Source organism: Pseudoalteromonas byunsanensis, assembly GCF_001854475.1.
Lineage (GTDB): Bacteria > Pseudomonadota > Gammaproteobacteria > Enterobacterales > Alteromonadaceae > Pseudoalteromonas > Pseudoalteromonas byunsanensis.
Genome location: NZ_MNAN01000028.1, coordinates 41,640 through 272,325, shown reverse-complemented (window position 1 = coordinate 272,325; position 230,686 = coordinate 41,640). Strand labels below are relative to the sequence as shown.

General features: G+C 42.6%; 210 protein-coding genes, 6 tRNA genes and 1 other RNA gene. 72 read left to right on the top strand and 145 right to left on the bottom strand.

From position 1 onward, the window contains the following. The first annotated feature begins 50 nt into the window (after positions 1-50). Entirely contained in the window at positions 51-410 is a 360-nt protein-coding gene (locus BIW53_RS08875; RefSeq protein ID WP_070991486.1) for an outer membrane protein assembly factor BamE, read from the top strand. Between the two features lie 88 nt (positions 411-498). Here BIW53_RS08875 and BIW53_RS08870 read toward each other — a convergent pair whose 3' ends face one another. Next, a complete protein-coding gene (locus BIW53_RS08870) occupies positions 499-819 on the bottom strand; it encodes an RnfH family protein (RefSeq protein WP_070991485.1) in 321 nt (106 codons plus the stop codon). Then, a complete protein-coding gene (locus BIW53_RS08865) occupies positions 819-1,253 on the bottom strand; it encodes a type II toxin-antitoxin system RatA family toxin (RefSeq protein ID WP_070991484.1) in 435 nt (144 codons plus the stop codon). Before BIW53_RS08865 ends, BIW53_RS08870 begins: the two co-directional genes overlap by 1 nt. Positions 1,254-1,393: 140 nt before the next feature. On the opposite strand from BIW53_RS08865, the gene smpB reads away from it, so the two are divergent. Then, on the top strand, positions 1,394-1,876 hold the full coding sequence (gene smpB / locus BIW53_RS08860; RefSeq protein WP_070984725.1) for an SsrA-binding protein SmpB: 483 nt from the start codon (positions 1,394-1,396) through the stop codon (positions 1,874-1,876). A 102-nt stretch (positions 1,877-1,978) separates the two neighbouring features. Here the strand turns inward: smpB and fabB are convergent, their stop codons facing one another. Next, the gene (gene fabB, locus BIW53_RS08855) at positions 1,979-3,193 is read right to left on the bottom strand and encodes a beta-ketoacyl-ACP synthase I (protein WP_070991483.1); all 1,215 of its coding nucleotides are present in this window, start codon (positions 3,191-3,193) and stop codon (positions 1,979-1,981) included. A gap of 175 nt (positions 3,194-3,368) precedes the next feature. Here fabB and mnmC point away from each other — a divergent pair, with 175 nt between their 5' ends. Next, the gene (mnmC, locus tag BIW53_RS08850; RefSeq protein ID WP_070991482.1) at positions 3,369-5,354 is read left to right on the top strand and encodes a bifunctional tRNA (5-methylaminomethyl-2-thiouridine)(34)-methyltransferase MnmC2/FAD-dependent 5-carboxymethylaminomethyl-2-thiouridine(34) oxidoreductase MnmC1; all 1,986 of its coding nucleotides are present in this window, start codon (positions 3,369-3,371) and stop codon (positions 5,352-5,354) included. Between the two features lie 65 nt (positions 5,355-5,419). Here the strand turns inward: mnmC and BIW53_RS08845 are convergent, their stop codons facing one another. Then, positions 5,420-6,256 (bottom strand): flagellar protein MotY, encoded by an 837-nt coding sequence (locus BIW53_RS08845; protein WP_084228108.1) that lies wholly within the window; start codon positions 6,254-6,256, stop codon positions 5,420-5,422. A 199-nt stretch (positions 6,257-6,455) separates the two neighbouring features. On the opposite strand from BIW53_RS08845, the gene rnt reads away from it, so the two are divergent. After that, positions 6,456-7,142, top strand: a complete 687-nt coding sequence (rnt, locus tag BIW53_RS08840) for a ribonuclease T (protein WP_070991630.1) — start codon at positions 6,456-6,458, stop codon at positions 7,140-7,142. Positions 7,143-7,173: 31 nt separating this feature from the next. Here rnt and BIW53_RS08835 read toward each other — a convergent pair whose 3' ends face one another. From BIW53_RS08835 to BIW53_RS08815, 5 genes are all read right to left on the bottom strand, one after another. Next, the gene (locus BIW53_RS08835) at positions 7,174-8,970 is read right to left on the bottom strand and encodes an SEL1-like repeat protein (RefSeq protein ID WP_084228107.1); all 1,797 of its coding nucleotides are present in this window, start codon (positions 8,968-8,970) and stop codon (positions 7,174-7,176) included. Positions 8,971-9,076: 106 nt separating this feature from the next. Beyond that, entirely contained in the window at positions 9,077-10,081 is a 1,005-nt protein-coding gene (gene gap, locus BIW53_RS08830) for a type I glyceraldehyde-3-phosphate dehydrogenase (RefSeq protein ID WP_070991479.1), read from the bottom strand. Between the two features lie 17 nt (positions 10,082-10,098). After that, positions 10,099-10,719: a bifunctional 4-hydroxy-2-oxoglutarate aldolase/2-dehydro-3-deoxy-phosphogluconate aldolase gene (gene eda / locus BIW53_RS08825; protein WP_070991478.1), complete on the bottom strand. Its 621-nt coding sequence runs from the start codon at positions 10,717-10,719 to the stop codon at positions 10,099-10,101. 26 nt (positions 10,720-10,745) lie between these two features. Next, the gene (gene edd / locus BIW53_RS08820) at positions 10,746-12,599 is read right to left on the bottom strand and encodes a phosphogluconate dehydratase (RefSeq protein WP_070991477.1); all 1,854 of its coding nucleotides are present in this window, start codon (positions 12,597-12,599) and stop codon (positions 10,746-10,748) included. Positions 12,600-12,964: 365 nt separating this feature from the next. Then, a complete protein-coding gene (locus BIW53_RS08815; RefSeq protein ID WP_070991476.1) occupies positions 12,965-14,593 on the bottom strand; it encodes a flagellar assembly protein A in 1,629 nt (542 codons plus the stop codon). A gap of 248 nt (positions 14,594-14,841) precedes the next feature. On the opposite strand from BIW53_RS08815, the gene ssrA reads away from it, so the two are divergent. Then, positions 14,842-15,198: a transfer-messenger RNA gene (gene ssrA / locus BIW53_RS08810) on the top strand. A 381-nt stretch (positions 15,199-15,579) separates the two neighbouring features. Here ssrA and BIW53_RS08800 read toward each other — a convergent pair. Further along, positions 15,580-16,350 carry an abortive infection system antitoxin AbiGi family protein gene (locus BIW53_RS08800; RefSeq protein ID WP_070991474.1) on the bottom strand — a complete coding sequence of 257 codons (771 nt, stop codon included), beginning with the start codon at positions 16,348-16,350 and terminating at the stop codon, positions 15,580-15,582. Positions 16,351-17,043: 693 nt separating this feature from the next. Between BIW53_RS08800 and BIW53_RS08795 the strand changes: the two genes are divergently transcribed. The 4 genes from BIW53_RS08795 to BIW53_RS08780 all read left to right on the top strand — a co-directional run bounded on the left by BIW53_RS08795 (position 17,044) and on the right by BIW53_RS08780 (position 18,568). Then, entirely contained in the window at positions 17,044-17,466 is a 423-nt protein-coding gene (locus tag BIW53_RS08795; RefSeq protein ID WP_139158812.1) for a hypothetical protein, read from the top strand. 101 nt (positions 17,467-17,567) lie between these two features. Then, the gene (locus tag BIW53_RS08790) at positions 17,568-17,888 is read left to right on the top strand and encodes a hypothetical protein (protein WP_070991472.1); all 321 of its coding nucleotides are present in this window, start codon (positions 17,568-17,570) and stop codon (positions 17,886-17,888) included. A 73-nt stretch (positions 17,889-17,961) separates the two neighbouring features. Next, positions 17,962-18,198, top strand: a complete 237-nt coding sequence (locus tag BIW53_RS08785; RefSeq protein WP_070991471.1) for a hypothetical protein — start codon at positions 17,962-17,964, stop codon at positions 18,196-18,198. A 25-nt stretch (positions 18,199-18,223) separates the two neighbouring features. After that, the gene (locus tag BIW53_RS08780) at positions 18,224-18,568 is read left to right on the top strand and encodes a 2OG-Fe(II) oxygenase family protein (RefSeq protein ID WP_070991470.1); all 345 of its coding nucleotides are present in this window, start codon (positions 18,224-18,226) and stop codon (positions 18,566-18,568) included. A gap of 531 nt (positions 18,569-19,099) precedes the next feature. Here BIW53_RS08780 and BIW53_RS08775 read toward each other — a convergent pair. Further along, positions 19,100-19,825 carry an outer membrane protein OmpK gene (locus BIW53_RS08775; protein WP_217495708.1) on the bottom strand — a complete coding sequence of 242 codons (726 nt, stop codon included), beginning with the start codon at positions 19,823-19,825 and terminating at the stop codon, positions 19,100-19,102. An 80-nt stretch (positions 19,826-19,905) separates the two neighbouring features. Continuing rightward, entirely contained in the window at positions 19,906-20,634 is a 729-nt protein-coding gene (locus BIW53_RS08770) for a substrate-binding periplasmic protein (RefSeq protein ID WP_175442110.1), read from the bottom strand. 308 nt (positions 20,635-20,942) lie between these two features. Here BIW53_RS08770 and BIW53_RS08765 point away from each other — a divergent pair, with 308 nt between their 5' ends. Further along, positions 20,943-22,886: a methyl-accepting chemotaxis protein gene (locus BIW53_RS08765; protein WP_070991468.1), complete on the top strand. Its 1,944-nt coding sequence runs from the start codon at positions 20,943-20,945 to the stop codon at positions 22,884-22,886. 341 nt (positions 22,887-23,227) lie between these two features. Here BIW53_RS08765 and BIW53_RS08760 read toward each other — a convergent pair whose 3' ends face one another. Further along, a complete protein-coding gene (locus BIW53_RS08760; protein ID WP_070991467.1) occupies positions 23,228-25,750 on the bottom strand; it encodes a M1 family metallopeptidase in 2,523 nt (840 codons plus the stop codon). Positions 25,751-26,058: 308 nt separating this feature from the next. On the opposite strand from BIW53_RS08760, the gene BIW53_RS08755 reads away from it, so the two are divergent. After that, positions 26,059-26,367, top strand: a complete 309-nt coding sequence (locus BIW53_RS08755; RefSeq protein ID WP_070991466.1) for a hypothetical protein — start codon at positions 26,059-26,061, stop codon at positions 26,365-26,367. A gap of 164 nt (positions 26,368-26,531) precedes the next feature. On the opposite strand, the gene BIW53_RS08750 is transcribed toward BIW53_RS08755, so the two are convergent. After that, positions 26,532-27,446: a trypsin-like peptidase domain-containing protein gene (locus tag BIW53_RS08750; protein ID WP_070991465.1), complete on the bottom strand. Its 915-nt coding sequence runs from the start codon at positions 27,444-27,446 to the stop codon at positions 26,532-26,534. A gap of 523 nt (positions 27,447-27,969) precedes the next feature. On the opposite strand from BIW53_RS08750, the gene BIW53_RS08745 reads away from it, so the two are divergent. Continuing rightward, the gene (locus tag BIW53_RS08745; RefSeq protein WP_070991464.1) at positions 27,970-29,040 is read left to right on the top strand and encodes a formylglycine-generating enzyme family protein; all 1,071 of its coding nucleotides are present in this window, start codon (positions 27,970-27,972) and stop codon (positions 29,038-29,040) included. 8 nt (positions 29,041-29,048) lie between these two features. Here the strand turns inward: BIW53_RS08745 and BIW53_RS08740 are convergent, their stop codons facing one another. Beyond that, positions 29,049-30,938: a winged helix-turn-helix domain-containing protein gene (locus BIW53_RS08740; protein ID WP_070991463.1), complete on the bottom strand. Its 1,890-nt coding sequence runs from the start codon at positions 30,936-30,938 to the stop codon at positions 29,049-29,051. A gap of 241 nt (positions 30,939-31,179) precedes the next feature. On the opposite strand from BIW53_RS08740, the gene BIW53_RS08730 reads away from it, so the two are divergent. Then, the gene (locus BIW53_RS08730) at positions 31,180-32,247 is read left to right on the top strand and encodes a hypothetical protein (RefSeq protein WP_070991461.1); all 1,068 of its coding nucleotides are present in this window, start codon (positions 31,180-31,182) and stop codon (positions 32,245-32,247) included. A gap of 63 nt (positions 32,248-32,310) precedes the next feature. On the opposite strand, the gene BIW53_RS08725 is transcribed toward BIW53_RS08730, so the two are convergent. From BIW53_RS08725 to BIW53_RS08690, 8 genes are read right to left on the bottom strand one after another with little or no spacing between them, the layout of a single operon-like run. Further along, positions 32,311-33,213 (bottom strand): SMP-30/gluconolactonase/LRE family protein, encoded by a 903-nt coding sequence (locus BIW53_RS08725; RefSeq protein WP_070991460.1) that lies wholly within the window; start codon positions 33,211-33,213, stop codon positions 32,311-32,313. Beyond that, positions 33,210-35,654 (bottom strand): family 20 glycosylhydrolase, encoded by a 2,445-nt coding sequence (locus BIW53_RS08720; protein ID WP_084228105.1) that lies wholly within the window; start codon positions 35,652-35,654, stop codon positions 33,210-33,212. The genes BIW53_RS08725 and BIW53_RS08720 overlap by 4 nt, the downstream gene beginning before the upstream one ends. Further along, positions 35,647-36,621: a PfkB family carbohydrate kinase gene (locus BIW53_RS08715; RefSeq protein WP_070991459.1), complete on the bottom strand. Its 975-nt coding sequence runs from the start codon at positions 36,619-36,621 to the stop codon at positions 35,647-35,649. Before BIW53_RS08715 ends, BIW53_RS08720 begins: the two co-directional genes overlap by 8 nt. Beyond that, complete coding sequence (locus BIW53_RS08710) at positions 36,618-38,054, bottom strand: sodium:solute symporter family protein (RefSeq protein ID WP_070991458.1); 1,437 nt, start codon at positions 38,052-38,054, stop codon at positions 36,618-36,620. Before BIW53_RS08710 ends, BIW53_RS08715 begins: the two co-directional genes overlap by 4 nt. Before the next feature lie 56 nt (positions 38,055-38,110). Beyond that, complete coding sequence (locus BIW53_RS08705; protein ID WP_070991457.1) at positions 38,111-38,497, bottom strand: RidA family protein; 387 nt, start codon at positions 38,495-38,497, stop codon at positions 38,111-38,113. A gap of 6 nt (positions 38,498-38,503) precedes the next feature. Next, complete coding sequence (locus BIW53_RS08700) at positions 38,504-39,976, bottom strand: N-acyl-D-amino-acid deacylase family protein (RefSeq protein ID WP_070991456.1); 1,473 nt, start codon at positions 39,974-39,976, stop codon at positions 38,504-38,506. Between the two features lie 3 nt (positions 39,977-39,979). Further along, positions 39,980-40,852: a MurR/RpiR family transcriptional regulator gene (locus BIW53_RS08695; RefSeq protein WP_070991455.1), complete on the bottom strand. Its 873-nt coding sequence runs from the start codon at positions 40,850-40,852 to the stop codon at positions 39,980-39,982. Positions 40,853-40,863: 11 nt separating this feature from the next. After that, entirely contained in the window at positions 40,864-42,090 is a 1,227-nt protein-coding gene (locus tag BIW53_RS08690; RefSeq protein ID WP_070991624.1) for an amino acid deaminase, read from the bottom strand. 438 nt (positions 42,091-42,528) lie between these two features. Here BIW53_RS08690 and BIW53_RS08685 point away from each other — a divergent pair, with 438 nt between their 5' ends. Together BIW53_RS08685 and BIW53_RS08680 are read left to right on the top strand one after the other, a co-directional pair. Continuing rightward, a complete protein-coding gene (locus BIW53_RS08685; protein ID WP_070991454.1) occupies positions 42,529-45,564 on the top strand; it encodes a TonB-dependent receptor in 3,036 nt (1,011 codons plus the stop codon). A gap of 252 nt (positions 45,565-45,816) precedes the next feature. Beyond that, positions 45,817-47,331, top strand: a complete 1,515-nt coding sequence (locus tag BIW53_RS08680) for a tryptophan halogenase family protein (RefSeq protein WP_070991453.1) — start codon at positions 45,817-45,819, stop codon at positions 47,329-47,331. 59 nt (positions 47,332-47,390) lie between these two features. Here BIW53_RS08680 and BIW53_RS08675 read toward each other — a convergent pair whose 3' ends face one another. Continuing rightward, positions 47,391-48,902, bottom strand: a complete 1,512-nt coding sequence (locus BIW53_RS08675) for a tryptophan halogenase family protein (RefSeq protein ID WP_084228104.1) — start codon at positions 48,900-48,902, stop codon at positions 47,391-47,393. A gap of 299 nt (positions 48,903-49,201) precedes the next feature. Then, on the bottom strand, positions 49,202-49,489 hold the full coding sequence (locus BIW53_RS08670; RefSeq protein WP_175442109.1) for a helix-turn-helix domain-containing protein: 288 nt from the start codon (positions 49,487-49,489) through the stop codon (positions 49,202-49,204). 190 nt (positions 49,490-49,679) lie between these two features. On the opposite strand from BIW53_RS08670, the gene BIW53_RS08665 reads away from it, so the two are divergent. Beyond that, positions 49,680-50,126: a helix-turn-helix transcriptional regulator gene (locus BIW53_RS08665; protein WP_070991452.1), complete on the top strand. Its 447-nt coding sequence runs from the start codon at positions 49,680-49,682 to the stop codon at positions 50,124-50,126. Between the two features lie 161 nt (positions 50,127-50,287). Here the strand turns inward: BIW53_RS08665 and BIW53_RS08660 are convergent, their stop codons facing one another. After that, positions 50,288-50,596 carry a hypothetical protein gene (locus BIW53_RS08660; RefSeq protein WP_139158810.1) on the bottom strand — a complete coding sequence of 103 codons (309 nt, stop codon included), beginning with the start codon at positions 50,594-50,596 and terminating at the stop codon, positions 50,288-50,290. 630 nt (positions 50,597-51,226) lie between these two features. Beyond that, a complete protein-coding gene (locus BIW53_RS08650) occupies positions 51,227-51,406 on the bottom strand; it encodes a hypothetical protein (RefSeq protein ID WP_070991449.1) in 180 nt (59 codons plus the stop codon). A 505-nt stretch (positions 51,407-51,911) separates the two neighbouring features. Here BIW53_RS08650 and BIW53_RS08645 point away from each other — a divergent pair. Beyond that, entirely contained in the window at positions 51,912-53,171 is a 1,260-nt protein-coding gene (locus BIW53_RS08645) for an SLC5/6 family protein (protein ID WP_070991448.1), read from the top strand. A 36-nt stretch (positions 53,172-53,207) separates the two neighbouring features. Here the strand turns inward: BIW53_RS08645 and BIW53_RS08640 are convergent, their stop codons facing one another. The 3 genes from BIW53_RS08640 to BIW53_RS08630 all read right to left on the bottom strand — a co-directional run bounded on the left by BIW53_RS08640 (position 53,208) and on the right by BIW53_RS08630 (position 57,734). Beyond that, positions 53,208-55,544 (bottom strand): methyl-accepting chemotaxis protein, encoded by a 2,337-nt coding sequence (locus BIW53_RS08640; RefSeq protein WP_070991447.1) that lies wholly within the window; start codon positions 55,542-55,544, stop codon positions 53,208-53,210. Positions 55,545-55,667: 123 nt separating this feature from the next. Next, positions 55,668-56,102 (bottom strand): GNAT family N-acetyltransferase, encoded by a 435-nt coding sequence (locus BIW53_RS08635; RefSeq protein ID WP_070991446.1) that lies wholly within the window; start codon positions 56,100-56,102, stop codon positions 55,668-55,670. A gap of 78 nt (positions 56,103-56,180) precedes the next feature. Then, on the bottom strand, positions 56,181-57,734 hold the full coding sequence (locus BIW53_RS08630) for an AbgT family transporter (protein ID WP_070991445.1): 1,554 nt from the start codon (positions 57,732-57,734) through the stop codon (positions 56,181-56,183). 157 nt (positions 57,735-57,891) lie between these two features. Between BIW53_RS08630 and BIW53_RS08625 the strand changes: the two genes are divergently transcribed. After that, complete coding sequence (locus tag BIW53_RS08625) at positions 57,892-58,746, top strand: HDOD domain-containing protein (RefSeq protein ID WP_070991444.1); 855 nt, start codon at positions 57,892-57,894, stop codon at positions 58,744-58,746. Positions 58,747-58,916: 170 nt separating this feature from the next. After that, positions 58,917-60,083: an NRAMP family divalent metal transporter gene (locus BIW53_RS08620; RefSeq protein ID WP_070991619.1), complete on the top strand. Its 1,167-nt coding sequence runs from the start codon at positions 58,917-58,919 to the stop codon at positions 60,081-60,083. Between the two features lie 141 nt (positions 60,084-60,224). Here BIW53_RS08620 and BIW53_RS08615 read toward each other — a convergent pair whose 3' ends face one another. The 7 genes from BIW53_RS08615 to fadI form a co-directional block, all read right to left on the bottom strand. After that, the gene (locus BIW53_RS08615) at positions 60,225-61,307 is read right to left on the bottom strand and encodes an energy transducer TonB (RefSeq protein WP_070991443.1); all 1,083 of its coding nucleotides are present in this window, start codon (positions 61,305-61,307) and stop codon (positions 60,225-60,227) included. A gap of 60 nt (positions 61,308-61,367) precedes the next feature. After that, the gene (locus tag BIW53_RS08610) at positions 61,368-61,646 is read right to left on the bottom strand and encodes a YfcL family protein (protein WP_070991442.1); all 279 of its coding nucleotides are present in this window, start codon (positions 61,644-61,646) and stop codon (positions 61,368-61,370) included. A gap of 9 nt (positions 61,647-61,655) precedes the next feature. Continuing rightward, the gene (locus BIW53_RS08605) at positions 61,656-62,783 is read right to left on the bottom strand and encodes an ATP-NAD kinase family protein (RefSeq protein WP_070991441.1); all 1,128 of its coding nucleotides are present in this window, start codon (positions 62,781-62,783) and stop codon (positions 61,656-61,658) included. Then, complete coding sequence (locus tag BIW53_RS08600) at positions 62,773-63,327, bottom strand: elongation factor P hydroxylase (protein WP_070991440.1); 555 nt, start codon at positions 63,325-63,327, stop codon at positions 62,773-62,775. The genes BIW53_RS08605 and BIW53_RS08600 overlap by 11 nt, the downstream gene beginning before the upstream one ends. 72 nt (positions 63,328-63,399) lie before the next feature. Continuing rightward, positions 63,400-64,923, bottom strand: coding sequence for a GGDEF domain-containing protein (locus tag BIW53_RS08595; protein ID WP_070991439.1), 1,524 nt, complete (start codon positions 64,921-64,923; stop codon positions 63,400-63,402). A gap of 166 nt (positions 64,924-65,089) precedes the next feature. After that, a complete protein-coding gene (gene fadJ, locus BIW53_RS08590; protein ID WP_070991438.1) occupies positions 65,090-67,273 on the bottom strand; it encodes a fatty acid oxidation complex subunit alpha FadJ in 2,184 nt (727 codons plus the stop codon). Next, a complete protein-coding gene (gene fadI / locus BIW53_RS08585) occupies positions 67,273-68,583 on the bottom strand; it encodes an acetyl-CoA C-acyltransferase FadI (protein ID WP_070991437.1) in 1,311 nt (436 codons plus the stop codon). Before fadI ends, fadJ begins: the two co-directional genes overlap by 1 nt. Positions 68,584-68,865: 282 nt before the next feature. On the opposite strand from fadI, the gene BIW53_RS08580 reads away from it, so the two are divergent. The 9 genes from BIW53_RS08580 to BIW53_RS08540 all read left to right on the top strand — a co-directional run bounded on the left by BIW53_RS08580 (position 68,866) and on the right by BIW53_RS08540 (position 78,038). Beyond that, positions 68,866-69,822, top strand: a complete 957-nt coding sequence (locus BIW53_RS08580; protein WP_070991436.1) for an AAA family ATPase — start codon at positions 68,866-68,868, stop codon at positions 69,820-69,822. Continuing rightward, entirely contained in the window at positions 69,822-70,787 is a 966-nt protein-coding gene (locus BIW53_RS08575) for a DUF58 domain-containing protein (RefSeq protein WP_070991435.1), read from the top strand. The genes BIW53_RS08580 and BIW53_RS08575 overlap by 1 nt, the downstream gene beginning before the upstream one ends. A 5-nt stretch (positions 70,788-70,792) precedes the next feature. Beyond that, positions 70,793-71,227 carry a DUF4381 domain-containing protein gene (locus BIW53_RS08570; RefSeq protein ID WP_070991434.1) on the top strand — a complete coding sequence of 145 codons (435 nt, stop codon included), beginning with the start codon at positions 70,793-70,795 and terminating at the stop codon, positions 71,225-71,227. Further along, positions 71,220-72,206 carry a vWA domain-containing protein gene (locus BIW53_RS08565; RefSeq protein ID WP_070991433.1) on the top strand — a complete coding sequence of 329 codons (987 nt, stop codon included), beginning with the start codon at positions 71,220-71,222 and terminating at the stop codon, positions 72,204-72,206. The genes BIW53_RS08570 and BIW53_RS08565 overlap by 8 nt, the downstream gene beginning before the upstream one ends. 1 nt (position 72,207) lies before the next feature. Continuing rightward, positions 72,208-74,118 carry a VWA domain-containing protein gene (locus tag BIW53_RS08560; protein ID WP_070991432.1) on the top strand — a complete coding sequence of 637 codons (1,911 nt, stop codon included), beginning with the start codon at positions 72,208-72,210 and terminating at the stop codon, positions 74,116-74,118. Next, positions 74,112-75,761, top strand: coding sequence for a BatD family protein (locus BIW53_RS08555; protein WP_070991431.1), 1,650 nt, complete (start codon positions 74,112-74,114; stop codon positions 75,759-75,761). Before BIW53_RS08560 ends, BIW53_RS08555 begins: the two co-directional genes overlap by 7 nt. A gap of 63 nt (positions 75,762-75,824) precedes the next feature. Next, positions 75,825-76,340 (top strand): sigma-70 family RNA polymerase sigma factor, encoded by a 516-nt coding sequence (locus BIW53_RS08550; protein WP_070991430.1) that lies wholly within the window; start codon positions 75,825-75,827, stop codon positions 76,338-76,340. Next, entirely contained in the window at positions 76,340-77,056 is a 717-nt protein-coding gene (locus BIW53_RS08545) for a DUF3379 family protein (protein ID WP_070991429.1), read from the top strand. The genes BIW53_RS08550 and BIW53_RS08545 overlap by 1 nt, the downstream gene beginning before the upstream one ends. A 130-nt stretch (positions 77,057-77,186) precedes the next feature. Further along, positions 77,187-78,038, top strand: a complete 852-nt coding sequence (locus BIW53_RS08540) for a Tim44 domain-containing protein (RefSeq protein ID WP_070991428.1) — start codon at positions 77,187-77,189, stop codon at positions 78,036-78,038. Positions 78,039-78,142: 104 nt separating this feature from the next. Here BIW53_RS08540 and BIW53_RS08535 read toward each other — a convergent pair whose 3' ends face one another. The 9 genes from BIW53_RS08535 to rlmE form a co-directional block, all read right to left on the bottom strand. After that, the gene (locus BIW53_RS08535) at positions 78,143-79,432 is read right to left on the bottom strand and encodes a Glu/Leu/Phe/Val family dehydrogenase (protein ID WP_070991427.1); all 1,290 of its coding nucleotides are present in this window, start codon (positions 79,430-79,432) and stop codon (positions 78,143-78,145) included. 107 nt (positions 79,433-79,539) lie between these two features. After that, positions 79,540-81,438 (bottom strand): UvrD-helicase domain-containing protein, encoded by a 1,899-nt coding sequence (locus tag BIW53_RS08530; protein WP_070991426.1) that lies wholly within the window; start codon positions 81,436-81,438, stop codon positions 79,540-79,542. Positions 81,439-81,619: 181 nt separating this feature from the next. Further along, positions 81,620-81,704: transfer RNA gene (locus BIW53_RS08525), tRNA-Leu, on the bottom strand. A gap of 62 nt (positions 81,705-81,766) precedes the next feature. Continuing rightward, the gene (secG, locus tag BIW53_RS08520) at positions 81,767-82,117 is read right to left on the bottom strand and encodes a preprotein translocase subunit SecG (protein ID WP_070991425.1); all 351 of its coding nucleotides are present in this window, start codon (positions 82,115-82,117) and stop codon (positions 81,767-81,769) included. A 1-nt stretch (position 82,118) separates the two neighbouring features. Next, positions 82,119-82,868: a triose-phosphate isomerase gene (tpiA, locus tag BIW53_RS08515; protein WP_070991424.1), complete on the bottom strand. Its 750-nt coding sequence runs from the start codon at positions 82,866-82,868 to the stop codon at positions 82,119-82,121. A gap of 79 nt (positions 82,869-82,947) precedes the next feature. Next, positions 82,948-84,288 carry a phosphoglucosamine mutase gene (gene glmM / locus BIW53_RS08510; RefSeq protein ID WP_070991423.1) on the bottom strand — a complete coding sequence of 447 codons (1,341 nt, stop codon included), beginning with the start codon at positions 84,286-84,288 and terminating at the stop codon, positions 82,948-82,950. After that, positions 84,285-85,133 carry a dihydropteroate synthase gene (gene folP / locus BIW53_RS08505; protein WP_070991618.1) on the bottom strand — a complete coding sequence of 283 codons (849 nt, stop codon included), beginning with the start codon at positions 85,131-85,133 and terminating at the stop codon, positions 84,285-84,287. Before folP ends, glmM begins: the two co-directional genes overlap by 4 nt. Positions 85,134-85,285: 152 nt before the next feature. Beyond that, positions 85,286-87,223, bottom strand: coding sequence for an ATP-dependent zinc metalloprotease FtsH (gene ftsH / locus BIW53_RS08500; RefSeq protein WP_070991422.1), 1,938 nt, complete (start codon positions 87,221-87,223; stop codon positions 85,286-85,288). Between the two features lie 71 nt (positions 87,224-87,294). Next, on the bottom strand, positions 87,295-87,924 hold the full coding sequence (gene rlmE / locus BIW53_RS08495) for a 23S rRNA (uridine(2552)-2'-O)-methyltransferase RlmE (RefSeq protein WP_070991421.1): 630 nt from the start codon (positions 87,922-87,924) through the stop codon (positions 87,295-87,297). An 84-nt stretch (positions 87,925-88,008) separates the two neighbouring features. On the opposite strand from rlmE, the gene yhbY reads away from it, so the two are divergent. Beyond that, positions 88,009-88,305, top strand: a complete 297-nt coding sequence (gene yhbY, locus BIW53_RS08490) for a ribosome assembly RNA-binding protein YhbY (protein WP_070991617.1) — start codon at positions 88,009-88,011, stop codon at positions 88,303-88,305. 6 nt (positions 88,306-88,311) lie between these two features. Here the strand turns inward: yhbY and BIW53_RS08485 are convergent, their stop codons facing one another. Beyond that, entirely contained in the window at positions 88,312-89,466 is a 1,155-nt protein-coding gene (locus BIW53_RS08485; protein WP_070991420.1) for a serine hydrolase domain-containing protein, read from the bottom strand. 97 nt (positions 89,467-89,563) lie between these two features. Between BIW53_RS08485 and BIW53_RS08480 the strand changes: the two genes are divergently transcribed. The 5 genes from BIW53_RS08480 to BIW53_RS08460 all read left to right on the top strand — a co-directional run bounded on the left by BIW53_RS08480 (position 89,564) and on the right by BIW53_RS08460 (position 95,081). Beyond that, positions 89,564-90,367 carry a hypothetical protein gene (locus BIW53_RS08480; RefSeq protein WP_070991419.1) on the top strand — a complete coding sequence of 268 codons (804 nt, stop codon included), beginning with the start codon at positions 89,564-89,566 and terminating at the stop codon, positions 90,365-90,367. A 111-nt stretch (positions 90,368-90,478) separates the two neighbouring features. Continuing rightward, entirely contained in the window at positions 90,479-91,321 is an 843-nt protein-coding gene (locus tag BIW53_RS08475; RefSeq protein WP_070991418.1) for a MipA/OmpV family protein, read from the top strand. 170 nt (positions 91,322-91,491) lie between these two features. Continuing rightward, the gene (locus BIW53_RS08470; RefSeq protein ID WP_070991417.1) at positions 91,492-92,199 is read left to right on the top strand and encodes a response regulator; all 708 of its coding nucleotides are present in this window, start codon (positions 91,492-91,494) and stop codon (positions 92,197-92,199) included. 11 nt (positions 92,200-92,210) lie between these two features. Next, positions 92,211-93,500, top strand: a complete 1,290-nt coding sequence (locus BIW53_RS08465) for an ATP-binding protein (protein WP_070991416.1) — start codon at positions 92,211-92,213, stop codon at positions 93,498-93,500. Between the two features lie 234 nt (positions 93,501-93,734). Continuing rightward, positions 93,735-95,081: a sodium-dependent transporter gene (locus BIW53_RS08460; protein ID WP_070991415.1), complete on the top strand. Its 1,347-nt coding sequence runs from the start codon at positions 93,735-93,737 to the stop codon at positions 95,079-95,081. A gap of 68 nt (positions 95,082-95,149) precedes the next feature. On the opposite strand, the gene BIW53_RS08455 is transcribed toward BIW53_RS08460, so the two are convergent. Then, the gene (locus tag BIW53_RS08455) at positions 95,150-95,602 is read right to left on the bottom strand and encodes a GNAT family N-acetyltransferase (RefSeq protein ID WP_070991414.1); all 453 of its coding nucleotides are present in this window, start codon (positions 95,600-95,602) and stop codon (positions 95,150-95,152) included. A 65-nt stretch (positions 95,603-95,667) separates the two neighbouring features. Further along, positions 95,668-96,411: a sporulation protein gene (locus BIW53_RS08450; RefSeq protein ID WP_070991413.1), complete on the bottom strand. Its 744-nt coding sequence runs from the start codon at positions 96,409-96,411 to the stop codon at positions 95,668-95,670. A gap of 201 nt (positions 96,412-96,612) precedes the next feature. Here BIW53_RS08450 and BIW53_RS08445 point away from each other — a divergent pair, with 201 nt between their 5' ends. Continuing rightward, a complete protein-coding gene (locus BIW53_RS08445) occupies positions 96,613-98,184 on the top strand; it encodes a cation:proton antiporter family protein (RefSeq protein WP_070991412.1) in 1,572 nt (523 codons plus the stop codon). Between the two features lie 273 nt (positions 98,185-98,457). Continuing rightward, complete coding sequence (locus BIW53_RS08440) at positions 98,458-98,745, top strand: hypothetical protein (protein WP_070991411.1); 288 nt, start codon at positions 98,458-98,460, stop codon at positions 98,743-98,745. Positions 98,746-98,833: 88 nt separating this feature from the next. Here BIW53_RS08440 and BIW53_RS08435 read toward each other — a convergent pair whose 3' ends face one another. Genes BIW53_RS08435 through ccmA form a run of 10 tightly spaced genes read right to left on the bottom strand, consistent with a single transcriptional unit; the run spans position 98,834 to position 106,557 of the window. Next, complete coding sequence (locus tag BIW53_RS08435) at positions 98,834-99,565, bottom strand: MlaA family lipoprotein (RefSeq protein WP_070991410.1); 732 nt, start codon at positions 99,563-99,565, stop codon at positions 98,834-98,836. Beyond that, entirely contained in the window at positions 99,566-100,819 is a 1,254-nt protein-coding gene (gene ccmI / locus BIW53_RS08430) for a c-type cytochrome biogenesis protein CcmI (protein ID WP_070991616.1), read from the bottom strand. 11 nt (positions 100,820-100,830) lie between these two features. After that, the gene (locus tag BIW53_RS08425) at positions 100,831-101,286 is read right to left on the bottom strand and encodes a cytochrome c-type biogenesis protein (RefSeq protein WP_070991409.1); all 456 of its coding nucleotides are present in this window, start codon (positions 101,284-101,286) and stop codon (positions 100,831-100,833) included. Continuing rightward, positions 101,283-101,855: a redoxin family protein gene (locus tag BIW53_RS08420; protein ID WP_070991408.1), complete on the bottom strand. Its 573-nt coding sequence runs from the start codon at positions 101,853-101,855 to the stop codon at positions 101,283-101,285. Before BIW53_RS08420 ends, BIW53_RS08425 begins: the two co-directional genes overlap by 4 nt. Further along, positions 101,855-103,816 carry a heme lyase CcmF/NrfE family subunit gene (locus tag BIW53_RS08415; RefSeq protein WP_070991407.1) on the bottom strand — a complete coding sequence of 654 codons (1,962 nt, stop codon included), beginning with the start codon at positions 103,814-103,816 and terminating at the stop codon, positions 101,855-101,857. Before BIW53_RS08415 ends, BIW53_RS08420 begins: the two co-directional genes overlap by 1 nt. A 1-nt stretch (position 103,817) precedes the next feature. Continuing rightward, positions 103,818-104,297 (bottom strand): cytochrome c maturation protein CcmE, encoded by a 480-nt coding sequence (gene ccmE, locus BIW53_RS08410; RefSeq protein ID WP_070991406.1) that lies wholly within the window; start codon positions 104,295-104,297, stop codon positions 103,818-103,820. After that, on the bottom strand, positions 104,294-104,497 hold the full coding sequence (gene ccmD, locus BIW53_RS08405) for a heme exporter protein CcmD (RefSeq protein ID WP_070991405.1): 204 nt from the start codon (positions 104,495-104,497) through the stop codon (positions 104,294-104,296). The genes ccmE and ccmD overlap by 4 nt, the downstream gene beginning before the upstream one ends. After that, positions 104,497-105,237 (bottom strand): heme ABC transporter permease, encoded by a 741-nt coding sequence (locus BIW53_RS08400; protein WP_070991404.1) that lies wholly within the window; start codon positions 105,235-105,237, stop codon positions 104,497-104,499. Before BIW53_RS08400 ends, ccmD begins: the two co-directional genes overlap by 1 nt. Before the next feature lies 1 nt (position 105,238). Beyond that, complete coding sequence (gene ccmB / locus BIW53_RS08395; RefSeq protein WP_139158809.1) at positions 105,239-105,925, bottom strand: heme exporter protein CcmB; 687 nt, start codon at positions 105,923-105,925, stop codon at positions 105,239-105,241. Then, on the bottom strand, positions 105,922-106,557 hold the full coding sequence (gene ccmA, locus BIW53_RS08390) for a cytochrome c biogenesis heme-transporting ATPase CcmA (protein WP_084228103.1): 636 nt from the start codon (positions 106,555-106,557) through the stop codon (positions 105,922-105,924). Before ccmA ends, ccmB begins: the two co-directional genes overlap by 4 nt. Positions 106,558-106,645: 88 nt before the next feature. On the opposite strand from ccmA, the gene fliK reads away from it, so the two are divergent. Together fliK and BIW53_RS08380 are read left to right on the top strand one after the other, a co-directional pair. Next, positions 106,646-109,036, top strand: coding sequence for a flagellar hook-length control protein FliK (gene fliK / locus BIW53_RS08385; RefSeq protein WP_070991402.1), 2,391 nt, complete (start codon positions 106,646-106,648; stop codon positions 109,034-109,036). Between the two features lie 8 nt (positions 109,037-109,044). Next, on the top strand, positions 109,045-109,341 hold the full coding sequence (locus tag BIW53_RS08380) for an EscU/YscU/HrcU family type III secretion system export apparatus switch protein (protein WP_070991401.1): 297 nt from the start codon (positions 109,045-109,047) through the stop codon (positions 109,339-109,341). Here BIW53_RS08380 and BIW53_RS08375 read toward each other — a convergent pair whose 3' ends face one another. The 29 genes from BIW53_RS08375 to BIW53_RS08235 form a co-directional block, all read right to left on the bottom strand. After that, a complete protein-coding gene (locus tag BIW53_RS08375; protein WP_070991400.1) occupies positions 109,342-109,767 on the bottom strand; it encodes a DUF2802 domain-containing protein in 426 nt (141 codons plus the stop codon). It lies immediately after the preceding gene. Continuing rightward, the gene (locus BIW53_RS08370; protein ID WP_070984558.1) at positions 109,768-110,265 is read right to left on the bottom strand and encodes a chemotaxis protein CheW; all 498 of its coding nucleotides are present in this window, start codon (positions 110,263-110,265) and stop codon (positions 109,768-109,770) included. 24 nt (positions 110,266-110,289) lie between these two features. After that, positions 110,290-111,060, bottom strand: coding sequence for a chemotaxis protein CheW (locus BIW53_RS08365; RefSeq protein ID WP_070991399.1), 771 nt, complete (start codon positions 111,058-111,060; stop codon positions 110,290-110,292). Positions 111,061-111,071: 11 nt separating this feature from the next. After that, positions 111,072-111,839 (bottom strand): ParA family protein, encoded by a 768-nt coding sequence (locus BIW53_RS08360; protein ID WP_070991398.1) that lies wholly within the window; start codon positions 111,837-111,839, stop codon positions 111,072-111,074. Between the two features lie 64 nt (positions 111,840-111,903). After that, positions 111,904-113,037, bottom strand: coding sequence for a protein-glutamate methylesterase/protein-glutamine glutaminase (locus tag BIW53_RS08355; RefSeq protein ID WP_070991397.1), 1,134 nt, complete (start codon positions 113,035-113,037; stop codon positions 111,904-111,906). Positions 113,038-113,113: 76 nt separating this feature from the next. After that, a complete protein-coding gene (locus BIW53_RS08350) occupies positions 113,114-115,312 on the bottom strand; it encodes a chemotaxis protein CheA (protein ID WP_070991396.1) in 2,199 nt (732 codons plus the stop codon). Between the two features lie 13 nt (positions 115,313-115,325). After that, positions 115,326-116,108 carry a protein phosphatase CheZ gene (locus tag BIW53_RS08345; protein WP_070991395.1) on the bottom strand — a complete coding sequence of 261 codons (783 nt, stop codon included), beginning with the start codon at positions 116,106-116,108 and terminating at the stop codon, positions 115,326-115,328. A 20-nt stretch (positions 116,109-116,128) separates the two neighbouring features. After that, positions 116,129-116,512 (bottom strand): chemotaxis response regulator CheY, encoded by a 384-nt coding sequence (gene cheY / locus BIW53_RS08340; protein ID WP_070991394.1) that lies wholly within the window; start codon positions 116,510-116,512, stop codon positions 116,129-116,131. A 40-nt stretch (positions 116,513-116,552) separates the two neighbouring features. Further along, on the bottom strand, positions 116,553-117,263 hold the full coding sequence (locus tag BIW53_RS08335) for an RNA polymerase sigma factor FliA (protein WP_070991614.1): 711 nt from the start codon (positions 117,261-117,263) through the stop codon (positions 116,553-116,555). Positions 117,264-117,289: 26 nt separating this feature from the next. Then, positions 117,290-118,150: a MinD/ParA family ATP-binding protein gene (locus tag BIW53_RS08330; RefSeq protein WP_070984548.1), complete on the bottom strand. Its 861-nt coding sequence runs from the start codon at positions 118,148-118,150 to the stop codon at positions 117,290-117,292. Further along, positions 118,143-119,615, bottom strand: coding sequence for a flagellar biosynthesis GTPase FlhF (gene flhF / locus BIW53_RS08325; RefSeq protein ID WP_070991393.1), 1,473 nt, complete (start codon positions 119,613-119,615; stop codon positions 118,143-118,145). The genes BIW53_RS08330 and flhF overlap by 8 nt, the downstream gene beginning before the upstream one ends. Positions 119,616-119,636: 21 nt before the next feature. Then, positions 119,637-121,733 (bottom strand): flagellar biosynthesis protein FlhA, encoded by a 2,097-nt coding sequence (flhA, locus tag BIW53_RS08320; protein WP_070991392.1) that lies wholly within the window; start codon positions 121,731-121,733, stop codon positions 119,637-119,639. Positions 121,734-121,797: 64 nt separating this feature from the next. Further along, positions 121,798-122,928: a flagellar biosynthesis protein FlhB gene (gene flhB, locus BIW53_RS08315; RefSeq protein WP_070991391.1), complete on the bottom strand. Its 1,131-nt coding sequence runs from the start codon at positions 122,926-122,928 to the stop codon at positions 121,798-121,800. 3 nt (positions 122,929-122,931) lie between these two features. Beyond that, positions 122,932-123,711, bottom strand: a complete 780-nt coding sequence (gene fliR / locus BIW53_RS08310) for a flagellar biosynthetic protein FliR (RefSeq protein WP_070991390.1) — start codon at positions 123,709-123,711, stop codon at positions 122,932-122,934. Positions 123,712-123,713: 2 nt separating this feature from the next. After that, positions 123,714-123,983, bottom strand: a complete 270-nt coding sequence (gene fliQ / locus BIW53_RS08305; RefSeq protein WP_070991389.1) for a flagellar biosynthesis protein FliQ — start codon at positions 123,981-123,983, stop codon at positions 123,714-123,716. A gap of 1 nt (position 123,984) precedes the next feature. Next, the gene (gene fliP, locus BIW53_RS08300; protein WP_070991388.1) at positions 123,985-124,725 is read right to left on the bottom strand and encodes a flagellar type III secretion system pore protein FliP; all 741 of its coding nucleotides are present in this window, start codon (positions 124,723-124,725) and stop codon (positions 123,985-123,987) included. After that, positions 124,718-125,119, bottom strand: a complete 402-nt coding sequence (fliO, locus tag BIW53_RS08295; protein WP_139158806.1) for a flagellar biosynthetic protein FliO — start codon at positions 125,117-125,119, stop codon at positions 124,718-124,720. Before fliO ends, fliP begins: the two co-directional genes overlap by 8 nt. Further along, positions 125,116-125,517 carry a flagellar motor switch protein FliN gene (gene fliN / locus BIW53_RS08290; RefSeq protein ID WP_070991387.1) on the bottom strand — a complete coding sequence of 134 codons (402 nt, stop codon included), beginning with the start codon at positions 125,515-125,517 and terminating at the stop codon, positions 125,116-125,118. The genes fliO and fliN overlap by 4 nt, the downstream gene beginning before the upstream one ends. 28 nt (positions 125,518-125,545) lie before the next feature. Continuing rightward, positions 125,546-126,637, bottom strand: coding sequence for a flagellar motor switch protein FliM (gene fliM, locus BIW53_RS08285; protein WP_070991386.1), 1,092 nt, complete (start codon positions 126,635-126,637; stop codon positions 125,546-125,548). A gap of 8 nt (positions 126,638-126,645) precedes the next feature. Further along, entirely contained in the window at positions 126,646-127,164 is a 519-nt protein-coding gene (gene fliL, locus BIW53_RS08280) for a flagellar basal body-associated protein FliL (protein WP_070991385.1), read from the bottom strand. Positions 127,165-127,221: 57 nt separating this feature from the next. Next, positions 127,222-129,228, bottom strand: a complete 2,007-nt coding sequence (locus tag BIW53_RS08275) for a flagellar hook-length control protein FliK (protein WP_175442107.1) — start codon at positions 129,226-129,228, stop codon at positions 127,222-127,224. A gap of 146 nt (positions 129,229-129,374) precedes the next feature. Next, positions 129,375-129,815 carry a flagellar export protein FliJ gene (gene fliJ / locus BIW53_RS08270; RefSeq protein ID WP_070991383.1) on the bottom strand — a complete coding sequence of 147 codons (441 nt, stop codon included), beginning with the start codon at positions 129,813-129,815 and terminating at the stop codon, positions 129,375-129,377. Beyond that, a complete protein-coding gene (gene fliI / locus BIW53_RS08265) occupies positions 129,815-131,146 on the bottom strand; it encodes a flagellar protein export ATPase FliI (protein ID WP_070991382.1) in 1,332 nt (443 codons plus the stop codon). The genes fliJ and fliI overlap by 1 nt, the downstream gene beginning before the upstream one ends. 14 nt (positions 131,147-131,160) lie before the next feature. Further along, on the bottom strand, positions 131,161-131,979 hold the full coding sequence (gene fliH, locus BIW53_RS08260) for a flagellar assembly protein FliH (protein ID WP_070991381.1): 819 nt from the start codon (positions 131,977-131,979) through the stop codon (positions 131,161-131,163). A 3-nt stretch (positions 131,980-131,982) separates the two neighbouring features. Beyond that, positions 131,983-133,020, bottom strand: coding sequence for a flagellar motor switch protein FliG (fliG, locus tag BIW53_RS08255; protein ID WP_070984512.1), 1,038 nt, complete (start codon positions 133,018-133,020; stop codon positions 131,983-131,985). Next, complete coding sequence (fliF, locus tag BIW53_RS08250; RefSeq protein ID WP_070991380.1) at positions 133,013-134,722, bottom strand: flagellar basal-body MS-ring/collar protein FliF; 1,710 nt, start codon at positions 134,720-134,722, stop codon at positions 133,013-133,015. Before fliF ends, fliG begins: the two co-directional genes overlap by 8 nt. A 22-nt stretch (positions 134,723-134,744) precedes the next feature. Beyond that, positions 134,745-135,077 carry a flagellar hook-basal body complex protein FliE gene (gene fliE / locus BIW53_RS08245; protein WP_070991379.1) on the bottom strand — a complete coding sequence of 111 codons (333 nt, stop codon included), beginning with the start codon at positions 135,075-135,077 and terminating at the stop codon, positions 134,745-134,747. Positions 135,078-135,231: 154 nt separating this feature from the next. Then, positions 135,232-136,617, bottom strand: coding sequence for a sigma-54-dependent transcriptional regulator (locus tag BIW53_RS08240; protein ID WP_070991378.1), 1,386 nt, complete (start codon positions 136,615-136,617; stop codon positions 135,232-135,234). Further along, positions 136,614-137,717 (bottom strand): sensor histidine kinase, encoded by a 1,104-nt coding sequence (locus BIW53_RS08235; protein ID WP_070991377.1) that lies wholly within the window; start codon positions 137,715-137,717, stop codon positions 136,614-136,616. Before BIW53_RS08235 ends, BIW53_RS08240 begins: the two co-directional genes overlap by 4 nt. Positions 137,718-137,890: 173 nt before the next feature. Between BIW53_RS08235 and BIW53_RS08230 the strand changes: the two genes are divergently transcribed. Next, positions 137,891-138,496, top strand: a complete 606-nt coding sequence (locus BIW53_RS08230; protein WP_070991376.1) for a DNA-3-methyladenine glycosylase I — start codon at positions 137,891-137,893, stop codon at positions 138,494-138,496. Here the strand turns inward: BIW53_RS08230 and BIW53_RS08225 are convergent. Both BIW53_RS08225 and BIW53_RS08220 read right to left on the bottom strand, forming a co-directional pair. Continuing rightward, positions 138,493-139,932: a sigma-54 dependent transcriptional regulator gene (locus tag BIW53_RS08225; protein WP_070991375.1), complete on the bottom strand. Its 1,440-nt coding sequence runs from the start codon at positions 139,930-139,932 to the stop codon at positions 138,493-138,495. The genes BIW53_RS08230 and BIW53_RS08225 overlap by 4 nt on opposite strands. Before the next feature lie 147 nt (positions 139,933-140,079). Beyond that, on the bottom strand, positions 140,080-140,865 hold the full coding sequence (locus BIW53_RS08220; RefSeq protein ID WP_070991612.1) for a flagellin N-terminal helical domain-containing protein: 786 nt from the start codon (positions 140,863-140,865) through the stop codon (positions 140,080-140,082). Positions 140,866-141,089: 224 nt separating this feature from the next. Here BIW53_RS08220 and pseB point away from each other — a divergent pair, with 224 nt between their 5' ends. Genes pseB through BIW53_RS08205 form a run of 3 tightly spaced genes read left to right on the top strand, consistent with a single transcriptional unit; the run spans position 141,090 to position 144,413 of the window. Continuing rightward, the gene (pseB, locus tag BIW53_RS08215; RefSeq protein ID WP_070991374.1) at positions 141,090-142,091 is read left to right on the top strand and encodes a UDP-N-acetylglucosamine 4,6-dehydratase (inverting); all 1,002 of its coding nucleotides are present in this window, start codon (positions 141,090-141,092) and stop codon (positions 142,089-142,091) included. Continuing rightward, on the top strand, positions 142,088-143,248 hold the full coding sequence (gene pseC / locus BIW53_RS08210) for a UDP-4-amino-4,6-dideoxy-N-acetyl-beta-L-altrosamine transaminase (protein ID WP_070991373.1): 1,161 nt from the start codon (positions 142,088-142,090) through the stop codon (positions 143,246-143,248). The genes pseB and pseC overlap by 4 nt, the downstream gene beginning before the upstream one ends. Positions 143,249-143,279: 31 nt before the next feature. Further along, the gene (locus tag BIW53_RS08205; protein WP_070991372.1) at positions 143,280-144,413 is read left to right on the top strand and encodes a Gfo/Idh/MocA family protein; all 1,134 of its coding nucleotides are present in this window, start codon (positions 143,280-143,282) and stop codon (positions 144,411-144,413) included. A 19-nt stretch (positions 144,414-144,432) separates the two neighbouring features. Here the strand turns inward: BIW53_RS08205 and BIW53_RS08200 are convergent, their stop codons facing one another. The 5 genes from BIW53_RS08200 to BIW53_RS08180 are packed head-to-tail and all read right to left on the bottom strand — an operon-like array spanning position 144,433 to position 150,084. Further along, positions 144,433-145,938, bottom strand: a complete 1,506-nt coding sequence (locus BIW53_RS08200) for a class I adenylate-forming enzyme family protein (protein ID WP_070991371.1) — start codon at positions 145,936-145,938, stop codon at positions 144,433-144,435. 22 nt (positions 145,939-145,960) lie between these two features. Continuing rightward, positions 145,961-147,541 (bottom strand): hypothetical protein, encoded by a 1,581-nt coding sequence (locus tag BIW53_RS08195; RefSeq protein ID WP_070991370.1) that lies wholly within the window; start codon positions 147,539-147,541, stop codon positions 145,961-145,963. Beyond that, entirely contained in the window at positions 147,538-147,789 is a 252-nt protein-coding gene (locus BIW53_RS08190; protein ID WP_070991369.1) for an acyl carrier protein, read from the bottom strand. Before BIW53_RS08190 ends, BIW53_RS08195 begins: the two co-directional genes overlap by 4 nt. Further along, a complete protein-coding gene (gene pseI, locus BIW53_RS08185) occupies positions 147,786-148,826 on the bottom strand; it encodes a pseudaminic acid synthase (protein WP_070991368.1) in 1,041 nt (346 codons plus the stop codon). The genes BIW53_RS08190 and pseI overlap by 4 nt, the downstream gene beginning before the upstream one ends. Positions 148,827-148,872: 46 nt before the next feature. After that, positions 148,873-150,084, bottom strand: a complete 1,212-nt coding sequence (locus tag BIW53_RS08180) for an FkbM family methyltransferase (protein WP_245699386.1) — start codon at positions 150,082-150,084, stop codon at positions 148,873-148,875. A 57-nt stretch (positions 150,085-150,141) separates the two neighbouring features. On the opposite strand from BIW53_RS08180, the gene BIW53_RS08175 reads away from it, so the two are divergent. From BIW53_RS08175 to BIW53_RS08080, 20 genes are all read left to right on the top strand, one after another. Then, positions 150,142-150,867: a cytidylyltransferase domain-containing protein gene (locus BIW53_RS08175; RefSeq protein WP_139158805.1), complete on the top strand. Its 726-nt coding sequence runs from the start codon at positions 150,142-150,144 to the stop codon at positions 150,865-150,867. 61 nt (positions 150,868-150,928) lie between these two features. Next, positions 150,929-151,873, top strand: a complete 945-nt coding sequence (locus tag BIW53_RS08170) for an NAD-dependent epimerase/dehydratase family protein (protein WP_070991609.1) — start codon at positions 150,929-150,931, stop codon at positions 151,871-151,873. After that, positions 151,870-152,481 carry an SIS domain-containing protein gene (locus BIW53_RS08165; RefSeq protein WP_070991367.1) on the top strand — a complete coding sequence of 204 codons (612 nt, stop codon included), beginning with the start codon at positions 151,870-151,872 and terminating at the stop codon, positions 152,479-152,481. Before BIW53_RS08170 ends, BIW53_RS08165 begins: the two co-directional genes overlap by 4 nt. Further along, positions 152,474-153,463: a GDP-mannose 4,6-dehydratase gene (locus BIW53_RS08160; RefSeq protein ID WP_070991366.1), complete on the top strand. Its 990-nt coding sequence runs from the start codon at positions 152,474-152,476 to the stop codon at positions 153,461-153,463. Before BIW53_RS08165 ends, BIW53_RS08160 begins: the two co-directional genes overlap by 8 nt. A gap of 7 nt (positions 153,464-153,470) precedes the next feature. Further along, complete coding sequence (locus tag BIW53_RS08155) at positions 153,471-154,133, top strand: class I SAM-dependent methyltransferase (RefSeq protein WP_070991365.1); 663 nt, start codon at positions 153,471-153,473, stop codon at positions 154,131-154,133. Positions 154,134-154,140: 7 nt separating this feature from the next. Next, entirely contained in the window at positions 154,141-154,944 is an 804-nt protein-coding gene (locus BIW53_RS08150) for a transketolase (protein WP_070991364.1), read from the top strand. Further along, on the top strand, positions 154,941-155,861 hold the full coding sequence (locus BIW53_RS08145; protein WP_070991363.1) for a transketolase family protein: 921 nt from the start codon (positions 154,941-154,943) through the stop codon (positions 155,859-155,861). Before BIW53_RS08150 ends, BIW53_RS08145 begins: the two co-directional genes overlap by 4 nt. After that, positions 155,858-156,454 (top strand): hypothetical protein, encoded by a 597-nt coding sequence (locus tag BIW53_RS08140; protein WP_070991362.1) that lies wholly within the window; start codon positions 155,858-155,860, stop codon positions 156,452-156,454. Before BIW53_RS08145 ends, BIW53_RS08140 begins: the two co-directional genes overlap by 4 nt. After that, complete coding sequence (locus BIW53_RS08135) at positions 156,451-157,467, top strand: phosphotransferase (protein WP_175442106.1); 1,017 nt, start codon at positions 156,451-156,453, stop codon at positions 157,465-157,467. The genes BIW53_RS08140 and BIW53_RS08135 overlap by 4 nt, the downstream gene beginning before the upstream one ends. A gap of 8 nt (positions 157,468-157,475) precedes the next feature. Next, positions 157,476-159,299, top strand: coding sequence for a class I SAM-dependent methyltransferase (locus BIW53_RS08130; protein WP_070991361.1), 1,824 nt, complete (start codon positions 157,476-157,478; stop codon positions 159,297-159,299). Further along, a complete protein-coding gene (locus BIW53_RS08125) occupies positions 159,299-160,336 on the top strand; it encodes a zinc-binding dehydrogenase (protein ID WP_070991360.1) in 1,038 nt (345 codons plus the stop codon). Before BIW53_RS08130 ends, BIW53_RS08125 begins: the two co-directional genes overlap by 1 nt. A 4-nt stretch (positions 160,337-160,340) precedes the next feature. Continuing rightward, a complete protein-coding gene (locus tag BIW53_RS08120; protein WP_070991359.1) occupies positions 160,341-161,489 on the top strand; it encodes a class I SAM-dependent methyltransferase in 1,149 nt (382 codons plus the stop codon). After that, the gene (locus BIW53_RS08115) at positions 161,489-162,211 is read left to right on the top strand and encodes a formyltransferase family protein (RefSeq protein WP_070991358.1); all 723 of its coding nucleotides are present in this window, start codon (positions 161,489-161,491) and stop codon (positions 162,209-162,211) included. Before BIW53_RS08120 ends, BIW53_RS08115 begins: the two co-directional genes overlap by 1 nt. 13 nt (positions 162,212-162,224) lie before the next feature. Next, on the top strand, positions 162,225-163,004 hold the full coding sequence (locus BIW53_RS08110; RefSeq protein ID WP_070991357.1) for a hypothetical protein: 780 nt from the start codon (positions 162,225-162,227) through the stop codon (positions 163,002-163,004). Between the two features lie 21 nt (positions 163,005-163,025). Beyond that, complete coding sequence (locus BIW53_RS08105) at positions 163,026-164,342, top strand: hypothetical protein (protein ID WP_139158804.1); 1,317 nt, start codon at positions 163,026-163,028, stop codon at positions 164,340-164,342. Continuing rightward, entirely contained in the window at positions 164,329-165,429 is a 1,101-nt protein-coding gene (locus BIW53_RS08100; RefSeq protein ID WP_070991355.1) for a DegT/DnrJ/EryC1/StrS family aminotransferase, read from the top strand. Before BIW53_RS08105 ends, BIW53_RS08100 begins: the two co-directional genes overlap by 14 nt. Continuing rightward, complete coding sequence (locus BIW53_RS08095; protein WP_070991354.1) at positions 165,426-165,887, top strand: WbuC family cupin fold metalloprotein; 462 nt, start codon at positions 165,426-165,428, stop codon at positions 165,885-165,887. Before BIW53_RS08100 ends, BIW53_RS08095 begins: the two co-directional genes overlap by 4 nt. Next, positions 165,887-166,543: a class I SAM-dependent methyltransferase gene (locus BIW53_RS08090; protein WP_070991353.1), complete on the top strand. Its 657-nt coding sequence runs from the start codon at positions 165,887-165,889 to the stop codon at positions 166,541-166,543. Before BIW53_RS08095 ends, BIW53_RS08090 begins: the two co-directional genes overlap by 1 nt. Positions 166,544-166,554: 11 nt before the next feature. Beyond that, the gene (locus BIW53_RS08085; RefSeq protein ID WP_070991352.1) at positions 166,555-167,997 is read left to right on the top strand and encodes a PfkB family carbohydrate kinase; all 1,443 of its coding nucleotides are present in this window, start codon (positions 166,555-166,557) and stop codon (positions 167,995-167,997) included. A gap of 1 nt (position 167,998) precedes the next feature. Then, positions 167,999-168,703: a nucleotidyltransferase family protein gene (locus tag BIW53_RS08080; RefSeq protein WP_070991351.1), complete on the top strand. Its 705-nt coding sequence runs from the start codon at positions 167,999-168,001 to the stop codon at positions 168,701-168,703. Positions 168,704-168,810: 107 nt separating this feature from the next. On the opposite strand, the gene BIW53_RS08075 is transcribed toward BIW53_RS08080, so the two are convergent. The 21 genes from BIW53_RS08075 to BIW53_RS07975 form a co-directional block, all read right to left on the bottom strand. Beyond that, on the bottom strand, positions 168,811-170,886 hold the full coding sequence (locus BIW53_RS08075) for a motility associated factor glycosyltransferase family protein (RefSeq protein ID WP_070991350.1): 2,076 nt from the start codon (positions 170,884-170,886) through the stop codon (positions 168,811-168,813). A gap of 17 nt (positions 170,887-170,903) precedes the next feature. After that, on the bottom strand, positions 170,904-171,197 hold the full coding sequence (locus BIW53_RS08070) for a MerR family transcriptional regulator (RefSeq protein ID WP_070991349.1): 294 nt from the start codon (positions 171,195-171,197) through the stop codon (positions 170,904-170,906). Continuing rightward, a complete protein-coding gene (gene fliS, locus BIW53_RS08065) occupies positions 171,187-171,615 on the bottom strand; it encodes a flagellar export chaperone FliS (RefSeq protein ID WP_070991348.1) in 429 nt (142 codons plus the stop codon). The genes BIW53_RS08070 and fliS overlap by 11 nt, the downstream gene beginning before the upstream one ends. A gap of 11 nt (positions 171,616-171,626) precedes the next feature. Then, positions 171,627-173,045, bottom strand: coding sequence for a flagellar filament capping protein FliD (gene fliD / locus BIW53_RS08060; RefSeq protein WP_070991347.1), 1,419 nt, complete (start codon positions 173,043-173,045; stop codon positions 171,627-171,629). Between the two features lie 24 nt (positions 173,046-173,069). Next, positions 173,070-173,489: a flagellar protein FlaG gene (locus tag BIW53_RS08055; RefSeq protein WP_070991346.1), complete on the bottom strand. Its 420-nt coding sequence runs from the start codon at positions 173,487-173,489 to the stop codon at positions 173,070-173,072. Between the two features lie 85 nt (positions 173,490-173,574). After that, on the bottom strand, positions 173,575-174,537 hold the full coding sequence (locus tag BIW53_RS08050) for a flagellin N-terminal helical domain-containing protein (RefSeq protein WP_070991345.1): 963 nt from the start codon (positions 174,535-174,537) through the stop codon (positions 173,575-173,577). A 150-nt stretch (positions 174,538-174,687) separates the two neighbouring features. Beyond that, positions 174,688-175,653: a flagellin N-terminal helical domain-containing protein gene (locus BIW53_RS08045; RefSeq protein WP_070991344.1), complete on the bottom strand. Its 966-nt coding sequence runs from the start codon at positions 175,651-175,653 to the stop codon at positions 174,688-174,690. Between the two features lie 408 nt (positions 175,654-176,061). Next, positions 176,062-177,024, bottom strand: coding sequence for a flagellin N-terminal helical domain-containing protein (locus BIW53_RS08040; protein ID WP_070991343.1), 963 nt, complete (start codon positions 177,022-177,024; stop codon positions 176,062-176,064). Between the two features lie 323 nt (positions 177,025-177,347). Next, positions 177,348-178,562 (bottom strand): flagellar hook-associated protein FlgL, encoded by a 1,215-nt coding sequence (flgL, locus tag BIW53_RS08035; RefSeq protein WP_070991342.1) that lies wholly within the window; start codon positions 178,560-178,562, stop codon positions 177,348-177,350. 6 nt (positions 178,563-178,568) lie between these two features. Next, positions 178,569-180,569: a flagellar hook-associated protein FlgK gene (gene flgK, locus BIW53_RS08030; RefSeq protein ID WP_070991341.1), complete on the bottom strand. Its 2,001-nt coding sequence runs from the start codon at positions 180,567-180,569 to the stop codon at positions 178,569-178,571. 1 nt (position 180,570) lies between these two features. Continuing rightward, positions 180,571-181,545: a flagellar assembly peptidoglycan hydrolase FlgJ gene (flgJ, locus tag BIW53_RS08025; protein WP_070991607.1), complete on the bottom strand. Its 975-nt coding sequence runs from the start codon at positions 181,543-181,545 to the stop codon at positions 180,571-180,573. 107 nt (positions 181,546-181,652) lie between these two features. Next, on the bottom strand, positions 181,653-182,747 hold the full coding sequence (locus BIW53_RS08020) for a flagellar basal body P-ring protein FlgI (protein WP_070991340.1): 1,095 nt from the start codon (positions 182,745-182,747) through the stop codon (positions 181,653-181,655). A gap of 11 nt (positions 182,748-182,758) precedes the next feature. Then, positions 182,759-183,442: a flagellar basal body L-ring protein FlgH gene (gene flgH, locus BIW53_RS08015; protein WP_070991339.1), complete on the bottom strand. Its 684-nt coding sequence runs from the start codon at positions 183,440-183,442 to the stop codon at positions 182,759-182,761. A 15-nt stretch (positions 183,443-183,457) separates the two neighbouring features. Beyond that, positions 183,458-184,246 carry a flagellar basal-body rod protein FlgG gene (flgG, locus tag BIW53_RS08010; RefSeq protein ID WP_070991338.1) on the bottom strand — a complete coding sequence of 263 codons (789 nt, stop codon included), beginning with the start codon at positions 184,244-184,246 and terminating at the stop codon, positions 183,458-183,460. Positions 184,247-184,264: 18 nt separating this feature from the next. Then, positions 184,265-185,029: a flagellar basal body rod protein FlgF gene (locus BIW53_RS08005; RefSeq protein WP_070991337.1), complete on the bottom strand. Its 765-nt coding sequence runs from the start codon at positions 185,027-185,029 to the stop codon at positions 184,265-184,267. Between the two features lie 136 nt (positions 185,030-185,165). After that, positions 185,166-186,488: a flagellar hook protein FlgE gene (flgE, locus tag BIW53_RS08000; RefSeq protein WP_070991336.1), complete on the bottom strand. Its 1,323-nt coding sequence runs from the start codon at positions 186,486-186,488 to the stop codon at positions 185,166-185,168. A 46-nt stretch (positions 186,489-186,534) separates the two neighbouring features. Continuing rightward, entirely contained in the window at positions 186,535-187,212 is a 678-nt protein-coding gene (locus BIW53_RS07995; protein ID WP_070991335.1) for a flagellar hook assembly protein FlgD, read from the bottom strand. 14 nt (positions 187,213-187,226) lie between these two features. Further along, positions 187,227-187,661, bottom strand: a complete 435-nt coding sequence (gene flgC, locus BIW53_RS07990; RefSeq protein WP_070991334.1) for a flagellar basal body rod protein FlgC — start codon at positions 187,659-187,661, stop codon at positions 187,227-187,229. Between the two features lie 5 nt (positions 187,662-187,666). Beyond that, entirely contained in the window at positions 187,667-188,074 is a 408-nt protein-coding gene (gene flgB / locus BIW53_RS07985; RefSeq protein WP_070991333.1) for a flagellar basal body rod protein FlgB, read from the bottom strand. Positions 188,075-188,156: 82 nt separating this feature from the next. Beyond that, the gene (locus tag BIW53_RS07980; protein WP_070991606.1) at positions 188,157-188,990 is read right to left on the bottom strand and encodes a CheR family methyltransferase; all 834 of its coding nucleotides are present in this window, start codon (positions 188,988-188,990) and stop codon (positions 188,157-188,159) included. A gap of 17 nt (positions 188,991-189,007) precedes the next feature. Beyond that, positions 189,008-189,940, bottom strand: coding sequence for a chemotaxis protein CheV (locus BIW53_RS07975; protein ID WP_070991332.1), 933 nt, complete (start codon positions 189,938-189,940; stop codon positions 189,008-189,010). A 141-nt stretch (positions 189,941-190,081) separates the two neighbouring features. On the opposite strand from BIW53_RS07975, the gene flgA reads away from it, so the two are divergent. The 3 genes from flgA to flgN all read left to right on the top strand — a co-directional run bounded on the left by flgA (position 190,082) and on the right by flgN (position 191,606). After that, a complete protein-coding gene (gene flgA, locus BIW53_RS07970; RefSeq protein WP_070991331.1) occupies positions 190,082-190,789 on the top strand; it encodes a flagellar basal body P-ring formation chaperone FlgA in 708 nt (235 codons plus the stop codon). Positions 190,790-190,858: 69 nt separating this feature from the next. Beyond that, entirely contained in the window at positions 190,859-191,185 is a 327-nt protein-coding gene (gene flgM / locus BIW53_RS07965) for a flagellar biosynthesis anti-sigma factor FlgM (RefSeq protein WP_070991330.1), read from the top strand. Beyond that, positions 191,178-191,606: a flagellar export chaperone FlgN gene (gene flgN / locus BIW53_RS07960; RefSeq protein ID WP_070991329.1), complete on the top strand. Its 429-nt coding sequence runs from the start codon at positions 191,178-191,180 to the stop codon at positions 191,604-191,606. Before flgM ends, flgN begins: the two co-directional genes overlap by 8 nt. 39 nt (positions 191,607-191,645) lie before the next feature. Here the strand turns inward: flgN and BIW53_RS07955 are convergent, their stop codons facing one another. Continuing rightward, on the bottom strand, positions 191,646-192,125 hold the full coding sequence (locus BIW53_RS07955) for an LPP20 family lipoprotein (RefSeq protein WP_070991328.1): 480 nt from the start codon (positions 192,123-192,125) through the stop codon (positions 191,646-191,648). A 108-nt stretch (positions 192,126-192,233) separates the two neighbouring features. Between BIW53_RS07955 and BIW53_RS07950 the strand changes: the two genes are divergently transcribed. Then, the gene (locus tag BIW53_RS07950) at positions 192,234-193,427 is read left to right on the top strand and encodes a flagellar assembly protein T N-terminal domain-containing protein (RefSeq protein WP_070991327.1); all 1,194 of its coding nucleotides are present in this window, start codon (positions 192,234-192,236) and stop codon (positions 193,425-193,427) included. Between the two features lie 64 nt (positions 193,428-193,491). Here BIW53_RS07950 and BIW53_RS07945 read toward each other — a convergent pair whose 3' ends face one another. The 13 genes from BIW53_RS07945 to BIW53_RS07885 form a co-directional block, all read right to left on the bottom strand. Further along, entirely contained in the window at positions 193,492-193,965 is a 474-nt protein-coding gene (locus tag BIW53_RS07945; RefSeq protein ID WP_070991326.1) for a DUF1203 domain-containing protein, read from the bottom strand. A gap of 108 nt (positions 193,966-194,073) precedes the next feature. Next, positions 194,074-194,148, bottom strand: a tRNA-Arg gene (locus BIW53_RS07940). A gap of 75 nt (positions 194,149-194,223) precedes the next feature. Further along, positions 194,224-194,889: a FlgO family outer membrane protein gene (locus tag BIW53_RS07935; protein WP_070991325.1), complete on the bottom strand. Its 666-nt coding sequence runs from the start codon at positions 194,887-194,889 to the stop codon at positions 194,224-194,226. Positions 194,890-194,897: 8 nt separating this feature from the next. Next, positions 194,898-195,572: a FlgO family outer membrane protein gene (locus BIW53_RS07930; RefSeq protein ID WP_070991324.1), complete on the bottom strand. Its 675-nt coding sequence runs from the start codon at positions 195,570-195,572 to the stop codon at positions 194,898-194,900. A 13-nt stretch (positions 195,573-195,585) separates the two neighbouring features. Continuing rightward, positions 195,586-196,182, bottom strand: a complete 597-nt coding sequence (locus BIW53_RS07925) for a FlgO family outer membrane protein (protein ID WP_070991323.1) — start codon at positions 196,180-196,182, stop codon at positions 195,586-195,588. Between the two features lie 244 nt (positions 196,183-196,426). Beyond that, positions 196,427-197,305, bottom strand: coding sequence for a UTP--glucose-1-phosphate uridylyltransferase GalU (galU, locus tag BIW53_RS07920; RefSeq protein ID WP_070991322.1), 879 nt, complete (start codon positions 197,303-197,305; stop codon positions 196,427-196,429). 8 nt (positions 197,306-197,313) lie between these two features. Beyond that, a complete protein-coding gene (locus BIW53_RS07915) occupies positions 197,314-198,147 on the bottom strand; it encodes a thymidylate synthase (RefSeq protein WP_070991321.1) in 834 nt (277 codons plus the stop codon). 14 nt (positions 198,148-198,161) lie between these two features. After that, the gene (gene lgt, locus BIW53_RS07910; RefSeq protein ID WP_070991320.1) at positions 198,162-198,965 is read right to left on the bottom strand and encodes a prolipoprotein diacylglyceryl transferase; all 804 of its coding nucleotides are present in this window, start codon (positions 198,963-198,965) and stop codon (positions 198,162-198,164) included. A gap of 9 nt (positions 198,966-198,974) precedes the next feature. Continuing rightward, on the bottom strand, positions 198,975-199,784 hold the full coding sequence (locus BIW53_RS07905; RefSeq protein ID WP_070991319.1) for a sulfite exporter TauE/SafE family protein: 810 nt from the start codon (positions 199,782-199,784) through the stop codon (positions 198,975-198,977). A gap of 75 nt (positions 199,785-199,859) precedes the next feature. Continuing rightward, positions 199,860-202,130, bottom strand: coding sequence for a phosphoenolpyruvate--protein phosphotransferase (gene ptsP / locus BIW53_RS07900; protein ID WP_070991318.1), 2,271 nt, complete (start codon positions 202,128-202,130; stop codon positions 199,860-199,862). Between the two features lie 11 nt (positions 202,131-202,141). Further along, positions 202,142-202,666, bottom strand: a complete 525-nt coding sequence (gene rppH, locus BIW53_RS07895; protein ID WP_070984375.1) for an RNA pyrophosphohydrolase — start codon at positions 202,664-202,666, stop codon at positions 202,142-202,144. 462 nt (positions 202,667-203,128) lie between these two features. Continuing rightward, positions 203,129-203,905 (bottom strand): phytanoyl-CoA dioxygenase family protein, encoded by a 777-nt coding sequence (locus BIW53_RS07890; RefSeq protein WP_070991317.1) that lies wholly within the window; start codon positions 203,903-203,905, stop codon positions 203,129-203,131. A gap of 73 nt (positions 203,906-203,978) precedes the next feature. Beyond that, positions 203,979-204,962, bottom strand: coding sequence for a hypothetical protein (locus BIW53_RS07885; RefSeq protein WP_070991316.1), 984 nt, complete (start codon positions 204,960-204,962; stop codon positions 203,979-203,981). A 291-nt stretch (positions 204,963-205,253) separates the two neighbouring features. Here BIW53_RS07885 and mutH point away from each other — a divergent pair, with 291 nt between their 5' ends. After that, positions 205,254-205,928, top strand: coding sequence for a DNA mismatch repair endonuclease MutH (mutH, locus tag BIW53_RS07880; protein WP_084228100.1), 675 nt, complete (start codon positions 205,254-205,256; stop codon positions 205,926-205,928). 439 nt (positions 205,929-206,367) lie between these two features. Here the strand turns inward: mutH and eno are convergent, their stop codons facing one another. The 3 genes from eno to mazG form a co-directional block, all read right to left on the bottom strand. Continuing rightward, positions 206,368-207,660 (bottom strand): phosphopyruvate hydratase, encoded by a 1,293-nt coding sequence (gene eno / locus BIW53_RS07875; protein ID WP_070991314.1) that lies wholly within the window; start codon positions 207,658-207,660, stop codon positions 206,368-206,370. A gap of 144 nt (positions 207,661-207,804) precedes the next feature. Then, entirely contained in the window at positions 207,805-209,439 is a 1,635-nt protein-coding gene (locus BIW53_RS07870) for a CTP synthase (protein WP_070991313.1), read from the bottom strand. 115 nt (positions 209,440-209,554) lie between these two features. Further along, on the bottom strand, positions 209,555-210,364 hold the full coding sequence (mazG, locus tag BIW53_RS07865; protein WP_070991312.1) for a nucleoside triphosphate pyrophosphohydrolase: 810 nt from the start codon (positions 210,362-210,364) through the stop codon (positions 209,555-209,557). A 265-nt stretch (positions 210,365-210,629) separates the two neighbouring features. Here mazG and BIW53_RS21070 point away from each other — a divergent pair, with 265 nt between their 5' ends. Further along, positions 210,630-210,845 carry a GDCCVxC domain-containing (seleno)protein gene (locus BIW53_RS21070; protein WP_084228099.1) on the top strand — a complete coding sequence of 72 codons (216 nt, stop codon included), beginning with the start codon at positions 210,630-210,632 and terminating at the stop codon, positions 210,843-210,845. Between the two features lie 154 nt (positions 210,846-210,999). On the opposite strand, the gene relA is transcribed toward BIW53_RS21070, so the two are convergent. Together relA and rlmD are read right to left on the bottom strand one after the other, a co-directional pair. Beyond that, complete coding sequence (gene relA, locus BIW53_RS07860) at positions 211,000-213,156, bottom strand: GTP diphosphokinase (protein WP_070991311.1); 2,157 nt, start codon at positions 213,154-213,156, stop codon at positions 211,000-211,002. Between the two features lie 5 nt (positions 213,157-213,161). Next, on the bottom strand, positions 213,162-214,475 hold the full coding sequence (rlmD, locus tag BIW53_RS07855; RefSeq protein ID WP_070991310.1) for a 23S rRNA (uracil(1939)-C(5))-methyltransferase RlmD: 1,314 nt from the start codon (positions 214,473-214,475) through the stop codon (positions 213,162-213,164). An 80-nt stretch (positions 214,476-214,555) separates the two neighbouring features. On the opposite strand from rlmD, the gene barA reads away from it, so the two are divergent. From barA to BIW53_RS07835, 4 genes are all read left to right on the top strand, one after another. Then, positions 214,556-217,309: a two-component sensor histidine kinase BarA gene (gene barA / locus BIW53_RS07850; RefSeq protein WP_070991309.1), complete on the top strand. Its 2,754-nt coding sequence runs from the start codon at positions 214,556-214,558 to the stop codon at positions 217,307-217,309. A 326-nt stretch (positions 217,310-217,635) separates the two neighbouring features. Continuing rightward, complete coding sequence (locus BIW53_RS07845; protein ID WP_175442105.1) at positions 217,636-218,838, top strand: sensor domain-containing diguanylate cyclase; 1,203 nt, start codon at positions 217,636-217,638, stop codon at positions 218,836-218,838. Continuing rightward, positions 218,835-220,835: a TonB-dependent receptor plug domain-containing protein gene (locus BIW53_RS07840; protein ID WP_070991307.1), complete on the top strand. Its 2,001-nt coding sequence runs from the start codon at positions 218,835-218,837 to the stop codon at positions 220,833-220,835. Before BIW53_RS07845 ends, BIW53_RS07840 begins: the two co-directional genes overlap by 4 nt. Beyond that, on the top strand, positions 220,832-221,338 hold the full coding sequence (locus BIW53_RS07835) for a YfiR family protein (RefSeq protein WP_070991306.1): 507 nt from the start codon (positions 220,832-220,834) through the stop codon (positions 221,336-221,338). Before BIW53_RS07840 ends, BIW53_RS07835 begins: the two co-directional genes overlap by 4 nt. A gap of 60 nt (positions 221,339-221,398) precedes the next feature. Here BIW53_RS07835 and ppiD read toward each other — a convergent pair whose 3' ends face one another. The 10 genes from ppiD to BIW53_RS07785 form a co-directional block, all read right to left on the bottom strand. Beyond that, positions 221,399-223,309, bottom strand: coding sequence for a peptidylprolyl isomerase (gene ppiD / locus BIW53_RS07830; protein ID WP_070991305.1), 1,911 nt, complete (start codon positions 223,307-223,309; stop codon positions 221,399-221,401). 169 nt (positions 223,310-223,478) lie between these two features. After that, a complete protein-coding gene (hupB, locus tag BIW53_RS07825; RefSeq protein ID WP_010371157.1) occupies positions 223,479-223,751 on the bottom strand; it encodes a nucleoid-associated protein HU-beta in 273 nt (90 codons plus the stop codon). A gap of 203 nt (positions 223,752-223,954) precedes the next feature. Next, the gene (gene lon / locus BIW53_RS07820; protein WP_070991304.1) at positions 223,955-226,324 is read right to left on the bottom strand and encodes an endopeptidase La; all 2,370 of its coding nucleotides are present in this window, start codon (positions 226,322-226,324) and stop codon (positions 223,955-223,957) included. Between the two features lie 122 nt (positions 226,325-226,446). Continuing rightward, complete coding sequence (clpX, locus tag BIW53_RS07815) at positions 226,447-227,730, bottom strand: ATP-dependent protease ATP-binding subunit ClpX (protein ID WP_070991303.1); 1,284 nt, start codon at positions 227,728-227,730, stop codon at positions 226,447-226,449. 125 nt (positions 227,731-227,855) lie between these two features. Continuing rightward, positions 227,856-228,473 (bottom strand): ATP-dependent Clp endopeptidase proteolytic subunit ClpP, encoded by a 618-nt coding sequence (gene clpP, locus BIW53_RS07810; protein ID WP_070991302.1) that lies wholly within the window; start codon positions 228,471-228,473, stop codon positions 227,856-227,858. 150 nt (positions 228,474-228,623) lie between these two features. After that, a complete protein-coding gene (gene tig, locus BIW53_RS07805; RefSeq protein WP_070991301.1) occupies positions 228,624-229,928 on the bottom strand; it encodes a trigger factor in 1,305 nt (434 codons plus the stop codon). A 287-nt stretch (positions 229,929-230,215) separates the two neighbouring features. Continuing rightward, a tRNA-Pro gene (locus BIW53_RS07800) sits at positions 230,216-230,292 on the bottom strand. Positions 230,293-230,321: 29 nt separating this feature from the next. Then, positions 230,322-230,398 (bottom strand) — tRNA-Pro (locus tag BIW53_RS07795). A 13-nt stretch (positions 230,399-230,411) separates the two neighbouring features. Next, positions 230,412-230,487 (bottom strand) — tRNA-His (locus BIW53_RS07790). Between the two features lie 25 nt (positions 230,488-230,512). Beyond that, positions 230,513-230,589: transfer RNA gene (locus tag BIW53_RS07785), tRNA-Arg, on the bottom strand. Positions 230,590-230,686: the final 97 nt, after the last annotated feature.

The window sequence follows — 230,686 nt, the reverse complement described above, 5'->3', positions numbered from 1 at the left end:
GCGCTTAATCAGTATCATGCAAATAACACAAAATAAGGATACACAAATACATGCTGTCTAATAAATCCCTTTCTGTATGGCTCAGTGCTGTTGTAATTACTGTGATGTTATCTGGTTGCTCAAGTTGGGTATACCGCATCAATGTGCCACAAGGTAACTTTTTAGAGCAGTCAGATGTAGATAAACTACGTGTCAATATGACTCGCGAGCAAGTGTTGTTCGTCCTCGGTAGCCCTATCGCTAAAGACGCTTTTAACAACCAAAAGTGGCATTATGCTTATGTATTTAATATTGACCGTGAATCGGAACAACGTAAATCGCTTACAGTTCATTTCGATGGCGATAAGCTAACAAAAATAACGGGTGATTTTGACGAACCAGAATCGTTCAATATTCCACTGGATCAGTAAACATATGCTGATCAGCTAAAAAGGGCGGTTTCGCCCTTTTTTAATGCCCTATAGGTAATGCTTACCTACTCAACGTTAACAATGTGAGCTAACTTAACGGACGTCCACCTGTTATCTTATTCGCACGTCCTTCTTCTTTAGCCTTTTCAGCTCTGCGGCGTCTTGCGTCCTTCGGATCGGCTATCAAGGGGCGGTAAATTTCTATGCGATCACCTTCTTTTACCACTTGATGGTTTTTTACGGTTCGATTCCAAATACCTAGAGTTAGATTAGTAGCATCGATTTCTGGGCACTTATCTAAAATACCTGATTGCATCACAACCTGCTCAGCAGAAGTGCCTTCAGCCACATCTACTTCTATACAAGTTGCTTTGTGTGGAATGGCAAATACCACTTCAACTTTAATCATTATCTGGCCCCATATACCGTTTTAGCGCGTTGCGTGAATGCTGCAACCATGCTCTTTGCTACTTCGTTAAATACCTTGCCAAACGCCATTTCAATCAGTTTGTTAGCAAACTCAAACTCAAGCTTTAAACTTACCTTACAAGCTTGGTCGTCCAGCTCCGTAAATTGCCAGTGTCCGTGTAATGATTTAAACGGACCCTCAACCAACTGCATATGTACAGTCATTCCATCAAAACTATTTTTTGTGGTAAACCATTTTTTCAGCCCCGCTTTAGATATCTCTAAGCTTGCCGTCATACTCTGTTCATTTGCTTGTAGTATTTTTGCATCAGAGCAATTGGGTAAAAAAGCGGGATAAGCATCAACATCATTGACTAAATCAAACATTTCTTGGGTGCTATACATCACCAACGCGGTTTTTTCTATTTGTGGCATAGGTACTCCAATTCATTTGCGCCGATTTTAGCAAGCTTTTTAAGATTTATCTTGTATGTGACCCCCCGCTAAGGGAAAATAAACGGCAAAATAAAAAAAGCGCTGTTTTCTATTCTCTTTTCTAGGTAAACTAGGCCATTATGGCAAAGAAAAAATCATCTAAATCAACAAGCAATACTATCGCGTTAAACAAAAAAGCGCGTCATGAGTATTTTTTAAACGATAAATTCGAAGCGGGTATTGAACTACAAGGCTGGGAAGTGAAAAGCATCCGAGCTGGTAAGGTCAATATTTCCGACACTTATATTCATCTCAAAGATGGTGAAGCATTTTTATTAGGCAGTCAGATTCAACCGCTAAATAGTGCTTCTACACATGTAATTTGCGATCCAATGCGATATCGAAAATTACTTCTTAACAAACGTGAAATTGACAGACTCGTTGGTGCTACTGAGCGTGAGGGTTACTCTCTTATCGCCACAGCAATGTACTGGAAAAAGTGCTGGGTCAAATTAGAGTTTCATCTGGCCAAAGGTAAGAAGATGCATGATAAACGTGCTGATACCAAAGAGAAAGACTGGTCTCGTGAGAAAGAACGATTAATGAAACACAAAGCCAGATAAATATAAAAGCCTCTGTTTAGAGGCTTTCTTATTTATAACATGTCTCCTGACAGGCAATAAAAAGCCCCGCAAAAGCGAGGCTTCAAGACCAAGCACTCAGACTTAGCCTTTATATTTTTGCATTACAAGCGTCGCGTTTGTGCCACCAAACCCAAAGCTGTTTGACATCACAGTGTTCAATTCAACATCACGACGCTCAGTCACGATATCCAAGCCTTTCGCTTGCTCGTCCAGCTCTTCAATATTAATTGACGGCGCCACAAAGTTATTTTCTAACATTAGTAATGAGAAAATCGCTTCATGTACACCCGCAGCGCCCAATGCATGACCGGTCATTGCTTTCGTTGCGCTGATTGCAGGTGACTTGTCGCCAAATAGTTCTTGGATCGCGCCAAGCTCTTTTACATCACCTACTGGAGTAGACGTTCCGTGTGTATTTAAGTAATCCACTGGCCCTTCAACACCTGCCAATGCTTGCTTCATACAACGTACTGCGCCCTCACCAGATGGCGCAACCATATCGTAGCCATCAGAAGTGGCACCATAACCGACTATTTCAGCATAAATATGTGCGCCACGAGCCAAAGCATGCTCAAGCTCTTCAACTACCACAATGCCACCTCCGCCAGAGATAACAAAGCCATCGCGATTAGCGTCGTATGTACGAGATGCCTTTTCCGGTGTATCGTTATACTTGCTTGATAACGCGCCCATAGCATCAAACTCCATTGCTAGAGTCCAGTGCAGTTCTTCACCACCACCGGCGAAGATCACATCTTGCTTACCAAGTTGAATCTGTTCAACCGCGTTCCCGATACAATGTGCAGATGTTGCACATGCAGAGCTAATAGAATAGTTAACACCTTTGATTTTGAACGGTGTTGCTAAACACGCTGATGCTGTACTTGCCATAGTACGAGGTACCATATATGGCCCAACGCGTTTTACACCCTTCTCACGCAAGATGTCTGCCGCTTCTACCTGATATTTTGATGAACCGCCACCTGAACCAACAATCAAACCAGTGCGCTCATTTGACACCTGTTCTTGCGTCAAACCGGAATCTTCAATCGCCTGAGCCATTGAAATATATGAGTATGCCGCCGCATCGCCCATAAAACGATGTGCCTTACGATCAACAAATTGTTTCACATCGATATCAATGTTTCCAGAAACGTTACTACGTAATTTATAGTCAGCAAACTCTTGGTTGAATGCAATGCCGCTTTTGCCTGCCTTCAAAGATTCCAATACTTCTTGCTTGTTGTTGCCGATGCTAGAAACAACACCGATCCCCGTAATTACGGCTCTTCTCATGGGTAAATTCCCTTAGTCTTTACTTAATTGTGGTTATTCTACGCTGAAATTAATAACGAAGTGGTCAGCTTTCCAGCGTACACACGTACTCTGAATTAAATTAGCACAAATTACAACGGACGTAGCAAGATAAAACGCGTAAAATATAGCAAAGTTTTAATTATCTCGTTGCTTTATGATCCAAAACGCAAAAATTCACTTTAATGATATGGGTACACCTGTAGCCGACAACTTCGACGATGTTTACTTTTCGAATGATGACGGACTCGCTGAGTCACATTATGTGTTTTTCACCCAGAATCATATCGCCGAACGCTTAACCAAACATGATCAAAAACACTTTGTTATCGCCGAGACAGGCTTTGGTACAGGTTTAAATTTCCTCAATGCTTGGCAACAATATAATGCTTTGCAAAGTGAACATGAATTGCCTCGATTGCATTTTATTTCCTTTGAAAAGTTTCCAGTAAATCACGCAGACCTTGTCAAAGCGCTTGCCGCGTGGCCAACTTTAAGCGCCTATGCAAAACAGCTTTGCGCTCAATATCCAATGGCGTTGGCTGGTTGTCACCGATTAGAATTTGATGAAGGTAATGTTACCCTCGATTTATGGTTTGGAGATGTCCATGATTCACTTCCTGGAATAAGTTGCCAAAACACCGCTCTTGTTGATGCATGGTTTCTAGATGGCTTTGCTCCGAGCAAGAACCCTGACATGTGGCAACAATCATTATTTGATGCAATGGCAAACTTGAGTCGTAGCAACGCCACATTCGCAACCTTTACCGCAGCAGGTTTTGTGCGCCGAGGACTGCAACAAGCAGGTTTTGAGTGCAAAAAAGTAAAAGGTTATGGTAGAAAAAGAGAAATGGTCGTCGGCACACTTGCCCAAGCCAATGACTACGCCAGCACACCTGAGTATTACGCGACGACCCCGTCGCAACTTAGTCAGGTCGCAATCATTGGTGGCGGTATCGCCAGCGCCTGTCTTGCTTACCAGCTAAGTAAGCGAAATATCAAAAGTACACTATTTTGTCAGGATGACGCATTGGCCAAGGGCGCGTCTCACAACCGCCAAGGTGCGATTTACCCTAATCTACAGGCTGACAATACACCACCTAGTGAGTTTTATGCTCATAGCTTTTTGTATTCTAAACGCTTCTATCAACATATTTCAGACTTAGGCTTTGATTACGACCACAACTGGTGTGGCGTGTTACTACAAGCCGTCAGTGACGCAAAACAAGCACAGCAACAAAACCTTGTAGAAAAACACAACTGGCCCAAGGCACTGATCCGCAGCGTCACCACTGAGCAAGCAAGCAACATCGCAGGGGTAACGCTGCCGTATTCAGGACTTTTTATCGAACAAGCTGGGTGGGTTAACCCTGCTCAGCTTACACAGGCCATCTATGACGCAGTGAAACAAAAAGAATATTGTCAAACCCACTTTAACACCGATATCGAACGCCTTGAAAAAACCGATAATGGTTGGTTGTTGCATACACACAGCGCGTCATTCGGTCCATTTAGCGATGTTTTTGTGTGTGGTGGTGAACACAGTGACAGATTTGAGCAAACAAGTGCCATTCCCATTCAAGGAGTACGCGGTCAGGTGTCTCATGTTCAAGCAAGCGAACACTCTACAAAGTTGCAAACTGTACTATGTCACAAAGGCTACTTTACGCCCGCCAATGAAGGACTTCATTGCATGGGTGCAACATTTGAAAAAGACAGCAAAAGCCGCAATGTGACTGAACAAGACAATTACAGTAACCGTGCACAGCTTAATAAATTCTATGGTGATTGTGACTTTGCCTCTACATTAGGCCAGATAAGCGGTGCAAAAGCCGCTGTTCGCTGCTGTTTTGCAGATCATATCCCCATGCTAGGGCAAGTGCCTGACAATCAAGACTTGATGGCAGCTTTTGCTAATCTGCGCAAAGGTAAACACTATGGCTTTACAGCTCCCCAACAGCCATATGCAGGGCTTTATGTTGTCACAGGCTTTGGTGCGCGAGGCTTGTGCAGTGCCCCGCTGGCAACCGAGCATTTAGTGGCTAGTTTATGTAACGAGCCTCGTCCATATAGCGAGCGTGTTCACCAAGCAATTCACCCAAACCGGTTTATGGTACGAGACCTCATTCGTAATAAGGTTTAAGCGCTTAAAATCAATAACGCCGCTTCTTCAGCGGCGTTATTTTATAACTATGTTACTCAAAACCATTAAGGTCGGGAGATTTGAATGACCACACGGCGGTTGCGATTACGGCCAATTTCATTGTCATTGGGTGCCACATGACGCTTTTCACCCAACCCTTCAGTCACGATACGCTCCGCTGCAACACCTTTTGCGGTAATGTATTCTTTGATTGCCTCGGCGCGCCTACGAGAAAGTTCCAAGTTAGGCCAGCGTCCACCGTGACTGTCTGTGTAGGCAGAAATGTAAATTGATTCGATGTTCGGGTCATTATTAAGGTACTCACCTATCATGTCCAAACGCTTGCGTGAAGACTTTGTCAGTTCACTTGAGTTTTTCTTATAGTTCATTACTGTAAATGAAATATCTTCAAAACTATAAGCTAATAAATTGTCCCTACACTGCAAAAATGCCCAATAGGCCTGCTTAAAATTGACTGATGATAAAGCGACAGAGATCTGATCCTGACTGTTTTGCCAATCTTTATAATAAAAAGTAGGAAAGTACCCTTTTTCTAATTCACTGAGCATTTCCCAAGACAACACATTATCTAGCTCACCATCAAATTTTTTCAGTAGCTGCATTTGGCCAATATCACGGGCAGGCACACCAGCACGCCACACAGGAGGAACCGATTGTAAGCCCGCAAATGCATACGTCTCAGGACGCACTACCATATCGAGGTTAAAGGTCAGATCTTTATTTTTGCTCGCAGTCACACTAAAAACCGCCTCACCATAATAGGGAACTTCATGGTTTAGACTACATTCGAGTCGCGCTTTTTTATCAACTGCCCAATGGGATGAGTCAGCATCGGCGCTATATTGCCGCATTGCCGCCTGCGGCTGACTCATCACAACCATCAGTACTCCAACTCCAAAAATATTAACCCGTATACTCACCGCTCTACTCCGCTTTGCCAATTTATTGCTATGGCGTCACTACTACGCTCATAGAATGCAATAATTATGCCCACAACTCTACCATACTCATAAACTCTGATTCGCATATTTTGATGCACCTTGTATAATGGGCGGCTCAAATTTAGCAACCAATAAGATTATGGCAGATCAAGAGCAAACTCTATATTCACAACGTTTTCGTGGCTTCTTTCCTGTAGTTATCGACGTAGAAACCGCAGGCTTTAATAAAGATACTGACGCCTTGTTAGAAATCGCCGTTACGACCTTAAAAATGGACGAAAAAGGCATCCTTAGTTTAGATCAAACGTTACACTTTCATGTTGAACCATTTGAAGGTGCCAACATTGAGCAATCTGCCATAGAGTTTAATGGAATAGACCCTTTCTCACCGCTACGTGGTGCGGTCCCAGAAGCAGATGCGATTAAAGAGATCTGTAAAATGGTAAGAAAAGCACAAAAAGCAGCGGGCTGTTCGCGCTCAGTTGTGGTCGCCCATAATGCCTCATTCGATCATGGTTTTTTAAATGCTGCCATTGAGCGTAACAATATCAAACGCACACCTTTTCATCCATTCGTTAGCTTTGATACCACCTCATTAGCTGGCTTAGCACTGGGGCAAACTGTTCTTGCCAAAGCCTGTCGCACGGCAGGTATTGAGTTTGACAACGCTCAAGCACACTCAGCTTTATATGATACAGAGCGCACTGCGGAGCTGTTTTGTCATATTGTGAATAGATGGCAAGAGCTAGGCGGTTGGCCGTTGCCAGTGGTAGAAGACAGTGAACCTACAACAGATAGTGAACCTACAACAGGTAATTCACTGTAGGTTATCGGTAGTGAGCGAGGCATAATTGCACTTATAGGTTAGTCAGTGCCTTGCATGCCTTTGTATAATTTTGCTTACACGAGCGCTGATATAGCGCTCTTGCCTTGCTAATATCTATTTTTACACCCAGCCCTCGCTCATACATATAAGCCAATTCATACTCACTTTTAGCGTGAGCCTGTTGTACCGCCAAGTTAAAGTATGCATATGCTTTTTCGTAAGCGAGAAGGTTATTTTTGTAGAACATTCCTAAGCTATATTGACAGCCAGCAATCTTAGCTAACGCACACATACCATTCCAAGCCACCCCAATAAGCGGTGTCTTAGATGATAAATAGTATTCGCCAAGTTTCCATTGTGCATATGGGTGAAACTGATATGCCGCCTTTTCGTAGTGCTTATAGGCTTCAGTAAGGTTTTTTTCTGAAAAGTAGCCATACTGCATCGCTTGACCTTTCAAGTAGTGCGCACTCGATTCACCAGATTCAGCGGCTTTATCAATCCAATATTTTGCCTGCAATAATTGTTCAGAATCATGACTACCATGTTGGACGAGCATTCTCCCTAGCATAATTTGAGCTTGTACATAACCTTGCTCTGCTAGCGGTAATAGACCTTGCAGCCTTTTTGGTATTTTATTTTCATCATCGCGAGTATCTTGGATTAGCATTTCATACTGCGCCCCTAAATGCCCCAAAGAAGCGGCCTTAGTCAGATAATAGTTAGTGAACTGTCCATCTATTAATCTGACTGTCTTAGCTTGTTCATACCAAACTTGCCCTGCTGTACTACCTTGTATTGCCGCTTGTCGGTGCCAATCAGCTAGCGTGGCATTTTTGCTAACACTAAGTCCATGGTCGTACATAATAGACAGCAACGCATGACCATTGAGGTAACCCATATCAGCACTTTGTAACGCGTATTGGCTACACTCTTGCGTCATAACATCTGCTGCCACCCCTTTTAAACATAACAAGCTCAGCTTATAGTTCGCTACTGCACTTTGCTGTTTAGCAACTTCGCTAAAGAGCGAAGCAGCCTTATGCCATTCTCCGCGCGATGCAAAAGTGCCTGCTTGTAGCATTTTCATTGCCGATGAAATTTCTATAAGCGGCTCTACTAGCTTTGTTTCTATGCTATTGTTAAGTGCTGCAAAAGGATAAGGTATATCTAGCAACCTATGAACAACACGATTATTTTCAAAAATTATTTCCCTCTGCTGACCACTTGACCTGTCATTGACCACAAAGATGAGATAAGCACTTTGGTATTGGTCGCCTGCTTTTGCATACACATCAATAACTTCAAATTCAGACAACTCTATGAAATCATATGCATCATCCCATAGAACCACCTCATAAGAAGTATAATATTGCTCTCCAGAACCACTACTTTTAATTCCTTCTATCAGAAATTCTGCCGTTTGAGCATGGTATTGAGCTTGTTCTAAATCGCCAATTGATTCGTAACAGGATGCGGCTGAAAGATGCGGTTTGACCGAGAAAAAATTATTGACGGTATACCGTTGCCAATCGATGAAATCATCGCACTTAAGCGTTGGGTCTAAACTAATGGTCTCCATTTGCTGTAAATACTGAGCATCTAATTTAGCCGACATATTGATAAAACTCGTAGACAAGTAAGCATTAAACAACTCTTTGTAGCTTACTGCATCACTACTTTTTTTGTATTGCTGTATGAGTAAAGTGAATTTCTCATCGTGCTCTTCGTTGCTCACAGGAGCAACAGCTGAGCTTTTACAACCTGTTAATGTATTCAGAATAATAATTAAGCACAGCAACATGCTTATACGCGATAACTGATTCATAGGCTTTAAGGCAAAAGAGAAACGGCCGCGGATGCTACCATGTAATAGGCAAATTAAAAAGCCGCTATACAGCGGCTCTTTAATATAATGACTAGCGTGTGGGATATTACAAAAACTGACCCAATGCTTTTACTTGGTCTAACATGCGGTTTGAAAAACCCCATTCGTTGTCATACCAAGCCATCACTTTAACAAGTTTGCCATCAGCTTTAGTTTGCGTTGCATCAAACACTGACGACGCAGGATTGTGGTTAAAGTCGATAGAAACCAAAGGTAATTCGTTATACTCCAAAATACCTGCCATGGCACCTTCAGAAGCCGCTTTAACAACCTGATTCACTTCTTCAATGGTTGTCTCGCGCTTAGCAATAAAGGTTAAATCAACCAAAGAGACGTTGATGGTTGGTACACGTACCGCCATACCGTCTAGCTTACCTGCAAGTTCAGGCAATACCAAACCTACCGCTTTAGCCGCACCCGTTTTCGTTGGGATCATTGACTGAGTCGCGCTACGGGCACGATACAAATCAGGGTGATAAACATCACTAAGGTTTTGATCATTGGTATAAGCGTGAATGGTTGTCATACTACCTTGTTCGATACCAATGACATCGTTAAGCGCTTTTGCAACGGGCGCTAAGCAGTTGGTCGTACAAGAAGCATTAGAGATAATGTTGCTTTGTGCGTTTAACACATCACTGTTTACACCGTGTACAACGGTTGCGTCCATATCTGTGCCAGGCGCAGATACAATCACTTTCTTCGCGCCCGCTTCAATGTGTTTAGCAGCCGCTTCTCTTGATGTGAACAAGCCAGTACACTCTAAAACGATATCTACATTCAGCTCTTTCCACGGCAAGTTTGCAGGGTCACGCTCTTGCGTTAAGGTAATTTCATCGCTGCCAACAACAAGTGTGTTGTCATGCAATGCTACTGTTTGGTTGAAACGACCATGTACTGAGTCAAACTGAGTCAGATGGGCATTTACATTTGCTGGTGCTAAATCGTTGATAGCAACGATTTTAATTTGTTCATTTTGGCCTGACTCATAAAGCGCTCGTAAAACATTGCGACCGATACGGCCATAGCCATTAATTGCGACGTTGATCATGCTGCGATTCCCCTTGATTATTTAACTTCACTTGCTTGTTTTGCAAGCGCTTCAATGGCTTGCCAGTCTTTGTTAGCGATAAGCTGTTTGTCCAACATCCAGGTGCCGCCAACGCAAATTACATTGTTCAATGCCAAATATTTTGGCGCGCTCTCTAGCGTGATCCCCCCAGTTGGGCAAAACGTTACCTGTGGTAGGGGGCCACCAATAGATTTCAACATTGCTGTACCACCCGCGGCTTCGGCAGGGAAAAACTTAAGAAACTTGAAACCGTGAGAGGCAAGGCTCATCACTTCACTTGGTGTTGCAGCGCCAGGTAAAAATGGAATGTCAGACTCTTTGGCAAGCGCCAATAACTCGTCGTTTACTCCTGGGCTGACCATAAAATCAGCACCTGCTGCAACCGATGCTTCAAAGGTGGCTCTATCAACCACGGTGCCCGTGCCTACGAAGGCATCTGGCACAGTTTCTTTCATAATTTTTACCGCTTGTGCTGCAACTGGTGTACGCAAGGTGATCTCCAGTGCTTTTAAACCGCCGTTATAGAGCGCTTGTGCAAGCGGCGCGGCATCTTCTAGGTTGTCGATGACAACAACAGGAACCACGGGTGCCGATGATAAAATCTTTTCTATACTCATAACCTTCCTCATTCCCAATGCACTTATTATTCTTCAATACCAAAGGCGCTAGCGCCTAAATCTGCACTGCTTACAATATTTCTAAATCCAGCAAACAACTCTCGGCCTGTACCGTAAGTCATTTCTGGCTGTGTTAATTGCGCTTCACGATTAGCCAACTCTTCGTCAGATACATGCACTTTTAAAACACCAGCTGGCGCATCTAAAGTAATCAAATCACCTTCTCGGATCTTGGCTATCACGCCCCCTTCAACTGCTTCTGGTGCTAAATGAATTGCCGCGGGCACTTTACCTGATGCACCAGACATTCGTCCGTCGGTGACAATGGCAACTTTAAAGCCCTGATCCTGTAATGTAGCCATTACCGGTGTTAGCTTATGCAACTCAGGCATCCCTTTTGCTTTGGGGCCCTGCTCTTTAAGTACCGCGATAAAGTCTTGATTAAGCTCACCATTTGTAAAAGCTTCTTGCAGCGCACCTTGCGAGCTGAAGACTTTTGCAGGGGCACTCACCACACGGTGTTCTTCTAAAACAGCAGATACTTTAATTACCGCTTTACCCAAGTTACCCGTCAACAACTGCAAACCACCTTGCTTACTGAACGGATTATTTACAGGGCGAAGTACTTCTTCATCTAATGACTTTTCAGGTACTGGTATCCACTTTACTTTACTTGGTCCATTGCTATCGGTGATGATTAAGTTCGCATCAGTGGCTAATACTGGCTCTTGAGTATAGGCATCAAGACCTTCACCAACGATGGTTTTGACATCATTGTGTAAGAATCCAGCATCGCGCAGTTCACGCATCAAAAAGCCCATACCGCCCGCGGCTTGGAAGTGATTCACATCCGCCGAACCGTTTGGATAGATACGCGCTAACAGTGGCACCACTTCAGACAAGTCAGCCATGTCTTTCCAAGTGATTTGTACGCCAGCCGCCTTTGCCATAGCAACCAAATGAATCGCATGGTTTGTCGAACCACCTGTTGCCAACAATCCAACTAAACCGTTAATCACGGTTTTCTCGCTCACAACGTCGGCTAAACAGTTAGCATCTTTGCTGTCAACAAGCTGCTGAAGCATACGCTCTACCGCGTTGCCAGTTAGGCCATCTCGTAATTCTGTATATGGGTTGATGAATGAGCTACCCGGTAAGTGTAGACCCATGATTTCCATCAACATTTGATTTGAGTTTGCTGTACCGTAGAACGTACAAGTACCTGCGCTGTGATAAGACGCACTTTCAGCCTCAAGCAGTTCTTCACGGCTTACTAAGCCTTGTGCAAACTTTTGACGAACACGCGCCTTTTCTTTATTTGGAATACCCGACTGCATTGGCCCTGCTGGTAAGAAATATACTGGCAGATGACCGAACGACAATGCGCCAATCAACAACCCAGGGACAATTTTGTCACACACACCCAAACAAAATACGCCATCAAACACATCGTGTGACAACGCAACGGCGGTAGACATGGCGATCACATCGCGAGAAAACAGCGACAATTCCATGCCATCTCGGCCTTGGGTAACACCATCACACATAGCAGGCACACCGCCAGCAACCTGTGCTGTGGCATCATATTTTTGTGCAATCTGTTTGATTAAATCTGGATACTCTTTGTAAGGTACATGCGCTGACAACATATCGTTGTACGAATTAATGATCGCTAGGTTTGGCTGCTCGTCAGCTTTTAAACGAGCTTTGTCATCACTAGTACATGCAGCCATTACGTGAGCAATGTTGCCGCATCCAAGGCCTGCTCTAACGCGCGTTTGTTTTTTTGCTTTTTCGATGCGGTCTAAATAGGCGTGACGTGTTTTTTGGCTGCGCTCAATAACACGTTCGGTAACTTCTTTAACTCGAGGATGCAACATATATTCGACTCATTCTCTATATAGGTTAGAGGAAAAAGGCTCAGCGCGATTAAAGACTCCACTCCAATCCTTGCACTGAGCACATTTTGATTTACCCGTTCAAAGGTACGCTATCAGGTTGTCTCTCACCCCAACCTGACACCGGTGTCACTGTATTAACGCATATCGTTGACACCGGTGTCAACCCTTACCCATAAATTTAGTCTAAAAATGTAAAATGACCAAATAATGACCTAACAACGAAAAATGGAAAATATGAAGATATAAACAGATAACCAAAACCCTATTGTTTTGGTTAGTAAGCACTTCCACTGGTGTGAGTGTAAATAGGAGTGTACTTTAGAGGGTTTATGACAACAAAATGATTACAGATTAAATTGCTGAGTTATCTTTCCTTCGTCCAGCCTGACCATATGCGGCGGATAAATACGAGTAAATTGTTTGGAGTCTTTAGCAATGGTCACTTCAATGCCAGGATGCATTAATTCATTGACTTTAACACGGCAACTGTGCAGCAGGCGCGCTAATTTTTGCTGAATGATTCTGATGTTGCGCTGATTGCGCTTGTAGTGAAGATCGAGCTGTTTTTCGCTCGCTTCTAGTTTTTTCAAAAACTCGTCACGCTTACTTGATTGCGGAGACTTAGTTGCCTTGGCTTTAGCTTTAGACAGCTCCATCACCTTTTCAGTCAAACGCTTTTCAAAGCTTCTGAATTCTTTTTGCTTTTCTTTTAGTTCAAACCAATTTTGTGCAATGGCAATGCGAGTGCGTGTACCAGATGGTGCACCTAGCTCACCTGTTTCAAGGCGCAGTGCATTAAGTACATTACCACCTATCAACTTGCCTCTAGGGTTTTCGCCCTTACCAATACGAATTAAACGCCCTGCCGATAAATCGCAGTGCAAAGCTTGGCGCTCAACGAGCAAATCTTGTTGCGTCTCGATTAGACAATATTGTGCATAACCCACCGAAACCGTACGTGTAGATTTAATACTGCACGAGAACTCGTCATTATCGGCGCGCTTTCTGCCTATAGCACCTTGAATAATAGTCACAGCACCCGCGCTTTCAATCTGGGCACATTCAACAAAACCAATCACGGTCACATCACCTGTGGCTTTTATACGCATGCCGTCTCTAACGTCACCGCTGACAATCACACTACCATCAAATTCAATATGACCGGTGCTTACATCCACATTTTGATAGCATAGAACGTCATCAACACGCATACCTCGCGGCACAGCCACTGGTACGCCTTTAGAGTCAGCAACTAAAATATTGGGGTCATTTTCGTCAAGCTTAGTGCCTTCAAGCACCTGTAAATCAAAATCTCGGCCTGGTTTTGGGTCGAGTACATCACCAAATACGGTATAACCGGTTTCACCTTTAGTAGGTGGAATACGCTTCATCAGTGGGGCACCGGGTTTTACGGTGATGATGGCGCCAAGGTCACGCATATCAACCTTGCCACCCTCTTTGGCCTGAGGGCTGAGCACTCTGTCCTGCGCTGTCATACACAAGCGCACAAATTTGGCATCATCGCCATTTTTAGCACGACGACCATGAGCGACGATGGTTTTGTATACTTCACCTGCTGGCAATTCTAATTGTTGCGCTAAAAATTGCTCAAGCACGGTTTTGTTAATGCCATGTTTCACACCTGCATCTTTTAATGCTTGCTCTGCCGCGTCCATTGAAATCATATTACCACCACGGGCGGTGACTATGGTTGCCTCAGCAATCATATTATTATCATCAACACGGATAGAGATTTCGGCACCAATGGCCATGGCAATCACGAGGGATTCGTTGTCTGAGTCTCGACTTGTAAACAGTTTGCCGATGTTTGCATGGATAATATCAAAATCTGCAAATTCAGATTGCTCAAGCAATTCAACCAGCTGAGAAGCACTCGCTGGAAAACCAGATTCTGATGGATGAGAGAGTAAATACACCGCACCCATATCTTTATCATAACGAAACAACGACATCGACTTAATTCCTACGAAAACAAATCCACTTTGTTATTGACAACGTAACTAAGCCATTTGAGCACAACAATGCAACAATGTTAAGCAATATATGTCCACATTAGCACACAAATTATAAACGATTGTAAATGCACTTTGTACAATAATCACCCAAGCAATTCATATTTAAAAAGTTATCCAAAAAAGGGCCTTGAGTAACTACCTACTTACGCGCTATACTGGCTTTACTTACTGAATGAAAGTATTCAGGGGCTGATTAGGATTCGACGGGATTCATGAAGCCTAAGGTGCATGTCGAGGTGCGGCTGGCCTCGTAAAAAAGCCGTATTTAAAGTAATCGCAAACGACGATAACTACGCTCTAGCGGCATAATAGCCCGCTAGCACTCCTCCAAGAAATGCTTATGGTTCTGGTTCTGGAGTGTCACCCTACATAAGATCGCTACGGAAACCCTGGCCGGGGTTGAAGGGCTAAAACCAAGCGGCCTCGCCTTTACTTATCGTGTTCGTCCGAGACTTAAAGGTTAACCAATAGACGATACTAAGCATGTAGGACCGAAGGTCGACGCTTTCCGGACGGGGGTTCAAATCCCCCCAGCTCCACCAAATAGCGAAATGAAAAGCCATCAAAACTTAGTTTTGATGGCTTTTTTGTTTTCAAATAGCTTATATGATGCTGTCGGAGTAAATTTGAGACAGGAATTTTTGTGACCCTAACTGCAAAAAATACACAACGACATTCACCTGATACTGTACAAGTCCGTAAAAACATTTGGCTCCCCATACTTAAAAAAAGCGAAGTGCGATACCGCCACCCGTACCAAGCACGCCACACTTTCGCGACTATGCTGATTAGTGAGGGCCGTAATTTGTGGTGGGTAGCTGATCAAATGGGCCCGAAATGTTATTTAGGCATTATGGCAACTACATCAAAGAGCATGATTTGGAACTGACACGAAAAAGCCGCTGATTAGCGGCTTTTTCGTGTTAAAAATCGTTCTCAATTTGCTCCTTAGTCAGAAGCTTAGATTTGACAATTTCAATTTGAGAGTTATCAGCAAAGTTGTCATTTAGGTACTCGATCATTTTTAACCTATCACTCTCCTTTTCAAGAATTATGTAGTTAATATCCTTTAGCTCTAATGCCAGTCTCAACTTTGCTAATTCACCCTTATATTTTTCAAAGGCTACCTGACTATAAGCTTTATTTTCATCTCTTTCCCACCACTCCCTAGGTGGCATATAAGGTTTGAAATCACTACTCCATTCAGGTACAAACCTCCACTCTCTTTCGTCGTAGAAGCGGTAATTCTCTGTAGTAACTTCCCCTCTAACAAGATCAGCTTCATAATTCTTAACAAATCTCAAAATATTGAGTGGAATCTTTGCTCTCGAATTTGGTTCTAAGTCTCCATCTATTTCCACATTTCTGGCCTCCAAAACTACTTGTTGTAAAGTTTCAGCGAGATAAGACCCAACAGAAATGTAAGTTACAGGGTTCAATTGATTTCTTATCGTCCACTCTTTATTCATTCCTATTCCGTACCCGCCATATTTATTAATATGATCATGGACCCGGGATAGGGGAATATCACAAAATGAAATCATAGGCACAAAGAAATTATAATAACCCTCTTGCGTTAGTTTAAAATTTTCTTCGCAATAACCCGCCCGAAACCCTTCAGATATGATTCCCATCACACTTTCGATATTTTTTGTGAAATGAAAGAGGTTATTAGAACTTATTTTTGTTGACATGATTGCACCAAGTCCTTTGTTATAATTATACTATTTCAGCTGTAACTAGCAGGGGTTCTTACGCAAAAATTCGCTAGCACAGATAGTGAAATTAAAGCTTTTATAGAACAATTATTGCTCCACACTTATGTTTATCAGAATAACTCTTGTCACAGCAATATCTTATAGCAATCTAATATCTATATTCAAATCCCCCCAGCTCCACCAAATAGAGAAATAAATAACCCATCAAAGCGTTGTTTCGATGGTTTTTTTGTGTCTAATGTAAAAGCCATATTGTCGTTTTCTATCTCTAACGCAAATAGATTCGACTTGTTCCCTGACTCCCATCAACAAAATCCAAGCTCTCACTCTGGTACATAAGTCAGGCGCTTGTCATGTATTAGCGGTTCATAGGCATAGGAAACTTATCTGGACAGGCACATTTAGAAACTGCTCTCAGTGATAATATAGAGTATCTGACAAACTGATTTGTCGCTTCCTTGCTAATCCCATCGTTCTCTCCTTGAACTTTGGTTATAAAATAAAAACGAAGAACTTTAAGCCTCGACAAAACTTCTAAACAGTCAAATCTGAATGCCACTCTTTTAGTTCACGCTTAGAGTTCGCTTGGGGTTTATACTTAAGAACCCACCAATTGGACAATAGATAGACAAGAGATTAATATTATTCTTTATATTTCTGAGAACCAACTTGAATAACAGCTTATTTTTACACACACAAAAAGATAACTTAGATTGGCCGAAAAAAGTAATAGGCACTAATGCTAACTCGTGTAGATTTTGTAAGAGCCACTCTGTAACTTTCAAAAACAGATCTCACTCTGTTCCAGAAATGCTTGGAAACAAAAGTGTCTTTACTATAAATGAATGTGATTCTTGTAATAAAAAGTTCGCAAAGTATGAAACAGAATTAGCTAAGTTCATCCCACCATCATTTATCACTAGGATAAAAGGGAAAAATGGCTTTAAAGAAGTTCATTTAAAAGGGGGACGTAAGATTTCAGGAGATTTTGGCTTTATTAACATACATTCTGACCTTGAAGCACTCAACAAAGGCTTAGATGTTGTAATGCCAAAATTTTCTCAAGTGAAAGTTTACAAGGCGCATTACTGATTTTAAAGGACAGTAAAAACCACTAAGTTAACCCCCCAACTCCACCAAATAGCGAAATGAAAAGCCCTAAAGACATACTCAACTTTGAAAAGGAAATTAAGATGAATAATTTTGATAATTTTGTAAAGTCAGTAATCGAAAAAGCCATTGGTGACAAAGCATCGTGCTCTGATCTTATCAGTGCTCAAGACCCATATTTTGTTATTCAGCGCTCTGATAGTGCTTACGAGTTTCGAGTTTTTGTTCCCTCCGTACTGTCCATAGAGTATGAACAAAAACATAAAGAACTTTTGCAAACACCATATGATTTCAACTCAATAGACTCCTCAACTACATTGGGACAAACTAAAATTAATCTAACAAAAGCAATAAAAGAGTTTCTTGATGAAAAGCCAGCAAGCTCATTTTACATACGGGGATGATAAAGCCGTTTGGTTTGCTGTTCTAAATAATAAAAATAAGGTTATTTAGTATTGGAAAAACGGAGGAATTAAGATGACTGATTTAGTGCTAAACATTATGGAAGTGTACCCGCAAGAAAAGGTGCATCCTGAAATAGAAAACCCAGACAACTCAACCACTGTTACTTGCGGTAACTGTGGTGCGGAAGTTCGTAATGTATTCAATTTGACTATGCGAACAGGTGAAAATTATAGCGTTCGATGCAGTACAAGGAATGATGCTGGACAGCAATGTCTAAATATATTTAAAGTAACCATTTCAGAGAAATAACATATTGGAAAATCAGGAGAAATGAATGTTAAGCCACTGGTTACAATGGCAGAAAGGTAGGCAGCTATCTGGCTATGATAAAATGCTACTTGCTGGGGCGTATTGGCCTATTAAATTTGATTGCTACTTGCTCAGGTTTCCAGTGGGAAGTGAAATACCACCGCATAAAGATGAGGTATCTAAAGGTAAACACTACAGGCTGAATATTGTACTCAAGGAAGCTAAAAGTGGCGGTCAGTTTATTTGTAAAAACCCCATCTATGAGACTTCACGAGTAAAGTTTTTTCGGCCAGATAAATCTGAACACTCAGTAACGAAGGTTGTGTCTGGAAACCGATATTTATTGAGTGTTGGATGGATTAGAGAATAACAATTGAGAAATTGGAATAGGAGCGTAAACACTGTTTACACTCCGAGTTAGAGTATTGAAAACACAGTAAACAAATTAAGAAAATCTCATACCCAACTTTGTGAATATGGGCTCATACCCAGTTACACCAGCTATCACAAACTGTACTTACTTTTTCCTAGTCTATCCCGAACACTCTGCAAACTACGCTGAGCATTACCGGCACACTCGTAGATAACTTCAAGTACAATATTAAATTTTGGCATCTAAGCCTTGTACATCCTGCCAATCTGCAAAGGTGTTTTTTACAATCTCGGCCTCTTTTGCAGAGCAAGCGGTGATGAAGTTGTAAGAAAACCATTACAGCTTATTATCGGCAATACGCTTACTGATGGCCCCCTTTGTGCAGGCGGATGTACTGCGCCGCGTAGATGCGGTGTTGGGTTAAAACACCGGTACTGTTCGACTATTAACCCAACGTCTAATCAAATGCCTATATTTAGAAAATGCCACATTTGATTTTTAATAGAGGTATCACCTAGATTTAGGTCTTTAAAAATGCCCCTTTATCAATAAATTGATGTTAGATTCATCGGTTCGAAACTGTGGTCTGTCCGCAAGGCCGTATTTGTTTTGCCAGTAGACATATTCCACGCCGACATACAGTTTAGATTTCCAGTTAAACAGCGGGTGCAGAGCCCATTTAAGCTGTGATGTCATATTCATACTCGCGCTTTGGTCTTCAGTGGCACTGCTCCAATCCATAAAGCCATCAAATAAGAATTGCTGTTTACCCAATGTAAATGGTAAAGCCCAAGTTGTGGTAAGCTGCCAGTTGTCAGCAACACCATCATTGTTACGCCGATAGAAATTCAGATTTACGTAGTTAAACCCCGGTATAGCTAAGTCTGTAGCCACCCCGTATAGATAGTTCGTTCGTTGCGACGACATCTCGAGCGTACTAGTAAATAACACATCTTTAATAACACCATATTGCAGCGTTTTCTCAGACAACTTGCCAAAACTTATTCGCGGCGACCACTCAGAATAGTTTTCACTGTTGCCGTGGTCTGTGCGCAAATGATCTAGAAAGAAAAAACTGTCGCCCCAGCTGGTGCCCGCTACATGCTCAAAAGTAATTACCTGTTTATCAGGGCCATCGACTCGGTAGTTACTGCCGTTTAAATAACTAACACTAAAATCCTGCCATAAAACGTCTGCGTTAAGTGGCATGCTGAAGCAGCCCAACAATAATAACGATAAACGTGTTTTCATCATTTCGACCTCAATATACTTGCACTTTTGACACTAAACAGACCACATCTACAACTTACTATAAACACTCAAAGCGCTCTTCTTTAGCGCCGTAAGTATTTAGCATAAATTTGCTCAAAACTGCCATTAGAGTGCATTTGGGCAAGCGCTGTGTTGAATCTGTCTCTGATTAATTGCTCTTTAAATACTACAAAAATCGGGTTGCTATGCGAGGTAGGAATAATACGGTTTAAAGGCAGGATATCTACTTGTTGTCGAAATGATACATCGGTATGTTGCCTAGCCCAATATTCGAACAAGTTCCTATCCAAAATAATCGCATCCGCTCGACGCTTAAATAGCATACTAACCTGGCCTTGCTGATCGGTAACTTCCAAAAAACTATCACTCTTGCTAGCAACCGATGCCAGTAATGGAAATACCTCAGTCGACCCTTTAAATGAAATCACGACTAAATTCTCTAAACTGCTAACACTGCTCACTGTAATACGTCTAGAACGCAACGTAACAACAATTGTTTCATATGCACCAATAGGTTGAGAGTAAAAAACGTGTTCAATTGCTTGATTCTCGACCATAGCGACCGCATCCACATTGGTTTGTTTCAACGCCCAATCAAGTCTCTGTAGCGGTACAAACACCGGCATAAAACCATAGCCAGCTTGCTGTAATGTATCGCGCACTAAATCAAGTGCCAAGCCTCGTCGGTCATCTATAACCCAAGGTGGCAAACTGTGAGGAAGACTAACAATGACTTCTTTTGCAAGCACTGATTCTATAAATATCAATAAAAAAAGCAGCAATTTTTTCAAGATAAAAAGCTCCAACAACAAAGCCTTATGCATACGTAATTTACTCGACTCGAAACGGCAAATAATTACGAAAAAACGGTCAATTATTTTGACCAAGTCTTCAGCAAAATGTGAGGCACCGATTCTAGATTAGTACTGTTTGCCAAATTGTTACAAGGTGCTACCTAACATTCCCTAAACCGAGCACATAGATCACCAGTGTTGATTAAAAAACAATACTGATGATGGCGTAAATACAAATACCATCTAATCTTTGTTTAGCGGTATCGCTGTGAACCGAGTCACCACAATACTTAGGGGGCTAATCTATGCTTACGTTTTTTAAAAACCTCTCGATCAAATACAAATTGATAGTGTCTATGGCAACCGCTTTACTGCTCGCTATAAGTATTCTGGCTGTTTTAAACAATATTCTTACCACTAACGTTCTTAAAGACAGGCTTGAGGAGGATGAACTGCCGTTTGTAATGCAAACTGTCCGCCTCAAAATTGAAAATGAAATGAGTAGTAGTATCAATGCTTCCAAACAAATTGCGCAGAATAATTATTTAATAAAATGGCTCGAAAATGGCGAACCCAAAGCCGACCGTAATGACTTACAGGCATACCTAGCAAGATTAAATAGCGCTAATAATGCAGGAGAAACATTTATTGGTTCATGGAAAACCAAGGACTATTTCACTCAGGATGGTTACATTAAGACCATGTCACAATCTCAACCTTTAGACAGTTGGTTCTTTCAGTTTTTTAAGTCAAATCCCGATTATGATACCGGCATCGGCCCAAATAAAGTTACAGGCAAGCTAACATTATTCATCAACTATGCAATAAAAAATAGTGGTAAAACAATCGGTGTCGCTGGCATGGGGGTTAGCATGCAAGGACTAGTCGATTATATTAATAACTTCAAAATTGGCCAAACCGGCTATGCATTTGTGGTATCTGGCGACGGCAAAGTAAAGATCCACTCTGATACACAGTTAGTTGACAAAGCATCTTTAAACTCAATGCCAGGTTTAAAAGAACAAGCTAACCAGTTGATAGGGCATAAATCTTTTACGCTGCGAGATGCAACAATTGACGGCAAAGCCTACTTTGCTGCTTCAGATTACATCGCTGCACTTGACTGGTATGTTATCGGCGTAATACCTCAAAACGAGGTGTTTGGAGCCTTAAGTCAGGCCACCAGAAATAGTGCTCTAATTGCGGTGATAGTTGTTGTGCTGTTCTTGTTCCTTTCAGTTTTTGTCGCCCGCGGGATTAGCGCTCCAATAGAGCGAATTTCATTGGCGTTATCCCAAATTGCTAAAGGCGAAGCCGACCTGCGACAACGTTTACCGGTTGAATCCAAAGATGAGCTTGGTGCACTGGCCACCAATTTCAACGCCTTTACCGGGCAACTGCATACCATTATTCAGCAGGTACAACAAAGCTGCCACCAGCTACGCGACAAAGTCCAGGAAGTTAACGAATTGAATAAGCAAACTTCAAAAGAATTAACCGTGCAGCGTGATAAAACCATACAAGTTGCCACAGCCGTGACTCAAATGGGAGCAACTATTGAAGAAATAGCCTGCAATGCAACAGAAACCGCATCTGCTGCTCAGAACGCATCTGCCAAAGTGGCTGAAGGTGACGCTGTTGTCAAAAAAACCATTGGCTATATTGAGCAACTCGCCAGTGAAATGACTACCTCGGCACAAGTTATCAATGAGCTGGCGCAGCACACAGAATCAATAGGAACAATACTAAGTGTTATCCGCGGTATATCAGAACAAACCAATCTGCTAGCTCTAAACGCGGCCATTGAAGCAGCGCGTGCCGGAGAGCAAGGGCGAGGCTTTGCGGTGGTGGCTGACGAAGTGCGAAGCCTGGCAATGAGAACTCAAAAATCGACCGAAGAAATTCAACAAATGATTGAAAAGCTGCAAAGTGGCTCTGAAAATGCGGTTAAAGCGATAGAAACAGGCAGGCTACAAATGGATAAAAGCGTGACATCATCGACCAAGGCTGGCGAAGCACTGAGCGCTATCGATCAATCAGTTGATATCATTGAGAGCATGAGCACTCAGGTTGCCACAGCAACAGAGCAGCAAAATGTGGTCGTTAATGAAATCAATAACAATGTGGTAGGGATTAGTGATGTTACGGCATCTACCGCAGATGCAGCAGAAAGTAGTCTCGTTGCATGTGAAGCTTTATATCAATTAACCCAAGATTTAGATGAGGTAGTTTGCCGATTTAAAGTTTAAAGTCTTACGAACTGACCAAAGTGCCCCACCTTTGGACTAATTAACGGTCGCTAATTAATAGGCGACCGCTACTATATTGCAGTCCTGTTGGTTGCTCACTGTATGCTGGTTTAACCAACATAGTTAAGCCCTATGGCATTGCACGCCCAAAAGGCGTAAATAAAGCTTAAGCAGCTCGGTGTAAACGATAAATAATGTATTGTATAAAACCAACTTAACCCCCCTCGCGACACATCAATGGCAAGCTTACCACTTTAACGAATGAGACTAGGGCAATCGCTATCAACACATACAACTGGGGCAACGTTGTATGTACGCTCATCCCCAGATGTAACCCGCTATTACAAACTGTGCTGATTTTTTCCTAGTCTATCCCGCACACTTTGCAAACTGCGCTTCGCATTACCGGCACACTCGTTGATAACCTCAAGTACGATATTAAGTTTGGCGTCTAAGCCTTGTACATCCTGCCAATCTGCAAAGGTGCTTTTTACAATCTTTGCATCTTTTGCAGAGCAAGCGGTGATGAAGTTGTATGGAAACCATTGCAACTTATCATCGGCAATACGCTTGCTGATGGCCTTTTTATGGCTGCGAATATACTCCCCCGCGTAGGCGCGGTGTTTGGGGGAGAAGGCCGGAAACTGAAAGCGGTAGTCGATATCATGGCCTTTTGTGGCATCACTGAGCAGCAAGTCGTAAAAGGCTTTGATTTGGCTGTGTGTATTGCCATAACCCAAAGAATCAAGTAGGTCTTCTTTGATATGTTTTTCGCTTGGTGCAAATTGGCTCAGCAATGTTTGGTACTCTTGCTCACTGGCGTTGGCAACCAATACGCGTAACACGGCGGTGCGATGCGCAAGCTCGCTCAAAGGCGCACCTTTATACGCTTGCTTCGCTGCGCTAATGGCGCTGCTGTCACTTAGATTCAAGCCATATAATTCAAGCCACAAGCCACCATTTTGATTGGCAAGTATTGGCGGCCATTCGCTGATACTGGGTAACTTAGAGCGTAAATAATGTGCATATTCATCACTAAGTGACTCAGGGATTAAAGTCACGAACGTATCTTGCAAGGTCGACAGCGCATTGCTTACTTCAAGCGTGCCATGTGGCAGTGTGTTGATGATGTGCAGTAGTGAATCAATGTACGCCATAAAGTCAATTTTAGCGGCCATTGCAAGCGCTTCTTGATTGTCTATGTAAGAGGCTTGCTCTGCTCGGCTAAGCTGCGCTACAGGAAATTTGCCATTACCCGTCGTATCTAAATACCGAAAGTACCCAATGCCATTGGTGTCTAAAAATATCTGTGCGTTGGCGGGCACATTGCTAATCACCATACGCGCTTTGTTGAGCACCATTTTGTGTGTTTTAAGCGCTTTACCATCCCATATTTTCAAAGTTAAGGGAATGGTCCAGCGTTTGTCTTGGCTGCTATCAAAACTACTTTGTTGTATAACTATCTGCGCGTTTTGTTTGCTAAGGGTTAATAACGGGTAGTTTGATTGGGTAATAAATGCATTAATAAACGCTTCAAACCACGCCCTGTTAGCAAAGTGCTGGGTAAATAGAGGTGCACTGGTGTTGGCCCCTGCCACTTGTTTGACATAAGCGCGCATCTGAGTTTTAAATTGTGCTTTACCCAGCGCTAACTCTGCCATTTCTAGCACCGAGCGGCCCTTGGTATATGCAAGCTGGCCTATAGCCTCGTTATCACCTCGGTACTTTACTTCACTGCGCAGCGCTCTGGCGCTGTGTTTGTCGTCAAAAAATGCCGACGACTGAGGATTAAATGCACAGCCCGTCTCCTGTGGGTAAAGCGCTTGCAACACTTTGGCGGCAAAAAATTCAGCGAATGACTCATGCATCCAATAATCATTATACCAACCCATGGTAATGTCATTGCCAAACCACATATGTACCACTTCATGGGCAATCAGCTTTCTGAATCGACACATAGCAAAACCATCGGCATCCTGCTCTGGGATCTGATGGCTGTTCAGGGCAATTAAACCCACGTTTTCCATCGCTGCTAGGCCATCTATGGGCGCCACAAAAAAGTCCAATTTGCTATAAGGAAATGGGTAATCAAGATAATCTTCCATAAACCGCACGGTATTACTGACCAGTTCACTCATATCATCAGGCAAGTTCAATGTAATGGTTTTAGGCGCATAAACCACAGAGTTGTTTGGGGTCCCTTTTAACTTGACCGAATGGAACTCGCCCACCGCTAACGCCAGCACATCAGAGTAAATTTTGTGACTCGGTGCAAAGCGCACTATTTTGCGCTCTTCTTGTACTTGGCTAGAAACCACTGACGTGTTGTGCAATGCATCATATTGTTTAGGAATATCGACACTGAACTCAAAACGGGCTTTCTTGTCTGGCGCGTCAAATCCGGGGAATACGGTGCGCGCTTCCATCTCTTGAAACTGAGAAAAAATATAGGGTGAGCCGCTTTGTTGGTCTGCCACAAACAAGCCCATCGTCTTTTGATTGATTTTGCCCTTATACCTGATCTGTAACTTTGCCTGACCTGAAATAGGCTTGCTTAATTGGTGGGTCACAATATCAAATTCATTGGGCTGTACAATTTCTAAAGAGGTTGTTTGCCCTTTGTGCGTTAGCTCAACCGATTCTATGACCAGATCACGAACATGATAAGCCACAATATCGCTGCTTTGTTTAATCGCTAAATGCATAAGAGTATAACCGCTAAACTCACTTTGTTTGGGTGACAGAGTGAGCGCTACATTTTGTCGCTCTAAGGTGATATTTTCAGGTAAACGATGGGTATTGGCCTGAGCAGATAGCGATACCAATATAAACAAAATTACAGATAAAAAACGGCTAGAATACAACTGACACCTTCCCTGATTAACATATTGTTTTAGTTATAATTGACAAACATTACACCACGCTAAAGGGGTTATTTCTACTATTATTACTGCACGACTTTTTGGGTCGAATAGTAGCTTATATGCTATCAAGACTTTGGAGGGTGGTATGTGTTTGCACTAAATGGCTGCGTAACAACACTTAGTGTGCATTCAGTTTAAGCGCTGGTGGTTGAGCTCTGTCACCTTTGTCATTGAATTTTCATCATGCACTAGGTTACTTCCTTTACCAAGCTGTATATTATTTATGCACCATTACAAGGAGGACTCCCATGTCAAACCCGTTTGATACCTTTAAGTGCCATGCAGAACCTTTATCGAAAGCTCTATTAACAGCATTTCCAAATGGCATAACACCAAGCTACGAGACAATTCATGCTCCAGCGCACGATGAGCCAATCTCTAACCAACAAAAAAGCGAGCTCAAAGAAGTGGTTCACTTTTTTGTAAATGAAGGATACGCCCGCAAAAGTACCGTCAATCAAACCCATATTGTATTGACCCAAAAAGGTCTAGGATGGCTTGGCATAACAGAGGACTTACTCAAGCCAATTGATAACCCGTACAGCACATTGCTTTAGAAGCGCTATCATGCAGGCAAGCCCAACTTGTCTGCATGACTATCACACTATAACCTAGCCCTCTTGGGAAGTTGAATATACTCTGAGGATAATAGACAGCTTAAAGGTGTATAAACACGCGAAATGATATCTAACACACCTTAGCCCATGTCACATTAAAGCAGTTAAAGCGGTTTTGTGATCTGTACACTTTTCGCCAACTCAAACACCGTTTTGGCAGGGATCCCAAAGGCAATAACTTTACTGTGATCTGCCCAATACTTAGTTTTTATGGCTTCATAGACTGAACCATAAAGCTCTGGTTCTGCTAAATCATTGTAGCTGGCAATCAACGATGAAACCGCTACAACACACTCACTTTTTACGTCATACATTGCGCCACCGGAAAAGCCACCTTGGAGCGCTTGATGTAAAAGTATCCAGCTAACGGGCTCACTGCGCATCTTGTTGGGCGAAAACCCTTCTTTACTGGCTTTGGTATTGAAGCTTTCAGTCATTAATGGTCTTTCAGTAATGCCCGAGAGCGTACCCGATGCCGTTGTCAGTCTTGAGTCTGGAGCCAACATACTCATCGTAACGCGTGAACCAAACTGTTCGTTTTCACACCATTTGGGTACAACCTCGGGATTCAAGCGGTGATCTACCAGTTTGATATATGCTAAATCGGTTTTTGGCGAGCGCAGCACCACTTTGGCTAACAAAGGTCTTGAAAGTTTGCCCAGCTCACCTAACTGAACATTAACTAAATCCCCCACCTGCGAACCTTCCACAACGTGATCTGCAGTAACCACTAATTCTTGGTTTAACGGGATACCCATACCATTGGAGAATCTGTTATCTCCTAATGATACGCTAATCAACACCTGGTAATTAATTACCACATCTTTACCTTCATCAGATTGAGTTGATGAATTGTTTTGATAAGCGATAGCCAACTCTTTTCCCTGATGAGTCTGACTCGTTCCACAACCAAATAATGCTACAGTTACACCTAGCATCAGCAACTTTTTGGCTAATCCCATAGCACGCACAAAAGTCGGCTCAAGCTTTAACGTGTCGATGTGCTCTATGTATATCATATGATCATTCCATGTTAATTAATTTAATACAAAAATCGCAACTATCAACGAAGGCCAGATATTAAAAGCCCTCATACTTGGCTCTAAATATGACACAGAATACAAAAAATTTACATATTTAAAACATGAAATCGTTTCAATTGTGTTTTTTATGTTAAAAAGAATACCTAAAAAGCTTAAGTTTTAGACCGTATATTTGTGCTAAAAATTGTTGTCACTTTACCCAATACACAAGCCTGCCTCTCTCCTGCGATGCTATTGATACTTTGCTGGCTTAAAATTCATTGCTGCGCATTATAAATGCCGAAACTTTATAAAAGCTGTTGCCTACTAAGCTTCTATATTCACTTCGCACAATTTTCTCTCCCATAAAGTCAATGCGTTTTATAGAACTTCTATCCTTTAGAATCAACCTGTTAGATCTATCAAAAAACTATTCAGACAACTTGATAAATTTTTCGTAGGACGACTCACACCAGGCTTGTGCATGATGCTTAAGAAAATTTAACTAACAGGAATAACCATGCGAAAAATACCTTTAACTGCAATGTCAGTACTTAGTTGTTCAATACTGGTCAGTACTTTTGCTCACTGTGGCAACAAAATAAATTCAACTTATATAGAACCTCCAATGGTCGCTATACCAAGCGGTGATTTTTTAATGGGAAATGACCAAGGTCGAGATAATGAAAAGCCGCAACACAAGGTTCAGATCAAAGCATTTCAAATGGCAAAATATGAAGTCACTATTGCTGAATTTAGAAAATTTGTTGAGCAAACAGGCTATCCCGCTAAGGAAAATTGTAATCACAGGATTGGTAAGAAATGGTTCGGTAGCGGTAAAAAAGATGGTAGTTGGGACGATAATATTTATGCACAAAGCGAGTTTCACCCAGTAGTGTGCGTCTCCAGAGAGGATGCTGTTGCCTATGCTGACTGGTTATCAAAACAATCAGGAAAACACTACCGTTTGCCTAGCGAAGCGGAATGGGAATATGCGCTAAGAGGCGGCACTCAAACACGTTACTTTTATGGTGACCAGCCGCTCAGCGGCCTAGCATGTAAATATGCTAACCTGTCTGACTTACATGCAAAAGTAGAGTCACCAAAGCAATACGACGCGACTTACAACGACAAATATACCATCGAACCATGTCATGATCATGAGGTCACAGCATCGGTGGTCGGCTTATACAAGCCTAATCCTTTTGGCATTCATGATATGTTAGGAAATGTGGTAGAGCGGCTTGCGGATTGCTATCAAGATAACTATATCAATGCGCCAAGCGATGGCAGCGCCGTGATTAAAGAAGACTGCAATGCATACGTAGCAAGAGGTAGCAGCTGGCATTGGGAAGCTAGTACCAGCAGTGCAAGAATGCGTGTGCCTGAAAACTTTCTTGCTGCACTTGAAGGGTTTCGTTTAGCGCTCGATACCAATGGCAAAGCCTTACCAAGTCAGCCGGGCAACAAGGAGTTTGTAAAGGCACTTAGCAAAGCACAGTTAAAAGCAAAAAAGCACTGGCAAAGCAATAGCGCCCAAACACACAAGACATCTATCAGCGCAGACAATCTGGTAGACACAGCGAATTGATATACGACTTAGTAGGAGTTAACTTCAACTCCTACTTGCTGTAATCGCTGTTGATGCCGCTCCAGCCACCAAGATTTTGCAGTATTACTGATATATCTTTTACTTAAGGTAACTTGTGCTGAGTCGGTGTCATTTTGCAGTAACTCTAATAACACCAGTGCCATTTCTAGGCCGATCCAGTCAATTCCTTGCGTACGAGCTAAGTTAAATGCACTGGCGGCATATTGTATAGCCTGTTCAGGCTGATGTTTTGCAACGTATATCTTGGCCAACAAATAGGACTGGCGAGTCGGCTCGGTGATACCTTTTGCAAGTGATTCTGCCACCTCCCATTGTTGCTGCTCAATGGCGTAGTTAATCAGCTGTTCTGTAACACTAAAGAATACCCAGAAATTATCCAATGTGACGGGTCTGCGCAGTACACTGTGATAGTGACGTAGTTTTTCCTCTTTTTGCTCAGCAAACAACGCCCAGTGGTAATCCGTCAACATTCTGTGAGAATCATCTAGTTGATAATCATCAATCAGCAGCTCGGCCTGTTTTAAGTAATCATATCGCTCTTTATAAAGATTAAGCTTCGCCGCTTTAATAGACAGCAAAGTGTAAGCTCTGATCTCCTGTTTTGGTCGATTAGCCAATCTAGCGTGACTTGCCGCCCGAAATAAATACGTTTGTATTCGCGCGAAGTCTTTATTGACCTCCTCTACATCAATCTGAGAATGGCTTACTTCACTTTGCAGCGCTAGTAAATTGATCTCTGCCAATAATGACTGTGTCTGCTCAAACTGCTGCATAGCCAACTGATGCTGCTCTAGCTCCAGTAGCAGTTCACCTCGAAGCCAATGGGAATAAGCGACATAGACAGGTTGTGTTTGCGCCACCGCAAGGGTTGATAACTTCTCAATTTGTGCGTCAGCAATATCATATTCAGTCTGTTCAATTTGTCGTTCAATAAGTTGTTGTAACAGCGCTAAATGTTCAGGGTAACGGGCAACCAATGTAGCCAGTTCAGCGGTTGCAGCTGACTGTGAAGGTGCATTGAAAAAATCAGACATCAACACGGGCTCAAGGGCGTTATAGAGCGCTTCTTCAAGCTCTGCCAAAGAGTGTACATGCAAATACCCACGCCAATCGCGGTGACTGCCTTGCGCTAAGTACTCTAATATAAAGCGAGGGTTTTGCTGCTCTGTCAGTTGATATGAATAAACCACGCCAGACAACAACACCCCATTTGGATTGCTTGCTGAAAGGTGTTTTTTCCGCACCATATATGGTGATGCAAAAAACCGCCAAGCACCAACAAGCGCCTGGTCAGACTCAGTGTTAGACACTTCAATAGGTATCAATCTTTGCGCTAACTTATTGTTCAAATCACCGAGAGCCTGCTTTGACAATGCAACGTCTCTGGTAGCAAACGGTATCACATACCAATTAGCGAATTGCTGATGCCCTCCCGTAACTGCATGCATTTGCTGCTGCTCTTTAATACTCATCCACCAATAAACACTAGTCACAAAAATAACAGCCACTGCGCAGAGCAAATAAGCTAACTTATTTTGGAGCAGGAAATTTTTTGGTTGGTACTGTAGAGCGTGTTCACTTAGGGGGACATCACTAATCGCTAATTGCCACTGATACCCTCGTTTGGGAAAGGTTTTTATAGCCCCCTCACCTACAACCGTTCGTAATTGGCTAATAGTCTGAAAAACAACCTGATCTGACAAGATCTTGCGCGGCCACACATAGGACAAAATATCCTCTTTGCTCAGTAGCTTGGTTGGCTGTTCTAAAAATAAAGACAATAGCTTCGCCTGATTTGCATTCAGACTGACCACATCTCCTCTTTGATACAAAACCTGATGCTGTGTATCGAAACAAAAATCAGAAAAGTAAAGCATTGAATAATGGGCTGTTACGGCAATGCTTCAGTGTACCGTGTTACTCAACACTTGTTAAGCGCGGCTTTCTCGCTTTGCGAAACCTTAAAGACCGTGTTCATTTGCAATGAACATTACATTGCACCACCGTTTACAACTGCTCAATTGACATCCAACCAGAAAAAGGTTAATAAAATGCATTGGTGTAAACCAAAAATTAACAAGCTGTAATTTTTAAATAAGCAAAACAAGGAATTTGAATATGCTTAAACGCGCTCTAATACTCTCACTTATCACCTCTCCCGTTGCTTTGGCCAGCAACCCGTTTACTTCTAATAATTTTACCAATGAAGCGATGGCAAGAGGAGCCGCAGAACCAACGCCCCAAGCCTTCAATGTCAAAGATGATAGTGCACTACAAGACCTTATAGATACTTGTCAAGACAACCCTAAAGGTGATGGTCATCCAAAGTGCCCTGCACTATTAACAGCAATCAAAAAGGAACTAGATATTCCACACAATCAGTTATCCTCCGTATTAAAACAGTGCGATGAAAAAGGATATTATTTAGGTGACAAAGACAATAAAGTAGACTGTCCGGATGTTCCCTCTGATGAGTTTAAAGCTTTCCAATGGGTGTCGTGGGACATAGAAGCTAACAAGAACAATGCGTTTTACCAAACCGCATTGGCTCCTGTGGGAGACAGCAAAAACTTTAGCGTAGGTCTATACAAAGGGTTGTGGTACTTGTGGGGTAAAGACGTCCGTTTACCTTTCTATTTCTCTTACGCCGAGCCTAAATCCAACACAGCGAAAAATGAAGCGTCTGATACTTTGATAGATAAAGACGCTGGACTACAAATAAGCATACCGGTTATTGCTGCTTTCAAAAGTGGACCAGGCGGTTTAGATAACAAGCAAAGTACAATATCAGCTGGCGCTATTTTTAGTTTGGTTGCAAAAGACGTCAAAGGTAACGAAGACTCAGAATGGGTTACCGGCACCAGAGCATCACTTATTGCCCAATATAACTCTTATCTTGAAGTGTTCAGTGTGAGTGATTCAAACGGGGAGGCTCAGCCAGGTTCACTTAATATTGCTTTTAACTATACTCATCACAAATATAGTAACGACAAATTGAAAAATGTCGCGAACAATCTAACACTACTTGACGGTGACAAATTCTCCGACAGCTTTCAAAGCAAAGGCATCACCATCACCGCAGAAATCGGTAAGGTAGTTTCTATTAGTTATCAATATGAAGAAGTCGATGACGCTATTTTTGGTAATGATAAAATCAAACGACTTGTCCTTTCTAAAACCTTTTAACAAATAAACCATCGGCAAAGGCGGCAGAGACTTTGACGCCTTTCACTTGCACAGTTTAATACGCTAGTTCTTGGATAAATTACCACCCGCCACAGCCGTTCTAAACATTTCTATGGCACCGCGCTTTTGCATGGTCACAAATACAGACTTACCATCCACGCCACCAAACGCCACGTTAGTTGGGTGCTGCCCTTTGAGTTTAACCTCTTTGAGTAATTTCCCTTGTGGAGATACCACCGCAATCACCCCTGCACCATATCGGGCAATATACAAATTGCCCTGACTATCTGTACGCATTCCATCTAGTCCAAAGTCCACAAATTCAATTAATAACTGCTTGTTGCTAATGTTACCCTTATCATCAAGACTGTAGCGCCATACCTTACGCTGCACACTCTCATTCACATACAACACCTTATTATCTGGACTGACTTCAACTCCATTAGTGGTCCCCATGTCAGCCTCAAGCAAATGACTACTACCATCTTGATCAATACGCCATAACTGCCCTGTGTTATTTTTCCAGTTTGGGTCACTGGCAAACAAAATCCCGTTGTCCATGATCGCCAGATCATTAGGCTGATTCATCTTGTTGTTGTGGGCAAAGACTGTCAGATAGGCGGCCACATCGGCGTCACTTTGCAGCGCTTCGCGACTGACTCGTAGCACATTGTGATTCACGTAGTCGGCAATAAACATATTGCCCGCCTTATCAAAGCGAATACCATTTCCCACACTCCCATTTGGCAAGCTGAGTAATTGACTTACTTGCCCCTTTGCAGTCACTTTACCAATACTGCCCTGCTTTGCGTAATTTACCGCATACAACACGCCATTCTCATCAACCGCGGGCCCTTCAACGCCTTGGGTAAATACGTTGTCACTCACCCAATCTTGAGCAATATATAAGGGCTGCGCTTGAGCAAATCCCGACACGATAATAAGAGAACCGATTAAATATTTCATGATGTTCCTTGGTTATTTTGACAATCTAAATACAACTTACGCACGGGCTCTACCGCTGCTAGCACCAGTTCACTTTGCAACTCTTGCAATGAACGTAACTGCTGTGCAACCTGTGCTTGCTTTTGAGGGGGGTGTATCACTTGGCGGCGACAGTTTTCAATCACTCCTAATGTCAGCACATTGAGTTTTAGTAGACGCGCTAATATTGGTTGCAGGTGTGTCAAATTGTCGTTATCGGTTAATACCTGTTGAGCGTCAAGCAACTGAGCTTGTAACTCAAGGGTGTCCTTTTCAACCTGTTCTAAAGCATCGACTTTTCCTGCACGATAACGTGAAAAAGCACTTTGCAACTGGCGTACAGCACTACTTTCTACAGGTAAGAAATCAACTATAGCATTCATAGGAGCGTGTTGGTGATACTGCTCCTTTAGATATTTAATGTGATGTCGAGTGTAATAATGCGCCGGCTCCAAACGAGACGAAAAAGCCAGTAAAAAGGTTAAACTACGTTGGCGCTCGGCGTCACTCAGTGCTGGGCTAAGTAGGTGACTTAAGCCTTGATGATACTGCCGTTGATGTGCAAGACCCAGCACATTTGCGCCATAGTTATCCATCACTTCGAGTCTTTGATACATGTTTTCTCTATTTTTTACAGCTTGCGGCGACCATAAACGCTCAGCAATGGCAAACAAGCGTGGCCATATTCTTAGGTCAAGGTTGTCATCATTGACAAGCTCACTCCAAATTGTGGCCTCTGCCCCCAAAATACGCTGTTGCTCTGAAGATGTTAGGGGCTTTATAGAGGATACTGTTGATGGGGTATCATTTCTTTTCAGTGTCATTGGGTAGCGACTGTTGCCTATCATAACTGAACTATCACCACCACTGAGTGCAAGCTCAAACTCTAGGGGCCCCATCCAACTATCTAACGTCACCACAGAGTATTGTGTACCATCCAATGTGTACCGCTTGTTTAGCTGCGCGACTTTGTGACGTTGATCATTGAATTTTATCAGCAACTGTTGCGCGTCGTCCCCCATTATGAGCAACTCGCCTGCGACATCACTACCTTTAAGCCGGTCGATAGTAAAGCTATATGCCGAAGACAGCTCTAGCGACATATCCAAAGGTTCAGCATCGCCTAGCGGGTCATTACGATAGTGATAATCCGTATATTGTGGTTGATCAATGTAAAACCCTGTCGATAAAATTCCTTGATAGCCTTTGCGTGCCAACGAGTTTAAAGAGTCATGCCCGCGCCATGATTGGACGACAATGTCGCGCGGTAACTTCGGATGATACACTTCATCCCAACCCATCATAATACGCTGTTGTTTGTGTAAAATTGCTTGTACTCGCTGATTAAAATAGGCTTGCAAATCATGACCATCAGTAAAGCTCTGTGCTTGCATTAATGCTTGAATGTCTTTGTTTTTAAGCCATTGCTCAGGGTCAACCTCATCTCCACCGATATGCACATATTGATCTGGAAATAGCGTGGCCACCTGTGCAAACAAAGTCTCTATAAATTCGTAAACTTGTGGTTTCGAAACATCAAGTAAGGGTTTAAATACTCCCCAATGACGTTGCATATCGTAGTCTTTTACTTCACTCATCAACTGAGGGTATGCGACAGCTATCGCGCTGGCGTGTCCGGGCATACCAAACTCAGGCACAACCCGGATACCATGTAAAGCTGCATAGTTGACTACCTCTCTCACTTGCTGCTGCGTGTAATATTGCCCATCAGAGGCCATTTGCGTCAGCAAAGGAAATGCTTGAAATTCTACTCGCCAGCCTTGGTCATCACTTAAGTGCCAATGCAATACATTAAGCTTGGCCGCCGCCATCCCATCTAACTGGCGCTTAATGGTATCAACGCGGATGAAATGACGTACGCTGTCGATTAACAACCCCCGCCAGGCGAATCTAGGAGCATCTTCAATGCGCAAATAAGGTAACCGCCCATCTTCAGCGGTGGCTAATAACTGCATCAAACTACTCACTGCGTGTTGAGCACCAAAAACACTGTTAGCCTGAATATGTATACCCTGCGCACCAATCTCTAAGGTATACGATTCATCGTCGCCAAACTGTGGCAGCAAATGATGACCCTTTTTTGAGCTTTTTTCTGGCACAACTATCTGCAGCAAACTGGTATCCGGCAAAGCACTTTTAAGCAAGGTGGAGGATTGCAAACTGCTACTTTGGGCTAGCGCTGACTGGAGTCTTGAAAATTGTAATGATTGACGCGGCTCATCAAACCCCGTCATAAAAACCTGTATGTTCTCGGGCAAAACTAGGTGCTGTTGGGTCACGTGCATTTTTTTAGGCGATGGCATCAACGCAAGCCCCTGATTTGACGGTAGTGGCACAGCGATAGATACCGTGGCATAACAACAGCACAGTACCGAAATGATCAATTTAAGATGGTTATTCAACAAAGTACTCCTGATTTAGCAATTTGGGTAATAATAATGGTGAGATTAGTGCCCCATGATATTGGATCACTACGGCTGCCAGTTGGTGAGCAAAAGTTGCACTAGCTACGATGTCGTTGCCAAGTAAAAAGTTAATTACAAACCCTGCTGCAAATGCGTCCCCTGCTGCACAGGTATCCAACACGGCCTGAGGCTCAAGTGGGCATGCTGGCACCTCAATACAAGTTTTGGTTTCACTGCAATAAAGTACACATGGCGCAGCTCCTTGACGGATCACTAGTAATTGTCTTTGACGACTCAAACTTGAATGTAATTCGATGATTTCTTTTGTGTTATTTATTCCATACAAAGCGTATTCGTCTTCATCGGTTAAAAAGGCAATGTCAGCTATTGCCATCAATGCTCGATAATCTTGTTGAGGGCTGATATCTTCCCACAAGCAGGCCCGATAGTTATTATCAAAAATGATAATACCACCACGATGCTTAAATTCTCTTAGTTTATCAATCAAATAACTTCTATCTGAGACGGACAAAATAGCTAAGCTGATACCCGAAAGGTAAATTGCATCAATTGCACCATGAGAGAGCGCATAACTCAGTGTTTCATCCAACTCAAAATAGACGCGCGCTGCACTATTGGCTCTATCGAAACGAAATGTGCGATTGCCATATTGATCATGACTGACCCAGTAGCTTCCCATCTTCCGCTGCGGATGTACCAGCAAGAACTCATCGTCGATGACGTTTTGAGTCAGCAACTGCCTAAACCCGCACTCTTCTTGAGTTGTCGCTCCGATTGCACTGGCATAATAGACTGCAAAGGGTGCTTGTGGAAGCTGAGCACACAAGTGTTTGCAGTACCAAGCGGTGTTAAATGTATCACCGCCAAAAAACGAGCTGCCGTCGGCTCGGTGTTCAACCATACATTCACCGAAAAACACCAGTTTTTTTGTTTCTATGCTCATAATGATGTTTGCCCCACGGCGCTACGTGCCTTTTTCCTCCAGTCGTTTTTAGTTAGCTTGCTAACTAGCACTCCAAAAACGATTGCACTGCACAACGCAGGCACCACTGGATTACCAAACCATGCAAGCCAATTGGCTTGCTCAGCAACCACCAATGCCCCAATGACACTGCTAAACAGAGTTGCCAGTGCACCTTGCCATGTATAGCCCCGCCAAAACCTACCCAGTAGGCCCATCACGCACAGTCCACTCATCACCATCGCAATCATATGAGTTATGTAACTGATAATATTATTGGATAACAACGCCATAATTAAGGCTAAAGCGACTGTGAGCAACATAGCAATACGTGAAATTAAAAGCTGGTGCTGCTCGGGCATACTGTTGTTAAACAACCATTGATAAATATCGTCCACCAGAACGCTCACTCCAGCAATCGCATCGGAGCTGGCACTGGATAAGGTGGCAGACAATCCAGCTAGAATGATCAACCCACCTAACAATAAGGGCAAACTATTCAGAGCCATGTAAGGAAACGCATAAGCGGGGTTATCAAGCTGATTATTAAGTAAATAAGCACTGATGCCAATTAGTGCAGGAATAACCGAAAAGAACAGATAAAGTCCACCTGAAATAACAAAGGATTGGCGTACACTGCTCACACTTTGAGCGGAGTATATACGCTGACGAAACGAAGGGGTTGCTAACACCCCAACCAATACTGCAATAGCTAAAGATATCGCAGGCATTACGCCTATTTTATTGACGGATAAAAAGCCACTATCAACAACTCTTTCACTGTGCTGTATCGCACTTAACCCACCCACATGAGCAACTGCAAAATAGGCCATTAATACAAAACCGATGAAAAGCAGTACCGCTTGAATTGCATCAGTCCACACCACTGCACTGTAGCCTCCGATAGTCACATAAACCGCCAAACCGATACCAATAATCAGCTTAGCTTGCCCTTGTTCAATACCGGTCAGCCAAGATAAATACATGCCACCGCCTATCAGGTGTGCGCCCAACCACCCTATACTGGCGCTATAAATAAGCAAAGCCAGTAACTTCTTTACCAAAGGATGATTGTCCACATAGCTGGCAAGCTCTTCACTCATGGTAGAAAAGTTTTGTTCTCTAGCTGGTGCAAATAACCAAGCTAACAGTAAAATGCCCAGTGCTCCACCTATGCCATATAAAGCCCCGGCCCATGCATTTTCATAGGCAAAGCCAACAGCCCCCATTGAGGACCCCGTACCAACCATAGTCGCCACGGTTGTTCCCAAGGTTAGCAATAAGGGTACTCTTCTGCCTGCAAGTAAAAAGTCACTGGATGACTTTTGCCAACGAGATACCCACCAGCTAATCACCACCATAACTAATAAGTAGCCTGCAAAAGCCAACAAGAAAAAACTCTGTTGCGTTGTCATCTCCCCCTCCTCTTTGCTCTTTTGCTAGACGCCGTTGCGGTGTCATCTCTTATGAGTTAATCACCTTTATAACAGGTGACATCAACTTCCACTTTGCAATTCACAACCAAGTCCGCGACCATGCAAATACGCGCTGGAGGATGTGCACTAAAGTACTGCGCAAACACCTTATTAAAGGACTGAAAATAACGCGCATCGGTTAATATCACCGATACATGGGTAACATGCTCAAGCCCGTAACCCGCTTCCTCCATAATGGCAACACAGTTATCTAGGGCGATTTTACTTTGCTCAATAATGCCTCCCTCGACTACTTCACCATCACGCATCGGCGTTTGCCCCGACACACGTAACCACCCACCCGCTTCTACCGCTCTGGCAAAGGGTAAATGCTGACCACCCGTTCCCGTGCCACCTTCAGCACCAATTCGTCTAATTGTCATTGTTATTTACTCCTTATCTAGTGAACGGGCTAAAAACCGCCCTGCTCTTTGTCTGTGTTGAATGTTGGATTGGTTATCTCCTTCTTTGAAGCTGCTACGACCATTAACCCAAACGTGTTTTATCCCTCGAGCCTGTTTGTGAGGCTGGCTGTACGTGGCCTGATCCGAAACCGTATTTGCATCAAAAAGTACCAAATCAGCAAAGTAGCCCACTTTGATCTCACCACGTTTTTTAAGTCCAAACGCCCTCGATGATAACGCTGTCATTTTATGGATGGCTAAAGATAACTCTAGGGTATTTAACTGACGCGCATATTTACCCAAAACACGTGGAAAAGTTCCCCACAATCTAGGGTGTGGGTGAGGATCACAAGGCAGTCCATCCGAACCTATCATAGTATGTTCATGACAAACAATGTCCTGTACATCCTGCTCGTCCATGCAGTGATATACTGCGCCTGCGGGTCTAAGTCTTTGTGCTGCTTCATATAAAGACACATGCCACTTACTGGCGATGTCTTTAAGTGTTTTCTGCGCCATTTCGGGATGAGATTCAGACCAAGTGATGAAAATCTCATTGTTGTCCGTTACCTGCTTTAGATCCAAGGTACTTGAACTGGCTGCGTAGGGATAGCAATCGCAACAAACAGACTGTTGCTGTCGCCGTTTTTCTAAATGCGCTAATATCTGTTTTGCCCTGCCCCAGTTGTTTTTTCCTGCACACTTCAAATGAGAAATGACCAAAGGCACTTGTGCACTCCTAGCGCTTTCAAACGCTTCATCCATAGCGTCTAAAATAGCGTCAAATTCGGTGCGCAAGTGTGTTGTATATATTCCGTTGTAAGGTACTAAGCAGCGAATTAACTCGCATACCTCGCTAGCACTCGCCGCATTGGCATTGCCATAAGCAAGCCCTGTACTAAAACCAATCGCCCCATCCGCGAGCGCTTCGCTCAGTAACGTTTTCATTTGCGCAATTTCTTGTGCTGTTGCAGTGCGATCTAGCGCCGACATCACTTGTGCTCTAAGCGACGTGTGACCTATTAGCATAGCCGTATTAACGCTTGGCCTAACTTTGTTATAACGGTCTTGATAATCAGCGAGTGTGGCAAACTCAAACTCAGCTTCATCACCGAGTAAGTTAATGGGGTCAACCAGCTTTGCACTATCTTGAAATGGCGCAGCACTTATTCCACAGTTGCCAGTGATGACTGTTGTTACGCCCTGACTCAGTTTGCAAAGCATGTGTGGGTTGCGCAGTACTTCTAAATCATCATGGGTATGTACGTCTATAAACCCTGGCGCCAGTACATGACCTTGTCCGTCAATGTAGTGCTTGGCACAACAATGTGATACGTCTTCAACTGCGACTATATGTTCGCCTAATATGGCAACACCACCAAGTTTCGGTTCACAATACTCACCGTTGTAAATCAACACATTGTGAATAACTGTATCCACAGTTTCAGTGCCTATCATAATTCAATCTCCCAACGGAAAACGTGTATCCACTGGCTCGGCTCCACTGGCTTCATTACGATGCTTATCAAGCTGCATCTTTAGACGTCGCAGCTTTTCTTTTGAGCGGCGTTGGTTTTTCATCGCCACTTCACTGGACAATATGTCCACCGCGGCCATCATGACATAGCGTGCTGCACTGGGTTTAAAAATATAGTCACTCTCTTGTGTCTTAATTGGCAGGTGAAAGTCGGCCAACGCTGATAGCTCCCCTTCTGGACAAATAGCAATCACCACCGCACCATATTCTTTCGCTATACGGGTTGCATCAGTCACATCTGGGCTTACACCACTGATAGACAAGCTAATAACAACATCATTTTTATTGATGGTTGATGCTGTCATCCTCATCAGCATGGGGTCACTGTGAGCGTTACTCAATATATCCAAGCGGAACAAACGGTTTTGACACTCAGTAGCCAACATACTACTCCCTCCACCCACACCATAAATCAAACAATGGCGAGCGCTACAAATAGCATCACAGGCTTGTTGCACCACATGCTCTTCAATGAGTCCGGCATTGAGGTTTAAAATCTCTTGAATTGATGAGTAAACATGTGAAATATTCTCCCGCTCAACCAAAGATGTACCTAAGAATCTCTCACCAACCGCGGTTGACTTTGCCAATTGCAGTTTAAGATCGCGCACATTTTCGCACTGCAAACTTTTTGCAAGACGCGTAATACTCGCATGGCTTACCTGCGCTCGTTGTGCTAATTCATTGATTGAAGCACTGGCTGCAAAATGAAGGTCTGACAGGATTAGTTTGGCAACTTTTTGCTCCGCTCGGCTAAAATGCCCCATTCCTTGTGATATTTTGTCAATAATGTCCATTGCAAAGCCCCTCAAAAATAAGTAGTTAATGTTTTATTGATCACCCATTCATCTTCAACCACGCCGATTTGTCGCCACTTATCGAATGTTAAACAAGGGTGAGAGGATGAGAAACAGACCAAATCACCCACTTTAAGCGTGGAGTCTGATGCAACACTCATCATGCAATGTTGGTCCATTATATGTGTCACTCGAAACGTACAAGGCGCTTTATCAAGCTTTTGGCTCTGTGGAGCAAAGGTTAATTCTGGTGTGGGTAATCCAGCATCAAAAGCAACATCACGCTTACCTAGCCCAATGATTACTTGATTAGGCTGAGCACGCGACACCACATAGGCCCAAAGGTACAAACCCGATGTTAAAGAGCCTGTTATGTCACATGCCAGCTGACAGCGTTTTTCAACCTGTTGCTGGGCTGTCTGGTAAATGCCCGTATCATGAATAAGGTAGCAACCTGGACGCAGCACGTACGTAAATCGTTCACAGGTTTTACTTGTATTCATGGCTTTTGCAACCACATCGTACCAAGCAGAGCCCGCTCCTGTAATGATAGGTCTATCTACAGCAAACCCATGGTGCTGTTGAATCTGAACGGCCATAGCCATAATGTCATTAACGAAAGCATTGATTTGCTCTACTGCGTGTTTTGTTGCTATCACCCCTTCATAAAAACTCAACCCACATACATTCAACGCTGTAAACTGCTGACACACTCCTAACAGTTCAAATACCTGTTCATTTGAGCGCACCCCACAACGGCCATTTTCAACGCCAACTTCAAGTAGAATATTTAGTGACACGTTTTTTTTCTGGAAAAACTCCCCCAATTGGCGAGCATTGTCTGGCGAGTCTACAAAGCAATAAAATTCAGTATCTGTCTGTATTAGCAACTGCGCTATCAATTCAAAGTGGTGTTTACCTACCAGTTGATTGGCTAGGATGATCCTATCAATACCTTGCTCAACCGCGTTTAATACCTGAGGCACAGTGGCTAAACTAATGGCCCACGCCCCTTGTTCGATTTGTTGCTTAAACAAATCAGGCGACATAGTGGTTTTTCCATGAGGAGCGAGCTTTACACCCGCTTGTAAAGCATATTGCGCCATCCATCGTGCGTTATTAGATATGGCACTTTGTTTGACAACAGCGACAGGAAAGCTCACTTCCTCGGCCAAAATATTCCAACCTTGAGTCGCAAGTAATTCAGGCTTACCTGAGCCTTTCAAAAATTCAGACATAGCACCTTTTATTAATTCGTAACAATTATTTATTAACTTACTGTAGCGGTATACAAGCAAGGTCAGTTTATAGCCAAAAGCAAGACAAATATTGATCAAACTGCTTGCTTTGCAGCCCATGATAGTGTTAGAAAGTAACAAGTTCAACAATATTTTTATGTTACTTTCTAACTAAGTGGTCAGTAACAAAGGTCTATCGTTGAGCTGGTCAGGTAAGTTATGAGTACGTCTTGCGCCATTGTTACTTTGTCTTGATGACGCAAGGTTTAATATGAGTAGTTAAACGTTATGTTGCTCAAAAATACAGACCATCCATATTTTTTTAAAATAGAATGACAGCGTTGTCACTTTGGTTTTAGAAATACATGAGTCATCACAACAATTAAGACATATCAAGTCCAGTCAACTTGATTTGCTAAACGATACAAGGGGAAGAAAGTGTCCAACAAAACATTTAAGCGCAGCGTACTATCGTCAACCATCGCTGTCGCACTATCTGCGGGCATTGTGCACAATGCTAGCGCACAAGATAGTCCAACAGTGCAAGAAGACATTGAAATAATTCAAGTCAAAGGGATCCGTGCCAGTACAGTAAAATCAATTAACGTTAAGCGTTTTGCTGCATCACAAGTTGATGGTATTGCCTCTGAAGACATAGGCAAATTACCTGATGTCACTATCTCCGATTCACTACAACGGATCACTGGCGTACAGGTCGAAAGAACCGCAGGTGAAAGCGGACCCGTGCAAATTCGTGGCATGGGCCAGGTTGATACCACACTCAACGGTGAAGTGTTTTTAAGTGCCACTACCATCGACTCTTCAGGTGCAAATTTTGGTGATCTGCCCGCTCAGCTTTTCGCGGGTGTTGATGTATACAAAACCAGCCAAACGAAACGCACCGCATCGGGTATTACCGGCTCGGTAGATTTAAAAACTCGCCGTCCCTTCAATATGAATGAAGGCTGGGTATACAACGTTTCTGCAGATGTGACACAAGGCTCAATCAGTGAAAAAAGCGATCCTACATTAACCGGTTTGGTCAGCTACAACGCTGAAAAATGGGGCGTGTTATTTTCAGCCGCGACTCAGGAAGCAACTTTAGCAACCGACTATAACGGTTATTTCGACACCTCTGAAAATGGCGGAATTGGTGCGGCCAACAACAACTTTACTTGGGGTCAAAATCCACGAGGTGAAGATGTTCGTCACGTTGTACCACAGGGCTTTGCTGCCTTTAATAAGCAGGAGAAACGCGAACGTGAAGGCTATCAGTTTGCTTTCCAAGCCGATTTAAGTGAAGGGTTTGAGTTGGTATTTGAAGCATTTTATACAGACCAGTCGCGCTTTAATGACCGTAGAGGTCTGTCGCAAAATAACCGTTGGTACAGCTTTAATGACTATGCCTACCCAACTGAATCTGGTTGGACTGGCGATACATTTACCGATACCAATGGCGACCCTTGGGGTGCTGTTAATGACTTCTACTTGAAGCCATGGCGTCTACAAACCTTCACTCAGGTGAATAACAACTTCGAAAAATCAACCAACCTGAATTTGGAGCTTAACTTTAATAATGGCGGAGCGCTTACCGGTCAAGTACGCGCAACACGTGCCCACGCATCGGCAAGAATGCGCCATGGCTACGGTGAAGGCGATATGCTCAGTGTAGATAGTGGCTCCCTAGTAACGGGTCCAGGGCAATTGACCCCAGCCGAATTTTGTGGTGCCGATGACACCATTGTTGGCGATCAAGGTGGTTGTTATGCCGCATTTTCACCCGGTGGTATTGAGGATGACAGCTTCCTACTACGTTACAATGCCAGTGGCGAGTCCCCTGTGTTTAGCGGCTTTGGGCAAATGGTCAATGGTGGACAAGGAAGGATGAGTGTTGCCGACTACATGGGCAGCATTGACTCATATCATATTGGCGCATTTTCTTCCGAAGGTAATACCGACGATGAAGGTGAAATAAATACATTCAGTACAAAATGGAATTACCAATTTGATGACGTGACCTTTATTACCAGCGTAGATTTTGGCATTCGCTTTATGGAGCGCGAGGTAGATCACGATCAATTTACCTACACCTCGCAGTTTGGTGATGGCTGTGACATTGCACAGTGGAAAGCCGTTGACCAATATCATACCACTGCAACTTGTGAGGGTAATCCAGCTGCCGGAGAGTACCTAACACAGGATGTAGGCGACCTCACCGCGGGTACTTGGGTACCCTATACCTTATTAAACCCCGCTAGATTAGATAAATACACCAGCGTTAGTCAGGTTTCTAGCTATGGCAGTGTACAGGGTATCCCTACAATGTGGTCAATTGACCCTAGTAACTTTCGCGATCCACGTCAGTTCCATCTCGATACATTTGGCAATGTTCAACGTACCGAAAACGCTGGTGCGTCTTACGATGTAGAGTTAAATGAATTTAGCTATTTCCTACAGGCAAACTTCGAATACAACATGTTCAAAGGCAACTTTGGTATGAAGGTCATCGAAACCGACTTGTATGTGAAACAAAATTTAGCGGGGTCAAACTTACCTCACAGTGGCTTAGGTCCTGATATTGGTGATGTAGTTACTGAGCGCAGTTATACGGACTACTTACCGTCAATCAATATTACCGCTGATGTGACTGAGGATGTGATCGTACGAGCTGCCTATTCAAAAAATATGCAGGCGCTAACACTGAGCAACTGGGGCGGTGGTAAAACCGTGGGCAAAGCCATTAATGGGGAGTGTGACTGCTTGCGCGTGGTAAATGGCACACTATCGGGTAACCCTGAGCTAAATCCATGGCGCTCGAAAAACTTCTCACTCTCTGCTGAATGGTACTCTGGTGAAGCATCCATGGCATTCCTGGCACTTTACAAAATTGATATTGAAAGTTTCACCACAGACGGAACAGTGGTGATTGATGAGCCGGATGATGATGGTATTCGTCGTGGTCCATGGCCTTTCACTACCCAAGTTCAGGGTGAAGGTGGCTATGTGAAAGGGGTTGAAATCGGTATGAAAGCCGCGTTTGGCGACTATACTGACGTTAGCATCTTGAGAAACTTCGGTGTTGATGTGAACTATACCTACAGTGACAGCGGCTATGATACCAATGAAAGCGTGTTTGGAGAGCTACCATTTCCGGGGAACTCAAAAGACACCTACAATTTTGTACTTTGGTATGAGCAAGATGAGTTTTCAACGCGCTTAGCCTGGAACTCTCGCAGCCCTCGCTTAGTCACAACGGGCTCAAGTGCAGTGGGTGGGCAATCGCTTTATCAAGATGATTATTCACAACTTGATTTCAGTGCGACCTATCATGCCACCGAGTATCTAGATATCTTCCTACATGGCTCAAATATTACCGAAGAAGTACAGCAAACTTATTTACAGTTTGCTGCCCAAAAAGCGTTTCGTAATGAGTATGAGTCTCGCTGGACCCTTGGTGTTAGGGCAACATTTTAGTTGAAATAACACTTCTGCCCAAGACTACCGCTTAGCGGCGGTAGTCTTATTTATTGGAAAACCACTAACTCGTAATGGCCGTTAGTCATCAATAACAAAAAACCATAATATGTAGCTTGCATACTCAAGTGAGCAGCTCAGTAAAATGTGTAACATAACTGCGATATGTGCCAATCACGCAGACAAACATATTGACTATTTGAGTGAGCACGACGGCTATGCGCTGCTATTAAACCGTCAAGAGGACGTACTATGCAAATAACCCAGGACCCGATTAAAAAGTTTGTTATCGTCGGTGGTGGGACCGCAGGCTGGCTAGCTGGCGCAACTTTAGGGAATATTTTCAAACATTCCGATGTGGAAGTTGAATTGATCGAGTCTGAAGACGTCAATATCATTGGTGTCGGCGAAGCAACCATTCCTCCACTAATCGACACCCTAGAGAGCTTAGGTATTGATTTGTCTGAATTTATAAGTGCAACACAAGCTAGTTTTAAGTGGGGTATTAAGTTCGAGAACTGGTATCAAGAGGGCCATAGCTACTTTCATCCATTCGGGGAGCTGGGCAAGCGTATTGATGGCCATGAATTTTATCAGTGTTGGCTAAAACTCAAAGCTCATGGTGACAACACACCATTGATGGCATATTCGCCTGAGGCTGTGCTCGCTGAAAATATGCGCTTTTTTGTTCCTCATCAAGCGATGAATACACCACTTTCGGGAGCACGCTTTGCATTACATCTTGATGCAGTATTAGCTGGAAAATACCTGCGTAATTTTGCACAAAGTATTGGCGTCAAACGCACCGTTGGTCATGTTGAGCTTGTTGATAAGACGCTGGACGGAAATATAGCATCTGTCACCTTGTCATCCGGTCATACCATAGCCGGGGACTTTTTTATCGATTGTAGTGGTTTTAATAGCTTGCTGATTGGTAACGCACTAAACACAGACTATCAAGATTGGTCAGAATATTTACCTTGTAATCGTGCCGTTGTAGTACAAACAACTTTATCCGAAGATATAGCCCCCTATACAATTTCCCGAGCACAAGAAGCAGGCTGGAGCTGGCACATACCGCTACAACACCGCATGGGCAATGGTTATGTTTACTGTGATAAGTACATCAGCGATGAACAAGCAACTGCGACATTAATGAAGAATATCTCTGGTAAAGCGCTCACGCCCCCACGAGTTATACCTTTTAGAACAGGCCTAAGAGAACAAGTTTGGCATAAAAACTGCCTAGCTCTTGGGCTGGCGCAAGGGTTTTTGGAGCCTCTTGAGTCAACCGCTATTCACTTAGTATCAAAATCATTGGCTCTATTCGTTCGTATGTTTCCAACCAAACAGCACAACGCCATTTTGCAAGCCGAGTTCAACCGTCGTATACACCAAGATTACGTGGAGATCCGTGACTTTTTAGTGCTTCACTACTGCACCACTAAACGCTCCGATAGCCCTTTTTGGCAAGACTGGCAACACCGCCCTATTCCGCAAACGTTACAGCAACGCATAAATTTTTTCGCCCAACAAGGCGGACTACTTCGAGAAACAGAGGCGCTGTTTCAAGCAACCAGTTGGTATGCTGTACTGGATGGAATGAAAGTCAATCCATTGAGTTACAATCCAACGTTAGATGCTCTAGACGCAAAGACTTTGCACAAAAGCCTGAATATGGGGCGCACAGCACTTGAGCAATGTGTCCTCAAACAACCATCACATTTACAATTCTTACAACAGTATTGTCCTGCCGAGAATCCATAACATCAAGCGATAACACTTAAGGTCAGAATACCGATATGCCCCAATTCTGACCTGCTCAACTAAATATCGCTTTGCGCTTTACAGTGCTGATTAATAAAAGCTTGGTGTGACAAACATTGTGAAGCGCCAGTTTCTAGTTGATCTTTTAACTGTGCCAGATTCTTCTCGATCAAGTGATTGTCTAAGCCCTTAATACGCGGATCAAAACGCCCCGGTTGTAAGTTAAACCCGTAATACATTGCCAGCCAACTTGCCTGTTTAAACGATTCATCGGCATACTGCACCACATGCCCCTGACTTTTGTACACTGCCAGTTTGTGAGCAAGGCTCTGCGGAATTGGCATTTGCTGGCAGTAGCGCCAAAATGCCGTGTCATCTCGTTGAGTAAGCTTATAATGCACGAGTAAAAAATCAATAATGCGGTCAAGCTCACTATTATGAAGTCGATTTACTTCGTCAATATCTGCCTGATTAAATGATTTATCGGGAAAGAAGGTTAGTAATTTCGCCAGAGCTGTTTGAATGAGAGAAATTCCTAAAGACTCCAATGGCTCCAAAAACCCCGCAGCCAAACCAAGCGCAAAACAGTTTTTGTGCCAGATCACCTTCCTACGCCCTTTAGGAAATTTGAAGTGCTTCACCTTAGTAATCGTTCTTCCTTTCACACTATTTAGCAAGCTTTGCTTGGCCTGTTCATCACTCATAAATTTACTGGAATAGATATAACCATTACCCATGCGATGTTGCAGCGGAATGCACCATTGCCAACCAGCTTCCTTTGCAATGGCTCGGGTATATGGGGTTGGCTCCCCCTGTAATTCAGTTTGCACAGCGACAGCGCTGTCACAAGGAAGCCAATTAACATTTTCATCAAGGCCAATCCCCAACGCACCTTCAATCAATACACCTTTAAAACCAGAACAATCAATAAACAAATCGCCATGAATGGTTTGTTCATCACTGAGTTTTAATGACTCAATCATACCCGATTGTGCATTTAGCGTTACCTGAGATACCGTTGCTAGAATATGCTTAACTCCCTGCTCTTTACAAAACTGTGTCAGAAACCGAGCGTATAACACCGCATCAATATGATAGGCGTATGCATAATGTGTGACTGGGTTACTACTTTGCTCATTTGGCTGAGCAAACGCACCCTTTTTTGCCAATACGCTAGCAAAACAGTAATCTTCTATATCCTGTGTTAATCCCTGTGCTTTGAGCTTGTTAATATATTGGTGAAACTCAACATTTTCCAATGGTGCACCATACGCTGCAAAGGGATGGAAAAAGCGTGAGCCTTTTTGATACCAATCTTCAAACTCTATCCCCAACTTAAAGGTGGCTTGCGTGGCCTTGATCAAATCGGCATCAGCGATACCTAAATGGCGATTAAAATCTACGAAATTTGGAATGGTCGCCTCACCCACCCCCACCGTATTGATCTCTGGAGACTCAATAAGTGTAATAGTGATGTTTTTACCCTTGGCATATCTGGACAGGCTCGCCGCCGCCATCCACCCAGTTGTGCCGCCACCAACAATGACGATATCCTTTATTTCATCAGCCACAGTTCACCTTTTCGTAATTGCTTTTAGTTACCCTAATATAAACTAAAAACCATTCAATCCTAAGCCTAAAAGCACAAAAAACATACCAAATTATTGAAGATATCAATTTGAAAATAGGAGATTTTCGTTTCAGAGGTGTCGTGTTCGAGGGGATGCTGAGCACAGTACAAAAAGGTGAAATAAACAGCCTACTACCAATAACGTTTATTCCACCAGCGGAACGCAGTTAAAAACTGCTACAGGTATGAGAACTTCGAATCGTGTTCTGCCATACAGCAGAACACAAAATTGGATTTAAGTTAGGCGGTTTGCCTTTCCTCAACAGGACTATATTGCTCGATAAATGATAGAAAATTGGGTTGGCCAAACAGCATCATTATATCAAGCAACTGACAGGCAGTGAGTTCAGTTTTACCGGACTCCCAGTTTGAGATAGTGGCCTGATCGACTGGCGTAACAAGACTTTTGCCAAGTTGAGCCTGAGTCAATTTCATATCTCGTCGCAATTTGCGGATCGTTGCTGGAATATACTGCTTTGCTGCCAGTGTATGCGCTTTACGTGTGCGTTCGTTTCTTCTTATTGTCATCATATATCCATATTTGGTAATAATGGGTATTTTACAACCTGTACAACTGTTGATTGCAAATCACCAAATGGTCCTATTTGAATGTACTTCACTACATCCACAGCCCTTGACACACCGAAATAGACAAGATGATTTATTTCATGTAGCCTATCTGGGTCAACTGGTAAAATAATTGATCGGATTGGGTTATATGTCAAATACTTTTGCAACAAGATTAAAACAATTACGCATTTCGGTGGATGAATCTCAGGTAAACTTTGCTGAAATGTTAGAAATCCCTGTTCCATCATATCGAAAGTATGAGAAAGGTGAGCGAGAGCCCACACTTTCGGTTATTTCTAAGTTTTTTGAAAATCCATCGACAAAAGCATTCGCCCAGTGGTTAATCACTGGTGAAAACCACCCCAATGCGACCACAAACAACCCAATCAGTGCGCACGTTTCAGCCCCGACTTTGTCAGAGGACGAATTCGAGCAACAATTTGTAAAAACCGCAAAAGAAACGTTGTTATTTATGTGCCATCTGGGATGGTTCAAATCGACTAAGGCCGCAGACTTCGAGACCAGTGGACAGCTGTTATTAAGAGATTTAAAGCCTTTGTTGGTAGGATCTTTTAGAAAAAATAAGAGTGCATAATCGCAAGCCGTTAATCACTCCACAAAACAGGCACAAACCAAATCAACTGACTCACTGGCGCCACCTGTTCGATGTTGTTCAAAATATGCAGCTCTTACTAAGATAATCACGACTAAAGCTTATTAAACACGTAAGCAAACTCGCCTAAACCATGCTTGTAACTATTTCACTACCTTTAGAACTGGAACAGTTTTATCACAGCTCGAAGTATCAGAGTTGGTCATTCTACAATGATGTGTTTGTTCTGACTCCCTAAACTCGCTGACTCGCTTAAACATTACTTTTACACCGTCATATTTAACAAAGTCATTGTCGCTTTCGAGTATTTCACCTAAATCCATAACAATGTCATAAGCTTGGTCGTAGGATTTTTTGGCGATTGGTTCACTTTGGCAGGGTTTTGAACGAACCAAAAACGCCTTCAGTCTTTGCTCACTTGGGGATAAGTTTACACCTTTGACCAATGACATAACAAAGCAAAAAAAAATCAAGCAAGTGAGGCAGACCATGACGAAGAGCAGCATCATGTAGCGACTCTCGCTCGGTGTATTTGAGAAGTAAATTTAAGCACAAAAAACATGGTAATGGCTATGTCCATTATTGATTGGGAAGCGATGAAAGGACCGTAAAAACTATAAAGGATATTAATGTCAAAATACCCTCTTAATATCAACTGCAAAAGGTTTATCAGCGTTCCTATGAAACTCATAAACAAGCAAGTCCTTGCCACAAAAGAGAACCGACAATTTTTTATAGAATGAAAGAAAAATATCAATAGACAAAAGATTGCTGAGATACTTACTAAGAATGAATAGTAAAGCCGCCTCAGCTCAAATACCCCCAATTCCAGTGAGAAAATGTAAGGTATTGTATGAGTAATAAGTATATTTATAGCAAACAAGCATAGACAGGTTAAAAAACATGAATAAAGCTCTTCATCAGCAAGAGAATTAAATCTATAAACACCATATATGGGTATATTTCGCCATTTAAGATTTAAAATAACCAAGATTAAAACTGCACATTCTAATGCTCGCAATCCCCAAGCTACTAATGTGTAAAGTTCATTCATGCTTTTCCTATCAAATACTTGGCAAGCCTTATTCTGGCGGTTGGTGACCGTGACCAGAAGAACCTGCGCCAGACACCAACGAACACTGATGTACTTCCAATTCACTGCTGTGTTTCTGGCTCAAAGTAAGCTGCTTATTCTTTGGCAATGCTCTATCACAAGTATTAAGCCTCAAAATATTCCCTATAACTTTATTCAGTGCCAACATTTCATTTACCTCTTAATATAAATTGTATAATGAATGCCGCAAAAAATGTTACCCCGATGTTAAACATATAATAACCTTACGTCAATTCTGGACGTCTAAAAGATGAAACATTTTATGCGGCGATAAACTATTCGTGAATTTGCTCACATTTGAAAGCATACCACGAACATATTTATATTAGGGAAATGTGAAAAAAATGAAATGATTATTAACCAAATCAAAACTAATTTCTCATATCCCATTGAATTAAATGAATTATTTTTTGAAATTTTTTCTTCCTTAAATAGGCTTAAGCCGGAATAGCATTGATAAACCTAGTAAAAAGTCTTCACATAGTTATTATAACCTAGCTCTCTGTGCAACAGTTTCTTGAGCAATAAGCACAACTATTAAACACTTCGAACACTCTTTATGCATAACTCATCTGAAGAGCTGATTAGCACATGAATCTTTATCTAACTTCTATTATGATCCGGAAAATTTTGTAAAACTCAGGATATATTTTATGAGTAATTCCCCAGAAGCTATCGCAAACGATATACCTTCAGCCAGTTGGGGTAACTGGAGTAAACATGACACCCATTGGGTCCTTAGTCTTTTTGGCACCGCAGTGGGTGCAGGCATTTTATTCTTACCAATCAATATAGGCATTGGTGGATTTTGGCCGTTACTGGTGATGACCTTGTTAGCATTTCCGATGACTTATTTAGCACACAGAGGGCTTGCCCGATTTGTACTGTCCTCTAAGCAAGAAAATGCGGACTTTACCGACGTAGTAGAGGAACATTTTGGCGCGATGTCTGGTCGCCTCATCTCATTACTGTATTTCTTTTCAATATTTCCGATCCTGCTAATTTATGGGGTTGGCCTAACTAACACGGTTGATAGCTTTATGGTCAACCAATTAGGACTCGAGTCATTACCTCGAATCGCACTCTCAGGGTTGTTGGTCGCCGGTATGATTGGGATTATGCTCGCAGGAGAGAAGATGATTATGCGCGCCTTTGCGGTATTGGTTTATCCCTTGGTCGCAATATTGCTTTTTCTCTCTTTGTATTTAATCCCACACTGGCAAATGCCAGTACTAGAGGTACCAAAGGTAAGTGAACTGACATCCACTTTATGGTTATCTGTGCCCATTGTCGTATTCTCATTTAGTCACGCTGCGGCTATTTCCAGCTTCGCAAACGTACAAAAACGTCACTACAAACAGCAAGCGACCAGTAAAGCAGAACGTATTCTAAAGTACACATCGGTTTTCTTGATTATGTTTGTATTGTTGTTCGTTATTTCATGCGTATTGTCTTTAACACCCGAGCAAATGGATAACGCTAAGCAAGCGAATGTGTCTGTACTTTCATACCTAGCCAATATTTATGATAATCCCTTTATCGCAATGCTTGGGCCTCTAGTGGCCTTTGTGGCCATTACCTCATCCTTTTTGGGGCACTTTATGGGGGCACGTGAAAGCTTTAATGGACTGATAACCAAACAACTATCTCTGACATTTGCGCAGGCCGACAAACTGGGAATTGGATTTATGTTTATTGCTATTTGGGTATGTGCTGTTGCCAATCCAAGTATCTTAGACATGATGGGGGCGATTTCTGGGCCTATCATTGCCATGATTTTGTTTATTATGCCCACAGCCTCAGTGTTTAAAGTGCGCGCTTTACAACCATACAGAGCCCACGTTAGCACTTACTTTGTACTGAGCGTGGGTCTGCTAGCGGTTTCTGCACTGCTGTATAACATGCTAGGTTAAATAGGTTGTATAAGCTCTGGTCAGGTCGCTACCTGACTAGAGCTTGAAACGTCCTACTAATGCTTGTAGACGATGATACTCTGACTCGACCTCATCGCAACAACCTGACGCAATCTGAATGTTATTGCTATTGTTCTGCGCCAAATCACTGATGCTTGATACCTGATGTGCCATATCTTTTGCTACTGCACTTTGCTGTGAAGTTGCTGTTGCCACCTGAGAATTGTAGCTCTCAATTGCCATTACTTGCTCGTTTATCTGCTCAAATGACGTCGTGACATAAGTTGTTGTGGCAAAAGTTTGTTCAACACTTGCTAACGCCTCTTGCATGGAGGCAACCGTTTGTTTAGAGCCTCCCTGTAAGGCCTCTATGATAGTATGGATCTCTTTGGTAGAATCCTGAGTCTTTTGTGCCAACGCCCGTACTTCGTCCGCCACAACAGCAAATCCGCGCCCTTGCTCTCCCGCCCGTGCGGCCTCTATCGCAGCATTTAACGCTAATAGATTCGTTTGCTCGGCAATCCCCTTTATAACTTCCAAAACAGAGCCAATATCTGCACTATCTTTTGCCACCTTGTTTACTTCATCAGACGTTGCTGTGATTATACTTTTTAGTTCGTTGTTGTTGCTGACATTGGCCTCTACATTAGCTTTACCGCCCGCCACTTGCTCAACGGCACTATGTGTTGCTTCATTTGAACTTTCGGCTGATTGTGCTAAAGATTCAGAGGTTTGCGCCATCTGCTCTATAGCAGCTGACAGTTGCATAGTCATGCTGGATTGCTCCGATGACTGGGTCGCGACTTTGTTAAAGTTCTCTCTGAGCGAGGTCACGGAGCGATCCAAATTCTTAGATGAATCTGAAACTTCACACATAGCTTCATTGATGCTTTGCATCATCTTATTTAGTGAGCGGCCCACCTGACCTATTTCATCGTTATCAGCCTTGTTAAATCGTAAATTTGCCCGTAAAGACAAATCAAGTGAAGTCGCTACTTTCACCACAAAGTCATTTATTGCAAGTACTGGTTTAGATAAATAACCACCTAAGAACCAAGCAATTGCCAGTCCCATCAAGATCAGCACCACACTAAGCATCACAGCGGCAATCAACATAGTCTCCAAGAGACTTTCGCTGGCTTCAAAGCCCTCATCAGTGCTTATTTCACTAACTATCGCCCAGCGAAGACCCATTAAATCTAATGGCGCAAATGCAGAAACCACCTCTGTTTCAAAGTAGTTGTTGGCCTGTAAAAAGCCTCTTTGGCCTCGAAGAGCTTTCTCAACAGCCTGCGTTTTCACCTGTGCTAAACCTAAGGTTGAGTTTTTAGCTTCTATTTGATTGATCACTTGGCTGGCAACACCTTGGCTTTTAAGATTGGTTAAATATTGAGACTTGTTTTCCAAAAACAAACGACTTTGAGAGCGCATCAGGTGATCTTCACCAACCAGATATGTTTCTCCAGTTTCGCCCAGTCCTCTTTGAAGCCATTGTTGGTCGTAGTTCATAATGTTGTTTATGTTGTCTACTGGCGCCTGAAAAATAAGCACGCCTATACGCTGGTTATTACTAAATATAGGGGTTGATAAGAATGCCGCTGGAGCCTCATAAGAAGGTGTGTAGGGTTTAAAATCAATCAGGGTAACTTCCCCTTGCTGTGTTTTCATTGCCGCTTGATAAGCATCACCCAGACCTGAACTACTATATGGGCCTGAGCGCAAGGAAGTTGCAAAGTCGAGTTCCTTAAACACAGAGTAAACAACATCACCCGTGTTCGCATCAACGATAAAAATATCATAATAGCCAAAAGACTCTAGCAGCTGTTTGTAAGATTCGTGATACTTTACATGAGTTTGAGCATAATCACTGCCATCTTGGGCATCATACAACTCACTTTTACTTCCTAACGGATGACGGTTATTAGCAATGTAAGTATATTGAATCGCCCTCGCGTTTGTAGAGAGATCAGCCAACAGCTTTTGCGTATTTATTTCCGCATTATCATTTAGCTCACGATAGTTTGCAGCAAATTGCTGCTGATAAAAACGCTGCAAAGACGTATTTATCTGCTCCTGAGTTGAGCCTGAAAATTGCTGCTGATACTGAGAAAAACCTGACCGAAATGCAATTGTCGCATCGACTGTCATCGCTGAGGACGCCAGCGTTTTTATCTGCTGCTGCATCATGACAAAGTAGCTTTCTAGTTGTTCTCTTTTTGCATCCCTGACACCCACCAAACGGTTTTGTAACTGCTCCTGCAATGCATTATTAGCGTTTGATTTCGCTAAAGTTGTTAGAATGCCAGCTGTCGCTATCACCGCTGCGGCAACAATAATTGCCACGTTTAATACAATTTTGCTTTTTATTCTCACCGCATACCTCTACTACTTGCTGCAAAAAAACGCCTGCACAATATGTAAATTTAGCAGGTGTTAGCACAACAACCACTTTAATTTATACGTTTAAACATGTAAGCGCATCGTATCTGCTTTTTGTTACAAGTTTTGTTTGTAAATATCAGGTACTGCTATTTGCATAAACGGATGGGCATCGGTTAATGATTTAAACCCAAATTGCTCATAAAGAGCGTGTGCGTCCCTAGTTACCAACATTGTGCGACGTAACCCCTGTAGATCAGGGTGCGCTATAACCGCTTCCATCAACCTTTTGCTCAACCCTTGGCCGCGAAAAGGCTGTCGTACAAAAACATCAGCCAAGTAACCAAATGTGGCTTTATCTGTGACCATACGAGCGAATGCCATCAATCCCTCTTTGGGGTCTATGATGGCAAAGCATACACTATTGTCTAACGCCTTTTTAAGTAGTGGTTTTGGAATGCTCTCCGCCCAGTAAGATTGGCTAAGATATTCGTGGATGTCATCCAAATAAGAGAGAATAAGGAGAGAGTCTGAGGTCACGTTAACTTGCATATAGGGCTCCGTTTTATGCAATGGTTTAACTGAAAGATTACCACCACACAGGAGCCCATACTATTGAATTCTTGGCAATTACAAACCTATGTATTCATAACTAGCTTGTAGGCCCAAGGGAATATCCAGCCCCCAGTAAATTAATAAGAACAAGCTCCAGCCAATCAAAAAGGCTATCGAATATGGCAGCATCATGGCTATCAATGTACCAATACCTGTCCCCTTAACATATTTCTGACAATAGACCACAACCAGTGGGAAATAAGGCATCAATGGCGTGATTATATTCGAGCTTGAATCTCCAACGCGGTACGCCGCCTGACTTAAATCCGGTGAAATTCCCAGTTGCATTAACATAGGCACAAAAATTGGCCCTAGCAAAGCCCACTTTGCCGAACTAGAGCCCACAAATAGATTCACAAATGCAGTTAAGAAGATAATTCCAACCACCGTAATGCCACTTGGTAGTGCTAGAGATTTGAGCACTTCAGCACCTTCAATTGCCAACAAGGCACCTAAGTTAGACTTAGCAAATGCCGCAATAAACAATGAACAGAAAAATGCCATGACAATATAATAAGCCATGCTGCCCATTGATTTGCTCATAGCATCTATCATGTCTTTGGAGGATTTGAAGGTTCCTACCATAAAGCCAAACACAGCACCTGGGATCCAAAACAGTAAAAATATCAGTGGCACGATTGATTGCATCAACGGCGCACTAAAGTCTGTTAATGCACCTGAAGAGCTGCGCAATGCAGAGTCTTCACCACTTGCGGCATAAACAAGTAAAGCAATACCAGCGAGCATCACTGAAGTGGCAACATAAAACCCTTTGCGCTCAACATCTGTGACTTCATGAAATTCAGGCAGATTGTTTGTATCTCCATCCACGAGGGTGTTTTTTAGCCGTGGTTCTATAATTTTATCCGTGATGTACCAGCCCAATAAAATAATAAAAACACTTGATGCTGATGTAAAAAACCAATTATTTAACGGGTTAATCAACATATCAGGGTCGATAATATGAGCCGCACTTTGCGTAAAGCTTTGTAATAGAGGGTCAATCCCTGAAGGAATAAAGTTGGCACTAAAACCACCGCTTACTCCGGCAAACGCAGCTGCAATACCAGCCAAAGGATGACGCCCCATTGCATAGAAAATCACGCCAGCAAGTGGAATAACCAGTACATAGCCCGCATCTGTTGCAGTGTGGCTTACAATTGCAACCAAAATAATTGAAGGAGTGAGTAAGATTTGAGGTGTACGCTTGAGCATCAATTTAAGACCTACATTGATATAGCCAGAATGCTCTGCCACACCAACACCTAACATGGCAACCAATACCACGCCTAAAGGGGCGAAACTGGTAAATGTTTTAACCATAGATGCTAAAAAGCCTGCAAGCGCATCACCACTTAATAAGTTATGTACCACAATCGCCTGACCTGTTCTTGGGTCAATCGATTCAAATTGTGTAGTAGAAAAAAGCCAAGAAAGCAGCCAAATCAATAACATTGAGAATAAAAAAATCATGGCGGGATCAGGTAATTTATTACCGACCCGTTCAATAAAATTCAGAAATCGAGTCACTGCGCCATTATTTACTTCACCGTTCGCCTGTGAGTCCATATTTGTTCCTTAATAAAAAAATCACCTAACTCTACTTAAATTTAACATTCGTAGCAATATCCAGAACAATTCCCCTTCCAGAAGAGTGATTGTGCCTCTTGCACCCACAACAAATAGACTATGCTTTAGCTCATAGCTATGCACAGATGGGAATATTATGATCAATATTGATGACAAAATAATAAATGACATAACAAGTGGCTTTAATTTGCCTCCCAAGCCTGAGCTTCTTGAACAACTACAAGAAGCAATAAAACAACCTGAGCCAGAGCTAACACACATAGCAGAATTAATAGCTACCGACCTTTCAACATCTGCCACGGTACTTAAAGTCATCAATTCACCAACTTATGGAATGTCTCGCAGCATCACTGATATCAAACAAGCAGTTATGTTTTTAGGTCTTGATAGTGTCACTCAGTTAGTAACAAGTTGCTTATTACAGCAATCATTTGAGCAACATACTTGCTGTATTAGTCTTGAGAGATTTTGGGATACCTCTAGCGAAATTGCAGCGATTGCAACACTCATCGGCAACAAAGTTAAGTCTCAAGTTCCCTCTGAAAATCTTCATATGCTTGGCTTGTTTCATGATGCGGGGATCCCTGCGATGGCGGTTAAATATTTCGACTATGTCAAAGTGCTCGAGATCGCCAATAACAGCCTTGATACACCACTTACTCAATTTGAAGAGCAGGCTTATAACACCGACCATACGATTGTGGGTTATTTCCTGGCATCCGGTTGGCACTTACCAAAGCCGATTTGCCAACTGATTTTACGTCATCATGATTTAGAGTTTTTATCCAGTCCCCAAGACCAAGAGTCTTTGCTCAGCTATGCGACGCTAAAAATGGCGGAAAACCTAGTTCACACACAGAAACGATTCAGAGATACACCTGACTGGTTACACATCAAATCAGACGTACTAGCCACACTAGAGTTGGACGAAGATGATTATCAAGATATCTTAGAAGACACCGTTGACTATTTTGGGGAACGTTTTAGCTAGAGCGTTTTTTTGTTAGGCTTTTTGAGCAGTACCGAAATATGTAAACTAATTGTTCAGTTTTAAAAGCGCAAGCGCTACTATGGCACAAAAAATTATAAGGAATCATCGTGCTGTTGGCGCTAAAACACAAAATCAATTCAGTTGGGGCCACACTTGGTCCTGGCATTCTCATGGCAACCGCCGCAATTGGCGGCTCTCACTTGGTCGCTGCCACACAAGCGGGCGCACTGTTCGGTTGGCAACTACTGTGGTTAATTTTGGCTGTAAACATACTCAAATATCCCTTTTTCCGCTTTGGTGTTGAATACACATTATTAAGTAAAAGCAGTTTAGTGGCCGGTTACCAGCAACAAGGAAAGGCTGTTTTTATCGCTTTTATTGTTCTCAATATTATTGCCGCAATCGTTAATACCGCAGGGGTATTATTACTCACTGCAAGTTTATTGCACTATGCTCTGCCTTGGGCAATAGACATCACCGTATTATGCTTTGCTATTTTGGCTTTATGTCTCGCTATTTTGTTGTTAGGGCACTATAAACTGCTTGATAAGGCTAGTAAGTGGATCATGCTCACGCTAACCGTCTCAACCGTCGCAGCGCTGTGTATTGCAATTGGACAAGGTGCCGCAAACCCGCCGCCTGCAAATCCACCTGAACCATTTCAAATGGCCATGCTAGGTTTTTTAGTTGTGTTAATGGGATGGATGCCAGCGCCTATTGAGATCTCCGCTATTAACTCCCTTTGGCTTAAAGCCAAAACGAGAACATCAGCACTGACTCTTAAACAGGGCCTATTTGACTTTAATCTTGGTTATGGGCTGACTGCAATACTTGCCGTGGTGTTTTTCTCTTTGGGCGTACTCATTCAATACGGCAGCGCCACAAAGATTGAGCTGGCAGGAATCGCTTTTAGTCAGCAACTCATTAGCATGTATACGCAAACTATTGGCGCATGGTCTCATTCACTGGTTGCCGCGATTGCGTTTTTATGTATGTTTGGCACCACTTTAACGGTATTAGATGGTTACGCCAGAACGCTCAATGAATCACTACAGTTAACACAAAAATCAACCCCTAAATACACCCTGTCACTACTGGTATTACTCCAAGCTGCACTGGGTATGACTGTAGTATTATTTTTCAAAGCTAACTTGAAAGACATGCTAACGTTTGCGATGACGCTGGCGTTTGTCACCACGCCTATCTTCGCTTGGTTTAATTTTCGTTTAATGAAGGTGATTGATAATCAGCCACAAGGGTTTATGAAGCTACTAAGCTGGCTAGGCTTAGCGTATTTGTTTGGTTTTACGCTGCTTTTTTTATACTGGCGATTTTGATCATGATAAGAGCCACAAACGTGGCTCCTATTCTCAATCACCTGATACCTAATCCTAATACCTCAATGGACAAGCAAATATCGTGTATCAGAACCGAATTGTAGAGCTTTTAACATTCTTGCTGATAGCGTGATTTAAACATTAGCGGCTCATCTTAAATGCCAATCGCACCGACGTTCTCGCACTCACAGCCACTCCATCCACAAACTTAGGCGCATAACGCCAATCTTTTAATGCCTTGATGGAGTTCTTTACAAACATTTCTCCATGCTCTTTGTCCAACACGGTAATATCCTCTACAAAACCCTCCGGCGTTACCGTAAACTCCAAATCAACCCACCCATCTTTACGTGCTCTTGCGGCTCTGGTTGGATATTCAGGCTCTATTCTGTATAACGGCGTTTGCTCAATATCTTCCTGCCAAGGTTTCATTTTGGCTATAGCAACACAGTGGCGCGTTGCCTGTTCGCGTTTACCAAGCTTTTCATATAGGCCAACCAAACGCGAATGAGCGACCAGTTCAATGGGGTGATCAAAGTCTAGCGTCTCATCGAACACAGCGACAACTTGATTCAATTTATCGATAGCATTATTGTTTTGCTTACGAGCAGCGAGCAGTTCGGCAACCCACAAATCAACGGTTAATCTATGGACAGCGTCTTTTGGCAAGTGCTGCTGGTTAATCTCATCAGCATAGCTTAAGTAGCTTTTTACTCTGGTGTAATCCCGTACTCTATTAAACGCCTTAGCAGCTTCGAAATAGACTTTTGACTCAAGCAATTTATTGTCATGATGTTTAGCAATATCAAGCGCCTTAGACACGTACTCCCGTGCGGTGAGATCCTTACTCGGTAGTAACCAATCAACTTTGAGGATATAAGTATCGATTAACTCAACAGCGCTCTTGCCATGTATCTTTTCTAATATCGCAATTGCACCATCAATTAGATTCAGTGCCTTTTCTTTGTCATCAAAAGCTATTGATTTAGCGTAGTTAATAGCCAGATTTGCGGTGTTTTCTGACTGCTCCCCAAATACCGTACGACCTTGTTCATAAGCTAGCTTGGCGTATTGCTCTATCTCTCTGAAATCTTCTTGCTTTTCATAAGCTTGCTGGTAAGCGCGATAGTTTTGATTAAATTGCTCACGAACATCTGATTGTGCAAACGCAGCTGAACAAAATAGCGCGCTAGTTAATAGCAGCGCTTTGGGCATATAAGGCATAGTAAGTCCCTTTTAAAAATTACCTATTATATGCACAAAATTTAAAATGAGAATAAATTTTTAAGCCGCTAACGCCTTTACTTGTTCCCAAATATTAACTACATGTGCTTTGTCATCCTCAGTGAGCTCTCCGCTGTGATATGCTTTGACTAGGCTTTTTTCTACGCTTTCATTTAGTTCTTGCACACTCATTTGTTCACCAGCAACTTGCGCATAACCCACTGCTAAATCGAAATGTCCACGTAAGTAGCCACCTGCAAACAACTCATCATCTGTTGCCCTATCTACCAGCGCATCAAAAAACTGTTGTGCTGCATCTACATATTCTTGAAATGACATAAGTGTCTCCTAGTTTAAATCTGGATGGCCCACGGCATACATCACATGGTCATTATACCCTGTGATCACTTTGATATAACCGCTCAGAGCGTCATCTAATTGCTCATCGCCAGTATCGGCAATAAGTGGGCGACCATGAAGCGCTTGTAATTTAGTTTTTGTTGCTACCACAATGATGTTTTCTTTACCGATAGCTCTAATTAATGCTGGGCTAAGTTGCTGATTACCTCTGCCAAAAATGTGACCTTGACCACCGATGAGCGTGATCACCAATTTGGTTGGCACACCTTTGACTTTGGCTAATAACTCGCTGGCAGTCATATCCTGAGCAACAAGTTGCTGGTCTTGAATAAGATCGACACCCAATAAGGTATTTTCTAAACCCAGCTCTTCCATAATGGCAGCGACAGTCGAGCCTGACCCCATGATGTATTGGGTATCTGCATCCATCTCACTGATAACGTACGCTGCGATATCAGTCAGTACAAGTTCGTCACTTTCTTTACCGCCATTTTTGACGCTTTGTACGTAGCGCAGCTCTGAAGGTACTTGCATTTCGCCGTAGCGTTTCGCCCGAACAGAGCCTTGACGGAAGGCCTCTTCATCTATGTCCATAACATCAGCCTCAGACAAGGTAACAAGCTCTCCGGTTACCAACATCTCCACCACTCTCCCTGCCGCCTTGGGGGTAATAGCATATACGCCTGAATGAATTTTACAGCCAGCTGGTACACCAAGCACCGGAACACTATCATCTACCGCTGCACAAATATTGCGTGCAGTGCCATCACCTCCGGCAAACAAAATCATATCAACGCCACATGCCAGCATAGCTTTAGCGGCTTGCTCAGTATCCTCTGGAGTGGTCAGCTTTTTGCTCTGATATACGACTTGAGTTTTAAAACCAAGCGCTCTAGCGGTTGTTTCGCCCATTTCACCATTAGCCGTAAACACTTCTATTTGTGCTTTATGAGTGAGCAATTGTTCTAGGGCAAGCATGGTCCTTTGATTCGCTTTTGGCATAGCTCCCAGAGCTAGAGCCTGCTGTGCAGTCTCTTCACCATCGCTCCCTTTTAGAGCAACACTCCCCCCCAAACCTGCCACAGGGTTAATGATCAAACCAAGTTTAAACTGCATCAAGAAGCTCCTTTGGACAATGCCAACTAAATTGCGCCTGTGAAAGCGGCCAAGGGGTTTTATAGAAATCGCTCAGCGCACGGAGTAACAGCTCTGTGCGAGCATTAAAACCGTTCTCAAGTAATTCGATGACTTGCTTATGTACACGCGTTTGAAAGGCGAATCGACACGTTTGTTCACCATTTAGGTTATCTACCGAGACGTTAAAATCAAACCCTGCTGCAACGCTCAAAGCCCATTCTATGGCCTGAGGTTTCACTTCAACATTTTCAAACTCAAGCTGTTTTGCTTTATCACGGCCATCTGGACAGTACCAATAGCCATAATCTTCTAACTCTCGGCGTTTTGCCCCAGCCACCAGCCAATGCGCAATTTCATGCAGTGCACTGGCATAAAACCCATGGGCAAATGCGACTTGATGGTGATCACAGTGTTCATTCGCAGGGACATAAATAGGTTCATCATCTCCCTTTACAAGTCGTGTGTTATATTGAGTTGAAAATAGTTGATCAAAGATAGTGATCAGATCGCTGATGTGATGCATTAACTACGAGCAAACCATGTGTTGTTTAATGGCCGCAGATTGTACGTACTTTTGGACAGGAAGTAAAAACCTCTAGTTTGATGTCATCATCAGGTCTACCTCAAACATGACAGCCTGATCCCGACCTCGACTTTTTGCTCGGTACAAAGCAGCATCAGCCTGATCAACACAATCGTTCGCACTAAGTTGGTCACTGACAAAATCATAAGCTACTACACCAATACTCAGTGTGAGACCATGCTCTGCTTGTTCAGCAAACTCTTTGACCAAACGCTGCGCAAAGCTCATTGCGCTAAGATGAGCCGTTTCGGGGCATACAATCAAAAACTCATCTCCTCCCCAACGCCCTATAACATCTGTTGGTCGAGCTGATCCAGTCAAAAACTCGCACAAATGTTTCAGCGCCATATCACCAGCTAAATGCCCTTGTTGATCATTTAACGGTTTAAAATTATCAAGATCGATTAGCAATACCGACAACGCGCGACGATAGCGGTTAGCTCGGATCAATTCATCCTCCAACAGTGAGTAGGCATGCCTACGGTTATACACGCCCGTCAAATAATCTCGTTCAGCCTTGATTACTAATTCCTCTTCCTGTGTGATATCTCTTACGATAGCGATTGAAAAATCCTTCGCGCCATGGTTTACACTGGCGATGGCTATATCCAGTGGCAACAACGTGCCATTTCTGTGCAAACCGATAATGCTTAATCCGTCTTTTTTACTGTGTCGCAGCTTGGAATTGCCTGAATAACCTTGCCTCAAGTTGATATGTCGTGTGCGATTAGACTCAGGGATCAAGTCCTCAACCTTCATACTAAGTAACTGTGCTTTACTGTAGCCAAACAACTCTTCCATCGCCTTATTCACATGAGTAATGTGCCCTTGCTTGTCGCAATAAAGTATGGAATCAGGTGTCACTTCAAATAGCACGTCTCTTTCTCGAAACAATACAGCTATACGCCACAATGCAATCATATTGAGTATTGCAGCAAAACACACAATGGGAGAGACCACAAATGCACCTAGTCTTATGGTAGATAAAGTCTCATTGCGAAGCTTAGCCTGTAAGATCAGCGCATGTTCATAACTGTTACGTAAGCTTGCTCTTAAACTCTCCTGTGCACGTTCAGCACTGTAATCATCAACACGCACTTGCTCATCTAACTGCTCAACCCCCAACCTTTTAAATCTTTCAGACTGAACTTCAGAGAATTTTTGAGCATAGGTTCGAACTGTACTTTCAATAATATCAATTGCTGATATTTCTTCGTCTGAAAGTTTGAGTTTTCTCAAGGCATGAATGTGGTCATATACTTTTGCCAGATCTGTTTGCACACTCAGTAGATAGCTGGAGTCACGGCGCAGAACATAATTTTTGAAATGGTGAATAAACCCCCCATAACCCATGCTCTGATCCAACTTGGCGAGCAACACTGCTTTTTCGAGATTACTGCTGGTGATTTGTTGCCAGTTTGAGTTGAGCTGCTCTGATTTTTGGACAGCAACAGTATTCCAATAAAACAGCGCTAAATTGACTATGATTGTTAACAATAACAATACACCTAACTGCCAGTAAAAACGCCGTTCCATAACATTGCATCCAAGCTAAAGTGTTAGCGTAAGTGTAGCTAATAAATACATGACAGCAAAAAATGCCAGCCTTCTCTGTCTTTAACAGTGCAATATAAAAAGGGAACACACCGTTAGGTGTATTCCCTTTTCGTAACACTTTGAACAATAGTCTTAAAATTAACGTTTACGGTGTTTCGGTCTGTTCTTCGCTTGACTTAGATGTTTCTTGAGAGTGTGATTTGCTCACTTCACTCAATGCAGGTTTCACATCTTGGTAAAACTTCGCACCTTTTTCAGCCATTCTCATCAACGGCTCTGCTGGAGTAAATACCGGGTTATCTGAGGCATAAGTCGACAATTCTGAACAAACCTTGCTAACACCGCGCTTATCCATGTAGCTGAACGGGCCACCTAGGAATGGCGGAAAGCCGATGCCAAAGATAGCGCCAATATCACCATCACGAGGGCTTGCAATAATGCCTTCATCTAAACAACGTGCTGCCTCATTGAGCATCTGTGCCACACAGCGACTAGCAATTTCTTGTTTGTTCAAACGTGGACTTGTGGTAATACCCAGTAATTCGTATACCGACTCATCCACTTTTTTATCTTTCTTATCGTAGCTGTAAAAACCTCTTCCGGTTTTTCGACCTAAACGTTTTGCATCTATTAGTCGATCAAAAGCAGTGGGCGCTTTAAAACGCTCTCCTAGCTCTTTTTCTAAAATAGGAGCAATCTTAGAACCGATATCAATACCCACTTCATCAAGCAACGCCAATGGTCCTACAGGGAAGCCAAACTCAACTAATGCTTGGTCTATTTTTTCGATTGGCTCACCTGCTAGCAATAAATTTGCTGCTTCATTAACATAAGGCGCTAAGATACGGTTGACGTAAAAGCCTGCTTTGTCTTTTACCACGATCGGCGTTTTACCCTGTTTGCGTGCAAAATTAACCGTACGAGCAATAGTCTGATCCGAGGTGCCTGCATGAGGAATGATTTCAACCAGAGGCATTTTCTCTACCGGAGAGAAGTAATGCAGACCTATCACATTTTCTGCACGCGCTGCTTTTTCAGCAATTTGGGCTATCGGTAACGATGAGGTATTACTGGCAAAAATGGTTTCTTTTTGACAGTGTTGTTCAATATCAGCCACCATGCCTTGTTTAAGCTTAAGATCTTCAAATACGGCTTCAATAACCATATCAACATGTTTAAAGCCAGAATAATCTGTAGTACCCGTGATACGGTTCATTGTTTGTTGTAGCTGTGCTTCTGTCATGATGCGACGCTTTTGGCGCTTAGACAAAATTTTGTAGCTGTAATTCATTGCATTTGCGATGCCTTGCTGTGCAACGTCTTTTACTCGTACCAAAGCACCCGCTTTAACCGCGCTCACGTGAGCAATACCTGCCCCCATCAAGCCACCACCAAGAACTGCGGTGCGTGCAATAGGTGCAACATCATCATTCTTCCACTCTTTTTTCATTTCAGTGGTAGCAAAGAAAATACCGCGCAGTGCTTTTGAGACATCTGTCATAACCAAATCAGCGAACCCTTCTGCCTCAGTTTTATATGCTTTAAGTTCATCTAATTCTATCGAAGCACGTACAGCCTTAATAATGTTAAGCGGTGCAGGATAATGACCACCAGTCTTTTTAAGCACATTTTCTTGTGCTTTTTTGAAGATGATATTACGACCAAATGGGTTTGATTCAAGTAGTTGACTAAGTCTATCTAAACGAGGTTTAGCTGATTTAGCTTTACCTTTGGTCGCCATTTCTGCGGCAACTGGTAACAGTATACTCGATGGTACACAATCGTTAACTAAGCCTGATTTTTTGGCCTGTTTTGCGCGGATCTGCTTGCCTGTTAACATCCACTCTAGTGCTTTTTGAATACCCACAAGCTTTGGTAAACGTTGAGTTCCTCCACCACCTGGCAATAAACCAAGTTGTACTTCAGGTAAGCCCAGCTTGGTAATGTCACTGTCAGTACACACTCGGTAATCACACGCTAAAGCAAACTCTAAACCACCACCGAGCGCAGCCCCATGAATTGCAGCAACCGTTGGGTATGGCTGTTTTTTCATGGTGAAGAACGCTTGTTGACACATTTCAGACAAAGCTAATGCATCTTCACGCGTTTTTGCGCTATCCAACATTTTTATATCCGCGCCCGCAATGAAGTTATCACTTTTGCCACTGATAAATACCATTCCGGTAATATTATCATCGCGTCCTTGTTTTAGTATTGCCAATAAATCCTCGGCAAAACTATCGCGCAGGGTATTCATTTTTTCACCCGGCACATCGATGGTGACGATAGCTACTCGTCTTTCGTTTAATTCATAACTAAATACTGACATTACGCGCTCTCCAATACAAAGGCTGCACCCAAACCACCCGCCGCACAGGCCGTGGTTAGTGCTAAGCCGCCGCCACGACGTTTTAACTCATACAAGCTTTGCGTGATCAAACGTGCGCCTGTTGCCGCAAATGGGTGACCATATGCTAATGAGCCGCCGTTAACGTTAAATTTATCCATATCAATTTCACCGATCGCCTTTGAACGACCTAGCTTTTCTTGCGCAAACTTATCAGAGCCAAACATTTTCATGTTTGCCAGTGCCTGCGCGGCAAATGCTTCGTGCATTTCAATTAAATCTAAATCTTGCAAGCTAATACCAGCTCTGTCTAGTGCTATAGGCGTAGAGTGAGCAGGCCCCATAAGCATATCTTCGTGTACACCTATCGCAGAGAATGCAAAGCTGCGAACATAACCCAGAATGTCATAACCTAACGCTTTTGCTTTGCTCTCACTCATCATAAGTACTGCCGCTGCACCGTCTGTTAACGGAGTTGCATTTGCTGCTGTAACTGAACCATGAACTCTATCAAATACGGGCTTAAGTTTAGCGTACCCCTCTAATGATGAGTTGGTGCGAATATTATTATCTTGTTCAATAAATGACTTATAAGGTGGTACATGTGCAGTCATAACTTCATCCGCCAATAACCCATCAGCCCACGCTTTTGCTGCCAGCGAGTGTGAACGGTGTGCCATAGCATCCTGATCTGCACGGCTGATACCATGAGTTTTGGCCATCTGTTCAGCAGTCTGCCCCATTGATAACCCCGTTGAGTATTCGGCGACCGCAGGTGGAACTGGCAATAAGTCTTTTAAACGTAATTTTGAGAAAATCTTTAGGCGCTGACCTAAGGTACGTGCCTTGTTCAAGTCCACTAGGCTACCAGCAAGCTTTTTACTCACTCCGATTGGCAACACCGAAGATGAATCTGCACCACCTGCTATACCTACTGTCGCAGACCCTGCAATGATTGATTCAGCCACATTGGCAATCGCTTGAAAACTGGTTGCGCAGGCACGTGAGACAGAATAAGCATCAACAGATACTGGCATACCCGTTCCCAGCACAATCTCACGAGCGATGTTTGGCGCTTCTGGCATTTGCACAACTTGCCCGAATACCAATTGATCTATTTCATTTTTATCAAAGTTTAAACGCTCAAGCATTTCGTTCACTACCAACTTACCTAAGTCCAGTGCTGGTACATGATGGAACGCCGTAGCTTGTTTAGCGAATGGAGTACGTAACCCACTTACAATCGCGATACGGTCGCCTTTCGTTGTTTTTAGAATATTTTGCTCAGACATTAATATGCTCTCCCGCTGACAGGTCTGACCTGTTAAATTTTACCTGATTCTAAACAACCGCTTCAGCAATGCCAATAGTAAAATCAAAATTGGTTACAAAAGAATCAAACACCCCTTACCCTAGTCGTTTTTTTATACAGTCGCAAAAGTTATTGAAAAAACTCGGGAACTATTCAAAAAACCAGAGTCTAAGTATGACGCAAAAATGTTAATCTACACTTGAGTTCAGACAACAAACCCATATAACTTAGAGCAAAAATTTGTCACAACAAGGACAAAGCAATGGCAGTAAATGAATTTACACAATTAAAACACTATCTCGACACACAAATTATTGGTCAGCCTGCTTTGACTCAGGCATTGCTTATCGCTGTTTTGGCTGATGGTCACCTTTTGGTTGAAGGTCCGCCTGGACTTGCTAAAACTCGAGCGGTGAATGCCTTGGCAAAAGGCATAGAAGGCAGCTTTCAACGTGTACAGTTTACCCCTGATTTATTACCTGCAGACGTCACGGGTACGGATATTTATCGTCAACAAACCAGCGAATTTGTATTTGAAAAAGGCCCGTTGTTTCACAATCTAATACTAGCTGATGAGATCAACCGAGCCCCAGCTAAAGTGCAATCTGCGCTGCTTGAAGCGATGGCTGAAAGACAAATCACAGTAGGCAAAAATACTTATCCATTATCCGATTTGTTCATGGTTATGGCGACACAAAACCCGCTTGAACAAGAAGGAACATATCCGTTGCCAGAAGCCCAGTTAGACCGCTTCTTGCTGCACCTAAATATAGACTACCCACACGCTGAAAATGAACTGGCAATTTTACGACTGACGCGTGGAGAGGCCTTAGAACAAGAAGCTGTAAGCTTCACTCCTATAAGTCAGGCATCCTTATTTGCGGCCCGTAAAAGTGTATTATCAATGCATCTAGCCGAGCCACTTGAACAATATTTGGTACAACTGATTATCGCCACACGTCAAGGTTCGAAACTAGATGCACAGCTTGGTGCATGGATTGAGTTTGGCGCAAGCCCACGCGCAACGATAGCGTTAGACAAATGTGCACGTGCACATGCATGGCTACATGAGCGAGACTTTGTAACCCCTGAAGATATTCAAGCTGTGGTCCACAATGTTTTGCGTCACCGCATTATCCTAAGCTACGAAGCTCAAGCGGATGGCATCAGCAAAGATGAAGTGATCAGTCGAATCGTTGATTTAGTGCCTGTACCGTAATGAAACAACAAACTCAGTTATCAACCCAAGCATGGTTAGAGCAGTGCCATAGTAATGGCGCACAATTGGGCTTGAAAGAGTTACTGTATTACAAGCCCAAAGCCAACTTATTGTCGCTGAAGCCAAGAGCACGGATCAAAAGTACTCAAGCGGGTCAATATTTAGCACCTCATAAAGGCCGAGGTATGGAGTTCGCAGAGGTACGCCAATACCAATATGGTGACGATATCCGTGCTATCGACTGGCGCGTTACCGCAAGAACGGGTGAAGCGCACACTAAACTCTATCAAGAAGAAAAAGAGCGACCAGTATTCGTATTTACGGATCTCACAAACAGCATGCTGTTTGGTAGTAAGTTACTGCTCAAGTCAGTGCAAGCAGCTCATTTAAGTGCTTTAGTCGCATGGTCTGCATGTCAGCGCGGTGATCGACTCGGTGGCATTGTGTTTAGCGAATATGGGCATCATGAGCTCAAGCCAGCTGCGCGAGACAAAGGCGTATTGTCGTTGTGTCATCAGTTATGTGATATTCATCAACAAGCCTTACTAAACCGCGAGCTAGTTGTTGAAAGTCAACAACAAGAGAATAGCTTTGCCGACAACCTCAAGCGGCTAACTCATCTGGCCAAACCCGGCAGTCTAGTCTACTTGATTTCAGACTTTAATCACCTTAGTGATACCAGCTTTAAGCAGTTGGAACGACTGGCACGTCATTGTGAACTGATCGGCTGTCATATTAGCGATCCTTTTGAGCACCAACTACCCGCCTACCGCGAAGCCATCACGGTTGAGGCTGGTGCTGGTATCTGGACATTGCCACTGATGGATAAACAGTTTCGCAGCAAATTTGCCGAACAGGCAGCTGATGTGTTCGCCAAGCGCCTAACTCGCTTAAAACGTGCGGGTATGACCATGCAATCTTTTAGTGCGGCAACGCCCTTAGAATCACAGCTTTCGAGGTATTAACAGTTATGCAGGCTTCTCCACTAGATGCATTACACGACGTAATGCCACCAAGCGAAGTATCATGGTGGCCGTTATCACCTGCAACATGGGCCATCATTTCGACACTACTTATACTCATAATTTTGCTTATCGTGTGGCGATACAAAGCTTGGCAACACAAGCGCGCAAAACGTGAAGCAATCAGTCAGTGCGAGCAACATCAACATGACGCTCAGCAATTGCACATATTAATTAAACGCCTAACTAAGCACTACTACGGCAACCAAGCAGTTGCTGGCTCTAACCAGCTCTGGGCAACTCGCTTAACTCAGTTGAGTGGACATCCTTTTAATGCTCAAGAGCTTGATACGCTTTACAGTCCACAACCTAGTGCTGAGCTGGCACCTAAGCTGCGTCTGGCCATCAAAAACTTTAAATTAAAAGAGGCCATCGATGTTTGAGTTCACTTGGCCTTGGGCCTTTGTATTATTGCCATTACCTTGGTTGCTAGCGAAGTTAAAACCCGTACAGCACACCGCCAGTGCTCGTCTGCGTATGCCTAGTTTTGCAAATCTCGCCGCACTTGCCCCTAAAGCTGTACAGCAAAACCGTAGTATGCGTTGGCTAGAATCACTGATTTGGCTTCTGCTTGTGGTGGCAGCGGCAAATCCTAACTGGCTCGACGAGCCTATTGCTCTGCCCAACGAAGGCCGCGACATCATGCTGGCTGTAGACCTGTCAGGGTCTATGACAGAACAAGACATGGAATATCAAGGCCGATACATAGATAGGTTGTCTGTTGTCAAAGCTGTGTTAGGTGAATTTATTGAGCAACGCCAAGGTGACCGACTAGGCTTAATTTTATTTGGCGATACGGCATTTTTACAAACTCCGCTAACAAGAGATCTCAATACTGTGAGTCAAATGCTAAGCGAGGCACAAATAGGCTTAGTTGGCCGGGCTACAGCCATCGGTGACGCGCTAGGGCTTGCGGTAAAACGTTTTAGTCAAAAACAGCAAAGCAACCGAGTTTTAATTTTGCTGACCGATGGTCAAAATACCGCTGGAAATCTAAGTCCTGATGATGCACTGATCTTAGCACGAGAAGAAGGTATAAAAGTGTACACTGTAGGGGTTGGCTCTGATGGTCTAGGTGGTTTTAGTTTATTTGGAATGGGCGGCGTCGGCGGCGGTAGCATTGACGAAGCAACTCTCAAACATATTTCTAAAGAGACCGGAGGGCTGTACTTCAGAGCAAAGGATGTTGCAGGTTTACAGCAGATTTATCAAGAGCTGGATAAACTTGAACCAGTGTCGGATGAAGCACAAACTTTTCGTCCGCAGTTAGCGCTATTTTACTGGCCGCTTGGCGGAGCTTTGCTACTGATTACACTAGCCGTTTTATTGAAAGCCCTGCGTGGCATGAGACAGGAGGTGTAATATGGAGTTTGTATTTATTCGCCCTACGCTACTGTGGCTTCTCATACCTTGGTTGCTTATCTCGTGCATACAGTTTGTGAAAAGAAATAATCACAAGCACAGTGACCTGATAGCACCTCACCTGGCAGCGGTTATGCTCAGTGAAGGTAAGCAGCAAAGAAAACAAAGTAGCCCTCTGTTAATGAGTCTGTTTTTGTTAATTGGTATTTTGAGCGTAGCGGGCCCCAGTTTCGAAAAACAACAGGTTCCAGTATATCAAGCTAAACAAGCGCGTGTACTGTTGATGGATATGTCATATTCAATGTATGCAACCGACATAACCCCAAACCGTTTGACACAAGCGCGTTTTAAAGCCCTTGACATGATCGAGTTATTTAAAGAAGGTGAAACTGCTTTAGTCGCCTATGCCGGTGATGCCTTTACAGTATCCCCTCTGACCAGTGATGCTGCAACACTTGCCAATTTAATACCTAGCCTAAGCCCAGAGATTATGCCCGGTAGAGGCTCTAATGTACTGGCGGGCATTGCGCAATCAGTCTCGTTACTAAAGCAGGCGGGTTATGCCCAAGGAGACATCATTTTAGTGACTGACGGATTAGACCAAAATGATGTTGATGACATCACTTCTGAATTGAAGAACGAACATTATCAATTAAGTATTTATGGTATTGGTACCGAACAAGGTGCGCCAATCGCTGTACCTGCAGGCGGATTTTTGAAAGATTCCTCTGGACAAATCGTCGTACCGACAATTAACTTTGCCCGTTTGGCTGGACTAGCTAAAGGCCATGGTGGCAAGCTTGTTCGCTACAGCCCAGGAGCTCAGGATATTAAAGCCTTTAAACCTAAAATTAGAAATGATGATGTGCTAAATGAAACTCACCAAAGCCAAGCACTTTGGCGTATAGACGCGGGGCAATATGGTTTGCTCCTATTACTGCCTCTAGCATTATTACTCATTCGCCGTGCAGGGATCACCCTAATGGCCGTGCTATTCATAGTCGCGCCGGTTGAGCAGTCAATGGCCGCTGACTGGCAGAGTTGGTTTAAAAATACCGATCAGAATGCCCTTGGCGCGTACCAAAGTGATGACTTTTCCAGCGCCGTCAATGCGGACAATCCCGAGCTTAAAGGCGCCGCTCTATACAAACAGGGCAACTACGAGCAGGCTGCTAAAGTTTTGCAAAACACCCAATCTGCATTGGGCCAATACAATTATGGAAATGCACTTGCTCAACAAGGCGAACTAGACGCTGCTATTGCAGCTTATGAACAAGCGTTAGCATTTAACCCTGACTTTAGCGAAGCGGCTGACAATAAAAAACTTGTTGAACAACTCAAGCAGCAGCAAGACAACCAACAGCAAGGTGACCAACAGCAGCAAGGTGACCAACAGCAGCAAGGTGACCAACAGCAACAAGGTGACCAACAGCAACAAGGTGACCAACAGCAACAAGGTGACCAACAGCAACAAGGTGACCAACAGCAACAAGGTGACCAACAGCAACAAGGTGACCAACAGCAGCAAGGTGACCAACAGCAACAAGGTGACCAACAGCAGCAAGGTGGTCAAAACAACCAACCCGATATGCAAAGCGATCCTACTACAGAGCCGCAACCTCAAAGTGCTGAGCAAACTGAGCAACAAATGAGTGATGAACAAGATGCCCAAGCTGCGATGCAACAACAGCCAGCCGAAGCCAGCTCACAAGAGAACTCTGAAAAGGCGCAAGCCGCGTCTGTTGCAGCTCAACCACTCACCCCTGAAGAGAAAGAAAAAGCGCAGCAAATTAATCAGTTACTAAGAAAAGTACCTGATGATCCTGCTATTTTGTTACGCAATAAAATGCAACTTAAAGCCCAGCAACGCGCTCAACAACGCCGTCCACAAGGAGTTGAAAAATCATGGTAATACGCTTGTTAATTTCCGTATTCCTTTTATTGTTTTTACGCCCAACTATGGCGATTGATAACCTCACTGCCACCGTCGATAAAAATCCTGTGCTGGTGGGAGAATATTTCACCCTCACAATTGAAGCCGATGGTAAAGTCTCTGGCGCACAACCCGACACCAGTGCTTTATCACAGCAGTTTGTAACCAGTCCGGTGAGCGTTGGCTCTCGTACCAGTATTATTAACGGTAGCATGAGTAGCAAAACCACATGGCAAATGCGGATAATGGCTAGAAAGCCAGGAACTTTCACGATCCCTGCTTTTGAAGTGGCTTCAAAGCGCTCTGAACCTATCCAGTTAAAAGTGGTGCCACGTAGTGATGATGGACAGCAGCAAAAAGACATTTTTGTAACAACAGAGCTGACACCAAGCTCTCTTTACGTGCAGCAAGCGGGTTTATACACAGTTAAGTTATACCTAGGCAAAGATTTACTTGATGGACAACTCACCACCCCAGAGATGGCGGACGCGCAAATTTCACAAATGGGTAAACAAAAAGAAGACTACGAAGTGGTGGATGGACGCCGTTATATGGTCATCACTCGCGAGTACTTGATACAGCCGCAAAAAAGCGGCAGTTTTACCATTACAGCACCAGTATTTAATGGTCAGGTAAGAGAAAGTTATCGCCGTATGGCGGTGTCAGCTATCGCCGACGATACGCAACTAGACGTGAAACCTATCCCTGACACTTATCAAGGTGCATGGTTGCCTAGTGAGTTGGTCAACCTTAGTGAAGAATGGCAACCCGCCGATGAGACTGTCTCTGTGGGCACTCCAATTACGCGTACCATTACTCTGACGGCTTTAGGCGTGACACAAGAGCAACTCCCAGATATCGAACTAGATACTATCTCTGGTATTCGTAGTTATCCAGATGAGAGCGATAGAAATCAACTTAGTCGTGATGGACGCGTGATCTCACAACTGGTGTCATCGCACGCATTAGTACCACAACAGCCTGGTACATACACTCTGCCAGAAGTGAAAATCCCATGGTTTAACACGGTTATCAATAAGGTCAGTTACGCCACTTTACCAGCACGAAGTATCACAGTTGTTGCCGATCCGAATCAACCTGCAGCATCCGTTGCAGCGCCAGCGTTGCCAACAAATACCCAAAGTAGTGCCGAACAACCGAACCAATCAGTACCAAACTTACCGACGGAAACGCCGGTAACAACAGCGGATAAAACACTTTTCGACTGGATGTTGATGGGATCTGGCTATGTACTTTGGCTGCTGACTCTGGCCATCTGGCTGCTATGGAAACCGAAGGCTGCAAAGCCACGGACTATATCAACAGCACAACCCCAAGATCCTATGGCAGCCCTAAAAGCCGCAGTAAAACAAAATAATGCCCATGGCTTTTATCAAGCGTTAAGAGCATTCGCCAAGCAACAAGCACCAGAACTCGGATTTGATACATGGCTGCGACTATTAGACACCCCAGAGCTTAGCAATGAAATTGCTAAACTTCAGGCATCTCTTTATAGTAATAGCAACCACAGTGCTGATTTAACAACGATATACCAACTGTTACAAACAGCAATAAAAAAACAAGCAGCACAAGATAGCGCTCACCTGACTCAACTATACTGAGTCAGGTGAAAATTAATTTTTATCGTGATGTAATAAATTCGCGGATCATAAGGTCTTATTAGCATGACCACAAAACAAAAACGCTACGAAGCTTTAGTACAGGTCTACCATGGTGAGCTTTATCGCTTCGCCTATTGGTTATGCCAAGACCCGACCATAGCCGAAGACTTAGTTCAAGAAACTTTTTTACGGGCATGGCGTTCACTGGACTCTCTCCAAGATGAAAATGCAGCCAAGCCTTGGTTATTAACAATTTTACGTCGTGAAAATGCGCGGCGTTTTGAGAGAAAACAGTTTGATTACGCTGATGTGGATAACGACACGATCGTAGACAACACAGGTACAAGTTTAGATGATGAAATGGAGCAAGCCGTTATACAAAGGCAGATAAATAAACTCTCTGTTGAATATCGAGAGCCGTTGTTACTGCAAGTTATTATGGGTTGTTCCGGCGATGAAATCGCAGACATTTTAGAGTTGAACAAAAACACAGTAATGACTCGCCTTTATCGAGCTCGTAATCAGCTCAAAGAGGCACTAACTGAACGTCAAGAACCATTGAAAGGGGCACAAAACTGATGAATGAACTAGAATTTCGTCGCCGCCTTTTTGCAGATCCAAATGATAAGGACGTAGCGCAAGAGGCTGCAAATAACGCTGAGCAAAACGCCTTATTAGAGGAACTTCAAGCTTTTGATGCTCAAATTGTAAAAGCGCTTGATGTCGAAGTACCTGAGGGCTTGGCAGAACGTATTTTAGCAACCCAGCAAGCTGATAATAATCACAACGATGTGGTGAAAAAGCGCTGGTTTCGTCGCTACCGTACTCCATTTGCCACAGCCGCTAGCGCAACCTTCGCGCTTGGCTTGTACTTTATGAGCGCAACTCAAGCACCATTATTGGCTGGCGAACATGCTCTAGCACATGTACGTCACGAGCAGGTCGCTTTCGAAGGGAAAGAAGAAATTGCCCTGCAAGCGGTTAACGACAAGCTATCACTGTTTGGCGCAAGACTTGAGGCACTGCCCGGTAAAGTCACTTATGCAACTTTTTGTAACTTCAAAGGCCAGAAAAGCCTGCACTTAGTATTTCAGTCACAGCATGGTCCTATGACTGTTTTTATAGTGCCTTTATCTGGTAAGAACAGTTTGGGCGGCGACGGTCAATTTGCTGATGAACGTTACAATGGTGTAATCGAACAAGACAATCACGGAGCGACGGTATTGGTTGCCAATGTTGGCTCCCCTGTTGAACAATACCAAAAAGACGTTAGTAACGCCCTTCTTTGGCTTTAGGCATGTAAATAAAGCGGTACGTTCTGTACGTACCGTTCCCCTTATTTAATCCCCTGTTGGCCCTGTTTCTATTTATCTCACACAGCTAATTCTTTAGAATTCAAAGCAGTTTTAGTTCTTTAGGATAGTTATGAAAAACTTTATTATATTTTTTTCACTGATCTCACTGTTATTCGTTAGCAGCTTTAATGCAGAAGCCAGAAAAAAGTTTGGTAGTAAGTCAACAGGCAAGACACATCAAACCAGCACCACACAGCAAAAACAACAAACGGATACTAAGTCCCTATCAACCCCTACAACTGCAAAGCCTAAGTCGAGCAAAAAAGGTATTATGGCAGGCGTTCTGGGTGGTCTACTCGCAGGTGGTCTCATCGCTGCAATGCTTGGTGATGACTTCGAAGGGTTTCAGTTTCTAGAAATGCTATTGCTAGCAGGTGCGGCGTTTTTAATCTTTAAACTGGTAAAAAGTGCACTAGTTAAGCGCCAACACCCACAGATGGCGGGTGGCCCACAAGTTAATCCTAACCAGTTCAATCAGCCTCAACAGTTTCAAGCCCAGTCAGCTACATCAGGTAGCTTTGGCCAACAAGATTCAGTTCCTTTCAATCTACCTAGAGACTTTGACGTAAATGGGTTTTTACAAGGTGCTCGTCAGCACTACCTTACCTTACAAGAAGCATGGAACAACAAAGATTACGATACAATGGCGCAATACTTAAGCCCACAATTAGTTGAACAGTTCAAGCTAGAGCGTGAAAGTGCAGGAGAAGTCGCCACAGAGGTAATGTTTGTAGACTCACAGCTAGTACGTGCCGACACCAATCCTCAGGTATGGGAAGTAAGCATCCTATTTAAAGGGAAATACCGCGATCTGGGCGACAAACAAGAGGAGCCCATTCACGAAATTTGGCACTTAGAACGTCAAATTCAGGGGAATGCTCCATGGCTGATTGTTGGCCTAGAGGATTTAGTCGAAAGCTAGTAGCTCCATCACGATAAAAAGATGAAAAAAGCCGCTACACTCTGTGTTGGCGGCTTTTTTTTGCATATGCCCAACGGTTATAAATTGTTATTAGCACCGAACTATTACTGTGAACCAGAGAAATAATCCGATGTGCCATGTGCATGTAACGCGTCTGATAAACGCTCTAAGGCTATTTGATAGACTACTTCACGCATTGACCCATTCGTTTGTTGATAGCGCGTCCAAGCGCGTTCAAACGCCTGATGCATATAATCATTGAGCTTCTCTGTGACCTTTTGCTCTGACCACGTTTCACCTTGGCGGTTTTGACACCACTCGAAAAAACTCACGACAACGCCACCAGCATTAGCCAAAATATCAGGGATCACATGGGTGCCCTGCTCTTTGAGTTGTTGATCAACATCCGAGCTTATTGGACCATTGGCAATTTCAACAATATAACTTGCTTGTATCTGTTCAACATTTTCTTTGTTAATAACACCAGCAAGAGCTGCGGGCACTAAAATATCAACATCAAGTGATAGTAACTCCTCATTGCTGATCCGAGTATGCTCTATATCTTCACACACAGAATGCTGACAATACACAGCCCTTAACTCGTTGCTTCGTTGCTTTTCTGAAAATACACTCTCCACATCAAGTCCTTGTTCACAAAAGATACCTCCTTTTGAATCACTGATGGCAACCACTTTGTAGCCATCAGCTTGTAGTAACCTGGCGCAGTGGTAACCACCATTACCAAACCCTTGTATCGCAACGGTCTTTTGGTCAGGCTGCCAGTCAAGTTTTCCCGCCAGAGCTTGAATACACAAAAATGCACCACGTCCAGTTGCACTCTCCCGTCCAACACTTCCTCCAAATGCCAAGGGCTTACCCGTGATCACAGCAGGACATTTTGTTCTAGTAATTTTTTCATATTCATCCATCATCCATCCCATTATGCGCGCATTGGTGTACACGTCAGGCGCAGGAATGTCGAGCTCAGGTCCGATAAAATCAGCTTTTGCTCTAATGTAAGAACGCGACAAACGCTCAAGCTCCATCGGAGACAGCTTTTTAGGGTCAACAGTAACAGCGCCTTTCGCACCTCCAAAGGGCACATTCACAACGGCACATTTTAATGTCATCCATAAGGCTAAAGCCTCTACCTCACTTTGATCTGCATCCTGATGAAAGCGGATCCCACCTTTAGTTGGGCCTAATAAATCATTGTATCTACATCTGTAGGCTTTAAAATATGCGGTATTGCCATTGTCTTTACGGATGGCGATATGACTGGTTAAAGTACTTTGCGGTTGACTCAACGCTTCCAAAACGGCGCCAAATTGGGGAGTATCTTGAGCAATGGTACTCAATCGAGTTAGAGCATCATTTAGCAGGTCTTTTCTCATGTTTAACTCCTTTAATAATTATTCGCTATGATTCTGAGCTAACTACAAGCGTAGTGTAATAATTAAAGAGTGAAACTTTCAAACCTAGTTTGTATTCTTTTCTATCTCTATATTTCTAACTCGGCTAAAAATCGACAAGCATTTTCTCGCGGTTTGAATATAAATATCTGTCGCTTAGCTCGTGTCAGTGCCACATAGAACAAACGCCTTTCTTCAGCAAGAGGGAATGTTTCCCTCGTTGGCAACATCGCATCCATAAGCGGTTGAACTGGGCGACTTGCCGGAAAACCATTATGCCCCTCGTACAGCCCCATTATCATTGCATAATCGGCTTCTTTACCTTTTGCTGCATGAAAAGTCATCGTTCTAATTTTCAGTGCGCTAAATTTACCTTGTAGGCCCGATAACCTTTCACGCGAAGGCAGCATTTTATGAAAACGTGCAAGCAACAGTACGCTTGCTTCACCTTGAGCATTGAGCTCAGCGAGCACCTTTTCAACAGCGTCAAATTCACTATCGACGATTTCAATCAACTGAGTAGATTGCTCAGAATCACAAGCTGACTGTACATATTTAGTCAGTTGATTTGGGTTAGCACATATAAACGTGCTTGAAATATCGAGTATATCTTGAGGGTAGCGAAATGTTTGATCCAATGCTGTGACTGTTGAACAACCAAAATGCTCATGGAAATTGGTAGTCAATGTTATATCTGCACCACTAAATCTATAAATAGACTGCCAATCGTCGCCTACAGCAAATAAGTACCGTTTACTTCTAGCCCCCAGTAAGGCTTTGAGTAACCTAGCCCTGATAGGTGATAAATCTTGAAACTCATCAACCATAACGTGCAGCCAAGGAACGCTAAAAGCACCGGCTTCAATATACCCTATTGCTTTGGCTATCATATCATCAAAATCAATGGCACCTTCATTGGACAAATATGACTGATACTCTTCGACTATCGGTGTAAGACACTTGAGTAGCTCGCTTTGCTGTAACGCTATTGCCTTCAGTTGACCTAAAGCCGCTACACTCTTATAGGTGCTAAGCAAAGAAGCTATATGAGTGATTACAGGCTTACAACCAGAGCTATTTATAAACTCAACCATCTCTGCACTGGGCTGGATATTGCATTCCTTAACACAAAACCTTTCGAATAACAGTTTGTAGCCAGGCTGAAAACAGAGCGCTTGTAGCGTATCGTGCACAAACTTAAACCTTTTTTTGGCGTCATTTGTCAACGTACTAAGCTGCGGCTGCTTACCCTCAACAGCAGTAATAATTAATTTGCCCAAAGCATGAAAAGTCATGCAGCCGAACGTTTCACCTGCTCGCTGTTTTAGCTCCTTTGCAGCTTCATTACCATAAGCAAGCAGTAGTATCTGCTGAGGCAATACATCACCACAGTGAACTAGAAACTTCGCTCTGGCCACCATCACGCTAGTTTTTCCAGTACCCGCACCTGCTAGCAGTAAATGACGGTCATCGCAAATAATGCAGGCCTGTCTTTGTGCTACTGTCAATGGCTGCCGCTCAACGTTATCGAAAAAGTACTGATGTTTGCTCGCATAGTAATCAATAAACTTAGCCCGAAATTCAGCAATATCTTGTTCTTGCCATTGCTGTAACTCTTTGAGCGTATACAGTGCCTGAGCGAGCTCCGGCGATAGAGTAATTTGAGGCTGCCAACCCAACCACTGCTGTTCAAGTACAGTAACAGTCTGGCGTAACACATCAAGGTTGGAGCGTGATAGATAGTGGTTCTTCAGCAGCGCTTCTATCTTACCTACGGCCCTGATAAGTTGGTGATGATGCTGATTAAGCCAATGTCTCTGGAAATCTTCATTGGTATACTCACTGTGTGCGAGCGTAAAGCTTAGCTGAGCTTCCTGACCTTCTAACTTTATTTGCAATTGCGTGAAGATTATTCCCTTTATCAGCCTCGGTGGACATTGCATATCTTGCCACGCGATCTCGCTGCGAGCGGTTCCCTTAAATAGCATTAGAGAGTGGCTGTTTACGCCACAGCTATGATAATGCACTACACGTTTTTTTAGGGAAAATAGATTAAAGTTCAATTAATTAAAGTACTTAAGAATTAGCTAAGGAATGACATCTGTTTTGAAACATCACGTGAAATATTACAGGCATAAAAAAACCAGCGCCATGCTGGTTTTTATAATTTGGTGCGGATGGGGGGACTTGAACCCCCACGGCCGAAGCCACCACCCCCTCAAGATGGCGTGTCTACCAATTCCACCACATCCGCATTTTCCGGCTAATGTCTGATTGAGGAATCAAACCACCGAGTAACTTTAGGTTACTAATCTATTAATTTGGTACGTCTGAAGTTTTATTATCTTCAGGAGACACTGGTACATCTGATGTTGCTGGCGCTACAGTCGTAGATGCTGGCACTTCAAGATTTTCCCACTCGTCCGTCTTTTTAATCTGTCCCGTGGTAAGGTTACCAAGCACGATGCTTAAAACAAAGAAGACAGATGCTAAAATCGTTGTCGTCTTAGTCATAAAGTTACCTGCGCCTGATGAACCAAACACCGTAGCTGATGCGCCTGCACCGAACGATGAGCCCATGTCGGCACCCTTACCTTGTTGAACTAACACCATACCAACAAGTGCTAAAGCAACAATTAAGTAAACAACCAATAATATTTCGTACATTTTATACGTTCCCTAGTGCACTTTTACAGATGCTGATAAAGGCATCCTTTTGCAAACTCGCTCCACCTATAAGGCCACCGTCGATGTCTGCCTGTGCAAATAATGATTCACTGTTTTTTTCGTTTACACTACCACCGTAAAGGATACGTAGTGTTTGTGCCACGTGCTCATCATAACTACTAAGCATGTCGCGAATGAATTTATGTACCGCTTGAGCTTGCTCTGGGGTTGCTGTTTTACCAGTCCCTATAGCCCAAACGGGTTCGTATGCTATCACAGAATTATTTAACGCTGCTACACCTAATTTATCAATTACGGCTTTTATTTGCTGCGCGACAATTTCTTCTGTTTTTCCGGCATCTCGCTGCTGCTCTGTCTCGCCAACACATAATATTGGCACTAAGCCAAATTCTTGCGCTTTGGCGAATTTATCAGCGACCTGTTGGTTACTCTCTGAAAATAGACTACGTCTTTCAGAGTGCCCTACTAAGGTATATTTTGCCCCTAGCTCATGAGCTAGTTGAGCGTGAATTTCTCCGGTGAATGCTCCTGAATCAAACTCTGAAATGGTTTGAGTTCCTGCCAAGATGCCTTTACTAACAACATCTTTAAGTAATAAAGCAGGAGGAAATATAATAACATCCAGGTTTACATTTTTATGCTTTTCAACTTCGCCGCAGATCTCAGACACAAGTTCTAACGAACCGTTCATTTTCCAGTTACCTGCTACTATTGGCTTACGCTGCGCCATACGATACTCCGCATCAGAAAGCGGGTGAGATACTAACTCTCCTCACCCTGATTTACAAGAAATAAAATTAAAAACCAGATTAATTGCTCACAGATTCAACAACTTCAGCAATTTTTGTTGCAAAATCGAGCACTTGTTTCTCTTGCTCTGCTTCAACCATCACTCGAACAACCGGCTCTGTGCCTGATTTTCTCAAAAGGACACGCCCTTTACCCGCTAGTAGCTCTTCAACTTCAGCAACGACTTGCTTAACGACAGTTTGCTGTGTTGGGTCAGAATCGGTAGAGTAACGTACGTTAATCATCTTCATCGGATATTTTGTGAAACCGCTACCAAGATCTTGCAACGTCTTGTTTTGAGAGACCATTGCCGCCAATACTTGCAGGCTCGAAATAATACCATCACCAGTACTTATGAGATCTAGATTTAAAACATGACCAGAGCTTTCACCGCCTATGGTCCAACCTTTTTGGTTAAGCAGCTCAATAACATATCTGTCACCCACTTTACTACGAGCAAATTCAATCCCTTGACTCTGTAGTGCATTCTCAAGTCCCATATTTGACATGACTGTACCGACAACACCGCCGTTTAGTGTACCGTTGGCATGAGCTAAGCAGGCTATGATGTAAACAATATCATCACCATCAAAAACATGACCTTTGTGATCGACCATAATTACTCGATCGCCATCGCCATCGTATGCAATTCCCACATCCGCTTTGTGTTCTAAAACTTGGCGCTTTAAATTATCTACGTGCGTTGCACCGCACTCATGGTTTATATTCAGGCCATTTGGTTCACAAGCATGGCAAATCACGGTTGCACCTAATTCACGCATTACCGAAGGTGCAATATGGTATGTTGCACCATTAGCGCAATCTAAAACAATTTTTAGCCCTTCCAGTGATAACTCTTTGGGAAATTGGCTCTTACAAAACTCAATATAGCGACCATCCGCATTTTCAAGGCGTCTTGCTTTACCTAACTTCTCAGAAGTTACGCATGTCATGTCTTCATCCATCATGGCTTCAATTTCTAGCTCCACGCTATCCGCAAGCTTCAAGCCATTGCCGCTAAAAAACTTGATACCATTATCATGATATGGATTATGAGACGCGCTGATCACGATGCCAGCTTCTGCTCTAAAGGTTTGCGTCAAGTACGCTACAGCCGGAGTAGGCATGGGTCCAAGTAAAACAACGTCAATACCCGCCGCAATTAATCCAGCTTCCAAAGAAGTCTCTAACAAGTAACCTGAAATACGAGTATCTTTACCAATAATTACTTTCTTAGTGCCAGTTTTAGACAAAACCTTACCAGCAGCCCATCCAAGTTTTAGCGCAAATTCTGGCGTAATTGGATAATGTCCAACTAAGCCTCTTACTCCATCTGTGCCAAAATACTTTCTCGTTGTCATATGGTTACTCCATTAATTGCTGCTTGCCAAACATTCAGAGCGTCAGCAGTGTGCTGTACATCATGTACTCTGATTATATGCGCCCCCTGTTGCGCGCAAAGCAATGCCCCTGCGAGGCTTGCAGCTAAACGTTCATTTGTTTCTCTGTTTAATAATTTGCCAAACATCGACTTACGCGACAGTCCAGCAAGTAGAGGCAGCCCAAAAGATTGGAAAGCCTTAAAATTTCCTAACAATTCAAAATTATGCGTCAAGTTTTTGCCAAATCCAAAGCCAGGATCGAGTATAATGCGCTCTTTCGATATTTGCAGGTTTTCACACGCTAACAGGCGCTCGCTGAAGAATCCCTTAACCTCTGTAATTAGGTCACTATAAGATGGGTTTTGCTGCATAGTGCGCGGCTGGCCTTGCATATGCATCAAACAAATAGCTACGTCAGGATAACTTGCTGCGACTTGGAGCGCACCTGGCTCTTGTAATGCACGCACATCGTTAATCATATCAGCACCAGCTTCAATAGCTTGACGCATTACTTCTGCTTTACTGGTGTCTATTGAAATAACACAGTCGCTCTGGCGACGAATACCTTGGATAACAGGTATCACACGATTAAGCTCTTCTTCGCATGTAACCTCTGGTGCGCCTGGTCGAGTCGACTCTCCACCTATATCAAGGATAGTCGCGCCTTGCTCTAACAAAGCAAGTGCTTGGTTGACAGCGTTATCACGGTGATAAAACGCGCCACCATCTGAAAATGAGTCAGGAGTCACGTTAACAATGCCCATGATTTGTGGCTTGTTGAGGCATAGCGTTCGGCCTCTGGGTAGACGAATTGTGGTTGTCATCATCGTTACTCGTTTTAGAGTAGTGTGTGCAAAAGCATGTAAGTATACTCAGCAACTTCATATTGTGTGAAAATCTGTCGTAAATTTTCAATTTGTATAAGTATGAAAAAGCCCCGACTAGCGGGGCTTTAGACATACGGCTATTTTAACCGTTATTCCGTTCTATCATCAAGCTCTGATGACGATTCTGATTTATCAACTGCCTTTTGAGCATCTTCATCTGCTGGCTTTGTTGCCTTTTTATCAGACTTAGTTTCTGGTTTACGATCATGGGCATCTCGGGGTGGACGCACTTCTGTGCGAGCCATTAAATCATCGATTTGTCCTGCATCAATGGTTTCGAACTTCATTAATGCATCTTTCATGCTGTGTAGAATATCCATGTTGTCTTTGAGGATTTGCTCTGCGCGTTGATAGTTTCGCGAAATAAAATCTTTAATCTCTGCGTCTATCAGTTTTGCAGTTTCATCTGACATGCCAGTCATTCGATGAGCACTGCCACCCATGTACATTTCACCCTGATCTTCAACATACTTTTGCGGACCAAGTTTACTGCTTAGGCCCCATTCAGTTACCATTTTCTTCGCAATATCTGTCGCACGTTCAATATCATTACTTGCACCAGTCGTTACTTTGTCATCTCCGTAAATCAGAGCTTCAGCAATACGACCACCATATAGGCTCGATAACATTGATTCTAGATGCTCTTTAGAGTGACTCACTCTGTCCTGCTCTGGCAGGTACATTGTGACACCCAATGCTCGACCGCGAGGAATAATTGATACTTTATAAACAGGATCATGCTCTGGTACCAAACGACCAACTATCGCGTGACCCGCCTCATGGTAGGCTGTCATTTCTTTTTCATGCTCGCTCATCACCATGGACTTACGCTCAGCACCCATCATGATTTTATCTTTTGCGGCATCAAACTCAGCCATGCTCACTTTTCGCTTATTACCTCTAGCTGCAAATAAAGCGGCTTCGTTCACTAAGTTGGCTAAATCAGCACCTGAGAACCCAGGTGTACCACGTGCAATTAGTGACGCTTCAACATTATCGTCTAATGGTACTTTACGCATGTGTACATTAAGAATTTGCTCACGGCCTCGAATATCAGGAAGACCTACAACCACCTGACGATCAAAACGACCTGGACGCAATAATGCCGGGTCTAATACGTCCGGACGGTTAGTCGCAGCAATAACAATAATACCTTCATTGCCTTCAAAACCATCCATCTCTACCAGCATTTGGTTCAGTGTTTGCTCACGCTCATCATGTCCTCCACCCATACCAGCACCACGTTTACGGCCTACAGCATCAATCTCATCAATAAAGATGATACATGGCGCTGCCTTTTTAGCCTGCTCAAACATGTCGCGAACACGAGATGCACCAACACCAACGAACATTTCAACAAAATCTGAACCAGAAATCGTGAAAAATGGTACTTTAGCTTCACCAGCTACCGCTTTAGCGAGCAAAGTTTTACCTGTACCTGGAGGACCCACCATCAACACACCTTTCGGAATGCTGCCACCTAGTTTTTGGAACTTTGACGGGTCACGAAGAAAATCTACCAATTCTGTTACATCTTCTTTAGCTTCATCACAGCCTGCAACGTCAGCGAATGTCGTTTTAACTTGATCTTCGCTCATTAGGCGGGCTTTGCTCTTCCCAAATGACATGGCGCCTTTTCCGCCACCGCCTTGCATCTGACGCATGAAGAATATCCATACACCAATAAGTAGTAACATTGGGAACCAAGATATAAAAATATTAGCTAAAAATGACTGTTCCTCTGGTGCAACACCTTTTACGTTTACGTCATTTTTTAGCAAATCATTGATAAGATCTTCATCGTACATTGGCATGATAGTTTGAAAGCGCTCACCATTACCCTTCATACCTGTAATCGTACCGGTTGAACGGTCAATATTAACGTCTCGCACCGCGCCGCTGCGCACTTCTTTAACAAACTGCGTGTAACTGGTTTGACGATCAATATGATCGCCGCCGTTGAAACTCTGAAATACGGTCATTAGCACAACTGCAATCACCAACCAGAGTATTAGATTCTTCGCCATATCGCTCAAGGGGTTAACCTCTTGTATCCAAAAAAATTATTTAAATTCGACTTTAATGCTTTTCAACTGTACTACAGTTTGTAGCCCGTCGCCACTATATAAACCTCACGGGAACGTGGACGAGAGGCTTTTGGCTTCCTAATTTTCACCACGTTAAAACATTTACGTACTTCTTGTACAAACTGATCAAAGCCTTCCCCTTGGAAAACTTTCACTGCAAAAGCACCATTTTTACTGAGCACTTGATGGCACATATCCAACGCCAGCTCCACCAAATACATACTGCCTGCTTGGTCGGTCGACATATTGCCGCTCATATTTGGCGCCATGTCTGAAAATACCACATCAATATTCTTCCCGCCAATACGCTCAAGCAGTGCATTTAACACCGTTTCCTCACGAAAGTCTCCCTGTAAAAAATCAACCCCCGCTAATGAGTCCATAGGCAAAATATCACAAGCAATAACTTGCCCTTTTTCACCCACCTCGTCTGCTAAGTACTGTGACCAACTGCCAGGAGCCGCTCCTAAGTCAACAACACTCATGCCTGGTTTGATGAGTTTATCGCGTTGTTGGATCTCTTCGAGTTTAAAAATTGCTCGGGAGCGAAAGCCACGTTTTTGCGCTTCATGAACGTAAGGGTCGTCCACATGTTCCTTTAACCAGCGTTTAGAGCTCGCTGAGTGCTTTTTATTTGCCATTATTCACTGCAACTCATTAGTAATATTGTCTAGATGGCGGTAGAATATGAAAATTCAAGCCTACATATAGTAAATTGTACCAATATGACTTTATCAAATAAACAAAAGCAGTACCTTAAAGGGTTAGCACACCCACTAAAACCAGTTGTTTTGCTCGGTGCAAATGGTTTAACCGAAGGTGTTTTGGTTGAGATTGACCAATCTTTAAACATTCACGAGCTCATCAAAGTTAAAGTGCCTACGAATGACCGTGAAACAAAGCAATTAATTTTTGATGCGATTGTTCGTGAAACTGGAGCACACAAAGTGCAAACCATCGGACATGTCATCGTTTTGTACCGTCAAAGCGAAGAGAAGAAAATTCAATTGCCTCGTCAGTGATTTTCTTTAAGCGCCACCGCCCGTGAGCGTTGGCGCCTCCCTATACTTTTCAATAACCTGAGTAATGAAATCAGTTGTTAACTGATTTATCACTCCACTTTCTGCATTTAATAGCAAACTGAATCCAACATTCAAAGCTGGTATTACAACCAAGTCGGTTCGATAACCTTGCACCCAACCGCTGTGGTACATAATAAATTCACCGTCAAAGTCGTAAATACGCCAACCTAAGCCATAAAATGCCTCATTAACATGATCACGCCAAATTCGCCTTCTCAACTCTCTTTTGGTATGTGTATAAGGCCTGCTTTGTAACGTCAAGGCATCCAACGACAAAACTTCAGGATACTGACCAAGCTGTGCTTTCAGCCACTGAACCATGTCTTTTGCACTGGCATTGACACCCGCAGCTGGTGCAACCTTATAGTAGTGAGGTTTGAGCTTAGCTGTATGCCAACGCTTTCGCCCAAGTACGTGCGGTAACGCATAGTTATCGTCCTTTTGCATACTCTCAATACCAACACCTCCGTCATTCATTTTCAGCGGCGTGAAAATAAACTCCTGTAGCCAACGCTCATAAGACATACCCGTAGCATGAAAAATTACGTCAGCTATCAGGCTAAACATGGCATTTTGATAACCGTAACACTGCCCTGGCGTACAAATACGTTCAACCTTGATTAACCGCTCAATTATTTGCTCATAAGACATTCTAGATTCGATCAGGTTATCGTAAGCATTGGGTACCAAGCCACTTGAGTGACTGAGTAAATGATACACTTTGAGAGATTGATAGTCTGTGCCTTTGAGGTAAGGTAGGTATGCACTTACATACTCATCCAGCTCCAAGTATTCGGCGCTGGCAAGTTTTGCAGTCAATGACCCAGCAAATGTTTTGGAGACTGAAGCAAGACGAAAGCGCGTATTTTCATCAACCGCTTGGCCTTTGCTAACTTTGGTTTTGCCATATCCCTGAGCTAGAGAGCCAAATTCGCCATGTACAACGCTCAATGCCGCACCTGGAATTGATTTTTCTTTTAGTTTTCGCTCGACTTGCTTAGAATAGCTGTTCAAAAATTGGTGCCACTGCTGCTTTTTGTCTTCAGATGCAACCGTATTAGTCGCAAACAGCCAAAAGACAATAAGAACTAAATACTTCATAATAACTCGTTAAACTAGAATTCGTTGAAGTTTATCACGAAGTTAGCTTGTGTTTACATCACCAATTGAGACTTAAACTGTAACAAGAGGTACATGAATGCGTTTTCTGCTTATTTTTATTACTCTGGCTTTCTCATTTGGTTGTTCTTTGACTCCCGAGATGGCACCCAAACTAAATGTGCCTCCTAAGCCGATATTAAGTAAAGAAATTTATCAGCTTAGCTACAGTACCGAATTGGACTCCGCTAGAATAAAGTCGGTGCAATTACCTGCACACCCAATTGAAAAAACAAATTCAGTGCGAATCGTTGCTGACAAAGTAGCAATGACTGACACATTGAAATCACACATCGAACGAGCTCTTAAGAAGCACGGATTAAAAATAGTTACAACAAAAAAAGCTGATTACATACTTAACATCCATCAGTTGGATCTTACTTTCGGCCCTAACAAAACCTATATACTGAATGTGCCTAAAACATCTCATGCGTTGTATCAACTTGTGACGCAAAAAGCACCGAGTTATCAATGCAGTAATATAATTGCTAGCGTAAGTATGAGACTGACTCACATAGCGTCATCTGATGTTGTATGGTTTGCAAAGTCTTCTATTGACAGTGCTAGTTTTCAAGGTATTCCTTTACAATTTAGCTATACCAAGGAACAAAAGATAACCAATGAGCACGAAGTACTTTCTTTTATCGTGTCACAAAATACGGAGCAAGCTAGGATTGCTCGCGCTGACGCACCTGTTGAAGTACCTAAGTATGTTGTAGATGATGTGATTAGTGAGCCACAAAAAGTTGCAGGCGCCTGCTCAGAAACAGAAGTGAGCGCATTAAGCAGTGCAATGCACCAACAACTAGCTGCCGTTTTGATTGATAAAATCAATGTTCTGTAGAGCGAGCCATATACAAACCTTCATTGAGCGTACTCTACGCTCAACAATTTTTTACAGATACTAACGTCGCATTCAATATAATGTTCATCAACTTGGTTGTTGGTGAACATTATGCTCCGTACCTTAGCAAGGTTAATACTCATCACTGTTGTTTTATCTGCTACAGCAAATGCGAGTAATCGGCTTTATTCAGACAACACGCTAACCCACAGCGACGGCCTATATCTAGATATCAATGTGGGCATGGATTACCTGTTCGAAAATTCATACCTCATCGGTGCCAATGCGACAAGAGATGGCGTGGAGTTATTTAACGTCAATGTCTTAGCATCTTATGGGAACTGGTATTTAGACGTTGATCGCAGTCAACTCAGTGGCGGCTGGATAGTCGGCTACAGTGCCCTAGAACACAACAACTGGGATATAGATTTTATTGTTACACAAGCACAAGACGGTTTTGATGAGAAAGGTTTTGATTTGTATAGCTCAGATGAAATTCCACAGCTTCAAGGGATAACTAAAAGAGGGTTTGACCTAACAGGCGGGTTACGTTTGAGCCGACGATTCGGTGACAACCAAGCATCACTAGAACTATTGCAGGATATCAGTAACACTCATAATGGTTGGATAGTCAGTGCCTTTTACAGCAAAATAATTCCGTGGCAAAACTGGGAGTTTAGAACTGCACTTGGCATCAATTTCTACTCCAGAAACTTTACCAGTTATTATTTTGGTATTTCTGAACAGGAGCAAAAAATTGATCGAGCTGTTTACCACCCGAATAGTTCTATGAGTGTTGTGTATGAGTTTCACGCAGAGTATCCACTCAACGAGAACTGGATTTTTTTAACCGGTTGGATGACAACTTGGTTTTCACAGCAAATTTATCGCAGCCCCATTGTTGCTAAAAACTACCAGCATAAGGCGAAAATTGGTGTGCGATATGTATTTTAGTAAGCGATCTTAAATACCTAATTTGATATAGGTAATCATTTGATTAGCATACTTTATCAATAACAATACTGTGGTAAGTGACAGCACTAAGTTAGTCAGGCACAATCAGGATTATGTCTGTTAGTTTGCATGATTTAACTGCAAGTATAAGAAGCTAGAGGGTTTTAAAAATGGATAATTACGGTACGATTTTACTCGTCGAAGATGACGAATCTCTATCTCAATGGGTCGCGGATTATTTGAACAGTCAAGGATATACCACACATGTTTGCGCTCGAGGAGACCAAGTAGTCGCGATGGTCAAATCTCTTAGCCCTGATATCGTACTTTTGGATGTTATGCTACCAGGCCAAGACGGCATCAGCGTTTGTCGTGAACTTCGTCAGTTTTATCAAAACCCAATCATTATGCTAACAGCCAAGGACGAAGAGATGGACGAAGTCATAGGCCTAGAGGTTGGTGCCAGTGATTATGTGATAAAGCCTGTGAGACCTCGTGCTCTATTAGCAAGGATAAAAGCCATGTTGCGCTCATCAAGTGAGCAAAAAAGCTCTGGGGCAAGTGATGATAAATCACTACGCGTTGGCAACTTAAGCATAGACACTCAGGCACGCAAAGTGTTAGTACAAGGTAAAGAAGTGAATATTTCCAGTGCAGAGTATTTACTACTGCACTTTTTGGCTTCAAATGCTGGCGAAGTTGTCTCCAGAGATGCGGTATTTAAAGCAACAAAGGGCCGAGAGTATGATGGGCTAGACAGGAGCGTTGATGTACTGATCTCGGCCTTGCGTAAAAAATTCAATGATGACCCACAACACCCAGAAAAGATCAAAACCATCTGGGGTAAGGGCTACTTGATGGTTCCAAGTGCGTGGTAAAAGGCTAATTTGTGAGAAAGCTATATATTTATTTGCTCACCAGCGCCTTGGTTTCAATTGTCGTACTCGGTTGGCTAATTGATATATTTAGCGAGCAAACCTTAGAAGCCGATGACAACTTTGGTTGGCAAAGTACACTAGCCAGTGGTGTGGCAAAACAAACTGCAAGGCAGCCCGTTGCACTTAGGGCTGACTATATTTCCACTTTGAGCGATGACTATGGCTTAGCTATCAGTTACAAACAAGGTGATACCTTGGCAGTACCTTCTGAGCTCAAAGAGCAGATGCTAACAGGAAAAGGCTTAATTTTAGAAGATGAGCAAGGTTTTTATCTGCTAAAAACCAATCAAGCATTACTACCTGACTATCTTGAACTGCGCTTAGATAAGCCAGCAGAACAACAAGACAATGATGCACTACTAACCTTATTGTTTTACACCGGTGTATGCACCTTTATGTGGTTTATACTCTCACCGTTGGCCAAGCGTTTATCCGTTCTCACTGAAGCCGCTAAACAGTTTGCCAGTGGCAATCTAAGCGCCAGAATTGCTACGGATAAGTTTACTTACATCAAAGATGTTGAACTCACGTTTAACCGAATGGCGAGCCAAATTGACAAGCTGCTTGCTGAGAACAAACTCCTAGCATCAAGTTTGTCACACGATATACGCACGCCTGTTGCCTGCCTTCGCTTTGGGTTGGATGCGGCTCTGGAGGAAACTGAGGTTGAGCAAGTACATAATATTTTGACCAGAATGGAAAAAGACTTAGATCAAATGGAAGATATGCTGGCCAGCTATCTATCATTTGCGACGCTAGAGCAGAAATCACACTTGCTAAACTTTGAATCAACCGATGCTACGACTTATTTTGTTTCACTCATTGAGCAGGTTACCCCCAAATTTAAAAATGCGGGCCTACAAATAAATTATGAAATTGAACCACACTTAAGCATATGCGCAGACTTACACTGGTTAGCAAGAGCGGTAACAAACTTGTTGTCTAACGCCAGTGATTTTGCAACACAAGCTGTACTTATCACAGTGGCTAGTGATGACCTTAATATCTACATCCACGTTGAAGATGATGGTCCTGGTATCGCCCCGCAAAACTGGCATAAAGTCTTTAGTCCATTTTTTCAAGAGCAATCCCACCGTAATCGGTCGGGAAAAAGTTATGGCTTAGGACTAGCTATTGTTGCCAAAGTTGTAGATTGGCATCATGGTAAAGCAAGCGTATCGCAGTCTGATATTTTGGGTGGTGCTAAATTCACCTTAACTTTGCCTTGTAAAGCTAAGTGAGCAGCGTAAAGTAATACCCACATCTGGCCACCGTTTTTTATGTTAATCAACTGAAAAGCAACAATTTATAGTCTGTGGTTGAATTTTTAGTCTGGCGCGCTAGTGTTACACTCGTAAAATCACCAAAATATTGCGCTAGATCATGGTATTGTTAATAACAATTAGCGCTTTTTATTTCGCTGTATTTACAGTAGATTGTCAGCCGCCGTAAAAAAAATAGAGAAGTAAAATAATATGAGCACTGTGCGCGGAGAATTTAGTTCTCGCTTTGGATTCATCATGGCAGCAGCAGGATCAGCTGTTGGCCTTGGTAATATTTGGGGTTTTCCCACTCAAACCGCCAGCAACGGTGGAGCCGCTTTCGTTTTGGTTTATTTGGTGCTAGCGTTTTGTTTGGCCTACCCTGCATTGATGGCTGAGCTAGTGATCGGGCGACACGGTCAAGCTAACGCAGTATCGTCACTGCAAAAACTCTCTGGTAATGCATTCAACAAACGCTTTGCTTTTGCAGTAGGCTTTGGTGGCATTATCTGCGCAGGCCTGATCCTCAGTTTTTATGCGATCGTTGCAGGCTGGATGTTTAGCGCAACCTTGGAACCCATCGCCAAACTAACTCGTTTATCAGACACAGCCCAATGGTTGAGTAGTCAATCTCTGGCTAGAGATCTGATTTTTACAGCATTGTTCGTGATTCTTACCATTTCAATTATCAGTAAAGGGGTTGAGAACGGTATTGAAAAGTGGTCTAAACGGTTAATGCCAGCACTGTTGGGAATATTGTTTTTACTCATCGCTTACGTTTTGATGCAAGACGGTGCCAGTGAAGGGTTAAAAGCATATCTCGTCCCTGATTTTTCCTCCATTCTAAACCCTGAGTTGCTGGTTAGTGCGCTAGGACAGGCGTTCTTCTCGCTTTCACTAGGAACCAGTGTAATGATTATTTACGGCTCATATATTAGTAGGCAAGAGAACTTAGTTTCTTTAGGCGCTTATGTAACATTAATCGACGTGTTTATCGCCTTTGTTGCAGGCCTGCTAATTATTCCAGCCATGTACGTAGCTCAAGCCCAAGGAGTTGAAATATTTAGTGCAAATGGACAATTGCTTTCGGAAGATACGCTTGTGTTTCAAGTTTTACCCGCTCTATTTGAAAGTATGGGCGAGGTTGGTTTATATGTAGGTTTTGCCTTCTTTGCCCTTATGAGCATTGCTGCGCTAACTTCTTCTATCTCGATGTTAGAAGCCCCAGTATCTTACGCTGTAGAACGCTTTGCGTTGTCTCGCTTGCAAGCTACTTGGGTAATTGGTGGCCTTATCTCACTCGTTAGCTTTACCATTATTTTTAACTTTAGCAGTTTGTTCGGATTCGTTGTGAGTTTAACCACTCAGTTTGGCCAGCCGCTTATAGGAATGTTTTGTTGTATATTTGTAGGTTGGATTTGGCACAGAAATGGATTGCTGACAGAGATAAGAAATGGCTACCCAGATGCCGAGCACAGCGTGTTTTGGCGAATATGGCCTTGGTATATCAAGTTTATCTGCCCACTTGCCATCGCGTTAGTGTTTATACACACACTGTAAATTGTAGGTCTCGGTCTGATAGGCCTGAGAAATCAGGCCTTGAACGTGACTTAGAAATAGGCCCACTGCTATTTGAGGGCCGTATTTAATCTCATGTCTTGGTGAGGTATACCATCTTCTAGGTATTCTTCACCTTCAGCCACAAACCCCAAAGATTGATAAAACTTCAGTAAGTATGTTTGTGCACTAAGCACCACATCATGATCACCAAAATGGATATTACACACCTCTGTGGCTTTAAGCATTAAAGGGTTGGCCAAACCTCTACCTCGTGCATTGGGTAACACTAGGACTCGCCCTATTGCGCATTCACTCTGTGATTTTCTATATACTCGCGCATATGCGCACAATGACTGTCCTTCATAAGCCATCACATGAAAGGTATCTGGTTGTCTATCAACTTCGTCCAGCTCTGGATAAGCACATTGTTGCTCTACAACAAAAACGTCGACTCGAGCCTTGAGCAAATCAAACAGGGTGTTTGTATCAAGCTGTGAGAAAGTATTTACCTGCCAAAGCATAAGCAGCACTCCAAATAATAAAAAGCCCAGCGATGCTGGGCTCTAAAATAAATACCCGTTTACTGCTACGCAAACAAGCGTTCTAACTGGTCACATAACTGTGATAGATTTACTTGATCATGTTCTATCGTCAAGTCTACATATCCATCACCGCGAAATGCCCTATCAAGCTCAATCAGCACATGGGTCTTGTGAGCTTCAGGAACGAATGACAATTCAACTTCTTGGATACCAAACATAGACTGGCGCTGTGGGCGGTATTCTAGCTCTTGATAGCACCCTGAAACGGTGTGAAAGTTACTCGCTCGCAAATAGCCCTTTTCAACGTCAGCCTTAATAAGCCCAAAACCTAGCTTTTCCATTGCCATCATGCACGTTTTTATCGCGTCATTTGGATATATATGAAGTGGGTCTCTATCCGTTGGATCAAGTGCTAAATCAATATCAAGCCCCGTTTCCAACCATACATGGCAATGGTTGTATCCGGCGTTAAGTTCAGTAAGAGGTGTCTCTGAGTGTAAACGAGCTTCAAACGGTATGATCTTTCGCTCTTTTGGCGAAACCTCAAATCGCTCACCTATCTTCCACTTTTCTATCACATGATTTACAAAGTAATGGCCATCATCATTTTCAACTTTAACTTTGGTCATCAACGCCATCTCTAGACCATTTATTTCCTGACCAACATCACCACCTTCAATGATGATTCTTGCTTGAAATTTTTGGCCAGGGTGTAAGTGCTCTGTTTCTAACACAGTATCTACTTTTGCCGCACCTATACCTACAGATGCGAGGATCTTTTTAAACATTACTTCTCCTGTGAGAATGTTCCCTTGTCGCATCTTAACCACATTTTCAGGATATTGTCAGCGAAAATTTATGAGTTCTTTTATATTATTCAAGAATAATCGAAAAAATATCTGAGTTATCGCCTTGCAAAAGAACTTTTCAATTTATAAATCAGAGAGTTTTGGTACACTGGGGTAAGTTAGAACTAACATAGGCACACCATGGAACTTTTGTTTTTTGCCGCAGCGTTCGCCTGTGGCTTTTCTGTATATCAGTTAAAGCTACCGCCGCTAATTGGCTTCTTAATGGCTGGGTTTATTTTAAATCTACTGGGATATCGTAGTACTGAGTTACTCACTCAACTCGCTGATTTGGGTGTAACCTTGCTGTTGTTTAGTATTGGCTTAAAACTTAAAATCGGAAACCTTGTCAAAGCGCAAGTATGGGCACCCGCAACCTTGCATATTGTGATAAGCAGTGCATTTTTTGCCAGCCTATTGCTGCTACTTGGAGCAATGAGCCTGCCACTATTTACCGATTTAACTCTTTCGAGCGCCTTACTTGTTGGTTTTGCCTTTAGCTTTTCCAGTACCGTGTTTGCAGTAAAAGTACTCGAAGAGCGCGGAGAAATGGCGAGTCTACACGGTAAAATTTCCATCGGCATTTTGGTTATGCAAGACATATTCGCGGTGCTGTTTCTAGCCATCAGTACCGGAAAAGCACCGAACGTATGGGCATTAGCATTACTAGTCAGCCTGCCTCTTTTTAGGCCCGTTATGTTCTGGGTTTTAAATCGCTCTAAACATGGTGAACTACTCCCATTATTTGGTTTTTTCTTTGCGCTTGTTATTGGCTACCACGCCTTCGAATTTGCGGGTTTAAAAGGAGACTTAGGAGCCCTGATTATCGGGATGCTATTCGCACCACATAAAAAAGCTGGTGAGTTATCAAAATCTTTGATGAATTTGAAAGATGTTTTATTGGTAGGTTTTTTCCTAAACATCGGTCTCAATGCCAACATGAGCCTCGACGCCTTACTCATCGCTTGCATGTTGACTTTAGTCTTGCCTGTAAAGGTCTGTCTTTATTATATACTCACAAATATCTTCAAACTGCGTGCACGTACGTCTTTGCTCAGTGCCTTTACGCTTGCAAACTACAGTGAGTTTGGACTTATCGTCTGTGCGGTTGCTGCCAGCTCAGGTGCGATTGCAGCAGACTGGTTAGCCGTTGTAGCAATAGCCGTGTCTATTACATTTGTAATAGCCTCACCGCTTAATAAACGCGCGAATGGATTCTACGTAAAGCTTGAACCGTTTTTATTAAAGTTCGAAAGCTCTAAGCGCCTTGAAGAAGAATTGCCCGTCAACCTGGCTGATACTCGAATTGTTATTTTTGGCATGGGTAGAATTGGAACGGGTGCGTATGAAACCATAGAAGCGACCCATCCAGGCTCAATTGCTGGCATTGATATCAAACCAGAAGTAGTTGATAAACATGTGCAAAGAGGACGAAGAGTGTTGCTGGCTGATGCGACAGATCCTGATTTTTGGCAACGAGTAAATCATTCCCAAGTTGATATGGTTATGCTTGCAATGCCCAAACATATGCAAAACATCTACGCTTTGGAGCAATTAAAGGCTTCTGGTTTTAAAGGTCAAGTAACTGCCATTGCAAACTATCCTGATCAGCAAAAAGAGCTCGAAGATATGGGTGTCAATTCTACCTATAACTTCTATTTAGAGGCAGGAAGTGGCTTTGCAGAACATGTAAAACAAAATTTATTTTCCTGATACTTTCTTATGTTCTTAGTACCACAAAAGGTACTGAGAACTATTTTTATTTACGCATCAATATCTTACTTCTAGATGTCTACTAGTTCTTAATTAATCATTTCAAATCATACATTATTCGATTTACAAAGCTTTACATCGAAGTTAGTAATCTACCCTAAAAACAGAGTACACTGTTTTCAACAGAGAGGACGTAAGTATCTATTTTTAACACAAAAAATATGATGTACGTGACTAACATGACAATTGGATGTTTTTTGGGAGAAGGCCAATATGCTTAAAACTAAACAGGTAAATCACTTTGCTGCTGTCGTTGATGACGTAAAAGCTGGGCCATTTTCCGAGCTGCAAAATCGACTTGATGAAATCCAAGACAACGGGATGACAGCGTTAGCAATTCGCAATGTACTATTTCATAAGATGCTTGATTTACATAATGTACCAAATGATCATTTTTTGCGAGATGAAGATACACCTTCACATATAGATGATCCTGTATTGTTGGTAGAAAAGCTCAATGATTTAGGGTTTTATCGCAATAACAATGGTGCTTTGCACTAGGACCGATTAGGGGGAGCCTACTCTCCCCACTATAGGCTGGCACTGCCCGTCGCCAGCCTATCTTCTTTCTTACAATTACTTCCCTGAATTATAAATTCTCTAAGAAATCTTCGTCAAAATCGGTTGGTTCTTCTTTTAACGGCGGATTTCCATCATGTAGTTCATATAATTGACGCTGAAAATAGATATCCTTCACAAAGATGTATGGGTCTAATGACTCTTCCAGCAATTTTTCTTGTGCCATAAGTGATGCTCTTGCTTCAATGGCTTTCAGTGCAAATACAGCGATTGTTTGTGGCGTGCTAAGAGCAATTTCTGGCATTACATAATTATCGATAACATCACCGGTCAAATTTCTAACCGTTGATGGTCCCATCGCAGGCAACATTATATAAGCGCCATCGCCCAACCCCCAAACTCCTAGTGTTTGCCCAAAGTCCTCATCTTGATGTTTAAGACCCAGACTACTTGCCACATCAAATAGACCGAATATACCCACGGTAGAGTTCACCAAAAAACGCGCAGCATTAACTCCCATACTACTAGGTTTTCCCTGCAGCCCAGCATTGATAGCATCTGTTGGGGTAAGTAAGTTGGTAGTAAAATTGACGATACTATTACGTACTGGCTGCGGCGTAACAGCAACATAACTGACTGTTACTGGGCGCAATATATATTTGTCCAAAACATCCATATTAAAATCATAAACAGGGCGGTTGAACGACTGTAGAGGGTCTCTTTCGTCCTGTTTTTCTTCAGGTACAGTACTGCATCCTGAAATCACAACAGCTGCCAGAACAGCTAAAAAAGGCTTAAACATTTAATTTCCTGTGTTTGATATAATTCGGTTGATTTCTACTGGAATCATCTCAAGTGTTTCGCTTAGTGATATAACCTCACTTTGCCCTTCTAACTCCCCTTCTTGTGCCATCACACTCTCATCTGTTGAAATACGCGCCGTGATGATTACGTTTTGGTAACTTGAAAGTTTTAAGCTTGGCATCATCGCCATACTATCATCCAGTGTCACACGTAAAGGCAAGTTAAAATTTGTAAGCTTAGCAACTGCCAGTGGCATTGCTGGACCGTCTGTCGCTTTGGCGAATACGAACAGAGTGCCCTGCTGCGGGAGCTGTTCTCTGAGGTGAGCACCAATAGACACTTCAACTTGTAAGCTCACAGGCGACGCAGTGGATTTAGGTGACAGTTTTTGTTCAATTTCAGCAATACGTTGCTCAATCATTGAATATCGAGGGTCTTCACTGCTCATGCTAGCAAGTAACACCTCAAAGGCCGTTTTTGCTTCGCGCCAATCCTGCTTTTCATATGCTATGAGCGCCAATAAAGAAATAGCATCAATATTTGTTGGATCATTTCTTAATACCCTAGCCAGCAGTCGTGCTGCACGATTCATTCCTGACTCAGACCCTTCAACTAAAAGCACTTGACTGTAATTGACCAGTATATTGCTATTTTCAGGTTCCATTTTGAGTGCTTTGTCGAATGCTTGCTTGGCCATTTCGTAATCATTTAAAGACATCGCAATACGGCCCAACAACATCCACGCAACAGCATCATCACCGCTGTTAGCCAGTTTGGTACGCAGACCTAGCGCAAACGCTTGTAACTCATTTGCCGTTAACCTTTGCCCTTGTTGTAGTACCGCTCGCTCACCATACTCTGGTAGCTTCTCTATGGCATCGTACCAATTAGCTATCTGCTGCTGACTACCTGTAAAATGATAAAATACACCACTTACCGTGACAGTGAACAGCAAACCCGTTAAGGCGAATATACGGTTGTTACCACGGCTACTTAGTTGCTGTTCAGGCGATAACTCATTAAGTAGTCTGCGCTTAAGTTCAAGCACAGATTCCTGATAAGCATCTTGTTCAATGCGTTGATTGCTCAGTTCGGCGTTTAACTCATTAAGCCGTTGATGATAAATATCAATACGCTCAGCATTAGCTTGATTATCCACCGTCAATACATTTTCGCGACGGAAGAATGGAACGACTACAAACAGCACTGCTAATAAAGTGAGTAACGCAAACATCACCCACATTTGCATAATTCCGTCCACTGTTACTGCTCCCTACGCTGATATTGTTTGATTAATTTGTTCAGTAGTTGCTCGTCTTGTTCGCTCCAAGCCTGTTTACCAGAAGCCTTCTTTTGTCTAAAAACAATAAAACCAAAGCCCGCTACTACAATGAATATAGGCAATACCCATAATATGATAGTGGCAGGTGTAACTGGCGGCTGGTAATGCACAAAGTAACCATATCGGTCTATCATGTAATCAATTACTTCGTCTTTGCTCTTACCTTCATTCACCAAAGCCAAAACTTTATCTCGGAGATCTTTAGCTACGAGCGCATCAGAATCAGCAATATTTTGATTTTGACATTTAGGACAACGTAGCTCATGAGTAAGCTCGCGAAAGGTACTCTCACGCTCCGCGTTTGCAAATTCATACTTATCTTGTGTAGCGAATGCCGAACCACATATCATTAGGAAAAAAACAATCATGAATCTCATTGCGTTAACTCCATCAGCTTAGGTGCAAACTTAGCGCGCCATACACGTTGGTTTATATCGCCCGTATGGTGAAGTAAGATTTTACCTTGCTTATCAACTAAAAAAGTTTCAGGGGCGCCCGAGACCCCTAAGTCCAACGCTAAGGTACGCTCTAAATCAAGAATATTAAACTGATATGGGTTACCCGTTCTAGCAAGCATGCTGCTCACTTCTGCGCGCAATTTATTTATATCAAATTGATCACCAAAATCAGGGTCATAAGCTTGCTCATAATACAAACCTATGATTCGAACTCCCTGCTCTCGCAACTCAGTGAGATAGCTTAGCTCTGCGATACAAGTCGGGCACCAAGTTCCCCATACATTAAGTAAATACACTTCACCTAATAAGTCGCTGTCTTGCCATTGTTTACTATCGTCCATAAGGTCAGGCAAAGTAAAACTTGGCATGTTCTGCCCTAAGCGGCCCGTTTGCAGCTCCCGAGGATTACCAAACAACCCTTGATATAAAAACACACACAGTAAAATGAAAATTAGAAATGGCACTAGCCCTAGTAACTTACGATTCATTACAGCACCTCTTGTTTATTGGTCGGTGTTGCGTTTCTTCTATAACGTTTATCCGCTAAGACTATAAACCCAGCAAAAGCGATTAGTATGCCACCCAACCACATCCACCGCACATACGGTTTGTGATAGATACGCAATGACCAAGCTTTGCCATCAAGTTGTTCACCTAGAGCCAGATACAGATCTCTGAAGAAACCATCATCAATGGCCGCTTCGGTCATAAACTGCATACCTATAGTGTACAAACGTTTTTCAGCAAGTAGCTCTGTTACTTTCTCATTATTTTTTAGTACTGTTACAACACCAGCATGACCACTGTAGTTAGGTCCAACAATTTCCTTGACGCCTTCAAAACGATACACGTACTCATTCAAGGTGGCGGTATCTCCTGGTTGCATTCGCACCGAGCGCTCAACTGAGTATGCTGATGTTAAAGTAACCCCAGCAATAACAAACGCGATACCGATATGACCTGATACCATGGCCCAATAGCTTAAACCTAAGCGTTTTAGTCCCTCAGATAAGCTTTTTTGTGTCGATATTTTTTGCGCAAAATCTACTGTTGTTGATAACACAATCCAAACAGCCAATGCTGTTGCCACAAATGTTAAAGGTGCAACCGTATCAAAGCTGCCAAATAGCCAAGCTGCTGTGATAACAAGCGTTGCCCCGGCAATAACCAGCCATTTTCTCAGTAGCGGAGGTAGTTTGTTTTGTTTCCAGCGCAACATCGGGGCTACACCAAGTAATAACGCAAAGGGCACGACTAAAATCGCAAACATTTGATTGAAAAAAGGTACCCCGATTGAAATTGACCCTAAACCCAGCTCTTTATGGATCATAGGCAATAACGTCCCCAAAAACACCACTAAAGTAGCAACCACTAGAAATATATTGTTGACCCACAATGCAACTTCTCGTGAGAAGAACTGATACCGGCCTTCACTCTTAACTTGAGAAACACGTGCGGCGTATAATGCTAAACTGCCACCAACAACGACAGCTAAAAATAGTAATATATACAAACCGCGATCTGGGTCAGTCGCAAATGCATGAACAGAAACGATAATCCCAGAGCGTACGATGAACGTGCCTAATAGACACAAGCTAAACGCAGTAATCGCCAATAAAACTGTCCAGGATTTAAATACACCGCGCTTCTCTGTTACAGCCAATGAGTGTAGTAAGGCCGTTGCAACTAGCCATGGCATCAATGAAGCATTTTCTACAGGATCCCAGAACCACCAGCCTCCCCAGCCAAGTTCTGAATAGGCCCACCAACTGCCAATGGTAATTCCTAAAGTCAAAAATCCCCATGCAACCATGGTCCAAGGTCTAGACCATTTCGCCCAAGTATTATCGAGTTTACCTGTCAACAAGGCTGCAATAGCAAACGAAAAAGAAACCGACAATCCAACATATCCCATATAAAGCAAAGGTGGATGAATTATCATACCTGGGTCTTGTAATAGTGGGTTTAGGTCACGACCTTCCACCGGATAGTAAGGCAACAAACGTTCAAATGGACTCGACATCCATAAGGTGTAAAGCATAAAGCCTACCCCAAGGAAGCCTAGAACTCCCAGAACTCGAGCTCGCAAGATCCAAGGTATTGACTTAGACATCAAAGCAACTAACGCAGTCCAAGAGGACTGCATAACCAACCATAACAAGATAGCGCCTTCATGCCCTCCCCAAGTTGAAGTCACCTTGTAATACCATGGCAAAGTGCTACTTGAATGGTGTGCCACATAGGCTACTGTAAAGTCATCAGTCAACGTGATATAAATTAAAATCGCGAAAGAGAACAACACGAATATGCATTGGCCAACCGCCAAAGAAGGAGCGGCACGCATTAATCTCAGATTGCCTGTATGAGCTCCCCATAATGGGAAAATGCACAGCAATAAACTTAGTGCCATAGCCAGCACTAGCGCAAAATAACCTATCTCTGGGATCATATTAGTTCTCGTTGTTTAAGTTATACTTTGGCTTCTCATGCTTGATGCCTTTGAGCGCTTCTGCAACTTCTGGTGGCATATACTCTTCATCATGTTTTGCCAACACCTCAAACGCTTCAATAACGTCAGGTTCAACTAAAGTCCCCTGCGCGACAATTCCCTGACCCTCTCTAAACAAGTCAGGCAAAATTCCTTCATAACGAATAGTGACCATTGGTCCTGTATCCATCAATTTAAAACTGACATCGAGGCTGCTTTCATCTCGAACGACCGAACCCGGTACGACCATGCCACCAATTCTCAATTTTTGGCCAATAAAAGGCTTTTCTTTATTTTCGCCTTTGCCATCTATCAACTCTGTTGGCGTGTAAAACAAATTAATATTTTCTTGTAACGCATACAGCATTAGTCCAATCGCTGAACCAACCCCAAAAATAATTGCAATTACTGCGAGTAAACGTTTTTTGCGTCTCGGGTTCATACTTGCTCCTGCTGCTTGGCTTTTTTAATGCGTTCTTCACGTTTCATTTGGGCGCGTACTTCATTGCGCAGCTTACTAGCATCTCTTAATGAGCTCACAAACAAGGCCAGAAGAATGGCGGCACAACTACCGAAAGATAACCAAACATAGAAGCCATATCCCCCCATGGCCAGAAATTCATTCAATGAATCAAATTGCATCACTCACCTCGACCGACTAGTTCTCGCACCCATGGGCGGTGCCTCTCACATTGTAAGATTTCGTTTTTCAAACGGATCAACGTCACTACACCAACAAAGCCTGCAAAAGCGATAATGTTGATTAACAAGGGCCATAGCATTGATGAATCTATCGCTGATGTATCAAACTTGGTTATGGTGGCTCCTTGGTGCAAGGTGTTCCACCATTCCACAGAAAAGTGAATAATAGGCAGGTTTATCACTCCCACGACGGCTAAAATACAGGCCGCACGCCCTGCTGACTTTTTATCTTCAAAGGCATGGTATAAAGACAATACCCCTAGATATAAAAACAGCAATATGAGTTCAGACGTTAACCGTGCATCCCAAACCCACCAAGCTCCCCACATAGGCTTACCCCATGCAGCGCCAGTAATAAGAGCGATTGCCGTCATGGCGGCTCCCACAGGGGCTATAGATATCACCGCCAACTCAGCATTACGGATCTGCCATACTAGGGCAATAATTGCGGCTATCGCCATTGAAGAATATGCCCCCATAGACAATATTGCTGAAGGGACATGAATAAAAATAATGCGATAACTATCTTTTTGTTGGTAGTCTGCGGGAGCATAGGCAAGACCCCACACCCAACCGACTGTCAAACATACTACGGTAATCACCGCAAAATATGGCATAAGCGTATTACATAGTTGATATGCACGCTCTGCCTTTGCATAGGGATGTAACCATTTCCACATGTTAACTAACACTCACTTTTAAAGCTGAAGATATTGCAATAGGCGCACAAACACTAGCTACAGCTAACATTGCGCCTAGGATTGCGAGTTGACCACCATAGGCTAAAGACATACTACTGGTATCAATGGCAGACGTCGCAAAAATCAGTACGGGAATATACAAAGGTAAGACTAATAAGCTCATTAATATTCCACCCTTTTGTAACCCTACTGTCAGTGCAGCTCCGATTGCGCCAATAAAGCTCAATAGTGGAGTTCCGATCAGTAAGGTCAACACTGTTGCACCAAGCGCCTGAGACTCTAAGTTCATCAACAGGGCAAACATTGGTGCCATCAGTACCATCGGTAACCCAGTGATTGTCCAATGAGCAAACACTTTTGCCAGTACTGATAAAGAAAGTGGATAAGGAGATGCTATGAGCTGCTCTAATGAGCCATCGTTGTAATCATCCCTAAACAGTTTATCTAACCCTAACATGGTAGATAACAAAGCCGCTACCCAAATAATGCCTGGAGCCATCCGTTTCAACAAAGCAGGCTCAGGACCAATAGCAAGGGGAAATAATGTGATAACAATCAAGAAAAATAGCAAAGGGTTGACTATTTCCGAACGCTGGCGAAACGCTAACGTCACATCTTTGCTGTATACGCTGAAAAATAGCTGCCAATAAGAGTGCTGGGCCATCAAAGTTGATACTCCAATACAAGGGTTTTGAGTGCCGCAAAATGAGTTGTTAAATCTTGGTGGGTCGTGAGTAAAATAGCTCCGCCCTGGGCCAGATGTTCAGAAAAACGTATCTGTAATTGTCGTACACCTTTCTTATCTAATGCAGTAAATGGCTCATCAAGTATCCACAGTTTAGCGTTGTTTAGCCATAACCTCACTAATGCGACACGTCTTTGTTGGCCCGCTGAGAGAGTTCTTACCGGTACATCTTCCAGACCAACCAGTCCTAACAGGGATAACAAATCATATGCACGTTCGTCTACCTGGCAGCCATGAACACGCAGCCAATGACAAACATTTTCATAGGCCGTTAGCTGGCCATTTACACCTGTTTTGTGACCAATAAAAAGTAATTGCGCCGCATATTCATCATAGTTGTCGCTAATCGGCTGACCCTCAAAATGAATTTCCCCTTCATCAGGACGTGCAAAGCCTGAGATGATCCGCAATAATGACGTTTTACCAGCACCATTTGGGCCTTCAATTTGCATGATCTGCCCAGCTTCTAACGAGAAGCTTAACGATTCAAACAGACAGCGTTCTTGCTTAGTACAAGTAACAGATTTAATCTCTAGCAAATTGGTTATTCTCATTACCCAAAATTGGGCGTTAGTCTACCATAATGGTATGGTAATACGAATAACGCGTTGCGACCGATTAGCGAAAATTTGATTTAAAATAATGAATAAGCCACCGATTTCTATTCAATATTCGAACACACCTGATACAAGCTCAGCTTTAAACGAAGGACGTGCAAATATTGACCTAACCAAACAAGCTAGCCAGTTTGTTGCGAGAAATGTCGTGATCAAACCCGAGGCACTACAGATGGAAGTGGAAATTGATGGCCGCTGGCAAACTATACGCTTAGCCGTAAAAGACAATAACCTTCCAACACTTCGATTAAACGAAGCGGTGGTTACCTTAGGTGAGAATGGTCAATCCCTCACAATCAAGTCGCCCGAACAAACCGTCAACATTAAAGCAGCCAACCAACTACTATCCCTATTAACTTTAATAAAAGGTGGCACCCCAGAGTCTAGTTTAAAAACTAGTGCTCATATCACAGATGGTGGCAATCCACAGCTTGTATTAGACAAACTGGGCTTAAAGCTGGCTTTGGATCCATCGCTTGCGAAAATCCTAGCTCAAGAGCACAAACTTGTTGCGCAATTACAAGCAAACGACCACAAAATCCAGTTAAAGCTTATGAATGGATTTGCCGATCAACTATTTTCCAGTGTGCTGGCCAAGCAGAAAGTTTCTGAACAACTAGCAACATTAGGTAAGAGCCCTCTTTTGCTAGTTGATAAACACGCATTGCAAGTCAAGTTTTCCCCCTCTGTAAAAGCAGTTTCTTTACCTTTGAGCAATTTGCAAAGTCCTCAACCAGTAGGCGCTGCACAGTGGCAACAAGCACAATTAAAAGCCACTACCATGGGAGTACAAATTAAAACTTTCAGTGACTTACAACATTTGGATTTAAAACAACCCATCAAAGGCAAGTTTGTTCATGTCAGCCCACACACTGCAGCGCAACATACTCTTGAAACTGTACAAAGCAACCTCAACCTTGGGTATAACAAGCCTCTAGTAAATATCACTATTAACGATATAAAAAAGGCTGTCGAACAAGCACTTTCTCAGTGGCTATCAAAACCTTTTAAGCAAGTACATAATAACTCGGCAACAAGTAACGCCGCTAAAACAGTATCCGTTACTACCGTACAAAGCGGACTTCCTAGCCAATTCAGTACTTTGTCCAGATTAACAATGACACCACTAATGCTTAGTCCATCACAAAACGATGCGCTACCTCCTATCGTAAAACTGTTTGCACAAATAAAAAACGTGCTGCAAAACACGGGGAATATTGTAAGTCAAAGTGATAATAGTCCAAGTAGCCGTTCAAGCTCATCACAACTAGTCAGCCAAGCAATAAACAAAGGCGGATTACCCTCTGGGAGTGAGGTTCCACAATTAAGTAACGAAAAAAATGGAGCAAAACAGCGCGGGTTAGTCACCGAACTACTAAAAGCACCTAGCAAAATACCCGATCAAAATCAAAAGGTAGCAGGCTCGACCGCCAGCGCTCTTTTGCCTATACCTAAAAGTGACTATCAAGCCAGTCACCCTATTGAACGTAAGCTGCTAGAACCGCTATTAAAGTTAGTTGCCATGTCACCAAAGCAAAGTACTGAGGCACTTAACAGTCAAGTCGCAACTGAAAAAGTCGCACAGCTAAGTCAGTATAAAGATCCACAGTCAGTGGATATGACCAAGCTAGTTCATCAAGCGTTTAGCCGTATGATAGATGCGAATAATATATCTGCTAATCACGTTATGGCAGAGCTCAACAGCCTTGTTCCAGGCTTGGTCAGTCAATACTCACAAACCTCTACTCCTTTGAGTGCAAGCAGTTTTACACAGGCTCTCGATAAGCTATTAGTGACATTACTGGCATCACCTCGAGCGACTGCACCACAGTCTTTACCAGAAAATATAGATCAGACCCAACGTCTTAATGCATTGCTTGAAACCTTACTCCCCAATGCAAAGAGTATTGCAACTAAACAGGCACTCCCTCATTTACAGCAGCTAAATAACGCGTTACTGAGTGATTTAGCTCAGGTGCAAAACACCCTAACCAGTAGCGTCCAAATTACACCAGCCAGTCAGAAGGTCGATAGTGAAACTCAGCTATTACTTAGCTTGTTTATGCCTATGAAACTGCCGAGCGAGTGTAAGCAAACTGAACTCCAAATAGGCAAATACAAGAAGCCAGCTAAAGCAAAAATGCCCGAAAAAACGGTATGGTTTGTTCGCCTTAATTTTGATTACGCTCACCTTGGTAAACTTAGTGCTCAAGCCGAGCTAATGGATAAAGCACTTGATTGCCAATTGATTGCGAACACTCAGCAGGTATGCTCTTTGGCTGAACCCCATTTAGATGCGTTGCGACGAAAGCTATGCGCACATGGTTTACAGGTGAATGAGATAACACTTAGTGAAGATGCACAACAAACGCATACCTTTTACGAACAACATGCTATCGTTAATATCAAAGTTTAGGAGTATGTATGGAACAAAAAACAGCGATAGGTTTACTGTATGAAGCAGGAAGTTCACCGCATGTAGCTTGTAAAGGCTTCGGTGAACTTGCCGAAGAGATCATCGCCCTTGCAAAAGAAAAAGGGATCATGATCCACGAAGATGCTGAACTGGCAAAAACCTTAGAGCAACTCGACTTACATCAGGAAATACCTAAAGAGCTCTACTATGTCATTGCCGAGCTCATTGCCTTTTCATATGTATTGCGAGGAAAATTTCCGCCAGGGTGGAAAGGTTTTAGCAATAAGCTGGATATTAAAGCCTAATCAAGATTTTTGATGTAACGACATTAACAATTCAGCTTCCGCACGAGGGATCTCACACTCACGCATTATTTCTTCCAAGTCGGCTCCCAGCTCTATCATCTTAACGGCACGAGAGTAGATTTTTGCATCAGGGTCATCATATTTTTGTACGGCCTGTTGCTGAGCAAGCTCTTTTGCATAACTTTCACATGCAACCAAGCGCTTACCTATACTCATCAAACTGCTACGGACTTCTGCTATTTCGCTACGCAGAATTGAGGTTTGTTCGTGATTGTCCTTTATTTTTTGCCTAAGAGACACCACTTGCTGATGGCTGCCTTCCAAACGCTTGCTTAACATAAAAATCAACCCCAAACATACAAAAGTTAGTAAGCTTGAGGCGATCAGTATGAGTAATACGAGGTTATTATTTACTACTTCCACAATTTATAAATGACTCAACTCGTCCCACTCATCATCGCTGAGTAGTTTGTTCAAATCGACAAGAATAAGAAGCTCACCCTCACGATTAGAGACACCTTGAATAAACTTAGCGCTCTCTTCAGTGCCAATATTAGGTGCACTGTCAATCTCTGAACTTCGCAAATAAACAACTTCAGCAACACTGTCCACCAAAATACCAATTACTTGCTTTTCTGCCTCTATGATAACGATACGAGAGTTGTCTGTAACCTCGGCACTGACCAATCCGAAACGTGCTCGAGTGTCTATAACGGTTACAACGTTACCACGCAGGTTGATAATACCTAGCACATACGCTGGTGCACCAGGGACTGGAGCAATCTCTGTATAGCGCAATACTTCCTGTACCTGCATTACATTTATGCCGTATGTTTCATCCTCGAGTTTATAGGTCACCCATTGAAGAACTTCATCGTTACTATCGGCATTTTTGTCTGCGGAAAGTAGTCTATCTTGGCTCATGGTTTAACTCCAAAAAGATCTTGTTTACTGCTCTCGACTATCGAGGCCTTGCTCAAGCAAGCGGTTTAAATTCTCTACATCAATTAACGCGCACATTTTTTCTTTAATTACGCCTGCCAGCCATGGCCTTTTACCATTGCCTGTGCGCCATTTCACGTCATCTGGTCGCAATGTAATATTATTTACTAGGTTTTCAGCCAGTAACCCCCAAGGGCTATCACCCAATGTGATTAAATACTGATAATCTAGACTCTCTTCCAACTCGGGCGAATACTTCTCTGGCATCACCCAACGTGCGGTATCAACAACATTTAGCTTTTCATCGCGATTTAACATCACGCCTTTAAACCACTTGGGCTTACCAAACAACTGATTTACTTCACCTAGCTGATGGATACCACCTAATGATTTTAAAGGCACAGCCAAAGTAAGACCTGCAACTTCAAAAAATAGTGCCTGAAACTCTTGCTCACCATACGCCTCTTTTGCGCTAACTGGTTGATTTTTTGTTTCAGTCGATTCTTTGATAATAGTATTATTTTCTGTTATCTCAAGATCTTTCGTTTGTTCTTCAGGGATTTCCTGTGTCTCGACAGGTAGTATTTTTTGTTCAACTGATGGCTCACTTTTGAGCTGCTCAACTTGAACTTCAGTCTCGGCTTCAGACACAAGCGGAACCTGTTCGAGCAATTTGGCTACGGGCAGCAATGAACTGTCTTCAGGTTCTTCTTCACTGAGAAGCGCGCCTAAATATTGCTTCATAACTTTTTCATTAGCAAACAAATGTTTACTCATTACTACCTCTATTAAACCTGCAATAAATAATCAAGTAACGCCCGATAAGCAAACACACCCCGAGACTTTGGACAGTATGATACTGGGACCTGTTGCGCTAAACTTGCATCTCGAAACTTTGTATCCACCGGAATAACCCCGGGCCAAACATACTCTTTATAATTGGCTAGCAGGCTTTTGTAAGCCTCCAACGAGGCTTTCGTCCGTTTATCATACATTGTTGGTACTATGGTATATTGATATTTCTTAGATTGCGAACTTTGCATTAATTCCATAGTCCGCATCATTCTATCCAACCCTTTAAGGGCGAGAAACTCAGTCTGCACGGGGATCAAAATCCTCTCGCTGGCAGCTAATGCATTAACCATGAGTACACCTAGTACGGGTGGACAATCAATAATCGCGTAGTCGTAATGGTCTTTTATTTTTTCGAGCGACTTTTTGAGCACCAAGCCCATTCCAGCTCGATTTCCCATACTTCTATCCAAGGTTGCTATTGCCATGGTAGCAGGCAAAATATCCAAATTTTCTATCGTCGAGGGGCACAACGCCTGCAGAATTTCTTCACTTTGCATTGTGCTTCCACGAGCAAAAATATCATAGACGCTAATCTCCAACTCTTCCGAGTCAATACCAAAATAATAGGTTAAAGATGCATGAGGATCAGTATCTATCAACAACACTCGTTTTCCCTGGAGTGCTAAAATCCCCCCCAAGCTAACTGTGGTGGTCGTTTTCCCTACTCCCCCTTTTTGGTTTGCTACTGTCCAGATCTTCACGAGCTAATGCATTCTCCAAGTTTTGCGCTTTTTCTTATTGTTATTTGCTTACTGGCACCTGCAGCTAACACCCAACCTCTTTGTTGAGCCTAGCCGCAACTTCTGGTAAAGCAAGATGCTCAGATGCAAGACCTGCATTAGCAACGGCTTGTGGCATCCCATACACGACACAGGTTTTTTCATCTTGGGCCCAAATGGTAGCGCCAGCTTGCTTAAGCATACGAGCACCATCACGACCATCGGCCCCCATTCCCGTTAATACGATAGCTAATACGTCACCTTGATAAGCCTTAGCCGCACTTGCAAATGTAACATCAACACTTGGCTTATAGGTAATACGTGGACTGTCATCCTCGAAAACACGAAGTGTCTTACTTGCACCTCTGGCTTCAACCATCATTTGCTGACCACCTGGTGCTAAATAAGCAACCCCAGGTTCTAAACGATCTCCTTGCTGTGCTTCTTTTACTCTTATCTTACACAAGCTGTTCAAACGACTGGCAAATGCTGGAGTAAACGCAGCAGGCATGTGTTGTATCAGCAAAATTGGATGGGGAAAGTTACTCGGTAACTGAGTTAAGATAGATTGTAATGCAACAGGCCCCCCCGTAGATGTACCGATTGCAACAACTTGATACTTCTTTCCCGACGCCTTTATAGAAGCACTAGAGCCGCCGATAGGCGCAGAACGCTGAAAGGTTCTATCAGGCTGACTTACACCAGTATTAGCCCCCTGATCTTGGCTTGCTGTAGGCTTACTGGCTTGTCGTGCGGTGAATGGGCTAGTAAATCGAGGCAAGCGGCGACGGCCAATCTCTTTTACTTTATTCTGTAAAGATTTTATAGCTTCATCGCTATTGCGAGCGATATCTTCAAACTTCTTCGGTAAAAAATCCAGTGCCCCCGCATCTAAAGCGTCTAAAGTGGCACTTGCACCTTCTCTGGTCAAAGATGAAAACATTAGAATCGGCGTAGGATTAGAAGCCATAATCTGTTTTACAGCACTAATGCCATCCAAGACTGGCATTTCAACATCCATGGTAATAACGTCAGGCTTTAATTGCGCAGCCTTTTCGACAGCCTCTTTGCCATTAACGGCAAAATCAATCACCTTAATATCACTATCTAGCTCAAGTATTTCACTCACTCTGCGGCGAAAAAAACTTGAGTCATCAACTACTAACACTTTAACTGCCATTGGCACGCTCATTAAATATTCAGATCTAAAAAGTGGTGCGCAAGGCACCACTGTGTCTAACTCTTATTTAGAAACTCTACTTGCCCGCATAATGCTTAAGCATATTCGGCACATCTAAGATCAAAGCAATACCACCATCCGAGGTAATAGTCGCCCCTGCCATACCTGGCGTACCCTGTAATAGCGCGTCCAAAGGTTTAATTACAACCTCTTCTTGCCCTATTAATGAGTCGACGACAAAACCAACTTGCTTAGTTCCGATTTGCACTATCACTACGTGACCGTGCGCTTTGCGGGTCGTTCTATCAGCACCTTTCACCAACCAATGCTCCAAGTAAAACAATGGAATCGCTTTCTCACGCACGATAATTGTTAACTGCCCATCTACTATATTGGTCTTGGTTAGATCTAAGTGAAAAATCTCACTAACGCCAGCAAGAGGCAACGCAAAAGTTTGCTCTCCCACAATTACCATTAGTGTTGGTAGAATCGCTAAGGTCAAAGGTACTTTTATTTCTAAAATTGTACCCACCCCTAACTCAGATTGGATGTTGACTGAACCGTTTAGTTGAGTGATCTTCGTTTTTACAACGTCCATTCCCACCCCACGGCCAGAAATATCTGATATTTCTTCCTTGGTTGAGAAGCCTGGCGCAAAAATTAAATTATACGCCTCAGTATCCGATAATCGACTTGCTTGGTCTGAATCAATAACACCTTTACTAATCGCTATCTTCTTAAGCTTTTCAGGATCCATACCAGCACCATCATCGCGAATGGTTAGCAAGATATGATCACCCTCTTGCGAAGCAGACAAAGTAACGGTGCCTGTACGTGATTTACCCGCGGCTTCACGCACGCTAGGCATTTCGATACCATGGTCTACTGAATTACGCACGAGGTGAACCAATGGATCTGCCAGTGCTTCTACCAAATTTTTATCTAAATCGGTTTCCTCGCCTTCGAGCACAAGGTTTATATCTTTTTTCAGGCTTCTCGCTAAGTCCCTAACGACTCGAGGGAAGCGACCAAAAACTTTTTTAATTGGCTGCATGCGCGTTTTCATTACAGCGCCTTGCAAGTCGGCCGTCACCACATCTAAGTTTGAGATAGCCTTACCCATAGCCTCACTATTGGTATTATTTGCCAGGCTTACTAAACGGTTGCGAACTAATACCAGCTCACCCACCATATTCATTATCTGATCTAGTCGTTTAGTATCAACACGAACTGTAGTCTCAGCCTGAGCCGCTGGCGGTTTCTTCGCTGCTGCTTTATTTTCAGTTGTTGGTGTGGATGCAGCCGCGGGCGCAGCCTTAGATACAGGTGCAGCCGCGGGGGCTGCCTTAGGTGCAGGTGCCGGTTTAGCAGCCGCTGGCTTTTCAGGTTCCTTCGGCTTATCGACTTTAGCTTCTGCAGTATTCTCTACTGAACGCGGTGCTGTTCCTTTACCGTGTAGTTCATCTAATAACGCTTCAAATTCATCGTCATTAATCTCATCATCGCTGTTACTTGATGATGGCGTTTCAGCAACACTTGATTCAGCTGGAGGGGTCTGTTGTGACTGACTAATCTCGCCAAAGCTACCAACGCCATGTAGCTCGTCTAGCAAGTTGTCAAATTCATCATCAGTAATGTCACCATCACTTTCAGCGCTTGTATCAGCCTTACTTGCTTTGGCAGGAGCATTACCCGCTCCATGTAACTCATCCAACAGGCTTTCAAATTCATCTTCTGTGATTTCGTCAATGCTACTGTCATCTTCACTGACATCGGAGCCTGTGGCATCAAGATCAAAGAAAACGTCGTCAGCATCCGGTTCTTCAGGAGGCTGCTCTGGAACAGCTTCTTCCGCTTGCGGAACGTCAATAACTTCGTCTTCTGATTGCGGTTTGCTAAGTTGATGAAGTGTTTCAAGTAACGCTGGATCGGCAGGTTCTGGTTGTTCACGATTTTGAATATGTGCGAACATTTCATTAATCGTATCAAGAGATTGCAGAATAACATCCATTAATTCGGAGGTAACTTTGCGTTGCCCCTGTCGCAGCACATCAAACACGTTCTCTGCACCATGACAGGCATCGACCAGCTCGGTCATGCTTAAAAACCCAGCGCCACCTTTGACCGTATGAAAACCTCGGAAAATTGCGTTAAGCAACTCTTTATCTTCAGGGTTGTTTTCTAACTCTACGAGCTGCTCAGACAGTAACTCAAGGATCTCTCCAGCTTCAACGAGAAAGTCTTGTAAGATATCTTCATCGACTTCAAAGCTCATGCATACTCTCCTATTAGAAGCCTAAACTTGACAGTAAATCATCCACTTCATCTTGGCCTGAAACAACATCATCCCGGGATTCAGCGTCAATAATTGGACCCTCCGGCCCTGAAATTTCGTTTACGTCAATATCAACCTCACCTTCGCTAGCAACCTGAGTTTCAGATATTTTCTTCTTGCTCGGTAGCTCATCCGCAGTGCCAAAAACGGTTAATAAATTAATTAGGCTATCTTCGACTTCTCTAACTAGCTCTATAACTCGACGAATAACTTGCCCTGTCAAATCTTGATAGTCTTGAGCCATTAATACATTTGTCATCAAACTTTGTAATTCATCTGTACGTGTTTGTGACCCCTGCATAAACTTGTCTAAATCGTGACACAAAGATTTAAACTCTCCTAGCTGAATGTCACGCCGCATAAGGCGGTCCCAAGTTGGTTTAATACTCGATAATTCATCTGCTAGTTCTTGTGCTAACGGAAGGCTCGCCTCAACAGCATCCATGGTTTTGTTGGCGGCATTCTCTGTCATTTCCATGACATAGTTTAAACGTTGTTTTGCATCGGGAATGGCTTCAGTCGTCAAATCAGCAAGACGCGTATCGAGTTCGAAATTTTTCAAAGATTCATGCAATTGGCGAGTTAACTTACCCACCTCAGCAAACAACTCGGATTGCTCTTTATTGGCAGCTTCCAAAATTAATTGATCTGCTTTTTCTTGTTCACCTTGTTCTAAATAAGCAACAAGTTGCTTTGCCTGCTCAAGGCTGATCTGAGGCACAGAAGGCGTTGACATTAGCCTCTCCTTCTTATTTGTTAGCCTAAACGTTCAAACACTTTTTCTAACTTAGTTTTCAGTGTTCCTGCGGTAAAAGGCTTGACGATATAACCGTTAACCCCAGCCTGTGCAGCTGCTACGATTTGTTCTTTCTTTGCTTCCGCAGTTACCATTAACACTGGGATATGCTTAAGATTTTCATCTGCTCGGATCGCGCGCAGCAGATCTATCCCCTGCATACCAGGCATATTCCAATCGGTTACTACAAAGTCAAACTCTTGATTTTGTAGCATTGGAAGCGCAGTACTGCCATCATCAGCTTCTTGTACATTGGTAAAGCCTAAATCTCTTAGCAGGTTTTTGATTATTCTCCTCATTGTAGAAAAATCATCAACCACGAGAATTTTCATGTTTTTATCCAAAACATCCTCCAGTGAGGTTTGAACCTATTATTTTTTTACTCTAATTTACCCAGTCATTGATCTTGGCACGAAGCCTTATCATTGCCTGCCCATGAATTTGGCTAACACGAGATTCACTTACATCTAGTATTTGACCGATTTCTTTTAAATTCATTTCATCGTTGTAATAAAGCGACAACACTAGGGCGTCTCTTTCTGGCAAAGATTTTATTGCTGCCACCAACGATTCGTTAAAGCGTTCATTTTTAACGTTATTAAATGGTTTGTCTAGCGATAAATCGTTGTCTGCAGGCGAAATGACGTCTTCATCTACACCTAAGTCCTCAATACCTATTACTTTACTGGTATTTACATCATTTAGAATATGATGGTACTCATCCAGCGTAATAGCAAGTTTTTCAGCTATTTCAGTATCTTTTGGTTCTCGGTTGAGGAGGGATTCTAGTTCTGCAATGGCTTCTGCAACCATGCGACTTTTACGGTGTACCGAACGTGGTGCCCAATCGCCTCGGCGAATTTCATCCAACATAGCGCCTCGAATACGGATCCCTGCAAAAGTCTCAAAGCTTGCCCCCTTTGAAGCATCAAAGTTTTTGGTTGCCTCAATCAGACCAATCATGCCTGATTGCATCAGGTCATCCAGCAAAATATTAGCAGGCAGCCGAGCCAATAGGTGACACGCGACCTTTTTCACAAGTGGGGCATGACGCTCAACCACCTTATGTAGATGCTCTGATGTTTGATACCCCATCGCTTTACTCACCGATGATGCCATAGTTACCCATTGACAAGTTGTTCAATAAAAAACTCAAGATGCCCTGACGGTTGATGTGGTATAGGCCATTTCACAGCCTTACTGGCAAGACCCCTGAATGCAACTGCTGCTGGTGAATTAGGGAAGAGTTCTACGATGGTTTTTTGACGCCTTGAAGACTTCCGCATATTTTCATCGAACGGGATTGTTGCAACAAGTTCCAGAGCCACATCTAAAAACCTGTCTGTTACCTTTGACAGTTTAGCAAACAATTCCTGTCCTTCCCGTAAACTGCGCACCATGTTAGCAACAATTTTAAATCTATAAACGCCGTGCTCACGACTCAATACTTTGATTAGTGCATAGGCATCTGTGATCGAAGTTGGTTCATCACATACCACCACAACAACATCCTGCGCCGCGCGGGAAAAGCTCAATACCATATCAGAAATACCTGCGGCAGTATCAACGATTAAGATATCAAACTCTGTATTTAACTCGCTAAATGCTCTTATTAGCCCAGCATGTTCAGCGGGTGTCAGCTCTACCATGTTTTGTGAGCCTGACGTTGCTGGAACGATTTTAATACCAGCTGGACCTTCTACCAAAATTTCGTCTAATTCACATTCACCCGACAAAACGTGTGATAAATTCTTTTCAACTCTTAAACCCAACATCACGTCACAGTTTGCCAACCCCAAGTCGGCATCGAGTACTAAGACTCGGTTTCCTTGCTGGCCCAGCGCAATTGCGGTATTCAAAGATACATTGGTTTTACCCACTCCGCCTTTACCGCCTGTTACCGCGATAACTTTAACACCGTGATTACTATTTTGACTCATTTTACGCAGGCCACTTGCTTGATCTAATACTGTGTTAATCATACATTCCTACTGTCTGAGACGCTACTGGTACAGGTCTCGAATGTTGTGCTTTTATTCTTTTTAAATACAATTGCTCAGCCTTTTTGACTAGCTTTTGTGCATTTGCTACGCGAATATCTTCAGGAACTCGCTGTCCATTGGTAAGATACCCTATTGGTAAACGATTTTGAATCGCTATACTAATAATCTCGCCCAAACTTAGACACTCATCAAGTTTAGTAAAAATACATCCAGTTAGGTTCACTTTTTGGAAATGGCGAACCGTCTCTTGTAGCACATGCATTTGTGATGTCGCACTTAATACCAAATAACTACGAATGTCAACGCGCGTGCTACGCATCAAAGTATTCAACTGCTCTGTTAAACGCAAATCTCTTTGACTCATTCCAGCTGTATCTATTAATACTAGTCGTTTATTGCGCAAGTGGTATAACACTTCGGCCAGTTCATTTGCATCTTTTACTTGCTTCACGGGACAGCCGATAATTCGACCATAAGTCGACAGCTGCTCATACGCACCAATACGATACGTATCCGTGGTAATTAGAGCGACTTTGTCTGCGCCAAATTTTTGAGCACCCAATGCGGCTAATTTTGCAACTGTTGTCGTTTTGCCAACCCCTGTAGGTCCAACAAAAGCAAATACACCACCTTGGCGAAGAATATCATTATTAGTGGTATGCATCTGGTTTACAACCATATTTAGTAACGCACTCCAAGCTTCTTTGCGCGATACATCATCTGGAATAAAACATGCCATTTGCTCAGCAACATCGGCATCAATTCCCATTCCTTGCAAACGGTCAATAAGACATGCTCGAGTTGGGTCTCTGCGCGCCATCTCTTGTTTCATCAGGCCTGAAACTTGATGCTCAAGAAGCTGACGAATTGCATTCATTTCTTCTCGCATTGATGTCATTTCATCATGCTTAGGGTCATGGTGCTCCATTTCATCGCCAAAGCCCGATTCTAATTCATCATCAAACTGCCAGTTCGATGCTTGTGTTTGAGTATTATGACTAGGCTTTGGTTGTTGAAAACGCTCTTGAGTATGCATTTGCGCTTCATCTTGTTGCTGACGCGCTTTAAACACTTGTTCTGTATCGATGCCTGATTGCGAGAACATAGATGCAAGTTGCGGTGAGCGAGGACGAGGTGCTTGACGCTCTAACAGAGCTTCTAAACTATCCGCGACTTGAGCCTGTGGCTCAGGCTGTGCACGTTGAGGCTCTGGGCGCACAAAGCGAGGTGATGTAGAGCGAGGTTGCTGCGCCTGCTGTTGGTGGTTGTCCTGTACACTGGGCTTAGGAGTTGCTGGTGCGCGATCATTATCAATTGCAGCGACAATTTCGACGCCATCGGCCAATTTCTTATTCGACATGATCACTGCATCTACACCTAGCTCTTCTTTCACTTCTTTTAGTGCAGTTCGCATATCTTTGGCAAAAAAACGTTTGATCTTCATGTTACAACCCCTTAAATCCTATTACTGTCCAACTGAGCTCACAATCTTAATTTGTCTTTCATCTGGCACTTCTTGATATGACATCACGCGAAGGCCGGGGATCGTATGTTTAACAAATCTTGAAAGCACACTTCTTAACATACCTGAGGTTAATAAAATGGACGGGTCACCTAGCATTTCTTGCGTTTGATGGGCTTCTCTCAATGAGTTTTGAAGCCGCTCTGCAAGGCCTGGTTCAATGCCTGCCCCTTCATCACCTGCGTTCTGAAGTGACTGATGCAACATCTGTTCCAACTCAGGTGCCAATGTTATGACAGGAATTTCTTCAGCGTTGCCAACTGCATCTTGAACGATGAGTCTGCGTAGTGAAATTCGTACTGCAGCCGTTAGTACATCTGGATCTTGGCTACGAGGTCCATACTCAACAAGCGTCTGCACAATTGAGCGCATATCCCTAATTGCAACACCTTCATTCAGTAGATTTTGTAGCACTTTTACAACTGTTGTAAGTGGTAATACGTCAGGCACCAGCCCTTCGACCAAGCGCGGATGACTTTTAGCCAGCATATCTAATAGATTCTGCACTTCCTCATGGCCCAATAACAGAGCTGCATTATTCGTCAACAATTGACTAATATGGGTCGCTACAACGGTGGCTGCATCAACAACGGTATAACCTAACGAATGAGCTTCATCTTTTTGTTCCGGTTTAATCCACACGGCATCCAAACCAAAAGCAGGGTCTTTGGTTTCAATACCTTTAATTGGACCAAACACCTGACCTGGATTAATGGCTAACTCGTCACCATGCTTTAACTCACCCTCACCTGAGCCTACGCCCATTAGGGTAATGTTATAAGCATTTGGGTCTAACTCTAGATTGTCTCGAATGTGTACAGGAGGTACTAAGAAACCCAATTCTTGAGATAGCTTTTTACGCACGCCTTTAATTCGGTTCAATAGCTCTCCGCCTTGCGACTGATCTACTAGTGGGATCAAGCGATAGCCAACTTCCAAGCCAATTACATCTACAGGCTGAACATCATCCCAGCCAAGTTCTTTTTGTTCTTGTTTCCCAGCAACAGCTGTGCCTTTAGCTTCTTCTTCAGCTTTAGCTTCAGCCACGTCTTTTTTCTGTTTTTGGGTAAAGTAAGCTAGATATCCAAGTAATGCACCCAAACTCAAAAATGCGAAATGCGGCATTCCAGGTACTAAACCCATGACGATTAAGATGCCTGAAGCAATGAATAAAGACTTTTCATTTCCTAGTTGGGTTTTAAACTGATCACCCATGTTATGAGATTCGTTCTGACGCGTAACGACAATTGCCGTACCAATCGATAGTAGCAGTGAAGGAAGCTGTGCAACTAGACCATCACCAATAGTAAGCAATGTATACACTTCCATTGCGCGACTAAAAGTTAGGTCGTGTTGGATCATACCAACAAACAAGCCACCTATTATGTTAATAGCAAGAATGATAATACCCGCTATCGCATCTCCTTTAACAAACTTACTGGCACCGTCCATCGAGCCATAGAAATCTGCTTCACGTGTCACTTCCTCACGTCTTGCTCTGGCATCATCTGCACTGATAAAACCCGCATTCAAATCGGCATCTATTGCCATTTGCTTACCTGGCATAGCATCTAATGTGAAGCGAGCTGAAACTTCAGAGATACGCCCAGCACCTTTTGTGATAACCACAAAGTTAATGATAATTAAGATAAGAAAGACCACTAAACCGACAGCGTAATTACCACCAATAACAACAGAACCAAATGCTTCTATCACTTTACCCGCAGCATCGCCACCATTGTGACCCTCTAATAATACAACCCGAGTACTGGCAACATTCAAAGCAAGACGCATGATAGTGGCAATAAGCAAAACAGCGGGGAACATACCAAACTCAAGTGGCTTCATGGTGTATACGGTCACAAGTAACACCACCAAAGCTAATGCAATATTGAAAGAAAATAGAATATCCAACAAAAAAGGTGGTAAGGGTAATATCACCATCCCCAAAGCCGCCAACACCAGCAATGGTGTACCTACACCTTTGGCGTATTCTTTTTTATCTTTGTTGAGCTGTGCTAAAACTGCTTTAAATTCCATAACTTAACAACTGCAAAATATTGACACTATGCAGATAAAGCAAGTTGCGAGCCAACTATGGGCATTAGTGTTTTAAGTGATCAGGTATAGGTAGGTCTTTATTTAATGATGTAGGTCGGCGCCCTCGCCCTTTGTTAAAGCGTTTTAACTGGAATACATAAGCGAGTACTTGCGCTACCGCGGTGAATAGTTGATCTGGAATTTGCTCACCTATTTCTGTGGTATGGTACAGCGAGCGCGTTAAACCAGGGGATTCTACAATAGGTACTTCATTACCTATGGCCACTTTTCGAATTTGCATGGCTATTTCATCAACCCCTTTTGCTACAACAATGGGGGCGCCAGCTTTTTCTGTATCATATTTAAGCGCGACAGAATAATGTGTCGGGTTAGTCACCACCACATCCGCATCAGGGACATCTTGCATCATACGACGCTGTGACATTTCTCGCTGCGTACGCCTAATTCTGGCTTTGATCTGTGGGTCACCTTCGGAGTTCTTATACTCGTCTTTAACCTCTTGTAGCGTCATTTTTAGTTGTTTGTGATGGTTGTAGCTTTGGTAAGGCGCATCTATGGCAGAAATAACCACTAGCGTGCAGCTTAAACCCAAAAACATCCACGCTAAGATCTCAAGTGCATGGATCACGCTGCTAGGAATAGCCTCAATACTAAGGTGAAGAATTTCATAGAAAAATGTGTTGATAAGAAAAATAGCAAAACCTGCAACCAACACAAACTTTAGTACTGACTTTACTAGTTCTACCGCCGCCTGTGGCCCCAACATCCTTTTTAAGCCTTTCATGGGTGACATCTTACTCGCTTTTGGCGCAGCTGCCTGCCAACTAAAATTAAACCCTCCCAGCAAGGTATTACCCACAAGACCTGCAATCACTATGATCAAAACAAACATTGCCATTGGGAAAAAAAGCTCAGAAAAGACATTTTCCCACACCGCAAACATTTTGGTGGTATCGTAGCTTTCGTTGCGATTTAGGCTTAGCGAACGCCCCATTATGTTGTACAACCCTTTGCCTATATCTGGTCCATACAGCAGTAACGCAATAGCTGAAAATATCAACACAAAAGTTGTTCCCAGCTCCTTTGAACGAGCCACTTGCCCTTTCTTTCGTGCCTCACTGATTTTTTTCTCGGTGGGCTCTTCGGTACGTTCTTGACCTGAATCTTCTGCCATATGCTAAACCGTACAACCAATTAAGTTACACATCAGCTCGGTCATCTTCAGCCACTGGAATTCAAACTGTACGACAAAGTTGCCTAATGTGGCCCAGATAATGGTTAAACCAGCCACTAAAGTGAAAGCAAAGCCAACAGAGAAAATATTCATTTGTGGAGCTGCTCGCGTCATTATCCCAAATGAGATATTAATTACTAACATAGCTGTCAGAGGAGCTAAGGAGAGCGCTAGAGCGGTAGTAAACATCCAACCGCCCCAATTAACAATTTGCCAATAGTTATCTACGACCCACCATTGACCATTAATAGGAAAAGTTTCAAAACTAAAAATAATCATATTCATCATCATCAAATGACCGTTAAAAACAAAGAATAACAAGGTTGCCAAGATAAGATAAAATTGTCCCACTGCGGGTACGCTCAACCCGTTCGCAGGGTCAACAACCGAAGCAAAACCCAGACCAGTCTGCATTGCCAGGATTTGACCTGCGATAATAAACGTGTTGAGTAATAATAGTGACGCAAAGCCAATGGCAATGCCAATAATCATCTGTTGAATCACAACTAGCAGCATTGAAAAGGAAAATAGCTGAACAAATTCAGCTTTTGGAAGCGCAGGCATAACCGCAAAAGTGATGACCACAGATAAGGCGAGTTTAATTCTAGTTGGCACCGTTTGTGCCCCTAAACCTGCCATGACCATAAGCATTGAACTGATCCGCACCAGAGGCAGTAACAGATCACTCAGCCACTGCATGATAGTTGTAATCGGAAATTCCATCTCTACCCTGCTATTTCAGGGATCCGCATTACAATCCCCGTGAAAAAGTCCATGAGCTCCTGAGTTAACCAGTGGCCTCCAACTATCAAAGCAAGAATCGTAATAATCAAACGAGGCAGGAAGCTCAGAGTCTGTTCGTTGATTGAGGTCGCAGCCTGAAACACCGCAACCACCAAACCAATTAACAACCCTGGAAGTACAATTGCCGCTACTAGCTTTATGACCAAAAATAGTGAGTCACTCAGTATATCGACAAATACTTCGGGTTCCATATTACACCCCTAAACCAAAACTGCGGGCCAATGTGCCCATCACTAATCCCCAGCCATCAACCAATACGAATAGCATTATTTTAAATGGTAAAGAAACAATCATTGGTGACAACATCATCATACCCATCGCCATTAATACACTGGCAACCACTAAGTCCACAATCAAAAATGGTATAAAAAACATAAAGCCAATAATGAAAGCAGTCTGAAGTTCACTGGTCACAAATGCAGGTATGATCACTACAAAGGGAGTGTCTTCTGGAGTGTCTAGCTTGTCATATCCAGCAATTTTGGCGAAGGTTTCTAAATCTTTAATACGTGTTTGCGAGAGCATAAACGCTTTTAATGGCTCTTTCGCCTGCTCTAATGCTTGTAGTGATGTAAGTTGCTCATTTAAATAAGGTTGTACGGCTCTGTCATTTATTTGGCTAAATATAGGTGCCATAATAAAAAACGTTAAAAACAAAGACATGCCCAATAGAATTTGGTTTGAAGGTGACTGTTGAAGGCCAATTGCCTGCCTTAAAATTGCTAACACCACTATGATACGTGTAAATGAAGTCATCATTATCACTGCAGCCGGAATGAAGCTCAGGGCTGTCATAATAGCAAGAACTTGCAATGTTACTGAGTATTCTTGCGAACCATCTGGGTTTGTGGTGACACTTAGCGCGTCAATACCTTCAGCGCCGGCAAAAGGTAAAAAGCCCAGACCAATAAGCGCTATTAAAAATCTAATCATAAGAACTATTCTTGTTATTTTGTCTACCTACAAATCGCCCAAGCTCTTTTGCAAATGCTGGTACCTGCGCTTCTTCTAGCGGCTGCTCTAATTGATATAAATAATTTATGCTATGAGGCGTTACCCCAAGCAAATGTTGTTTGTCATCAATTTCTATCACCATCAGGCGCTCTTTTGTACCCAATGGCAGGCTACGTATAACCCTAAAATCTTTGCTATTACCCAAGTTGGGATTGAATTTTTTAACTAATAATCCCAAGCCGATAATAAGTACGACTACCAGCATTAATGACAAGCCCATAGACAAAAGTTCCATGCTTAAGCCTGTCATTTCCTGCTTCGCTATAACTGGCATGGCTGCCAATAGCAAAAGTGCGCTGGTGAATATCTTCATCGTAGTTTTTTGATACGTTCAACTTGGCTAATTACGTCAGTTAGACGTATACCAAATTTGTCGTTTACTACTACAACTTCCCCATGCGCTATTAACGTACCGTTAACAAGAACATCCAACGGTTCGCCCGCTACTCGGTCAAGTTCCACAACCGACCCCTGGTTAAGTTGTAGTAAGTTACGAATATTAATTTTAGAGCGTCCCACTTCCATCGAGATGGTGACTGGGATATCTAAAATAGTATCTAACTTGCGTTTTTCGTCTGGCGATAGGTTGGAAGTTGTATCTTTAAGTTCATCCAGTTCTGCCACTTCGGGCTCGCTGGATACATTTTCGCTTTCTTCCGCCTCAGCTAGTGCTGCTGCCCATTCGTCCATTGTATCTTGATCATCACTCATACTATCAAAACCTTTATGTAATCAATTCTTACCAATCTAAGTCCACACCTTCTGACAGATGTAAATCTTCTTCCAATTCCGCAAGCTCTGCATCTGAGTCAAGCTTCTTGCCACCTTTGGTGAACACATGTAGTTCAGATTTAACCGATTCAGGGCGTTTAATTTTTTCACTAATTTGCAGCGCAACATTGTCTCTTGAGCGTCCCATTTTAGCTCTAAATGTAGGCAGCTCTTCGATAAATACAGTGATGTATTCTGGCATTTCCACAGGAATAACATCTCCCGCTTTTAAGCCCATGATTTGTTCTAGCGTCAAATCTATCTCAAGTAATTGTGTCGATAGTTCGACTTCCACATCCATGATTTCATCACGTAGCGCTTTACTCCAGCGCAAATCGGTATCTTCGGTATCCGACTGCACACCTGCGTCTAACAGTTCACGAATGGGTTCTAGCATTGAGTAAGGAAGTGAGATATGAAAATCACCACCACCACCATCAAGCTCAATATGGAATGAGCTAATTACTACCACTTCTGTAGGACTCACAATGTTAGCCATGGCTGGGTTAACTTCAGAGTCTAGGTATTCAAAAGATACATCCATAACCGGTGCCCAAGCTTCTTTATAATCTTCAAAGATTATTTTTAATAGCATTTGGACTATTCGGCGTTCTGTTGGGGTAAATTCTCGGCCTTCAATTTTTGCATGATAGCGACCATCACCACCAAAAAAGTTATCTACCAAGATAAAGACTAGACGCGCTTCCATCGTAATCAGACCTGTTCCCTTTAAAGGCCTGAAACGCACCATATTTAAGCTAGTTGGAACGAATAAGGTATGGATGTACTCGCCAAACTTGAGCATTTGTACCCCGTTAATAGATACCTCAGCAGTTCGTCGCATCATGTTGAATAGGCTAATACGCATATGCCGAGCAAAGCGCTCATTAACAATTTCAAGGGTCGGCATACGACCACGAACGATACGGTCTTGCGATGAGAAGTCATACTGTAACGCAGTTGAATCTCCGTCATCACCTTCGCCTATTTCTTCCTCTTCGACATCATCTACGCCATGAAGTAGCGCATCGATTTCGTCTTGGGATAATAAATCACTCACTTAAGACCTCACTGCATTACAAAGCCGGTGAATAGCACACGTTCAATGACTTTACTGCCCTCAACCCCTTCCATTGCGGCTTGTACTTTATCTACAGCTGACAAACGTAACGACTCCTTTCCAGCACTAGTACTTAGCTCGTCCGCTGTCGTTGTCGAAAATACACTTAAAAGCGTTCCCTCAATCAAAGGGATATGTTTTTTCGCGATTTCTTCGTTGATATCGCCACGGACCAGAAGCTGTACTTTGATCTGAACTATGCGGTCTCTGCTTGCTCCAGGTACGTTAAATACAAATGGTCTCGGCATAGCAACATAAAGGGCACTACCAGTATTTACCGAAGAGGCGTTAGCTGTAGCTTGCTGCGCTGTTTCTTCTTCAGCCAGTGTTTCAACTGGGGCTTCTTCCGAGGAAGTCAAAAACCAAATACCAGCAGCAACCAATGCTACTACTGCAACAGCTGCAATAATAATCTTTGTCTTATTACCACCCGCTTCTTCAATTTCTAAGTTGGTTTCTTCTGCCATTGTTTTTCCTTATATAAGCCAAACAGCTAAGGGTCTATTTCTATATAATAGCAGTAGTTAGGCGTAATAATCTATTGAAGAACCATCGTTTAAAGAACCGCTTGCTTGTGATGATGTATTTTCACCCTGCTCGGATTGTTCTGCCAACCCAGAATTCGCCTGCCCCTCATCATGTGAGCCAAACATTTGTTCCTGTTGACCTTCACTACCTTGCTCAATATTACTCTGTCCCAACTCAATACCTTGTTCAGCTAACATTTCTCTTAGCTTTGGCATTGATTGCTCAAGTAAATCTTTTGCTTGTTGATTTTGCACCACAAAGTTAACTTGCGCTTGTTCTGCATCAGTACGGATTCTGATCTGCATACTACCAAGTTCACGTGGATCGAGCCTGATCTCAGCTTCTTGATTATTGAGATTCAGCATCATTGACACTTTCTCTTGTAAAATTTTAGCCGCATCATTACGAGCAATATTTACTGCTTGCAACATTTGCGCATCGACTTGCACTTTTTGTGATGTGCTATTAAGTTGCTGAGATTGTGTGTTCTGTGGCGCTGCATCTAGTTGTTCCAAATATTGGACTAGCTCACTAAATTGCGAAGATGGCGAATTAGTCTGAATTGGCGCTGCGATCACTTTGAAAAGCTGTTCTACCTGAGGGCTTGGCATGGCTTGAGCTAATTGGCCAACACTCAATACCTCTCGTTTAATATCTGAATGAAAACTATCCCCATCAACTGAGTTCATAGCCTTTTGCAACACCTTCACATCTTGCTTAGCAGCATCTTTATCTACTTTGGTGCTGTTGTAAGAAGCATTTTTTCCACCAGCTAATGCTGCAGCATTCACCCCTACTGTCACATCACCACGAGGCGACTGTTTCGTCAACGAGACTTGGCTTTCATCAAGTTCTTTTAATTGCTGTAAGGCTTGCTCAACTAACGGGGATGCTTTGCCTTCTTTACTGAGTTGCTGTAACCCTTGTTGTAATGCACTTCTCTCTTTCGGTGACAATAGTGATAATTGCTGTTCTAGAGTTGCTTTAAGCTCAGCTGGCACCTTGTTATCTTGAGCACTACCTTGAGTCGCTTTCTCACCGATTTGTTTAGCAATATCGCTAACTTGCTGAGCTAACTCATTTTTCTTTAGAGGCGGAGTATTGAATTGCTGCTCCGATAAATTTGCATCATTTTTTACAGTTGCAGCTATTGGAGTCACTTTGGCTGCCGCATTTTTTGCAGCTTCGTCTGCAGCATTTATTTGCGCTTGCTGCAATAGAGCCTGTTCAGATTTAACTGCTTTATCACTGGCTTTCTCTTGCCCATCAGCTAACGCTTCAGCCTTATTATGCTTAGTATGTGATTCTGTTAAAGAGGAAATAACTTTTCCTTTACCATCAGAATATTGAGTTCCGTCTTGTTGCTCAGAAAGTTCTTCATCAACCGACATAGCATCAAACCAAGGAGGGGTAATAATACGATCAACAGGCTTTTCAATTGACTCAGTTTTAAAATCAATTTTACTGATGTTTTTCCCACTTTTTACGATACGGCTATCTTCTTTTGCGGTTATCTCATCGGTTTGATATCTGGTCACATCTGTTTTTTGCTGATTAGCTGCATTTATCTGTGCCAGTAAATCACCCGCTGAAGACTGATTCTGATGCTTACTGGTTTGTTCTGTGTCTGAGAGTAAATCAATTTCATCATCAGCTTCAGATGTTTCAGACATAAAATGCGCGTCGCTTTCATCGTAACCATTGGGCACTGCGTCTATTTCATTTTCTGATAATGACTCTATATTCGTATCGTCATCTTCCGGTTGCTGCTCACCATATGTACTGATCGAGTTGCTCGTCTCTTTACTAGTATCAGTGTTGCTCGTCTGTGTACTAATATCAGTTTTGCTCGTTTCTTTACGAGTATCAGTGTTACTGATCTGCGTAAGGGTCGCCAAAAAGCTCAGCTCTTCATTTGCGCCATCTTCTTGAGTATTTGCATATTCCGCAGCACCAGCATCAACGCTAGTCTTGACTGAGTTATTGATAGTTACATTAAGCATATTTTTACCTGCCAAAGCGGCAATTAACAGCCGCGGATACATCACTAGAAGATTAAAAGCAAAACTCAGGCCACTTTTATCCGTACCAAAATCCAGACTCTAAATTTGAACAACGCAACAATAACCAAGACTCATACAAACTAAACTTAAGCTCTGCGGCGCATAAACTGATTGGTGGCAAATTCATCAAGCAACTTCTGCTCAGATCTATCACGTTTTTTCTGTAGCTCTAGCTGCTTTTTCTCAATAAGTTTCTCGATTGCTTTAGCTTTGACTTGCTGCGCCAACCATAGTTTTTTCCGCTGCTCTACAACTTGCTTAGCAGTGTTCACGGTTTTTGCCTGTTGTTGCATAGCATCTTCTATTTTTTTAATAAATGCCTGATATTGAATTAAACCGCTACTGGTTAAGCCTTGCTTGGCTTTTAAATGAAGTTGCTGACTGTATTCAAGACGAAAATCATTCAAACCAGCCAGCTTTTGCTGATTGTCATTCAAATGATGTTGAGCCTGCATATAATTTACGCGCAGAGACTCTTCTTTCTCAGATTCAAGCTTATACAGCAAATTAAGTTTATTTGTCGCCATTATTCTTGTCCCAATAATTTCGCAAGCTCTTGTAAGCACTGGTCATAATTGAGTACTTCTTTCATGCCTTGCTGTAAAAATGCGTTTACCGTGGGCATCATATTAATAGCCTGATCAAGCATAGGATCGCTCCCTTTTTGATAGGCTCCAAGCGTGATCATATCTTTGTTTTGCTGATACATCGCATATATCTGTTTTAGCACTCTGGCCTGCTGTAAGTGGCTTTCTGAGACCACTTGAGGCATCACACGGCTAATGGATTTTTCAATATCAATTGCTGGGTAATGACCACTATCAGCTAACTCCCGAGACAACACAATATGCCCATCCAAGATAGCTCGCGCAGAGTCTGCTATCGGATCCTGCATGTCATCACCTTCACTTAACACCGTGAAAAATGCGGTTATAGAGCCCTGTCCTTCCCCGCCATTACCTGCTCTTTCAACCAATGCAGGTAGCTTCGCAAACACCGAAGGCGGGTAGCCTTTAGTTGCAGGTGGCTCACCGACAGCAAGCGCAATCTCACGCTGGGCCATTGCATAGCGCGTGACTGAGTCTAAAAGTAACAATACATTAAGCCCTTGGTCGCGAAAATACTCAGCGATAGTCACTGCACTTTCGCATCCTTTTAAACGCATTAGAGGTGAAGCATCCGCTGGTGCCGCAACGACGACCGCACGCTTGCGCCCTTCGACTCCTAGTATTTCATCAATAAACTCTTTTACTTCCCGCCCACGCTCACCGACCAAGCCAACCACAATCACATCAGCTTCACTCCCTCGAGTCATCATGCCTAGCAACACAGATTTACCTACGCCACTTCCGGCAAACAAGCCCATACGCTGGCCTTGTCCAACTGTTATAATGGAGTTTATAGCTCTTACACCCACATCCATAGGTTGGCTAATCGGACGCCTAGCGAGCGGGTTTATCTGATCTTGCGCAAACTTCAAGGTATGCTCTGCGTTGATAGGCCCGAGGTTGTCTAATGGTCGGCCAAGACCATCAACAACGCGCCCCAACAAGCTCATTCCAACGGGGAGCCCAGTTTCTTTGAGTTGAGGGATCACTCGAGCGCCAGGTAGTACACCTGAAATGTGATCATTTGGCATCAGATAGAGTGTGTCGTCATTAAAACCGACCACTTCAGCATCAACCAAACCCCTAATGGTTTCTATTTTGCATTGACTGCCAACAGGTGCACTGAGCCCCTTCGCTTCGAGTGTTAACCCTACAACTCGAGTTAAACTGCCAGCAACAGGCACAGCAAATTGATGTATGTGTTTTTTATATTGCGCTAAACGCTCAGCTAAAGGACTTTCAACACTCATGGTGTAGCCAATAATTACGACTGGATACCACTACCATGCAAAAAATCGTCCAAGATTTCTTTAATCCTTGTTTTCAGCGTCATATCGATTGAAGACTGTGTAGTTTTAACCTCAACATCACCGCGCTGCAATGTGGGTTCAGGTAAGAGGTGCCAATGTTGTCCTGCGAGCTGTTCTTCACCATATGCCTCTTTTACAAGCTCCAAATCATCCGGGTGTAAGTGAATCTTAACGGTTTGATCCGAAATAGGTAATGCGTCCATGGCTTTTTTCAAAGCCAATAATACGATGTTGTGATCTAATTCAACTTCACGAAAAATCACTGCCTGCGCCAATAAATTGGCAAGTTCTACAAGCTGCTTCTCACAACGCTCATCTACTAGACGCAAAGGCTCATGTAGCTCATTGATTATTAAAGTTAACGTTTGCAACTTCTCTTCAATAAGGGGTTTTGCTTCATCGTGTCCCTGCTGTTTACCAATTTCAACCCCTTCTTTGTATCCCGCTTCTTTACCTTCTGTCACACCTTTATCAAAGCCATCAATGTAGCCCTGCTCATGGCCTTGCTTTATGCCTTCATCGTAAGCATCTTGACGAATTTGTTCTAACTCTTCCAACGTCAATGTCGGAAATTCAGGTTCTTCAGAATCAGGCTCCTCGCTGCCTTTATCTGCCTTCTGATACAGCTGTTCCAAAGGCTTGCCAAATGCAGTTGAACGTCCTGAATACTTGCGAGGATCTTCCGAAACATCGGGGATTGGCCAATTTTTAAGAAGCTCATCTAGTGCTTCTCCCTCAACTGGTCGTCCTTTATAAAACTTGGTGTTACTCATAAATTATAAGAACTCCTCACCACCGCCACCACCAAGCATGATTTCACCTGAATCTGCAAGGCGACGTGCCGTCGATAGAATTTCTTTTTGAGCGGCTTCTACTTCACTGATCCTTACTGGAGGCATTGCTTCAAGGTCATCTGCCAGCATCTCTGCTGCACGTTTTGACATATTGCTGAGAATTTTCTCTTTCAGTGCGTCATCAGTGCCTTTAATTGCTTTCATGAGTACATCTTGTTGAACTTCACGCAAGATAGTTTGAATACCTCGATCGTCCACATCCAATAAGTTTTCAAACACAAACATAAGATCTTGAATTTGCTGAGACATTTCTTCATCGTGCTCACGAATAGAGTCCATAAGTTGACCTTCTATATTCGTGTCTAAATAGTTCATAATATCTGCAGCAGCTTTTAAGCCACCCATTTTCGCTGCTTGAGCACCCGCTTGACCAGCAAACTGTTTCTCCATGATTTCATTAAGCTCTTGTAAAGCAGCTGGTTGAACTTCTTCTAAGTTTGCGATACGCATCGTCAAATCAAGACGCACTTTTTCAGGAAACTGTGACAGTATTTCAGCAGACTGTTCTGGTTCTAAATATGACAGTACAATGGTTTGGATTTGAGGGTGTTCGTTGCGAATAATATTCGCAACCTGCTTTGAGTCCATCCATTTGAGCGAGTCCAAACCCTTAGCTCCGGATCCCATGACAATCTGATCAATAAGACTTGCGGCTTTATCTTCACCAAGCGCTGCGGTAAGGGCTTTCTTAATAAAGTCTTCTGATTGAAAGCCAATTGTACTGAAGCTTTGAATTTGCTCAATAAATAGATTATGCACAGCACTTATCTTAGCTTGTGATAAATCGTCTAATGCCGCCATCGCCATACCAACACGCTGTACTTGCTTTGGCTCTAGATGTTTTAAGATTTGCGCAGCATCTTCTTCAGATAAACTGAGTAGCAGGATGGCGGCTTTATCGACGCCATCAAGCTTATTTACATCATACGCAGCGGGTAGTTGTTTTTGTTCATCAGTCATCTTCTGTTAACCACGCTTTCACTACTTGAGAGGATAATTCTGGTTCATTGGCAACTAGGGCGCGTACTGCTTTAAGTAGGTCCTCATCACCATGTAAGTCTGGCAATTGTAAAGTACCATCCGACGAGAAGCCAACAGCAGATGAATCAAACTCATGATTTAACATATCTAATGTACTGTCTCCTAAATCTACGCCCGATGTAAGTGAATCTTCATCAAACTCTTCAAGGGTATCATCTGGGTAAATCAAGCGTTTCAACATAGGTCTAACAACCGCTAAGATAAGTACAATGATTACTAGAGCACCTAACGCTAAGCGAGCCATTTTCATAAACCACTCTTGTTCCCAAAGCGGCACCTCAGCTACTTCACTTAAATCTTCACGTACAAACGGTACGGTAACAACTTCTAATGCGTCCCCACGTTGCATATCAAATCCTACGCCACCTTGTAACAAACGGCGAATGTTCGATAACTCTTCTTGCGTACGTGGTGCTAATGTTACTTTACCCTCGGCGTCCGTCTTTGGCAGATAGTCAACTGCGACCGAAACACTAATACGACGGATCACCCCAGTTTGCTGACGCTTATGACTAATTGTAGTGTCTAATTCATAGTTTCGCGTTGCTTCTTTTTGCATTCTACTTGGGTTAGTACCATTGGCAGCATTGCCATTTCCCGCAACTTCTGGAATATTTGAATCAAGTGGAGGCTGATTCGTCAACGCACCAGGAATACCCGCCGTAATACCACCGATGTTATTTTCTTCAAATGTTGTTTCACTACGAACCGCAGGTAAATCAGGATTATAGCGCTTCTGTGTTTCTTCAACAGCACTAAAGTCCATGGTTAAATCGACCTGAGCGGTATATTTGCCCAGACCCACTACTGGGATAAGAATACTGTCAATTTTCTCTAAGTATTCCTGCTCCCTTTTACGTTCAATTTCATACTCTTTGCGCGAACGGGCTGCCAGTGAGTCCTGTGAGCCTGAATTCAATAGGCGACCATTTTGATCTGTCACAGTTACACGCGCAGGTTCAAGGCCTTGTACTGCAGATGCGATAATATCAACAATTGAGTCAACTTCCTCACCGTCCAGTGTCTTTCCACGCTTTAGGGTAAGAACCACTGTGGCTGAGGGCTTTTTCTCTCGACGTGCAAATACATTTTCTTTAGGGATTGCCAGCAAAACTTTTGCTCGACTCACATCCTGTAATTCTTCAATAGTACGTGCTAGCTGCTGTTCACGGCTATGCTTTAAGCGTTCACGTTCAAGTCTCTGACTTACGCCAAACCCCATATCCTGCATCAAAATATCGGTGCCAGAGCTTGGACTTTGCGAAAAACCATCACGTGCCATTTGCAACTTAATGTTTTGGTAATCACCTTCAGCGACCATGATAGTGTTGCCATCCAGCTCATAGTCAATTTTCTGCGCATCCAGAAAGTCAAGAGTCTGCACGAGCTCTTCGGTTGGGTATTGGCCCAGTGGTCGCATGTCTGGCTGACGAGCCCAAATGATAATAAATACTGCAATTGCTAAGCATATCGCCAGCGCTATCACTAAAGTAACTTGGCGTAGCATATCAACGCCGCTTAGCGCACTCAGATACCCTGACTTTTGCTCTTGCTGCTCTTCAGCCTCGGTGCCCGTAGCGCCGTCTGATAAAGCGAGTTCTGTTGATTGATTCGTTGCCACAGTTACTCTCCACTACCTAAGTTTAAACAGGCATGCTCATAATTTCTTTGTATGACTCGACAAGTTTGTTACGAACTTGCACGGTAGCCTCAAACGCCACTGATGATTTTTGTGACGCAATCATTACTTCTGCTAAAGAGACACTGCGATCGCCCATCTCTAATGCTGTCACTTTGGATTTTGCCTCTTTTTGCAATCCATTAACAGTGTTAATCGCATCTGACAACAACTCTCCAAACTGGGCTGTTGATGTTGCAGAAGATTGCACAGGCAAACTATCTTGTGGTTTATTTCGTGTAGCCTCTAAAGCTAAAGACTGCATTTCTTGATATAAAGCGTTGGGTTGAATGTTCATAGTGCTCACCCTTTTTACTAAAGATAACAGGTATAAAGCACAATCCATGCCAATAAAAAACACATTAAAATCATAATCTTAATGTGCTTTTTGGTTGTCATGTTTTTGACAAAGCAAAAGCCAGTAATAACTGGCTTTGCTTTAAAGTGTGGGTTTATGCGGGTACAGGTATCCCCATATCACGCATTTTTGCAAGCTTATAACGTAAGGTTCTTGGACTCATGCCTAAAACTTCAGCAACATCTTTACGCTTACCTCGGTAACGAGACAGTGTATCCAAAATAATTTGATGTTCTTTGTCCTGCAGCTCGGATTTATAGCTTGCTGTATCGCTATTATCCATGGTCGTCACTTGATCAGAAGTGTCTTCGTTGTGCTTCAAAGTGGTAAGGTTTTCCATACAGGCCGTTATTGGCTGATAACTTTCTATAAAAATATCATCCGCAGCGACTTGTTCACCTTGTTGTAAAATTAGCGCGCGCTGCACAACATTATCTAGCTCACGCACATTACCTGGCCAACTATGAGACAATAGCTTTTCTTGCGCGTCAGCTGTCAAACTAGGCACCGGCTTATTGGCTTTCATACAGTGCCTTGCGATAAGGTGCTCTGCAAGAATTACAATGTCACCTGGACGTTCACAAAGCGGCAGCCACATCAGAGGAAATACATTGAGACGATAGTATAAATCTTCTCGAAATTTGCCCGCTGCTACAGCTTCTTTCAAGTCTCTGTTGCTGGTTGCTAGTACTCGTACATCAAGGTCTATGGTCTTACGTCCACCTAAGCGCTCAACTTCACGCTCTTGCAATACGCGCAGCAGTTTTGCTTGCAAGCCAAGATCCATTTCGGTGATTTCATCAAGTAAGATGGTGCCCTTTTGGGCTTGTTCAAATTTACCAGGGCAAGCTTGAATCGCCCCTGTAAAAGCCCCTTTTTCATACCCGAACAATGTTGCTTCTAGCATATTTTCAGGGATCGCAGCGCAGTTAATCGCTACAAAAGCTTCACCAGCTCGCTCAGACTTATCATGAATGTAGCGTGCCAATACTTCTTTACCTGAACCACTTGGACCTAATACCATAACACTGGCATCAGATTTTGCTACTCTAGTTGCAAGCTCCAGCAATTGAATACTCTTTGGATCTTTAACAACCGGGCCCTCTGTTTCTTTATCCTTTGGTGGCATATATCTGCTTACCATATTAAGCAGTACTTCGGGTGCAAACGGTTTTGCCATATAATCAATGGCACCCAACCTCATGGCTTCTACCGCATCATCAATGGTCGCATAGGCGGTCATCATCAATACCGGCAAATCGGGATAATTCAACTTGATCGTTTTAAGCAAATCAATGCCACTCATCGCCCCCATCTGCACATCGCTTACAACCAATGAGAAAGATTGTTGTTTTAGTAGAATAACGGCTTGCTCAGCGCTCGACGCCTCGACACAGCTGAATCCAGATAATTGCAAAGTATCGATCAGTGCTTCGCGTAGACCTGCATCGTCTTCCACCACTAAAATTGAATGACTCATACAACCTCCAATTGTTCGGTATTGAATGAAATTGGGAGCAGCAAACTAAAACATGCGCCGCCACTTTGCATATTTTTAACTTCTACCTGCCCTTTATGGGAGTGTGCGACTGAGCTGACTACAGCTAGACCAAGGCCTGTACCCTGACTTTTGGTCGTAAAGAATGGTTCAAACACTTTATCCGCAATCTGCGGATCAATACCGGGACCATTATCAATAACCGAAATTCTTACCCTATCATGCTCTCTTTGCACATTGACTCTGACCTGTGCGCCTGTGCCAATAATTTGAATACTATTGTGTATTAAATTTTGCACCGCACTGGCAAGCGCCGTTTTATTGCCAATGACTGTAATATCGGGTTCTGGCAGAGCAACCTCTAACATACTGTTATTGGTCGCGACCATCGCATCAGCTCCCGCTTTTACTTCATTAAGCAGCTGCTGCATAGAAACTTTTTCTACAACCTGTTGATCACCGCTTTTGGCAAACAACAACATATCGTTCACTTGTGATTCTAAATCTTTGAGCCGAGACATGAGTTTTTCGTGAAAACGAGTGCGCGATGTATCAGGTAAGCCTCGGCTGCCAAGATTCGCGGCATATAACATAGCTGCAGATAAAGGTGTGCGTACTTGGTGTGCTAGTGAAGCAACCATTTTACCAAGTGCGCTTAGACGCTGCATGTGCGCAACTCGAGACTGCAAACGACGCGTCTCGGTTAAATCTGTCATCAATATCAGCTGACCCGGTTCAGGTGCCAATGCAGTGATATCCAATTTGATCAGCCGACCATCTTTGAGTGAAATCTCATGTCCATCATCTTGCTGGGGACTGAAAGAACGCTGTATGATATTAAACCACTTCTCACCTTCAAGTGGTTCGCCTAGCATATCAATCGCTATCTGATTAGCTTTAGCTATCATGCCTTGGCCGTCTAACACGACCACTCCCGCAGGCATAGTATCAACTAGGTGACTTAGCCAACTCGCCTGCTGGCGTAGTTCACTTAACTCACCAACATACGCTTCTTGAAGCAAACCTGGACTAAATTGTGCAGGCGTCACAAATTGTGGATTTAAAACATGTGCCAAAGCCATAACATAATTCTCTCATAAAGACTCTACACAAGAACAAGCAGGATTCGGGCCAATTTTATTTTCCTTAATAATCATGATTTTAAAAATTAAATTCCGACAACACTTTTTTGACACTGTTTTTTTATACAGCCATATGTACAATCAACTAACCAGCACTCTACAAGGAAAATAACATGTGTACTCGATGCCTATGGCTAGACCAAAGTAAAGAAGATTATATTCAATACCACGACGATGAATGGGGAGTACCCGTACTGGATGATAGAACCCTATTTGAATTTATAACGTTAGAGTCAGCGCAGGCAGGTCTTAGTTGGTATACCATTTTGAAAAAGCGAGATGCGTATAAACAAGCTTTTGCTGAATTTGATGTGCAACGCGTCGCTTGTATGGGTGATGAGGATGTGGCACGACTATTGACTGAATCGTCTATTGTTCGTAATGAGAGAAAAATTTTGGCAACTATTAATAACGCAAGAGCGTTTATAGACATTCAAAACGCATTTGGCAGCTTTGCAAAATATCAATGGCAGTTTGTCGACTATTATCCAATCGTGAATAATATTGCTAGCAAAGCCGACTACCAATCTCAAAGTGAGTTAAGTGTCTCATTTGCAAAAGATTTAAAAAATAGAGGTTTTAAGTTTCTGGGTCCAACCACCGTTTATGCTCACATGCAAGCATGCGGTATGGTTAACGATCACGATAATGCGTGTTTTAGAAAAGCCCAAATCACCACAAGCTACAGCAATATTGATTTTGAAACGCTAAAACACTAATCGCGATTAAGGTTATACTTCTTCATTTTTTCTACAAGTGTGGTGCGGCGCACTCCTAGCACTTCTGCTGCGCGTGCCACAACATAGTCATAACGCTCTAGAGCTTGAGTAATCAAACTCACCTCTAAATCTGCTAGGTACTCTTTAAGCTCTATGCCTTCATCTGGTAACAACCCAAGATGCGCAGTACTTTTCATAGTGCTCGCGTCATCATCCGTGTCGTCTTCAAAGTCACTGAAGCCGTCACTAAACAATTCATTGAAAGCATCTTTCTCGAGTAACTCTTCCGGGTACTCTGGCTCATAGGCTTCAACATCAATATAACGATATTTATTAGGTAAATCAGTAACATCAACCACTTTCTCAGGGAACATAATGACCATTCGTTCCACCAAGTTAGCTAACTCTCGGATATTACCTGGCCAATCATGGGCTTTTAAGCTTTCAATAGCTCGTTCAGTAAACTTGGCTGTTGTGCCGCTTTGCTCATTAACACGGCGCATTAACTCTTTAAGCAACAAAGGAATATCTTCAGCACGTTCATGCAATGATGGGTTTTCGATGGGAAAAACATTTAAACGATAATATAAATCCTCTCGAAATTTGCCAGACTCTATCATCTGCTCCAAATTCCGATGCGTCGCGGCAATAATTCTAACATCTGCCTGAATTGCCTTAGTGCCCCCGACTCGCTCATAGCTACGCTCTTGTAAAACTCGTAACAACTTTACTTGCATCTGCAAAGGCATATCCCCAATTTCATCTAGGAATAACGTTCCTCCTTGAGCCAACTCAAAGCGCCCTTTTCGAGCCGAAATAGCACCAGTAAAAGCACCTTTCTCATGCCCAAATAGTTCACTTTCAAGCAACTCACCAGGAATAGCGCCACAGTTTACAGGCACAAAGGGGCCATGGTTACGTCTAGATAGCAAATGTACGTTACGAGCAACCACTTCCTTGCCCGTCCCCGACTCTCCGAGAATTAAAACATTCGCATCTGTTTTGGCTACTTGAGATATCAAAAACCTGACTTGTTTTACGGCTTCTGTTTCACCAACTAAACCATCAAACGACTTGCCATTGTTCTTGTCCGACTGTCCTGGCAACATTCTCTGATACTGCTGACAGTCATGTAATAATTGCATTGTAACGTCATGACTGAAAGGTTCAGATATTAACCCAACAACATTGGCTAGGTTTAACAACGGCTTTAATGTTTCTCCGATCAGTAGAAATGGAGAAGCAGGTTGCGATTTAACTACTTGTTCGTGGTCCAATTCCGACAGAGCACCAAGCACAATGATCGACTCTTTCGAAAAGGAACTTTGTAAATCCAAATCAGACTCATCAATGACTCTTGCGCCCTGACCAACAAAGATCAACGCACTATAAAGACTATTAGCTCGATTATTATTATTATCTAAGATCAAAACCATCTTACGAGTCCAACTACCTATGGCAAGAATATATTATGATTGTAAGGTAGTTAGGATGGGATGCAATACCTTGGTGGCAAAATTTTGACACTTTCGCCAAAAAAACGCCACCAAGTATGACCGGAATCAATACTTTTATATTAATTCCTATAAAAGACCAAGTACTGCAGATGCTGATTGGTTAGCCTGCCCCCTTAGGGCGATGGATGCTTGCGACAGAATATCGTTTGCTGTTTGCTCAGATACAGCTCTGGCATAATCAGTATCTTGGATCCGACTTTGGCTGGCTGCAATATTTTCTCGCTGATTATCCGCGTTACGGATTGTGCTTGAAACTGTATTCTCAAACGCTCCCAATTGAGTTCTTTGCGTATTGAGATCCTGAGAAACAGTATCTGCAACGTCAATTGCAGCTTGAGCACCAGCCTCTGTTGATATGTCAACGCTAAGGATTGCATTTGCAAAGCTACCATCAGTTTGAGACAACTCTTTGGTTGTCAACGCATCAGGTCCGATTTGAAATGTTGCGGACTCACCATTGAACAGCTTTTCTCCGCCAAATGTGGTGTTTTCAAATGTCTCGGTTATTTGCGTTTGCAACTGAGACACTTCTTCTTGAAGTGCTTGCCTGTCTGTATCGGTCAGTGCGCCACTACCTGATTGAATTGATAACTCACGTATCCGAGATACGGCATCATTCACACCAGACAACGCTGAGTCAGCCGTCTGTGCATAAGAAATACCGTCGTAGGCATTGCGAATTGACTGACCATAGCCATTTTGCTGTGAGGTCAAGCGATCGATTATCTGTAACGCCGCTGCATCGTCCGCAGCAGAGTTAACCCGCTTACCCGTTGCAAGCTGTTGGTTCAGTTTGTTACTCGTATTTTCAACTTTATTAAAAATACTACTACTTTGTGATTGGATTTTCATACCGCCCCCCATCAAGTGGTACTACTATGACCATACTCCTTTTTGCTCAATATGTCACCTATAGCTACATAAACTGCACTCTGTCACTCCATAAATACTGCAAAGTTGAGAAAACTGATATAAAGTATTGACTAGTATTCGATTTATAGATTTCCACAAACGTTTCTGGATTTAACCTGTTGTGGATATTGTAAAGATTTAATTGCACCACAAGGTGGATCAGCATGTTCGATAATAAAACTATCTTAATAACGGGTGGAACGGGCTCTTTCGGGAAGAAATACACCAAAACGCTATTAGAAAGATACAAGCCTAAAAAGATCATCATATTCTCTCGTGACGAACTCAAGCAGTTTGAAATGCAGCAAGTGTTTAATCAAACTTGTATGCGTTACTTTATCGGCGATGTCCGTGATAAGGACAGATTACGCAGGGCTATGCAAGGTGTGGACTATGTGATTCACGCAGCAGCCTTAAAGCAAGTACCTGCAGCTGAATACAACCCAATGGAATGTATAAAAACCAACATCAATGGTGCAGAAAATGTTATTGATGCTGCATTAGACAGTGATGTAGAAAAAGTGATCGCGCTTTCAACAGACAAAGCGGCTAACCCTATCAACCTGTATGGTGCTACAAAATTAGCCTCTGACAAATTGTTTGTGGCTGCCAACAATATTGCCGGCGGGCATAAAACCATGTTTTCAGTGGTTCGCTATGGCAACGTCGTATGCTCTAGAGGCTCGGTAGTTCCTGTATTTCAAAAATTCATTGACGAAAACACCGGTTACATCCCAATCACACATGAAGATATGACCCGGTTTTGGATTAGCCTACAAGAAGGTGTCGATTTCGTTCTGAAGAATTTTGAACGTATGCTCGGTGGCGAAATTTTTGTGCCCAAAATCCCCTCTATCAAAATTACTGATTTAGCTACCGCGATGGCGCCTAATTTGCCGCAAAAAATCATCGGTATTCGACCGGGTGAAAAATTGCATGAAGTAATGTGCCCTGAAGATTTGAGTTTTGACACCTACGAATTTTCTGATCACTTCGTGATAGCGCCAGGCATCAAATTTAGTAGCAGAAATAATCGTTTTGATACCAATGGACTGGGTGAACAAGGGGTATCCGTAAAACCTGGTTTTGAATACAATTCATTGACCAATGAGCATTATTTAACTGTCGAAGAAATAAAAGCATTCAACGCAAAGGCACTGCCATGATCCCATATGGGAAACAAAATATCAGCCAACAAGATATAGACGCGGTTGTTGACGTTTTAAAGTCAGATTGGTTAACTCAGGGCCCTAAGGTCCCCTTGTTTGAATCAGCGGTTGCACAATATTGTAAGAGTCAATATGCTGTTGCAACCAACAGTGCTACATCCGCATTACACATCGCATGTATGGCGCTAAATGTGTCTGAAGGAGACGTTGTTTGGACGTCACCAAACTCATTCATTGCCTCAGCTAACTGCGCCAGATACTGTGGCGCCAGCGTAGATTTTGTCGATATAGAGCTCGAAACCGGCAATATGTGTGTTGATGCACTTAAAAGCAAACTTGCTGATGCTCAGCAACATCAGCGCCTCCCTAAAGTTTTGATCCCAGTTCACTTTGCAGGTCAATCATGCGATATGAAAGCCATTGCACAGTTGGCAAAGCAATACGGTTTCAAAATCATTGAAGATGCCTCGCACGCTGTGGGAGGTAGATATGACAACAAACCCATTGGTAACTGTGAATATTCCGACATCTGTGTTTTCAGCTTTCACCCGGTAAAAATTATTACCTCCGCAGAAGGCGGAATGGCGATGACAAATGACGAAAAATTGGCAGCAACAATGTGCCAGTTACGCAGCCATGGCGTTGTCTCTGATGACAGTCTTTTCGCTCAAACCAGCCATGGTCCTTGGTATTATGAACAACACGCACTTGGCTACAACTACCGAATGACAGATATACATGCGGCGCTAGGCTACAGCCAGCTTAATTCGCTCGGAGAGTTTGTTCATCAGCGCAATGTTCTAGCCCAGCACTATGATAAGTTATTAGCCACTAGTGAAAAAGTTTTACCATTAGTCGTACACAGCAATTGCTACAGCGCATACCATCTGTACGTGGTAAAGTTGTTAGACTGCGACCCCGTTAAACACAGTTATGTGGTTAAAAAACTCAGAGAATTGGGTATATACGCACACGTACATTATATCCCTATTTACTTACAGCCGTATTATCAACAACAAGGGTTCCAGCAAGGTTATTGCCCTAACGCTGAGCAATACTATCACAGTGCAATTACACTGCCTTTGTTTCCTGAACTGAGTGAAGAACAACAACAAGATATCGTCGATAATTTACTTGCTCTAATTAACGACTAAATAAATTTAATAACTGCGGATGGAAAGTTTTATGAGTAATCAGCCTTTAAACTTGGCATTTATTGGTGGTGGCGTAAATTCCGCTGTCGGCTATGTTCATTTTTCAGCAGCCCATTTAGATAACAAATTTCAAGTCGTTGCTGGAGCATTTAGTCGCGACCCTAGCAATAACGCATTGACTGCGCAGCAGTGGGGTATCGCGACGGACAAAACATATAGTGATTGGCGCAAGATGGTAGATAACGAGCATGACAATATTGATGCTGTCGTTGTACTCACCCCGACTCCTCATCATTTAGAAGCATTGCAATACCTTTTGAAAAAGAATGTACCTGTCATATGTGAAAAAGCTTTGGTGTGTGGTGGCGAAGAAGCTGCGAAATTATTACAGCTTTATGATCCAAAGAAGCACTTTTTAGCGGTGACATATAACTATAGTGGCTACGCTATGGTGCGAGAACTAAAACACATCATAAAACAAGGTAAATTAGGGACACTACAAAAGATACATCTGGAAATGCCACAAGAAGGGTTTAAAAGACCACCTGATATTGCAGGCAAACCAAGCTTACCTCAGGCCTGGCGTCTTCAAGATTACTCAGTTCCAACAATTTGTTTGGACTTAGGGGTGCACTTACATCACCTATCAAGTTATCTACTTGAATGCGAACCAACCGAAACCTGTGCCCAATTCGCCAACCACTCAGAATACTCTAATTTGGTAGATGATGTATCGATGCTACTGAAATATCCAAACAATGTGACAGGTAGCATGTGGATGTCAAAGACAGCCATCGGCCACCGCAATGGGCTAGAGGTACGAATTTATGGTACCCATGGTAGTGCTCGTTGGTATCAACTTAATCCCGACGAGTTAGAGTTACAATTTAATGATGGTAGAAGAGAAATTCTAGACCGAGCAGGCCAATGCCAATACGCTAACCAGTTTAGATATAACCGTATGAAACCAGGTCATCCCACTGGCTTCGTTGAAGCTTTTGCCAATCTATACACAGATATTCACCAAGCCCTCAGTAACTTCAAAGCAGGACATCCAATTAGCAATGAATATGTATTTGGATTAGAACAAGCCAAACAGGGCTTAGACCTGTTTACAGCGGCGAAACGAGCTAACCAAAGTAAAACATGGGAAAACGTAGGGTGATAGCTTCATCACCCCATTTTCACGATTTATACTTTTCTTTTACTTGATTGCGTAACACTTTCCCCATAGGGTTTGTGAGTAACTCTGGCACCTTGAGAAACTCTCTCGGTTGCTGGTAATCTGTTAACTCTTGTAAACATAACCTACGAAGTTCGTTGGTAAGTTCTTCCTCACCTCGTTGCTCATAAACCACCTTAACATACTCTCCAAGCTGAGGATGGGGGCAACCAAACGCAACACAATCAATAATCATGGGGTGAGATTTTACAACTGCCTCAATATCTTGTGGGAAGACATTGATCCCCCCACTAGAGATGACTTCTTTTTTGCGGCCGACATAATATAGGTAGCCTTGTTCATCTAAATAACCTAAGTCACCCGTTTTAAAAAAACCGCTGCTATCGTAAGCATTCTCTGTTGCCTCAAGCATCTTAAAATATTCATTGAAAGCGGTGGTGGTTTTACAGCAGATCTCACCGATTTCATTGTTGGGCTGTGTATGCCCTCTCTTATCAACTATCTTAATATCAACAAAAGGCAAAGCTTTACCAACACTACCGCTTAACTGAGGCTGTTTGGAAACACAAAAGTCGGTTACCACTCCAACTTCTGAAGCACCGTAACATTCGTGGAAATTGCAGTCTAAACGCGCCATGAGTGCTTGTTTACTATCGCTGTTTAGTACGGCAGATGAAGAAACTAAGCATTTAACCGAGCTAATATCTTCTGCAATTGAGTCCTGAGCTAAAAAACTTTCAAGTTGGGCTGACACGGCGAATAAAAAGCTCACCTTGTGTTGCTCTATAGCCTTTAGCCAATGTGGTAGTGAGAATTTAGACATAATCACAGTCGTCGCGCCCAGCATTAGTGGCATTAACACGCCCCGTTGCGCCAACGAGTGATAAAGAGGTGTGGCAACTAAAACAACATCCTCTTTGTTCAAGTCGTAGTAATTAATCGTGGCTGAAAACGCACGCTTAATTTTGCACTGCTGACTTAATACGATAGGTTTAGGCTGGCCTGTTGAGCCCGATGTCATAGTCAAAATATAAGGCGCTGTAATATCAACAGCCGGCACAGCACATGGCTCAAAGTCAGATGCAAAAACTGTATCCCACGTTTTCTCTCCATCAACCGCTTCACCGAGAGTAACAATACACTCTCTTTCTACAAGTCTCTGCTGAAGGAGGACTTTGCTAATCGTTGGCCAAGCAATCGCAGCCGCAACAGGCATTACTTTGAGGGCTGTTATTAGTGCATCACCTTTCAAGCTAATTGGCAGAGGTACAATAGCCAAACCTAATTTTGCTGTTGCTAACATCACCGTAGGGTATTCCAATCCATTTGGCGCAAATAATGCGATTCTATGACCTTGCTTTAAGCCTAAAGATGTAAAATAGCTACTGAGTGCCTCAACCTGTTCATTGAGCTGTTGATAACTCAGACTATTATCGTTAAAAATAACGGCTACTTTATTCGGAGAAGCCTTCACATGTTCTTGAAATAGTTGATATATACTGTTCAAAGCGTATTACTCTTTACGGTCTTTATGTATTGTTATCGGCAAACTTAGCAACAAAGTTAAATTGTTCGGGCTTAGCATCAGGGAAAAGCTCCGAAATGCACTCAAATTCAGGGCTTCCATCTGTAAGTGCAATAAATCCAGCACGTTGATTAAGTAAATTCACAAATTTGTTTTCTTTGTTTATCACCGCTAACCAATGCGCTTGGGGCCATAATTTAGCCGTTTCTTTAAGCTGCCAATCTAAAACCAGCTGCGCATGAACAAAACCAACTTTGTCACTGGCAGCGAACCACCCGCCTATCAAATACTGTTGGTCGTATTTCTCACACTTTTGATGCCACACATACAGCAATGCTTCACCTTCAGATTCGAGTACAAAAGAAGCTCGTTGATTCGCAAACCACCAGCGATAGTGTTGTAACTGGTTTATTTGCTTTGTTATTGTCATACGCCAAGCATTATCAGGCCGGTTTCTAGCATTCAGATACCGATTAATATCAGTATCTTGCACAGGCCTAAGAGTAAGCTCTGGCGAAAATTTTATGTATGCTGGTGCACTTGGGTCTTTAGGTAATTCTTGTTTCTGTGAATAGTGATTGCCTAGTAGCATTGAACATACTCTTCGCGCTCCGAGCCCATCAACCTTCACAACCGCTGATTGGACGAGCTTATTCACTCGCATGCGATGATGCAACAAAGTGCTTAATGTATTCGCAACCTCATATGCAGGGTTATTTAGTAGATCAGAAATATGAAAGTAATGGCCGAGCTGCTCTAAGTCTTGTTGATTATTTAGTTGATTGTCAGCAATGCTAAACGTCACCGCACTCGTTTGAGTTGCAGCCAATTCATATAAAGATGTGCCCAACGCCCCCACAAACAAACCACATCGAACATAGTATTGATAAAGACAGTTCTCGCCCGTTATCAAATGAAGGTTGCTAAACTTTTCACTTAGCTGTCTTAACTTCTGTGTTGAGGTTGCATAGGGGCCTATGATCACTTCAATCATAAGTTGTTCACTATCATGGTGCAGTAAATAGCTGATCACTTCTGTAAGCACCGACCAATCACCACCACCGCCTAATGAAAACAACAAGCTGTTTTGTCTTTCTGAATGCCCTTTTGGCTGCCCATACTGTGGGGCTAACAACGCATATTCAGGGCCAAGCAATAATTTGGTGTTGTCGGCTACTTTATTGTCATAGCGTTGAGTGGTTTCACCACCCTGCCATTTTGCATCGATCACCCAATCAGCCTCATGAACTCGAGCTAGGTCATCTACCACCACCACTTGAACCTGTGGCGTTTTAACCGCCAACTGCCACTGCCTAGAAAACTTATAACCATCAATAACCCAGTGACTAGGGGTTAGACCCGCATCGGCTAAATACTCTTGGCACCAGGCTGCTTGTTGTGTTTCTGTCAATCCTGCTGGGACTATCACGATATCCTGATGGAGTTTCTCACACAATTGAGTTTCAGGTTGGTTATCCAAAAAGAGAGTCGTGGTTATACCTTGTTCTTTGAACGCCAATGCAAGCCATTTGCAGCGCATAAAATGCCCTAGGCCACTTAGGCTATCAATTCGAAACGCTATCATTGCAGTCCTAAAATAGCATCAGCCAAGTTACCAATCTGTGCATTATTTTTATCCAACAACAACTCAGCTGGTACACTGATTTGGCAATGCATTTCAATGTGCATAATTAAGGAAAGAATTTCAAAAGAGTCCAAGCTACCTGCCGCCATAAAATCATAGTTAGGGAGTTGATCATCAGAGATCACAACGCCTCTTTCTAAAAAGAACTGCTGGATAAGCGATAATAATTCGTGCTTATTGGTATTCATAGTAAGTCTGTCCAAGCTAATTGTGTGCCTCTGGTCAAAGCTTTACGCGTTGTTCGACCTATCAGAGTTGGGAGCGCCTCTGGCATGATTTCTCCACCTCCAGGACGCATTTGAGCCACATGTTCCTCAGTTAATATTTCTCCAGCGTCAATATCTTTAATAATGTATACACAACGGCGTGCCTTTGAGGGTTCACTAGGATAATGCACTGTTCCCATTGCTTGCTCAATCTGTCTAACACCATGAACTAAAGCAGTTAGTTCATCCGGTGTCATCGAAAAAAAGCTATCCGCTGTTTCATCTTTTTTGTCCATCACAAAATGCTTTTCAATCATGCACGCCCCAACAGCTACCGACGCAAGTGGTACATCGTTACCCAGCGTATGGTCTGACAGCCCGACTGGGCATCCGAACGCGTCTCGCATATGCGAAATAGTGCGAAGATTGATGGTTTTAGCGGGCGCGGGATAAGTACTCGTACATTTCATTAAAGCCAACTCTGTCACTCCAGCATCACGAGCAACTTTAACTGCATTGGCAATTTCCGCTAATGTCGCACCGCCTGTCGACATAATCATAGGCTTTTTAGTCGCAGCAACATCTCTAATTAACTGGTGATCAATTAGTTCCGGAGAGGCTATTTTATATGCAGGGGCATTAAACTGTTCAAGTAAATCAATCGCTGTTTTATCAAACGGAGATGAGAAGCAAGTCAAACCTATTTTATGCGCTAACTCAAATAACTCGGCATGAAAATCCCATGGCATATAAGCTTTTTTGTATAGATCGTACAGATATTGCCCTTGCCAAGGTCCCGTAGCTTCAAAGTGCGGCAACTTACAGTCCATAGTCAATGTATCTGCTGTATAGGTTTGCAATTTAATAGCATCGGCACCTGACTCTTTTGCTGCGTACACAAGCTCTTTGGCTTTACTCAAGCTTTGACCATGATTTGCTGACATCTCAGCTATCACGTAACAAGGGAAGTCATGCCCAATTGTTCGCTCATTTATCTGGAACTGTTGTTTAAAATTCATCTTTTATCTCTGATACATCCGCCGCCAAGCTCCCTCTATTATCGACCTAAACCACCATAGCTTTAGGTACGGCATAGAGTTGAGTCTCTAGAAGCCAATGCCCTTCTTGTCTTAAATAATAGTTATATTTATTGGGTGCAAAGCTTTCAATTAATAATGGAATAGCCCATAAATCCTGCGGCCTATGATACAACGATAGAGCCAGCGTAGGTGTATGATTACTAATATAAGTTTTTGCTTGAATTAGGGCATCATAATCCGCACCTTCGATATCCATTTTTAAAATATTGCATTGCGTTTTTACCAACAATCTCCCTAAATCTCCAGCTTGTACAACCACCGCACTATCGCACGATGCAATAGCATTACTATCAATTAGCTCCACTGTTGATGCTGAGTCATTTTCAATAACTTTCAAAGCGCTACCTTCAGGCAATCCAACTGCTAGGCGTTCAACCTCTATGAATGATTCACTCAAGCCCATATTTTTTAATCTAGTTTGCAGCTTTGCTATGTTTTTAGTGCTCACTTCCACGCCAGAGTATTTTTCTATACATGTGCCATAGCGTTCATAGAACCCTGCAAATGTGTCACCATCAAAAATTCCAACATCTAATACTCGTAATCGCTCGTATGCATAAAGCGACGGAATGTCAGTCGGGAAGTACATTTCGTAGCCTTCTGGCAGAGGGTAACTAGATTGCGATGGAGACTTTCTATAATTGATTATTTTATTAAACAAATTCAATGAACTAGAGTCTGACCATAAGCTTTGTAACGCATCACAGCTACGTTCATCAACCTGTTTGTCTAGAGGTGGCTGCATCCATAGCACCCCACATTGATTCAGAATTTTCAGTGCCTGTGGAAACAACTTAAACACTTCAAGGGTTGGGATTATCTGTTCAAACCCTGCTTTTTCAATAGCTTGTTCTACGCCATCAAATCCCAATATAGATACCAAAACAGGTAGCTTATGATCAAAATTGCCTTGCTCAAAAGGAAGTACCGGAACTCCTAAATAATGCTCAAATTTCGGGGCTCTATCTAGCACCGCTGCAGGTAAAATGTTGATTTCACTAAAATATTCAACCAACGCTTTACCAAAGTGGCTGCCACCATAGATATAGAACGCGTTATTTTTAAGCTCCAAGAAAACCTCCGAGTCATCTAATAAATCTGTAGAGTAGAGTTCTAAGCAAGTTTCAAGCCGAGTTTTATTCACTATATCAGGACTATAGGGCGTGCACTTTGCCATTCAACTTAGGCTATTGTACTATTAAACTATTGATATAGGGACGATCCAAGGCAAATTGTGAAAAACGTTCAAATAATAATTCAAGCACGCATGACATCAACCAGGTTACCGGGCAAAGTCATGTTGCCGTTGTGTAATTCATCTGTCTTACAAACAATGTTAGAACGACTACCAAATTTACACGACAATATTATTATCGCAACCACCAATGATGGTAGTGAGTCTCCTATAATCGAACTTTGTAAAAACCTGAATATAAAGTATTTTCGTGGAGAAACCGATGATGTTCTTGGGCGCTACTATTACGCGGCCAAACAATTTGGTGCGAACGAGAAAACCACCATCGTAAGACTAACCAGTGATTGTCCGCTCATTGATGAGGCACTGTGTTTGCGGGTCATTAACAAGCACCTTTGTGGCGACTACGATATAGTCAGCCTTGGACCACACAGTGGCTATCCCCGTGGCTTAGATTGCTGCGCATTCAGTTTTAATCTACTTAGCAACACCCATCAAAAAGCAACGCTACCAGCAGATAGAGAGCACGTTACCTTAGGGATGACAAAGTTCAATGAAGTTAGCTCATATATATTTAGCGCTCTGGAAGATCTCAGCCACCTTCGACTAACGCTTGATGAACAGGATGATTACACTGCAATTAAGCAAATTTATGGAAAATTCGGCAATAAAACTGACTTTTCCTATTCAGAGTTAATTAAAACTCTAAAGAAATTCCCCGAACTTACCGATATAAATAAACATGTAGAACAGAAAAACGTGTAAAACTGGCACACACTTTGTTTATTTACAATTCGTAGAACCTATTTTAGATCGAGAAATGATAATGAATAAAAAGATTCTAGTTACTGGCGCCACAGGCTACAAAGGCACCGTTCTAGTGCCCAAACTTCTTGCTAAGGGGTATCAGGTTGTAGCTATTGATACACAATGGTTTGGTAACTTTTTGCCTCAGCACGAGAACTTAACGGTGATTAAGTCTGATGTGCGTTTTACCAATGATATCGATCTTGAAAATATCGATAGCATCATTCATCTTGCTTCAATTGCGAATGACCCATGTGGAGATTTAGACCCCAAACTAACTTGGGAAGTCAGCGCGCTGGCTACGATGCAACTGGCCGACAAGGCTAAACGTCACGGGATAAAACAGTTTATCTATGCCTCATCTGGCAGTGTATATGGTGTCAAAGATGAAGAACAAGTGACGGAAGATCTTAGCCTTGAGCCCATTTCTGAATACAATAAGACCAAAATGGTCGCAGAACGCGTACTATTGAGCTATGCCGATGACATGGCGGTACAAATTGTAAGGCCAGCAACAGTTTGTGGCTTATCACCTAGAATGCGCCTAGATGTATCCGTCAATATGTTGACAATGCAAGCACTGAAAAATGGTAAAATCACCGTTTTCGGCGGTGCGCAAGTACGTCCGAATATTCATATTGATGATATCACCGACCTCTACATCTACATGTTGGAAAACCCAGAGAAAACATCTGGCGTATTTAATGCTGGCTTTGAGAATATCTCGATCATGGATATTGCTAAAATGGTACAGCAAAAGATTGATTGTGAGATTGAAGTGACCCCTTCGAATGATCCCCGTTGTTACCGTATTAACTCCGATAAACTGCTTGCGACTGGTTTCAAGCCTAATAAATCAGTGGCCACTGCAATTGACGAAATAATACAAGCCTATCAACAAGGTAAGCTAACGGATGAAGATCGTTACTACAACCTTAAGTGGATGCAGCGAGAAGTATTATGACTAAACAACAAAGTGCCGTTACCGCCTTACCATCTAAAGACCCTGTAGTCACTTTAACACAGGAATATGTCGCAACCCTGAGCAAGGTGCTAACGCAACTGGATGGTAATAAGATAAGAGCGTTTGTCGATACATTATTGTTAATGAAAAAGCGCGGTGGCACTTTGTACCTTTGTGGCAATGGTGGTTCAGCTGCAAATGCAATTCATCTAGCGAATGATTTTACCTTTGGGATCAACCCACAAGGTGATGCCCTTAAAGTTGAAGCGCTGGCTGCAAACAGCTCGGTTTTAACCTGTTTAGGTAATGACATCGGTTACGATAATATTTTCGCCCACCAGCTTAAAGTCAAAGCCAACCACAATGATGTGTTGCTCGTCCTATCAGGCAGCGGTAACTCTGGCAATATCCTCCAAGCCATAGAGCAGGCGAAGTCCTCAGGCATGTCTACAGTCGGTATTCTGGGTTTTGATGGCGGTAAAGCCAAACCAATGCTTGAACAAGTCTTCCACTTTGACATTCAAGATATGCAAATATCAGAAGATACTCAGGTCGTGGTCGGACACATTCTTATGAAAGCCTTATATCAGGAATTAAAACATGGCTAACTCCCCTATTTTAGTACTGGGCAGTAATTCTTTTTCTGGTGCATCATTTTGTGCACACCTGCTCAAACAAGAACACAGTGTAATGGCCATAAGCCGCTCACAAGAACCCATTGATGCATTGCTTCCTTACCGCTGGCAACCCAATCAACCTGAATTTCACCAGCTCGATCTAAACCATCATTTGGATGAGATCATTGCTTTAATCAAGAAAAATAATATCAAGCAAGTATACAACTTTGCAGCACAAAGTATGGTAGGCCAAAGTTGGCAGTATCCTGAGCATTGGTTTATGACCAATGCGGTTTCGACAATTAAACTGCACAACGAGTTACGCCAACTTGATGGTCTTGACAAATATATTCATATTTCAACACCTGAGGTGTACGGTAGTTGTGAAGGACTCGTTCCTGAACATAGAAACTATCAACCAAGTACTCCTTACGCAGTGTCACGTGCAGCGGCAGATATGAGTTTGCACACCTTCTATGATGTCTATGATTTTCCTGTTGTCTTTACTAGAGCAGCCAATGTATATGGTGAGGGCCAACAATTATATCGCATTATCCCCAGAACCATTTTATTTGCCCTGCTAGGAAAAGTGTTGCCATTACATGGTGGTGGTCACTCAACCCGCTCATTCATTCACATTGACGATGTTTCTTGTGCAACACAGCTGATCGGTGAGCAAGGTCAGCAAGGCGATATCTATCATATTTCTACAGAGCGAATGATCACTGTTCGCGCTCTAGTCGAAATGATATGTGACATGTTGAACGTGCCTTTTGAACAGGTATGTGAAGTCACTCAAGACAGATTAGGCAAAGACGCAGCTTATCTGTTAGATAGCCAAAAAGTACGTAGCGAGCTCAACTGGAGTGACAAGATTACATTAGAAAGCGGTATAGAGCGCACCATCAATTGGGTGAGAAATAATTTAGACGTGCTAGCAACGCAGCCAAACGAATACATACATAAGGCTTGAGAAATCTATGTTAGGAAACGAAATCGACTTATTAAGAAATTATCCAAAGTCTAAGCGTGACACTAAAGGCCGTGCCAAAGTGATCACTGAAGCCGACCGTGAAATAGCCCGCCAGTATGGAAAAGACTTTTTCGACGGTGATCGCACTTATGGGTACGGCGGCTTTAGTTATATGCCACGCTTTTGGCAACCTGTAGTACCTGATTTAAAAGCATATTTTGGCCTCACAAGCGATAGTTCTTTGCTTGATGTGGGGTGCGCAAAGGGGTTTATGCTTTATGATTTACAACAGCATATTCCAGGTATCAAACTACACGGACTGGATGTTTCTCAATACGCATTAGATAACGCAAAAGAAGAAGTTAAAGACTTACTGTCACTTGGTAACGCAAAAGCTCTTCCATTTGAAGACAACAGCTTTGATGTTGTGATGTCTATCAATACTATTCATAACTTGGACGAGCAAGAGTGTGCTATGGCGTTGCGAGAGATCGAACGTGTAAGCCGAGGCAAATCATTTATTACTGTTGATGCTTATCGTAATGATGAAGAAAAAGAGCGTATGCTTGAGTGGGCACTAACAGCAAAAACCATTATGCATGTGGACGATTGGAAGCAGTTTTTTGCGGATAATGGCTACACTGGCGATTTTTACTGGTTTATTCCATAGGCGTTGTATGAAATTAGAATCCATTGCGGCACAAATCAGACACACCTTGTGTGACGTTTCTAGTAAAACCAAAACGCCACATTTGGGGAGCTGTTTGTCATGTACTGATATTCTCACAGCGCTATATTTTGGCGTAATGAACATTGAGCCTAAAACCCCTGAGCTGCCAGAAAGAGATTACTTCTTGCTCGGCAAAGGTCATGCTGCGAGTGCATTGTATACCGTCCTCGCCTATCGGGGCTATTTCCCAGTTGAAGACCTCTATCAACATGGACAAACCGGTAGCCAATTTGAAGAACACCCAGGTATACATGCTCCGCCAGGAGTAGAAACTGCCTCTGGTTCCTTGGGCCATGCTTTGTCATTAGCCACAGGTATGGCACTAAGCAGTCAGTTACAAAATAAGACTAACCGCTTTTTTGTACTAATGGGCGATGGTGAAATTAATGAAGGAACCGTGTGGGAAGCAGCCATGTTTGCCGCAGGTAAAAAGCTCAGTAACCTCGTTGCCATCGTTGATTTTAATAAACTTCAAGGTACCGGAGAGAGTTGCAATATTATGCACCTTGAGCCTCTTGAAGATAAATGGCGCGCGTTTGGGTGGCATACTATTCGCCTTGATGGTCATGATATCAATGCGTTGCAAAGCGCACTCTCTAATACAGATAACATTAACAAGCCCATCTGTATTGTTGCTGACACGGTAAAAGGCAAAGGGGTTTCGTTTATGGAAAACGACAACAACTGGCATTATCGCATTCCAACTGCTGATGAAGTTTTATTAGCAAAAGAGGAGCTGGGTGTATCATGAGAAATGCATTTGCACAAGTGCTAACCGAACTGGCTAAGAGCAATGATAAACTAGTTCTGTTTTATGCCGATATTGGTAATCGACTTTTCAACCCGTTAAAAGAGTTTGCCGAATCAAGAACTATCAATGCGGGCATCGCTGAAGCGAATATGGCGTCTATGGCTGCTGGTAGCGCGATGATGGGGCACAAACCTTTTATCTACACTATCACACCCTTTACCACCGCCCGTAACTTTGAACAAATCAAAATTGATATTGCTTATCAAAATCAGCCAGTGATCATCGTGGGCACAGGTTCTGGGCTATCATACGCCAACTTGGGGCCAACCCATCACTCATTTGAAGATATTGCCCTCATGCGTGCATTACCTAACATGAATGTTGTATGCCCCGCTGATGCTCAAGAGCTAGAGCTTCTAATGCCTCAGCTCATTGAACTGAATCAGCCCTGTTACTTTAGGATCGGGAAAAAAAACGAGCCCAGTGTACATGCGTCACCGCCTAAATTAGTATTTGGCAAAGCACATATCATGAAGCATGGACATAAAGTTGCTATTTTGTCTACAGGTACGATTATGCCTTTAGCTCAGCAATTATGTGCACATTTAAAGGCGTTTAACATCGACGCTGAACTGGTGAGTTTTCACACTGTAAAGCCGTTAGATAAAGCTTATCTGGAAGACGCTGCGAACCGATTTGTTCACCTCGTTACGCTTGAAGAACACAATGTCAATGGTGGCTTTGGTAGCGCCGTACTGGAGTATGTTTCTGATAACGACTTAAGCGTGAAAGTACACCGCTTTGGTATACCCGACTTTTTTATCGATCAAGTTCACAACACACCTGATGCTCGAGACAAAGCAGGACTTAATATTGAGACTCTCAGCGATAAACTAAAGCAAAGAGGTGTCATGTGATAATCGGTGTTGATTTTGATAATACAATAGCCAATTACACAGGTGTTTTTCACAGTGTTGCCGTTGCGCTAGGTTGGTTGCCTACAAACATTGGTACCAGCAAGAGTGATGTAAAGTCCTATTTCATTGAGCAAGGTATTGAACCACAGTGGACTGAGCTTCAGGGGATCGTTTACGGCAAAGAAATTCATCAAGCAAAGCCTTACGAAAGCTGCCTTGAGGTGCTAAAAACATTCAAGGCACAGGGCCACTTGTTAAAATTAATATCACACAAGACCCGCTATCCAATTATCGGGGACAAGGTAGACTTTCATAGTGCAGCTACTGAATGGCTAAGAAATAACGCATTCATCGACCACCCTGACTCTCCATTTGAGCGAAGTAATATTTTTTTCAACGAAACTAAAGCAGAAAAAATCGCTTGTATTACCGCTCAGCAATGTGACGTCTTTATTGATGATTTGGAGTCTATCTTGCTAGCTCCCAACTTCCCCCCTGAAACTAGAAAAGTACTGTTCAATGTAGATATTTCCTCTGAAGACAAGTGCTTAGAGCATCATCCTCACTGGGAGAACATTCAGCTGTGTATTTGAGCATTGTAGAACCATTTATTCAGCAGCATGTTGGTCCAAATTACCGGATTGAAAAAGTGATTGATGGTGCAAATAACCAATGTTTTAAGATTTTATCAGACACAGGAAATTACTTTTTAAAATGCTTCTGTGAACATACACAGAACTCGCACAAAAAACTTGTCAATGAATTCCAATTTACTCAACTCCTGCATAAGCAAGGTATAAAAGATGTGGCAACGCCGATAGCCTACTGCGAGCAGAATCTCGTTGCACTATACAGCTTGCTTCCTGGTCAACCTATACGTAGAAGCAGCCCAACCCTAGTTGAAGACGCATTTGACTTTATAAACAGGATTAATACTGCAACATATGATTTGGCGATACCAAAAGCTTCAGACGCTACCGAGGAAGTTGCCGACTTCCTAAAGATTGTGTTTAACAGATTACAACGCTTTTCTCAGATAGATACGATTGAGGATGTAGAAGTTAAAACCTTGCTAGCTCAAATTGAACAACGCGCTAAACAGATTAGCGAACAAACGCTGCAATGGACATTAGCACTTGAGTGTCAGCACCTTTCTCCATCAGACTTTGGATTTCATAACGCGTTAATTGACGCTGATGGCAAGCTAGCATTTTTTGATTTTGAATATGCCGGACTAGACAGTTACTGGAAACTGGTGTGTGATTTTTTCAGTCAACCAAAAGTTCCTGTCGATACTAATACATTTAGTAGCGTATCTAAGTTAAACGTTTCCCCCAGCTTTGACAATCATAAAGCAGAATTTTTGGCATGCTTCGAGCTTACGCAACTAAAGTGGTGTCTCATTATGCTTAATGCTTTTGACCCACAAATAGCACAACGCAGAGCTTTTGCTAGGCATGAATATTGCTTTGACTCAAAAAGCAGTAACAATCAGCTGTCAAAAACCACAATGCAACTGAATAAATGCAAACAGTACATGCAAGCTATACCTGAAAAGCTAAACGTACTTGACGATATACTAAGTGCACAGCACTGGAAAATATAAGGAATAACATGTCTGAAATTACCACTCGTTTTAAGTCTGTTTATCAAGAGCGGAATCTAGATAACCTAGATTATTACTTATATGGCTCAGGTGGCGGTGCTCAAGAAATATTATGTTTTATTAAAGAACAAAAACTTAGAGCCCCTATCGCTGTCTTGGATAACGAAGCGAAAAATAAGCCGGTGGATACATTAAGTGCCTATGATTTAGTAAGCGTAGAGCACCCTGTGGTGGTTTCATCCATTTCCTTTTACAGTGACATTAAGCGCGCGCTTACTGCGCATAACCCTGCTTTTAAATCCAAACTTATTCCTTTGATGCCTTATAGTGAAAACGTCACCAATCGGTTGTATATCTCCGAATTGGCTTGGCAAGAGTATCAAAGCCATGCTGAATCTGCGTACCGAAATAAGCATAACTGGTCAACTTCTCAGCTGAGTGATCATGGCTATTACATCGGTCAATATAGTGAGTCTCGTGCCAACGAGTTTCTAGAGCTTTGTCAGCGATTGGATGTTATTCCAAGAGACATCGAGTCGAGCAAACAAGATTTTGACTATTTCTCAAATTACCTCACTGGTGAAGACAATTTAGATCTGGCCCGCCTCGAAGTAACTGACCAAGCAAAACACTGTGTTAGTCAGTTTGTACAAACTCATTATGATGAAATAGCGATACAAATGGGCAGCAACTGGCGGATTGTTAATACTAGAATTACCCAATTAGCTAAAGTTAAAAATTCACAACGCGGGTCTAACAAATTGCATCTGGATGCCATGCCTGAGGCTGTAAAAAAAATATTGCTATATTTAACACCGCCTAGCAATGACCATGGCTCAACTTTTTTGCAACTACAAGATGGCACTGAACTGACGGTAACAGGTGCGTCAGGAACTTGGCTGTTGTTTCAAAATAGCCGCTTATTACATCGTGGCTTATCAACAGACAAATTAAACAGAATCGTATGCGAAATCACAATAGCGCCATGCCAATACAAAAATACGGATATCCTTGTCAAAGGACACGCTTCACAATATCCCTATAAACCCTGGAAACGCTGTGGAGCGAACAAAGTAAATCTAGGTGGTGGAGCTAACTTCAATGGCGAAAACTGGATTTGCTACGATGAGCGTGAAGGCGCAAACATCGAGCATATTACATTTTCTCCAAACACCATATTACCCAATCGCAATGAGTCTTGTAGCTTAGTATACTCTTCTCACTTTTTTGAACACATAGACAACCAGACATTAGATAACCTACTTGAAGAAAGCTGGCGAATACTACTTAACGATGGCGATTTGCTCATCAAACTCCCTGATTTTGACACCGCTAGAGAGGCAGGCCTCAAAGGAGATTTAGACTACTTTGAACAGTTCCCTCTGACTTCAGAAATGCTTAGCAACTGGCAACAAAACAATGTAGACCCTAAGTGTGCACTCACACTAGCTGCAAATGTCATTACCAGCTATTGGAACGCTGATTTCGGCCATTTATATCAACACCAGTCTACGCCCAGACAGGGTTACTACGGTCCAGCGAAATTATCCAGCGACGAATTTAAAACAATCCTAAGCCGTGATTCGATTCAAGAGATCTCAAAAATACTGACACAAAAAATTATTGCAACAGAAACAGATTTTCAATTTAACCATCAAAATGCGTGGTCCATGAATGAGTTCATTCAACTAGTGAGTAGCTTCGGCTTTGAGCTGGTATCTACCGATTATGAACTTATAAAGTATGCATTCCCAGATGTCCCTGATTTAGAGGCTCACCTTTCGATGAGTAATTATTTCTACTTTAAAAAGATTAGTCACAAGGAAAACTAATGAAAGCCGCTGTTTTATTCAAAACCGGAGAACCATTACAGATCTTAGAAGGCATCGAAATGCCACCACTGACTCGTGGGCAGGTTCAGGTAAAAATTTTATATAGTGGTGTTTGCCACTCTCAGCTTATGGAAGTATCTGGCGGTAGAGGCGAAGATAAATACCTTCCCCACCTTCTTGGCCATGAGGGCGTTGGAATAGTTGAGCAAATTGGAGAAGGTGTAAGCAAAGTCGCTATCGGCGATAAAGTTGTGATTGGATGGATAAAAGGTGAAGGACTAGATGCTCCGGGTGGAAAATATCTCCACGAAAATTATACGATTAACTCCGGCAGTGCTACCACATTATCTGAGCAAACCATCGTAGCGGAAAACAGGCTCGTCAAAGTACCGAATGGGTTTCCTGACAAACTGGCTGTGCTGCTAGGCTGTGCGCTGCCAACCGGACTGGGCTTAGTATTTAACGAGTTACAACCAGAGAAAAACAAAACCATCGCTGTATTTGGACTTGGTGGAGTTGGTATGAGCGCCCTGCTGGCGGCAAAACTGTATGAACCAACTACACTTATAGCTGTTGACATCAACCCACAAAAACTTGAGTTAGCTAAACAACTCGGTGCAACACATACTCTAAATGCACAAAATACTGATGTAGTAGAATCAATCGTAACATTAACCAAAGGCGGTGTTGACTATAGCATCGAGGCTGGTGGTAAAACACAATCTATCGAACTTGCGTTTAACAGTGTCCGCGACCAAGGTGGATTATGCATTTTTGCTTCTCACCCTCCAGAAGGAGACACCATCAAGCTCGAGCCTCATGCATTTCACCGAGGAAAAATGATTAGAGGAAGCTGGGGTGGAGCATCAATGCCAGATAGAGATATACCCAAGTTTGTAGACGCATACCATAAAGGGCTTCTGGACTTAGATGTGCTAATCACAAATGAGTATTCACTTGATAACGTCAACAATGCGTTAGAGGATCTCCACCAAGGCAGCGCCATCAGATCCATTATAAAATGCAGCGAAGGTTGAACAAATGGAACAGTTCAAATGCCCACTATGTCAGTCGCTAAATACTAAGCTTTACCTGACAACGCAAACCTCAGTTGCATCCGATGGACAACACGTAGATATGCCAATTAATGCGTACTGGTGCAATGACTGTCAAACCCTGAGTAAATCTCATCTTGGCTGCGAGGCAAGTAGTCATGTTATCGATAGTATCTATAATAGATATACGCTGCACAGTGTGGGTACCAGCCAAGAAACCAAGGTGTTGTTTAATGTGCATGCAGGCGGGATTACTAAGTCAAAATATAACTACCTAAAATTAAAAGAGAATATCGACATAAAGAGTACCGGTAAGTTACTAGATATTGGCTGTCACTATGGCTCGTTCTTACAAAACTTCCATGATGGCTTCCCTTTTTGGCACTTATACGGTGTTGATGTCAGCGACCGCTTTAAAAGTAAAGTTGAGTCAATCTCTGAGAATACTCATTTTACCACCTCACCAATTTCTAAATTAGCTGAAAATTTTGATATTATAGTTGTTACTCATGTACTTGAGCACATAGCAGATTTACCCGAATTATTGGCTAGCTTATATAATAAACTCGCTTCAAACGGCGTGTTGTATTTACAGACCAACAATTTGGAGAGTAACTACTTCCTGCCAATAATATACGAACAATATTACAACTTTACGCCGAATGGCTTAACGAATTTGCTGGCAGGTTATGGCTTTGAAGTAATGCATTTAGATACCACGACGTTGCCAAAGGAAATGACCTTAATTTGTAAAAAAGCAGAACCTAAAAAGTTCAAGCCTAAGCAATGTGAACACGCTCTGGAGGAAAATATTCGTCTACTGAAAAAAATTGATTTTCAGTTAAAGCAGTACGCCAATAGTTCGATGCCTCTATATATTCTTGGCACAACCTACGTGGCACGGTGGTTGGCTGCTAATTATGGTTTAAACATTGTTGGCTACTTAGATGAAGATACCAGTTCTCTAAATCAATTAATTGAAGGTGTAGCTGTAATGCCGCCTGCTCAAGCAAACAAAGATATTCCAGTAATACTGCCGTTTCCAATTGAACAAGCAAAGCAAATCAGCCAAAAGCTTGAACACAACTTTGGTCTAACATCATTAGTTCCCCCATTTAGTCAGGAGTTATTATAGTGCTAGCGTTTATGTCCGGGTGGCTCGGAAAAGAAGTACTTAGTTTTTTGATACAAGATGCTACCAAGCCAGAGCTTGTTGTTGTACCTAACGATCAAGAGGTGGGCATCATTTCGCTGTGCCAAACGTTTCAAGTCCCCTATCAAATATATTACTCAGGATTACAAACAGAGCTTGCGAAAAACCAAGAAATTGACAAGCAATGGTTACTCACCATTTGGAGCTCAATAAAGTTAGAGCCAGAATTGATAGACAGCTTCGAAAACAGCCTCAATATTCACCCCTCTTTAGTACCTTTAAATAAAGGGAATGATTGTGCGGCCTGGACACTCAGAGACAAAACTGAAGCAGGCGTGTCTATCATAACTGTTGCGCAAGGCATCGATGACGGGGATGTATATTGCCAAAAAAAGGTCCACTACCAGTTCCCAACTAAAGGCGCACAACTACATGAAGCCTTGCTTGATGCTTGTTTGAATTTATTCAAGGAGAATTGGACCGATATAGAATCAGGTGCCATCAAACCCATTGCGCAAACGGGCGATGCAGTCTATCACACCAGAAAACAAACAAACCAAGACAGAGTAAAAGAGGGCCAAGAAGTTATGTCTATTCAAGACACAATTAACTGGGCCCTATCTCACGATTTCAATGACACATCAAAACCAGAAGTAATTATTGACGGTGTCAAATACAAAGTATCTGTGACTTTGGAAGCCTAGGAGTTCGATCAATATGAAACAAAATAAATTTTTAATTATCAGTAATGGACGATCTGGCTCCACTTGGCTTGAAACCATGCTAGGCCAGCTTAGTGATGTAAAGGTCGAGTATGAGTTTAAATGGAAACCACCATACGATCCTCATCCTCTGCATATTAGAGTTGATAGTAAAGACTTTAGTTGTAAAAAAGCACTAGAGAGCATATCTTCAACCGCCCCCATTGTTGGTTCTAAGTTGGTATTTGATCCGCGATATCACACCGATGAAGAGTTATTAGAACTCTTAGAGACAATCGATCCCGAGATCAAAGTTATTCACTTAACCAGAAGTTATGTAGAAGTATTTTCTTCTATCATGCGAGGCAAGCCAATCAATATTCTTAATGACGATGTTGCAGTTGAGGAAGCTTCTATTCTTTTAAAAACTCTTAAGTCTAACTCTCAGGACGATAAGTCTGAATCCGATAATTCTCCAAGGACGATTGACCACGGGCACTGTAGAAGGCTGATGCGTAATTTGTTAAAAAACGACTTAGCTGTTGAGAAGCTACGTTGCAGGGTAAGCAACTTCTATAGTTTAGATTACAGCGACATTGAGGCACAATTTTACGCTCTAACTCAATTTATTGGCAGTAATTGTAGCCAAGAGGATGCAATGAGCGTAACTAAAAAGCCTGTTACAAAAAAACTGCCAACAAAAGATATAGGCGAAATAGTCAGCAATATTGAAGAACTGCAAGAAGTCTTGGAGTTGCACGATGAAATAAAGTACTTTGCATTGAAGCAACCTTAAAACGCAATCATCTTTGGAATTATGATGTATACAGTAATTTACGGCATAAACGAAACGACGACCCTGTTTTTAAACTCTCGGTTTAATAAAGGTTCAAATATTTTTGCCTGTACCAAAGGTGGTGAGAGCTATCAAGGAGAGCCTTCATTAAGTCTAGAACAATTGGTCAAAATGAACCGAAATGAGATAGACAGAGTTGTTATTTGCTCAGAATTTGTGGCAGAGATAAGCGCTAACTTAATCAACAATGGGTTCACATTAGAGCAGTTATATTTTTTTGATTATCATAAGAAAATTCCTGTACCACTTACTGATATTTCGCTCTCAAGCGTGAGTAAAAACAATACACTATATGCGTTTTATGATTTATCTTTTAACCTTCCATGTTACGACGTCACTGTATTTTGCGTTTTGGCCGAGCTAAAAAGAAAATCACTTGGATTAGACCATATCCATTTTGTGGTTGTGCCCAGCCGCAGTGAGCAAGGTGGACATTTGGGCTCAGCTACTTATTTTAGCAGTGTGGATTACCAATGGAGAATTGACAAAATACTCCGTGGTAACTTTGAATGCATTCCATCATGTGCAGGTATCTCAGTGCTTCCGCTGCGCGAAGATGCACAACCTTTAACAAAAAATAAGCACCTTTTCCCCGCTGACTATACGTTAGAGTATCGAGATAAAACCCTCGCCACATCTGACTTACCAAGAACACGTGTTACTAATCACGATTTTTGCTCATTTTCAGCTCCAAGCAATGCAACAGTTTTAGTCAATAACTTTGTTCAGCGACTCCTTAAAGGTAGAAAGCTCATCACACTCACTTTAAGGGAGTACGCATACTCCCCAGAAAGGAACTCAAACCTTAAGGAATGGGCTAAATTTCTTGCAACACTAAATAATCAGGAATACCTAATTGTAGTGATAAGAGATACATACCATAGTTTTGACAAAGAACCCGAAGAGTTTGCAGATTTAGATGTTCATTATATGCCCGCTGCAAGTCTTGATTTTGCGCTTCGTGTAGCATTTTATCAAACTGCATTTGTAAACTTCAGCGTTAATAATGGCCCCACGCTGGTACTTAACTTCATTAAAGATTGTAGGTATATCAATTTCATATGGACCAATGAGAAGAACCCTGCAATATCTCCGAGTTTATTTAAAAAACTCGGTATTCCAATTGGCGAGCAGTACTGGTTTAGGCAAAATGAACTCCAACACTTAGTGTGGGAAAATGACTCTTTTGAGGCAATTGATCAAGCTTTTGAGCACTTCCTCACGCTGCACGAGAAGCACTATTTATCATCGAACGAGGCCAATCATGTCTCAGAATAAAATTCCATTTTTGGACCTGTCTATAACTCAGGCAGAAAAACAATCGCTATTAGAAGCCGTCGAGCGTGTGTTTGATCACGGTATCTTCATTTTAGGCCCAGAACACGACCAGTTTGAAAGCCAAGTAGCTAAATATGCTGACAGAAAACACGCTATTTGTGTTGGTTCAGGAACAGATGCGCTCTATTTAACTTTTAAATGCTTAGGCATTGGAGCGGGAGACGAAATCATCACGACACCTCTGTCTTGGATAGCTTCTGTAAACTCATTTGCTCTTCTTGGTGCCGAACCTGTTTTTGTCGATATTCAGTCAGATTTGAATATTTCACCAGAGCACATCGAAGCCGCCATCACCAGTAAAACAAAAGCGATATTGGCCGTGGATTATGCCGGGCTGCCATGTGAATATGATAAGTTAAAAGAAATTGCTTCTAAACATAATCTACTGCTAATCGAAGATGGTTCCCAAGCATTTGGGGCCAACTATAAGGGGCAAAAAGTAGGAAGCTTTGGCATCGCATCATGTATAAGCTTAAACCCCATGAAATCTCTTGCAGCCTGTGGAGAAGCTGGCGTGATATTAACGGATTGCGATGAGTTGGCTGAGAAACTCGTGGTCGCGCGCTACAATGGCATGGTCAATAAGTCTCATTGCTATGAAGCTGGAATAAACGGTCGTATGGACACATTGCAAGCTGCTATTTTACTAGAGAAAATAAAAAGCTTTGAGCATAAAATTGCTATTCGAAGGGAAAACGCTGAGTTTTATAACCAGCGCTTAAAGGGGCTTGTTGAAACTCCAACATGCCCAACTTACAGCGAACATGCGCATTTTTTATACCTCATTGGTCACCCCAAGCGAGATGATCTGTATCAGTTTTTAGAAAATGCAGGAGTAGAGGCTAGAATACGCGACAATATACTGATCTGTGACCAACCTGCTTATCAGCATGCCAATCATGAAGGCCTGGTATTGGCCAGAGAGCTTGTTGCAACTAAATTGGCAATACCTGTAAGTGAAAAGCTTACACCAGAGCAAAGAGAACGAATCTGTAACTTAATAGAACAATTCTGTGAAGCACTATGAGTAACGCAATATTTAATAATGCTGATATATTTTCAGTTACAGACGCTGATTTGGAACACCTTTGTAAACAAGCGCAAGCAGCAAGCAATGGTCGATATCGTATTTGCTTGCATCAATCGCAAAGCGATCTGATACAAGAAATGCTTATCTCTATGGCAGCGCACAGTAAGCTTCAGCCTCACCGCAGAAAAGGTACCAAACGCACTTATGCTATTATTTGTGGAAAACTACGTTTAGTACTTTTTGACAATATTGGAAATCTAGTAAAAACCATCGACATGAGCCTTAAAGAAACGCGCTTTGTGCGTTTGTCTTGTGATTATTATATATTGCCCATCCCTATTGAGACGCCACTGGTTTTGCATGAAATCGCAGAGGGGCCATTTTTAGCTGAGGATGACTACGCGTCTTGGTATCAAGATACTAACTATGACCAATACCTAACGGGAACAAAATAATGAGTAAAGAAAAAAAGCTATGGTTTGACACCACTCCGGGCGTAGAAAAAGGTGACTCCTTTTCTCTTGGCCCCTATTTCTCGGTATACGCAAATACAGATCCAAAGCATTTGGTGTTTTCGTTAGCTCGATATAAATTCGTTTTAAAAATGTTGAAGAAAAACTCCAGCGTCATTGAGCTTGGTTGTTCTGATGGCTTTGGGACACAGCTACTAAAAGAGAGAGCCTCGAAAATCCATGCGGTCGACTTCGATCACAGAGCAATAAACTGGGCTAAAGAGCACTTAGCTGACGAAAAAGTAGAGTTTATACAAAGCGATATACTCACAGCTGATTATGGTAAACATGATATGGTTTTCTCGCTTGATGTGATTGAGCATATCTACCCTGAAAATGAACACCTTTTCATAGAATCAGTAAAGCGAAACCTAGCAGACAATGGTGCAGTTATCATTGGTACTCCCAACATCACTGCAGAAAAATATGCAACGCTAAATGAACAGCATGTCAACCTATACTCTGGTGAGAGATTACAAGAGACATTTGAACAACATTTTCACAATGTTTTTCTATTCGGCATGAATGATGAAGTCTTGCATACAGGTTACACACCAATGTGTCATTACCTTTTTGTATTAGCTTGTAATCCAAAATAAAGGTAACAGAAATGCATAAGGTCTTAGTTCAAGGTAATTTTGACGTACTTCATCCAGGCCATATTAGATTGCTAAAGTTCGCTAAAGAGTGTGGAGATCGACTCATCGTTGCGGTTAATACCGACAGTACCATGTCGGTTAAAAGCAGGGTCAAAGAAAAACACCGCCTTGAACTTGTAAAATCACTTGAATGCGTTGATGAAGCCTTTTTAACAACACAAACTCCCAGTCAACTGGTTAGTGAGCTGAAGCCTTATGCCGTCGTAAAGGGCAAAGAGTTTGAAGAGAAATACAACCCAGAACTAGAAGCACTTAACGAGTACGGCGGCAAGCTATTTTTTGGTTCTGGTGAATTTGAAGCCAATGCAGAACAATTTATAACACGCTCTGAGAGAGTCAAAAGTAGCTTTGATTATTCTGAATCAAGAGACTATGCACAAAGACATGATATCACCATGGAGTCAGTGTCTGAATGCCTTGAAAGCGTAAAAAAGATTACTGCCGTGGTAATCGGAGAGGTAATAGTCGATGAATATGTGCAAGGAACAGCTGTGGGACTGTCTCAAGAAGATCCTACCATTGTAATGACACCAAGCCGAACAGATACGTTTTTGGGTGGTGCGGCCATTACTGCTGGCCATATAAAAGCCATTGGAGCAAAAAGCGTTAGTTTGATTTCGGTTCTAGGAAATGACAAATCAGCGCTCTATGCCGAATCAAAAATACACGATTACGATGTTACTCCTTACTTCTATCGTGATGAAAGCCGTCCAACATCATTAAAAACAAGGTATCGGGCTGGTAGCAAAACCTTATTAAGAGTTAATCAAGTTCGCCAACACAAAATTTCCAAGGAGCTACAAAACACCATTATCGCTCAGCTTGAGAAACTTGTAGACGAAGCTGATTTAGTGGTTTTTTCAGACTTCAATTACGGCTTATTACCAAACTCCCTCGTCGAGCGCGTCGCTACCATATGCAAAAAAAGAGGGATTAAGTTGGTTGCAGATAGTCAGACTTCATCTCAAGTTGGTGATATATCAAGATATATAGGTATGGATTTAATCACTCCTACAGAAAAAGAAGTGCGTGTAGCTTTGAATAACCCAGATGACGGATTAGTCATACTAGCACAGAAACTGACCGAAAAATCGAAACCTAGGAACCTCGTTATTACCCTAGCAGAGGAAGGTATTTTAATTCACAAACCGAGCGATGATTTCAAAAACTGGGAAAATGACCGCCTTCCAGCAATAAACAAACTTGCTGTAGACCCAGCTGGAGCCGGTGACTGCTTTTTAGCCGCCAGTGCTTTGTCGCTAGCTTCAGGCGCTTCCCCTTGGCTTGCATATTATTTAGGTAGCCTAGCATCAGCTTGTCAGGTAAGTACAACAGGTAACACCCCATTATCCGTCGAATTGCTAAGACGAGCAGCTAAGGAATCTTTTACATAACATGAAAGCTATTTTACTTGCCGCGGGGCTGGGTACTCGCCTGCGCCCACTCACAGATAATATCCCAAAATGCTTAGTGCCTATCAATGGACAGACCTTGCTGGGACTATGGATAGACAAACTAATCAACTTAGGTGTGACTGAAATCCTGATAAATACACACTATTTTTGCGAACAAGTTGAACAGTACATTTCTGGGCACCCATATAAGTCAAGAATCTCGCTTGTTTATGAACCAGAACTGTTGGGAACTGGTGGTACTTTAGTTAAAAATAGTGATTTTTGGCGGCATGATACCTGTTTTGTGATACATGCAGATAACTATTGCCAAAGCGATCTGTCTGACATGTTGCAAGCGCATGAGAACCGGCCGACTCAAGCGGATGTAACACTGCTTTTATTTGCCACAGACAAACCTAGTAGCTGTGGTATTGTTCAACTCGATAATCATAATATGGTGTGCGAGTTTCATGAGAAAGTTGCTAATCCACCTGGGAATTTAGCTAGTGGCGCACTATTTATATTTTCACCTGCTGTCTATTCAAAGTATTTTAAAACAATACCCAAAAATATGTTTTATGATCTTAGTTCAGACATTGTGCCTAGTATGATCGGTTCAATGTTGGGATGGCGCACCAATGAGGCGTACCTAGATATAGGCACACCTGAAAACTATGAGAAGGCTCAGTTACTGGCACAAAACTAACTTAAACTTTACACTTTGGTGCTCGAAAATTCAGCTTAAGATAACATCATTAAAGCTGAGCTTGCTCAGTGCACCAAGTCAGGAATACAGTATTCTGGATATCGCTTCTACGCAATCACCCAGTCACATTTAGTCTCGACATTAACTGCATAGTCATTTTTAATATCAGTAACATAGTCAATCCACAACTGATTCAAAGTGGCAAACTTCTCTAAAGTAAGCTGCTCATCCTCATAACTATACAATAAGGTCAACAAAGGACAATGATAGTACAGTAGCGACCCCTTAATGAGATGAAACAAGTGGCCAAGCGCTGTATCTCTATATGCGTACACATAACGTTGCTGCCGCTTTAAATTACTGGCAGCCTGCTGTCGGCTCGTCACTTCTTCTCTAGCTATTGATATGATGTTGTCACACAGCGCATTAAATTTCTCAATTGCCTTATACTGCTCATCAATATCATCAACCGGCAACTGCTGAAAAAAACTTTCTTTAATACTTTCTATTACTCGATTTTTGTCCAGTGGTGCCGGTAAATCAAGCAAATCTTCAGCATGTGTTGATATGGTATTAGTAATTTTTGCGCCGCTGCCGACGTTCATCACTGTAGACACGTTATAATGACTAACCAACTTTTCAAGCTGTGTATGGGCAACCATATACAAGTCATTGGAAACCACTTCCCCACCAAAGTTACCCGGCAACTTTTTGCCTTGGATCACAGTCGCTTTATAACCTTGTGAATCATCATCATTACAAACCTTGTATATACTGTCTTTACTATGGTGATTGCCATGCTCCGCCTTACCATTATCCACTCCAAATAGATAAATATTGCGATAGCCCATAAACAAGAAATATGACAATGCAGTATTTGCTACCACAGGGTTACAATAAGGTATTTTTGGCAAGGTTTTGCTGAGCAACTTTAGTGACATAAGATCCATCAAACTGGTTCCTGCCTCATTCCCTTTTACAGCAACACCAGCCCACTTATAACGGAAGTTTGTATCTGGGTACAGCATATTCAGGCCCAGCAAATTGACCTTTTTATACTCACTTTCAGGTAGTATTTCACCAAAGATTTGATAGTTTTGAAACGGTCTTTCTACCAGCACGTGGAAGTCGGCCTGAATTCCTTTTTTGTACAATGAAGCAATAGAAGTACCAGCCGAGACAATAAGCGCCTTGTCACAATTGTTTTTGATAAACTCTTCTGCTTCATCTAGTGATGGACCATTACCAATTACGAAAATTGGCGTATCGTAATCTATTTTTTTTGTTTCATTAACCAATATTGCAGCTTTATTTCTCACGTGATGAATACTGTGGGCGAGGCCCGTTATGGCATCATTATAAAAACCGTGACCAAACTGGAACCTAAAATAATCTGCACACCACCTTTTGATCAGGGTATTAACTTCGGCTCCAGGTGTGTGTTGATAACAAAAGCTGCGTACTAATGAGAATGCGCCAATATCTTCACCTATCTTTTCTACATCTTTTATAAAAGATTGGTGATCTGCGCCTAAGTGAAAGAATAAACATCCACCCTGCTCGTCTATGTCTGTAATAACTTCATACCAGTTCGTGCAAAACAAGCTTGCAAAAAACTGTTCAAAATCTGGTTCAATCAAAAAAACATAGTCAAATTGAGTGTTTGCCATTAAAAGAGGGACATGATATCCAAGCCCCAGACCAAAAATGATCGCAGTTGGAAAAGTATCCGGCAATGTAGCCAGTGTTTTATTTGCTTCACCCTTAACCTGCCCCATAAACTGGGTGAGCTTGGTCATATACCTTGTATGTATACGCCCGTCTTCTTTTTGGGGATAATTAGTATAGTCGGTCAAGCTAAAAACCGGAGACTCTGTTTGAGCCTTTATTTGCTCTTTGGTTTGAGCTATCGGATCTTGGCTGTATAACAGTGATGACTCGCCAGTAGGAATAAAGTTGCCATGACCACTTTTAGTAACGTGCAGGCAAAAGTCTTCTCTTACTTGATATGCGTTAACTGCTTTAGCGATATCTGGATAGTATTTTTCGAAACATTTAACATTCTTCTCAAACCTGACATTCGCTTCTTCTGCGAACATAGCCTCACGTTGCTGATGTTCTACTGTTTCAGATAAACGCTGATCTAGCGCTTCAATTTGCTTTTCAAGTGAATCTTGCTTCATTACATCAACCAGCGATGTTAAGTTTGTTTATAGGCTTTAATTTTCTTTTTATTGCCATGCATTTTCGCTAATTCCGATGCCGTTTTAGCGCGCTCATCGGAAAGCGTTTTGGAGAGCGATTGCATTTTATCTTGAAGGCTCTGTAGTTCAGCAATCAAGGGATCGCCTTCTTCTACTTTCCTGTCAAAAATCTGGCGAAGCTGACTATCAAGCTCAGTCATAAGCCCTGCTGCGATATCGTGTTCACCGTCTTTTACTGCTTGCTCAATCTCATTTAGATGTTCACTAAGAGATTTGCCGCTATCCAGCATGGGCATCAGCACCATTTTGGCTTAGTGTTTGCTCTCGCACATCATGTGGAATGGCATCCCATGCTGATTTTATTTCTTTAAGTAAGGTCGAGGTTTCCTCTACAAACTTCACTTCGTTTTGTACACTCGCATCAAGTAAACGATCTAACATGTATGAATATAGAGCATACAAATTTTCCGTTACTTCGCCACCCACTTCAAAGTCTAAACAACCTCTTAGCGCTTCAATTATGGCAGAAGCTTTAGAAATGTGTTCAGCCTTAGCTTCAAAGTTGCGCTTTTCTATCGCAACCTTAGCTAATACCATCTTTTCTATCGCGCCAGCCATTAGCATTTGGATTACTTCGTACCGATCAGCCCCTGCAATCTGAGTTTTCAAGGCTTCTCGTTGGTAATTTTTAACTCTCGCGTTGTACATAGTAATACCCTCTATGATTTAGCTTTTGTGAAACCAGGGAGGTTGGCCAATTGCGCACCTAAGTACGCCTGTGTTTGTTGCATCTGTGCCAACAACACATCAAGTCCGGCATATTGTTTACGTAACCTTTCTTCTAGTGAAGCCATGCGATACTCATGGTTAGCTACGTCATCCTCTAAATCGTCTAATTGACCATTTAAGTTAGTTTCACGTTCTTTAATTAGGCCACCCGAATCGATATAGCCACTGAGTAACGTCTCAAGTTGTGACGCCACCCCTCCTTCTCCAGCAAAAGCTGTGCCAATATCATCAAAATTGCTATCCATAGCTTCATTTAAACTTCGTACCAAAGAGGATTTTTGTAAATAACCATCTTTATCTACACCCAGACCAATATCAAAAATCGATTCGAAAGGTCCTGCACCTGTTAGAGGTGTAGAAAGGGTATTAACCAACTGTCCGCTTAATGAGCGCATTGACGCGTCACCGTTAAGCGGTTTGCCAATTCGAGTTTGAAAGCCAATATTACCAATTAAATTATTATAGGCTGAGACAAATTCATCAATTAATCCGTTGATCGACTCTCGGTCATATTCAACATTCAGCGTTGCAGTATCGTAAATACCTGCGCCTGCTGTTTCTTCACTTTGCGCCAATGCCTTGATGGTCATGTCCTGAACAGCATCTTTAAACGTATTGGTGTCGTTTGTCACATCCAATCCGTCAATACTAATAATGGCACTTTGCGCTGATTGCTTACTGTTCATACCACCGGCAGTTACACCATCATTTGCGGTGGTGCTAATCGCGTCTAATTCTGCGGTGTCAGAAGTAATAGTAAGATCATTCGTGTCACCGGTAACATTTGACGTCAATACAAGTTTGGAACCAACGGTACCCGTATTCACAATGTTGGCGGTAACTCCAAAATTATTTTCTGAACTATTGATAGCATCCCTAAGCTCAGCGAGCGTTGCGCCCGCAGCTACCGTCAAATCAAAAGTATTATCAACACCCGCGTTAAAAGTCAGCGTACCACCAGAAGCAGTCACGACACTGTCTACAGACGCAAATGCATTGTCAGTGGACTCTAAGCGACTACCTTTAGCCAGTTGTTTAACAGCTACGTCAAATTGCCCAACAGAGATTTCTGACGTTGGTGTCACACTGATGATGTCACCAGTAGAAGGTTGCGTGATATTCGCAACACGTTTACCGAAGTTTTCGGGGTCGGCCAGTTTTTTAACAATATCCTGCAATTTAGACATCGCTGATTTGACTTCGCCTATTGCCGACAACTCAACCTGAAGCGTCTCCTCTTTTTTAATAAAAGAAAGCATCTTCGGGCGATTTTCTGCATCAACCGAAGCCTTGATAATACTTTCTAAATCAAGACCTGAGCCAATGCCTGCAGATGTAATAAGTGGCATAAACGACCTCCAACTCCAATAATACTAGGCTGTTCTATCGAACAAAAAACCCTTTCCATTTAACTTATCGGCAAATTCGTCCAAAGCTTTAGCTACCGCTCTGAACTCTTCCGAAGGGATTTCCCTAATCACCTTATCATTATCTCGATCAATCACCCGAATAAACGGAGGATCGCCAGCCTCATCAAACTCAAATGACAAGTTTGTTGAAGTTACAGGTATAAACTCGTTGAGTTTATCTAGGTTTTGCTTAACCTCATCAACAAGTTGCTGCCTGCTTTTTTCTGTATCCAGTTGTGGATTTTGTTCTCCAGCTGATTCCTTTTCAGCTTTAGATGGTTTCTCAATCGCACGCGCCGATTCCTGATTCTTCACTTCACTCTGTTGAGATGAAGGAGAAGTCAAAACATTGGCTACCAGATTTGAAGAGTCAAAATCTTTCATTGAACACCTCCTAGACCCTATACATTATAGCATACGCCAAATCCGGATACCTTGCACCCGGACTGGCCGTATACTTCAAGCTAAATTACCCTAGTAGCGACAATGCTACTTGAGGTCTTTGGTTAGCTTGACTCAAGATTGAGCTACTGGCTTGTTGCAAGATCTGCATCTTAGTCAGCATTGCTGTTTCTTGTGCAAAGTCTGTATCTTTAATTCGTGAACGAGCAGATTCTAAGTTCTCAGAAACGTTTGATTGGTTACGAATTGTAGACTGGAATCGGTTCTGAACAGCACCTAATTCAGCACGTTTTTTATCAACAACGGCGATAAGTTGGTCCATACCCGCTAACACTGCTTGTGCATTTGCTTGTGAAGATACAGAGATACCACTTGCAGTGAACACACCAGAGAACGAAGCACTATCTGCTGATGCACCTACAACGCTACTGATTGTACCTGCAACCGCACTTAGCGATGCCCCTGTTACCGCACTTGCAATACCCGCGATACCTGAAAGGGTGAAACCATTGTCTGCTGTCAGTGAGTTCGCTGTGCCACCCACGTTTTGCATACTAAAACTAATTGTTTGGATAGCATCGGCACCAACTTGGAAGTTAGCGTCATAAGTACCGTCCAATAAGTTTTGACCACCGAAGGTCGTATCAGCAGCAACACGGTTTACTTCTGAAGATAGAGAACGGATCTCTTCTTGAATTGCCAAACGGTCTTCATCTGTATTTGAACCGTTAGCAGCCTGCTGCGCTAGCGTACGAATACGCTGGAACATAGAGGTTGTTTCATCAAGCGCACCTTCAGCAGTTTGCGCTAGAGAAATACCGTCATTAGCGTTTCGAACACCTTGGTTCAGACCATTGATCTGACCTGTTAAACGGTTCGAGATTTGCATCCCCGCCGCGTCATCTTTCGCACTGTTGATTCTGAAGCCTGATGATAATCTTTTAAAAGATGTATCAAGCGACAGAGCTGAATTATTCAGCTGTCTCTGTGCGTTCAATGAACTCACATTTGTATTTACATATAAAGCCATAATAGCCTCCGCTTCTTTGTTGGATTGGTGAGTAACGGGATACCCCTACCCTGTTACACCCCAAGTTAGAGTCCTAGATTTATAGTTCTCTAAGTCAACTATCGGCTTATGAAGCGGAAGCTTTAGCTTTATTTGTAATTTTTTTAAATTTTATCCTTGTAGCAAGCTCAATGCCGCCTGAGGTCTTTGATTTGCTTGACCTAATATCGTTTGGCTAGCTTGCTGCAAAATTTGGTTTTTCGTTAATTTTGCTGTTTCCAAAGCAAAATCTGCATCTTTAATTCGCGATTTCGCGGCTTCTAAGTTTTCTGCAATATTCGCTTGGTTTCGAATGGTTGATTGAAAACGGTTTTGAACCGCACCGAGTTCCGCACGCTTTTTATCTACCACTGCAATCATTGCATCCATACCAGCCAATACTGCTTGAGCATTCGCCTGCGATGACACAGAGATCCCACTAGCGGTAAATACATTCGAAAATTGTGCTGCATCTGCAGGCTGACCGACTACATTACTGATAGTACCAGCTGTTGCACTAAGAGAAGCACCAGATACACCACTTGCCACACCGGCAACGCCTGACAACGTGAAGCCATTGTTGGCAACCATACTGTTTGAGGTTGCACCTACATATTGCATACTAAAGCCAATTGTTTGTATGGCATCAGCACCAACTTGGAAGTTTGCAGAATAAGAGCCATCCAGTAGGTTTTGACCACCAAATGTAGTGTCCGAAGCCACACGGTTTACCTCAGCAGCTAGTTGACGGATCTCTTCTTGAATCGCCAATCTATCTTCATCTGTATTCGAACCGTTCGCCGCTTGTTGCGACAAGGTACGTATACGCTGGAACATATTGGTGATCTCATCCATCGCACCCTCTGCGGTTTGCGCTAATGAAATACCATCGTTTGCATTTCGGTTACCTTGGTTCAGACCATTGATTTGTGACATAAGACGGTCAGATATTTGTAGACCAGCTGCATCATCAGCCGCGCTGTTGATCCGTAAGCCTGAAGATAAACGTTTGAATGATGTGTCCAATTCATTGCTAGAATTAGATAGTTGTCTTTGTGCATTTAATGCACTGACATTAGTGTTAACAAATAAAGCCATAACTCATTCTCTCTTTACTAACTCGAACCAACAAAAGGTCCATAAGTTCAAATCGAATACAAGGCGGCACTTTTGTCTATCGCGTTTACTTTAGACGGGGCCAAAAATTGCCGCTTTGCGCATACAAAAACTTCTTACAAGAGAATAAGCAAAACATGGGCCAACTTATTTTGTCGGAGGAATAGTTTATTCGAAGGCGAGAAAAAAGGGGCTATGCAGCCCCTTTTTAAAGTTTGAGAGTGAGTGTCAATAAATTAGCATAAACATTGGCATAGCTTATGCTTATAAATACTTGTTCATTGAATTTGTGAACAAATTTTGGATTTAAAGTACTCCGCTTTTTTGTCCAAACACGGTGTCCGCGTTAATACCCCATTAAGCGCGGACACCTATTCTAATTATTCCCTATTATCCTAGTAGACTTAGAGCAGCCTGTGGACGTTGGTTAGCTTGACTCAAGATTGTTTGGCTAGCTTGTTGTAAGATTTGCATCTTAGTTAAGTTCGCTGTTTCTTGTGCGAAGTCTGTATCTTTGATACGAGATTTAGCAGCCGATAAGTTCTCAGAAATGTTAGACTGGTTACGAATCGTTGATTGGAAACGGTTCTGTACAGCACCTAACTCAGCACGTTTCTTATCTACTACCGCGATTAGTTGGTCCATACCCGCCAATACTGCTTGAGCATTCGCTTGTGAAGATACAGAGATACCACCTGCTGTAAACACGTTAGAGAAACTTGCCGCATCAGCCGAAGCACCCACCACATTACTGATAGTACCAGCAACCGCACTTAGCGAAGCACCTGTTACCGCACTGGCAATACCTGCAATGCCTGATAACGTAAAGCCGTTGTTAGCAACTAGCGAGTTAGCTGTACCACCCACGTTTTGCATACTGAAACCAATCGTTTGGATAGCATCTGCACCTACTTGGAAGTTTGCCGCATAGCTACCATCTAGAAGGTTTTGACCACCAAAGGTTGTATCAGCTGCAACACGGTTTACCTCTGAAGAAAGTGAACGAATTTCTTCTTGGATTGCTAAACGGTCTTCATCAGTATTTGAACCGTTCGCCGCTTGTTGTGAAAGCGTACGAATACGTTGGAACATTGATGTAACTTCGTCCATCGCACCTTCAGCAGTTTGTGCAAGTGAGATACCGTCGTTCGCGTTACGGTTACCTTGGTTAAGACCATTGATCTGTGAAGTCAAACGGTCAGCGATTTGTAGACCTGCTGCATCATCAGCTGCGCTGTTGATACGGAAGCCTGAAGATAGACGCTTAAATGATGTATCTAAAGCGTTACCAGAGTTGTTTAATTGTCTTTGTGCGTTCAACGAACTTACGTTAGTATTTACATAAAGTGCCATGATAGTTCTCCCAATGTAAACTTTCGGTTTACTCTCAAACTTATAACTTTAAGCCTTCAATTTAGTTTTTTAATCTCCGGCTCGGTTACTTAAGTTATCGGAAGCCCAAAAAAATCCTTTAGCATTTTTTTTAAAAAAATACTAAGCAACTGAATTTAAATAGAAAATAGTCTAGATTGGACATTGATTCTTAAAAAAGGAATTTATGGCTTAATTGCAGCATTAAGAATGACTTTGTTTAATTTAAACAATCAGTTATAGATTAAAAGTTAGGAAAACAAAGAAAAATATATGGAAGCTGCCAAAGTTTTGGCAGCTTCAAATTAACGAATGTAATCTAATAAGGAGAGATTAGATAAGCGGCCAAATGTTGCCTGTGATGCTTGAAGGGCCGTTTCATGTTTAGTTAACTCAGTAATCGCTTCAGCCATATCTAGCTCAACTAAGTTTGCTTTAGACAACTTATTATTAATATCTAAATCAGAATTAGCAGCTTCTATGCGCTTAGTTGTGTTTAAACGCCCACCCAAAACAGACTGTGTTTGCGACACCAAGTTCTTGGCATTGTCTAAACCCACAGTTGCATCGGCTAGGGCTTGTTTATACTGTTCTTGATCCAAGCTAGTGTCAGTCAGAGTATTGACCAAGTCGTTTAAAGTATTTAACACATTCTGCTTCTGTGGAGTTTCCAGATCAAAGTCAATACTCGCTGGAGCACCAGTAAATGTGACTTCAAAGCCGTTAATCGCAACTTTATTTCCAGAAAAAGTACCCGAGTCAATCGTTGTGCCGCCAACTTGTAAATCAAACGTCGTCGCAGACGTAAAGTTGATAGTCACAGTATTGGCGTTCGCTGGCGCTGTTGGGTCCGCGTTATAGTTAGTACGATGAAAGGTATCAAAGGCACCTTGCTGTTGGACGTAAACAGTGCTTGTGGCAGGGACAATCGTTGTTTGGTCTACATCCAAACGTTTACCCGCTTTTTCAAACACATCAAAACCATTATCACTGGATTTAATACTAATTCCTTCGGCAACTTTAATGCTGTGTTGGCCCTGATCTCCCTGGTACTCGTAGCTACCAGTACCACTATTATATATATACGCCTGTTTACTATCTTGGTAACCGGCAAAAATAAATCCACCATCTTCGGATTTTGCATTCATCAATTCAAAAATTGACTCTTTAAGTGAGCTTATCTCCGCAGCAACCCCTTCTCTATCAGCATCAGATAATGCACCATTACCAGCTTGTACAGTTAAGGTTTGTGCCTTAGCAATCGCACCCTTGATATTTTCTAAGACGCTCTCTTCCATCTCTAAGCGACTACTTAGCATGGAGGAGCTTTTTGCAAATTGCTCGTTTGATTGGATCTTATCTGTATATAGCATTGAGCTGGCAATCGCTGACGGATCATCCGAGGCAGTTAATACTCGTTTTTGTGTATTAACTTGCTGCTGAGCTCTATTCACTTCCTGCTGATTGTTCAAAATCGTGTTCAGGTTATTTCTAAACATTAAGTTGTTAGATAATCGCATGATTCATTACCTCGCCGCACTGAGTAGCGTATCAAATATGGTACGCGCCGCAGATATTATCTGCGCAGATGCTGAATAAGATTGCTGAAAGCGCAGTAGATTGGCCGCTTCCTCATCTAAGTTTACACCCGATATAGACTCAAACCAGGTTTCAGATTGCGTCGCTAGCGCATCAAAAGCAGCACCATTTGTTTTAGCTTGGTTAGCAATCACACCGATTTCGGTAACCAAACTTGCATAAGATTCATTAAATGTTTTTAAATTATCGGCACTAGCTATGACTCCCTGACGAACAAGCTCTGTGTCTTTTAACTGGCTCAGCGCTAAACCATTTCGGTTATCATCAAAACCATCAGTGTTAACGCCAATAGTGAATACATCACCGGTAGCGGGTTGCCCTGAAATATCAAAATCAAAACCATAACTAGCATATGGTGCGCCTGCCTGATTGAGAACACCATTTCCAGGAGGCGTAATAGTGACTAAATTCGTTCCATTACCATCATTAATTTGATACTGATTTGCCACAGCTGTTTTAGTGATCGTGATCTGTCCTTGCGTCAGCGTGATCGGTGGGCTCGAAAAGTTACTCGTAGCCCCGGTATCCGTCACCACGCCAGCCGAGATACTTGCTGTGCTGGTATTGTTTGCACTTACTTCCGTTCTAATAGGTGACGCCAGCGCTAAATGTTCAGGTCGCTCGGTTGCCATTTCTAATGAAGCTGCCGCGATTGAGTTGAGTTTTATCACATAACTATCACCCGCTGCTGGTGCTCCGGTGACTGTCATATCCAAACCAAATGATTCGCCGGAGGTAACTGTACCTGAGTTAATTGCTCCAGCTGTCACATTCGCTGTAGAAGGCGTACCTATCACGTTCCCTTCACTATCTATTGCCGCTATTTCGACAGTCGTTGCAGTTAAAAAAGTTACCTGAAAGTCAGTTGCAGGAATAGAATTACCTAGACCCGCCTCTAAAGTCGCGTTCACTACGCCTGTGCCGGTATTGTTCTGAAATGCATATCCTTGAACAGTCGGTATATCAAAAATATCACCACCAAAGTTACCATCCAAGTCCATACCTAACGCATTTTGCTGATTGAAAGCATCTGCAATCGAAATACCAATTTGGCCCAATTGATTTTGTGCGGGCTGCAAGATTTCGTCACGAAATGCCAGCAAACCACCAATTTTTCCTTTCAATGATCCAAGATCTACATCAAGCGCAATCGCACTTCCGCTATTAACATCCAACTTTAAGTCTTTCACATTCGGGTCAGGGTCACCATCAAGCGCAAAGGCATTGAATGTCCCGTTTTCCATAACAAGAGACTGACCTGAACCCAAAAATATGAGTTTTTCGCCGTTTGGACCATCCAATGTTTCAATATCAACAAGCCCTGACAAATCACGAATAGCTTGATCTCGCTCATTGAGTACCGACAGTGCCACTGTACGATCATCACTGGTATATGTTGATGAAACCTTATTATTCAACTCACTAATTTTTTCAATCAGGCTGTTCGCTTCATCGGTATACAAACTCAACTGCTCATTGACAACGCTCTTTTGGTCAAACACGATATTCGACAAGCGGTGCATTTGCTGTACTAAACCTTCAGCAGAGTTCATAAACAAAGAGCGAGATACCGTAGATGACGGTTGGTTCATAGACTCTTGCAAGCTATTAAACATATTATTAATGCTTGTGCTCAGGCTGTTTGATTCTTCAGCAAACAAGGTATCGATACGAGATGATTCTGTTACGAATTGATCATAGTAAGCTTTGTTTGAAGTATCACGGTTAAGCTGCTTAGCCGCAAAGTCATTAATCAATCTTACTGTTTCACCACGACCAACCAAATTACCTACCGTTGTCGCGTGCTCGGTGCGCTCGCGAATATACCCTTTGGTGTTAAGGTTTGAGATGTTTCTACTGGTTGTTTGTAGCAGTTCCGTGCTGGCACGAACGCCACTTGTACCAATATGCATTAAATCGAAAGACATCTTAGTTTACTCCTTGACGAATAAGCGATGTCAGCATTTGCTTGAACTCGCCACGCTGTAACACACTTTTTATTTTCTGCGCATAATTCGGATCAGTGGCGTAACCTGCCTGCTGTAACGCATCCAAGTACTGAGCTGGTTGCTTCACTTTCTTCAGCGCCTCATCATAACGAGGGTTATTTTGTAAGAACTCGATGTAATCATTAATACTCTCTTTTACAGAATCATATGCCCTGAAGTTGGCCTGTTTTTGAACAGGCAAACCTTGCTCAAATTCCAAAGTCAACTTTCTGGCGCTCTCACCTTGCCATGACTTATCTGACTTGATGTTAAATAAATTGAAGCTGCTTGAACCATCTTGTTTGGCTACCACATGCTTACCCCAACCAGTTTCAAGAGCTGCTTGGGCAATCATTACGGCAGGATTGAGACCAATTTTTTCGGCGGCGTCTTTAGCATGGTCCCACATTGCAGCAACGAACGAAGCGGGATCATCGAAGCTATCTTGTGGTTTTTCTTTCTGAGCTTTGTCGCTTTTATCAACAACATCTGACAGCTCACTCGATGGCGCGCGGCCACTGGCGATTTTATCACTTTGCAATTGAGCATTAGTGCGTAACACGGAAGCTGGTGTATAACCTTCGCTATTTGGCGAGAGCTGTTGAACAATTAAATCTGCAAGACCAAGACTACCTTTACCTGCAAGCTCTATAGATAGTTGTTGGTCATGCATTTCTTCAAAAAACTTCACACTACTTGAATTGAACGGGCTATCTTTGTCTTCTAATACTTCGTTGGCTTTACGCATACTCTTTAACAGCATTTGCGTAAAAATTGATTCAAACTGTTGGGCAGCCTTTTTTAGCGCTTCATTCGATGCTTTTTGATCGGAAGCACTTTTTAAAGCATCCTGACGCAGGGAGTCTAGATTCCCCAAATCAAAAAAGTTTTGTTTGTCTAACTGATTGGTATTCATCTGCTCAACGACACAAAGTAAAAGTTCATGGTTAAATAAATGCAAAAACCGAGCCAAAAAAAAAGCCTCGATATTTCGAGGCTAACTGTTTGATTAAAAATAAAACTTTATATGACGACTAATTGACCATTGATTGCACCAGCTTCTTTAAGCGCTTCTAAAATCGCCATTAAATCGCCAGGTGCCGCGCCGACCTGATTAATCGCACGTACCAAATCATCAAGACTCACACCAGGGTCAAATACAAATGCTCTAGAGTCATCCGAATCTATATCAATGATGCTTTGCTGCGTAACTGCAGTTTCACCTTCAGCCAAAGCTTGTGGCTGAGACACATTTTGCTGCTCTGCAATCGTTACTGTTAACCCACCATGTGTAATGGCCGCTGGTTGTAACTTAACATTTTTACCAATCACTATAGTTCCAGTGCGAGAGTTAACAATAATCTTGGCATTGGTTTCCGCTGGTTTAAACTCTAAGTTTTCCAAAGTAGATAAATAAGCCACTCGCTGTGAAGGGTCACGAGGTGCTATTACTCTCACAGATGCAGCATCCATAGGTTTAGCACTATTGGGCCCCACTAGTTCATTAATCGTATCAGCCAAGCGCTTGGCGGTAGTAAAATCAGGACTATTTAGATTGAAGGTTATGTGATCCCCTTGTGTAAAAGGACTTTTAACTGCACGCTCTACTGTTGCACCATTTGGCACTCTGCCAACCGTCGGTGTATTGATAACAACACGGCTACCATCTAGCCCTTCCGCACCAAGGCCACCGACGATTAAACTACCTTGGGCAATTGCATACACATTACCATCTACACCTTTTAAAAAGGTTTGTAACAACGTACCACCCCGTAAGCTTCCCGCACTACCTATTGATGAAACCGTAACGTCAATTTGTTGACCTGGCTTCACAAAAGGCGGTAAGTCCGCGTGTACAGCTACTGCAGCAACATTCTTAATTTTTGGCTTTAAACTAGCTGGCATGGTGATACCAAAGCTGCTCAACATAGCTTTAAAGCTTTGTTCTGTAAAACGGCTTTGCTCTCCCGTTCCAGGCAAACCAACGACTAAACCATAGCCAACCAATTGGTTGGATCTAACGCCTTCCACCATGCTGACATCTTTAACTCGTTCAGCATTGGCAACTTGCGTGAACAAACTGCCGAATAAAACGCTTACTATAAGAAACAACCTCATTGTCTTTACCTCTAAAATGGCATCAATGTGCTCATGAAGAAGCGTGCTAGCCAACCAGGGCTTTGCGCTTCTTGCTGTTGACCTTTGCCTGAATACTGAATTCTTGCATTGGCGATACGGTTCGACTCAACTGTATTATCAGCCTTTACATCAGCGGCCCTAACCAGACCCTCTAGGCGAATAAATTCTTCACCGGTGTTCAATGTCAGCCACTTCTCACCGCGGATCACTAAGTTTCCATTAGGTAGCACACGCATCACATTCACTGAAATATTACCAAATAAACTATTGGATTGATTTGCTTGACTATCACCTTGAAAAGAAGAGTCTGATTCCATACCAAACTGAATGCTTTCCCTGCCAATATTCACCGCTGCTCCACCTAAGCCAATAATCGGATCCAATGACATTTCTGTCTCTTTATCCATCTGACTATTGGCCGCTTTAGAAGCTTGTGTTGACTCTCGAAGCACCACCGTAATGATATCTCCAGTTCTTAATGCCTTTTTGTCAGAGTACAAATCATTGGCGCGATGCTGATTAAACAAAGAGCCAGTTGCAACAATAGGTTCAGCCTCTTGCTCTGGATACATGGGTGCATAATATGGGTCATCTCTTACCACATCACTATTTTGTGTAGATACACACCCTGAAAGCAAAGCAGTCACTATAATGAATAAGCTAAGATCACGCATACAGCCCCCTAACGCTTATAACTGTTGATTGATGTAACTAAGCATTTCGTCAACAGACTTAATTACTTTGGAGTTCATTTCGTACACCCGTTGAGTTTCTATAAGATTTACTAACTCTTCGGTGACATTAACATTAGAGGTTTCTAATGCGCCCTGTACTATTGTGCCTAAGCCATCTACTCCAGGGTTTCCTTGTACAGGAGCACCACTTACTGCGGTCTCTGTATAGAGGTTTTGCCCCATAGGCTCTAAGCCTGACGGATTAATAAAGTCGCTGATCACCAACTGGCCAATCACCACGTTTTCAGCTTGACCAGAAATAGATACTGAAACTTCCCCATCTTGAGAGACAGTGATTGATTGTGCATCATCCGGTACATTCATTTCTGGCTGAACTGGGAAACCTGCTCCCGATGTTACTACGCGACCTTCTTCATCAGTCGTAAATTGACCGTTTCGAGAATAGGCGGTTGTACCATCTGGCAATTGAATTTCGAAAAAACCAGGACCTTGTATCATCCAGTCCAGAGAGTTTTCAGTACTCAGTAAATTACCTTGAGAAAAATTCTTTTGGTTTGCTACAACTTTGGAACCTGCTCCTAGCATCAAACCTGAAGGAAGCTCAGTATCTTGAGAGGAACGACCACCTGGTTGATTAATATTTTGATAAAGTAGGTCTTCAAAAATAGCGCGGCTCTTTTTGTACCCTACCGTACTAGCATTCGCGAGGTTGTTGGAAATAACGGCGATGTCAGTTTGCTGCGCATCTAAGCCTGTTTTACTGATCCATAATGCTGGGTTCATAATATCTACCTCACTTGGTTAGACGATACGCAGTAGAGTGACATGGCGTTCATCCATCTCTTCTGCGGATTTCATTAGTTTCATTTGCATTTCGAACTGACGTTGATGATTAATCAAATCAATCATTTCATGCACTGGGTTCACATTTGAACGCTCCAAAGTTCCACTCATAACACGTGCGGTGGGCGAAATATCACAAAACCCACACAACCCATTTACGAGAGCTTCTTCTTTAGGACGAAATAAGCCGTCATTGCCTTTTTCAAGCTGACTGTTATCTGCATCAATAATTTTGAGTCGATCGACAACTTCCATAAAGTTAGCAGGTGCCCCTTGTGGCCTTACCTGCACGGAGCCATCATCACTGAAAATGACTTTATCAACGGGTATTGGCAAAATAATTGGACCACCCTCGCCAATAACTTGACGCCCATGGCTGGTAATTAGCGCACCATCTGCGCGGATATTGAGGCTACCGACTTTGGTATACGCTTCGTTACCCGCTTCATCCATCACGCTAATCCAAGATTCCTGAGTTACAGAAATATCTAAGTCTCGTGCCGTTTCAACAATAGGCCCAGACACTAAGTTTGTGCCAGGCCTTTCCTGCATGGCAAAAACGCGAGTAGGTAACCCTTCGCCAAACGCTTGCATAGAGCGCGCTTGAGCAAAGTCGGCTTTAAATCCTATCGTGTTTGCATTAGCAAGATTATTTGCTTTGATTGCAACACCACGCAAGTTCTGTTTAGCACCTGACATAGCGATATAAAGCATTTTATCCATATCACTAACCCTATTGTTAAATTCATCTAACTAGATAAAGCAATAATGGTGCCAACAAATAAGTGACGCTGTATTGGAGAGAGTCTGCGGTAACAAAAAAGGCCGCACAGTGGCGACCTTTTTAACTGATTTGATATTATCGGATCTGCAAGATGTTTTGCTGAAGTGTTGAGTTAACTTCTAAGGCACGAGAGTTAGCCTGGAAGTTTCGCTGTGCACTGATCAAATCAACAAGTTCATTCGTTAGGTTCACGTTTGACTGCTCTAAAGAGGATGAACTGATGCTTCCTAACGTTCCTGATGCAGGTTCTCCGGCAATTGGCTCACCAGAGGTTAAGCTCTTTTTCCAAGCTGTGTTACCAACTGGAGACAACCCTTGTGAGTTTGAAAAGCGCACCATGGCTACCTGACCTAGATAAGTTGAATCACCGTTGCTGTATGCCGCAATGATCTTACCATCTGCACCGATATCAATACTTGATAAACGGCCCACTGTCGCGCCATCTTGCTCAAGTACTTTCACTTCAAAACGGCTAGCATACTGAGTCGGTAATTTATTTGTGGTGTTAGCCTCATCACGCCAGTTCATGGTAACGTTGTTGGGGAATGTTGCACCGTTTGATAGCATACCTGTGAGGTTAGCAGCCGTTAAGCTTAACGGGTTGAAGGTAGTTCCGGTATTAGCAGCACCATCCGTTGTAGATGGTAAACCGCTAGCATCAAAACCAAATGTCGCAATTGGTGTACCTGTACCGGCTGTGCCTGTGTTATCAAACTGAGTACCATCCAACGTACCAAACACCTCCCACGTATTGGCAGCTGACTTTCTGAAGAATAGCTGCATAACATGCGGCTCACCCAAAGAATCGTATACTGTTGCTGAAGTAGATGAGTTAAATGATGCTGATTCAGTTGGGTCAAACGGAATCGTCGGCACTGACTCTCGCGAATCAACATTAAATGATGAGTAAATTGTTGAAGTTGCGCGTGGAGAACCCGAAGCATCTGGAATTTGCAATGCTGTTGAAGTACTTAAACTCACAGAAGTTGTATCACCAGTTGATGGATCGACAGGGAATCCTTGTAAGAAGTTGCCCTGCGCATCAACAATAAAGTTATCACGATTTAACTTAAACGCACCTGCACGTGTGTAAGTATAATCCTGAGAACCAAATTCCTCACTCATTGCAAAATAACCCTCACCCGTGATGGCCAAATCCAATGAATTATTCGTGAACTTCAATGAACCTTGGTGGAATTGTTGGGCTACCATGGTGGTTTGTGCACCATCACCAGCTTTAGTCTTAGCAGAACTGAATACTGAAGCGGCATATACATCAGCAAACTCAGCACGTGATTCTTTAAAACCTGTAGTGTTAACGTTCGCAATGTTATTTGCGGTCACGTCTAAATCTTTTTGCGCGGCCGCTAAGCCTGTTAATGCGATATTGAAACTCATACTCTCACCTCTTGTACTGTAAGGTTAATTCTGTGACTAACGATAGTTATGCGATTTCTGCGACATCAGTGAGTTTCACCGCGCCAGAAGCTGTGTTAATTATGATGCCATTCGCACCGTTCACATTTACGCTATCTATATTCTTAAATGTTGCCATGGGCAGACTAGTAAATTGACCATTCGCTCTGCCCTCAGCTTTAATTGTGTACTCGCCATCTGGCATCATGGTGCCATCCTGATTTTTACCATCCCACTCAAACCTTAATGCCCCAGCAGTACGACTCCCCATATTCATGGTTCTGATCAATTGGTTTTTCTCGTCGTAGATGCTAATCGTCAGGTCTTCAACAGGTTCAGTAGTAATAACTGATCCCTTGGCAAGTTGGTCTGCGCCTATATTGATCGTATCTGATTCGAGTAATGCCTTTTTGCCAACTAGCGTCGATGCCTGCAATGCTGAATTGGACGTCATTGAAGCTGATAGCATTTCAAATTTTGTATTAAGATTTGAAATACCTTCCGCCATAGTAAAGTTCGTCATCTGTGCGATCATCTGATCATTATCCGCAGGCTTACTTGGATCTTGATATGACAATTGCTGCGTTAACAACGAGAAGAAGTCTTCCTGCGTTAGCGTGTCATTTTTTTCTTCAGGTCTATTTTTTTCAGACCAGCGAAGAGAATCCAAATAAGAAGACGATGCGGCATTAATATCATTACTCATCAGCTATACTCCCGTTAACGCTGACCAAGTAGTAAAGTTTTGCTAAGCATTTGTTTAGCGGCGTCTGCTACTTGTACATTTGTCTGGTACGAGCGTGATGCGGAAATCATATTGGTCATTTCTTCCACGACATTCACATTCGGTTTATAGATATAACCATCCTTATCTGCACTTGGATGATTGGGGCTATATTCCACTTGCAGTGGCTTATTGCTTTCCACAATACCCAATACCTTTACACCAACCGATGCCCCCAACTTTGTTGGATCTTGCACCGATGACGCTTTCGTTAACTCAGCCGCAAAAACAGGGTGTCTCGCACGATATACTTTATCTTGGCTCGAACTAATACTGTTTGCGTTTGAGATATTACTGGCAGTTGTATTGAGGCGAATATTCTGAGCACTCATACCTGAACCTGCGATATCAAATACGTTATATAAACTCATAATAATTACCCTTGACCACTAAGAGCTTTATTTAGCCCTTTAAACTTACCAGAAAGAAACTGCAAACTTGCTTGGTACTCTAATGAGTTTTGTACATACAAGTTCCGTTCCACTTGTACATCAACCGAGTTACCATCACCCGTATCTGCTTGATTTGGATTACGAAATAATTCGACACCACCGGTCATTTTGGTTCCGCCATTGAGATGATTTTCATTGGTACGGACCATAGTATTGCCACGTTGCTGGCTCGATTTTGCCGCCTTGAATGCCTGCGCAAAATCTATGTCTTTGGCTTTATAGCCTGGGGTGTCGGCATTGGCGATATTACTTGCTAAAATTTCCGCCCGCTGCGAGCGGATGAGCATTGCGTGTGGATGTACGCCCAACGCCTTATCAAAACTAATTGCCATAACACAACTCCAAAAATTTGACTCTTAGGAGTTAAAGCAAAAGGCGGGCCAAAAGTAAAAACGGCGGAAACACCGCCGTATGCTATTGTTTTTTCTGGTAAATAATACCTGGATTACATCGGATCATATCAAATGAATCGCTTAGTCCAGCCATTGATTCGGAAGCGCCAAGAAACAAATACCCTTTGGGATTTAATGCTTGGGCAAACTGAGAAATGATTTTAGCTTTTACTTGAGGAGAAAAATATATCAATACATTTCGACAAAATATAACGTCAAATTTTCCCATTAGCGCATATGAATCAAGCAAATTAAGATGTCTAAAATTCACCATTTTGCGAATAGGATCTACAACCTGAGCCATACCATTGCCGCTATCTTTAAAAAACTTCTTCCTGCGTTCAACCGACAGCCCTCTTGCAAGAGCCAGTGCGTCGTATTCGGCGTTTTTACACATATCAAGCATGGTATTCGAAATATCAGTTCCAATAATCTGAACGCCCATTTTCAATGCGCCAGGGCTTTTGCTCTGATACTCACTCGCAGACATAGCGATTGAGTACGGCTCTTGTCCAGAAGAGCTTGCCGCTGACCAAATCTTAACAGGCCTTCTTAAATCACTAAACTCTGGAAAGATTTTGCTTTTTAATAACTCAAACGGATAGGTATCACGAAACCATAAAGTTTCATTCGTGGTCATAGCATCGACCACTGCGGCACGTAATTGCCGCTCATGCGGGCTTAAAGTTTTACTAACCAATGCAGATAATGTATCAACACCAAATCGTGCCATCAGTGGTGCCAAACGACTTTTCACCAAATACAGTTTGTTATCGCCAAGTACGATACCACACTGCTGCTCTAGAAAAGTTCTGAATTGATCATATTCATTCTGTTGAAGGTGCTTATTTTCCAAAGTATTACCGCCATTCATTAGTCACAGTGAACCCACTTTTTAACGGCAGCTGCCAATTCATCCGGGTTAAACTTTGCGATAAAATCATCGGCTCCGACCTTTTCGATCATGGCCTGATTAAATACCCCGCTCAAGGAAGTATGTAAGATAACATGTAAGGGTGCCAATTTTGGATCTGCTTTTATTTCAGCCGTTAGTGTGTAACCGTCCATTTCCGGCATTTCAACGTCTGAAATAAGTAAACCTACACGCTCGGTAATATTATTTTGACAGTCTACTTCTGCTATTTCCCGAAGCCTCAATAGGGCCTCTTTACCATTTTTGGCAAGTTCAGTTTGCACACCTAATGGCTCAAGAGCGCGTTTCACCTGATTTCGGGCTACTGCTGAGTCATCAGCAATAAAAACAATCCGTTCGCCTAAATCTTTTTGCATTTCGCCGTCTGATACTATTTCTTGGCTAACCTCAGTGTTAACTGGACATATTTCATTGAGGATTTTCTCAACATCTAATATTTCAACTAGCTCATTTTCTATTTCAGTTACTGCGGTGAGATATGAGTAACGACCAGCCCCTGAAGGTGGTGGCATGATCTTTTCCCAGTTCATATTGACAATACGCTCTACAGCGCCAACCAAGAAACCCTGAACAGAACGGTTGTATTCAGCAATTATGATAAAGCAGTTGTGGATGTCTTCGATGGGCGGGCCGCCTACAGCCAGTGACATATCGATCACTGAGATAGTCTGCCCCCTGATATGCGCTACACCCCTAACAAAGGGGTTTGACTTAGGCATGTTCGTCAATGGCGGACATTGAAGCACTTCTCGTACTTTAAATACGTTGATGCCAAAACGTTGTCGACCCTTAAGCCTGAAAAGCAACAACTCTAGGCGGTTTTGCCCAACCAACTGGGTACGTTGGTTTACTGAGTCTAAAATACCTGCCATCTCAATCTCCTACCTATAATATTGCTTAACGGAACGATACTTGCAGGCGTTAATATAGGGAACGATAACTCTTGAAGAGGTGCCACAATTAACGCAAAATCTTTATACCCTTTTTCACATGATAAGCATAGTCGAAACATCATGAGTTTGTTAAAAAAAACCAAAACCTGCGGGTTTTTTTCCACAATGGTATATATTCTACTCAGTTGTGAAGTTTATGCCCAAAATTACAACAATCAAGCGCTTGAAGAAGTTGCCAGGACCTATATCGCAGACTTAACCGCGACAAAGCCTGATAGCAAACTTCAAATCAGTGCGATTCCTTTGGATGCCAGACTTCCAACTCGCTATTGCGAGCAGCCGATTGATATATCAACAAATGCGTCGCCACCTTTTAATCGGCAGGTAACTGTACAACTTAAATGTGACGATTTATCTGGCTGGACACAATACGTCCATATTCGCGTTGAAGAGCTGTTCCCAGTCATAGTGAGTAATAGCATTATTTCCAAAGGTGAGCTGTTGACCGAAGAACATCTAAAACTGGAATATAGAGCCAAACACTTTGTTCGAGCATCGTACATTGACGACAAAACTTTATTAATAGGTAGCCGAAGTAAGCGAACACTAAGAGAAGGAATGCCTATCGGTATGCATCAAATTTGCATGGTGTGTAAAGGTGATATCATCAATATTTACGCAAAAACGGCCACCTTGACCATAAAAACTACGGGCATAGCTATGCAAGATGGTAATATCGGCGAACAAATTCAAGTTAAAAATCAAAAGTCTGGAAAAATACTCTCCGCGAGGGTAAAAGATGTTGATTCTGTTGAGGTCAATATCTAAAATTTTTGCTAAAGTTATATAAGCAGCAGCCGATATTCTAAACAAGAAAGTAATTTTTGGGTCACTATCATGGTAAATAACGTAAAAGGTCAAACGCAATCTAACAGCGTGCTTAATAATATTAAGCAACAAAAAGCTGAGTTGCAAAAAAATGAAGCAAATGCGAATAGCAGTGCGCAAACTAAGGCACCCGAGAAAGCCGCATCTGATTCAGTAAGCCTAACACCTCAAGCTAGACAGTTGAAAAATCTGCAGGACAAAGCGCAAGAAGCACCTGCATTTGACAGCGAAAAAGTGGCTGAGCTTAAAAAAGCAATCAGCGAAGGGAAGTATCAAATAGACGCTCAAAAGCTGGCTAAGAATATTGCAGCGTTCGAGTTTGACATGTATGGATGATCAACTATCACTTTGCTTACACAAGCTTGAAAAGCAGCTCACTCATCTAACAACTCTGACCCAGCTGTTAGACAGTGAGCTGAATGCTTTGGCTGCCAAAAAAGGCGATGGCCTGAAGGAGCTTGCTAGAGAAAAGCTGCTGCTACTTAATACCATTCAAAAATTGGACAAAGAACTGTCTGGCTTTGACGGTGGTTTGTTTCAACAGCCAGAAGCAAAGAACGTTACAACTAAAATTGAAACGTTGCTGCATGAATGCAAACATAAAAATGAAGTAAACGCTCATGCCGCTCATTTAGCACATCTAAGTGTGAGAGAGTTGAAAGATATTTTGATTGGTGTGCCTTCTTCCGTGACATACGGCCAAGATGGTGCTGTCGTTTCTCGCAATGACGAGCTGGTTAAAAACTTAAAAGCGTAACTGTGAGGCCCTGCTATCAAGACAGAGCCTCAAACTATATCAGTAATATGTAACTCTCTTAATTTTTCTTGGTTTCACCTGAGTAATATATAAATCATGAACACGCTTCATATCGAGCTCAAGCTCTGTTACATAGGTGTCACCTGCAGAGTAACTCTTCACCACCTTTGCCCCTCTAATGACACCATTTACTTGGCCCTGTAGTCCATCATTTTGTGCTATTGCACCTTTTACCGTCATTGTCGATGAGATATTCTGTCCATAAACCTGCTCTGTCAGTTCACGATAGGCCTCAAGTTTAGAGACTTTAACCGCCATAAGCATTTTCTGTGTGTCATTTTTTCCAGGCTGAGCACTTAAGGGAGCATATCCAATAGCTTTCAATACCGGATAATGATCCGGTTCAATGTACTCGTATTCAATATGCTTATCAAAAACACTACTGCAGCCAGTTAAAATAAAAAGCAAACCTATAATTACTATAAAATTAGCTAGATTTATCGCTCTACTGATGTTCATCTTTGCTCACCTCATCAAAATAATGATAATGACGATGCACAATCCTTGCCAAAAATTATGGTACATGAATTGCTTTAACTAACTATCAATCTTTCGAGGTTCAATATTATGGTAAAAGCAATCACTTTATTTGCGCTGTGCGTGATGAGCTTAGGTGTCAAAGCTGAGTGGTATGAGGTCGTTGGCTACGCTAGCACCCAAGGACGCGATGTTTCTCAAGCTCGCCAGGCAGCAGTAAAAGACGCTATTACTCAAGCGCTTATATTCTCAGGAGCGACAGTAACCAGTGTACAAAGCGTTGCTGATGGCGTTCTAGGACAAGATGATTTAAAAGTGAAGTCCCACGGCGAAATTCAACAGATTAACCTCGTTAGCGAAAGTAAAGAGCAGGACCAATATACCGTCACACTGCATTTAGATATCTATGCAACAAAGGGAAAATGTCTAGCACAGCAGTTTAATAAACAAATCGCAATCACTCAAAGTCAGCTAACCCAGCCTCATCAAGCCAGATTAGGTCAAATATTTGACATATCGAAATCAGCATCACAACGGCTGTTCAACACTCTGAATGAACGCACCAATGCGGTCAAACCTATCCCCTACCTGAATGCCGCAATAAATGTACGAGAGTATTTTTCTCAGCAGTTTGGCTACAATCATATGCTTGTTGAAACCATAGCAACCAATAGCAACAGTCAGTATGTATTATTGAGTCAAATCACCGACGTAGCCGGTCTGGATAAGCTCAATAATGATTACGCATTCTGGCAAGACGACGAATACTTAAGAAGCTTTAAGATAGATTTTGCACTTTATGATGCAATGACTTTTGAAAGAGTCTGGTATCAGCACTATACAACTCAGGGAATTTGGCCATTCGAAAAGACTGAGTTAATTGACGTATATAGTGAGAAGTTTTGGCGTTCTCATTATGGGCAGCGCATTCAGGAAGTCTTTAACAAAGTCAGTCAAGATCTGAATACAGCTGTGTCATGTATTCCCACAAAAGGAAAAATTCTTTATCTAGATAATGAGCAAGTTGTTATTAACTTAGGAAAAGATCATGGTCTAGAGCCTGGTAAAGTACTATCTATCATGCATCGCAGCGATATCATGATAGCAAATGGCACAGTCATTAACTCGACAACAAAAACAATAGATCAACTCAAAGTGATCAACGTGAACATGCAAAGTGCAACGGCGGTTAATTTAAATACGCGCCCACTTAGTAACGTGCAGATCAATGACATTGTTCAAGTGCAAGTCAAAAGCGAAGATAGCTTTGCTTTAGATAATTAGCAAGCATGGTCAATACTTGCTAGTAACAATGGCGAAGCGATGCGCCACATAGCTATCAATACGTCTATGCGCGATAAGCAGCACAGCTGAAGCATCCAGGGTTCGCATTGTGAATTTGCACATAGCCAACATCAGGATTGGCAAACATGTTGTGCATTGCAAGTTTTAGCTGCCCTCCTTGCGCCGTAACTGCCTCTATCATGTCATGGCTTGAGCTATACCCTCTAAGAGATAGCAAACGCGAGTGCAACACCTCTGGAATCTCATTTACCGACAAGTTAATTGTCGTAGCCTGCTCTCTAACAAAGATTGGGCCCGATGAACGATAAGGGGAGCTGGTATCAAGGTGCACAAAGTTTACAAGCATAACTCTCTCCCCAACTTGCGCTTCAACCAAAGAGACACGACATGGGAAGCCTGGTTTAGAATCGACACAAACCCACTTAGCTCCGGCTGCTGCTAACGCGCGATCATCTAAAGACATCAGTGGTATGAAGAGCTCTAAATCTAGCGCTTTAATTATAAAATCGGTATTCATTGACCCATCCTCAATAAAAAAGATGAGTGTAAAACTGATGACAGTGATGAGCTCGCCATATCTAGAACTGGCGCTGTATATAAGGAAGTGTTCGATAGGAAGTAAAACTGGCGGCCCCTGCAGGAATCGAACCTGCAACTATCCCTTAGGAGGGGACTGTTATATCCATTTAACTAAGGGGCCAGACGCATAAAATTATAGCTTCTTGGCCCTTATTATTTCAATGATTTTTTATAAAAGTCAGCTACTTAATCTGGTTCAACGCACACTAGATAAGACAATATCTGCACTTTGCAGCACATAATTTGGCACCAGTTTAGTACTGGTGGCAATCACTTGCTTTGAGTCTATATCAATCACCCGAGCATTGACTTCCACACCCGTATTTCGATATATCATGGTGCCAGAAAGTATATGGCTGGCAATGCGCTTATTCGCTAATACTCTAACATCTCTAGAAAATGAGAAGTCACCATTGGTAGTTACTGAAACAGAATTTGCAGTTTTAAAGTCAACAACCCCATAACCGAACTTCTGCAGTTGATGGATAAAAGTTTCAGCTAGCTGATTTCCCAACTGATTTGTTGTTCGCAAATTATTATCGAAGTCTACAAACGACGTTACTGCGATATTAATATCTTGCTCAGAATTCATAGTATCGACTAAATCGAGAGCCATCTGTTCCACATAGTTAGCCAAGCGCAAGTGATGCTGTGATGGGTTAAAGCGGCGTGTATTTTGTAACGCCGAAAACTCGTCTAGTTGCTCACTTTCCTCATTCATTGCCTGCTGCTTGATTTGCATATCGATAGAATGTTTTTGTGCCTTACGTTCCTCTTCTATGTATATCTTGGTTGGGATCAGAAGTTGGCACCCACTAAGTGTAAGTAACAGTATGGTCAGAAAGTAAGTTTGCTGTTTCATGCTACACCTCAGTTACTGGCTTTCTTTAATAAAATGCCATCCGTTCTGTAGCTATTACCCAGCGCATCAACTACAGACTGTGGGATAAAGCCCTGTGCAGAACCAACTACGGCTTTACTGTTAATACCCACTATACGCGCATTAACCAACACACCACCTTGGTGATTTACCAAGGTGCCAGCAAGTACATATTGAAAATTCTGTGTTTCGTTAAGCTCTAAATAATCTCGGCTAAAAACAAAGTCGCCATCTGGTGTGACGCGCATATAATCAGTCGTTTTAAAGTCAACCACGGCAACACCGAACTTATGTAACTCATGCATAAAGCTCTCTGACAACTGATTTCCAAGCAATGTTGCTTGGTCATAGTTATCATCTAAATAAACAAAGCTGGAGACCGCCAGTGGTGTTTTTGCATTAACATACTGCAGATTTTCAACCATATCTTGCATAATTCCACGAACATAGTGGTTGATATTTTTCCTACTCATATTAGCCATTTGACTAGCCGTGTTCAGTATCGCGTTTCGAGACTGAAAAGCATCTTTTGATGCATTTGGAGCATTTACGCTGCGCTGGCCACTCTCCTCTAACACTTGCTGTGTCGATGTGTCCCAAGAGCTCATCATGTTCGCACAGCCAACACTCAATGGTAGTAGCAAAATATATAAATAATTCTTCATCGCATGTTCCTCATCAATATTCACTGCGATAGATCAAACCATCGCGCTGCTGTACTTTTTCATCTGACCACATCACATTGATGGGGATCTCTGTTGTCGCCGCAGAGACAATCCGGCCACTTTGCATGTCTATTAGTCTGGCATTAACGATGTAGGCATGTTGTTGCTGAGTTAGTGTACCGGTCACAACAAAGTCAATATCCTGACGTTCGCGTAAGTTATCAACATTGCGACTGAGCATACTATCGGCGTTCGCAAGCAGGGTAAGCTGGTTTTCTAGACGGTGCTCAACAGTGTGATAGCCTAACTGAGTAAATTGAGTGAGCAAGCTTTCTTGGATCTGCTGGCTCAAACCGGAGGCTTGTTGGTCCGCTAGTTGCTCACCTAGACCATCGGCCCTGAAAAAGCTCATTACAGCGATTCTAGCGTTACGTTTACGTACACCTGATATATTGCTAAGTTGAACACTTAGATCACCCACATACTGGTGAACAGTATACCCAGCCATCTTCTTTTCTGGTGTTACGTACAACGGATGTTGCTTTTTAGCATCATTGGGACTTTGGCACCCAACTAAACCTACACATAACGCAAGTAGTAAAAACCGCATGATTGTTTAACCTAAGTAAATAACTTTAAATGTAGAATGCAAAAAGCATACCTGAATGAGCAGTTCTATAAATCGGCTCTTTAAAACAGTATCTGTTTGCGTAACGTTATTCTGACTCACCTAGATTATTATCGGCTGCTTCTTTGATAATTTTAGTATGGCAATACTTTGCCGCTGCGACAGCTTCTACATAAATAAAAAAGGTGCCATATTAGGCACCTTCTCACTCAATACATCGGTTGCTTTACAACAGACCTTTTATATGCGCTTTTAGCTCTTTACTGAACTCACTGCGTCTCAATGCATACTCAACATTTGCCTGCAAATAGCCCAACTTACTACCACAGTCATGGCTTTTGCCTTTCATTGCATATGCTTGTACTTTTTCGCTTTCCATCAACATCGCAATTGCGTCTGTCAGTTGAATTTCTCCACCCGCACCAAGCGGTGTTTTGGAAAGCAAAGGCCAAATATTTTTACTCAGTACATATCGCCCTACGACAGCCAAGTTCGAAGGAGCCTCATCAACATTGGGTTTCTCTACCAAGGTATTTAAGTCTGCACTTTCGCCCGCTTTGAGTTTCCTATCGCCAATATCCGCAATACCAAACTTATCAACATCCTTATGGGCAACTGGCTCCACCATTATTTGGCTTTGTCCATTTTCATTAAAACGGCTGATCATCTGCGCTAAGTTATCTTTTGACAAATCACTCGCCGCTTCGTCAATGAGCACATCAGGTAACATAACTACAAACGGCGCATCGCCAATGATTGGCGCTGCGCAGTTGATTGCGTGACCTAACCCTTTTGCTTCACCTTGACGCACATGAATAATAGTAACGCCCGCAGGACAAATTGACTGTACTTCTTCAAGCAATTGACGCTTTACTCGCTTCTCTAGCATCGCTTCAAGCTCAAAGCTTGTATCAAAGTGGTTTTCAATTGAGTTTTTACTTGAATGCGTAACCAAAACAATTTCTTTGACACCGGCAGCTACCGCTTCGTTAACAACATATTGAATAAGCGGTTTATCAACAATGGGTAGCATTTCCTTTGGAATTGCTTTGGTTGCAGGTAGCATTCTAGTGCCTAAGCCGGCAACTGGAATAACAACTTTCATTAAATCTCCTAAATAGCAACTGGTGCTTTAATATGAGGATGAGCCTTATACCCTTCAAGCTCAAAGTCTTCATAGGTAAACGAAAATATATCTTTTACCTGTGGGTTAATCTTCATCGTTGGTTTATCAAATGGCGTACGTGACAATTGTTCGTCAACTTGCTCAAGGTGATTCAAGTACAGGTGTGCATCACCAAACGTGTGAATGAAATCTCCTGGCTGTAACTCACAGACTTGTGCAACCATCATTGTCAGCAATGCGTAGCTGGCGATATTGAACGGTACTCCCAAGAAAATATCACCACTTCTTTGATAAAGCTGACATGACAACTTGCCATCCAACACATAAAACTGAAATAACGTATGACAAGGTGGTAGCGCTTGCTTACCCATTGCTGCGTTTTCTTTTGGCGAATACTGTGTATCTGGCAATAAAGCCGGATTCCAAGCACTAACAATTAACCTTCGGGAGTCTGGGTTATTTTTAATTTGATGGATAAGCTCTTTGATTTGATCCACTACTTGACCATTTTCACCCGTCCACGAGCGCCATTGTTTACCATAGACAGGGCCAAGTTCACCATCTTCAGTAGCCCATTCATCCCAAATTTTTACACCGTTTTCTTGCAAATACGCGATATTAGTTTCGCCTTTTAAGAACCACAAGAGCTCGTGAATAATTGAGCGAAGGTGGCACTTTTTCGTGGTCACAAGAGGAAAGCCCTCTTGTAAATTGAAGCGCATTTGATAACCAAAGACACTGATCGTTCCTGTGCCTGTTCTGTCTTGCTTTACAGTGCCATGCTCTTTGACATAGCGCATTAACTCTAAATATTGTTTCATAGCAGCGATCTTAATTACTTTTCAGAATGATTCAAGACAGGCTGAGCTCTATACGCCCATACTATCAATGCGGCACCTGCAAGTACCATAGGTAAAGACAATATCTGCCCCTGTGAAATCATCCCTGCATATAAGCCGATATGCGCGTCTGGTTCTCTGAAATACTCAATACCAAAACGAAATACACCATAACCAAGTAAGAACAACCCAGCAATACTGCCAGCAGGTCTTGGCTTTTTCGCAAACCAAATGAGCATTATAAATAATACTAAGCCTTCAAAAAAGGCTTCATACAATTGTGAAGGATGTCTTGGCAAAGGACCACCTGTTGGGAATACAAACGCCCAAGGAACATCAGTTGTTCGACCCCAAAGCTCTCCATTGATAAAGTTACCAATACGACCCGCCATTAGACCAACTGGAACAAGTGGAACAACAAAGTCACCCACAGATAAGATTGACTTTTTTGAACGCCAAGCAAATATCACTATCGCGGTGATAACGCCGAGTGCGCCACCGTGAAACGACATACCACCTTGGTCAATCCTTAGAAGGTAGATCGGGTTTTCAAGAAAATATGAAAACTGGTAAAACAGTACGTAACCAATACGCCCACCTAAAATCACGCCTAACATACTATAAAATAACAAATCACTGACTTGTTCTTTGCTCCACCCAGAGTTTGGCTTTTCTGCTTGTCTATTCGCCAACCACATTGCAAATAAAAAACCAATTAAGTACATCACACCGTACCAACGAACGCTGAGTGGGCCTATCGAAAAAATAACTGGGTCTATTTGTGGAAATTGCAAAGCCATCGCCTTTCCTTAACTAATGATCATATTAATAGCAATTACTAGTAGCAATGCTGCGAAAATTTTCTTTATCGTCGACACAGGTAAAAACTGCGTTGACTTTGCTCCCAAAGGAGCCATAAACCATGAGGTGAGCACTATTCCAAACAAAGCTGGCAAGTAGATAAACCCAGCAAAGCCTTGAGAAAAAGTATAATGGGCACTACCTGCAGTAATATAACCCAGTGAACCAAACAAGGCGATAACAATGCCACAAGCAGACGCACAGCCAATGGCTTTTCTCATATCCATAGAAAAAAAGCTCAGTAACGGCACTATTAAGGCACCACCACCTATCCCAATCATCGCTGATAACCCGCCCATAACAGAGGTTAAAGCGCCAAGTACGGGACCACTTGGCAGGGCGCGGTAAGTGACACTTTTCTTTGAGCTGCTGTATAACATTTTAACGGCTATCAATACGACGCTCACAGCGAAAATGCTTCTTATCACAGGTTCAGGTAATAGAGCCGCCAAAAAGCCACTAATTAAAGCGCCAAAAGCAACGCCTCCCATCACGTAAGGTGCAATACCCCAAGGCACATTTCCGTTACGATGATGCGCCAACGCAGAGGAGGTTGACGTAAAAAGAATTGAAGCCAGTGAAGTAGCGATTGCCACGAGTACAATTTGAGACTCAGGTACAATGTTAAAGTAGCGCAAAATACCAGACAAAACAGGTACAATGACTAAGCCACCACCTATACCGAGCAACCCAGCGAGGAAACCAACAAAACTCCCAAGCAATGCACAGCTGACTACCAGCAAAATGGCTTCGCTCATACACTTATATCTCTCATTTATTTGAGCGCGCTATGGTACCGCATTATGCGCTACAGTGCACCCTTGCAAGATTTTCTATTTAGACTGATAAAACAGTTCGCTGAAATTATGCTCAATCATAAAGTTACGCAATAAACGGTGGACTTGTTTGGCTGAGGATTGTGCTAAACATTCCTGTAAAAGTGACTCCATACTGCTGACATGCAACCTACGTAGCACCCACTTAACTTTGCTCAAAGAAGAAATATTCATACTCAAGCGTCTGTAGCCCATAGCGACCAATAAAATGGCACCTTCAGGCTCCCCGCCGAGCTCTCCGCACAAACTAAAGGGCAATTCAAATTCTTGGCAGCTTTTTGCGATACTATTTAGAACGCGTAAAACACTCGGATGATATGGGTCGAATAAATCTGCTACCTGTGCGTTGTTTCTATCTACTGCTAGCAAGTACTGGGTAAGGTCATTACTACCCACAGAGCAAAAATCAACTTTTTTAGACCATTCAGGTAGTAAAAATACACTGGAAGGTACTTCTAACATCACACCTATTTCTGGCTTATCGATCAATAAGAATTGATCAGCCCACTCTTCTTGTAGTTCAAAGTAAACCTGCTCAAGCAAAGCCAATGTTTCATCGACTTCTTCTGTATGGCTTACCATAGGTAGCATAATACGTAAATTACCCAGACCTGTATTAGCCTTAATCATGGCTTTTAATTGGTCTAAAAATAACTCTGGATGGTCAAGTGAAACTCGTATCCCACGCCAACCAAGAAATGGGTTTTCCTCTTTGATGTCAAAGTAATCCAGTACTTTGTCTCCACCAATGTCTAAAGTACGCATTACCACCGGTTCTGGGTGATATCGAGTCAAAACCTCTCGATACCAGACTTCCTGCTCACTTTGTGATGGAAACCGGCCCTTTTGCATAAACCAAGCTTCGGTTCGGTACAGCCCTACCCCATCGCAATACTTTGCAGTCAGTGGTTCAGTACTTAAATCTAACCCTGCATTGAGCAGTAAGCTGATCCGCTCACCATCAAGCGTCACAGGAGGCAAAGCATGTTCAGCTTCAAATTTGTCATGCAATAAGCTTTCTTGATGACGCATTTGCTCATATTCATGGCGCAAAGCATGTGAGGGAGAAATATATACACGCCCCGCATATGCATCAAGAATCATTTCCTTACCTTCTAGCTGAAGTAGCGGAATATCCTCTATACCCCAAATAGCAGGGATCCCCATCGCCCTTGTTAAAATAGATGCGTGAGAGTTGGCTGCACCATGCACGCTCACCACCCCTTTAAGCTTTTCTTTGGGTATTTCAGCAAGCATACTCGGTGTCAGCGTGTGCGTAACAAGAATTGTATCTTCAGGATAGGATTTTACAGCATGCTCAGTACTGACTAGGTGATGAAGTACACGTAAGCCTATGTCTTTTACATCTACGGCACGCTCTTTTATATAAGGGTCTTTCATCGCATTAAACTGTTTGACCAAACTCTCAATAACATGCTTGAGCGCACTTTTAGCATTCCACCCTAAATTGAGCTGTGCATCCACTTGCTGCCCCAAACTCTGAGCATCCAATAACTGCTGATAGACTTGAAAAACAGCCAACGCTTCTTTTGGAATACTGTCACTGAGTGTATTGGCAAGAATATGAAACTCTTGCCGTGTAGCTGCAACCGCTTGCAAAAACAATTGCCTTTGTTGTTCTGTATGCTCCGCTTTTTGCGGCTCAATACTATCAAAGTCTAGTTTTGGCAGCAGCGCGTACCCTTCACCAATTGCAATACCTGGCGCACTGGAGACCCCTTTAAGTACTGATGTCCGATGTGCTGTTGTTTCTTGCGCAAATACCGTTTGTATCTCAGCATGTGCCAACTGAGAAGCCAATTGTGCTGATAACGTAATTAAAAATGACTCTTCATCATGGCTAAAAACCCGCGCCATTTTTTGCTGTACTACAATGACCCCAAGCACTTTACGTTGATGCACAACAGGCACAGATAAAAAGGCGTTATAGCCTTCTTCATTAACTTCAGGTGACAATTTAAATCTAGGGTGAGATTGGGCATGGGCGATGTTTATTGGTTCTTCACGTTGAGCAACTAGACCAACCAAGCCTTCTGTAAAACCGATGCGAAACTGACCGATGGCTTGTGGATTCAAGCCATCACTGGCCATTAGAACAAAGTTATCTTGTGTGTAGTCAGCAAAGTAAATGGAGCAACACTCTGTATTCATGGCCTCTTTGACCAAAGTAACAAATTGCGTCAGCGCATCCTCTAAATTGGCTTGCTGTGAAACCGCCTCCACTATCGACCGCAACGTTGCTAACACTGTTCACTCCTTTATCGGCGTTGTCGCCAATTGGTATCACGGCCTTGCTGTTCTCTTTTATTGAATGGCATCGCAAATGGCGCAAACTCTTTCATCACTCGTCGATACACATCTCTTTTAAAAGAGACAACTTGCCTGACTGGATACCAATAACTTACCCAGCGCCAATCATCAAACTCAGGATGGTGAGTATGTAGCAAATCTACATCTTCATCTTTACATCTAAGTTTAAGTAAAAACCATTTTTGCTTTTGGCCAATACAAACCGGACTTGAATCTCTGCGGATCAAGCGTTTTGGTAGTTTGTAACGTAACCAGTGTTTCGAACTAGCTACTATCTCCACATCTTCAGGTTTTAAGCCAACTTCTTCATGCAATTCACGATACATGGTTTGTTCAGGGGTCTCCCCTTCATCCACACCACCTTGGGGAAACTGCCACGAATGCTGGCCAAAACGCCGAGCCCAAAATACTTGCCCTTGGTTGTTACAGATAACAATTCCGACATTGGCACGAAAACCTTCGGCATCAATCACCTTAGTGCCTCTTTTATAAGTCGATTTTAAATGATTGTTCCACAACTTCTCACACACAGCAAATATTATTCCTGCTTTTACTCAAGTTACTCACAGGTTGTGCATGACTTTTTATAAGTATGCCTAATTAACAAACAAATCCACAATTAAGTCATTTATACAGTACTTTCTCCACAGAAACTGTGGATAATTGTGTTCATATTGTTGTATTTATCCAAGTTAGGTCACTTTGCAAGTATATCCACCAACGCCAAAAACAATAAAAACCTTTTAATTTCAATTGAGTAAAACAAACCACTGTATATACATGCGGTTTTTTTTCATCCAAATAAATTCTGGCTTAAAAATTAGCCATATTGAGACTTTTGAAGCGAACGCGCCAAAATAAACATTTAGTTTCAGTTATAGATAAACAACTTAAGTAAAATAATTAAGCTCATAACTAGGCTCAAATATCAATTTTTACTCCCTATTAAAAATAACAGGGCAAAAAGACGGTTCATTTATAATTAGATCATAACCAAACGCTGGTGCTAAAACATCAATTTCCATTTGTTCAGTAATTAGACCGATGGCTATTGCACACCGACAGATAGCCGATGTATTTGAGTAACTACCATGTAATGCATCATGATGATGAAAGCTAACACCTCCTACTTGCATTAACATGGCTTTTTCTTTCCAGTTTTGTCCATCAAGCTCTTCTATAATTTTTCGCTTTTGGTACTCTAGGTCTTGCTCTCCTGCACCGCTGAATTGAGTAGATTTTGGCCATAGGTGAGAACCTTTAACGACCACAAGTGGTCCAGAGTCTTCGCCAATATCCACCAAAGGTAACCAAGCTGTAATTGCACCTGATTTAAAATAGGGCATGTGCTCACTATCGCGATGGAACCCTACATGCCCCCTATTATCACTGCCACTTGGTTTAAAATATAATTGACTCCCCCAAACCTTAACTCTCTTTGCGCCTGTTAACTCAGCAGCCCATCGGCCAACAGATGGATGGGTTATAAGTCGCTGAAGAGCATTATCAGCGATATGAACTTGCTCGATTCGAGTTAGCTCCTCTTCCTTATTACCTGTATATCCCCAAGGTTTGGCGTTGTCTGTGTAATTTTGCTCTAACAAACGATAAGCTCCCTCTTTAGCTGCTGCGAACAACTCTTTTGGGATACCGATATCTTCACAGAGATAGTAACCGTTACGATTAAATTGCTTAGCAATAGATTCTATCATTTTATCTTTCTATTCATTGGCAATCTGGCGTAGAACCCTACTGGTATAAATAGGGCTCAGGCCGGAAAAAAGTTTAGCAACTCGTAAATGGTAGGTTGCCACGCTGAGCTAGTAAATCAGCTAGAGCAATTGGGTTGTAACCTTCTTTCTCTGGAGGCTTAGGAAAGTCGATAGACAACAAGCTGGTATACTCATTAATATTAAACTGACCATTGTCACTTGGTAGGTAGTTCGCGTAATCCATCACAATTCTTAATCCTCTGGGGATCTCAAAGCCCAAGCTTTCTAGAATGTGGGGGTATTCCGCCAAAGATGAACCTGGCTTGATGCGCTCTTTATCACTTAATGTCCAGTTATAAGCAACTAAACGAGGCACAAACTGCAACCAACGATAGTCGTCATCAACACCTTCCGAACCACCCCGGTCACCAGTTTGTCCTAAATTGGTATAGTTGTCGTTTTCGTTTAATGCACCAAAACTAGTGTCACTAGATTGAACCGCGCTGACTGGCGTTTCAAACATATTTTGCGCCACCTTTTCGCTGGCAGAACTTTCAGAACCGTCAGAATTGTAGTCAAAACTTGGACCAAATTTTTCACTAAATGGAAAATAAAGTCCTAAAGCGACGTATTCAGATAATATTGTGGCACTTTTAGCTGCATAGTCCCCATAACTAAACGGGGGTAATTTAACTTGAAGCTCAATTGCGAGATTGCGCCATGAATTTTTGTTTGTAAAAGCTTCTTGCCACATATACTTAGGTTGCTGTTCTCTTTGACTACTATCACCTATTTGGACTTTTACAATATTAGGTGCACTTTCGATATTCCCATCAGGACCAGTACCGAAAGCTTTGATCGCCACGATTCCATTTCCTTCGTTAACGATATTTTTCGCGCCAAGTTCAGATAGGATATAAAATAGCTTATTTTCTTTCTGGCTATCACATGCATCAAGATTATCCCAATAATAAGCCACTGCTCGTTGCCATAATACGTCCCATGAATCTTTATCACGGATAATTAGATCGCGCCTTAAATTTTCGTAATTACTCATTTTTCATCCTTATAAAATAATCAAAGTTAGTGCTTGATAAAATATACCTCAAATCACAATAATCATATATACAAAATTTAAGCTTAATTTTATTTAAAACATTTACTTACAAAGCCACACAATGATTTATGCATTACTCCACTTTAAATCACAACACGTTACTGAACTTCATATTCAAGGGTATAGCCATAGCATCTCCAATTTCATAGTCAGACTACCCATTATGTGTTTTTTATCATCGTCGATTTAGTTACAATGTCGCCATAAGTTAAAGCACGTACCTAAAACCACTTGAATAAACCAACTCCCCCAACGTCTATTGCGCAATTAATGAAGCGTGTAGATGACATTGCAGGCTTAACACTGGGCGAACTGGCTGAGCGTTATCAGTTCAAGAGCCCTGAACACCTACTAAAAGAAAAAGGCTGGCCAGGACAGCTTCTCGAATACGTGTTAGGTGCCAGTGCAGGCTCAAAACCAGTTCCTGACTTTGAACATTTGGGCATAGAGCTTAAATCCTTACCTATTGGTTACAACGGTAAGCCGCTTGAAACAACCTATGTTTCTGTTGTACCGCTGACTAACTTAACAGGCGCTACGTGGCAAGAAAGCACAGTGAAAAAAAAGCTCAATCATGTGCTATGGTTACCGGTCTTAGCAGAACGAGAGCTGCAACCTGTTGAACGCACCATAGGCTGCGGTTTTTTATGGCAACCCAATGCCCTGCAGCAAGCTTTGTTAAAAAGAGATTGGGAAGAGCAAATTGAACTCATTGCTCTTGGCCGCGTTGATGAAATTTCAGGGCACCTAGGACAGGTGATGCAAATACGCCCCAAAGCTGCCAATAGCAAGGTCACCACCGACGCCATTGGCCCAAACGGCAAGTTAATCAAAACCCTGCCACGCGGGTTTTATTTAAAAACCAACTTCACCCAAGAGATTTTAGCGCAAGAGTTTAAGCTTTAACTCATTTGTTGATGTACTATCGGGTAGCTAACCATCTAGTACCGAAAGATACAAGGTCGGATAAGTGGCGAAGCCATGCCATCCGACGTTGATTTATAGCATCGCGAAAATGACAATCCGGCGTAGCGGCCGTGCGCTTGCATACCCGTAGGTCGCGATAAGCGAAGCGCCATCCGACATTGATGCGGAACACCGTAAAACACACCATTAAAAAGTCAAAGGTAAGACCCTTTCCCATTGGTGCAGTGTATATTGAGCAAGCTTTTTCTACTGAGGATAACTCTATGTCAAAAGCGAACCAACGCTATTTAGACCTTCCTAAATTTATCAATCTGTACTTGAGCCATTAGCAGACAAAAATAGATAGCACTCCACCCAAAAACAAAAATGCCGTCAAACTTGACGGCATTTTGCTTAATCTTAAATAAAGCCCAGTCTATTACTGACCTTTGATCTCTGAACGACCTTTATATACGGCTTTTTCACCCAAAGCTTCTTCGATACGAAGAAGTTGGTTGTACTTAGCAACACGGTCTGAACGACATAGCGAACCTGTTTTGATTTGACCTGCCGCAGTACCGACTGCAAGATCTGCAATCGTTGCGTCTTCTGTTTCACCAGAGCGGTGTGAAATAACCGCAGTGAAGCCTGCGTCTTGTGCCATCTTGATTGCATCAAGTGTTTCAGACAATGAACCGATTTGGTTGAACTTGATAAGGATCGAGTTACCGATGTTTTCGTCGATACCACGCTTTAAGATCTTAGTATTTGTTACGAATAAATCGTCACCAACAAGTTGTACTTTGTCACCGATTTTATCCGTTAATACTTTCCAACCAGCCCAGTCACTTTCGTCTAAACCGTCTTCAATTGAAACGATTGGGTAACGTGCAGCAAGATCTGCTAGGAAGTCAGCAAAACCTGCTGAATCAAACGCTTTGCCTTCGCCTTTAAGGTCGTATTTGCCATCAACGTAGAACTCAGATGCAGCACAGTCTAGTGCTAATGTGATATCTTTGTTTAGCTCATAACCTGCTTCAGCAACCGCTAAGGCAATAACCTCTAACGCTTCTTCGTTAGATTTTAGATCAGGTGCAAAACCACCTTCATCACCTACAGCTGTACTCAAACCACGTGCGTTCAATACTTTTTTCAAGCTGTGGAAAATCTCAGCGCCCATACGAAGTGCTTCACGGAAGCTCTTTGCGCCAACAGGCTGGATCATGAATTCTTGAATATCTACGTTATTATCTGCGTGCTCACCACCGTTGATGATATTCATCATAGGTACAGGCATTGAATACTGGCCAGAGGTGCCGTTGATGTCAGCAATATGCTCGTACAATGCAACGCCTTTTTCTTGTGCAGCTGCTTTAGCATTCGCAAGAGATACCGCCAAGATCGCGTTAGCACCTAATTTTTCTTTATTCTCAGTGCCATCTAAATCGATCATGATTTGGTCAATCGCGCGCTGTTCCAACGCATCTTTACCTTCTAGCGCCTGAGCGATGTCTACATTAATATAGTTAACGGCGGTTAAAACACCTTTGCCTAAGTAACGTGCTTTATCACCGTCGCGTAGCTCTAGCGCTTCACGAGTACCCGTTGATGCACCTGATGGTGCACAGGCACGACCCCATGCGCCCGAAGCTAAGTGAACATCTGCTTCAACCGTCGGGTTACCACGTGAGTCCATAACTTCACGGCCAATCACTTTTACGATTTTTGACATCTTGATTCCTCTTATTCCCAAAGTGGTGAGTGTAATAATGTATATAACTTATAAAATAAGCACTGGTTTGAACTTAAACTTTAAACTCAAACCAACACTTACTACGACATAAAAAAGCCGTGCATAAGCACGGCTTTATATATATTAAGATTCTGCTTTTTGGTGGCTATATGCCGCCGCAACAAAACCTTCAAACAATGGGTGTCCATCACGCGGAGTAGATGTAAACTCAGGGTGGAACTGGGCTGCGATAAACCAAGGGTGATCTTTATTCTCAATGATCTCCACCAGCTTTTTATCTTCAGACAATCCCGTAAACTGTAAGCCCGCTTTTTCAAGGCGTTCTACATAGTGGTTATTCACTTCATAGCGATGACGGTGACGCTCGACAGTTTCATCACTACCATACACCTCATGGACTTTAGAACCTTTCTTAAGATGACATTTCTGTGCGCCCAGACGCATAGTTCCACCTAAATCAGACTCTTCGTCACGTACTTCAACATTACCTTCGGCATCTAACCACTCCGTGATCAAGCCAACCACTGGGTGTGCAGATTTAGAATCAAACTCGGTTGAGTTTGCACCTTCAAGGCCGGCTACGTTACGCGCATACTCAATTAGAGCTACCTGCATCCCCAAACAAATACCTAGATAAGGGATTTTATTTTCACGCGCGTATTTAGCTGCAAGAATTTTACCTTCAACACCACGGTGACCAAAGCCACCTGGTACTAAGATAGCATCCAAATGTGCAAGCCTCTCAACACCTTTGCTTTCAATGTCTTGAGAATCAACATATTCAATGTTTACCGTTAAACGGTTTTTAAGGCCTGCATGTTTCAATGCTTCGTTTACCGATTTATACGCATCTGGCAACTCTGTATATTTACCAACCATACCAATTGTCACTTCACCCGTTGGGTTAGACTCTTGATATAACACTTGTTCCCACTCGGAAAGATCCGCCTCTGGTACTTCTAAATAGAAACGACGGCAAACCAAATTGTCTAAATCCTGAGATTTAAGCAACGCTGGAATTTTATAAATGCTATCTACATCAGGAAGTGAAATAACCGCTTTTTCTTCCACATTGGTAAATAGAGCAATTTTGGCACGCTCATTAGCAGGTAACTTACAGCTTGAACGACAAACAAGAATGTCAGGCTGAATACCGATTGAACGTAGCTCTTTAACCGAGTGCTGTGTTGGCTTAGTTTTAACCTCACCTGCGGTGCCAAGGAATGGAACCAGAGTTAAGTGCATGAACAATGCGTGTTCACGACCCAGTTCTGTGCCCAACTGACGTAGCGCTTCTAGGAAAGGTTGTGATTCAATATCACCAACAGTTCCGCCTACTTCAACAATCGCAATATCGTAACCGTCAGCACCTTCGAGCACACGGCGTTTGATATCATTTGTGATATGAGGAATAACCTGAATTGTGGCACCTAGGTATTCGCCTTTACGTTCTCGACGTAATACATCTTCAAAAACACGGCCTTGCGTGAAATTGTTACGACTTGTCATTTTGGTGCGAATGAAGCGTTCGTAGTGACCTAAATCTAAATCGGTCTCAGCGCCGTCTTCGGTTACAAACACCTCACCGTGTTGAATTGGACTCATAGTGCCCGGATCAACATTGATATAAGGATCCAGCTTAAGAATAGTTACATTCAAGCCACGTGCTTCTAAAATAGCGGCTAAAGATGCAGCTGCAATACCTTTACCCAAGGAGGAAACAACTCCGCCCGTTACGAAGATAAATTTTGTACTCATGCGAACCCTAGAATATCAGGAAAAATGGAATTTAAATAAGAATCAAGACGGGGCGATAGTATAGCAAAGAGGCATAAATCAATCCAGCTAAATATTTACATCACCCAGTACTTGTTCAGCTACTTTGTTGTTTTTTAACTTGCTCCCAAGCTAGGTCCATCTCTTCTAGAGACGCATTTCCTAAACTGAGTCCTTGTTGATGAAGTGTGCTCTCAACCCGCTCAAAGCGACGCACAAACTTATCACATGCAAGGCGCAATATTTGCTCAGGGTCGTGCTTTGCATGACGCGCAACATTCACCGTGGCAAACAAGAGATCCCCCAACTCCTCTGCACTATGTGCCGAATGAGGGTCAATCGACAATGCCTCACTGACCTCTTGCACTTCCTCTGTAACTTTATCAAGTGCGCCATGATAATCTGGCCAATCAAACCCTAATGCTGAAGCTCGTTTTTGGATTTTTTGAGCACGAGATAACGCTGGCAGCATTTTAGGAATATCATGCCAAAGTGGCTCACCAGCTGTACTGCTTTTCTTTTTTGCTCGCTCTTGTGCTTTTATAGCCTGCCACTGAACTTCAAGCTGCGTATCTGTTAACTGTTCTTGCTTATCAAATACATGTGGATGTCGACGAATAAGCTTTTCATTAAGGCCCACCACAATATCTTCAAAATCAAACGCTCCTTGCTCCTTTGCCATCTGAGCGTAGAAAACAACTTGAAATAATAAGTCTCCCAGCTCATCTTTAAGTGCGACCATGTCATTACTTTCAATGGCATCGGCCACTTCATATGCTTCTTCAATTGTGTATGGTGAAATGGAAGAAAAAGTCTGCTTTGTGTCCCAAGGGCAGCCTGTTTCAGGGTCGCGTAGACGAGACATAATCCATCGAAGTTGTTCTATTGAAGGTTTGTCACTTAACATGGTCAATTTCTCATTTTGCAAGAGATTATAAATATGCCACCAGTTTAACTTGTTTCTTTGGTTATCAATAAAATAAATTGCACAATGTTGTCAGTTGGATTGACGTTTATGATGAAAACGATTGATGCTGTTGCTAAGGAGCTTGGTATCAGTATTAAAACCATAGTAGCAATTATAGTTGGAGTACCTATCTATTGTATTTTGACATAACCTTAATGATACGCATCTCAGTCTTGGGTATTGTAAAGCCTCTAAGGGAGCCTATATGTCAAATATACAGTTACATTCAACTATCACGTGTCCCAAATGCGGACATTCTAAAACTGAGCAAATGCCAACGAATGCGTGTCAGTGGTTTTATGAATGTGAGTCTTGCAAAGTAATACTTAAACCGCTGCCAGGTGATTGCTGTGTATACTGCTCTTACGGGACTGTGAAATGCCCCCCTATCCAACAAGGTTCATCCTGTTGTCCAGATTAAGTAATGAATAAACGCTCAATGATTATTTCAACGTTGAGCGTATATTTCCCAATATATTACCCCATCCAGTCAGGCTTTGGATGGCCATGCATTGACATTGACATTGACATTGACATCATAAAACCAGCCCGAAAAATGTAAGCGTTCACTATCTTCAGTGTTGCCTTTTTGCTTCAAAAACACCTTCAATTTGATGTAATTTAGTCAACAAGCGATTCATTGCTGACAAGTCAGAAACTTCTATCTTCATTTCGAAGATAGCAACCGCCCTTTCATCATTGGTTTGCACATTCATGCTAAGAACATTCACTTTTTCATTGGCAAGTACCGAGCTGATATCGCGGATAAGTCCTTGTCTATCATGCGCCTCAATACGCACGGTAATCGCATAAGCTGACTGAATTTCGTCTGACCAACTTACTGCAATTTCCCTTTCTGGATGAAGCTCACAAATATGTGCAAAAGCGTCACAATCCGTTCTATGCACTGCAATACCTCTACCCTGTGTAATATAACCAACAATTTCATCTCCCGGAACCGGCTGACAACATTTGGCAACATGACTCATTAAGCTACCAACGCCATCAACCACAATGCCATTTTTATCACCTCGTTTTTTACGAGGCGTGCCAATTTTTAACTTTGGTAATTCTTCAGGTTTGTCCTGCACAAAATTCAAAAACTGGTTAAGACGAATATCTCCAGCACCGATTGCCACCATTAAGTCATCTATTTCTTTGAAGTTAAAGCGCTCAATGGCTGGTTCTAACTGCTTGTAAGTTAAATCCAGTTTTGCAAGTTGCGCATCGAGTATCTCTTTCCCAGCCTGTAAATTTTTGTCCCTGTCTTGTTGTTTAAACCAATGATGTATTTTGCTTCTCGCGCGTGATGAATGGATGTAACCCAAAGACGGATTCAGCCAATCTCGACTGGGTGAGGCGTTCTTTTGGGTTAATATTTCAATCTGATCACCGGTCGACAATTTATAGGTAAAAGGCACAATTTTGCCAAACACCTTAGCGCCAACACAACGATGACCTACGTTAGAATGGATATAGTAGGCAAAATCTAATGGTGTAGCCCCTAAGGGTAAATCGAATATATCGCCTTTGGGTGTAAACACATAAACACGGTCCTCAACGACTTGGTTTTTTAACTCATCGGCCAAATCGCTGCCATCAACCACTTCTTCTTGCCACTGTAAGAGTTTGCGCAGCCAGCTAATTTTTTGCTCATATCCTGAGCCTCGCCCAGGTAGCGCACCTTCTTTATACATCCAGTGTGCAGCCACACCAAGCTCCGCATCTTGATGCATTTCCTCGGTTCGGATCTGTATTTCAACCGTTTTTCCTTCGGGACCAAACACCACGGTGTGAATGGACTGATAGCCATTTTGCTTGGGTGTTGCGACATAATCATCGAATTCTTTTGGTAAATGTCGCCAGCTGGTATGTACTATGCCTAATGCGGCATAACAATCCTGAATTTCATCTACAACGATACGCATGGCACGAATATCAAATAACTGATCGAACTCGTAGTTTTTCTGCGACATCTTTTTATAGATAGAGTAAATGTGCTTAGGACGCCCATATACTTGTGCATTAATGCCTGCAGCGCTTAGCTTGTCACTGACCAGTGAAACCATATTCTCCATATAGGCCTCACGGTCAAGACGTTTATCGGCTAACTGCTTGGCAATTTTTTTATACATCTCTGGGTGTAAGTAACGAAATGACAGATCTTCAAGCTCCCATTTCAACTGGCCTATACCAAGACGATTTGCTAAAGGTGCAAAAATATTAGCCGTAGCTTTAGCCGCTATGACTCGCTCATCTTCATCCGCATTTTTTACTGCTCTTAAATGACAGATCTGCTCGGCAAGTTTAATCACAACAGCACGAACATCTTCTACCATCGCCAATAACATGCGACGAATATTATCGATTTGCACGTTACCCTTGCCTTGATGAGCTAATGTACTGATGGTAGCCATTTGCTCAACACCGTTCAGTAGTAATGCAATGCTCTCTCCTAGCTCGCTCTTTACTTTGTCAATATCAACTAAGCCAGCAAGATAATACGGGGTAAGATAGGCGGTTGCTAAAGACTCAGCATCAAGGTTGAGATCTGCTAGTATCTCCACCATTTCGATAGCATTATTGAGCATTTCAGGGGCTGGTTCTGTGGGGCACAAACCATGTGCTTGTTGTAGACGCGTCAGTTTCTCATCCGACAATGCTAATAATGAGAGCCGCGCTGAAAAGTCAGCGGGAAGCTGTTGCTGATGCGATTGGCGAGTTGCAACCATTCCTATTACCTCCTTTGGAACAACGCCATAGTTTCAATATGTCCTGTGTGAGGGAACATATTCATAAGGCCAATTTTTCGTATTTCAAAACCGGCTTGGAGCAGCAATGCACTATCACGGGCTAAAGTCACAGGATCACACGAAACATACAATACCTTTTCAAACTGTTGCAGTGGCATTTGCTGTAAGATTTCATACGCACCCGTTCGTGATGGGTCAAGTAGCAAAACATTCAATGTATCACAAAACCACTGAGCGCCAGCCAAAGGCGTCGTTAAGTCAGAACAAAAAAATTGCACATTGCTGATTTTGTTAGTGTGCGCATTTTGCTTGGCCATTGCAACCGATGACTCCGAACCTTCTACTCCAATTACTCTGTTTGCCTGTTTTGCCATCAATAATGAAAAATTGCCGATTCCGCAAAAAAGGTCTAGAACCTGATCATCTTCTTTTAACAGCAACCAAGTTTGTGCCTGAAGTAACATCTTTTCATTAACAGCTCTGTTAACCTGAATAAAGTTACTGAGTTTGAATTCAAATGCTAAGTCAGCTACTAAGTAGTTTGGCAACACTTCATAATGAATCGGCTGCTTTGCATCGTCCCAAAGCAAATGCCAGTTATCCTCAGAGAAAAGCGACGCGAACTTTTCTTTATGTGACTCATTAATTGGCTTCGTATGACGCAGCAACAGGTATTGACCGTTATCTGCGTCGCATAATTGCACATGACTGACACTCGAATACACCTTATTGCTATTTAACGCAACTCTTAACTTCTCAAGACTATTAGCAAACGGTGTCGATAATACATCACACTTTTTTATATCAACGATATGCTTACTTTTGGCGCTACGAAATCCCACTTTCAACTGTTGACTTTGCTTGTCATAAAAACAAGCAATACGAGCAGCTCTGCGGTAATGTGTAGGCTCACTTTCAATACTTGCCTGCCACGGTAATTGCTCAGCTTTAGCGAATTTAGCAAAGAGTTTACTGAGTGCTTGTTGTTTCGCATTAAGTTGCTCTGTGTGTGCCAAATGCTGCAACTGACAACCGCCACATTCGTTATAATGCTCACAAAAAGGATTGACTCGGTGCTCACTGCTTTGCTGTAACTTAATCGTTTTCGCAATAATGAGCTTAGATTTATCCTGTTGAATTTGCGCTTTCACGCGCTCACCGGCCAAAGCGCCATCAACAAAGCACACTTTCCCCTGATGTTTGGCTACTCCGCGCCCTTGGTGATCCATCGACTCAACGGCAAGTTCTATGGTTTTGCCTTTAGATGATGATGCCTTAGCACGAAAAAACTGCGCCATACTCTACCCCTTAAACATTGCTAATCAGCGCCTAACTAGATAATCTATTGAAAAATTAACGACCTTGCTCACTGCCCAACATGACTAAACTTAGCCTTCGTGACAGTATTCTTGCATTAACTATAATTCCTACAGTGCTGATCGGCTTAATACTTGGTGGCTATTTTACAGTAAATCGTTATGTTGAGCTTGAAGAAATTCTCTACCAACAAGGTAGTAGTATCTCAGAGCCCCTAGCGATAGCCGCTGAGCAAGCTGTCTTAAAGCAAGATAGAGCCGCATTACATCAAATTATCAGTACCGCACACAACAAGCACTCACCTTTGATAAAAAGTATCGCGTTATTCGATCAAGACAATCAGTTGTTATTGACCAGTAACTATCACGCACAATTTGAACAACTGTATTTCTTTGGTGATGTCTCTCAGTTACATAAAACAGAGCTAGTCAAACTCAATGACTCTTTCGTGTTCTTCACACCCATCAAACATTTCTCAAAGCAGTCAGACCGTTGGCAAACCACACACCCAAAAACACTGGCGATTTTGGCAATCGAAGTAAGTCAGAATCAGGCTTTGATATCACAACAAAAAGCGCTTATTTGGAGTAGCAGTATTATTCTGTTTGCACTGTTCCTTGCTGCATTTTTGTCGCTTCGGATCAGTAAAATGTTCACTCAACCACTATCTGCGCTGTTGCTCGCCACAGACAAACTTGTCGAGGGCAAACGAGACATTGATATTGAACATGAAATGATAGGAGAATTTGAGCTCTTGCGTCAGGGTCTTAACACAATAAATGAGAAAATGATCAGCCAGCGTGACGAAATGCAAAAGCATATTGATCAAGCCACCAGTGATTATAAAGAAACCCTAGAGCAGTACGAGACACAAAACATTCAGCTAAACATTGCCAAACGAGAAGCTCAGGATGCAAACCGCGTAAAATCAGACTTTCTTGCCAAGATGAGTCACGAACTCAGAACTCCCCTAAACGGGGTTATTGGCTTTACTCGCCAACTATATAAAACCCCACTGAATAAACATCAGAAAGACTACTTAGACACCATAGAGCTCTCAGCAAACAGTCTACTGACAATTATCAGCGATATTTTAGACTTCTCAAAACTAGAAGCCGGTGCAATGGACTTAGAGAGCATTCAATTTCAGCTACGTGATGCCATCAATGAAGTAATGACATTACTGGCCCCCAGCGCACATGAAAAAAATCTCGAGTTGTCCATCGCGATTAACCGTCAAGTACCTGATAACCTAGTGGGTGACCCAACTCGCTTTAAACAAGTACTCATAAACCTTGTCAGTAACGCGATTAAATTTACAGAAAAAGGGTCGGTGAAGGTGGATGTCTCATACCGGTTACTTGATGATTCTCATGCGTCCCTGCTTGTGTCTGTCAGCGATACAGGCGTTGGTATTGCTATGGACAAACAAGATGCGCTGTTTACTCCGTTCGCGCAAGCCGACTCAAGTATTACCCGCAAATTTGGTGGAACGGGTCTTGGCTTGATCATCACCAAACATATTGTTGAAGCTATGAAAGGCAGGATCACCCTTAACTCAGCACCTGGTAACGGCACTTGCTTTACTTTTAATGCAATTTTTGAACTTCCCAATCGTATTTACAATGATGACTTACCCAACAGTTCTTTAGCCAATAAGCGGATCCTATATTTTGAGCCTCAAAATCATACCCATTCCTCAGTGGTCTCTCAACTAGAAGAATGGGATATGCAAATCACGTCATGTGAGGATGAACAGTCATTTTTTGCCGCATTGGAAAAAGAATTTAGCTTCGATATCTGCCTCATTGGCAATATGGCAAGTGTTGAACATATGCAACTAGTGAAAAGCTATATCACTAAAGCCCGTGGCACAGCGGATTACCTTTATTTGATGCTTAATACCATCTCTCACAACATGCGAGAGTCTCTCATTGGCAGCGGCGCAGATGCCTGCTTGAGTAAACCACTCAACCACCGTAAGTTATGTGAGGTATTAGCAGCGCCTTACCGTCTTGATCATCCAAGTATTGCCATCGAAGAAAGTGATACGCAGATACTCCCCATGAAAGTCCTCATTGCTGATGACAATGATGCCAACTTAAAACTGCTATCTACACTACTTGAAGAACAAGTGGAGTTAATTGACACCGCTCACAATGGTGCCCAAGCGGTTGGCTTGTGTAAGACGCACAAATACGACCTGATCTTTATGGATATACAAATGCCAATCATGGATGGTATCACCGCTTGCAAAACAATTTTGGAGTCTTCATTAAATGAAGATACCCCAATTATAGCGGTTACTGCCCACGCATTGTCTGGTGAAAAAGAACAACTATTAAAGGATGGCTTTAAAGGCTATTTAACCAAACCTATCGATGAAGATATGTTACGACAAACGATTAGCGACTACAGCTCAAGCTCGCCAATTAGTAAACACAAGAGCAAAGTAGTCAATGAACATAGTGTCGCTCCATTTGAAAGTCCTTTGCTAGATTGGCAACTTGCCTTGCAGCACGCAGGAGGTAAACCTGATCTTGCACTAGAGATGTTAAACATGTTGTTAGATGGTTTAACTGCGCTGCTGGAAACAATAGAAGCTGCTTACGAACAACAGGATACAGAAACTCTACTGAGTGCAATTCACAAATTTCATGGTGCCTGTTGTTACACCGGAGTACCTAAACTCAAAAGCTTAGCTGAAGTGTTAGAAACCGCACTGAAGCAATCTCAGCCCATCGAACAGTTTGAACCAGAGTTGCTAGAGTTGATAGATGAATTATCAAATCTTCGCCGCGATGCACAAACCTAGCATTCACATCGCATAATCGTCTTTGCAGTTGCTCAATTACAAAAGCAACTGCAAAGTTTAAAATACAATAATCCAAACTAGCACTCTCGCATCCCGCTAACCCATCACTCTATCCATTAGTTTTTGAAAACCATTCTCAATTGAGAAAAATTCAATAAAATATCAGTTAATCGCAGCTATTTTACTGCCATTTAAAGAACTCTAATCTATATTTGTTAAGACAATACAACGATTTGATTTGTGAGGTACGATTGAGCGAACAATTCCCTACCATGTCTCTCGTTAGAAGGTTAACCCAACTTAACATGTCCGTAATGGCAGCGAGTATGATATTGGTATTCACCTTAACGACGATGTTGCTGTGGTTTGTTGTAAGAGATCGTCACGCCGAGACGGCACAGGTGAACCTTGCCCAACTCGCTCACAATATTGTACCTATGCTGGTATTTGATGATGTAGACACAGCTGAACGTGAATTGGCTTTGGTAGGCGCGCAGAAGGATGTGCTTTTTATCGCTTTACGTAACACTAACGGAGATGTTTTTAGCGAATACAACGCGCCTAGTTTTATTCCTCCCTCTGAAATCTACAAGCAAAGTGTAGAGCAGCCATACATAATTTATTCAGGCGTTAAAATGATGCTATATCACCCTGTTTCTTTCAAAGGGAATGTTGAAGGCGATCTAATCATGGTGATTGACCTTACCAACATGCTGTATTGGTTTATAAGACTCATTTTAATGCTCGCGATACTCATTGGGGTTTTGTTTACTATATCTGCTTTGCTACTATCTCGCGTGCAACGCACCGCACTAAGACCCTTATTATCACTATCTGAATTGGCGCAAAAAGTATCAAAAGAGCATGATTTCCAATTGCGTGCCAAAGTAGTCCGCAACGATGAGATTGGCATTTTGACACGTAGCTTCAATGAGCTGTTAAAACGTGTTGATATTTCCCAAGCTGAATTGCGCCAACAACTTGAGCAAGAGCAATTACAAGGGCTGCAACTCAAACAAATGGTCAAAACCGATCCGCTCACTAACCTACCCAACCGCTTGGCTCTCAATACTATGCTCAAAGAAATTACTAATGGGTCAAGCGACTCGACCTCTCTAAGCTGCTTAATGTTTATTGATTTAGATAACTTTAAATTCGTTAATGACAATTTTGGCCATGATGCGGGCGATGACACCCTGATAGAAGTGGGCAACCGGATCAGCGCCATAATACGCAGCGATGATTTATTATGTCGCCTCGGTGGTGACGAGTTTGCACTCTTACTACCTAATATTGAGTCTACCGACAACGCTGAGCGACTCGCTGGACGTATCGTTACTAGTATAAATAGACCAATCGTAATAAAAAATACGATTATGCCCATTGGTATCAGCATTGGATTAGCGTATACCCCACTTGATACCAGCTCACCGATGGAACTGCTCAACTGTGCTGATGATGCTATGTATGCGGCCAAGCGTGCTGGTAAAAATAACTTTCAGGTATACAGCAAGAAGGCCTCAGCATGAATAAGGCACTATTACTTTTGTTGCTTGCTTGGTTTCCTGTCAGTGCAACACAAAGCACAACATCCGATAAAACCAACGAGCCTCAGAATGAAACTAGTAGCAAGGTACTTCCTGACCTTGAAGGCTTACTAAATCAGCAATTACATCAATTGCCAGTCAATACCGAAATTTCTGCGGCTTCTCGCGTAGCACGCTCTAGTAGCGATAGTATGGCGGTCACACACGTCATTAACGATAGAGATATAAAGCAGTTTAACTTGCGCTCTCTTGGCGATATTTTAGCCCAGTTTGTGGGCATTACGACCCGAGACGATAGTTCTTTTACTTTTATCGGTGCAAGAGGAATTGGTCGCCCAGGTGATTTCAACTCCCGATTTCTATTCATGCTGGACGGCACTCGTATTAATGAGAACTTGCTTGATGCAGGATTGGTTGGACATGAATTTTTTGTTGATGTTGAGCTAATAGAGCGCGTGGAATACACACCTGGAGCTTCAGCAGCTCTGTATGGCAATAGTGCTTTGCTCGGCGTTATTAACATTGTTACAAAAACATCCTCCAAATTACGTGGCATTAATGCTTCACTCTCCGTAGCTAACAACAAAGCTAAGCACGCAAGAATAACTGGAGGAATACGCGCAAATTCAGGCTCTGATAGTTGGCTTTCATTGAGCCAAACTAAATTGGATAACATTCGATATCCACTTATTAATGTCCCTCCCCTATTAATAAAATGGCAGCATTTAAATGAAGAAAAAAGTACACGGCTTATGCTTAATCATCAATATGGAGGCTTCAAAGTTCAAGCCGCGGGTTCTAAGCGCAAACGGCACTATCCTGACTTATTTGCGTTTGACCCAAATGTTCGCCCTCTTAATGCAGAAATAGACAACGAGGCATATTTACTCAGTGTGACCTTTGATGAAAGGTTATCTGATGATATAGAGCTGTATTTACATGCATCAACGCATGGCAATGACTTTACTCGCAGACTGCCTGTAGTTCTAGCAAACGGAGCACTGTCACATGAGCAACGCATTAGCTCAGGGCGCTGGAGCAATTTAGACAGTCGCCTTATTTTCCTCGGGTTGCCTGATCACGAGTTGATGCTCGGGTTTGATTATCAGCGGGACCATAGGCAAAATTTCACAGCACAGTATCTTATTCCAGAGCCTACGGAGCATAAATTCCTCGGTGATGAATCTAGATATGGCCTTTATATACAAGATCTCTGGCGATTGAATGACAAGCTGCAACTTCAATGGGCACTTCGCTATGATGACTCAGATTCCAGCACATCACGTTGGTCACCTAGCTATACCTTGAAGTACAGTTGGACACCCCAGCATAAACTACTACTACGCCATAGCCGGGCATTTAGAGTTGCTAACTTCTTGGAACATTTTACCAATACATCGTTTGACATACCCATACCAAAGAATGAATCAATTCATTACTATGAAGCCAGCCTTGTACAAAATTGGTCCCCATCATTATCTACATTTATCTCTGTATATCAGGCAAAAGTAGAGAACTTAATTAGCCAGGCTATTTTAGCCCCCATATACGTTAATACCATTCCGCTAAAAAGTAAGGGCTTAGAGATTGGTGTTGATAAACGTTGGTCTAACGGGGTTTCTTTGGTTGCAAGCACTGCCTTTCAAAAGTCTGAGTTTAGTGGAGGCATAAAAGTAGCAAACTCACCTGAGTTTATAGGTCAGATCCGTTTTAGTGCACCGTTAGGGTCACCTGATGTGCTATTTAGCATTAACTCCCATATAGTCAGTGAGCGTAGGGTGCTTTACGAAACACTACCAAGCTTTGCAACTCATGATGTAAATATTAGCTGGCAACCTTCCGATACCACCTCTATAGCTTTAGGGATACGTAATTTCACAGATAAAGAAATTACTGAGGTTGTTGATGATAGCCTGATCCCCTATGTGCAGCAGCGGCGACAAGTTCATTTATCCGTCAATTGGAGTTGGGGACAATGATAAAAGTCTGCTTATGTTTATTCTTACTTTTGTCTATTTTACCTAGTTATGGACAAAACCTCTCTGAAAACGAGCTCAAAGCCGCTTTCTTATATCGCTTTAGTCAATTTAGTAAATGGCCGCCACCTCCCCCACATTCATTAAACTTTTGTGTGGTTGGCAATCACGAATTATTCAAAGCCGTCTCGGCACTACTCCATGCTCAGAATCTGCAACAAACTAGTACTGCTCTTGAGCTACCTGACAATGACCGAGTAAAGCAATGTGATGTGTTATTTTTAAGCCAACAGAACCGTCAACAAACAAAATATTGGCTAAGCCAAATAGAACAATCCCCAATACTGGTTGTTGCAGACACAAGTGAAGGATTTCGCCAAGGAGCTATGATTGGTTTGATTGCGGATGCGAATAACTTAAGTTTTAGAGTTAATCTGACCGATGCTAAGCGAAAAGGTCTTAGCTTTAGCGCTCATCTACTAAAATTGGCTTCTGAGGTAAGATAAGAGTGAACTTACTAAGAAAATAAAAAGGCGCCAATGGGCGCCTTTTTCATATTCTGAAGATTAATTTTCTTCTGCTACGTTAATTTTAGGACGTTTTACTTCAGCTTGCGCCTCAAGTGCGTCCACTAATGCATTGTAGTTTCGGTTGATTTGCGTCATCGTAATACTTTGCTTTTGCTGCGCGTCAATATCATTCCCCACTTCAGGAGTCTTCACCGCATTAAGCTTAAGCAATGCCGCATCACCATTATTTAACTCAACCATAGCGAACTGAGGCTGACCTTCCAGTGGATGTGGTAGCTGGAATGCTTTACTGACGATCGCAGGCGAAACGCTGTAAGACTGACGAGTTAGCGCCTCATCTGATTGCACCTCTAGCTCTTCGCCAGAAGCAATTTCTTCGAGTAACTTACCATCTTGCAACTGTGCGAACAAAGTTTGAGTATGCTCTTTGATTAATGAAGATGCTTTTTCATTTATCAACCTAGTTTTTATCTGAGCACTTACTTCCTCAAGTGGTTTAGCAGCAGCAGCCGTATAATCTTTAACTCTCACAACTACTATATGCTCGCTACCCACCTCTAACACTTCTGAGTTTACACGGTCTTCGAGCAGCTCAGGTGTAAAAATAGCGCTACTCACAGCTAGTGTGTTTAACGGCTCTGGCAACATATTACGTGCAAGCAAGTCAGTTGTTTTCAATTCTACGCCAGCAGCAATTGCTGCATCTTGAAGACTATCAGCAACTTCAAACGCAAGCTCTGCTACTTCTGTTTGCTTCTGATAGAATGCATCTATTTTTTCTGCTCTTTCAAGCTCTGCGCGCAGCTCTTCTTTTACATCTTCAAAAGGCTTAACTTGCTGACGCTGAATATCCGTTAACTTAATCACGTGCAGACCGAACTCTGACGCAACCACATCTGTGATATCACCAACATTCTCGAGTGAGAATGCAGCAGCTTCAAACTCTGGGTCCATCATTTCGCGTTCGATCCAATCTAGGTCGCCGCCTAACTCTGCACTTACGATATCATCAGACTTTTCTTGAGCAAGCTGCGCAAAATCAGCACCGCTTTTTAGCTCATCCAATATTGCTTGTGCGCGTTGCTGAACTTCTGCGTCATCAACACTGCCTTCCACCAAAATGTGAGATACTCTGCGCTTCTCTGGTGCTGTGTACTGATTTTTACTTTCTTCATAGTAAGCCAGTACGTCTTGCTCAGAAATTTCTTTCCCAGGCGCGATGTCACTTGCTTTTAATTCTAAGTATTGTACAGCCACACGCTCAGGTGATTGGAACTGGCTCTGATTGAGTTGATAATAATCTTTGATTTCTTGCTCTGAAACTTCAACTTTGTCGGCAAGCTTTTCTTTATTTAATACTAAATAGTCCAAATCACGTGTTTGCTGCTGTAAAGCAACCGCACTTTTCAGTTCCGAAGGCAGCATGAAATCCGACCCAGCCACAGCAGTCACTAACTGGTTTCTCGTCATTTCTTCACGTAAATACTCACGGAAAGTATCTGGCTGGAAATTCATCTGACGAATAAGCTGCAAATAGCGATCATTGCTAAATTGACCACCTAGTTGAAAATACGACATTTCTAAAATCGCATTTTTTACTTGCTCATCGCTGACGCGAAGACCCAACTCTAGTGCTAGTTGATTTTGTAATTCTTGCTGTATCAGTCTGTCCACTACACCTTCACGAATACGTGCCATGTAAGCTGGGTCTGCCGAAATTTGTGTGAAATACTCACCAAATTGTTGCTCAAGCCTTGCTCTTTCATTTTGATACGCACGAGCAAACTCAGTTTGACTAATTTTTGTGCCATTGACCTCTGCTACAGGTTGCTCTGTGGTTTGACCTAGGTAACCACCAATCCCTGCTAACGCAAAAGACAAGATGACTACGCCAAGTATAATTTTGGCTGCTGGGCCTTGAGACCCCTCTCTGATCTTTTCAAGCATTTGTTCTTCTCTTATCTAAGCCAAAGCACATACTGCGCTTTGAAGTTCATCGCTAATGTAAAAAAAGCGTATCTTATCAGATACGCTTTTTTTCTTGAAGCTGTTCACGGCTTTTACAATTTAAAAGTTGTGAAGCTACGTAAAGCCGCGTTTGCAATCCCTGAGTGGATTAGTTAACAGCGTCTTTTAATGCTTTACCCGCTTTAAAAGATGGGATGTTAGCTGCAGCAATCTGAATTGTTTCGCCAGTTTGTGGATTACGGCCAGAACGAGCTGCACGCTCACGTACTGAAAACGTACCAAAACCAACAAGTGCTACTGAGTCGCCGTCTTTTAGGGCACCAGTTACTGACTCGATGAATGAATCTAGAGCACGACCAGCAGCCGCTTTAGAAATATCAGCATCAGCTGCGATTTGATCGATTAATTGAGATTTATTCACAATATCATCCTCTTACATTGTTATTATCAAAAGTGGTCTGACTATATGAAAGAATACCACTTTTGCTTGTTAATTTAGAGACATCACAGCGACTCTCTAATTCGGAAATCTTTATCAAGCCTAGGCTACATAAGGGCTAGGCTTGAAACCAGTGCTTAAGTTAACATACCTTTTCAATTTGAAAAGCCCTTTCATGCACTTTTTTAGACTTTTTCTTCATTTTTACCGCTTTGTACGGCAAAACTCTCTATTGGATTAGCTAAAGCCAATGATAACACCTCATCAATCCAAGTAACGGGGTGAATATCCAACCCTTCTAGTACGTTCTGTGGTATCTCTTTTAGATCCCTTTCATTAATTTTTGGGATCACTACAGTTTTAATACCGCCGCGATGCGCAGCCAGAAGTTTTTCTTTCAACCCACCAATTGGCAACACTTCACCTCTTAGGGTAATTTCACCGGTCATGGCTACATCTGAACGAACAGGGTTACCTGTCAAGCTCGATACCAATGCCGTTACCATTGCAATACCTGCACTTGGACCATCTTTTGGCGTAGCACCTTCTGGTACGTGTACGTGGATATCACGTTTTTCGTAAAAGTCGCTATTGATACGTAACTTGTCAGCACGATTTCGTACCACAGTCATCGCTGCCTGTATCGACTCCTGCATTACGTCACCAAGCGAACCTGTATGCGTCAACTTACCCTTTCCTGGCACTGCCGCACATTCAATTGTTAGTAAGTCACCACCGACTTCCGTCCATGCAAGGCCCGTCACTTGACCAATTCGATCACCGTCTTCTGCTTTACCGTAATCAAAACGCTGTACGCCAAGGAATGACTCAAGATTGTCTTGATTGATAACAACCTGCTTAATGCCTTTATCTAACAAAATATTCTTTACAGCTTTGCGGCACAATTTAGAAATTTCACGTTCTAAGTTACGAACCCCAGCCTCACGAGTGTAATAACGAATAATGCCAATAATAGCGCTATCTTCAATCACTACTTCTTCTTCTTTCAATCCATTACGCTTGATTTGTTTCGGGATCAAATGCTGCTTAGAAATATTGAGTTTTTCATCTTCTGTGTACCCAGACAGACGTATAACTTCCATACGATCAAGTAGTGGTCCTGGAATATTGAAACTATTGGAAGTCGCTACGAACATAACGTCCGACAAGTCGTAATCCACTTCTAGGTAGTGATCAGCAAAAGTGCTATTTTGCTCTGGGTCGAGCACTTCGAGTAAGGCTGACGCTGGGTCTCCGCGCATATCTGATGACATTTTATCAATCTCATCTAGCAAGAATAATGGATTCTTTACACCCACCTTGCTCATGCTTTGAATTAACTTACCCGGCATTGAGCCGATATAAGTACGTCTGTGACCACGAATTTCAGCTTCATCACGAACACCACCAAGCGCCATACGAACATATTTACGACCCGTTGAGCGGGCTATCGATTGACCCAAACTTGTTTTACCTACACCAGGGGGCCCGACTAAACATAGAATAGGCCCTTTAAGTTTGTTGGTCCGTTGCTGAACGGCAAGATACTCAATGATTCTATCTTTAACCTTTTCTAGACCATAGTGGTCTGCATCTAATATTTTTTGCGCGCCAGCTAAGTCTTTTTTAACTTTAGAGCGCTTCTTCCAAGGTACGCCTATCATTGTGTCTATGTACGAACGAACCACAGTAGCTTCAGCTGACATCGGCGACATCATTTTTAGCTTATTAAGTTCTGACAGCGCCTTTTCTTCAGCTTCTTTTGGCATGTGTGCTTCGCTAATGCGCATTTTCAAAGCTTCGAATTCATCTGGCACATCATCTAATTCGCCAAGCTCTTTTTGAATGGCTTTCATTTGCTCATTCAAATAATACTCACGCTGAGACTTTTCCATTTGCTTCTTTACTCGCGAACGGATTTTTTTCTCAACTTGAAGCAGATCTATCTCACCTTCCATAAGCGCCATTAGGTACTCTAAGCGCTCGGTTACGCTGCTAAGCTCTAATACTTTTTGCTTTTCAGGTACTTTGATAGGCATATGAGCGGCCATCGTATCAGCTAGACGAGAAGCCTCATCGATACCTGACACCGACGTTAACACTTCAGGCGGTATTTTTTTATTCAGCTTTACGTAGCCTTCAAACTGACTCACCGCACTGCGAATAAATATATCTTGTTCTTGTTCTTCGATATCTTGAGACTCAAGGAACTGTGCCTGCGCTAAGAAATAATCGTCAGTTACCAAAAATTCTTCGATTTTTGCACGCTGAGTACCTTCAACGAGTACTTTAACTGTGCCATCAGGCAACTTGAGCAACTGTAATACCGTTGCAATTGTACCGACATCGTATATTTCATCAGTTTTAGGGTCATCAACTGTTGCGTCTTTTTGCGCAACTAAAAAGATTTGTTTGTCATTTTCCATCGCCGCTTCTAGGCATTTTATCGATTTTTCTCGACCTACAAAAAGCGGGATCACCATGTGTGGATATACGACGACATCGCGCAGTGCCAACACTGGAATTTCAACTCGATCCGTTCTCTCAAGCGTCATGTTATTCTCTTCACACTTCGTTAATTTTTATTTATATCGGTCTATATGGGGATAGTGATTAAAAAGTTCAACTCGTTGATAAAAAAAGGAGCCATTGGCTCCTTTTTACACTATTCAAAAGCTTACTCAGATACAGCTTTGTCCTGAGGGCTATTTTCATAAATTAGAATAGGATCAGATTCGCCTTTAATTACAGTCTCATCCACAACCACTTTACTGACGTTGTCAATCGAGGGTAACTCGTACATTGTATCAAGTAACACCCCTTCAACGATTGAACGAAGACCACGTGCACCGGTTTTTCGCTCCATCGCTTTGTGAGCAATTGCTTTTAATGCATCTTCGCGGAACTCTAATTCAACATCTTCCATCTTAAACAATGCTGCAAATTGCTTTGTTAATGCATTCTTTGGTTCATTTAAGATTTGGATTAAAGCATCTTCATCAAGTTCTGTTAACGTTGCTACTACAGGCAAGCGGCCAATAAACTCAGGGATCAGACCATATTTTACTAAGTCTTCTGGCTCAACATCTTTAAACGTTTCACTCAAAGAACGCGAAGCATCTGATGACTTAACATTTGCTCCAAATCCGATACCGGTATTTTTCTGGCTGCGCTGCTCAATAACTTTATCCAGACCCGCAAATGCCCCACCACAAATGAACAGAATCTTTGACGTATCGACCTGAAGAAACTCCTGCTGAGGATGTTTACGCCCACCTTGTGGTGGAACCGAAGCAACAGTACCTTCAATCAATTTAAGTAAAGCTTGCTGTACCCCTTCACCAGATACATCACGCGTAATCGACGGGTTATCAGATTTACGAGAAATCTTGTCAATCTCATCGATGTATACAATACCACGTTGGGCTTTTTCTACGTCGTAATCACATTTTTGCAGAAGCTTTTGAATAATATTTTCAACATCTTCGCCAACATAACCTGCTTCAGTCAAGGTCGTTGCATCTGCCATAGTAAATGGCACATCAAGCAATCTTGCTAGGGTTTCTGCAAGCAGTGTTTTACCACTACCAGTAGGACCAATTAGCAAAATATTACTCTTGCTCAGCTCAACATCATTTTTTGAGCCTTGGCTACGTAGCCTTTTGTAATGATTGTATACCGCTACAGACAACACCTTTTTAGCATGTTCCTGACCGATAACATAATCATCCAAGTGATTTCTAATCTCTTTCGGAACAGGAAGTTTGTCACCCGTATCATGTCTGGGTGCAATGTCCTTGATCTCTTCCCTAATAATGTCGTTACACAGTTCGACGCACTCATCGCAAATATATACCGAAGGGCCGGCAATTAACTTGCGTACTTCGTGCTGGCTCTTACCACAAAAAGAGCAGTACAAGAGCTTATTACTTTTGTCGCCGTCTGTTGGAGTATCTGACATTCAGCTACCTCTTATTTTCGTTGTTACCTAAGAATACGGTAACCATATACATGATTTTAACTATACCAAATAAAGTTCACTTTAGCATAGTTGCAGGATGAGGTTTCTGACCTCACCTGTAAGAATTACTTGATTTCTCGGCGCGTATGAACGGCATCTACGAGACCGTATTCAACTGCATCCTGAGCACTCATAAAGTTGTCTCTGTCGGTATCGCGTGAAACAATATCATACGGTTGACCTGTATGGTCTGCCATTAAGCGATTGAGCTTTTCTTTGATCGATAAGATTTCTTTAGCATGAATTTCAAAATCTGAAGCCTGCCCTTGGAAACCACCTAAAGGCTGATGGATCATAACTCTTGAATTAGGTAGACAGTAACGTTTACCTTTGGCGCCGCCTGATAATAAGAATGCGCCCATACTCGCAGCTTGACCAACACACACTGTACTCACATCCGGCTTAATAAAGTTCATCGTGTCATAAATAGACATACCAGCTGTTACTGAGCCGCCTGGAGAGTTAATGTAAAGGAAAATATCTTTCTCAGGACTTTCAGATTCTAAAAACAGCAACTGCGCAACGATCAAGTTGGCCATGTGGTCTTCGACTTGACCCGTTAAAAAGATAATACGCTCTTTTAGAAGGCGCGAATAAATATCGAAAGAGCGCTCACCCTTAGCCGTTTGTTCAACAACCATAGGGACTAATGCATTTAGGGGATCAATCATACCGTCATTCATATTTTTATTCCTTACTCCGCAGCGTGCTTAAGGAGCTGCGTTTAGTTGGTATTTTGTGCCTACAAATAAAAATGGCTCGGATAGACTACAAACCATTGTAGAACATCTCGAGCCATTAAATCGTTAGCTTAGCTTTAAGTCAATGACTTATTATGCACCTTGCTTCGGATTCATGATTTCGTCAAATGCTTTAGCAACATCAGAAACGCTTGCAGCAGCTAAAATAGCTTCAACTGCTTGCTCTTCCATTGCTACGTTACGCATTTGCTGCATCATTTGTTCATTGCTCTTGTAATAAGCAACTACTTCAGTTGGATCTTCATATGCAGACGCTACAGTTTCGATTAGCTCATCAACTTTCGCTTCGTCAACTTTAATGTCGTTTGCTTTGATCACTTCACCAAGTAGTAGACCCGTCTTAACACGTGTTACCGCTTGCTCGTGGAATAGCTCAGCAGGAAGCTCTGGCATATTTTGTGCGTTGCCGCCAAAACGTTGCGCAGCTTGTTGACGTAATGCATCGATTTCTTGATCGATTAGCGCTTTAGGAACATCAGTTTCGTTATGCTCTAAAAGGCCTTTGATTGCTTGGTCTTTCACGTTTGCTTTAACTGCTTGAGTTAGCTCACGCGTCATGTTCTTTTTAACTTCTTCTTTAAGACCTTCAACGCCACCTTCAGCAACACCGAACTTAGTTGCGAATTCGTCATTTAGCTCAGGAAGTTCTTGAACCTCAACTTTCTTCACTGTGATAGTGAATTGCGCAGGCTTACCTTTTAGGTTTTCTGCGTGGTATTCTTCAGGGAAAGTAACATCAGCGACTACTTCTTCGCCAGCTTTTTTGCCTACGATACCTTCTTCAAAACCAGGGATCATACGGCCTTGGCCAAGCTCTAGAGGGAAGTCTTCTGCTTTACCGCCTTCAAACTCTTCACCGTCAACAGTACCAACGAAATCGATAGTAACTCTGTCTTTTTCACCTGCTGCTGCATCACTTTCTACCCAAGTAGCGTGTTGCTTGCGAAGCGTTTCTAGCATGTTTGCTAGATCTTCATCAGTTACTTCTACAACTGGCTTTTCAACAGTGATTTTATCAAGGTCTTTTAATTCAACTTCTGGATATACTTCAAAAGTTGCATCAAATTCTAAATCTTTACCTGCTTCCAAAGATTTTGGTGCAAAAGAAGGCGCACCTGCAGGGTTAATTTTCTCAGCTACAATCGCTTCAATGTAATTGCGTTGCATTAATTCGCCCGCTACTTCCTGACGAACAGCAGCACCGAAACGTTTTGCGATAACAGACACTGGAACTTTACCAACACGGAAACCATCTATACGCTGAGTTCTAGACAGTTGTTGTAAGCGTTTTTTAACTTCAGTCTCAACGTTCTCTGCAGGAACGGTGATAGTCAGACGGCGCTCAAGGCCTTGAGTCGTCTCAACAGAAACTTGCATGATTTACCTCAATCTTCAATTTTGGCGACAACGCGCCTTCCTTACAAACAAGTTGCACATCATGCCGTAATCAGCCTATCAACGGAAGTCCGTTTTGAGCACTAATTGCATGTGTTGTTCTTGTTGCCTGCCCTTCACGGGCGCTATGTTAAACAATAGACGCGGCATTATAACCTATAAAACCGTTTAGTCGAGCAATCAGGATAAATTTATGAAGAATTAAGGCTTGAATGGTTAAAAGTTAGTTAATTAATTGATGGTTTTAGATTACTTGAAAAATAAGGAGATGGTCGGCGATGCAGGATTTGAACCTGCGACCCCTTGGACCCAAACCAAGTGCGCTACCAAACTGCGCTAATCGCCGATGCAGATAAAATGTGTTCTTTGAAGAAGTGGTCGGCGATGCAGGATTTGAACCTGCGACCCCTTGGACCCAAACCAAGTGCGCTACCAAACTGCGCTAATCGCCGACGAGTATGTAGATGGGGCGACTGATGGGACTTGAACCCACGACAACCGGAATCACAATCCAGGGCTCTACCAACTGAGCTACAGCCGCCACTACATAGGGACTAAAATAAGAATGGCGCACCCTGAAGGATTCGAACCTTCGACCGACGCCTTAGAAGGGCGTTGCTCTATCCAGCTGAGCTAAGGGCGCATACGAACATCTTCATGTTGCTATTCTTACTTTAAAGTGGTCGGCGATGCAGGATTTGAACCTGCGACCCCTTGGACCCAAACCAAGTGCGCTACCA

Excerpts from the sequence above, each read along its gene's own strand:
- BIW53_RS21070 (WP_084228099.1), top strand. The coding sequence starts at position 210,630 with ATGTCAAATATACAGTTACATTCAACTATCACGTGTCCCAAATGCGGA.
- BIW53_RS08690 (WP_070991624.1), bottom strand. The coding sequence starts at position 42,090 with ATGTCTGAATTTTTGAAAGGCTCAGGTAAGCCTGAATTACTTGCGACT.
- BIW53_RS08450 (WP_070991413.1), bottom strand. The coding sequence starts at position 96,411 with ATGTTTAAAAAGATCCTCGCATCTGTAGGTATAGGTGCGGCAAAAGTA.
- fliI (WP_070991382.1), bottom strand. The coding sequence starts at position 131,146 with ATGAGTGTTGAAAGTCCTTTAGCTGAGCGTTTAGCGCAATATAAAAAA.
- flhB (WP_070991391.1), bottom strand. The coding sequence starts at position 122,928 with ATGGCAGAAGATTCAGGTCAAGAACGTACCGAAGAGCCCACCGAGAAA.
- BIW53_RS08205 (WP_070991372.1), top strand. The coding sequence starts at position 143,280 with ATGAGTAATCAGCCTTTAAACTTGGCATTTATTGGTGGTGGCGTAAAT.
- BIW53_RS08435 (WP_070991410.1), bottom strand. The coding sequence starts at position 99,565 with ATGTTTAAGCCTTTTTTAGCTGTTCTGGCAGCTGTTGTGATTTCAGGA.
- eno (WP_070991314.1), bottom strand. The coding sequence starts at position 207,660 with ATGTCAAAAATCGTAAAAGTGATTGGCCGTGAAGTTATGGACTCACGT.
- BIW53_RS08595 (WP_070991439.1), bottom strand. The coding sequence starts at position 64,923 with ATGGAACGGCGTTTTTACTGGCAGTTAGGTGTATTGTTATTGTTAACA.
- BIW53_RS08045 (WP_070991344.1), bottom strand. The coding sequence starts at position 175,653 with ATGGCTTTATTTGTTAACACTAATGTCAGTGCATTAAATGCACAAAGA.
- BIW53_RS08075 (WP_070991350.1), bottom strand. The coding sequence starts at position 170,886 with ATGAAGCAAGATTCACTTGAAAAGCAAATTGAAGCGCTAGATCAGCGT.
- BIW53_RS08740 (WP_070991463.1), bottom strand. The coding sequence starts at position 30,938 with ATGCTTTACTTTTCTGATTTTTGTTTCGATACACAGCATCAGGTTTTG.
- BIW53_RS08425 (WP_070991409.1), bottom strand. The coding sequence starts at position 101,286 with ATGAGATTCATGATTGTTTTTTTCCTAATGATATGTGGTTCGGCATTC.
- BIW53_RS08165 (WP_070991367.1), top strand. The coding sequence starts at position 151,870 with ATGACTAAACAACAAAGTGCCGTTACCGCCTTACCATCTAAAGACCCT.
- BIW53_RS08415 (WP_070991407.1), bottom strand. The coding sequence starts at position 103,816 with ATGATCCCAGAGATAGGTTATTTTGCGCTAGTGCTGGCTATGGCACTA.
- BIW53_RS08090 (WP_070991353.1), top strand. The coding sequence starts at position 165,887 with ATGAGTAAAGAAAAAAAGCTATGGTTTGACACCACTCCGGGCGTAGAA.
- BIW53_RS08835 (WP_084228107.1), bottom strand. The coding sequence starts at position 8,970 with ATGAATCAGTTATCGCGTATAAGCATGTTGCTGTGCTTAATTATTATT.
- tpiA (WP_070991424.1), bottom strand. The coding sequence starts at position 82,868 with ATGGCGCAGCGTAAGCCAATAGTAGCAGGTAACTGGAAAATGAACGGT.
- BIW53_RS08460 (WP_070991415.1), top strand. The coding sequence starts at position 93,735 with ATGAGCACTGTGCGCGGAGAATTTAGTTCTCGCTTTGGATTCATCATG.
- BIW53_RS08155 (WP_070991365.1), top strand. The coding sequence starts at position 153,471 with ATGTTAGGAAACGAAATCGACTTATTAAGAAATTATCCAAAGTCTAAG.
- BIW53_RS08695 (WP_070991455.1), bottom strand. The coding sequence starts at position 40,852 with ATGGACATTATTGACAAAATATCACAAGGAATGGGGCATTTTAGCCGA.
- BIW53_RS08680 (WP_070991453.1), top strand. The coding sequence starts at position 45,817 with ATGCAAATAACCCAGGACCCGATTAAAAAGTTTGTTATCGTCGGTGGT.
- BIW53_RS08040 (WP_070991343.1), bottom strand. The coding sequence starts at position 177,024 with ATGGCACTTTATGTAAATACTAACGTAAGTTCGTTGAACGCACAAAGA.
- BIW53_RS08605 (WP_070991441.1), bottom strand. The coding sequence starts at position 62,783 with ATGCAGTTTAAACTTGGTTTGATCATTAACCCTGTGGCAGGTTTGGGG.
- BIW53_RS07935 (WP_070991325.1), bottom strand. The coding sequence starts at position 194,889 with ATGAAACAGCAAACTTACTTTCTGACCATACTGTTACTTACACTTAGT.
- rlmD (WP_070991310.1), bottom strand. The coding sequence starts at position 214,475 with ATGGCGCAGTTTTTTCGTGCTAAGGCATCATCATCTAAAGGCAAAACC.
- BIW53_RS08650 (WP_070991449.1), bottom strand. The coding sequence starts at position 51,406 with ATGTTGGCACTGAATAAAGTTATAGGGAATATTTTGAGGCTTAATACT.
- BIW53_RS08870 (WP_070991485.1), bottom strand. The coding sequence starts at position 819 with ATGATTAAAGTTGAAGTGGTATTTGCCATTCCACACAAAGCAACTTGT.
- BIW53_RS08150 (WP_070991364.1), top strand. The coding sequence starts at position 154,141 with ATGAAATTAGAATCCATTGCGGCACAAATCAGACACACCTTGTGTGAC.
- BIW53_RS08240 (WP_070991378.1), bottom strand. The coding sequence starts at position 136,617 with ATGAGTCATTCAATTTTAGTGGTGGAAGACGATGCAGGTCTACGCGAA.
- BIW53_RS08085 (WP_070991352.1), top strand. The coding sequence starts at position 166,555 with ATGCATAAGGTCTTAGTTCAAGGTAATTTTGACGTACTTCATCCAGGC.
- BIW53_RS08195 (WP_070991370.1), bottom strand. The coding sequence starts at position 147,541 with ATGATAGCGTTTCGAATTGATAGCCTAAGTGGCCTAGGGCATTTTATG.
- pseB (WP_070991374.1), top strand. The coding sequence starts at position 141,090 with ATGTTCGATAATAAAACTATCTTAATAACGGGTGGAACGGGCTCTTTC.
- fliO (WP_139158806.1), bottom strand. The coding sequence starts at position 125,119 with ATGAAGATATTCACCAGCGCACTTTTGCTATTGGCAGCCATGCCAGTT.
- flgL (WP_070991342.1), bottom strand. The coding sequence starts at position 178,562 with ATGCGATTATCTAACAACTTAATGTTTAGAAATAACCTGAACACGATT.
- BIW53_RS08005 (WP_070991337.1), bottom strand. The coding sequence starts at position 185,029 with ATGGATAAAATGCTTTATATCGCTATGTCAGGTGCTAAACAGAACTTG.
- BIW53_RS08535 (WP_070991427.1), bottom strand. The coding sequence starts at position 79,432 with ATGAGAAAAGACCTGCTAAATGATGCTCTAACTCGATTGAGTACCATT.
- BIW53_RS08160 (WP_070991366.1), top strand. The coding sequence starts at position 152,474 with ATGGCTAACTCCCCTATTTTAGTACTGGGCAGTAATTCTTTTTCTGGT.
- BIW53_RS08475 (WP_070991418.1), top strand. The coding sequence starts at position 90,479 with ATGCTCCGTACCTTAGCAAGGTTAATACTCATCACTGTTGTTTTATCT.
- rnt (WP_070991630.1), top strand. The coding sequence starts at position 6,456 with ATGGCAGATCAAGAGCAAACTCTATATTCACAACGTTTTCGTGGCTTC.
- fliE (WP_070991379.1), bottom strand. The coding sequence starts at position 135,077 with ATGAACATTCAACCCAACGCTTTATATCAAGAAATGCAGTCTTTAGCT.
- BIW53_RS08710 (WP_070991458.1), bottom strand. The coding sequence starts at position 38,054 with ATGACAACGCAACAGAGTTTTTTCTTGTTGGCTTTTGCAGGCTACTTA.
- BIW53_RS08455 (WP_070991414.1), bottom strand. The coding sequence starts at position 95,602 with ATGCTTTGGCAGGTAAATACTTTCTCACAGCTTGATACAAACACCCTG.
- BIW53_RS08620 (WP_070991619.1), top strand. The coding sequence starts at position 58,917 with ATGGCAACCGCCGCAATTGGCGGCTCTCACTTGGTCGCTGCCACACAA.
- BIW53_RS08220 (WP_070991612.1), bottom strand. The coding sequence starts at position 140,865 with ATGAAAATCCAATCACAAAGTAGTAGTATTTTTAATAAAGTTGAAAAT.
- flgK (WP_070991341.1), bottom strand. The coding sequence starts at position 180,569 with ATGTCTTTCGATTTAATGCATATTGGTACAAGTGGCGTTCGTGCCAGC.
- BIW53_RS08350 (WP_070991396.1), bottom strand. The coding sequence starts at position 115,312 with ATGAGCTTTGAAGTCGATGAAGATATCTTACAAGACTTTCTCGTTGAA.
- BIW53_RS08370 (WP_070984558.1), bottom strand. The coding sequence starts at position 110,265 with ATGAGCCAAGATAGACTACTTTCCGCAGACAAAAATGCCGATAGTAAC.
- fliN (WP_070991387.1), bottom strand. The coding sequence starts at position 125,517 with ATGAGTGATGATCAAGATACAATGGACGAATGGGCAGCAGCACTAGCT.
- BIW53_RS08095 (WP_070991354.1), top strand. The coding sequence starts at position 165,426 with ATGAGTAACGCAATATTTAATAATGCTGATATATTTTCAGTTACAGAC.
- BIW53_RS08705 (WP_070991457.1), bottom strand. The coding sequence starts at position 38,497 with ATGACAATTAGACGAATTGGTGCTGAAGGTGGCACGGGAACGGGTGGT.
- fliG (WP_070984512.1), bottom strand. The coding sequence starts at position 133,020 with ATGACTGATGAACAAAAACAACTACCCGCTGCGTATGATGTAAATAAG.
- fadJ (WP_070991438.1), bottom strand. The coding sequence starts at position 67,273 with ATGTCAGTATTTAGTTATGAATTAAACGAAAGACGAGTAGCTATCGTC.
- smpB (WP_070984725.1), top strand. The coding sequence starts at position 1,394 with ATGGCAAAGAAAAAATCATCTAAATCAACAAGCAATACTATCGCGTTA.
- flgH (WP_070991339.1), bottom strand. The coding sequence starts at position 183,442 with ATGCGTGATCTTAGCTTATTCATTATAGTGACTGCTTTGCTTTCAGGG.
- BIW53_RS08120 (WP_070991359.1), top strand. The coding sequence starts at position 160,341 with ATGGAACAGTTCAAATGCCCACTATGTCAGTCGCTAAATACTAAGCTT.
- BIW53_RS08110 (WP_070991357.1), top strand. The coding sequence starts at position 162,225 with ATGAAACAAAATAAATTTTTAATTATCAGTAATGGACGATCTGGCTCC.
- BIW53_RS08330 (WP_070984548.1), bottom strand. The coding sequence starts at position 118,150 with ATGATTAACACAGTATTAGATCAAGCAAGTGGCCTGCGTAAAATGAGT.
- fliJ (WP_070991383.1), bottom strand. The coding sequence starts at position 129,815 with ATGGCGACAAATAAACTTAATTTGCTGTATAAGCTTGAATCTGAGAAA.
- fliQ (WP_070991389.1), bottom strand. The coding sequence starts at position 123,983 with ATGGAACCCGAAGTATTTGTCGATATACTGAGTGACTCACTATTTTTG.
- BIW53_RS08470 (WP_070991417.1), top strand. The coding sequence starts at position 91,492 with ATGGATAATTACGGTACGATTTTACTCGTCGAAGATGACGAATCTCTA.
- glmM (WP_070991423.1), bottom strand. The coding sequence starts at position 84,288 with ATGACAACGAGAAAGTATTTTGGCACAGATGGAGTAAGAGGCTTAGTT.
- mnmC (WP_070991482.1), top strand. The coding sequence starts at position 3,369 with ATGATCCAAAACGCAAAAATTCACTTTAATGATATGGGTACACCTGTA.
- BIW53_RS08345 (WP_070991395.1), bottom strand. The coding sequence starts at position 116,108 with ATGTCAACGCCTTCTGTGCCTCAGATCAGCCTTGAGCAGGCAAAGCAA.
- BIW53_RS08440 (WP_070991411.1), top strand. The coding sequence starts at position 98,458 with ATGCTTAAAACTAAACAGGTAAATCACTTTGCTGCTGTCGTTGATGAC.
- BIW53_RS08020 (WP_070991340.1), bottom strand. The coding sequence starts at position 182,747 with ATGAGGTTGTTTCTTATAGTAAGCGTTTTATTCGGCAGTTTGTTCACG.
- BIW53_RS08665 (WP_070991452.1), top strand. The coding sequence starts at position 49,680 with ATGTCAAATACTTTTGCAACAAGATTAAAACAATTACGCATTTCGGTG.
- BIW53_RS08365 (WP_070991399.1), bottom strand. The coding sequence starts at position 111,060 with ATGAGTAAACATTTGTTTGCTAATGAAAAAGTTATGAAGCAATATTTA.
- barA (WP_070991309.1), top strand. The coding sequence starts at position 214,556 with ATGACTAAACTTAGCCTTCGTGACAGTATTCTTGCATTAACTATAATT.
- BIW53_RS08080 (WP_070991351.1), top strand. The coding sequence starts at position 167,999 with ATGAAAGCTATTTTACTTGCCGCGGGGCTGGGTACTCGCCTGCGCCCA.
- BIW53_RS08865 (WP_070991484.1), bottom strand. The coding sequence starts at position 1,253 with ATGCCACAAATAGAAAAAACCGCGTTGGTGATGTATAGCACCCAAGAA.
- BIW53_RS08570 (WP_070991434.1), top strand. The coding sequence starts at position 70,793 with ATGCAGGCTTCTCCACTAGATGCATTACACGACGTAATGCCACCAAGC.
- BIW53_RS08660 (WP_139158810.1), bottom strand. The coding sequence starts at position 50,596 with ATGTCATTGGTCAAAGGTGTAAACTTATCCCCAAGTGAGCAAAGACTG.
- BIW53_RS08610 (WP_070991442.1), bottom strand. The coding sequence starts at position 61,646 with ATGTCATTTCAAGAATATGTAGATGCAGCACAACAGTTTTTTGATGCG.
- BIW53_RS08575 (WP_070991435.1), top strand. The coding sequence starts at position 69,822 with ATGAAACAACAAACTCAGTTATCAACCCAAGCATGGTTAGAGCAGTGC.
- tig (WP_070991301.1), bottom strand. The coding sequence starts at position 229,928 with ATGCAAGTTTCTGTTGAGACGACTCAAGGCCTTGAGCGCCGTCTGACT.
- BIW53_RS08800 (WP_070991474.1), bottom strand. The coding sequence starts at position 16,350 with ATGTCAACAAAAATAAGTTCTAATAACCTCTTTCATTTCACAAAAAAT.
- BIW53_RS08540 (WP_070991428.1), top strand. The coding sequence starts at position 77,187 with ATGAAAAACTTTATTATATTTTTTTCACTGATCTCACTGTTATTCGTT.
- flgB (WP_070991333.1), bottom strand. The coding sequence starts at position 188,074 with ATGGCAATTAGTTTTGATAAGGCGTTGGGCGTACATCCACACGCAATG.
- BIW53_RS07870 (WP_070991313.1), bottom strand. The coding sequence starts at position 209,439 with ATGAGTACAAAATTTATCTTCGTAACGGGCGGAGTTGTTTCCTCCTTG.
- BIW53_RS08145 (WP_070991363.1), top strand. The coding sequence starts at position 154,941 with ATGAGAAATGCATTTGCACAAGTGCTAACCGAACTGGCTAAGAGCAAT.
- BIW53_RS08275 (WP_175442107.1), bottom strand. The coding sequence starts at position 129,228 with ATGCTTAATGTAACTATCAATAACTCAGTCAAGACTAGCGTTGATGCT.
- BIW53_RS07840 (WP_070991307.1), top strand. The coding sequence starts at position 218,835 with ATGAATAAGGCACTATTACTTTTGTTGCTTGCTTGGTTTCCTGTCAGT.
- flgC (WP_070991334.1), bottom strand. The coding sequence starts at position 187,661 with ATGAGTTTATATAACGTATTTGATATCGCAGGTTCAGGTATGAGTGCT.
- BIW53_RS07835 (WP_070991306.1), top strand. The coding sequence starts at position 220,832 with ATGATAAAAGTCTGCTTATGTTTATTCTTACTTTTGTCTATTTTACCT.
- BIW53_RS08565 (WP_070991433.1), top strand. The coding sequence starts at position 71,220 with ATGTTTGAGTTCACTTGGCCTTGGGCCTTTGTATTATTGCCATTACCT.
- BIW53_RS08400 (WP_070991404.1), bottom strand. The coding sequence starts at position 105,237 with ATGTGGAAATGGTTACATCCCTATGCAAAGGCAGAGCGTGCATATCAA.
- flhA (WP_070991392.1), bottom strand. The coding sequence starts at position 121,733 with ATGGAATTTAAAGCAGTTTTAGCACAGCTCAACAAAGATAAAAAAGAA.
- BIW53_RS08765 (WP_070991468.1), top strand. The coding sequence starts at position 20,943 with ATGCTTACGTTTTTTAAAAACCTCTCGATCAAATACAAATTGATAGTG.
- BIW53_RS08790 (WP_070991472.1), top strand. The coding sequence starts at position 17,568 with ATGAATAATTTTGATAATTTTGTAAAGTCAGTAATCGAAAAAGCCATT.
- BIW53_RS08235 (WP_070991377.1), bottom strand. The coding sequence starts at position 137,717 with ATGGCTTTGGCACATGTTTTAAATCCACAATTTGTGACGCCTGCACAA.
- BIW53_RS08700 (WP_070991456.1), bottom strand. The coding sequence starts at position 39,976 with ATGATAGGCACTGAAACTGTGGATACAGTTATTCACAATGTGTTGATT.
- ccmA (WP_084228103.1), bottom strand. The coding sequence starts at position 106,557 with ATGAGAATAACCAATTTGCTAGAGATTAAATCTGTTACTTGTACTAAG.
- flgJ (WP_070991607.1), bottom strand. The coding sequence starts at position 181,545 with ATGAATACCAATCAGTTAGACAAACAAAACTTTTTTGATTTGGGGAAT.
- pseI (WP_070991368.1), bottom strand. The coding sequence starts at position 148,826 with ATGAATTTTAAACAACAGTTCCAGATAAATGAGCGAACAATTGGGCAT.
- BIW53_RS08750 (WP_070991465.1), bottom strand. The coding sequence starts at position 27,446 with ATGATATACATAGAGCACATCGACACGTTAAAGCTTGAGCCGACTTTT.
- BIW53_RS08105 (WP_139158804.1), top strand. The coding sequence starts at position 163,026 with ATGATGTATACAGTAATTTACGGCATAAACGAAACGACGACCCTGTTT.
- BIW53_RS08715 (WP_070991459.1), bottom strand. The coding sequence starts at position 36,621 with ATGAGCATAGAAACAAAAAAACTGGTGTTTTTCGGTGAATGTATGGTT.
- flgN (WP_070991329.1), top strand. The coding sequence starts at position 191,178 with ATGGATGATCAACTATCACTTTGCTTACACAAGCTTGAAAAGCAGCTC.
- BIW53_RS08555 (WP_070991431.1), top strand. The coding sequence starts at position 74,112 with ATGGTAATACGCTTGTTAATTTCCGTATTCCTTTTATTGTTTTTACGC.
- flgA (WP_070991331.1), top strand. The coding sequence starts at position 190,082 with ATGAGTTTGTTAAAAAAAACCAAAACCTGCGGGTTTTTTTCCACAATG.
- fliD (WP_070991347.1), bottom strand. The coding sequence starts at position 173,045 with ATGCCACTTATTACATCTGCAGGCATTGGCTCAGGTCTTGATTTAGAA.
- ccmE (WP_070991406.1), bottom strand. The coding sequence starts at position 104,297 with ATGAACCCGAGACGCAAAAAACGTTTACTCGCAGTAATTGCAATTATT.
- fliR (WP_070991390.1), bottom strand. The coding sequence starts at position 123,711 with ATGGAATTTCCGATTACAACTATCATGCAGTGGCTGAGTGATCTGTTA.
- BIW53_RS08230 (WP_070991376.1), top strand. The coding sequence starts at position 137,891 with ATGTGTACTCGATGCCTATGGCTAGACCAAAGTAAAGAAGATTATATT.
- BIW53_RS07890 (WP_070991317.1), bottom strand. The coding sequence starts at position 203,905 with ATGATAGAATCTATTGCTAAGCAATTTAATCGTAACGGTTACTATCTC.
- BIW53_RS07845 (WP_175442105.1), top strand. The coding sequence starts at position 217,636 with ATGATATTGGTATTCACCTTAACGACGATGTTGCTGTGGTTTGTTGTA.
- galU (WP_070991322.1), bottom strand. The coding sequence starts at position 197,305 with ATGAAAGTTGTTATTCCAGTTGCCGGCTTAGGCACTAGAATGCTACCT.
- folP (WP_070991618.1), bottom strand. The coding sequence starts at position 85,133 with ATGACAACCACAATTCGTCTACCCAGAGGCCGAACGCTATGCCTCAAC.
- BIW53_RS08130 (WP_070991361.1), top strand. The coding sequence starts at position 157,476 with ATGTCTGAAATTACCACTCGTTTTAAGTCTGTTTATCAAGAGCGGAAT.
- BIW53_RS08125 (WP_070991360.1), top strand. The coding sequence starts at position 159,299 with ATGAAAGCCGCTGTTTTATTCAAAACCGGAGAACCATTACAGATCTTA.
- BIW53_RS08530 (WP_070991426.1), bottom strand. The coding sequence starts at position 81,438 with ATGCTATTTAAGGGAACCGCTCGCAGCGAGATCGCGTGGCAAGATATG.
- BIW53_RS07995 (WP_070991335.1), bottom strand. The coding sequence starts at position 187,212 with ATGAGTAATGATATTAATGCCGCATCGTCTTCTTATTTGGATTCTCTT.
- BIW53_RS08815 (WP_070991476.1), bottom strand. The coding sequence starts at position 14,593 with ATGTCGTTGTTTCGTTATGATAAAGATATGGGTGCGGTGTATTTACTC.
- BIW53_RS08190 (WP_070991369.1), bottom strand. The coding sequence starts at position 147,789 with ATGAATACCAATAAGCACGAATTATTATCGCTTATCCAGCAGTTCTTT.
- BIW53_RS08445 (WP_070991412.1), top strand. The coding sequence starts at position 96,613 with ATGGAACTTTTGTTTTTTGCCGCAGCGTTCGCCTGTGGCTTTTCTGTA.
- ccmD (WP_070991405.1), bottom strand. The coding sequence starts at position 104,497 with ATGCAATTTGATTCATTGAATGAATTTCTGGCCATGGGGGGATATGGC.
- eda (WP_070991478.1), bottom strand. The coding sequence starts at position 10,719 with ATGAGTATAGAAAAGATTTTATCATCGGCACCCGTGGTTCCTGTTGTT.
- lgt (WP_070991320.1), bottom strand. The coding sequence starts at position 198,965 with ATGGCTTTGCAATTTCCACAAATAGACCCAGTTATTTTTTCGATAGGC.
- BIW53_RS08730 (WP_070991461.1), top strand. The coding sequence starts at position 31,180 with ATGCTTAAACGCGCTCTAATACTCTCACTTATCACCTCTCCCGTTGCT.
- pseC (WP_070991373.1), top strand. The coding sequence starts at position 142,088 with ATGATCCCATATGGGAAACAAAATATCAGCCAACAAGATATAGACGCG.
- fliS (WP_070991348.1), bottom strand. The coding sequence starts at position 171,615 with ATGTACAACGCGAGAGTTAAAAATTACCAACGAGAAGCCTTGAAAACT.
- BIW53_RS07925 (WP_070991323.1), bottom strand. The coding sequence starts at position 196,182 with ATGCGGTTTTTACTACTTGCGTTATGTGTAGGTTTAGTTGGGTGCCAA.
- BIW53_RS08725 (WP_070991460.1), bottom strand. The coding sequence starts at position 33,213 with ATGAAATATTTAATCGGTTCTCTTATTATCGTGTCGGGATTTGCTCAA.
- BIW53_RS07885 (WP_070991316.1), bottom strand. The coding sequence starts at position 204,962 with ATGAGTAATTACGAAAATTTAAGGCGCGATCTAATTATCCGTGATAAA.
- fliH (WP_070991381.1), bottom strand. The coding sequence starts at position 131,979 with ATGAGTAACACCAAGTTTTATAAAGGACGACCAGTTGAGGGAGAAGCA.
- BIW53_RS08225 (WP_070991375.1), bottom strand. The coding sequence starts at position 139,932 with ATGGTTTTGATCTTAGATAATAATAATAATCGAGCTAATAGTCTTTAT.
- BIW53_RS08630 (WP_070991445.1), bottom strand. The coding sequence starts at position 57,734 with ATGGACTCACAGGCGAACGGTGAAGTAAATAATGGCGCAGTGACTCGA.
- fadI (WP_070991437.1), bottom strand. The coding sequence starts at position 68,583 with ATGTCTGAGCAAAATATTCTAAAAACAACGAAAGGCGACCGTATCGCG.
- BIW53_RS08785 (WP_070991471.1), top strand. The coding sequence starts at position 17,962 with ATGACTGATTTAGTGCTAAACATTATGGAAGTGTACCCGCAAGAAAAG.
- fabB (WP_070991483.1), bottom strand. The coding sequence starts at position 3,193 with ATGAGAAGAGCCGTAATTACGGGGATCGGTGTTGTTTCTAGCATCGGC.
- BIW53_RS08615 (WP_070991443.1), bottom strand. The coding sequence starts at position 61,307 with ATGCCTTATATGCCCAAAGCGCTGCTATTAACTAGCGCGCTATTTTGT.
- BIW53_RS08380 (WP_070991401.1), top strand. The coding sequence starts at position 109,045 with ATGGAACAAAAAACAGCGATAGGTTTACTGTATGAAGCAGGAAGTTCA.
- BIW53_RS08070 (WP_070991349.1), bottom strand. The coding sequence starts at position 171,197 with ATGCTGGATAGCGGCAAATCTCTTAGTGAACATCTAAATGAGATTGAG.
- flhF (WP_070991393.1), bottom strand. The coding sequence starts at position 119,615 with ATGAAGATCAAACGTTTTTTTGCCAAAGATATGCGAACTGCACTAAAA.
- flgM (WP_070991330.1), top strand. The coding sequence starts at position 190,859 with ATGGTAAATAACGTAAAAGGTCAAACGCAATCTAACAGCGTGCTTAAT.
- flgE (WP_070991336.1), bottom strand. The coding sequence starts at position 186,488 with ATGAGTTTCAATATCGCATTAACAGGCTTAGCGGCCGCGCAAAAAGAT.
- BIW53_RS08480 (WP_070991419.1), top strand. The coding sequence starts at position 89,564 with ATGCGTTTTCTGCTTATTTTTATTACTCTGGCTTTCTCATTTGGTTGT.
- BIW53_RS08580 (WP_070991436.1), top strand. The coding sequence starts at position 68,866 with ATGGCAGTAAATGAATTTACACAATTAAAACACTATCTCGACACACAA.
- BIW53_RS08845 (WP_084228108.1), bottom strand. The coding sequence starts at position 6,256 with ATGGTTGTGATGAGTCAGCCGCAGGCGGCAATGCGGCAATATAGCGCC.
- fliL (WP_070991385.1), bottom strand. The coding sequence starts at position 127,164 with ATGGCAGAAGAAACCAACTTAGAAATTGAAGAAGCGGGTGGTAATAAG.
- BIW53_RS08635 (WP_070991446.1), bottom strand. The coding sequence starts at position 56,102 with ATGCAAGTTAACGTGACCTCAGACTCTCTCCTTATTCTCTCTTATTTG.
- yhbY (WP_070991617.1), top strand. The coding sequence starts at position 88,009 with ATGACTTTATCAAATAAACAAAAGCAGTACCTTAAAGGGTTAGCACAC.
- secG (WP_070991425.1), bottom strand. The coding sequence starts at position 82,117 with ATGTACGAAATATTATTGGTTGTTTACTTAATTGTTGCTTTAGCACTT.
- BIW53_RS07945 (WP_070991326.1), bottom strand. The coding sequence starts at position 193,965 with ATGAATACCGATTTTATAATTAAAGCGCTAGATTTAGAGCTCTTCATA.
- lon (WP_070991304.1), bottom strand. The coding sequence starts at position 226,324 with ATGACGCTTGAGAGAACGGATCGAGTTGAAATTCCAGTGTTGGCACTG.
- BIW53_RS08420 (WP_070991408.1), bottom strand. The coding sequence starts at position 101,855 with ATGAATCGTAAGTTACTAGGGCTAGTGCCATTTCTAATTTTCATTTTA.
- BIW53_RS08335 (WP_070991614.1), bottom strand. The coding sequence starts at position 117,263 with ATGGGGTATCAAACATCAGAGCATCTACATAAGGTGGTTGAGCGTCAT.
- ppiD (WP_070991305.1), bottom strand. The coding sequence starts at position 223,309 with ATGCTTGAAAAGATCAGAGAGGGGTCTCAAGGCCCAGCAGCCAAAATT.
- BIW53_RS08780 (WP_070991470.1), top strand. The coding sequence starts at position 18,224 with ATGTTAAGCCACTGGTTACAATGGCAGAAAGGTAGGCAGCTATCTGGC.
- BIW53_RS07975 (WP_070991332.1), bottom strand. The coding sequence starts at position 189,940 with ATGGCAGGTATTTTAGACTCAGTAAACCAACGTACCCAGTTGGTTGGG.
- BIW53_RS08775 (WP_217495708.1), bottom strand. The coding sequence starts at position 19,825 with ATGATGAAAACACGTTTATCGTTATTATTGTTGGGCTGCTTCAGCATG.
- BIW53_RS07915 (WP_070991321.1), bottom strand. The coding sequence starts at position 198,147 with ATGAAACAATATTTAGAGTTAATGCGCTATGTCAAAGAGCATGGCACT.
- BIW53_RS08755 (WP_070991466.1), top strand. The coding sequence starts at position 26,059 with ATGTCAAACCCGTTTGATACCTTTAAGTGCCATGCAGAACCTTTATCG.
- BIW53_RS08875 (WP_070991486.1), top strand. The coding sequence starts at position 51 with ATGCTGTCTAATAAATCCCTTTCTGTATGGCTCAGTGCTGTTGTAATT.
- relA (WP_070991311.1), bottom strand. The coding sequence starts at position 213,156 with ATGGTTGCAACTCGCCAATCGCATCAGCAACAGCTTCCCGCTGACTTT.
- BIW53_RS08355 (WP_070991397.1), bottom strand. The coding sequence starts at position 113,037 with ATGGCAGTTAAAGTGTTAGTAGTTGATGACTCAAGTTTTTTTCGCCGC.
- fliP (WP_070991388.1), bottom strand. The coding sequence starts at position 124,725 with ATGATTAGATTTTTAATAGCGCTTATTGGTCTGGGCTTTTTACCTTTT.
- BIW53_RS07950 (WP_070991327.1), top strand. The coding sequence starts at position 192,234 with ATGGTAAAAGCAATCACTTTATTTGCGCTGTGCGTGATGAGCTTAGGT.
- rlmE (WP_070991421.1), bottom strand. The coding sequence starts at position 87,924 with ATGGCAAATAAAAAGCACTCAGCGAGCTCTAAACGCTGGTTAAAGGAA.
- BIW53_RS08180 (WP_245699386.1), bottom strand. The coding sequence starts at position 150,084 with ATGGCAAAGTGCACGCCCTATAGTCCTGATATAGTGAATAAAACTCGG.
- BIW53_RS08745 (WP_070991464.1), top strand. The coding sequence starts at position 27,970 with ATGCGAAAAATACCTTTAACTGCAATGTCAGTACTTAGTTGTTCAATA.
- BIW53_RS08600 (WP_070991440.1), bottom strand. The coding sequence starts at position 63,327 with ATGCATCACATCAGCGATCTGATCACTATCTTTGATCAACTATTTTCA.
- BIW53_RS07905 (WP_070991319.1), bottom strand. The coding sequence starts at position 199,784 with ATGAGCGAAGCCATTTTGCTGGTAGTCAGCTGTGCATTGCTTGGGAGT.
- BIW53_RS07930 (WP_070991324.1), bottom strand. The coding sequence starts at position 195,572 with ATGAAGAATTATTTATATATTTTGCTACTACCATTGAGTGTTGGCTGT.
- ftsH (WP_070991422.1), bottom strand. The coding sequence starts at position 87,223 with ATGGCGAAGAATCTAATACTCTGGTTGGTGATTGCAGTTGTGCTAATG.
- BIW53_RS08050 (WP_070991345.1), bottom strand. The coding sequence starts at position 174,537 with ATGGCTTTATATGTAAATACAAATGTGAGTTCATTGAACGCACAGAGA.
- BIW53_RS07955 (WP_070991328.1), bottom strand. The coding sequence starts at position 192,125 with ATGAACATCAGTAGAGCGATAAATCTAGCTAATTTTATAGTAATTATA.
- BIW53_RS08550 (WP_070991430.1), top strand. The coding sequence starts at position 75,825 with ATGACCACAAAACAAAAACGCTACGAAGCTTTAGTACAGGTCTACCAT.
- BIW53_RS08560 (WP_070991432.1), top strand. The coding sequence starts at position 72,208 with ATGGAGTTTGTATTTATTCGCCCTACGCTACTGTGGCTTCTCATACCT.
- BIW53_RS08645 (WP_070991448.1), top strand. The coding sequence starts at position 51,912 with ATGAGTAATTCCCCAGAAGCTATCGCAAACGATATACCTTCAGCCAGT.
- clpP (WP_070991302.1), bottom strand. The coding sequence starts at position 228,473 with ATGAATGACGGTATGATTGATCCCCTAAATGCATTAGTCCCTATGGTT.
- BIW53_RS08545 (WP_070991429.1), top strand. The coding sequence starts at position 76,340 with ATGAATGAACTAGAATTTCGTCGCCGCCTTTTTGCAGATCCAAATGAT.
- BIW53_RS08055 (WP_070991346.1), bottom strand. The coding sequence starts at position 173,489 with ATGAAAGATTTTGACTCTTCAAATCTGGTAGCCAATGTTTTGACTTCT.
- BIW53_RS08670 (WP_175442109.1), bottom strand. The coding sequence starts at position 49,489 with ATGACAATAAGAAGAAACGAACGCACACGTAAAGCGCATACACTGGCA.
- BIW53_RS08485 (WP_070991420.1), bottom strand. The coding sequence starts at position 89,466 with ATGAAGTATTTAGTTCTTATTGTCTTTTGGCTGTTTGCGACTAATACG.
- BIW53_RS08170 (WP_070991609.1), top strand. The coding sequence starts at position 150,929 with ATGAATAAAAAGATTCTAGTTACTGGCGCCACAGGCTACAAAGGCACC.
- edd (WP_070991477.1), bottom strand. The coding sequence starts at position 12,599 with ATGTTGCATCCTCGAGTTAAAGAAGTTACCGAACGTGTTATTGAGCGC.
- BIW53_RS08625 (WP_070991444.1), top strand. The coding sequence starts at position 57,892 with ATGATCAATATTGATGACAAAATAATAAATGACATAACAAGTGGCTTT.
- BIW53_RS08100 (WP_070991355.1), top strand. The coding sequence starts at position 164,329 with ATGTCTCAGAATAAAATTCCATTTTTGGACCTGTCTATAACTCAGGCA.
- flgG (WP_070991338.1), bottom strand. The coding sequence starts at position 184,246 with ATGAACCCAGCATTATGGATCAGTAAAACAGGCTTAGATGCGCAGCAA.
- gap (WP_070991479.1), bottom strand. The coding sequence starts at position 10,081 with ATGATCAACGTCGCAATTAATGGCTATGGCCGTATCGGTCGCAATGTT.
- fliK (WP_070991402.1), top strand. The coding sequence starts at position 106,646 with ATGAATAAGCCACCGATTTCTATTCAATATTCGAACACACCTGATACA.
- clpX (WP_070991303.1), bottom strand. The coding sequence starts at position 227,730 with ATGTCAGATACTCCAACAGACGGCGACAAAAGTAATAAGCTCTTGTAC.
- mazG (WP_070991312.1), bottom strand. The coding sequence starts at position 210,364 with ATGTTAAGTGACAAACCTTCAATAGAACAACTTCGATGGATTATGTCT.